This is a genomic window from Tardiphaga sp. vice304 (genome assembly GCF_007018905.1).
Lineage (GTDB): Bacteria > Pseudomonadota > Alphaproteobacteria > Rhizobiales > Xanthobacteraceae > Tardiphaga.
Genome location: NZ_CP041402.1, coordinates 2,696,647 through 2,922,126, shown reverse-complemented (window position 1 = coordinate 2,922,126; position 225,480 = coordinate 2,696,647). Strand labels below are relative to the sequence as shown.

Below are 225,480 nucleotides of genomic sequence, written 5' to 3'. Positions count from 1 at the left end.
GGAACTGCTCGTAGTGCGTTCGGTCGCGAGGCTTGTGAATGTTGAGCAGTGTCACGACCAGGCCGGGCTTCTTGCTTTCGCGGCCGACCCGTGACGTCGCCTGGATGTACTCCGCCGCCGTCTTGGGCTGGCCTTGGACCACCATCAACCCCAGCCGTCCAATATCGAGACCAACTGAGATCATGTTGGTGGCCATTGCGACATCAACGGCATTCTTGTCCGACACCGGCAGCCCCAGCCGAGCCCGTGCCTCTGAGACCTGATCGGTCGAATAGCGCGATGTCAGCTCCTGGATCTCACGCAAGACCCGATCGGCAAACGGGGCGCCTGTCGGCTCGCTGCGGATGCGGCTGCGACCATAATTCGTCAGATGAGCGCGCACTTCGTCGTCCACGATCCGGCGCGCACCGCCCAGTTCCCGCAGCGCATTGAAATAGCAAAGCGCCGTCAGATAGGGGTCGGCAGGATCGTTTTTTCCGCCGCTCGACAGCGCGGCGGCTCCCGACAGCAAAGTCTGCAACGCACGCAAGAAGACCAACTTCGGCCCGCGCCCCGGCGACGCCACACCGAGGTAGAGCCGTGACGGCGTGTCGCGATCAACCTTGGCAAAAAACGCGTCGTCGCGGCTGACGCCGGGCGGCGGGAAAATCGAGGTTCGATCTCGACCGAACAGATTACGGATCTGCGTCTCGGCGCGCCGGACGGTTGCGGTCGAAGCAACGATCTTCGGTCGGCGCCATTCGCCGTTGATCTTGCGGGAGGACAGCAGGTCGAACGCTGTTTCGTACAGGCCGGCGACCGTTCCAAGAGGTCCTGAAATGAGATGAAGTTCGTCTTGGATGATGAGATCGATAGGCCGAAGTTCAGCATTCAGGCGGGTGCCGCCAGTCTCTGCGGCGCCATAAAAACCCGTCGCATCGCTGCGCTCGACGTGGCCGAAGAACGCCCCAGTCCGGCCCTCCCAAGGTACATTGGCGAACTTGTCGACGGTGGCGATCATGAAAGCCGGCAGACGCCGATAGATCTCCTCATCCACAACCACGATGGGAAGCCGCTCGCTGGAGAAGTCGCACTCGATCTCGTAACACCGCAGATCGAGCCGCTGTGGCTTCGCCGCTGAGGGATAAAGTGTGAACGCGTCTTTCTTCAGCTCGCCCCCGCACCAGGGACAGTTCTTGAGCGGAGCCGGTGCCGGCCCCCGCCCCTTCTTGTACTGCTCGAGCCAGAAGACGGCCGTGTTCTCCTTCTTGTTTTTGGAGGTGCCGAGATTGTTGGGAGTAGCCCCGCCGCCAACCCAGAGGCCGATCTCGATTGGCCAGTCGCCGAGACGATTTCTCTTCTTGCGCTCCAATTCGAGCGCGCAGACGAGACCCGCCGCGCGTTGTAACTGGTCGAGCGTCAGCAGGCGCAGCGTGTAGCGCATCACCACCGACAGGCCAGCTCCTTCCAGCCCAGGATTGTCGAGCCGTCTGCGCGCAATCGCCAAGGCTGCGAGGCCGAGATACGCCTCGGTTTTGCCGCCGCCGGTCGGGAAGAAAAGCAGATCCACTATTGGTCGGTCGGGATGGACGGGATCGACCAGACCATCGAGGTTAAGCAGGATGAATGCGAGCTGAAACAGCCGCCATGTCGGAGTATCCTGCAGAGCTGGCGGCTTCTTGTTGTTCGCGGCACCGCGCTGGCGGTTCGCGCGCTCCATCACACGATTCATAATGCCGAAGGCTTCGCGACTCAGCGGATCGGTCTTGAGGCGCGCAACCCCGGATTCAATGCGTTTGCGCGCCGTCTCGATGTCTTGAAGACACTTGGTCGCGACCTCACGGCGTCGTAAGCCCTCGATGCCTGGTACTAGAGCTGCCTGCTGCTTCGCCCAGAGCTCGTACGCGCTCGGGATACCGGACAAGGCCGCATCCAATGAGCTGCCATCTTGCGCGGCTTCGGCGAGCGCCGCCATGCTGCGCTCAACGCCGCCAATCTCGACATCAGCACCGAGCTTCTCGACCTCCTGCATGGGTAGCGGATTGGTGAAGACAGTGGTGACGAGTTTTTCATCGTTGGGTGCAGCCCAATCGCCCGATGTGTTGTGACCAACCGCATAGGAACAGACGTCCTGATAATGCAGGTCGGCCAGCCGTGCATCGAATTCGACGGCATCATAGGAGGCGCGGTCGTCACGCCGCTCAAAGCCCCCGGCAAAATCCAGCTGCAGGCGCGCCTGGAAGCAGAATACGACATCGCGAAAACGCATCGTCATCGGCCTGGAATTGACCAGGAATACCGAGACAGCCAGCAGCTCCCTCTTGACCCCATCGATTCCGGCCGTGTCGATCGGGCGGGCAGAGACGACAAGCTCAAGCCCGCCTCCTGGCGCCATCGGCGAGGCGCTGTTCGGAACGACAACCCGTTGCGGCTCATCGCCGCCGCGAATCGAAATGGGGATCGGTTCCTCTCGCGGAATGCGACGCCAGTCCAGGCTCTGCCGCGGCGGCGCCCTGGGAACATCACCCCGCTCCTCTGCAGCCTCACGCGCGACTTCAAGAAAGACAGCGTCATCCAGCCTGGGTTCGGTGACGTAGTCGCCCCAGCTCACCCGCGCTTGCAACTGCTTCGCATTGCGCGGCAAAAGCACGGTCAGCCCGATGGACGAAGGTTGGAACGAGCGCGTCGGTGGCGATTCAGGATTTCCCTCATCCGGCGCATCGCCTCGGCCCTGGGCGACTTCCGACAGGCTCTCGCTAGCCCGCTGCGCTTCGAGCAGGTCTTCGGCAAATTGCTCGGCAGCGACGTCGTCGCTTTTTGTCGCCCCGACCCGGGCATTGCCGGTGTCGCGGCGAGGTCCGAGAAAGCCGGTCAGATACCAGGTAGATGGCGCGACACCGGCGATGACCTCGCGCGCAAGGTCGGGATCGAGATCGGGATGCGGGCCGACGAGATCACGCCGCAACAGATCGACAAGTCGTTCGCGGACAATTACCGGCGCTGTGGGCTTCGGCAGGGCTGTGAGCCTGTCCGTTTGCGCAACACTAGCCTGCGCGGGCAACGCCGTATTCATGATTCCCCCATGCCTGTTCCCTTAGGATTAATAGCACCTGCATGGCTTCACGCAACCACCGGTTTATAATACAAGGCCCTCAATCGAGATCCTATAACAAGTTATCGGGCGTCGCTTTAGCGCTTCTTCCGCTGACCTTCGGCCGCACCGACAGCAACGCCGCGCCCACGACGAAACGAACTAGAATCTCATCAGATGCCGCGAATCTCTCAATGTTCCGATCTTGTGTGTGAGGATCCGCTTGCCTTCATTCTGCCGGTCCTTATTTTCTTCGCTATTTAAAAAACGGCTCACCCCTGACGTGTGCGCAAGAAATATGATGTAGCGATCACCCCATTCCTCAACCTTCCCTACGACGTCACCAAGTTTGCGGCTTGGACGCCCTCTGAGCACATCAATCGCATTAGCGCCGACACCTCCCAAACACACGAGGATGTAAGGATTCACGACGTCAATCTGCCTTTGGAGAAAGCCGGAGCACATCCGAAGCATCTTGCCATCAGGTGGACGGTCCTCCCAACGGTCCTTATTCAGCTTCCGCCCTGGAAAACACTTCACGGCAGATGTTTGATAAACAACCCGATCAAATTCGTCGGGATGAACGCCACAGCCGGCGAACAGGCTTCGAATGTCCTGGCCGGCTGGACCTTGAAAGGGACGGCCACAATCATACTCCGTCAGCCCTGGCGCCTGACCAATCAACATAATGGCCGCTGAAAATGGCATGGACAGCACGGGGCGTGGCACGACTTCTTCCAACCGGCCGGGGGGATTGACTGGATGGCCTCCAAGGCGGTTCGCGCAACGCGTGCAAGCGCGAATTTCGTCGTCAAGCTCTTCAAGTATTGCCATTCATAACGAACTTCCCTCCTACAGGATCGGAGTTATTCCAGATCGAGACTGTCTTGGGCACCATCGACATCTATCACCGCATTCCGACTGGCCTTGCTCTGCACCAGGCCCGCCTTCACTTCTTCGGCGTGGCGCTCTGCATTGAGCGCAAGGAGGCGCGAAAGGACGCGGTCGCGCTGATCCGCTGGCCAAAAACAGCGGCGTTGATACGTGTGATCGTCCTCGTTCTCTTCGGTGAGGAAGACAGGACGCAATTCGTCGGCGAGGTCGTGCCAGCCGTAGGCGCACAGCACGGCACGATCCATTTCATCATGCAGATTGCGTAAGATCTGGATAGCGGCCCCGTGTTCTTCTGGGTCATGAAAACGGTTGTAGGTCTTGGTCATACCTTCGTTCGCCGCTACCATCAGGGCGGCACGGCTATCATGATAGGTCTGGCCAATGACTTCGAGGACTGGGTCGGTTTCGCAACCGAGCGGGAAGGGAAATGTCTCGAAACAGTCAGACGGAGTGTAGCGAAGCCTGTCCTCCAGCGTGGAAGAGAAGAAGCGCGCCCACACTTCATGAATCCGAGATTGAACGACCGCAAACCTCTGGTTAACGTTCGAAGGTACGACACAAACAGTGTGTGCGAACATATAGTTCGATGGATATTGCGCGAATGCCAGATGCTTACTTACTTGAGAATTGCAAAGCGCAAATTTCGATTTCTTCAACAAACTGTATAATTGCGGACGATGTGCTTGGTAGGCCCACCAACGCCGCTTCAGGGGGGTATTGTTGGGATTGTCGCCAAGCCTCATTCGTTCTGGCTTGACACGAGATTCGACGATTGCACTAAGAGGCTCGAAATCTGGCAGCTCGGCTTCCGACTGCACATCACTCAGATATATAGCATATCGTGAGATTTCACCATTGACAGCAGCATTTATCTCCTCGCCGCCAATATACGGAATGATACGGTCTTTTAACTCCGGACGCGCTGACAGGAGCTCATTCATTACTGAAATGGGACTTGAGATTTCATCCGAATCATCAAATAGAAATCCTTGCCCATAAATTTTACTACCTAATGAGAAGTATGGGTTACCTCGCAGGGCAAACGGAGACTGATCATTTTTACCAGCCACTAGGTAAGCCGATATGCGCTCGACGGTCTCTCCATCCAGCAGAGCGCTTTGCCGCTCTTCCTTTGCGATGTGGATGATACTTATGATAACCGCGGCTGTGCCGGGCCATTTCAATCTTTTAATCGCAGACGAAATACTGCCTCCGTCACTGAGAATATGAACTAGACCTCCTTCGCGAGTATCGCCTTGCGATATCGAATTTGTCGCGCAAAGACCAAGACACCCTCCGCATCTGAGCAAATTGAAAGAGCGTCTGAAGAAAAAGGCGACGAGATCACAGAGGTGCCTCGCGCCCGAATAGTTAATTGAAAGCCACTCAAAATAATTCATCCCCAACTTGGAAGATATGACCGTACCTCCCAGAAAAGGAGGGTTGCCCACAACCGCATCAAACCCGGGATTGTCGCGTCCAAATACTTCCGGAAATTCAATCTCCCAGTGAAAAGGCCGCCAGCCGACCTTTGCTCGAAACGCCGTTCCCTTTGTCTTGAGCTGATCCCACTCAGGCGTTATACCGCCTGTGATCCAATTCTCAATCCTCTGCCGCTCCGCCTCTCGCGCTTTCGGCTTATCGACAGAGAAAAACGCTGCGATGACGGAATCGCCGACGATGCGCGCCGGGTCGCTCTCGTCCTGAACGCGCGCGTAACGCGCCGCTTGTGCCTCGAGCCGCACGTCATCGCTGGCGTTACGGATCGCCTCGCGCCCCTCGCGGGCACGTTCGACTGCCTGCCGAATTGTGTCACGAAACAGTGGCAAGCCAGGTTTCGAAGAATCCCAATGGACGGCGGCAATCTCCGCGCGGGTGAGCCCGACCAGGCTGTCGCCGGATTTGAGCGCATGATCGAGGAAAGTAAATTCGTGATCCCTCGCAAGCGTGGCGAGCCAGAGCGACAGCCGCGCGAGGTCAACCGCCATCGGATTGCGGTCAACGCCATATAGACATTTCTGCGCGACAAGACGTCGCGCATGTAGCGCTTCATCTTCGTCAGGCGGGATCATCGGCTTCTCAGCGCCGTACATGTTCCAGGCCTGCTCCAACCGCGCGCCGATCTGGCGGCAGGCTTCGACCAGGAACGCTCCGGAGCCGCAGGCGGGATCAAGCACCTTCAAAGACAGCACAGCCTCGGGCGAGGCCTTGTCGGTTAGCCGCACGAACGCCGGCTCGAGCGCATGGCGAACGATCGGCTCTGTCAGCGAGCGCGGCGTGTAGTGCGAGCCGGAGCGACGGCGTTCTTCGGTCGGCTGCAAATACGGAACGCCGGGTCCGATTGGCGTCGCTTTCGGCGAAGCGCGCTCGTCGACCAGAGAACCGAACGCCTCGATCACCTCGGTGATATCGTGCGCATCCTTGACGCCATTGCCTTGCTTTGCCGAAAGCTTGATGCCGCGCTCTTTCAGCCATTTCTGGCGATCGCCTGGCTTCTGCGCCATCAGCTCATCGAGCCCGATGAAGTTCGGCAGCTTTTTCTCGTCCCGCAGGGCGATCATGCGCTCGGTCGCTCGCCACGTCGTAAAACCCATGACGGTTTCGTAGACCGACCCAATCGATTCGACGTCGAGCGCGCGATAGGACAACCGCTCGCGGATTTTTTCTCCCGACACCGCCCTGCCCTCAATGGTCATGAGGCCGTGAAGAATGCGCAGAATGGTCCCGTCCGAGACGGGCAGGATCTTGCTATCGCTGCGACCGCTGCCGCTTTCGCGGCCTTCCAGAAACGGAAACGCATCAGGATCGAACAGTTTGCCACCGCGGCCGGTAACCCAGTCGCTGTGCCCACCATGGATCAGCCGGAACACGGCTAAAAGCTGGCCCCAGCCGCCGCGTCGCTCATCCATCGTGTCGGGGTTCAAGGCCTCGTCGACCAAAAGCCGCGCATAAAGCGTCTTAATCGAATAGCCGTTCTCCCATAGCTGCTTCAGATGCGGATCGGAGGAGGACGGCAGCAGATCGCGATCCTCGGCATAGAGCAGGAAGACCAGTCGCATCAGAAGGGTGAGCAGTCCTTCATAGAGGCGATGAGGATCGCGCTCAGCGATCGCCTCGATGTCCTGGGGCGAAGCGCGGTGGAGGCCGCGCAGCAGCTCATAGAGCGCGCCGAGCACTTGCCCGGACAGCTTTTCGGACACCGCATTTTGCGCCTCACGCGAGGCCTTCAGCAGCTTGCGCAGCCGTGTCTCCGGCGCTCCTGTGAAGAACGCGTTGCGGCCGAGGCATAGTTTAAGTCCGGCCAGCATCGGCCGGCCTTCCACACGACCGAGCGCCGCAAGCGGCCATGACAGCCAGCCCGCGGTTTCGCCACGCGGGGCGTAGATGAGCCGTAGCATGTTGCGCGTAACCAGGATGCCCACGCCGACATTGGTCTCGCGCAACAACCGTTCCAATCTCTGGTGCGGCGTTGCCTCCCATTCGCCGGATGAAAACTGATTGCGTCCGTCGGCTTCGAGGCCCGGATGCAGCATGACGAGAGCTTGCGCCGAAACGCCCTCCGGGGCTTCGCCATTCCACAGAAGCACCAGGTCAGGCGCGAGCAAGGTTTCGTGTTCGGGGACCGTCACTGTCAGAGCAGGATCTACCGCGGGCCCACCGGGACTGCCCGCGACCAACTTCGACGGCCAGCCGAGAACCTCCGCGAAAAAAGTCCAGGCGTCTTGAAGCTCGAACAGTCGATCCTGGTCCAGCGAAGCGTCTCGATCGAGACGGAGTGCCTTCGCCGCAGCCTCGGTGTCGAGCGGCGTCTGGCGGATGGGCGTGACGCCGATCTCCCGAAGCACGTTAGCGCCCACGACCAACCCCTCGGGCTGAAGATAATTCAGCCACTCAGAGGTTTCGTCCTGTCGAGAATGATTGGTCATGATCGCGCTCAATTCGTCGCCGGCCAGAGATAAATGAGGCCGATGGGCTCCAACCGGCGCGCCTGCACCTCGTAACCCAGTCTGACCTTTTCGGGCTCGCTGTTCAGGTCATTCTGCAACCGCAACAGCTTCCCGTCCCACGAACGTCGATCGGCCTCGAATTGCCGCAACTCGCGCTCGTGCTGCTTGCGAATATCGTCCTCCGTTGGGCCGAACAAATCCATCTGTTCCGACGCGTCCGGCGCCTGCTTGGTGCGCATCGCATCGCCAACCTTGTAGATTTGCCGTTGCAAAAGCTCGGCGAGGGCCTGCGCTTCCCTGCGTCCGTTCTCCGCGAGATCGGTAGCCGCCTCTTGTTCCGAGACCTTGGCGCGCGCCTCGATGTAAGGGCGGAGGTCCGCGATATCGCGCTCAACCAGACGGCCGAGACGTTCGAGGGCGCCGGTGCTGGGCGAAACGCCCCGACGCAAAGCCTCATCCAACTGCTTAATCGTAGCGGCCTCACCGGCCTCGGCGAAGGGCGCCAGCGGGCTGTCGTCCCTTCGTGTGTCCCGCCAGGCTGCCGTAACGTGGATGATCTCTTCGTGGAGACGTCGCGCTCCCGGCCCGAAAAGACAGAGGCGGCCGAGCAGGACGACGCGTGGCTGCGCGCCTGAACTCACGATGGCCGTGACCCGCCCGACGTTCGTTCGAAAGCCCTGGCTGACGAAACGCGACAGCAGGCGCTTGACGAGACGGTGCTCAAGATGGACTTGGACAACGTCCTGTGGCTCTGGCTCTCCCTCACGAACGATGGGCGGTTCAAAGATAAGACCACGCACGGGCGTCTTGCGTCGCCATTGAGCACGCTCCTTCGCATTTGCCGGCCGCCCGGGACGCAGCTCATCGAAAAGCGATGCCCAGCTCGGATCTTTCGCGAAGCCTGGCGTTTCAGGATCCAGCAGGACGGCCTCTGGGACGCTGAAGTGACCAGGCTGCAGCGCTGCCCCATCGTCGCGCAATGCGACCTCGATGACGTGGCGGATATCCGCGCCGTCCACCCCGACGCGTCGCTTGGCCACATCGAGCTGCCGCTGGAGGCGTTGCTCTTCTTCCTTTAGCCGGGCAACCCGCTTATCGGCTTCGTCTCCCAATTCGCGTTCGGCGATGCTGACGCGCCCGGACGTCGCGTTGGTGATGCTGTCAGCCATTCGGTCAGCCTGGCCGCGACGGATGCCTTCGCGCGCGAGCGTATTCTCGATCGTCTGGCGCAATACTTCGCCTGAGGCGCCGAGCTGCTTTCGGATCACCTCGGTCTTGCGCACGAGGGCGTCCAGCACCTTATCCTCTTCCCGCTGCTCGTAGACGAAATAGCGACATGTGACGGTCTTAGCCGGCTGAAGCTTGCGGTCGATCCGTCCGTTGCGCTGTTCGAGGCGCGACGGATTCCAAGGCAGGTCGACGTGAATGAGATCATGGCAGCGGGCCTGGAGGTTCAAGCCTTCGCGCGCCGCATCCGTGCAGACCAGAATGCGAACCGCCTCCCGATCGAACGGGGCATTGAAGGCGATCTTTATTCGCTCGCGTTCGTCCATGCTGGTCTGCCCCGTGAAACTGACGATGCGTCCCTGCAGATCAACGCGGCCGAGGCTGCGCTGAAGTAGACCTTCCTTAAGACGTTCGACCAGCCAGCGGCGCGTATCTTCCCATTCCGTGAACAAAATAAGCCGACGATCCAGCCAAGCGTGACCATCGTCGAGCATCTGACCAACGATCCAATCGAGCATCGCCTCGACCCGGGCATCCGGCAGGTCACGCGCGGCGGAGCTAACGGCAAGCATCCGGTCGACATACGCGATGGCCGCTTTCAAATCACCGAGCTCGCCCTTTGCGTGATGGGTGGCGACGTCGATCGAGTCATTGTCCTCGAGCAGTTCTGGGGTCATTTCCACAATTGCAGGCTCAATCTCTTCGCTTTTCCTAACCAAGGTCCGCCGATGTGTCGTGAGCGTTCGGTGAAACGCTGCAATCGAAGAGAACAGGCGCTGCTGCAGATTTGCGAACAAGAAGCGTGCCCGGGAACCGCCCGCGCATGACTGGCTGTATTCGTCGAGCATAGCGGCGAGCTGCAGTTCGGGAGCGTCCAGAGGCAAACCTGTTATCGAAATCGGGTCCACGATTCGCTCAGGGAATGGATGGCCGAGCCGCCGAAGATCTTCCTTAAGCCGCCGAACCATGACCGGCTCGAGGTCTTTGGCCTCGACCTCAATACCCCGCGTAAACCTCTGCGGATCGAGGATTTCCAGCAGCGTCGCGAACGAATTCGAGTGGCCGTTGTGCGGCGTGGCCGACAGGAAGAGGCGATGCTCGAACAATCCCGCAATTTCGCGGACGGCTTTCGTCATTTGGCTTTCGACGGCCCAGGTCGCTCCCGACGATGGAGCCGCATGATGGGCTTCATCCAAAATGAACATCGATCCCGGTCGGAAAGGGGCCAACATGTCGCGCAGTCCCGCCGTATAGGTCTCATCGGAAAGGACGCTGTGGGAGACGATGAAGCGCGAACCGACGCTCCAGGGATTGGCCGTGAAACCGCGGGTGCGCCGCGTCTCCAACAAATGATCGCGATCGACGATCGTGAAATCGAGGCCAAACTTCTGCGCGAGTTCGTCCTGCCATTGCAGCAGCATCGAGGCCGGTGCAGCCACAACAATGGTGTCGATACGACGACGCAGCAGCAGCTCACGCACGATCAAACCGGCTTCAACAGTTTTGCCAAGACCAACGTCATCGCCGATCAGAAGATTGACGCGCGGCAGTTCGAGCGCCTTGGCGAGCGGAAGCAGCTGGTAGGAGTCAAGCCGGATGCCGGCGCGGAACGGAGCCTGGAACAGTTTTCGGTCGGCCGCTGTCGCCGTCCGCCATTCCGTCGACCGCAAATAGGCCCCTAAGCGCTGCGGCCCCTCGAAGGCCGTAGTCAGCAGCGACGACCAGTCGTTCGGATCGAGGATTTTTGGCTGCAATTCGACCGCATAGGCGAGTTCGATCGTTTCGCCCTGCGAATCATCCTCGCACGAGACAAGGGTAACGACATCGACCACCCCCCTCCTCTCGGCTCGTTCGACGATCCAGCTCTTTCCTCTAACGGTAGCGAAACTGCCTACTTCCGGGATTGCCGGCTTCGACCTAAGCGCGCTATCCCCCATAATTGCCTCTTTCAATCGCCAACACCTTGCAGAGCCCATCAAAACGAAAAATAAGCTGAGATCGCAGTCGACAGGTAGTGAAGCTCTAAGCGTAGGCTCATCCCTGTCAAGGGTGCAGCAACATAGCCGAGCGATGCCGTAGTTGCGGTCGATTCCATGGACGCGGCGCTGAGCTAATCCCACCTTTCGCTCGAACTCAACAGGGCTGAGGTGGCTGATCTTCGATTGGCGCCGTACCGCGTTGGAGAACTGCTCGATATAGCGAAGGCATCGCCTTGGCCTCATTTTGGAGCGGCTGGCTTGCGTTTGGAGCGCTAAGTTTTAAGGGACGAGAAGAGGTTCTTTATGCCCCGCGATCTAACAGATTGCCGGACCGGCTCGTGTTGAAATTGCGGATGTCGGACATCAGCGCTAGAACTGGTCGCTGGCGTACTGGCCGCCCCGATCCCAGTGCTGCACCAGGGCGTCCGGCTTGCAGCGCAGCAAAACCGCCTGCAGTGCATCCACGACCAGTGGGGCTGCGATGCCGGTGCTTCTGGACCGACCACCCGGCGCGATAACAGGTCAAGACCTAGGGCCACCTCTCGACCGTCCAACTCTAGGTGAATTCCGTAACCAAAATGGATCCTTAACTAGACGAACCCCGAATGCCGGACGGCAAAGCACGACTCCAAACTCTCGTCTTCAGCCCACACGCAGTGCGCCGACTAATATAAGAGTCAAAAAAATGGGGTAATCGAGACGATTTCTCGCGGGTGGCATAAGCCCCCGACAAGGAGGGGGCCCGATGGAGGGACCCGCGTTATATTACGGCACACGTCCTGACACAGGTCTCGCTCGAAGTCGGTCTCGCTGAAGAGGGTTAGGTCAGGCCATACTTCTCCAGTCGTGTCACCCCCCCGTGTCTTAAAGACACGGGGGGTGACACTGGCATCTGCCCGAGCTTTCGTGCTTTCTGACACCAGCCTGCCACAAGCCAGCCTGAGACTTTGCTACGCTATTCAAATTTAGAGGCGGCAGTTGGGGCATCGAGGAAAAACATGCCGCCTCGCTGTGGCAGCCGACAGCGCCACAGCGGTGGTAAAACCTAGATCAACGAATATCTCGTGCCCCTTTTTAAAAATATACCTCCATCGACCGCTGACTGAACTACCCGGGATACTCCTTTGTTATCTAGTTGCGCTAAATTGCCGGGCTTCAAACGGGCGTCGTTCAACAGCTTGGCCATTGCCGCCTGAGTAAGCCCCGGGAGCTCACTGAATTCGCCAGTGGACGGAGCTGTCTCATGGTAGTTGCGCACTTCACTTACAAGCATGCCGACACGGTCAGCGCGTGTATCGCTCCCGCCAGCTTTCGCCTCAAGAACCCGATTTCGAGGACTGATTGGCTCAACAAGACAGCTACTGATCGCACTGCCCCAATTGTCGCGCCCGAGGTCGACCGGCTTGAGCCGGAAGCTTCCAATATCCGCTTTTTCGGCATCGCGCATTTTCTTCACTGAAATTTGCACGTCGCCCCTTGATTCTTGCAGTTCCAAACAGAAATCTACGTCGCCCATAATTGCACTCGACCCCCTCATGCCGCGCGCAGTTGTTTTGCCTGTATGGTGCACAAGCACAAACGCACAATTGAGCTCTTCTGCCAAAGCCCGAAGTTTGCCGAGCGCGACATTCATGTCAGAAGAAGAATCTTCGTTAGCGCCTGCAACCGCTTTGGAGAAGGTGTCAATAATCACAAGGCCGACATCCACTCCCGACCGCTCGCTGCAATAAGTGATTGCTTGCCGGATCGTTTCCACTGCGCCCGCCTCGCACAGATTTGGGATTCCATCATGAACTGCGATATCGCCGCTATCAAAGCTGCGTGCAGAGTATAGAGCTTTTAAGCGCCCCATGATGCCTGCGTGTCCTTCGCCATACATGTAAAGGACGTCGCACTTGTTAGTTCGCAGTCCAAACCAATCGCGGCCTTGCCTCACAGCATCAGCAAGGTGGAGCGCCAAAAAGCTCTTACCAATATTTGGGGGGCCATAAACTACTCCCACAGAAACTCGGGGAATATTCCTATCGACGACATAGTCGATCGATGTGAAATTTTCGATTAGCGCTCCTGCACGTCGAACAGCTTGGCGCTTTAGCCAAAGGCGTGCGACGGAAAGATCGTCATAGTCCCAAGCAAGACCTTCGTCTTCGGGATCATTGCTCCAGCACTGACCGCAAGAAGTTTGAAAGTGAGCAAGACACTGCGCGAGCCCCGGCGCTGAAAGATAGGGCCACTTTGCCATAACAAGTTGAGTCAGAGACTCCCGGTTTCTCGCAAAATTAGCGGGTTTTTTATCTTCCCAAAGACGTCTGAACTCTGAGTTAAGTTCGTGGAGCATGAAGATTTCATGCCCTTCAGGAAATAGATCCCCATAATGTGCGCTTTTGATTTTGCCAACGACCCAGCGCTCGTCTGCTGTCATCACCGGATCATTCAAAGCGGGGTCTTGAACAATTGCTGTCGTCGTTTGCGATTTAATTGCCGTCGACATCACATGACCCCCTGATCGCGGGAGGTCGCCATGACGGTTTCCGGCCAGCGATTCAATGACCCGAACTTCGTCGGCGCCGGGATTTTTCCCTCAGCAATCCAACGAGCAAAGGTTGACGCTGCAGGATTGCCGAGAATGGCCAGATAAAGATCACGACCACCGAGTCGCGCTGGATGAGGGAAGTCAAATGGGATTGCGCTAAGCTTTTTGCCGTCGAGGGGCATGGCTCTCTCCTGAGCAGTTGCGTTTGTAGGGCTCAGGACGCCGCTCCCGAAGGTCGGCTTACATAAAGTGGCGTTCTTCCATACCGGCTCGTTTCGCAGGGAAACTTCGGTAATTTGCTGACGCAAACCATCGGTGCACCGATGTTAGGATTTTGGTAGGCACGCCACCCGCCCCCTCATCCTACGCCGCGACATGTCCGTTCCGCGACGCTTGCTGATGTATATGGATAAAGTCCGATATTCTTCAATCAAACGTACTTACAGAATAAGCAGTCGGACCATGCTCGCAAGACGTGCCCGCGGTCTACTGTCACCGATATTGAAATTGTGAGCAGGCATCAAAAGGTTTCCCTAGGGTTTCCCTCAGGTTAGCAGCCGAAAGCAAAAACACAATTAACCTATTGAAAAGATTGGTCGGAGCGAGAGGATTTGAACCTCCGACCCCTAGTCTCCCAGACTAGTGCGCTAACCGGGCTGCGCCACGCTCCGACGATGCCGCATCCTGTAGCTTTGATCCGGGCCGGGCGCAAGAAGCTTGGCGACGATTACGCCTGCGATCGCCACCGGCGATCTTCGCGACCTCAGCCGTCCTTCATCGCCGCATCGAGCGCCTGCCGGCACGCCAGCAGGTCCTCCAGCGCGGCGCGGAGGCGCGCGCGGTCGCGCTGCCGAGCGGCACGGTCGATGGCCGGCGCCGGTGCAGGACGCGGCTCGGGTGGTGCTTGCGGGCGCGGCCCCTCGAAGCGCGGCAGCGGCGCGGCTATGTCGGGCTCGCGACGGGGCGAAAGATCGGGTTCACGCCGTGGCACGACGCCGGGCTCGCGCCGGACCTGCATCATGGGCTCGCGGCGGACTGCAAGTTCGGGTTCGCGGCGGGCGACCACCGGGACCGCCTCCTCCTCGTCCTCCTGCTCGTCGATCTCGGCCTCGGCCTCCACTGACTCGTCATCGGGCTCGTCATCAACCGGCGCCCGCTTCGCGTCGGGACGCGGCGGGGCGAACGCCGGCGCGGCGTTGCCATCGACCAGTCCCTGCACCGCCTTGATGCCGTTTTCCTTCAGGATGCGCTGCACGCCACGGATGGTGTAGCCCTCGCCGTACAACAGGCGGCGTATGCCGCGCAGCAGGTCGACGTCGTCGGGGCGGTAGTAGCGCCGGCCGCCGGAGCGCTTCATCGGCTTGATCTGGGTGAACCGGGTTTCCCAGAACCTCAGCACATGCTGGGGAATGTCGAGGTCGTCGGCGACCTCGCTGATGGTTCGGAATGCATCCGGCGCTTTGTCCAAATGCTGGATCCCCAATTTCATCGGTCAGCGCTCCGCGAGACAGCGGGCTGCAAACTCACTCGTCGTGTGCTTCCTTGCCTTTACCGGCCGAAGCGTCGCCATTGATGCGCTGCTTGAGAATCGCCGACGGCTTGAACACCATCACCCGCCGCGGCGAAATCGGTACCTCGGTGCCGGTCTTGGGATTGCGGCCGATGCGCTGGCCCTTCTTGCGCACCATGAAGGAACCGAACGACGACAGCTTCACCGTCTCGCCCTTCTCCAGGCAATCGGTAATTTCCTTCAGAACCAGTTCCACGAACGCAGACGATTCCGTGCGCGAGAGGCCCACCTTTTGGTAGACCGCCTCGCACAGATCGACGCGTGTGACTGTTTTTCCCGTGCCCGTCATCGCCTGCCCCAACTCTCGGCGAACAAAATTGTTGTCAGAAATTATGAGGTTAACGACCAATGGTCAACAGCGCTCATCGATGCCGCGGCATCGAAGTTCATGACAATGCGAGATAATTTGTAATCAGCCTACCAGCGGATCAGCGCCGAGCCCCAGGTGAAGCCGCCGCCCATCGCTTCCAGCAACACCAGGTCACCCTTCTTGATGCGGCCGTCGGCCACCGCGACCGACAATGCCAGCGGGATCGAGGCCGCGGAGGTATTGCCGTGCAGATCGACCGTCAGAACCACTTTTTGCGGCGCGATATGCAGCTTGTGCGCGGAGGCGTCGATGATGCGCTTGTTGGCCTGGTGCGGCACGAACCAGTCAATGCTCTCGGCGGTCGCGCCGGTGGCCTTGAACGCATCGACGATCACGTCGGTGATCATGCCGACCGCGTGCTTGAAGACTTCGCGGCCTTCCATGCGCAGATAGCCGACGGTCTGGGTCGAGGACGGCCCGCCATCGACATAGAGCTTTGACTTGTGGCGGCCGTCGGAGCGCAGATGCGTGGTCAGCACGCCGCGGTCGGTGGCGTCGCCGGGCTGCGGCTGCGCGTCCAGAATGATCGCGCCGGCGCCGTCGCCAAACAAAACGCAGGTGCCGCGGTCGGTCCAGTCGAGAATGCGGGAGAACGTCTCGGCGCCGATCACCAGCGCGCGTTTGAAGGCGCCGGCCTTGAGGAAATTGTCCGCCGTGGCGAGCGCGAAGACGAAGCCCGAGCACACCGCCTGCAGGTCGAACGCGGCGCCATGGTTGATGCCGAGCGCGTGCTGCACCGAGACCGCGGTGGCGGGGAAGGTGTTGTCCGGCGTCGACGTCGCCAGCACGATCAGGTCGATCGATTGCGCATCGATGCCGGCATGCGCGATCGCGGCCTGTGCGGCCTTGATCGCCAGATGCGAGGTGAACTCGCCTTCCGCGGCGATGTGGCGCTGGCTAATGCCGGTGCGCTGCACGATCCATTCGTCGGAGGTATCGACCTTGGCGGCCAGTTCGGCATTGGTCAGGATCCGCTCCGGCAGATAAGAGCCGCAGCCGAGCACGACCGAACGTATCGAAGTCACGAGACAGCCTCCTGCGCGGGCGCAAGGGAAGCGCCGGCGTCGCGGTTGAGCATCAGATTGATCTTGGTGAGCAGATCGTAACTGACCATGTCATAGCCAACATCGATCGCGTAGGCAAAGCCGTCGGAATTGGTGCCGCCGTGGCTCTTCACGACGATCCCTTTCAGTCCGAGGAACACCGCACCGTTGGACTTGTTCGGGTCCATCTTTTCGCGTAGCGCCTGGAAGGCATTTCGCGCAAACAGGTAGCCGATCCGCGAGCGCCAGGTGCGGCCCATCGCGGAACGCAGATATTCGGCGATCTGCCGCGCGGTGCCCTCGGCGGCCTTCAGCGCGATATTGCCGCTGAAACCTTCGGTGACGATGACGTCGGCGGCGCCCTTGCCGATGCCGTCGCCTTCGACAAAGCCGATGAAGTCGAGTTGCGGCAGGTTCGCGGCGCGCAGCAGTTCCGCCGCCTCGCGGATTTCCTCGCCGCCCTTCATCTCCTCGACGCCGATATTGAGCAGGCCGACGGTCGGGCGCTCCAGATCGAACAGCGCGCTGGCCATCGCAGAGCCCATCACCGCCAGCGCCTTCAGATGGTGCGCGTCGCCGCCGATCGTGGCGCCGAGATCGAGAACCACCGAATCGCCGCGTGCGGTCGGCCAGATCGCCGCCAGCGCCGGCCGGTCGATCCCCTCCAGCATGCGCAGGCAGAATCGCGACATCGCCATCAGGGCGCCGGTGTTGCCGGCGGATACCGCGACATCGGCCTCGTCCTTCTTCACGGCGTCGATCGCCTGCCACATCGACGAGACCTTGCGGCCGCGGCGCAGCGCCTGGCTCGGCTTGTCGTTCATGCTGACGGCAACGGTGGTGTGAAACACCTTCGACACCTTCTTCAGCGCCGGATGCTTCGAAAGCTCCGCCTCGATCAACACGCTGTCGCCGAACAGCAGGAATTCGCTGTCGGGATGGCGGGTGAGGGAAATGGCGGCGCCGGGGATGACCACCGATGCGCCAATGTCGCCACCCATGGCGTCAAGCGCGATGCGAACCTTTTTCGGCATGAACGTCCCGGAAGCCTGTCTCTGGCAGCCCTGAGAAGCGGGCCGCGACGGATGCCCACCGCGAGAGCTGGCGAGCGGCGAAGGTATCAATTATCTGTACGGAGCGGGACAATAGCGTTTCCCCGTGCCGATACAACATCTTGACCGCATGCTTTTGCTGCGTAAGGCGGCTTGGGCCGGAATCGCTCCCGATCGGCCCACTCGGGGGCATCCGGCGTTAACAACCAGAAACCGGCCAGATGTGCTGCCCGATTTTGCTCAGTCGCCGCGCGATCCGCCGGTCCAGCCCTTCGGCTTCTTGGCATCCGGGCCTTCCTTCAGGACCTTTAGCGCCGCGAACGGATGTTCCTTGGGGTCGACCTGTTCGACCGGCGCCACGAATACGGCGTCCGCCTTGCGCGGATAGGGATTGAGCCCGAGGTACAGCGCATCGGTGGCGAGCCGGCCGATGTCGATGAAGCCGTTCTCGATCGGCTCCGGCGGATCCGGGGTCTCCTCGTCGCTCTCGATGTCCTCGTCGACCGAATCGGCCAGTTCGCGGATCTGCGACGGCGGCGCGAAAACGAGATCGATTTCCTCGTCGAAATCGCTTTCCATCGGGTCCAGCGTCACCACGCAGGTCTGCCCGACCCGGCCCCAGACCCGGCCGGTCACATGGACATGCCCGCCCTTGATCGGGGTCAGCAGCAGCGATGCCTTCGCCGAGCCCACGCCCAGCAGGCCACCGAGGGCCGCCATGGCCTCCCGCTCGCCCGGATTGGCCTCGATGTCGCGCGCCACCCCGGTTTCCGGGATCTGCATCACGGCAATCGGCACGCTCCAGGGATTCGACGTATCCGTCGGTCGGTCGGGTCTGCTCATGTCTTTACCAATGTTGCTGCGGGCTGCGGGAATCGCCACGCGCCGGATGTCAGGGTCGTCTCGTCCAACTGGCCCAGGTCGCGGACCGCCGCCTCGACGTAGGAAACCAGCCGCCGGGCGTGCTCGGGATCGACGCCATTGTAGATATTCTTCGACAGCGCCTGCGCCAAGGGCTCGGGACCTGCGTCCCAAGCCATATCATAGGCGGCGGCGCGACCGTAAAGCGCGCGGCCGAATTCCTGCATTTTCTTCGGCACGCGCAGGTCGGCGGTACCGAGCTCACGCAGATTGTCGTCCATATCGGTGCAGAAACGCTCCACCAGCGCCTGCGAGAACTCTCTCGGCGCGCCTTTCAGCTTCAGTTCGCGCAGCGCCAGCCACAGATGCAGCAGCAACATATCGAAACGGCCATCGACGCTGTCGCGGACGCCAAGCTCCCGATAAAACAGAGGTTCTCGCGCTTGCGCCACGATCATGCCATAGATGGACTCAATGGTGCCGCGCAACGGCGTCGGGGTCTTCCTGAAGAGATTGAACGGCCAGACCATCTTGAGTTCCTCAGGCGGGCCCTCCGGGCGCGCATGTTGCATTCGGAAGCTCTGCCCGGTACGTCAACGCCTCGACCGATGCAAGAGGACGGGGTCCGCTCCACGATGACAATTTCGAGCCACACCGGCGCGCAAGCGCAGCCGAAGCGCGGTTTTCGCCGCCTGCTCGGCGCGCTGACCGCCGCCGTCGTCTGCCTGTCGCTGGGCGCCTGCGCCGAGCAGTTTCAGAAGGGCTACATCCTGCCGATCGGCGCGCTGGAGCAGATACCGATCGGCGCCAGCCAGGACCAGGTGCTGATCGTGATGGGGACGCCTTCCACCGTCGCAACCCTGAGCGGCGAGGTTTTTTATTACATCTCACAGCGCGCCGAGCGCCCGGTCGCCTTCATGCGGCAGACAGTCACCGACCAGCGCGTGATTGCTATCTATTTCGACAAGAACCGCCGCGTCGAAAGGCTTGCCAATTACGGTCTGCAGGACGGCAAGATCTTCGACTTCATCAGCCGCACCACGCCGACCTCCGGCCAGGAAATGAGCTACCTGACCCCATTGTTCAAGCTGATCAGCTTCCGCTAGCCCCGTCCGGGGATCTCCCCGGACCACATGGCTGACGATAGCGAGATCCCCGCGGGGGTCTTGCGATCGTCCCGGCCGACACAAGCCGTGATTCCCGGTTCATGCTGATCTCAACGGCCGCGCCATTCATGCGGGCTTGCTCTGGTCCGGCGCCTTGATGCGAAACCAGGCGACGTACAGCGCCGGCAGAAACAGCAGCGTCAGCACCGTTCCGACGATGATGCCTCCCATCATGGCGTAGGCCATCGGGCCCCAGAAGATCTCGCGTGAGATCGGAATCAGCGCGAGGCTTGCGGCGGCTGCCGTCAGCAGAATGGGCCGCATGCGATGCTCCGTTGCTTCGACGACGGCTTCCCAGGGCGGTTTGCCCTCTTCCCTGAGATGCTCGATCTGCACGATCAGAATGACCGAGTTGCGGATCAGGATGCCGATCAGCGCCAGCACGCCGAGGATGGCCACGAAGCCCAGCGGCGCGCGGCTTGGTAACAGGGCGGCGACGACGCCGATCAGAGCGAGCGGCGCCACCGCGAACACCAGGAACAAGCGGTGGAAGCTCTGCAACTGCATCATCAGGATGGTCGCCATCGTGAACAGCATCATCGGGATCACAGCCAGAATCGGCGCCTGCGACTTGCCGCTCTCCTCGACCGCACCGCCCACCGCGACGTAATAGCCGGCCGGGAGTTTCGCGGAGAATTCAGAGATCGGCGCCTTGAGGTGGGTCACCACGGTAGCGGGCTGCGTGTCGTCGCGAATGCCGGCCTTCAAGGTGATGGTCGGAAGCCGTGATCGGCGCCAGATCGTCGGTTGCTCGAGTTCATAGCGGAACGTCGCCACTGCCGCGAGCGGGATGGACTGGCCGCTGTTGCCGGACAGCTGCAGATTGCGCAGTGTTTCGATCGAACCGCGTTCCGTTGCGTTGGCGCGGCCCAGCACCTTCACCAGATAGATGTCGTCGCGCACCTGGGTGATCGACGTTCCATTGACAATGCCGTTCAGGGTGGTCGCGATATCCTCGGAGGTAACGCCGAGCTGGCGTGCCTTGTCCTGCAACACATCGACCTTGACGACGCGCGCCGGCTCCATCCAGTCGAACACGACGTTGTCGAGGTGCTGGTTGCCCGAGATGATGCCGGCGAGTTGCTGGGAGTAGGCCCGGACCCGGGCTATGTCCGGACCGCTCATGCGATACTGCACGGGTCGTCCGACCGGCGGCCCGATATCGAGCAGCTTCACGAACGCGTCGGTGCCGGGAAAGGTCTTCGTCAGATAGGCCTGCAATTCGCCCCTCAAGCGGTTTCGGTCCGCGAGGCTCTTCGTCACGATCACCATCTGGCCGAACGACGTGTCGGCCGGCTGCACGTCGAAAGACAGCAGGAAACGTGGTGCCCCCTGTCCGACGTAGGTTGACCAGTGATCGATACCGCTACTTTCCTTCAGCGCTTCCCGCTCGAACCGGGCCATCTGCTCGTTGGTCTCTGCGATCGAACTGTTTTGCGGCAGGTTCCAGTCGACGACCAGCTCGTTGCGGTCGGACGACGGAAAGAACTGGTTCTGAACGTAACGCATGCTGAACACCGACAGAGCGAACGCCGCTATCGTCACCGCAATGGTAAGCCATCGCCGACGCATGCACAGCGCCAGCGCCCGGCTGAACCAGGTTGCAAACCGGCCCTTGTTTTCGTGGTGGCTTTTCATGGTGGCCGGCAGGATGGTCACGCCGAGCAACGGCGTGAAAAGCACGGCGACGATCCACGACGTCACGAGGGATACCGCGATCACGACGAACAGCGTGAACGTGAATTCGCCGGCGGCGCTATCATTGAGGCCGATCGGAATGAAGCTGGCCACGGTCACCAGCGTGCCGGTCAGCATCGGAAAGGCGGTGGACGTGTAGACGTAGGTCGCGGCCTTGGCGAGCGTATCGCCGACCTCCAGACGCGCCACCATCATTTCCACGGCGATCATGGCGTCGTCCACCAGCAGACCAAGCGCGATGATCAGCGCCCCCAACGAAATCCGCTGCAGCGAGATGCCCGTATACGACATAACCAGAAAGGTGATCGCGAGGACCAGCGGGATCGAGATGGCGACGACAAGCCCGGCGCGCATGCCCAGACTGATGAAGCTGATCGCCAGCACGATCACGATCGCCTCGAACAAGGCGCGGGTAAAGCCGGAGACCGCCTCGTCGACGATCTGGGGCTGGTCTGAAACCAGATGCACCTCGGCTCCGACCGGGAGATCGCCGGTGATTCTCGCCATTTCCTTTTTGAGGGCTTCGCCGAACTCGAGCAGATTGGCACCGGCCTTCATGCCGATCGTCAGCCCGATCGCCGGCTCGCCCTTGTAGCGGAACAGCGAGGTCGGCGGGTCGGTATAGCCGCGGCGCACGGTGGCGACATCGGTCAGCGGAAAGAACCGGTCGTTGACCCGCAGATTGATCGCCTTCAGGCTTTCTTCCGAGGTGAACTGCCCGCTGACCCGGACACTGATCCGCTCCGGACCGGCCTGCAGCACGCCCGACGGCGTGACCGCATTCTGCGCCTGAAGCGACGTGAGGATCGAGCGCTGATCGAGACCGAGCGCCGCAATCTTGCGGGTCGAGAATTCCAGAAAGATGACTTCGTCCTGGGCGCCGACGATATCGACGCGTCCGACGTTCGGCACCTGCAGCACCTTGGCGCGAACCTCCTCGACTCGGTCCCGCAACTGGCGCTGTGTCAGGCCATCGCTGGTGAAGGCATAGATGTTGCCATAGACGTCGCCGAAGCGGTCGTTGAAGACCGGTCCGACGACGCCGTCGGGAAACTGCCCCTTGATGTCGTTGATCATGTTCCGGACGCGGACCCATGTCGGGTTGACGTCGCGCGCCTTGGTCGTGGCCAGCAGATTGACAAAAACGGTGGTCTGGCCCGCCGTCGTGATGCTCTTGGTGTATTCGAGCGACTCGAGTTCCTCGAGCTTCTTCTCGATGCGGTCGGTGACCTGGCGCGTGGTGTCCTCGGCCGAGGCGCCGGGCCAACTGGCCTGGATCACCATGGTCTTGATGGTGAAGGCCGGATCTTCCTCGCGCCCGAGGTTCAAATAGCTGAAGAACCCGGCCACCATGAACGCGATCATGAAGTACCAGACCAGCGAGCGATGATGCAAAGCCCAGTCGGAAAGATTGAAATTTTTCACGCCGAGGCTTCCTGTTCCAGACGGATTTTCTGGCCTTCCTTGAGATGATGAACGCCAGCGGTCACGACGCGCGCACCGGCATCGATGCCGCTGGTGACGGCCACCGAGCCGTCATTGTTCGTGATGATCTGCACGTCACGCAGATGGACCGACTTGGTGGCCGGATCGACCAGCCAGACGCTTGATTTGCCGTCCCTGGTCAGTATCGCGGTTGCCGGCAGCCGGAAGCCGCGCGTCCTCTTCTCCGGGATCAGCGTGGTGATGGTCGAGCCCAGCCTGAACGTTTCGGGCGGCGCCTCCAGCGTGATGCGGATCCGGCGTGCGCGGGTAACCTGATCGGCCTGCGGGGCGATTTCGCGCACCTTGCCGGAAACGCGGATTTGCGGGTTCAATTGCAACGCGACCGTCAGCGGCATGCCGATCAGCAGCGCGCCCGCCACATCGTCGGAAACATCGATGACCGCCTCGCGGATGTCGGGCCTGGCCACGGTCACGACGGTATGGCCGGGATTGACAATCTGCCCGACCTGGACGCTCACCGCGGTGACGACGCCGCCATATTCGGCGTTCAGTTTGGTGTAGCTGAGTTGTTCGCGGGCTTTCGTCACAGCCGACTGCGCGCGTATCACGGAAGCCTCGGCGGCTGCATTGCTTTCATCGGCGCTGTCGAGCGTAGCCTTGGTGGTGGCGTCGGTCTCGATCAGGGTGCGCTGACGTTGGGCCGTAGCAGCCGCATTGACCAACTTCCCCTGCGCCGTCGTCAGGTCCGCCAGCGACGAGCGCACGGCAAACTCCGCTGCAAATGCATCGACCGAGGCGAGCATCTGACCGGCCGCGACCGTATCGCCGACATTGACCGGTCGGGAGATCAGCCGCCCCAGCATGCGAAAGCCGTAGTCGGTCTTGAATTGGGGTTGAACCGTGCCGACGACCGATACCGTCGCAGCTTCGAGCGGCTCGACAACCATGGAGAGCACGGGCCGGATCGCCTCCGGCGCAGCGGGCTTTTCCTGGCAGCCGGCCATTGCGCCGCAAAGAGCGATCACGCCGATCAGTCGAGCCGCCGTCATGCCTGAGCCCCTTCATATGTAATGATTTGCGCCGGCCGCAGCAGTTTGCCGCCGTCGATGACCACCCGTTCGCCCGCCGCAAGGCCGTCGCTGACGACGAACGCGTTGGTCTCGTAGGTTTCAATCACGATGCTTCGCAGTGATACGGCGTGGCTCTTGGGATCGATGACCCAGACCGCAGGACCGTTCACGTCGGACGTGAGCGCGCTCCATGGCACCACGATCTTGTCGGCGGGCACGGTTCGCCCCTCGCCGCTCAGCGGACTGTTCAGCGTCATGGCTGGCGGCGGGTTCTGAATCGACATCTTGACCCGGACGGTCGAATTCTTCGGATCGACCGTGGGCGACACCTCGCGAATGCGGGCGAGCGCCGTGACGGAAGGATCTGACAGCAAATTCACCGTGATGGTGTCGCCGTCCACGGGGCGCAGGAAGATCGACTCATAGACATCGAATACGGCGTCGCGCGCGCCGTCTTCGGCCAGCGTGTAGGCAGACTGGGCGGATTGAGCGACCTGCCCGACTTCGACATTGCGGGCCGTAATGATTCCGGACGCGCTGGCGCGCAGATCGGTATAGGTCAGCGCGTCGGTCGAGGTCCCCAACTGCGCCTTGGCGGCCTCAAGCGTTCCCTCGGCGGTCCGCAGCCCCTGTTGCGCCTGATCGAACGAGACCCGCGTGGTGAAGCCACTTGCCATCAGGGTCTTCTGCCGTTGAAACGTCGCCGTCGCGACCCGCAGCTGCGCTTCGGCCGCCGTGACCGCGGCCTTCGCTCCTTCGAGATCGGCTTTTTGCTCGGTAGGATCTACCCGCGCCAGAACATCGCCGGCGTTGACGTGGGCACCGACATCCACCAGTCGCTCGGTGACCCGTCCGCTGACGCGGAACGACAGTTCGGTGCTGACGCGGGCCTGGACGTCCCCGGTCAGCCGGATCACCGTCTGCCGTGGCTGGGGCCGGACGACTTCGCTTTTCACCATCGCAGGGGAACGAGCTGGCGTGCGGGCAGGTTCGCAAGCTGCCAGGAACAATGCGAGCGGCATCATAAGACAGTTCCAAACGACTCGCGGCACCATGCGACGACCTGCTCCAACAATTCGTCTGAAATCCATATAATTGACTAACTCGAAAGTCAATAATATAACAAGTTTGAAATGAGTATTGAGATGCCTGCTAAAATCAAGAAAACGCGAGCGCGGCGCAAGGCCGAACGCCCCTCCGAGATTCTGGATGCGGCCTTCGAGGAGTTCGTCAAGAATGGCTACGGCTCGACGCGGCTGGAAGATGTCGCCACGCGCGCTGGCGTCACCAAGGGAACGATCTACTTTTACTTCGAGACCAAGGAGCGGGTTTTCGAGGAGATGGTCCGCCACACCTCTCTCGGTTTCTTTCCTGACTTTGAAAGCTACGCCGCGAAACTGCAGGGATCCTACACGCGCCGGCTGCATGACCTAATGGTCTTCGTGTTTGGACGGATTGCCGAGAGCCGGGAATCGCGCGAGACGCTTCGCTTCCTGATCGCGGAGGGGACCAGGTTTCCAGATCTCGTCGAACGGCACTACGACGAATTCGTCAAGCCGACGATCGACCAGTTTCAGAAGATCATCCAGGCCGGCATTGCCGCCGGCGAATTTCGGGCGGCGCCGGCGACGTCCTTCACCGAGATCGTCATGAGTCCGGCCTTGCTGTTGAGCCTGTGGGCGCTGTTGTTCGGAAGCCGCAAGCAACTCGATGTCGCGGCTTTCACCACAGCGAGCATCGATCTGTTCATGCACGGACTATCCGCCTCCAAGTAGGTCAATGGCGGAAGCGGCGTGCGGGGATGGCGTGGCCTTCGCGGCAGTCCCGGATGGTGCCGCGACGTCACGGTGACGTGGCTTTACCCGCGTCAACGGGCGTCTTGCCGATCTCGCCGTGCCGCTCTACGGTTTGCACCAAGACCAAAAAGTCATAACGACAAAGTTCAGGGAAGAAACCGATGACCCGCTTGATCACGCGCCGCGGCGTGCTGTCCGCTGCTGCCGGTCTGTCAACCGCCGCGATCCTGCCACGCAGCTCCCTCGGCGCCGGTGAATGGCGCCCCACCGAAACCGTCCGCGTCATCGTCCCCGCGGCCGCCGGCGGTTCGACCGACGTGATGGGCCGCCTGCTGGCCGCGCACCTGCAACCCGTCTGGGGGCAATCCGTGGTCGTGGAAAACCGCTCCGGCGGCGGCGGCACCATCGGTACCGCCGAAGTGGCCCGCCTCAAGGGCGACGGCCATACCATCCTGGTCGGCAATCCCGGCCCCAACGCCATCGCCTACAGCATCTTCAGAAACCTCAGCTACAAGGCCGAGCAGTTGCAGCCGGTCAGCAACATGATCCGGATCCCGAACATCGTCTGCGCGCACCCGTCGGTGCCGATCAAGACCATCCCGGAGCTGATCGCCTATATCAAGGCCAATCCGGACAAGCTGAACTACGGCTCCTCCGGCGTCGGCCAGAGCCCGCATCTGACCGGCGCGTGGTGGCTGCAGCTCACCGGGCTGAAGATGCAGCACGTCCCGTTCCGCGGCGCAGGACCTGCGCTGCAGGCGGCGCTGGCCGGCGACATCCAGATCCTGTTCGACAACCTCTACCCGTCATTGCCGCAGGTGCTCGACGGCAAGCTCACCGGCCTCGCCGTCACCACGCCGGAGCGCAGCGCGCTGGCGCCGAACGTGCCGGCGATGCGCGAGACGGCGCCCGAGTTGGCCAAGTTCGACGTCGCCTCCTGGTTCGGCGTGTTCTATCCGAAGAGCACACCCTCGGCCGCCGTCGACTCGCTGAACAGCGAGATCAAGGTGCTGCTGGCCCGCGCCGACACCCAGAAAACCATCGCGGCAATGGGTGCCGTGTCCGACTACGGCACACCGGCGCAGTTCTCGACCTTCGTCGAGGCCGAGACTGCCAAATTCAAGACCATCATCGACAAGGAAGGTCTGCAGATGGAGGTTAAGTGAACCGACGCTATCGCCGCGGCCGCTAGCGCCGCGGCGGTCGAAGCGGTAGACCGCCTTCATGACCATCCGCCCGATCGTGCGCTACCCCGATGCCCGCCTGTCGCTGCGCGCGCAGTCCGTCGTCTCGTTCGACGGCGCACTGCGCGAGCTGGCGAATGATCTTCTCGACACCCTGCATGCCGCGCCCGGCATCGGCATCACCGCGCCGCATGTCGGCGTATCGCTGCGCGTGGTGGTGCTCGACCTCGACGCGGTCACCGGCGCGCGCAGCTACATCAATCCGGAAATCGTCTGGACCTCGCCGGAGATGATCACGCATCAGGAGGGCAGCGTCTCGATGCCCGGCGTCAACGGTGACATCCAACGTCACGCCCGCGTGCGGATTCGCTATCAGGACCTTGACGGGGCATCACAAACCGAAGAATCCGACGGCCTGCGCGCGGTGTGCCACCAGCACGAGATCGACCAACTCGACGGCATGTTCTGGATGCAGCGGCTGTCGCGCCTCAAGCGCGACCGGCTGATTAAGAAATTCGAGAAGCAGTTGCGGGGCTGATGGGCCGCGGCACGCGTCGCCTTTTCGCCTTCGAATTTTTTGCGGCCCTCCTCGTTTCCGCCTCGCCTCTGCGGCGTGAAGTGTTACGCTTGGCTGTTCCTGGAATGACCCGGCGCGGGGTGAACTCACCTGTCGCCGGCTTCTTCGCTGCAATGCAGCGAAGCGCAGACAAGCGCGCCACAAGGCGCCATCGGCACATGGGAGGACATCATTATGCTCGACAAGGCCCCGAACGGAAAAGTCTCCAAACTGCTGGCGACGCTGGACAGCGCTCTGACCGCCGGCGACATCGACCGCGCGCTCGACCTGTTCCAGACCGACTGCTACTGGCGCGATCTCGTCAGCTTCACATGGAATATCAAGACCATGGAGGGCAAGGATCAGGTCCGCGCGATGCTGCAGGCGCGGCTTGCCGGCACGAAACCGTCGGGATGGAAGATTGCCGATGGCGAGGCAGCAACCGAGGCCGACGGGATCATCGAGAGCTGGATCCAGTTCGAGACCGCGGTCGCCCGCGGCTTCGGCCATCTCCGCCTGAAGGAAGGCCGGATCTGGACGCTGCTGACCACCATGGTCGAACTCAAGGGCTATGAAGAGCCCGTCGGCTTCGACCGGCCGATGGGCGCCAAGCACGGCGTCGACCGCGATCGCAAGACCTGGAAGGAAGAGCGCGAGCAGGAGACCGCCGAGCTCGGCATTTCGCGGCAGCCCTATTGCCTGATCATCGGCGGCGGCCAGGGCGGCATCGCGCTCGCAGCCCGGCTGCGCCAGCTCAAGGTGCCGACCATCGTGATCGAGAAGAACGAACGCCCCGGCGACAGCTGGCGCAAGCGCTACAAGTCGCTCTGCCTGCACGATCCGGTCTGGTACGACCACCTGCCCTATCTGCCATTCCCGCCGAACTGGCCGGTGTTCTCGCCGAAGGACAAGATCGGCGACTGGCTGGAGATGTACACCAAAGTGATGGAGCTGAACTATTGGAGCTCTACCACCTGCAAGAAGGCGACGTACGACGAAGCGGCGGGCGAATGGACCGTGATTGTCGAGCGCGACGGCCGCGAGATCGTGCTGAAGCCGAAGCAGCTGATTCTGGCGACCGGGATGTCGGCCAAACCCAACATCCCGAAATTCGAGGGCATGGATGTCTTCAAGGGCGACCAGCACCATTCGTCGCAGCACCCTGGGCCGGACGCTTACAAGGGCAAGAAGGCCGTCGTCATCGGCTCGAACAATTCCGCCCACGACATCTGTGCAGCACTTTGGGAAGCCGGCGCCGACGTCACCATGGTGCAGCGCTCGTCCACTCACATTGTAAAATCGGACTCGCTGATGGAAATCGGGCTGGCGCCGCTTTACTCCGAACAGGCGGTGCGCTCCGGCATGACCACGGCGAAGGCCGATTTGATCTTTGCCTCATTGCCCTACAAGATCCTGCACGAATTCCAGATCCCGGTTTACAATGCGATCCGCGAACGCGACGCGGATTTCTACAAGCGCCTCGAGACCGCCGGCTTCATGCTCGACTTCGGCGATGACGGGTCCGGGCTGTTCATGAAGTATCTGCGCCGCGGCTCCGGCTACTACATCGACGTCGGCGCCTCCGAGCTTGTCGCCGATGGCAGCATCAAGCTGAAGAGCGGCGTCGATGTGAAGAAGTTGACCGAGCATTCGGTGATCCTGACAGACGACACCGAACTGCCCGCCGATCTGGTGGTCTACGCCACCGGCTACGGTTCAATGAACGGTTTCGCCGCCGACCTGATCTCGCAGGAAGTCGCCGACAAGGTCGGCAAGGTCTGGGGCCTCGGCTCCAACACGACGAAAGACCCCGGCCCGTGGGAAGGAGAGCAGCGTAACATGTGGAAGCCGACCCAGCAGCCCGGCCTGTGGTTTCACGGAGGCAACCTGCACCAGTCGCGGCACTACTCGCAATTCCTGTCGCTGCAGCTCAAGGCCAGGATGGCAGGCATCCCGACCGACGTCTACGGACTGCAGGAGGTGCATCATCGCGGCTGAGCGACCGGATGCCAACCGTTCAGCCGCCGAAGATCGCATCCTGGTCCATGCGCACGGCGCGCAGCACACGGGTGGCTCGCCACCGCGCCTCTTGGGTGGCAATGCCGTAGGTGATCAGCAGCGAACGGCGCGGGGCGGTTTAATCATCGCGCGAAAGCCGCAATGCTGTTCCTGGGCGCAGGGGGCGGACACGCTGGCCTGTATGATCCCGACTATGATTTCCCGGACGAATTGATCGGCGTCGGTGCGCGCGTCTTCATGCGCACGCTGCGCGATCTGCTGGGCTGACGAATTCTTCTCATGGCCGAAACGGCCGCCAGTCACGAAATCAGCCAGCCAAATGCGCGACGCAGGAACGCCTGGCCTCTCTCTGCAACCGGCGTCCCCTGGGCCATCAGATCCCGTCGTGCTGCACGGACAGGCCGGTGACAGCCTGCTGTTCGACGGCAGCTTGCTGCATGGCGAAACATGCAACCGCCCCGGCGAATTCGCCGGAGCGACGTGCTATCAGTCCCGCGAACACGATCAACCTATATGGAATCCAGCCGTGGTACGCATCGGCATTTTGACCGTCTCCGATCGCGCCGCGCGCGGCGAGTATGCGGATCTGGGCGGCCCCGCGGTCGTCGACTGGCTGCGCCGCGCTATCGTCACGCCGTGGGAGCCTGTCAGCCGTATCATCCCGGATGGTATCGACAGCGTTCGCGACGCGTTGATCGCGCTGTGTGACATCGAAAGGGTCGACCTGCTGTTGACCACCGGCGGCACCGGCCCGTCGCCGCGCGATTGCACGCCGGAAGCAACCGAAGCGGTGATAGAGCGCGTGATGCCGGGCTTCGGCGAAGCGATGCGGCTGGCCAGCCTCAAGCATGTCCCGACCGCCATCCTCTCGCGCCAGACCGCTGGCCTGCGCGGCGCCTGCCTGATCGTCAGCCTGCCCGGCAAGCCCGCTTCGGTGGCGGTCTGTCTCGATGCGGTGTTCGCCGCGATCCCGTTTTGTCTCGATCTGATCGGCGCAGGACGCATCGAGACGGATTCCGCGGTGATCGAGGCATTCCGGCCGCAATGATGCGGCCGGAATGCCGCGGCTCTCATGACATCGCCGTCAGCACCGGCACCAGTTGCCTCGCCTCGTTGACCAGAGCGGCAGTAAGCGCCGGCATCGGATCGCGTTTCGGATAGATCAGGCCGATCATCGTGCTGGCGTCGGGCGCCACGATCGGCACCGCGGCCAGCTCCGGCGGCATCGACCAGTCTCCCGCCATGATGCGCGGCATCACGGTGGCCAGTCGTCCGGCACGCAGATGGGAAAGCCGCACGGTGGAATCGTTGCATTCCAGCGCCGGCTGCACGGCGACGCCGACCTCCTGGAAGATGCGATCGTAGATGCGGCGATTCCTGGTATCCTGCAACGGCAGGCACAGCGGCAGCGTCGCCACCTCGTCCCACGTCACCGTCGCCTGGTCCATGAACGGCAGGCTGCGCGAACAGACCAGGCAGTAGCGCTCGTGATAGAGCGGCAGTTCGGCGTTGCGGCCGCCCGACTCCTCGTCGAGGTAGCTGACGCCGACATCGGCTTCGATATTCTCGAGCCGCGACAGCAGTTCGGCCGAGCTACAGGTAGCGATCGTAACATGCACGCCGGGATAGCGCACCCAGTAGGCATTCGTCAGCAGCGAGAGGATCGGCAAAGCCGTGGAAATCGCGGCGATCCGCAGATGACCGGAATTGCCCTGCTTCATCAGCTCGATCTCGGCGTTCATCGCGCGAAACTCACCGACGATGCAGCGTGCCCAGTCGAGAATGCGCAAGCCCTCCGGCGTGAAGCCCATGAACCGCGCGCCGCGATCGACCAGCAGGACGCCGAATTGCAGCTCGAGCTGTTTCAGCGCCGCCGAAAGGTTCGGCTGCGACACGCCGCAAACATGCGCCGCGCGGCCGAAATGCTTCTCCTTTTCAAGCGCCAGGAAATACTCGAACTTGTCATACATGGCGCGTTACCTGAAGAAACACCTGTGCATCCGAACTTCCGGTATTCCCGCCTGATTCCGGCGGCTCGGGCGCAAGCGCAACGTCCTTGATCGCGATCGGGAGGTCATTCAGATACGCCTCGCCGCCGCCGGGCGCGGCGAGCATCTGCAGGCAACCGCGTCCCCACGTCATGCAACATCGGCTCCGATGACGAGGCATGAGCGGGCTGCGCATCTACCCGGCCCGACGCCATGCTTGTCATGCATCGGACATCGCCATGGCGCCCGTTCTGGATCCGAGCCCGCCGGTGATACGCCGATGCGACCATTTTGGTTTTACGCAAATCAAGATGTTACGGCGCCGAAGTCCGTTTCCACGATCGCTGACCAGGCGCCCCTATTTCCCGGCAGCCGCGGTGTTTCCCGGCGCGGACTTGCCCTCGGTCTCGGCCAGCGGCAGCGGTGTCAGGCCGCCGAGACTCTTGCGGTAGATCACCCAATAGACGAAGCCGACAAAACCGCCGCCGCCGACAATGTTACCGAGCGTTGCAGGAAGGATGTTGTGCGCGATGTTGAGCAACGTGACGGTCGATACATCGACGCCGCCCGGCACATGCCCGGTCTGCACCAGCACCCAGGCCATCGGCAGGAAGAACATGTTGGCCACGCAGTGCTCGAAGCCCGCGGCGACGAAGCAGGACACCGGCAGCCACATGCCGATCATCTTGTCGGTCACCGAACGACCGGCATAGGCCAGCCAAACGCCGAGGCAGACCAGCAGATTGCAGAGGATTCCCTTGAAGAAAATGGTGACCATATCGGGCGCCATCTTGCCGATGGCCAGCTTCAGCACCGCCGCGCCCGCCTCGCCCTTATTGAGATCGACGAAATGCGACACGTACAACAGGAACACCAGGCCGAGCGCCCCCACCAGATTTCCGCACCAGACCAATGTCCAGTTGTGCAGTGCCTCTGCGGTCCGGAGCTGGCCGTTGCACCAGGCCATCACGATCAGGCAGTTGCCGGTGAACAGTTCGGCGCCGCCGATCATCACCAGCGCCAGTCCCAACGTGAACACCGTGCCGCCAAGCAACCGCTGCAAGGCAAAGCCAAGCCTCGGATCGGCCAGCACGATCAGGAAGAACATGCCACCAAGGCCAATCGAGCCCCCCGCCACGACCGACAGCATGAACTCGGGCAGGAACGGGCTGCGCGCTTTCTTGACGCCCAGTTTCTCGACCCTGTCCTGAATTTCTGCAGGCGAATAGGCGTCCGAGCCGAACATTTGCGAAGTTGCGTTGTTATCCGCCACCGGTCACTCCTTCTTTTGCGCGGAGTACAGAAGCGCAGTTTGGCGGGTTGGACGTTGCGCTGGGTCACGATGCCGGCAACAGATGCCAGAATGCGTGAGCCGGACCGGCTTGATCGTCGTGACGGCCTGGGCGAAGCTCCCCACGCAAGCCTTGGCGGTTTGCGCATTCGGATAGGAAAAAGACGTCTTGCCAATTGAAACAACCGCGGTCCCCTCCAGCGCGGCATGGCTGGGCGGGCTTGGAGCCGTGCCGTTCATCGCCCTGGCGGGGGCGATGCCCCTGCTCGACGGAGCGACCCGACCCGGGGTCGCCTACGCGCTGCTCGCCTATGGCGCGACGATCCTGTCGTTTTTGGGCGGCATCCATTGGGGCCTGGCCATTTCGCCCGCGGGCAGCCCGGACACAACGAGACGTGCGGCCCGAATGATCCTCAGCGTGACGCCGTCGCTGGTCGCGTGGGTCGCCCTGCTCGTCGCAGGAAACACCGGACTGTTGCTGCTGGCCATCGCCGTGGCCGCCATGCTGGCGATCGATCTGCGGGCGACGCGGCTGGGCGATGCACCGCCCTGGTATCCGAAGCTCCGGATTCCGCTCAGCTGCGTGGTGGTGGCGTCGCTGCTGGTCGGGGCGCTGCTGTAACGTCGGCTCACGGCATGCGCGGCAAAACCCGTCCGGCAAGACGGGACAGATAGGGCCGCACCGGCAGAAACGCCCGATAGGCCAGTTCGAGCACCGGGAGCACGCCCGGCAACGCCGCCACGCGCGCCGCCCAGCGCCATTTGGGCAGCCGCGTCCACACCTCGACGAAAGCGGCTGCGCCCGACAGGATGCGCCCGTCCGCCGCACGGACATGGAAACGGGCCATCGCGCCCTGTTGCGTGACGCCGTCGGGGGTGACGGCGCCGGTCGCGGACACGTCGACGAAACAGATCGCGCCAGCCTGGTCGAGCCGGCGGTAATAGCCGATCTCGGCCTGGCACAGCGGGCAGGAACCATCGAAATAGACGGTGGAGGGCGACAGTGTGCGGTCCGGGGTACTGTGATCGTCGCCCATATTGCATTCCCGTTTCCGTCGGCTTTGGCCGGCGAGGTTACGATAGCATGCATCCCGTGCTCGGCGCCATTGAGATCGGCCGAAAGGTTCGGCCAGCGCCGCGTTGGCGATGTTGCCGGCGGCCGGCCCGCGGATCGCCTGTGTCGCAACATCTGAGCAACGCCGATAGCGTATCACGATCGCGTCAGGGAGTTTTCACATGCCGACACTTCGCCAGTTGGAATATTTAGTGGCCATCGCGGACGTCGAACATTTCGGACGGGCAGCGGACGCCTGCCATGTTTCGCAGCCAACGCTCAGCCAGCAGCTTCGCGCGCTGGAAGAACGACTTGACGTCGTCTTGATCGACCGGCGCAATCCGGGGGTCGAGTTGACCCCGGTGGGGCGAGAGATCACCGCGCGCGCACGCCGGGTGATCATCGAAGTTCAGGACATCCGCGACCTCGCGCGGCGCTCCAGAGACCACCTCGTCGGCACCCTCCGGTTTGGTGTGACGCCCACTCTGGGACCATATCTCATGCCGCCGATCGTTGCCGCGCTTCACCGCGAGCAGCCCGACCTGAGACTGCACATCAGGGAGGGTATCCCCGAAGAGCAGGCGCTCTTGCTGTCCCGGGGTGGCCTGGACATGCTGCTCGGACCGCTGCCGATCGAGGGAGGCGATATCGAGATCCAGCCCTTGTTCCGCGAACGGCTGTTCATCGTGGCAGCTCCCGACCACGCGCTGTCGCAACGCGCCAAGTTGCGCCTGTCGGATCTGTCAGGTGCCAAGGTTATCAGCCTCGAACCACGTCATCATCTGCATCGACAGGTCGCTGAAGTCTGCGCCGATCTCGGCATGGTGCTGTTGCGCGACTACGAAGGCACCAGCCTCGACAGTATCCATCAGATGGCGGCCTCGGGTGTGGGACTGGCGATCCTGCCGGAGCTTTACCTGCGATCGGATGTCGGCGGACTGGCGGGTGTCAAAGTGCTCGACCCCAAGGGATGGAATTTCACGCGCAGCATCGCAGCCGCCTGGCGATCGGGTGCCGCCTATGGCGACGCCTACCGCGCCATTGCCAATCGCGTCGATGCGGAGGCGCGCGCTTTGCTCGGCACGCCAAGAGTCGGCGCCGCGCCTCGATAGGCTGAGACTATCACGATTAACGCAAAATCCGATTAGCCGCCTATCGACCCGGCGACTAGATTGACCGTGCGGACCGGGCCCCTCTGACGACTGGCAAGTCGTGATGTCGGATCGAGATGAAACCGCTCGTGGAAAGAGCGTCTGGATCGGATCGGACCAATGGAATTTCTGGAATTGATGTGGCTCGGCAAGCCTTTATGGCTGTGGCTTGCTTTCCTTGCCATCGTGGTCACGTTGCTGGCGCTGGATCTTGGCGTGTTGCACAAGAAGCAGCGCGAAATCGGCGTGACCGAGAGTCTCGCGCTGTCCGCCGGCTACATCAGCCTCGGCCTCGTGTTTGGCGGCTGGGTCTGGTGGTACCTCGGCGAAAAGGCCGGGCTCGAATATGTCACCGGCTTCGTCATCGAGAAGAGCCTGGCGATGGACAACGTGTTCGTGATCGCTATGATCTTTAGCTACTTCGCAATCCCGCGCCAGTATCAGCACCGGGTTCTGTTCTGGGGCATTCTCGGCGTCATCATTCTGCGCGCGATCATGATCGGGCTTGGCTCGGCGCTGGTTGAGAACTTCGGCTGGGTGCTCTACGTCTTCGCGGCCTTCCTGATCCTGACCGGCATCAAGATGTGGCTGACCGCCGACAAGGAGTACGATGTCGGCTCAAGCGGCGCTCTGCGCTTCATCAAGAAAACCCTTCCGGTGACTGAAAACCTGCATGGCAACCGGTTTTTCGTGCGGCAGCCGCACCGGAAAACTGGCAAACCGGCTTGGTTTGTAACGCCGCTGTTCCTGGCGCTGGCGATGGTCGAAATCGTCGACGTCGTCTTCGCCGTCGATAGCGTGCCTGCGATCTTCGCGATTTCCACCGATCCGTTCATTGTCTACACCTCGAACATCTTCGCCATCCTCGGCCTGCGCGCGCTCTACTTCGCGCTGGCAGCGATGGTGCACCGCTTCCACTATCTGAAATATGCGCTCGCAGTGCTGCTGGTGTTCATCGGATCGAAGATCTTCATTGCCGATGCGTTTGGTCTGATGAAGATTCCGCCCGCGGCATCGCTGTCGATCACCTTTGCCATCCTCGCGGCGGGCGTGGGGTGGTCGCTGTGGAAGACGCGCGCGCAGCGCCCCGGCGTGGAAGGCGCGGGTTGATATGAATTGGCTGGCGATCGCCCCGTGCACCGCCAGCCAGTTCGGCGTGCTACCTTATCCATATTAGAATCCACTGCGATCGGATCGAGAGCGTCGGCCGTTCCAGCTGCCCGCTTCAGCCAATCAGGCCGCAATTTCAGGGAAAGCCGTCGTCCGCTCTTCCCCATGGACCGGTGCCCAATCCAGGTCGCCAATATATCGCCATGCCATCCGGCCGGCGTCGTCGAGCGCGAACAAGTGAAGCCAACGATTGTCGAACAGGGCACACACGCCTGGATGCCGCGCCAGGATGTCGGTCATCGCCTCACGCGGCGCCTCGATACAGACCGACATGCGAAGCGGCTCATGAACATAGCGTTCACCATCATGGACCGACTGCAAGGGGAGACCCGCCCGCATCACGCCGCCGGTGCCTTCGACGACGCCAATGCCGCCGACGACATTGTGCAAGAGCTTGTTGCCGCCACCGAACACCTCGGGCGCGACCGTCGATCCGTAATATTGCAGGCTGATCCAACTCGCCACCACCACCGGCGCCGTCAAAATCAGTTCGAGAACGCCAAAGTCCCGGTCGGCCTTCCATTGATAGTCGTGCAGGAAGGCGCGGCCTGCCAGGTTCTTGCCAGCAGTACGTACGCGTGGCGCGGCAATGAACGAACTACAGCCCGCCAGTGCCCATTCCGGTCTCACCTCAGCCCAATCGCGGCTTCGCCTGGCGAGGCTGCGCTCCCCTGCCCCGCGGGGCAGGCGCAAGGCCCGCTCGCCCCGGGCGATCTTGCCCGCGGCAGCAAGCCAAAGCCGTGCCTGACTCATGTCCGGCAGATGTGCTGCAGAATAGGTGTCCTTGTCATAGAGCGTGACGGCGTCGGTTGTCGTGTCATGCAGGGCGGCGACGAACAGGGTATCCGCCGGTATATCGATCCCTTGCGCAACCAGGCCAGTGCGAACCTCAACGTCGTTTAGCAGGGCGGCCAGCAGCCGTGCATTGACCTCGCCGGAATGGCCGCCGCAGGCGCCGCAGTGCAGCCCGCTGGCATGGGGGTTGTTGACCACATTGGCGCCGTGTCCGACGAAAAGCACCAGCCTCGCAAAGTTCGCCGTCAATGACATGGCGCGCAGCACGGTCTCGGCAGACCGGGTTCGTGCCCCGGTATCCCAGGGCAAATCAGGACGCGGCGCGGGATCGTTCGGCGCAGGCGTGGCGCGCAGTCCCAGCGCATCGCTCACGAGCTTGCTGACGTAAATCGGTCCCGTCGCCTCGACGAACGCAAAGGACGACACGGCGGCCAATTTGAACCGGCCCCAAGCCCGTCTGGCACGGGCCTTGAACCGCGCGGCTTGATCCGCTGCGGCGTCTTTGGGACCGCCCGAACGGGTGGTCATGCCGGGGTTCAGCAACACCGGCAGCCGGTGTTCGCTGACGTCCGATGCGAAGCGGCGGTGCGAGGCCGTCAGGCCAAAGAAGCCCGCGAACCCCAGGGTCTGGATCGCAGGGTTGACGTATTCCAGCGCTCGCCGGAAAACCTCCGACCGCACATCGATACAAAAGGTGGCCTGTATCGCAGGCCGGGCTTCTGCGACCGCCGGGCTTTGCGCTGCAAGCGTTTCAGCCAGCCTCCTTTGCGCCGAGCGTTCCAGGGCCTCCTGCAGGATGGCGTCAACAACATGGTCGGCAGTCGCTTGGACGGGCAAGGCATGCTTGGCGACGACAGACTGCCAGCGAGCACCGATCTGGTGCTCGTAGCGATCGAAAAGAGCCTCTTCCCAGATCAGGCGGATCGCCAAGAAATCGGTGATGGTCGTATCCGTCGTACCACCAAGCTCGGCTTGCCAGCGCTGGTAGCGCGCATATTGCGCCCAGCCGCCTAGCGTGATGAGCATTTGGTGGAAGTAGGTTTGTGCAGCCGCCATTGGAATACCGAGGCGTTGCACGACCCTCGCCTGCACATCTGCCGCGGTTTCCGGTGCCTCCGAGACATGGGTTGCAAAGCCCGACAGGCCAACAATCTCCGGCGTCAGATCGTGAGTCGCGACAGCCCGCCAAGCGGCGTAGGCGCCTCGACCGCGTGGTGCGGCCCACAGCGCCTGTCCCTCATCGAGATAACCCGCCGCCCACGCCCCGAAACGCTCGGCGATGAAACCCGGCCAATTGATCCCGGACACCTCCGCCGCCAGATCAGCAACCGTCGGCAATGCGCTGACCTCCGGTTTCGATCCTTGGACCGCCGCCATCAGCAACCCAAGGTTCGAGGGGCGCAACGCGACCGGCGCAATCGCCAGCGCCTCCGAAAGATCGGCATCGGTGATGCTGCCATCGGTGATCCGCTCGCGATACCAGCTTCGCGGCATGGTGACCGGCGCGCCCGCCACCCGCGCCAGCCGGGCGGCCACCGTGGCGAGACTTTCGTGGGTCTGGCCGAGGAATGGATTGACTGCGACACTTGACGCCAAGGGCCAGACCGGCGGGATCGCCTGTGCAGCTTGATCGGCGGCAGCAATTAGCGCCATTGCGTCGTGCTCGATAGAAGGCTTTGCAGTCGTCATTGCTCGTTCTCCATTCTGACCGGGATGCGTTGCGCAGCCGCCAGCCGCCAGCCGTGCAGCAGCCGGTCGAAAACAGCGTTGGCGTAGAAACCGTTAGAGAGATGTACGCGCAGCCCGGCGGCTGCCGGGTGGTACGCCCAGAGCGGAAACATCGCCTGAACGACCGCCACGACACCGAAGCTGAATACCGCAAGAACGATCAACACCCACTGCAACGGCCCCGGCGGGGGGGCGGCGGGCAGTACGTTCGACGTCAGCCAGACCACGAAGAGTTGCAGGGCGAAATAGCTGACGGACGTGGCGACGGCATAGACAATGGTGCGTTGGGTCAAGGCCCTCGGTGCGGCGTCCGCCAGCCCTTGAGCTAGCATATAGGCAACGCCGAAGATCAGGATCGCGCCCAGTGCAATGGCTTGCGGCGACTCGTGCCGGATGCCAAAACCGACTCCGACGACGGCGTAGATAGCGAGCGCGAGGAAGAAAGCGCGCCTGACGGCGCCGGCCTTGGGAATGGCGACAGGACCAGGCCGACGATTGGCGGCGATCAACTCGACCGCACCGCCCGAAGCGAGGAACGAATGCGCCTTGTAGAGCGAGTGGGCCACGATATGCAGCAAAGCGAGCGGGAAGAGCGCCAACCCGCACTCCAGGATCATGAAGCCCATCTGAGCGACCGTCGACCACGCCAACGACGTCTTCACCGCGGGCTGGGTCAGCATCACCAGTCCCGCAAACAGTGCGGTGAACCCGCCTATCATGACCAGCACAGCCAGCACGCCGGGTGCCAGCAACATCACGTCCGCAAAGCGGATCAGCAGAAATCCGCCGGCGTTGATGACACCGGCGTGCAGGAGCGCAGAGACGGGTGTGGGGGTTTCGATCACCTCGGTCAGCCAACCATGGGTCGGAAACTGAGCCGATTTCAGCAGCGCAGCCACGGCCAGAAAGCCCGCCGCGCCGAGCGCCAGTGCGCCGCCATCGCCAGCGCGCGCTGCACTCAGGATCGCTCCGATCTCGGTCGTTCCGTAGGCCAGCGCCAGCAGCACTGCTGCCACAATCAACGCCACGTCTCCGATCCGCGCGGTGACGAATTTCTTGGCGGCCGCCCGCTGCGCGGCGATCCGCTCGGGATAGAACAGCAGCAGCCGGTGCAGAAAGATGCTCGTCGCGATCCAGGCCACAACAAGCTGGACCAGATTCCACGACAGGATCAGCACGAGGACTGACGCCAGTGTCATGCAAAGCCAGCCCGTGAACGCGCCCTGCCGGGCTTCACCGTCCAGATAGGTGGCCGCATAGCGCACCACGACCCAGCCGATGAACGACACCAACAGAGACATCACGCTGCTGACCGCGTCGAGGTGGATCGCCCCCCCCATCCCCCGCGCATCCGCCCCGCGCAGCATCAGCAAGACGGCCGAAACGATCGCCACCCCCAGAGCGACCAGGGCCAGAGCCTCGGCCAACCGGGGAAGCATCGGCGGCCTATGGCCGGATTTCGAAAAGCCGACGGCCGCGGCAAGCAGGAGCGCGAACGGGGCGGCATAGGGCAACAGATCAATCAGCAAAGAATTTCCCCTCAGCGCATCATGCGGATGGGAAATCAGTACCAAAAGGAAAAAAGCGATAGAAATTCATTGTTCCACGCTTATCGTTCTGTTTTATAGAACGATATGAAAAACCTGAATTTCAACCACCTTCGGTATTTCTGGGCGGTCGCGCATGAAGGCAGCCTCACGCGCGCCGCCGAACGGCTGAACCTGTCGCAATCTGCGTTATCGGTGCAGATCCAGAAACTTGAACATCAGATCGCTCATCCATTGTTCGAGCGCGTGGGCAAACGCCTCGTTCTGACCGAGGCCGGCCAGATCGCGCTCGACTATGCCGACACTATCTTCCAGGCAGGCGACGAGTTGATGAGCACCCTCGACGGACGCCCACTGGCAAACCGCCAGGTCTTGCGGGTCGGCGCGCTGACGACCCTGTCGCGCAATTTCCAGCTCGAATTCCTGCACCCCTTGGTCGGCCGTACCGACGTGGAATTGATCGTGCGTTCCGGAACCATACGCGACCTTCTGGCGCAGCTTGAAGCGCACGCGATCGATGTGGTGCTGTCCAACAGCGCCGCTCCTAGGGACGCACGCGCGCCGTTTCGCAACCATCTCCTCAACGAACAGCCCGTCAGCCTGGTCGGGCGGCCGAGACCTGGCAAAGCGCCGTTTCGCTTTCCAGAAGATTTGCGCAGCGAGCCGATCCTGCTTCCCAGCCTCGACAGCGACATCCGGATCGCCTTCGATCGACTTCTTGAACTGGCGGGCATACGCCCCATCATCCTGGCCGAAGTCGACGATATGGCGATGCTTCGCTTGTTGGCCCGTGAGCGCGAAGGCGTGACCCTGGTGCCACCGATTGTGGTGCGGGATGAACTCGAATCCGGCGCTCTCGTCGAGCACTGTCGTATTCCCCATCTCTCCGAGAGCTTTTATGCCATCATCCTGAACCGACGGTTCCCCAACCAGCTTCTGGCCGAACTACTGGCGAGATAGGACAGCGGATTACTCTGTCAGACCAGGATCACCGCGCCGATCACGCGCCTTGGCGCCGGACCGGATTTGCCGGATGGGTCTGGATTATTTCCATTCTTACATTCAAGAACACCATAACCATTGAAATTGATGAGACAAATCTGGCCACAGACGGGCAGATGCCGACCGCGAGGCCGTCAAAAATCTACGCTTTTGATTTCATTGGGAAATCACCCGAGAAAATATTCTTACGGTTCCAGCATCTATCGGGGTCGATTGCCCCCGGAAGCCCGATTAGCAGTGGTAATTTGTCGACCGCGAGGACCGAAAAAGTACCGTCACGCACGTTTCGATAGCAGGCTCTGCTGGCCGATGTCATCTTCCGTACTATCAAATTGGACGCGGTCTGAAACCTGATTGCTGCCAACGACCCGCCACAAGCACCTAGATCGCGGCAACCGCGTCGGCCAGCAGATCCCGCACCTGCCTCGCAACGCTGATGAGTTCAGTGTTCTCGATCGCTTGCATCGAGGCTACCGGATCGACGGCGCTGACTTCAACGCCGCCCTCAACCTCCCGCAGGATGACGTTGCAGGGAAGCATCGCGCCTACCCGCGGTTCGATGCCGATTGCCTGATGCGCCATCTTTGGGTTGCAGGCGCCCAGAATTCGGTAACCCTTCATCTCGATATCGAGCTTCTTTTTCATCGTCGCCTTGACATCGATTTCGGTCAGGACGCCGAAGCCATGGTCCGCAAGCGCTTTTCGCGCGCGAGCGTCGATGTCGTCGATGCCCGCCTCGGAGATCATCCGATTGATTGTGTAGCTCATAGATCATCCACTTCCAGGTTGGCCGGATGCTGCAGTCGCAAATCCGATGCGACGTCTTGTTGACAGCTTCCCTTGCGCTCTTCCGTTCAACGCCGACACCGCCGAAATCGGCATTTTCTACATAAGACCTGCTCTTGCGGGCCTTTTGCACATCGGCTGCCGAAGTGACGAGCTGCCACAGTAACATCCAAGCTCTTTATGCCCGACCGATGAATCGGCTCCACGATCACCTTTTCGTTTCCAACTCCCCTGTTCTGGCTATCAAAGCACACGCCCGAGGCGTAATATTATAGCAATAATACTTGGGACCTGACATGTCGCGCCTAAATACGCATCCCGCATCTCATCTCGTCTCGCGCATCGGCTGGCTGCGGGCGGCAGTGCTGGGTGTGAATGACGGCATCGTCTCGACCGCAAGTCTAATCGTCGGCGTGGCGGCGGCCTCGGCCGCGACCTCCGAGGTGCTCGTGGCGGGCGTGTCGGGACTTGTGACAGAGCGCCATGTCGATGGCGGCAGGCGAATATGTCTCGGTCAGCTCGCAGTACGACACAGAACAGGCCGACCTTTCGCGCGAGCGCGCCGAACTCGCCACCCAGCCCGAGTTCGAACGCGAGGAACTGGCGCGAATCTACATCGACCGCAGCGTGTCGCCCGATCTGGCGCAACAGGTCGCGGACCAGTTGATAGCCAGGGACGCTCTGGGGGCCCATGCCCGCATCCAGGCGGCACTGACCTCGGCCGCGACCTTCGCCGTCGGGGCCGCAATGTCATTGGCGATGGTTCTGCTGATACCACGATCCGCGCTGGTGGTAGGAGCCACCGTCGCTTCTCTCCTGTTTCTGGCCCTGCTCGGCGCGATTGGCGCGCGCGCGGGCGGTGCAAATGTGATGGAGGCGACGCTGCGTGTGACCTTCTGGGGCGCGCTTGCCATGACGTTGACGGCGGGGACCGGTGCGCTGTTCGGAACCGTGGTTTGATCGCGTCTCCGCGCCGCAGCGACCCATCCCGGATGCTGGGGGCAGCCCATGGCAGACGCAGCGCGTGCCGCGAGGTACTGGAACGAGGACCCCACTGCCCTGGCCGCGTCTCTGGGCGCGGGACCGGGCGGTCTCACGTCGGATCGGGCGGCATCGCAGCTTGCAACCGTGGGCCCCAACAGCGTCGAGGATGCGCCGCGCCTGAGCGCCCTGCGCCTTATGCTGCGGCAGTTTGAAAGCCCGCTCGTCCTGATCCTGGCCTTTGCGGCGGCCATTTCCCTTGTTCTTCAGCAATGGGTGGATGCGGGGATCATCCTGGCCATTGTACTGGGCAGCTCGCTTCTCAGTTTCTATCAGGAGTACCGGGCCTCGACGGCGGTCGAGGAATTGAAGAAACGCCTCGCGCTGACGGCACGCGTCCTGCGCGACGGGGCGGAACAGGTGCTGCCGGTGACGCAGATCGTACCCGGCGACGTGATCCTTCTGGCGGCCGGAAATCTGATCCCCGCCGATGGGATCATCCTTGAGACGCAGGATTTCCTCGTCAGCGAAGCCAGCATGACGGGCGAGTCCTTTCCGGTCGAGAAGCGGCCCGGCGTCGTCGCCCCCGATGCCGCGCTTGCCGAAAGGACGAACACCGTATTTCTGGGCGCCTCGGTGCGCAGCGGCACGGCGAAGGTCATGGTCGTTCGGACCGGTCACCGGACGGAATTTGGCGCCATTGCCGCGAGGTTGCGGGCGCGCCAGCCCGAAACCGACTTCGCGCGCGGTGTTCGGCAGTTTGGCTATCTGCTGATCCGCGTGATGGTGATCATCGTCCTGTTCGTCCTGACGGTGAACCTGCTGCTCGACCGCCCGGTGATCGAGTCGCTGCTCTTCGCGGTGGCCTTGGCCGTCGGACTGTCGCCCGAACTCCTGCCTGCGATCATCAGCGTGACGCTCTCCGCCGGCGCACGCGCCATGAGCAAGCGCGGGGTGATCGTGCGGCGTCTCGATGCCATCGAGAACTTGGGCAGCATGACCGTGCTGTGTACCGACAAGACTGGCACGCTGACCGAAGGCACCATCGTGCTGAGCGAGGTGCTGGATGCGGCGGCCCAGCCATCGGACGAGTTGCGGCGGCTCGCCTATGTCAATGCCGCGCTCGAGACAGGGATCGAGAACCCGCTGGATGCCGCCATTATTGCTGCCGGTGCATCGGCCGGACTAACGACCGCAGGACTGACCAAGATCGACGAAATCCCCTACGACTTCGTACGCCGCCGCTTGACCATCGTGGTGGCTGAGAGCGCCGACCCCGGAAATCACCTGATCGTCACCAAGGGTGCATTCTCGAATGTTCTGGACAGTTGCACGGCGTTCGAGCGCGATGGCGCCGAGGTGCCGCTGGACCAAGTTGCGCGCGCAAACCTGGACGCCGTGTTCAAGGCAAAAGGCGAAGAGGGTTTCCGAGTTCTCGCGCTGGCCACACGCCGCGTTGCCGCCAAGTCCGACTATGACCACGACGACGAGCGCGACATGGTGTTTCGCGGCTTCCTCGTGTTCCTCGATCCTCCGAAGCCCGAAGCGCGGGAAACGATCGGGAACCTCGCCCGGCTCGGCATCGCCATCAAGGTGATCAGCGGCGACAACCGCCATGTCACCGCGCACATGGCCCAGGCGGTGGGGCTGGACGCCGCGTCAATGCTGACAGGCGAGGATCTGGCGGGGATGAGGGACGAGGCGCTGTGGCACCTCGCGCCGCGCACCGACCTCTTTGTCGAGATCGACCCGCAGCAGAAGGAGCGCATCGTTCGCGCCTTGCAGCGCACCGGCCATTCGGTCGGCTATCTGGGCGACGGCATCAACGACGCGCCGGCGCTACACGCCGCCGACGTGGGCATCTCGGTTGCCGAAGCCGTCGACGTCGCCCGCGAGAGCGCCGACATCATCCTGCTCAGCCGGGATCTGGACGTGCTGCGCCAGGGTGTCGAGGACGGGCGTCGCACCTTCGCCAACACGCTCAAGTACATCTCGATCACCACCAGCGCGAATTTCGGCAACATGATCAGCATGGCGCTGGCTACGCCGCTTCTGCCCTTCCTGCCGCTGGCGGCCAAACAGATCCTGCTCAACAACTTCCTGTCAGATCTGCCTTCGCTCGCGATTTCCAGCGACAATGTGGACCCCGAGCGCGTCTCCAGCCCGCAGCGTTGGAGCGTCAAGGATATCCAGAGATTCATGATTGTATTCGGCCTGATCAGCTCGGTCTTCGACCTGCTGACCTTCGGCGTCCTGCTCTACATCTTTCAAGCCGGCCAGGCGGCCTTCCAGACCTCGTGGTTCATGATCTCGCTGCTCACCGAGCTGGCGGTGGTGCTCGTTCTGCGGACCCGCAAGCCTGCCTTCAGCAGTAGCCCAAGCCGGTTGCTGCTGTGGTCAACCCTTGTTGTCGCGGCCGCGACGTTTGCGGTTCCGTTCCTCGGCGAGGCAAGTGCGCTGTTCGGCTTCGTGCCGCTTTCGACTATGGAACTGGCTGCTGTGGTGGCGATCGTCGGTGGCTACATCGTGGCAACGGAAATGGCAAAATCGTGGTTCTTCGCGCACGAGTCGGCCAGACCTTTCCGCTCTGCGTCCAATGCTGGCGGGCGCAGCTGACCCAGATCGACGAACGCGCCCGGCAAGGCGTAGCGACTGTTCCCTTGGCTAGCCCGACGTGTGAAAAGCCCCTGCCTACAGGGGGAAGTCAGGCTGCACGGCCCATGGAGGCCCAATCTTCAAGGACGAGGCGGAGGGCGCCCTGGCGCACCTGCGACAGAACATAAGGCTCTGGCAGGTAAGCCAGCCCCGCACCGGCCGCCGCCAGCGCGACGGCGAAGGGCGTGTCGTCGATGGTGATTGCGCCCGGGACGTCGAGCGCGAACGTCTCCTCGCCGCGCTCAAAGTCCCAATGGTAGATGCGATCATTGCCAAGCCGGATGCGGTGGTAACGATGATTGAGCAAATCATGAGGGTGCAGAGGAACGCCGTGCTTCTCCAGATAGGCCGGAGCGCCTGCTACCACCCACCGCATTTCGGCCGAAAGCCGTTGCGTCACCATGTCCTCAGGCACCGTGCCACCGTAGCGGATACCGGCATCTGCCCCCGCCTGCACGACGTCCAACAGATGGTTGGAAACCTGGACATCGATTTCGATGTCCGGGTAGCGCTCGACGAACACGGGAAGAACCGGGGCGAGCAGAAGCGCACTGGCATGCTGCATGACGTTAAGGCGAATACGGCCAATCGGTTCGTCGCGATGCCGGTCGAGTGCCAAGGCTGCGCCTGCGATTGCCTCGAATGGCCCCACCAGCGCGGCAAAAAACTCCTCGCCAGCGGCCGTGAGGGTGACGCTCCTGTTGGTCCGGTTGAGCAGACGGACGCCGATCCTCGCTTCCAGGCTCTTGAGAGCATGGCTCAATGCAGAGGCACTGACACCGAGCTCCAGCCCGGCGCGACGAAAGCTGCGATGCCTCGCGATCGCAAGGAAGTAGTTGAAGTCGGCTAGATCGGCTCGGCTGGTCGACATGGACGAACCCTGCTCGCTTCGACCGGCCTCACTCCCACTCGATCGTCCCGGGCGGCTTGCTGGTGATATCATACACCACGCGGTTGACGCCCTTTACCTCGTTGATGATGCGCGTCGCGGTCTCGCCGAGGAACTTCATGTCGAACGGGTAGAAGTCCGCGGTCATGCCGTCGGTGGAGGTCACCGCGCGCAGGCCGACGACGAATTCGTAGGTGCGGCCGTCGCCCATCACGCCCACGGTCTTCACCGGCAGCAGCACCGCAAAGGCCTGCCAGATCTTGTCGTAGAGGCCGGCCTTGCGGATCTGGTCGATATAGACCGCGTCGGCATTGCGCAGGATGTCGAGTTTTTCGGAGGTGATCTCGCCGGGGCAGCGGATCGCGAGGCCGGGACCGGGGAACGGATGTCGGCCGACGAAGATTTCCGGCAGGCCGAGCTCGCGCCCGAGCACGCGGACCTCATCCTTGAACAGTTCGCGCAAGGGCTCGACCAGCTTCATTTTCATGAAGTCCGGCAGGCCGCCGACATTGTGGTGCGACTTGATGGTCACCGACGGGCCACCGGTGAACGACACGCTCTCGATCACGTCGGGATACAGCGTGCCCTGCGCGAGATAATCCGCGCCGCCGATCTTCTTGGCCTCGGCATCGAACACGTCGATGAACAGGCTGCCGATGATCTTGCGCTTCTGCTCGGGATCGGTGACCCCTGCAAGCTTGCCGAGGAACAGTTCTTCAGCCTGCACGTGGACCAGCGGGATGTTGTAGTGGCCGCGGAACAGCTCGACGACGGTCTTGCCCTCGTCCTTGCGCAGCATGCCGTGGTCGACGAACACGCAAGTAAGCTGGTCGCCGATCGCCTCGTGGATCAGCACCGCCGCGACAGCGGAATCGACGCCGCCGGACAGACCGCAAATGACGCGGCCGGTGCCGACCTGGGAGCGGATCTTCTCGATCGCTTCCTCGCGGAACGCGCGCATGGTCCAGTCGCCGGTGAGGCCGGCGACCTTGCGCACGAAGTTGCGGATCAGCTTGGCGCCGTCCGGCGTATGCACCACTTCGGGGTGAAACTGCATCGCATAAAATTTTCTGACATCATCGGCGATCACCGAAATCGGCGAGCCCGGCGCCTTCGCCACGGCGCGAAAACCTTCCGGCAGCGTGGTGACGCGGTCGCCATGGCTCATCCAGACGTCATATTGGCCGCCCTTCTCCCAGACGCCGTCGAACAGCGCGCAGTCGTCCGTGATCTCGATCTTGGCGCGACCGAATTCGCGGTGATGACCGGCTTCGACGGTGCCGCCGAGCTGCTGCGCCATGGTCTGTTCGCCGTAGCAGATGCCGAGCACGGGAATGCCGGCATTGAGGATCGACAGCGGTGCGGCGGGAGCGTCATGGTCGAGCACCGAGGCCGGGCCGCCGGACAGGATCACGGCCTTGGGCTTCATCTCGGCGAAGGCGGCTTCGGCCTTGTTGAACGGCACGATCTCGGAATAGACGCCCTCCTCGCGCACGCGGCGCGCGATTAGCTGCGTCACCTGCGAGCCGAAATCGACGATCAGAATCTTGTCATGGATGTCCGCGGCCACATGCGGCGACGGATCGGACGGCGATACGGAAGTGTTGCTGGGGGCTGTCATAGCGAGCCATTACGCGACTCCCGGCGGCGTCGCAAGCCCGGAAAGCCGGCAGATGGCAGCCCTGCACCGCCCTATCCCCCGTCATTGCGAGGAGCCCTTGCGACGAAGCAATCCAGTCGTTGCCGAGCTCGTGGCTCTGGATTGCCGCGTCGCTTCGCTCCTCGCAATGACGGGGATGGGCCTTAATCGGCCTTCTTGCGCGCCAATACCGAGACGAAAAACCCGTCCGTGCCGGTCCGCCGCGGCGTCATCAGCAGGCCTTCCGGGCTCTGGTAGGTCGCGGCGGCAAAGGCTTCCGCCTTGTCCCACAGCACCGAAATCACCTGCTCGGCCGGCACCACGGAAAAATCCGGGTGACGGGCAAGGAAGCCGCGGATCTGCTCGTTGTTCTCCTGCGGCAGCACCGAACAGGTGATGTAGGCGATGCGGCCGCCGGCCTTCACCAGAGGCACCGCGCGCTCCAGCACCTCGATCTGGTCCTTGATCCGGACCTCGAGCGCGCCCGGGCGCATTCGCCACTTGGCATCGGGGTTGCGGCGCCAGGTGCCGGTGCCGGTGCATGGCGCGTCGATCACGACGAGATCGGCCGAGGCGTGGATGTCGGACAATGTGTCGTCCGGGCCCTTCGGGGTGCGGATGTCGCAATTGTGCACGCCCGCGCGCGACAGCCGCTCATGGATCGGCGCGAGCTGGCGCTTGTCGCTGTCGGTGGCGATCAGCCGGCCCTTGCCCTGCATCATCGCCGCCAGCGCCAGCGTCTTGCCGCCGGCGCCGGCGCAGAGGTCGATCACCTGCTCGCCGGGCTTGGCGCCCGACAGCTGGGCTGCGAGCTGCGAGCCCTCGTCCTGCACCTCGATGGCGCCCTTGATGAAATCTTCCTCGGCATGAATGCCGGGATTGCGGGCATCGGCGCCGAGATCGATCCGCAGCCCCATCGGCGACCACGGCGTCTCCACAGCGCCGAGATGCTTGACCGAGCCCAGCACCTTCTCGCGCTTGGCCTTCAGCGTGTTGACGCGCAGATCGAGCGGCGCGCGGCTGGCCATCGCGGTGGCTTCGGCGACGCGGTTGTCACCGAACACGGCGGTCAGATGGCCGTCGAGCCATTCCGGGTAGTCGCCGGCAATATGCGCCGGGGCGTCATCGACCGTGCGCGACGACAGTGCGGCTAGCTCGGCGTCGCTCAATGGCTCCGGCGAGAACCGGCCGCCATCGCACAATGCGGCGATCGCCTCGACGTCCATCTTGCGCTCGGCCTTCAGCATGCCGAGCACGCGGGCGCGCGGCGTGTCGCTGTTCATGATCCAGGCGCTGGAGGCGCGACGGCGCAGCACGTCCCACACCAACCCGGCGATGCCGGCGCGATCGCCGGAACCGGCGTAGCGGTGCGCAGTGCCCCACTCCTTCAGCGCCTTGGCGGCGGGCACGCGCTGGGTGTCGATGGCCTCGATCAGTTCGATCGCGGCGGAGAGTTTTGCGGCGGGAGTCATGGCAGTCTTTCAACAATGAAGAAGGAGCGGCGCGCGCTTCAGATCAGCAACAGCATGCGCAGCGCGAAGTAGAACCACATCGCCAGCAGCACCAGGGCACCGGCCAGCCAAGCCTGCGAGCGGCTGTTGCCCGCGACATAAATACCGGCGTGCAGGAAGCGCGTCACGACGAACACCCAGGACAGGCAGACCAGCACCAGATCGATTTTTCGCAACGGCAGGCCGATCGCGATCAGTGCATAGAACAACAGATCGAGCTGCGAGGCGTGATTGGTGGCCTCCGACGCCTCATTGCGCGTCGCCGCCCCGCCCCGTCCGGTCCAGAAAAAAAGTCCGAGCGTCAGAAACACCAGCACGAAGACCGGCAGCAATACCATTTGAACCGTCATCGACATCTCTCCTGCGCGGCGAAGCGCGAGCTATAGACCCCGCGCCGGCGGATGACAATTCGAGGCGGCCCCCACGCCGGCCTTCCCCGTCATTGCGAGGAGACCTTGCGACGAAGCAATCCAGTTCTTCGCTTGTGGCCTTCTGGATTGCCGCGTCGCTTCGCTCCTCGCAATGACGGAGGAGAGGCCGGCAGGTGACGACGACAGCGCTCGGCGTTAAACTTTGTCCGGCCCGACGCGCACCAGTTGCTTGCCGAAATTCTTGCCCTTGAGCAGGCCCATGAAGGCCTCCGGCGCGCTGTCGAGGCCTTCGGTGACGAACTCCTTGTACTTCACCTTGCCCTCCTTTACCCAGACCGACATGTCGCGCAGGAAATCGCCGCGGCGACCGGCGAAGTCGCTGACGATGAAGCCGCGGAAGGTGAGCCGCTTGGTGAGAATGGTACGCATCATTTTGCCCGCCCATTTCGGCGTGGTATCGGCGGTGTCGCTGTAGGAGGCGATCAACCCGCACACCGGAATACGCGCAAAGAAGTTCAAGAGCGGAAACACCGCTTCGAATACCTCGCCGCCGACATTCTCGAAATACACGTCAATGCCGTCGGGGCATGCCGCCTTCAGCTTGGCGGCGAAATCCGGATCGCGGTGATCGAGGCAATCACTGAAGCCGAGCTCGTTCTTGACGTAGTCGCACTTTTCCTTGCCGCCGGCGATGCCGACCGCGCGCGCCCCCTTGATCATAGCGATCTGGCCGACGGCTGAACCGACAGCGCCCGAGGCTGCAGCAACCACCACGGTCTCGCCGGCCTTGGGCTGGCCGATATCGAGCAGGCCGGTGTAAGCCGTCATGCCGGGCATGCCGAGAATGCCGATCCCGGTCGAGATTGGGCCGAGCGAGGGATCGATCTTGCGCAGAATATTGCCATCGACCACCGAATAGGTCTGCCAGCCGGAATGCGCCAGCACGAGATCGCCCTTGGCCACGGCGTCGCTGTTCGACGCCATCACTTCGCATACGGTGCCGCCTTCCATCACGGCATCAATCGCCACCGGCGCTGAGTAGGACGCGGCGTCATTCATGCGCCCGCGCATATAGGGATCGAGCGACAGCCAGATCGTACGCAGCAGCACCTGGCCCTCGCCCAGCTCCGGCATCGCGTAGTCCTCAAGGCGGAAATCCGACGGCTTCGGTTCGCCATGCGGACGGGCGGCCAGAACGATGCGCTTGGGAGATGCGGTCATGAGATTTCCTCGGAGGTTTCTTGTTGATCGTTGCTCGAGATTACAAAAACGCGGCGCGCAAAAATCGCGCGCCGCGGGGTCGTCGTCAATATCGGTTCAGGCGGTGATCTTCGCCAGCACGGCATCGAACGCGGTGGTCGCGGCCGGCAGATCCTTGAAGGTCTTGATCTCGCGCGAAGCCTGCGCGTCTTTCTCGGCGACGGCCGGATCGATCGGCGTGAACGACTCGCCGCCTTCAACCATGCCCTTGGGGCCGCCGACCAGAAATTCATGATCCTCGACAGGCTTGTCCTTCTCGAGCCAGACGCCGAGCGTGGCGATGCTGTTGCCGCGCCGGTGCGAGATGTAGCGATCGATCGCCACGCTGCCGTCACGCTGGCTGCCGCCGAGCTTGGCGAAACCCTTGGCGTCGAGCAGCTTGTGCGACTTGAAGCCCTTGACGCCGACCGACGCCGCCTTCGCGGTCTCCTCGGTGAGGTCGTATTTCTCGGCCATCGCCTTGCCGACCACGGCGAGTTCGCCCGCCATGTCGTGCTCGAACTGCTTGCTCTCGGTGCGCGGCTGGCCGGCCTTGCGCGGCTTGTTGGCCTGGCGCTTCTCGAGTTCGGCGGTGCACTGCGCGACGATCTCGGCGACGTCCTTGCGCTCGGCGTTCGCCAGCAGGTTTTTCAGATCCGGGGTGGAAAGCGCGGCGACGCGCTCGTCTGTCCAATCGACCATAATATCCAACGTTCTCTTCTGACGATGGCGAGAGGGTTCTCGCAAAACCGCGTCACCCGCCCGTCAAAATCGAGGGGCGGCCGGCTGCGCCAGGGGCAGCGCGCGTGACACGGGAACTCTAGCGCGTTTTCGCGCTCAAGTGGGGTTATCTTTGGGCAAAGGCCTTACACGCCGCCGGGATAGTTCGGGCTTTCGCGGGTAATGGTGACGTCATGCACGTGGCTTTCGCGCAGCCCCGCGCTGGTGATGCGGACGAACTCGGCCTTGTTGTGAAACTCGGTGAGGTCCTTGGCACCGACATAGCCCATGGCCGCGCGAAGACCGCCGGCGAGCTGGTGCATCACGTTGCCTACCGGGCCCTTATAGGCGACCTGGCCCTCGACGCCTTCCGGCACCAGTTTCAGCGAGTCCTTGATGTCCTGCTGGAAGTAGCGGTCGGCCGAGCCGCGCGCCATCGCGCCGACCGAGCCCATGCCACGATAGGCCTTGTAGGACCGGCCCTGCCACAGAAACACTTCGCCGGGCGTCTCGTCGGTGCCGGCCAGCAAGGAGCCGACCATCGCGATATCGGCGCCGGCGGCCAGCGCCTTGGCGAGATCGCCGGAGAACTTGATGCCGCCATCTGCGATCACCTGGATACCAGCCTTCTTGGCGGCTTCCACCGCATCCATGATCGCGGTGAGCTGCGGCACGCCGACGCCGGCAACCATGCGGGTGGTGCAGATCGAGCCCGGGCCGATGCCGACCTTGATGGCATCCGCGCCGGCATCGATCAGCGCCTGCGCGCCCTCGGTGGTGGCGATGTTGCCGGCCATCACCTGTACCGCATTCGACAGCCGCTTGATGCGCTGCACGGCTTCCAGCACGCGCGACGAATGACCGTGTGCGGTATCGACGACAATGATGTCGACGCCAGCATCGATCAGCCGCTCGGTGCGCTCGAAGCCGCCCTCGCCCACCGTCGTTGCCGCGGCAACGCGCAGCCGGCCCTGGGAATCCTTGGACGCCAGCGGATGCGCGACCGCGTGCTCCATGTCCTTGACGGTGATCAGGCCGACGCAGCGGTATTGATCATCGACCACCAGCAGCTTCTCGATGCGGTGCTGGTGCAGCATGCGCTTGGCTTCGTCCTGGCTGACGCCTTCGCGCACGGTGACGAGGTTCTCATGCGTCATCAGTTCGGAGATCTTCTGCCGGGGGTCCTTGGCGAAGCGCACGTCGCGGTTGGTCAGGATGCCGACCAGCTTGCCGGGGACGCCCTTGCTGGCGCCGGTCACGACGGGAATGCCGGAGAAGCCATGCTCGGACATCAGCGCCAGCGCATCCGCGAGCATCGCATCGGGGCCGATGGTCAACGGATTGACCACCATGCCGGATTCATACTTCTTCACCTGGCGGACCTGCGCAGCCTGGCCCTCGACGTCGAAATTGCGGTGGATGACGCCGAGACCGCCGGCCTGCGCCATGGCAATCGCCATGCGGGCTTCGGTGACGGTGTCCATCGCCGAAGCCATGATCGGGATGTTCAGCGGAATGGTCTTGGTGGCGAAGGAGCGGATGTCGGCATCGGACGGCAGGATGTCGGACAGGCCGGGCTTCAGCAGCACGTCGTCGAACGTGTACGCTTCGCGAATTTTATGAACCACCGCCATTGCCAACTCCATCTGCGGCTGACTTGCCGCGCTAAATACCTTGGGATGAGCCAATTGGCCGGCGATGCGGAGCATCGTCGTCGAATCGAAGCCCATCAGTAGGGTTGACGGTGGTCGATAGCATGCTGCGCTGCGAATTAAAAGCGTCTGGCTGCCATGCGCCCGATTTTGAGAGGGGGGCGACAGCCCCGGCCTGCCCACCGCCTGGCTGCGTTCACGCAGCCGTTAGCCGCCTGACGCCCGTGACCGGTGGCCGCGTCCCCCGCCGGATGTTAAAGCCCGGCCGCGCCCTCCTGAAGAATCGCCGGATCCACTCGCAACGCGAGACGCCGGGAACAAAGAATTCTCATGAACAAAGAACGCCTGATCCCGCTCATCGTCGCATCCGCGTTGTTCATGGAGAATATGGATTCCACGGTGATCGCGACCTCGCTGCCGGCGATCGCGGCCGACATCGGCACCAGCCCGCTGACGCTGAAACTGGCGATCACCTCCTATTTGCTCTCGCTGGCGGTGTTCATCCCCGCCAGCGGCTGGACCGCGGACCGCTTCGGCGCCCGCACCGTGTTCTCGATCGCCATCGCGGTCTTCATGGTCGGCTCGATCGGCTGCGCGCTGTCGCAGAACGTCACCCACTTTGTCATCGCGCGCATCCTGCAGGGCATGGGCGGGGCGATGATGACGCCGGTCGGCCGCCTCGTGCTGCTGCGCTCGATCGACAAGGCCGGGCTGGTCAATGCGATGGCGTGGATGACGATGCCCGCGCTGATCGGACCCGTCATCGGCCCGCCGCTCGGCGGCTTCATCACCACCTATTTTTCCTGGCACTGGATCTTCCTGATCAACATCCCGATCGGCCTGCTCGGCATCTATCTGGCGCAGCGCTACATCGATCCGATCCGCAGCGACGATCCCGAGCGCTTCGACCTGTGGGGCCTGATCCTGGCGGGCGTGGGCCTCGCCGGCATCGCCTTCGGCGGCTCGGTCGCGGGGCTCGGCCTGCTACCCTGGCCGATTGTCGTGGCGTTGGTCGGCATCGGGGCGGCATCGATGACGATGTACGTGCTGCACGCCCGCCGCACCTCATCGCCGGTGCTGGATTTCTCGCTGCTGCGGCTGGCGACGCTGCGCGCGGCCATCATCGGCGGCTTCCTGTTCCGGCTGGGCATCGGCGCGTTGCCGTTCCTGCTTCCGCTGTTGATGCAGGTCGGTTTCGGCCTGTCGCCGTTCCGCTCCGGCCTCGTGACCTTCGGCTCGGCGGTCGGCGCGATGGGCATGAAGGCACTGGCGGCGCGCATCATCCGCACCTTCGGTTTCCGCAACGTGCTGACGATCAACGCCGTGGTCAGTTCGGTATTTCTCGCCGCCTGCGCGCTGTTCACGGTGCAGACGCCGCTGCTACTGATCCTGGTGCTGCTGGTGGTCGGCGGCTTTTTCCGCTCGCTCGAATTCACCGCCATCAACACGGTGGCCTATGCCGAGCTAGAGCCATCGCAGATGAGCCGCGCCACCACGCTGGTCAGCGTCAACCAGCAACTGGCGATCTCCGCCGGTGTCGCGGTGGGCGCGGCCTGCGTCGAATCCAGCATGGTGCTGAACAAGATGACCGAATTGTCGGCCGGCGACTTCGCCCCGGCCTTCATCGTGGTGTCGGTGCTGTCGGCGGCCTCGGCCTACTTCTTCTGGCAGATGCCGGACGACGCCGGCCACGAGATCTCCGGCCGCAAGGTGATCGACATCGCCAGCCGCAAGGGCGCCGAGAAGGCCGCGGTCAAGGCGGGCAGCGAGGGCACAGAAGAAGCGCGGGACCAGAAGCTGGGGTAGTCTACTCCTCGCTTTGCCCCATGCGCTTTTCGCCGGCGATACCGCGAAAGCCCAACGCCAACACATAGCGCTCGGAAGAATCCTTGCGGCTGGAGGCCGGCTTGACGTGCTTCACCGAGGTGAAGTCCCGCTTCAACTGGTTCATCAGCGTGGCATCGGCGCCGCTCTGGAACACTTTGGCGACGAAGGTGCCGCCCGGCTTCAGCACGTCGGCGGCGAAGGCCGCGGCGTCCTCGACGAGGCCGACGATGCGTAGCTGGTCGGTCTTGCGGTGGCCGGTGGTATTGGCGGCCATGTCGGACAACACGACATCGGCCTTGCCGCCCATCATCTCGAACAGTTTGGCCGGCGCGCCGTCGTCCAGGAAATTCATCTGCGCGAAGGTGACGCCCGGAATGTTGGGCATTTCCAAGAGGTCGATGGCGATCACCTGGCCGCGGCCCTCGGCCGAGCCGATACGCTTGGCAGCGATCTGGCTCCAGCCGCCGGGGGCGGCGCCAAGGTCGACCACCGAGATGCCCGGCTTGAGGAAACGGTATTTATCGTCGATCTCGATGATCTTATAGGCCGCGCGCGAGCGCAAGCCGTCGCGCTTGGCCTGCTGCACATAGGGATCGTTGAGCTGGCGCTCCAGCCAGAGTTTCGAGGAGTGCTTCAGCCTGCCGGCGCTCTTGACGGTGACGTGCAGCCGTCCGGTGGTGTCTTTGGCCATATCGTGGTGCTTGCTTTCGGGTTCCGGCGTTCTCTAGCACACCGGGCCGGAAAAGGGGCATCCGATCAGGCGACCCGGATCGCGCCGTCCTCGCGCATCATTTCGACCAGCATGCCCTCGCGCAGGCCGCGGTCGGCGACCCGCAGCCGCGGCAGCCGGAACAATTGCCGGATGGCGTCCAGAATCGCACAGCCGGCCAGCACCAGATCGGCGCGTTCCGGGCCGATGCACTGGTTAGCGGCGCGCTCGGCAAAGCTCATCGACAGCAATTTGGCGATCGTCGCGTCGAGATCGGCCTCGCCGAGCCAGACACCGTCGATGCGGCGGCGGTCGTAGCGCGGCAGATGCAGGTGCACGCCGGCCAAAGTCGTCACCGTTCCGGACGTGCCCAACAGATGCATGCCGTGGAGGTCGTCGCCATGTGCCGCCGCGAACGGGGCGACGTGCTGAGCGACGTCCTGCACCATCAGCGCATAGGATTCCTTGGTCACATGCTGGCCGCCGAACTTTTCCGCCAGCGTCACCACGCCAAGCGGGATCGACATCCACGCCTTGATCTCCGGCCGGGCGTCGGGATGTACGGGATCGCGCGCGATCCGCACCAGTTCGCTGGATCCGCCGCCGATGTCGAACAGGATGGCGCCCGTCGCCGCGGCATCGAGCAGCGGCGAGCAGCCGATCACAGCCAGCGAGGCTTCGGTCTCGCGATCGATGATCTCCAGCGTGATGCCGGTGTCGCGCGCCACCTGGGCCAGGAAATCGTCGGCATTGGACGCCGCGCGGCAGGCCTCGGTCGCGATCAGCCGCAACCGCTGCGCGCCGCGCTGCTGGATCTTGTCGCGGCAGATCGAAAGTGCCGCAACCGCCCGCGCAATCGCCGCCTCGCTGATGACGCCGGTGAGCGAGACGCCCTCGCCGAGCCGGATGATTCGAGAAAACGAATCGATCACGCGAAAATTATTGTCGCCGGTGGGCTGGGCGATCAGCAACCGGCAGTTATTGGTCCCGAGATCTAGCGCGGCATAGATACTGCCATTCACGTCCCGGCCAGGGGCGGCCATGCCGCCAGTATCCTGCACAGCCAAGTCCTGCGCATGCCCGCGCGGCACCGGGCCGTCGCGAAGCCGCGTGTCATCCGTCATTCCGTCTGCTTTCCGCGGCCATACCGGCCGGCTTGGAAATATCCTTGGAAACATCCATTCACGGAAAGTTTAGCAGGGCACAGGGGCAGCGCAACCACCGCACAGCCCCATGACCAATCATACATTGTCGCGGCGGGGCCGCTGCTTTATCTCAGAGCGTCCGTTGGGGCGCCAAACCGGGCGAAACCCCGCGAAAAACGACATTTGATGGATTTGGCAATGCAAAATCATACCGGCTCGCCCGTCGACAACTCCATCGCCATGCAGAAATACGGCGTCGGCCAGCCGGTGCGCCGCAAGGAGGACGACACGCTCGTCCGCGGCAATGGCAAATATACCGACGATTTCAACCTGCCCGGCCAGTTATACGCCTGGATCGTGCGCAGCCCACATGCCCACGGCCTGATCCGCGGCATTGACACCACGGCGGCCCGGGCGATGCCCGGCGTGCGCGGCGTCTGGACCGGCAAGGACCTGGAAGCGGCCCATTACGGCCCCTTCACCTGCGGCCTGCCGCTGAAGAACCGCGACGGCTCGGCCCTGCTGCAGACCAACCGCACCGCACTGATGACCGACAAGGTCCGCTTCGTCGGCGATCCCGTCGCTTTCGTGGTGGCGGATACCGTGGCGCAGGCGCGTGACGCCGCCGAAGCGGTCGAGCTCGACATCGAGGCGCTGCCCGCCGTGACCGATTGCGAAGCCGCAACCCAGCCCGGCGCGCCGCTGTTGTGGGATCACATCCCGAACAATGTCGCGCTGGATTTCCACTATGGCGACACCGACAAGGTCGAGGCCGCCTTCGCCGGCGCCGCGCATGTGACGAAGCTCGACATCACCAATACCCGCGTCGCCGTGGTGTCGATGGAGCCGCGCTGCGCGCTGGCGTCCTATGACAAGGCCGGCGAGCGCCACGTCATCCAGGTTGCGACCCAGGGGGTCTCCGGCAACCGCAATACTCTCGCCAAGCTGCTCAACGTGGCGCCCGACAAGGTGCGGATCCTGACCGCCAATGTCGGCGGCTCGTTCGGCATGAAGAACATCAACTATCCCGAATATATCTGCATCCTGCATGCCGCCCGGGAACTGGGAAAGCCGGTGAAATGGCTGGAGGAGCGCTCCTCCAGCTTCCTGTCCGACAGCCAGGGCCGCTCGCAGGACATCCATGCCGAGCTGGCGCTGGATGCCGACGGCAAGTTTCTCGCGGTGCGGCTCAAGGGCTACGGCAATCTCGGCGCCTATATCAGCGGCGTCGCCCCCGGCCCGCTCTCGCTCAACACGGCCAAAAACCTTGCCAGCGTCTACAAGACGCCGCTGCTGTCGGTCGACATCAAATGCGTGCTGACCAACATGACCCTGATGGGCGCCTATCGCGGCGCGGGCCGTCCCGAGGCCAATTTCTACATGGAGCGATTGATCGATCGCGCCGCCGAGGAGATGGGCATCGACCGTCTCGCTTTACGCAAGCGCAACTTCATCAAATCGTCGCAGATGCCGTTCGCCGCGGCGTCCGGCGTCACCTATGACAGCGGTGATTTCGGCGGCGTGTTCGCCAAGGCGCTGGAAATGTCCGACCATGCCGGCTTCGCCAAGCGCAAGAAGGACAGCCGCAAGGCCGGCAAGCTGCGCGGCATCGCGGTGGGCTGCTATCTTGAAGTGACCGCTCCGCCTTCACCCGAACTCGGCAAGGTCACCTTCAACGCCGACGGCACGGTGACTCTGACCACCGGCACCCTTGACTACGGCCAGGGCCACGCCACGCCGTTCGCCCAGGTGCTCTCATCGCAGCTCGGCGTGCCGTTCGACTCGATCCGGCTCGAACAGGGTGACAGCGACCTCGTCCGAATGGGCAACGGCACCGGCGGCTCACGCTCGATCACCGCCACTGGCCAGGCAGTCGTCGAGGCCTCAGCGCTGATCATCGCCAAGGGCAAGGCAGCCGCCGCGCATCTGCTGGAAGCCTCCGAAGCCGACATCGAATTCAAGGCCGGCCGCTTCACCATCGCCGGCACCGACCGCTCGATCGACATCATGGAATTGTCGAAGCGCCTGCGCGACGGCCAGCAACCGGACGGCGTGCCCTCCTCGCTTGATGTCGACCATGACGGATCTGTCGTGCAGTCGACGTTCCCGAACGGCTGCCATGTCGCGGAAGTCGAGATCGAGCCCGACACCGGCGTCATCAAGATCGTCAACTACACCGGGATCAGCGACTTCGGCACCATCGTCAATCCGATGATCGTCGCCGGTCAGTTGCACGGCGGCGTCGCCCAGGGCATTGGCCAGGCCTTGATGGAAGAGGTCAGCTACGATTCCTCGGGCCAGCCGATCACCGGCTCGTTCATGGATTACGCCCTACCCCGCGCCGGCGACATCCCGTTGATGAAGACCGGCGACCATCCGTCACCGGCGACGTCAAATCCGCTGGGCACCAAGGGCTGCGGCGAAGCTGGCTGCGCCGGCAGCCTCGCGGTTGTGGTCAACGCGGTCGTGGATGCGCTGTCGGAATATGGCGTCACCCACATCGACATGCCGCTGACCCCGGAACGCATCTGGCGCGCGATCGAGGACGGCAAGAAGACCAAGGCGGCGTAAGTATTCCTATGTGAAGCGAGGGCGGCCGTAGAACCCCTCCCCCTTGCGGGGAGGGTCGGCCGAACGAGCGATGATGCGATAGCATCATCGGGAGTGGAGGCCGGGGTGGGGGTGCCACGGACGACGTAGCTTGTGGCTACCCCCACCCGACCCGGCTTCGCTACGCTTCGCCGGGCCACCCTCCCCGCCTAGCGAAGCTTCGCTTCGCAAGGCGGAGGGTAAGATCAGCGCTCCGCTGCTGCTACAGCAGCCCCAATTCCCGCAACTCCCGCCGCATCGGCTCGGGCATCGCCTCGATCGAGGCAGCGGCCTTGCCGAGATCCGGCGGGGCGTCGCCCATCGCCAGATAGCGCCAGCCCTGGAACGGGCGCAGCGGGCGCGGCGACACCGAGAATACCTTCGGCTCCATGCGCAACCGGCAGCGGTTGATGCCGGCGCCATCGCGGAACGGCTCGATCGCGACCAGCTTCTGGCGCACCGCGATCTCGCCCTTTATCACCCAGTAGATCGAACCGCCATCGAGCAACTCGGCGTCGCGCTTGGGCACCATGCGGGTCACATGGGTGTGGTGCAGCGGCACGCCGGCCTTCTTCGCCATGGCCAGCCGATCGGCGACCCAGCCCTTGAATTCCTTGATCGATTCACAACCGACGGCGAGCTTGATGAGATTTAGCGACATGGGCCTGAGATGGTCATGAAACGGGGGATGACAAGCCTCAATTATCCGCCCCGGCCGGCGCCGGCGCAAGCTGCACCGGGCCGGTCTGCACAGGACGCGGCGGCTTCGGCGCCGGCGGCTTCTTCGGCGCGGCGGGCGCCGCCGCCTGCGCGTTGGCGGCAGGCGACCGCGGCGCATTGATCGGCGGCTCCGGTGTCATGATATTGACCGGCGGGATCGAGGCCGAAGTTGGAAAATCCGCCGTGGTCGGCTTCCCGGTCGGCATCGACGGCGGAAGACCGGACAGCGTGACGACGCCGGGAGCCGTCGCCGTCGGCATATTCCAGCCGGGTGCATAGCGCGCAATCAGAGTGTCATAGCTGCGCTGCTCCATATGGGCGGCGATCTCGTCGTGATTGGTCAGCGAGGCATAGGCCGGACACGCGCCGATCTGGCAATTGTCCCGGGCCAGCAGCAGGTGGCCGATCAGCCCGAAGCGGTCGCGCTCGATCGACCGGCGCAGCGATGCCAGTTCAGGGGTCATGACCTTGTTGGCGGCGGTTACGTCGCCAAAAGAGACCAGCCAGGCGAGGCGCGCCGCCGCGTAGGACACCGCCGCGGCAGCGTTCTCGGGAGAACCAAACAGCACCTTCTCGCAGGCGGCCAGCACGGCGTCGCCGGCGAGATCGTCTAGGCAGGACAGCGCCGGCAGCGACGCCATCGCCGGCGGCGGTTCAGGCGCAGCGGCCTTGACGTTACTGGCGACACTGGCCGAGCCCTGCCCGCCTGCCCCATAGCTGCGAATCGTGGCGGCACTGGCCACCGCCATGGCGAGCAGGGTAATCACCGCCAGCGCGCCATTGGCGACGGACTTTTCGGCGCGCAGCAGCGTGATCGCCACGATCAGACCGAAGAACGCCGCGACGGCAATCGTCAGCCACATCGGAAAGCTCGGCGAGCGCCAGAGTTGTTCGAGCGAAGTCGCCCAGGCCCAGTTCATCGAGTGTCCCCGCTCGTGACAGATCAAGTGTGGCTGCCATGAACCCGCAATATGCTGATGTTATGGCGAAGCCGTCGTTGCCGTATGCAGCACTCAGTCCTGCTCGAAGCGCGGGATCAGAAGCGTCTCCGCCAGGCCTTCCTGCGTCCATTGCCGGAACGCCGGCAAAGCCTGCATCGTCTCGACATATGCGCGCGACGCCGGCGCAAGCTCGATCGCGTAGGTCAGAAACCGCTGCACCACCGGCGCATACATCGCATCTGCCCCGCTGAAGTCGCCGAACAGATACGGCCCGACATGGCCGTAGCGGGTCTGGCATTCGGCCCAGATCTGCTGGATGCGCGCGATATTGGCTTCGGCATCCGCCGACGGCGCCTTGGCCTGCACCGGCCGATGCAGGTTCATGCCGCATTCGTTGCGCAGCGCCATGAAACCGGAATGCATCTCGGCCGAGATCGCGCGCGCATGCGCGCGGCGGGCGCGGTCCTCGGGCCACAATTTAGCGTCCGGGAAACGCTCCGCGGCATATTCGATGATCGCCAGCGAATCCCAAACCGTGACGTCGCCATCGACCAGCACCGGCACCTTGCCGGACGGCGTGAAGCCGAGAAGGCGCGCCTTGTCTTCCGCACCGTTATAGAGCGGGATCATCACCTCTTCGAAGGCAATGTTGGCAGCCTTCAACGCGAGCCACGGCCGCATCGACCACGACGAATAATTCTTGTTACCGATCACCAGCGTCAATGTCATCATGCCCTCCTGCGCGTGCAACGATGCCACGCAAGGTCCCCTGCAATCAAGCCGCGCCGGTTGCCGCGAATCCGCGTGCGTGGCACATTCACGCTTTGGCAAAGGCACTAAATGGTCAGTTATTCCTGGGTCGATGTCGTGGCGGTCGCGTTCTTCGCGATCGAATGGACGACTTATGCGATCACGCTGGAGCAGTCGGCCTATGGCCGCGACAGCCTGTCGTCACGGATGCATGTCTACCGCGAGGTCTGGATCCGCCGGCTACTGGAACGCGACGTTCGTATCGTCGATACCCACATCATGACCTCGCTGCAGAACGGCACCGCCTGGTTCGCCTCCACCACGCTGATCGCGATTGGCGGCGCGCTGGCGCTGCTGCGCGCCACCAACGAGGTGGTGCCGATGCTGCAGAGCCTGCCTATCTTCTTCGACGCCTCGCCGGCGCTGTGGGAAATCAAGTGCCTCGGCCTGGTGCTGATTTTCGTCTATGCGTTTTTCAAGTTCGCCTGGTCGTACCGGCTGTTCAACTACGTCGCGATCCTGATCGGCGCGATGCCGCTGGCCGCCGAGCGAGACACGCCGGAGGCAGAGAAGCATGTGATGCGAACGGTGCGAATGTTCGGCGCAGCCGCGCGCCACTTCAACCGCGGCCAGCGTGCGTTCTTCTTTGCGCTCGGCTATCTCGGCTGGTTTCTCAGCCCCTGGGTGTTCCTGGTCACCACCGCTGCCGTGGTGATCGTGACGTGGCGACGCCAGTTCGCCTCCAACGCGTGGCGGGCGATGGAGCCATAGCGATCGTTTTACACCTCTCCCATAGGGAGAGGTCGGATGTTTGAGCGAAGCGAGAACATCCGGGTGAGGGGTTACGGACTATCGAGAGCGCACAGCCCCCTCACCCGGATTGCTCCGCAATCCGACCTCTCCCCGGTGGGGAGAGGTTTTGAGCGTCGCGGTCGGAGACGAGCCATAGATCAGCCGGCGAAATCCTGCGGCGTGAAGGGGACGTCGAGCACCTTCCACTCGTCGTATTTGTCAGCGGGCAGCATCGCGTAAGGCTGGCACTTCTGCAGCGCCTGCATCGCGGCCTGCATCAGGAGTGGACCTTTCATCGAGGCACTGGCCTCGATCAGCGTCGGCGCCATTGTCAGGCTGCCATCCGGCGCAAAGAACGCGCGCAGCACGATCCGCACCTTGTCGGTGCGCGCCACCTCGGCCGGCAGCTTCGAACAGGATCGCAGATGGCGGCGGAACGCGGCGATATCCAGCGGCTCGATGTCCGCCTTGTCGGTCGCCAGCGCCCCGCCATTGCCGTCCGGCAGGCCGAGCTGCACGCCGTATTTGACCGTGATGTCAGGCTCGACCGTCGGTGATGCGGCCTGTGCCGGGGCCGGCGGCGGCGGCTGCAGTGCCGCCTGCTGCTGCATCGGCGCGGGCGGGCTCGCCGGCTTCGGCGGTTCGGCCGGCGGCGCGGCGGCGGCAGCCGCCCTCTGCTGCGCGGCCGGCGTCGGAGGCGGTTTCTGCGCGACCGGCTGCTGCGTTTTGCTTTCATCGAGCGTCGGCTTGTCCAGATCCGGCAGCCTGAACTCCGGCGTCGGCGGCGGCGGCTTGGGCGGCTCGGCCGCAGGTGTCGGCATTTCCGCTGCCTTTTCGACCGCAGCCACCTGTTCGGGCGTCACGACATCGACGGCGATGTTCGCCGTCACCGACGGATCGAACGGTCGCGCGTCGGCGAAGAAGACACTCACCGCCAAAGCGATGTGACCGATCACCGAAAGGGCGACGGCCGCGCGGATCAGCTGCCGTGGTTCCATGGCGATCAAATGGGTCTCTGCAACGCAACGCTGGGGGACAACCATAACGCCGGTGACCGCACTGTACCACGCCTTGCGCAGGCCGGGACGATGCGGCATGGCATGGAGATGTCCGAACCCCGATCCCCCGATTCCCCGACCGCCGCTTCCACCCTGGAAGACTCCATCCTCGATGTGCTGTCGCGCGGCACCGGCACGCTGAGCGCGCCCGAGATTGCCCATGCCATCACGCCGGAGGGCGACTGGCACTCGCTGTTGATGCCGATCCGCCGCGCGGCGGTGCAATTGGCGCTGGCCGGACGGCTGGTGATCTACCGCAAGGGCAAGCCGGCCGATCCCAACGACTTCCGCGGCGTCTACCGCCTCGGCCTGCCTCGGCAGGACTGAGCCGTCATCGCTTGACCGGCCCCGGATACAGCGCCGAGCTGCGGCCCGTCAGCCAGTAACCGAGCAGCCCCGTCCATTCGTGAATCGCGGTGTCGGTGCGCGACAGGCCGGCCGGCAGCGTGTCGAACGGCATCCCGGCAGCGACCCAGCCGCGGGTACGCCAGTCCACCGGATAGGCCTCGACGTCGAAGCCGGCGGCCCGGAACGCGCCGATCGAGCGCGGCATGTGGAAGGCCGAGGTCACCAGCAGCCAGCGCTCGCCGGGCTTCGGCATCAACATGCGCCGCGTGAAAACGGCGTTCTCGTCGGTGGTGCGCGAACCGCCTTCCAGCGTGATGCGATCCGCGGCAACGCCGAAACGCTCAAGCCATTCGCCGGCAATCGGCGCCTCCGGGAGACCGTTCTCGATCAGGTTGCCGCTGCCGCCCGAAAACACGATCCGCGCCTTGGGAAAGCGTTTTGCCAATTCAACCGCGCCGGTCATGCGCTCGTTGGCGCTATTCATCTCGACCATGCCGCGCGCGGCCGATGTCTCCTGGTCGATCGCGCCGCCCAGCACGATGATGCCGTCGGGATCCCGGCCATCCGCCTGCCACGCCGGAAACCGCTCCGTCAGCGTCAGCATCAGGACGTTGCCGGCCGGCGAATAGCCGAACACCAGCAGCAGCAGGATGCCGAAGGTCAGCGTCAGCGATCCCGACCGCTGGCGTTGCAGCAGCAACAAAAGCGCCCCGATCGCGCAGACCACGGCGATCGCATTGGACGGCGTCGCGAAGAAGCCGAGGATTTTCGACAGCGAGAAGAACATCGGATCGGCCAGTTGGTGAAAGACCGCCCTGCATGGGCGATCGGCGCCACAAGATCAACCGGACGCGTCAGTCCCATTTCGGCGCGAAGCCGAAATCGGTGAGCCGTCCGCCATCATTGGCCAGTGCCGAAATCTCAGCCATCTCGGCGTCATCTAGCGTGAAATCGAAGATCTCGATGTTCTCGGACAATCGCTCGATCTTCGAGCTCCGCGGAATCGCTACCACGTCCTGCTGCACCAGCCAGCGCAGGCAGACCTGGGCTGCTGACTTGCGATGCGCCGCACCGATCCGCGTCAGCACCGCGTCGGACTTGATGTGGCCCTTGGCGATCGGGCTGTAGGCGACCAGCGCCATGCCGGCCTTCGCGCAGGCGTCGCGCACCTTGGTCTGGTCGAGATAGGGATGATACTCGACCTGGTCGCACACCAGCGGCTGCGGACACAGCGCCACCGCTTCCTCGATCAGCCCCACGGTGAAGTTGGACACGCCGATGTGCCGGGCCAGGCCCAGCTCCTTGGCATGCGCCAGCGCGCCGAGCGTCTCAGCGAGAGGCACATGCGCGTTGGGCCAGTGAAGCAGCAACAGATCGACGTCGGACATCCGCAGCCGGACCAGGCTCTCCTTGGCGGAGCGCAACAGATCGTTCGGCGCAAAATGCGTGGTCCAGACCTTGGTGGTGACGAAGACGTCGTCGCGCTTCACATGCGAGGAGCGCAAGCCTTCGCCGACCTCGCGCTCGTTCTCATAGACCTGCGCGGTGTCGATATGGCGATAGCCGAGCCGCAGCGCCTGCTCGACGACGCGCGCGCAGACCCGGCCGCGCAATTCCCAGGTCCCGAGCCCGATGGACGGAATGCGCGCGCCGTTGGCTTCGACGTAAAGCATGGGGGCCTCCTGCTACTTAAGCCCGAACCATAGCGTAGCGATGCCGAGGAAGGAAAAGAACCCGACGACGTCGGTCACGGTGGTCACGAAGGTGCCGGACGCCACCGCCGGATCGGCCTTGACCTTCTCCAGCACCATCGGGATCAGGATGCCGCCCAGCGCGCCGGCGACCATGTTGACCAGCATCGCGAGCCCGATCACGACGCCGAGCGCCGGGATCTTGAACCAGGCCACCGCGGCGATGCCGGTAATCACCGCGAAGGCGATGCCGTTCATCAGACCGACGAGGCCTTCGCGGATGACGATGCGGCTGGCATTGTTGGAGGTCAGTTGCCGCGTCGCCAGCGCGCGCACCGCCACTGTCATGGTCTGCGTCGCCGCATTGCCGCCCTGGCTGGCCACGATCGGCGCCAGCACCGCGAGCGCGACCATCTGTTCGAGCTGGCCCTCGAACAGGCCAAGCACCGAGGAGGCCAGAAACGCGGTGGCGAGATTGATGATCAGCCAGTTGAAGCGGCCCTTGGCGATCGACCAGAAATTGTCGGACAATTCTTCGTCGGAGGTGACGCCGCCCAGCGCTTTGAGGTCCTCGTCGGCCTCCTCCTCGATGACGTCGACGACGTCGTCGATCGTAATGACGCCGACAAGACGGTTGTCGATATCGACCACCGGGGCCGCGACCAGATTATATTTGCCGAACAGCCGCGCCACCTCCTCCTGGTCGTCATTGACAGAGACGCGGCGGCGGTCCTCGTCGATCAGGTCGGCGAGCGGGATCGGGCGCCGCGACCGCAGCAGCGCATCGAGCGACACCGCGCCCTGCCAGCGCTGCCACTGATCGACGGCATAGATTTCATAGAACCGGTCCGGCAGGTCCGGGGTTTCGCGCATGTAGTCGATGGCCTGGCCGACGTTCCAGTCCGGCGGCACCGAGATAAAATCGGTCTGCATCCGCCGGCCGGCCGAATTTTCCGGGTAGTCCAGGCTGCGCTCCAGCGCGACGCGCTCGGACGGCGGCAGCTTGTCGAGGATCTCGTCCTGGTCTTCCTCGTCCATGCCCTCGAGCAACTCGACGGCATCGTCGGAATCCAGCTCGCGGACGCCCTCGGCGACGGTCGCGGGTTCCAGCTCCTCGAGCAGTTCCTCGCGCACGGAATCATCGACTTCGTTGAGCGCCGAGAAGTCGAAATCGTCACCGGTCAGCTCGATCAGGCTGACGCGGTCGTGAGGCTGTAGCGCCGAGACCAGGTCGCCGAGATCGGCCTCGTGCAGTTCGCCGACGATCTCCTTGAGGAAGGCGGTATCGACGGATTCGATCGCCTTGGCGACGATCTCGACGAACTCCGCGCGCAGCTCGCCTTCGGCGTCGCGCATCGGATGGCGGTCGAGCGCCGACATCGCTGCGGGGTCGGCGAGCTCCAGATTATCGGCCATGCCGTCCCTCGCCTGTTTAAATTTTGATGTCAGACCCGACGCATCTTGCAACGAAATGCGCTATCCAGCGATATCGGTTGAATCCGGACCTGCATGAGGCATTACCCAATGGGCAATGCACCGCGCAATCGGAAATGTGCGGCTCGCTCGATCAGCGGCCGGGAAAGTGTTGGGAACGTGTTGTTGAAGGCTGCCGTCGTCGCGCTGATTGCCAGCACCGTTGTGGCCCAGGCTGCCGCGTGTCCCCGGCCCGACAAAGGCGGCACCGCCCGGGTGCTGACGGTCGATCCAGCAGCCTATCCCCGCGTTGGCCTGCAGAGCTTCGCGCAAACGCTGCCGCTGCAGGATCGCGAGGTGGTGCTGACCTTCGACGACGGCCCGAACCCGGCCACGACGAGCAGGATCCTCGATGCGCTGAAGGCCGAATGTATGCAGGCGACGTTCTTCCTGATCGGGCAGAACGCGGTCGCGCATCCCGCGCTGGTGAAGCGGATCGCGGCCGAGGGCCACAGCATCGGGCATCACTCCTTTGCGCACCCCAATCTCGGCCTTGTCAGTCATGCCGAGGCCGTCGCGCAGATCGACCGTGGCATCAGTGCCGACGAGCTGGCCCTGAACGGCCGCGCCACCACGGTGCCGAGTACGCCATTTTTCCGCTTCCCGTACTTCCAATCGACGCCGGCGCTGCTCGACGTGCTGCAGTCGCGCGGAATAGCCGTGTTCGGCGCCGATTTCTGGGCCAGCGACTGGAACAAGATGACGCCCGATCAGGAACAGGCGCTGGTAACCGCGCGGCTGAAGGTCGCGGGCCGCGGCATTATCCTGTTCCACGATACAAAGGCGCAAACCGCCGCGATGATGCCTGATTTCCTGCGCTATCTCCGCGAGAACCACTACCGGGTTGTGCATGTCGTCGCATCGGTGCCGCGCCAGTCCGCCGGCCCGGTGACGCCGAAGTGACCGCAGGTTAAGCCGGCGTTCACCCTGTTGCCCCTACTTTCCTTTTTGATTTCAATACATTTGGTGTGTGGATGGCTTGTGCCTCATTTCGAGTAACCGCCCTGGTGGGCTTCGGCCTGCTCGGCTTCGCGGGCTCGTCCGCTCAGGCCGCCAACTGCCCCGGCAATCCCGACGCGCTCGGCACCTCCCGGACCATCGTCGTCGATCCCCGCGAGCATCCGCGGATCGGCACCATGCAGTATTCGAAAACGCTGCCGCTGGAAGACCACGAGGTGGTGCTGACCTTCGATGATGGCCCGATCCCGAAACACAGCAACGCCATTCTGGCGATTCTGGCCCAGCAGTGCATCAAGGCGACGTTCTTCGAGGTCGGCCGCATGGCGCAGGAACATCCGGAAGGCGTGCGCAAGCTGATCGCCGCCGGCCACAGCGTCGGGACCCACACGCAAAACCATCCGCTGACCATGAACCGGCTGCCGATCGAAGCCGCACAAAAGGAAATCGACGACGGTATCGCCTCGGTGACGGCGGCGCTCGGCGATCCCGCGCTGCTGTCGCCATTCTTCCGGGTCCCCGGACTGTTGCGGGCGGGCATCGTCGAGGACTATCTGGCGTCCAGGGGCATCCAGACCTGGAGCGCCGATTTCCCCGCCGACGACTGGCGCCACGTCTCGTCCACGACCGTGCATGACCTTGCGATCTCGCGCCTCAAGGCCAAGGGCAAGGGCATCCTGCTGCTGCACGACATCCAGCCGCGCACGGTCGCCGCCCTGCCCGGCATTCTTGCCGACCTGAAAGCCGGCGGCTTCCGCATCGTCCATGTGGTAGCCGCGACGGCCACGCTGCCGAAGACCCCGACGACGCCGCAGCAGTGGCAGATGTATCCGACCTCGCCGACGGTTGCGATTTCGCGCTGGCAGAAGGTGCCCTCCTTCGCCTACGCGCATCTCGACATGCTGCCGGCGCCGGCGATGTCCGCCTCCGACCAGACGCTGTCGTTTCCGGAAACCCGCCGCCGCCTCCGCGGCGAAGCCCCGCTCACCGCGCCATGGCCGCGTGAACTGTCGTTGCAGGCAATGACCGCCCGGGCGACTCTGCCGGTACCGTCAAAGAGCCTGTTCGAAATCATGGAGCGTCGCAGCGCGCCGATCACGGCGCTGGTGCGGCTGCCGCATCATGCCCAGGGGCAGCAGGGCTCCGACGCCGTGGCCCGACCGATCACGATCGAGGCCAGCGCGGCCCGCCGCGCCATTCCCGGCAGCATGCCAGTGACGCAGCCGGGCCTGCAGCCGGGTCCGCACGCCTTCCGCTAGCGCGGTCAGGACACGATCTTGGCTATGCACAGCACCACGATGATCCCGAGGAACAGCAGGTCGATATAGGACTTAATCTCGCCGGCCTGGCGCTGTTCGACCACTTCCTTGACGATCAGCTTGCGCGAGGCCACCGCCGACGGCCCTTCCAGCGACAGCCCGCCAAGACGGCGGGTCTCCAGCTCCAGCCGCTCGATGCACTTGAAGAAGTAGAACGTGCGCAGCGCCGACACCGCGCGCATCACCGCATAGGCCAGCACCAGCGCCGCGATAATGGTGCGCTGCTGATATTCGGCGATAAAGTTCAGGCTGAAATAGACCAGCGCCAAAAACGCGAAGTTGGACGTAAAACGATAGGCATAGCTGAGAAATTTCATGGTCGCTCCGGCCCATCAAGGCGATCCGCGGGCCATCCGCGGCGTCGCGGCGTTGCTAGCTTGAACTCGTTACCGAGGCTTGAAGGTATTATACGGCATGTAGCGTAACGCCCACTTGTGCACGGTTCTATCGCCGCCGGCCTGTCTCGTCTGCCATTATTGCGTCACGTCCCGGCTGACCCCGATCCAGAGTAGCACCATGTCCGAAACGTCTGCGAGCCATATCGAGCCCGGCAGCACAGCCTTCCACCGGTTACGGCTGCGGATGCGCCTTCTTTATGAGGGCCGCGATGCGCAGACCCGCTGGTTTCTCTATGGATTGCTGGCGTTCGATTTCGTCTCGATGCTGTTCATCATCGCGACCTCGTTCCTGCCGCGCAGCGACATGATCCGCGCGGTAGACCTCGGCTTCGGCGTCATCTTCCTGATCGAATTCGCGGCGCGCTTCATGGCGATCCGGCGGCCGCTGCGCGAATTGCTGCGCTTCACCACCTGGACCGATGTCGCCGTGATCGGCTCGCTGCTGGCGTCCGCCAGCGGCGAGGCGGCCGGCTTCCTGCGCGTGCTACGCACGCTGCGGCTGCTGCGCACCTTCAGCGTGGTCCAGCATCTGCGCCGCGACAGCCCGCTGTTTCGCCGCCACGAGGACCTGATCACCGCGCTGGCCAATCTGTCGGTGTTCATTTTCGTGATGACCGGCGTGGTCTACGAGACCCAGCGCCACAGCAATCCGCAGATCGTCAACTATGCCGACGCGCTGTATTTCACGGTCACGGCGCTCACCACCACCGGCTTCGGCGACATCACCCTGCCCGGCACCATGGGCCGGCTGATCACCGTGGCGATCATGATCTTCGGGGTGACGCTGTTCCTGAACCTGGCGCGCGTGCTGTTCAGCCCGGCCAAGGTGCGATTCCGCTGCCCGGACTGCGGATTGCAGCGCCACGACGCCGACGCGGTCCACTGCAAGGCCTGCGGAAAACTGCTGAACATCCCGGATGAAGGGCTTGTGTGACCCGACCCGGAGTTCACACCAGAAATTTCAATTATATCAATGTGATGAGGTGTGTGGTGCGCTCGGAGGGTGTGGAACTTTCGTTTAAAATCAATGCGATAGGTCGAAGGTGAGGGATTTTCCCGCCTTTGACGCAAAAGCACAATTTTGAACGTCCCCCTCACCCTATGACCGAGCGTGCTCCTCCCGAACAGGGAGCAGCACCATGAAAGACTCGAAGATCGAATGGACTGATCACACGTTCAGTCCGTGGATGGGATGCACAAAGGCCAGCTCGGCGTGCGACGGGTGCTATGGGAGGCGCTGATGAACCTCCGCTACGGCAAGGTGACCTGGGGCCCGCACGGCGAGCGGGTCCGCACAGCGCCTGCAAACTGGCGCCAACCGGTCAAATGGAACAAGGAAGCCGCTGCCGCTGGCCGCCAGTCACGCCTGAGACCTTGGGCCGAATCCGCCAGGAGCAGGAATGGACAGCCAACAAGTACGCGCTTTGGGAATTTGGGACCGATCGAGTGCCGTTGCGGAGAGATGTTCGATCCTGGCTCCGGAAGCGACCATGGTCCATATCAGCCACATCACCGGACGGGCGCCGGGCACCTGAGCCAAGGAAATGGTCGCGCTAATCGGGCTAAGTCGCCTTAGCACAGCGCAAAGCCGCATGCGGTTGATACTGGTCCAACCCAACGTGGTATCCGCCACGCCCTGATCCTGAGCAAGTAGGACAGCCACCCAACTGTGCATGCTAAGGTGACGGTGGGATGGGGCGGGAACATCACGTGAACCGCTGCTCACCAGCTATATCGCACCACGGCCCGGCCGCTGTACTTGGTAGTGCGGTCGGCAAATTCGCCGTCAAACTGCGCGCCCACCGAGATCCTATTGCGGAAGCGGACCTCGGCGCCGACCGAAGCCAGCAGCAGGTCACGCGCCGGCGCGACTCCATAGGTGACGAAGCGGTAGCCGGGCAGTGCTATGAAACTGGCACTGATGCTTGGGTCGGAGTATTCGTCATGCGCCCAGGCCGCACGGCTGCGAAGCGTTAGGATAGAGTCGTTATAGAATGCCTGGCTGGTATCGAACCAGGCACCGAGTTCGGTACGATAGACCGTCGAGGTTCGCGCATCGTAGCTGCGCGCGAAAATCGAGCTGGCGTTCTCGCTGTAGGCCGGCGTGAAGTAGGCCTGGCCCTGCAAAGCGGCATAGGGCGTGATGCCGAACGCCGGCACCATGTAAACCGCTGGAATGCCGAAGCGATAGCCGCCTTCGATACGGCCGCCGACGTTGTTGGCCTTGAAGTTTGCCGTCAAACGATCCGAATTGGCGACGCTGAGATACTGATCGGTGGTGACGTCGTGCCACGCATAGGCCAGCGCCATCGAGACATAGGCTGCGTTGAACCGGGTCGAGCTGTAGATCGCCGCTTGCAACATGTCGCTGCGGCCGCCGCCCATGTTGTCCGACAGACCGAAACTGGTGGCGCCGCCGCCGAGCGCGAAGCCTACGGTGGTGTTGGCAAACAGCCGGTAGTCGAGGCCGCCGGCAAAGCCGTAGCTGCGCACGTTGAGGTCATGCAACCCGGCGGGGGTGTCGCCGCCGATGCGGGTCTGGCCGCCATAGGCGGCGCCCCAGATGCCCCAACGGTCCGGATCGAAGTCGGCACGCCGCGCCGCGTTGAATGCTGCCATCGCCGCGGTGACCTTCACCGGATAGGGTGCCTTGACGATCAGCCCCGGACGGCTCGGGCCGATGCCGCTGCGGTCGCCCGACAGCGTGTCGCCCGGATTCGGGCTGAGCACCAGCGACAGGAACGAGTTCATCGCCTGGAAACCGGATTGCGCGACGCCAGTGCCGACCTCGCCGTTCAGTTGCTGCAACGCCAGCAGCAACTGCGCCGGAGACAAGCCCGAAAGGTTGAGGAACGCCTGCGCGAAGGCGTTGGGCAGGATGCCGTTGTTGTTCGCGACGGCGGTGGCGAAGGCCGAATTGATGGCCGCGGTCGTTGCGGCGGTGTTCGCCGGAACGGTGCTCGGCAGCAGCGCCGACGGGGTACAGGCTGCCGTCAGGTTTCGGGTCGCAATGGTATTGGTGTCGAGCGTCACAGCGCCGTTGCGGGCCAGCGTGCTACCGCAGGAGATGGTCGCCCCGGTGTTCAGGGTGATGCTCGTAAGCGCCAAAATGTCGCCCACGAGAGTTGTGGTCGTGCCTAACGTCGCCGACGTGCCAACCCGCCAATAGACATTGTTTCCGGTGCCGCCGCCTATGATGCGCACTGTCGAAGCAGAGGCGGTAGTGAGCGTAGAACCGATGTTGAAAATGAAGACCGCATTGGGATTGCCAAGCGCATTCAACGTCAGCGTGCCGGTGAGGAAGGCGGCGGTGGTAAAACTGTACACCCCTGGCGTCAGCGTCATCCCGCCAAGGTTCGTGCCAGTCAAGTCGGTAGTGGTGGGCCGAGCTGCGATCGTGTTGTAACCGGTGGTCAGATCGATCTGAGCCTGCACTGCCACAGCATCAGCAATGAACGTCGATCCTGGCGGCAACACGACTCCGGGCGGAAAACCGGTAACTGCGCTGCCGGGGCTGAGGCCGACGTTACCTGTCACTATCGTGGGGCCGGTGTTGGTGACGGTTGATCCGGCCAAAACCGCGAAATTCGCTGCGGTCCCAAGATCGGGGACCTGTGCATTCGCCGAGGTCGACGTTGCCGTAACCAGTATAGCGGCCGCGACAAAACGGTGGAGATAAAGGGGCTTCACCTTGGGTGTTCCATTCGTCTGTTTGGTAATCTAGGTGAAGCGATTATCGCCTAAGCCGGCGGGCGCTGCTTCCATTAATCAGTACTAACAATATCTAACAAGACATTAAACAGCGCGCCAACTTTTGAAGTGGTCCTAAACCGCTGTGTCCGTGTTCCACAACATCGATAAATAAGTTCAATGTTACCGTCCTACTTCTCCACTGGCATCGGGTGATTGTGGCGGTGGCATTAGAGGTCGAAGCAATTCGCCCACGTTACTTTGGACGCTGATGGCAGCCAGGAACGAATCCAGCCGATCGCGCTTGAATCGCGGTTCTCTTGCGTCGGAGTTGCGTCATATCGTGGGATCTCAGGTTTCCCGAGCCGATCCCCGTGCCCAAGCGAAAGCCGCTGGTGACGCTGCGTGACGCCGGGGCCTTCATCACCGCCCTACCCGCCAAGACGCATGCCGAGCCCGCCTGGCAGACGGCGATGGACTGCCTGCTCCTCGCCGCCGACAAGGGCGGACCAGGCGAGTTCGCCCGGCTTGGCATGGTGAAGGCACTGTCGCCGAAGCCGCCGCGGGTCGCGCCTGGCAAACCGGCGGCACCTTGCCGCGGCAGCAATCAGCACCATCGACCGGCCCGACTCCTGAAATCCCATGGTCTTACCCTCCAAGGTAAGACCATAAAAACACAACAAAATCAGATGCTTAGAGGTACTTTGGTGCGCTCGGAGGGTGTGGAACTTTCCAGCGTAATCAACGGCTTGCCGCAAAGTGCGGGAAATCGGCAGCCTTTGGTGGAAAAGCGAAAGTTTCGCTGCCCCCCGCACCTTTTACCCGCCGATCGGGCGGTTTGACCGCATCCAGCGGCCGTTTCTCAATCAAGAAGTTCTGCATCGGCACAGAGACCGGGAACTCCCGGGCTGATGAAAGAAGCGTGCGTCCACCACACAACAGAGTGAGTAGCGTCATGAGTTTTGAAGCCACACGTCGAGACCTGATCGCCTTTCGCGCCGAAAATTCGCGCAACCCGGTTTTTTTTCATCGCGCCAGCACCTCGGTGAGCCAGCTGGAGCATCTGCAGAGCCCGGCTGATACCCGCCACAAGTTCCGCCTGCGCAAGGCGCTGAACCTGACCGCACGTGAGATCGCCCAAGCGCGCCGGGAGGGAGGCCGCTACGTGCCGTCTCACCAGCGCACTCGCCCCTATCGCAAGTCCAGGTAGGGAACCGCGCCATGGAAAAGATGAATTCGACATGCCGCGACGTTGTCGTATGGACCCCGCCAGCGGAAAAGCCGAGCCGAGCGATCGATATGCCGGCTGCGCCCGCTTTCCTGGGTCCAACGCTTGGCGATATCGCGAGGCAATATCAGACCGACCCGCTGTCAACCTTCCACAAGCTCCGGTTCCATGTCCGCCGGAACCATGAAGGTTTGCTTCGCCGCATTATTGCGCGCCACGGCGCAACGCCTTTGTCAGAGATCACTGGTCGCACGCTGGTCGGTTGGCATGCGGAATGGGCCTCCGACGGCAAGGTGGCAATGGGCCATGCTTTTACCGCGCAGATAAGAACCCTGCTCGGTTTTGGATTCACGTTGCTGGCAGATCGTGAATGCGAGCGGCTTTGTCTCGTGTTGAACAAGATGCGTTTCGAGACGGCGCCGTCGCGTGTCGATCGCCTAGACTCGCAAAATAGGCCTCCCTCAATGGACGCTGCCGTACAGACAGCCCGATCAGTTTGAAGCAGCATCTTGACGGCTGGACGGCAAGATCAACGTCCACGGCGGAGCGGCGTAATGAAGTCTGGCCAAATCGATGCGGGTCGCAGAGCTGAGCTTGCGCGAATGTCTTCGGAGTTGCGCTTGCTGGCTATAAGCCGACAAGGCGACGTCCGAGGCTGGCAAATTGCGAGGCTGCTTCGGGATGCGGAAACGCTCAGCGAAGCCGATGAGGCGGAGCGCCAGTGGAAGCTTCATCAGGACCATCGCCCGCTTCAGCAGACCGCCTGAGCTCAATATGGCTGTCGCGCAGGGCCGGCAACTACGCGCTCTTGAGCAGAGAGCGCGCGGGCGTGACAATTTAGGTTAACAGACAATAAAGATTGGGTGGGGAATGCCGCCCAGCGGCATTCATCTTCATCAACCAGCTCATCGCTATAAGGTGAGCGATGGGATGGTCTTTACTTTTCACAGTCGGCGTTTTGATCGTCGCTGCAGTCTTCTGTCGCATCTACGGCAGACATGTGCGCCGGAAGCGCGGTCCATGGATTGTCCGACCGCCCGACGACATTTGAAGTTTCTGCATCATCGAGCGAGACCGGCCAGCGGTCATTGATGCCGAGGGCGCGGGCCAAGCGGTGCGGTTTGCCGCCATGATTGCGTCGTGAGCTTCCATCATCGCGCCCATTGAACCGGCAGCAGCTGACACCAACTGAGTCGTCTTACATGCTTGCATCGATCAAAATATGGGCCAAAACTTTAAAGCGAGACGCGCACGCATTGTATCTTGCGGCGCGTGATCCGCGTGTCCCATGGTATGCGAAGGGGCTGGCAATCGCGGTCGCGGGCTACGCTCTTTCACCAATCGATTTAATTCCAGATTTTATCCCGGTCATCGGATATCTGGATGATTTGATTATCGTCCCACTTGGAATCGCCCTTGTCGTACGAATGATCCCGCCGGGGATCATGGCGGAGCACCGCGCTCTGGCGGAAGCTGCGCAAGAACGGCCTGTGAGCCGGGGTGCTGTAGCGGTCATTGTGATAATCTGGATAGCGTCCACTGTCGCGGTCGGCTGGATCGCGTACCGATACTTTTCAAACTAGGCCACTGCCAAATTCAATCTAGGCCACTACGGTCGGGAAACAGACCAGTTCAAAATAGCGCCTCGCTCTTGGGCAAAGACGCACGGCCCGCCCTCGCTTACCTCAGGTATATGCCGCTCACGATCATCCCTATCGCCTCATCCCGGGACATTCCCTTGGTCAAAGCCTGGACGGTTTCTCTGATCGCTTCCTGACATTCATCCCGGGTCGGCCGCGTCCCGCGGCATTCGTCCGGCATCGTCTGTCCCGGAAAAGCGACCTCCCAGGACCATTCGGTCCCGAGTTTCCGGATCGTCCCTACAATCAGGCCATCAGCCTTCACCCGGTAGGTCGGGATCTCAAACGCCTTGTCGAACTTGATGGTCCACTTCCACATGGCAGGAGCATAGCAGGTCCGCAAAACGAAAAAAGCCGCGCCACCCCGAGGATGACGCGGCAAAGTCTGGGAGGAAACGCCCATATGGGCTTTAGTTGGAAAGCATAATGCGTGCCAGACGTGACTGACCATCAAACCATTCGACTCATCTGAGCAGCGCCAAGATGCCGACGACCTCAAAGGCCGCCAGCACCAAGCACCACCACCAAGTCAATCGACCCTCACCCGCGCCGTGCCGCCCATGCCGATCGCGTTTGCAGCAGCGCGCGACAGGTCGATGCACCGGCCACGCACGAAGGGGCCGCGGTCGTTAATGCGGATCGCGGCCCTCTTTCCAACGGTCAAGGAGATTCAGCGCGTGGGTGAAAACAGCAAAATCGAGTGGACTGACCTGCCCCTGCCGATTTCCTCCAGTTGAAGTTAGAGTCCGGCCCTCTGAAGGACGGACAGATGAAGCGAGCCAGGTTTACGGAAGAACAGATTATCGGTGTTTTGCGGGAGCATGAGGCGGGGGCGAAGGCCGCCGATCTGGCGCGCAAGTACGGCGTTTCGGAAGCGACGCTGTACAATTGGAAGGCCAAATTCGGTGGCATGGACGTCTCGGAGGCCAAGCGGCTGCGGCAGCTCGAGGACGAGAACGCCAAGCTAAAGAAGCTGTTGGCCGAGCAGATGCTGGACGCGGCGGCGTTACGCGAGCTTCTGTCAAAAAAATGGTAGGGCCCGCCGCCCAGCGCGAGGCTGTCGCGCATCTGCAGGCCGAACTGGGCCTGTCAGAGCGGCGGGCCTGCTCGATCGTCAGCGCCGACCGCACGATGATTCGGTACCGGTCGTGCCGGGCGCCGGATACCGAACTGCGGGAGCAACTGCGCGATCTCGCTAATGCTCGCCGACGCATCGGTTATCGTCGGCTGTTCGTGCTGCTGCGGCAACAGGGCGAGCCGTCCGGGCTGAACCGGATCTACCGGCTGTATCGGGAGGAAGGCCTTGGCGTGCGCAAGCGCCGGGCTCGCCGCCGCGCGGTCGGCACAAGGGCGCCGATCCTCGTCGAGGCTCGGCCGAATGCCCGCTGGTCGCTGGATTTTATCCACGACCAGTTCGCGAATGGTCGCCGTTTCCGGATCCTGAACATCGTCGATGACGTGACCCGGGAATGCCTGGCGGCGATCCCCGACACCTCGATCCCGGGACGGCGGGTGGCGCGCGAGTTGACGGCGCTGATCGAGCGCCGCGGCAAGCCTGGCATGATCGTCTCGGACAACGGCACCGAGTTCACCTGCAACGCGATGCTGACCTAGTCGGAGAACCACAAGATCGCCTGGCACTTCATCGCGCCGGGCAAGCCGATGCAGAACGGCTTCTGTGAAAGCTTCAACGGCCGGATGCGGGATGAACTGCTCAACGAAACCCTGTTCTTCGGCCTCGACCACGCCCGTTCCCGGATTGAGAATTAGGCCGACGACTACAACAGCCAACGCCCGCATTCCTCGCTGGGTTACCTGACGCCTGCGGCCTATGCCGCCACCCTCACCGCAACGTGCGATCGGCTGCGCAACCCTGACCAGCTTCGCCGATCGCACGTTGCTCACCCCGCGCCGAACGGCGTAACATCCGCCGAGGCTCTAATCGCAACTGGATGAAAGTTCAGAGGCAGGTCACCAACATGATCGTTTGTCATCAACTCGTGGATCTTCTCACCCAACTTCCGGACCGTGGGATTGAACGGTCTTACCGTAAAGCTGAATTGCTCAAGCTTCCACGTATCGAGAGCGCGTTGGGCATCCTGCGGAGTGCCAGCAAAATTCACGGTGACCTCGACATCATCAAGCAATTGCTCAAAGATGGACCGAAAACGCGAGACAGCGGACTTAGCGCCCAGCGATCGTTCACTCAGCGTATCGTCAACAGCAAACACGCCCAACCGCGGGATCGCGATGAACTTGGTCAGACGAATTTCGTCAGTCTCGACCATCTCCTCTGCCACCTCGTCTGTTCGGCGATCATAGCGCATTTTCTCGCGAAACTTTACGTCTTGAGCAACTTCCCAGGTGTGAACTGTCTGCCCAAAGGCAGTCTTTGCTCGGGGACGCATCAAAAATGTGTCCATATCGCTCTCCGTCGGTTCGCGGACACGGTAAGCGATTGGCCGCCCTCTAACTTGCTCGAGCATGGCCCACTCCTCGTCAGGAGTGGTGCCAACCTCGTCATCGGTTACTAAGTAGCGGCAAAAAAGATATGGTGTAGGCCGTGCCATTGCATTCCCCAGCGATTCCGCTGCCAGAATGGCACATGCGTCAGGCCCATTATACCGTAAGTTGCAGTCTTTGTTAACGGTCGAACTCTCCTCTCCGCACTCTGGGGCCATCATTGCCCGCGTCGGCACTGGCCGGTAAACTGCCGGCATGCCTACCCTCCTCCTGCGCCGCAACGCCGTCGTCACGGCCTATCCCGATGAGTTCCGCGTCATCCTGCCGATGTCATACGGCTTCGAACTCGACGTCGGCGGCGTGAGCAAGCGGGCAGGCGCCCACCTGCGGGAGTTATGGCAATGGTCGTCACCTGGACAAACTGGCCGCGCCGCATCGCGCGAGGATGCCATGGCAGAGCTCAGAGCCGCTTGGGATGCGTCTGACGAGGCCCGAGACGCAGGCCGCAGCGGGCAGCATCCATTTCGCGAAACGTTCCGCTGTCTTCTTGGCGTCACGGTCGCGATCACGCCTTGACAAAATTTATGGAGTTCAGGCACACGTTGGAGACCTTTGAGGTCTAGATAATGCTATATTCAGTACATCTGCTGCGGTTTTTTGCCTCCGCGATTGTCGTGGTCAGCCACACTAGCAATGTCTTTGGCCTTGCAAAGACACAGATTAACCCCGGCGACATCGGCGTCGACATCTTCTTCATCATCAGCGGCATCGTGATCGGCCTGTCGACGAAGGACGGAGATTCAGTTGTCCGCTTCGCCCTGAAGCGCTTCATACGGATCGTTCCTGTCTATTTACTTGCCACAGTGGCGATGTTTTTATTTCTCATTCAAATAAAGCAGATGCCGCCATGGATTGACTTTTGGGCCTCGCTGACCTTCACGTCGGTGTTCCGAAATAACTACTTTCCGATCGTCTTCCCTGGATGGACGCTGAGTTACGAGATGGGCTTTTACGCCATCTACGCCGTGATCTTGGCGCTTTTCAAAAGTCACGTCCGGATTGTCGCGATCTTAGCCGTTGCAGCGTTTTCGTCGCTGACTATTCAGTCTGGGGGAGGCTACCTTGGGACGGCGCGCTTTCTCGAATTTGCGTTCGGCCTCGGCGTTGCCACCGTCATCGATCGGATCGATGCGGACAACCCGCGGCTAGGATACTTGTGCTTCGCTCTTTTCGCGGCGTCTCTCTACTCTAACCTTCACGGCCCTTCCGGACCGCTGACGTGGGGAGTGGCGAGCCTGCTGCTGATCATCGGCGTGCTCCAATTCGAGCGTCAAGACTTTTTCCGAAACAGGCTTTGCGTCCTTCTCGGGGACGCGAGCTACGCGATCTATATCTTCCATGTTCCTATCATGTCGGTATTGCGTGAGCTGACGAAGGGCACCGGCTTTGAACAACTGACGGTCGTGGTGGCGCCCGCCGTGGCTCTCCTCGGCGGAATTGCACTTCACACGGTCGTCGTCGATCCCATCACGCGCTTTTTCAGATTATGCCTTTTACCTAGTCCTAAATCGTCCGACGGGATAATACCTCTTGGCATGGCGAATGGCCCCCATCCGGTGATCCTGCCTGCTGTCCGAGATACGACGCCAGCAGTAATGGATCGCCAATAAGTACGCTCTGCGGGCCGCCGGCTACCGGGACAAGCTGGGCAAAGGGCCGGTCAAATGCCGATGCGGCGAAACGTTCGATGCCTGATCCCACGGCGAAACAATGGCCCACACCAAGCACATCACCGGCCGTCGCGCCGGGACCTGAAACGAAAAAGCCCGCGCCGGGGGACCGGTCGCGGGCTTTCTGTCTTGCGGTCGAGCCAGTCAGCCCGGGTGATCAGCAGCACGATCAGCGCGACCTCGACTGCGGAGGCCGCCAGGCAGCACCAGAAGATCAATCCACCCTCACCCGCGCCGTGCCGCCCATCCCGATCGCATTGGCGGCCGCGCGGCTCAGATCGATGCAGCGGCCGCGGACGAACGGGCCGCGGTCATTGATGCGGACCGCGACCAACCGGCCGTTAGCCATGTTCGTCACCTTGACGTGGCTGCCGAAGCGCCTGGTGCGATGCGCGGCGGTCAGTGCATAGGTATTGAACCGCTCGCCAGAGGCCGTCCGGCGCCCGTGGTAGCCGTCCCCTACCCCATACTGACTGGCAATGCAGGTTTCGCCTCGGTCGCGGGTCATGGTGACGTCGATCGAGACGACGCCAACGAGGAAGTCCTGAGCTCGAGCAGGCATGGCAAAGAGCGCGCACAGCAAAGCTGCCACGTAGAAGATGCGGGGCATGAAGTCTCCTGGGGTTATCTGCGCCGGTGCGGGTGCTCAGCGCGGGCGTTCAGGGCGTCATCGACCTTCTCGGCCAGACGCTCCAAGGCGTTCGTGTGCTTCACTTCATGCTGGCGATCCATCGCCGCGGCATGATTGGTCAGCGCGATGGCGAGCTTATCGATCGCCTTCATATAGTCGCTGAATTGGTTGGCTTCGACGATCCCGGTCGCGATATTGACCATCGGAGCCGACTGGATTGCTTGCTTTCTCGCTGCATCGCCTTGGGAGACCCCGCGCCATGCCGCAAGCCCGGCAAGCACCATCATTCCAAAGGCGATAGCATCAGGGGTGGTGATACCGAGCATCAAAAGCCGCCCTGTTCATCGAGAAGATTTCGAAGGCAGCAAGCAATGCGTAGACCGCGCAGCCAGTTGTTATCGGCGTCCCATTGATCGCCGATGCCTGATAGAGGAGCCAGCTAACCTGGCCCCATGAAAGAGTTCCGAATAGCGCCCCAAACATGCGGATATGCGGCGAGCGCGGCCAGCGGCCGTTGATGTAGAGGGCAATCAGCCGGCCAACGCCGATCACCGTGAACATGAACGCCCAGAACGACTCGGTCATGCCGAAGCGGTTGAACGCCACGAACCCCGGCTGATTCAGCAGGTCGCCAGGCAACGACAGCGTGGCACCCCACGCAATCATCACCAGCGAGGAAAACCACTCGACGGTACGATCTGCGAGGCTTTGCAAAGCGGTTCTCATGGCGCGCCGTAGCTCTTCCGAACGCCCTCGTACCAGCCGGCCGACGCCGACAGGCGAGAGTTAGCTTCGACCAGCGCCGTTCCCGTCAGGCGGAGAGCAGCGCGGGCATCCTGCCCCTTGTAAAGTGCCGGCACAGCGACGGGCTTCATCAGCCTACCGGGAACCGGTGGCAGGCTTCGCGCGGCGGGTCCTGGATTGGTTGTTTGGCACCCGCCCAAGATCGTTGTCATCAAGATTGCAGGAAGGGCGAGCTTCGAGATGCGTGATGTAATCATGGTCATCTTTCTGTCGGGCTTCGGCCGTGGCCTCGATTTGGCCGGCGCGTTGGAATTCATCGTCGGCAGATTTTTTGGCGACTTCGGCATCGATGCGGGCGTTGCGCAGCTTCGCCTCGAGCTCGCCGGCACGGCAGTCGGCTGCCGCATCCCAGTAACCGACCCAATAGGAGCCGACGCACATCAGCAGTGCGACCACGGCGACGATGCACCAGACGCATTCAAGGAAGCGCTTGGCGATCGACGAGATGAGCGGCACGGCCACGGCCGGCACGAAGATAAGGCCTAGGATCACGGCGACGGGTCCGAAGGTGGCGGCGAGACCGACCAGCCACGTCAGGACAACGAAGGCTGTATTGATCATTGCCGCGCCCCCGTCTTCACGGACTCGGTGCTGATGCGGACGCTGTTGAAGGCGTTCCACGCGATGAAGCCAAGGCCGGCCGCGGCAACGAACCCCCACACCGGGCCCGGCACCTGCTGGACATAGCCCCACGCCGTGCTGACGTAGCTGGGATCGGTCGGCAGGCTGTCCTTGTTGCCGGTGAACCAGTCCCACGCCTGTCCGACGTAGCCGCTCACCGTCGACCAGACCGCCGACAGGAAGGCCAGAACCGAGCCCCAGGCCGCGGCGACGAAGCCGCGCTTGGCAGGCACGACCTCGGGCGCCACGGCCGCCACCGTGCCCGGCTCGGCGTTGGCGCGGGCTGGTGTGACCGGCCGGACAAAAGGCGGCGTTTCGCCCTCCGCCTTGCTCAGTTCAGCCTTGAGCTCGTCCCTGATGTCATTGAACGTCTCCAGCGACGTCGGCGCCAGCATGTTCAAGCCAGAGCGGTCATTGATGAAGCCCGCGATGGCGCCAGCCGTCATGCCGCCCCAGACGCCGCTCTGCACGCCTGGGTTATAGTTCATCGCCCGGAGGCGCTTCTTGACCGAGAACAGCTCGGGGTCGCCGTCGACGTCACCGGCGACCGGCGCGGCATCGAGGACAGGCACCGGTTCCGGGCGGTCCTCGAGTTCATCCTGTGGTGCTGCCGCGGGCTCATCAAACAGCCGCGCCACCTTGCCGAATACCGGCCGCGGCGACTTAGGCTGCCGACCGCCGTTGTCGACGAACTCGAAATGCATCCAGTCAGGCCGAGAGCTATACCAGCCGCCCCACATCGCGCCCTGCCGGCAGAAGGCGTCGACCACGAACTGCGGCATGGTACCCTTGGCAACGCCCAGCGCGTTCTCGCCGGCATTCAGATCGATCGCTGCGGCATATGCGTGGTTCGACCACTTGGTCTTGGATCCCCGCACCAGCCGGTGATTGTAGGCCCCGGCATATTTCGAGACGCCGGCCGCATCGACCTTGGCCTGGTCGTGCTGGCAGTAGTCCCAGATCTCGTTCAGCGCGGCCAGCAGCGCCGGCGCCGCCTTGCGGTGAAACTGGATTGCCTTGACCCGCTTGCTCTCATAATACATCGCGAACGGCGGCACGACAGGCACCATCTGGGCGGCGATCTGCCCCTTGCCGGGGTCGCCGTAGAAGGCATTCCTGGCGGTCTGGTTGTCTTTCGGCCATGCGGTCACGGCGAATTCTCCATGCGGAAGCGACCGCGCCGAAGGTTCCGGGCGGTCATGGTGGTGGTGACGTCAAATTATTCGGCTGCCGTCAGCGTTGCGCGATCCGACTCTTGCGGTGCGCGAATCTGCAGGCGTAGGCTCAGCCCGCTCCAGGGGAACGGCCGATGTGCATTCTCGAACGACTCTTGATCGGGTTAGGGCTGGCGGCCGGCATTGGCACCACGATCTCAGGGGTACTGATGGCCCTTACGGCATTCAGTTAGCCATTTCTGCGATACTGCGGCACTATACCGTGATGAGGAATGCCCTGTTCATTCTCGCCATCTCGATCGTCGTTGGACTGGTTGTCGGCTATGTATTCGTCGAACTCGATCCGTTCGACTATGGCCCTTAGACCGCCACCGGCATCCGCGGTCTCTCATCACGACCGGCTGGTCTCGAACCGGCGAAGCGCTACGGCTGATAGGTCAGAACATCGGCGGGTTCGACCTGGATCGCATCCATCGCCGCCTGGTTAGCAACCTTGTCGCTGCTGACGATTGGCGCATTCGTGAAATCGGCGGCGATGACCAACCCGGCCGGAATGGAGGGCCAGTACCAAAACGGTTTACCGACGCCTGGCGTGGTCTTGAGCAGCGTCGGCACGACGCCCGCTGCCGTGGTCACGTTCAGCAGCATCGTTTCGCCATTGACGACTTTCTCGCAAATAAGTTTACCCATCGACATTCCCCTTTTCCTCTTGCTTAGATCCTAAAGATTTGAACGTTGAACTGCGCAGCGTCTACGGGCTGGCCGCCGGCTGCGTCAGTAGCCGTGATGGTCAGATAGTCGACGTCCTTCTCCGCCGACGACATGCATGGCGCGCCGCCGCCGATCACAGCGTAGAAATTTGTGTCGGGCTGAGATGTCAGAAAAAGCAGCATGTATTGCCCGACGCCGAGATAGATCGCCCCGGCTAGACCGAAGATGCCATCAACACTCGCCACATCTCCGTCGACAATGTTGACGCTCAATGCTGACGCTATTAGCTGAGGCGCGATCGTCCCCGCGTCCGGTGCCGCCGGAGCCGGCGGTTCGTAAGCAACCACGGCGCCGGCGGACCACTTCCGCAGTCCGTTATTGTTGATGAACTCCAGCCACTGCGCGTCGGACAGTTCGATGCACTCGGACGGGATGGTCGCGACGTCGTTGACGTCGGACCTGTAGAACGCCAGCGGCAGCCCGGCAGCCGAAAGCTTGGCGAAAATCTGAACTGCTCCTGTCATTTTCAGTACCCTATCGCAGACCAGGTGAAGGAGTTGCCGGAGGCTCCGACCGTGCCTCCGGGGGTGTATGTTTGGTACAACTGGAAACCGCTTGCCGACCGGAGGTCAACGGTTCCGGCGATGACGTTGGCGGTGGTCGAGCCCTCTAACTGGCACAGGACGGCAGCGCATGCGGTCGGAAACGTCACCGGGAACGAAATGCCGGTAGGAACGCCCAGATTTGTGCTGAAGCCCCACTGCAGGATGAGGCCGTTACCGAACTTGATGTATCCGGACGTCGCGAGGCTCTTCGCTATGGTCTTCGGCTCGCCGTTGAGGTTCGCCAAGGCCGTCGCGACGTTGGCGAGGTCGGACAGGTTCGCGGATTTTTGAGCCGAGCCGGCCGACACAACGCCCGTCAGGTTCGAACCATCGAGTACCGGCAGCTTGCCGCCGGTGATGACTTGGACCAAGTTTCCGACAGCCGTTCCGGCGGCCAGCGCCGCCGCGGTGCCGAGCGTCGGCTTGCCGGAAAGGTCCGCGTAGGTGCCGGAGGCCGCAACTAGCGCCAGCCCCAAGTTCGTCCGCGCGGTCGCGACGTTCGCCAAGTCGGACAGGTTCGAAGCCTTGGCCAGCTTCGTGCCGATCAGCGTCGCCATGGTAGCGGCAAAGTTCGGGTCGTCGCCGATGGCGTCGGCCAGCTCTTTCAGCGTGTCGAGGGTGGCCGGCGAGGAATTGACTAGCGCCGCGATGGCGGATTGCACGAAAGCCGTGGTCGATATCGCGGTCGAGTTCGTGCCCGGCGCCGGCGTTGGCGCGCGAGCGTTGCCGGTGAAGAGCGGGCTATCGGTCGGGGCGGCGTTTAGCAATGCCAGCAAGTCGGACAGCGCCACAAGGCTCAACAACGCGCGGCCTACGTCGGTTGTCAGTACGGCACCGCCGGTGCCGTCGGCCTTGATATACGGCATTGTGCCGGGCGTCGCGGCCATGTCGAGCAGCGCGCCCAGCAGACCTTCGACGCTATGGGTGTCGTTCCAGTCTTCCGGCTGGATCGCGCCCGGGTCATTATTGTGCGCGCGCGCCGATGTCCGCTTGTGCTTGATGGCCATTTCCGAATTCCCCTTTATACGTACTGGCCGCCGTTGGACACTGTGCCGGGGGCGTTGCCGGGGAAGTAGTTTGGTCCCTGACCCTGAGTGTTGATGACGCCGTTCAGGTTGACCGCGTAGCGCACGCCGGTGACGGCGCCGGTGATGTTCCAAACGATGTTAATTGAACCGATGGCAGAGGTGTTTCCGGTCGCGGCCACGAAGGTGGTGAACGCCGGGTTTCCTGTGATGAAGCAGGTTATTGCAGCGCCGCTCGTGATGACGCCGGCGACGTTGTAGAAGTGATATCCGGCCCCGCCGGTGATGTAGTAGTTATAATCCAGATAGACCGAACCGCCCGATGTGCTGATATGTGCACTACCAGAGCCGCAGGGGCCGAACACGTTTCCGCCGCCGGACGTCGGATTTCCGAGATAGATGATGCCGCCATAGTTCGCCTGAACGCAACTGACGTTGGCGCCGCAGGTCTGGCGGAAGCCGGATACCCGAAGGAAAGCGCCGTTCGCCGCGCTGAAGCATGATGCCACACCGCTGTTGACCTGTACGTTATTCGGCGTTGCGTCATTTCCGACAAAAAAGATCGGTAAAGTTTGGCCGACCGGGGCGCCGTTCGCGATAAGGCCGTCGGTGTAGGTACCATCCGCGACATGAATCGTAACCTGGTATCCATTCACGTCGAGGTTTTTCGCAATGTAGTTCCAAGCGGCCTGTTTCGTCAGGAACGGCGTCGCCGGCGAATGGCCGTCGTTTGCGTCGCTTCCCGTCGTGGCGATGTAAAGGTCTAGGTTGGCTTCAAGCCGCGTTCGCGGAAACTGAATACCGCCACCGACCTGCCAGACGGCGCCGTCATATCGCAAGACTGTCAAGTCACCGGCGACCAGGTCGCGATACAGCGTCGCCGCGCCGCCGCGCCGGCGAATGTCCTTGTAGCCCAGCCCGTCAATGTTGATGCGCGAGGGGCCGAGATTATCGTTCAACACCTTCACGACAATCTGCATGCCGGCTTTGTACTCGCGCAGCGTCGGGGTCAGGCTGACAACCAGAGATCCCTGACCGCCGGTGTCGACCCCATAGAGCGGCTGGCCGCGCTGCACCAATTGCTGCACCGACTTTTTCAGGAGGTCGTCATCGGAGCCAACCTCGAGCACCACGTTGGTGACGTTGTCGGCCAGCTTGCCGTTCATCCGGACGGCATTGCGCGAGACGGCAATCATGCCATTGAACCAATTTGCTCGAACGTCGGTGCCGTCATCGGCATCTTCGCTCGTGCAGTCCTTCATCCACGTGTCGTCGTTCAAGAAGGTACGGGCTTCTGCCGGACGAACCGTGACCGCATTGGCGGCATCTGCGGGACCAAGAAAATCGGACATCTATGCGACCTCGTATTTGATCTGGATTTCAGCGTGGACGACGCGCGCCAGGATGCATTCCAGCACGGCAATGTTGGGCGGGCACGACAGCCGGCGCCCGGGCTTGAAGCTGCCCGGCTGCGGCCGCGATCGCGACCCGCCGCGCCAGGCCGGGCTTTCGGACAGGTTGACGATGATTCTGAGCGATGCCGTCGACAACCGGCCGGGCCTCATCTTGCCTGGCTGCGAGCTGCGCGAGCCGACGCGCGTGCCACAGAAGTTGACGATCTCGGTGCACGCGATTGACCACCCTGCTCGCGCGGCCACCAGCGCGTAGTATTCGCAGCGCGTGCCGCCGATCGCCGCCACTTTCAGGCAAAGGTCAGGGAACGGGTCGCAGTCATCCGGCAGACCGTATTCCTGCAGCCAGAGATCGTTGGTCTCAGATTGCGTCGCACACCAAAATTCCAGCCGCAGGTCGCACAGACGCTGCGACAGGAAGTGGATCACACCGGCGACTGCGCGCCAGAACGCCCACAAAATCGAGGGTTTTCTGCTACGCGTCGAAAAGGCATCCGGCGCAAATCCGGAGATAGAGAAGCCAGGTTCCTCCCCACGCATGGGACCTGTCTCGTGCGTCTGCCAGGCGCGACCACGCGGCAGCAATGCCAGCGTCGCTGCCGTCACCTCTTCCACCGTCGGGCATCGAAACGACGCCATCAGACGAAGCTCACGGTGCCGAGCACCGGGATCTCCCCGGCGGCGAGGACGACGTCCTGTATCGGCCACTGCAGTTCATGGGCGTCTTCACCGCTTGCATCGGCGATCGCCTGCCATATCCACGACCGCGAAAACGCGAACGGCGTCGCCAAGTACGGCATGTTGGCCACCGGAACATCCGTGCCGGCGACGCGGGCCCGGCGCCTGAACAGATCCCTGAGTTCGGCGAGCACGGCTTCCCTCACCGGGACGGTGTTGGGCGATAATCTGCCGATCGTCACGTTGACCGGATGCCGCACCGGCGCCGCGACGGAGACCGACGCCCCGGCCGGTTGTACTTGGCTAATGAACTCTCGCACCCTCAAGATATCAGCCGTCTGCGGAACGCCGTCGGCGTAGAGGTCCAGCATCAATGGATAAACTCGCACGGTGCCGGGGCCGGCCCACAGGCGGTTCACATACACCGTCGGCCGGTCGTCATAGAAGGAGACCCCGGCCACCTGGCCTGCCCACCAGACATAGTCGGCTGCGGATCCACCGTGCGGCGGATTGCGCTTGCGGAATAGAATGCGCGCGCGGTAGCTCTCGATATCCTCGACGTCGGAGCCGAGCGTCAGGCCATTCTCGCCGGCCTGCGCGATGACATCAGCAAGATCTCCGGTGAAGCCGGAAACGAAGACGAGGTCCGTTCCGGCTGACGCATTGCCTGCGCTCCCGTCGGCTTCGGCAATGACCGTCGCCGTGATCGAGCCGCCTTCGGGCAAGTTGCCTGCGCCCAGCGTCAGATATTGCCCCCCGTCCGCGCGCGACAGCTTCGCCCCGGCGTCGAAGGAAAAAGCGGTCAGGGCCGTGACCGTCACCGATCCGTTTGCTGGCGACGCCGGATTTTGAGAAATGCCGAACTCCTCGCCATGCAGCCGCAGGCTTTCGATGTCCGGCGCAGTCACCGCGAATTTCTGGCGGGAAATATAACTCGCAAAGCCCATCACCTCGAAGGTCAGGCCGGCCAGCACCTTCGCCGTCGCATAAAGATTGTTCGGCCATATGTAGGCATCGGTGCCCTTCAAATGGGTACGAAACTCCTGGCGAGCGCGCTCCATCAGATCCTTGAGCGTCGGCAGCACGAACATGCGCGGTTTCCTGTCAGATCAGCGGAGGATATTGCGGGAAGGGCTTCGGCTTGTCGGTCCGGGCGGTCTGCCGCCACAGATCCTCGAAGCGGAAGTCGTAAATCTGCTTGTTGTCGCGGCCGAAGATCTTCACGGCGAGATCAACGCGGTTGACCGCAAACTGCGCCGTCGCCTCAGCCTCTATCCGCACCGCCGCTCGCTGGAAGATCAGCGGCGCCAGCGCCTCGAAGGCGATTTGCTCGACCCATTTGCGGATGTCCTCGGTCAGATACGACCGCTCAAACACCCAGAGCAGCGACCCCATCTCGGTCTCGCCGAGCTCCGGCCTGATATCGACGCCATCGCCGAACCAGCCACGCGGATCGCCGTCGTCGATCAGGTGGCGAAGCGGATGATCGTCGGGCATCCGCCGATCGGTGAACAGCGCGATGACCACTGCGGTGTGCAGTGCGGCTTTCGCCTGCAGCCCGCCGCGGTTCTGCACCTCGTCCGCGCCCGCGATGGCCCAGTCGGCGAAGCCGTCGGGCGGGCTCCAGACGCTGTCCCAGAGCAGCGAGGGTTGCGGCGTCTCCCCTTCGGAGATGCGAATGCGTACCGAGCCCATCAGACCGCCTTGACCTTCGTAGCCGGATTGTCGTCGGTGCGATCGACGGCGAGCCCGCCGACGTCGCCGAGATCGACATTGCCCTTGGCCAGGATGTTGACGCCCTGCAGGGTAATCTGGTTGTCTGCCAGCGTGATCGAGGAATTACCGTAAGTCAGCACCATGCTGTTGGCGGTGAGCACGATGGAGATGTTCTTCGCGCCCGAATTGTCGGCATCCTTGCTGCCGGACTCGCTGCTGACGTCGGTGCCCTTGCCGATCTGCAGGTTGATCTTCTTGGCGTGCACGACATCGAGGTTCTGCTCGAACACACGGATGATGTCGCCGCTGTGATTGTAAAGGGCGACGGCACCTTCCGGCAGCTTGCGCGGTCGGTGCTTCTTGTGGCCGCCGTCGACGTACAGCATGCGATCGCTGCGATCGCCCATCGCGACCATATAGCCGTCGGAATCCTTCGGGGGGTTCGACGTGAAGCCGTGCGGCATCGGGCGCCAAACCTCTTCCGGAGCCTCTTTCTTCAGGCCTTTGAGATTGACGAGCTGCTGGGTACCGGTGTCGTCGACCTTGGCTATCCGAAATCGGCGATTGGCGCCGCGCAATCCGTCTTCGTGTTCCCACTGCATGTTCAGTCCGCGTCGCTGCTGTCCTGCGACCACTCGCCGCCGGACTTGTTGCCCTTGCCACCCTCGCCGCCGTAGCTGCGCGGGTCGGTCAGCGACAGCGTCGCGATACTGCCCCCGTCATCCTGCTGGTACGAAACGCGCTCGATCAGCATGTCCTGCGCGATGTCGCAGAACGGGCTTTCAACCCACACCAGCCAGCCCGGCGTCCAGATCGTGCCCGCCTCGTCTCGGAAACCCTGCGTCGTCACCGTCGCCTTCAGCGCGTCGCCGGCCTTGCGGTCGCGCAGGTTCTTCGCACGCTTCTTCGTCAGATCCTTGGTGGTGTCGCTGTCCTGTACAACGATCAGCGGCCGGTGCCGCTTGAGCCCGCTTTCCCGCGCGATCGCTTCCAGCTCCAGCGCCTCGGCGCCATGGCCGAATGGCCTCTGCCCGCGCACCGTGATCTCGGAATGCTGGTTGCTGTCGTTGTGATCGGCGCCGATCTTGAGGATGTTCTGCCCCTCGATCAGGCCGCCGGCGTGGCGCTGGTTCCCCGCCTTGGTGATCTTGATATTGCCCTCGGCCGTGCCTGCCAGCGTCATGCCCTGCTGCCGCGCCAGCTTCTCGACGCAGCGGAAGCAGCTCTCGCCCTGCGTCAGCTTGTATTGATCGAGCTTCGTGAGCTTCTGGTCGGTCTCGAATTTCGCGCGGTATTTCTTCGAGATCTCCTGGCCGACTTCCAGCGGGTCCTTTTTCTTGAAGTTACCAGTGTCGTGCTCGGCGGAGCCATCGATCAGGTCTTGCGACAACGAACGGCCGGATACCGTGATCTGCGCTTTTTTTGCTTCCAGCAGGGGCTGCTTGCGGTTGACCGCACCGGTCAGCAGCAGGTCGGCGTTGGCGTAGATTGCTACCTCGGCGCCCTTGCTGAAGATGGCATTGGTGGCCGATGCGCCAAGCTCTGCAGCCACGATGAAACTGAAATCGCGCGCACCCTCGTTGAACGCCGCATTCACTGTGATCTCCTCGAACGCCGACCAGCGCGCCCCGCCAACCGCGATCGTAATCACCTCGACGCTACCACCAGCCGGCAGTGCGTAGCCGAGGAAATCGGTGATAAAGCTCATCTCGCCAGCGCCTCGAACGCCACGGGCATAAACGATGGATGGACCACGCGGTTGCGCGCCACCAGTTCGATAGAGCGCTGCGGGTCCTGGTAAAGTCGCCAAGCCAGCGCCAGCGACGGCAGCGACAGGTTGGTCTCGACCGTGATCACCGGCGCCAGGTCAAGGATGGCGCGCGAGATGTAGTCGATGACCGCGCCGCGCAACACGCCGATCTGGTGCACGAGGTCAATTTCCGACGCCGGGAGGTCGACCACCTCGGCCTCGAAATATTCCGCGACGTTGGCGCGCAGCGTTATCCCAGCGGGTCGATCCGGAATGACCATCCGGGCAATGGCCTCGGAATAAGCCAGCAGTGCAGCCAATCGCAATGCGCGCTGCGTGGCGGCGGCATTGACTGCCGCAGCGCGCAGGTTGCTGGTCGGGTAAGACGCCGCGACGGCCGTAGCGCCCGCCTGCCCGGCCACGATAATTGCCTCGAAGGCTCGCGCGGCCGTGTTAGCCGGCATCGCATCACCGAGTGCGCGAGTGGTCGCAATCAGATCCAGCGGCGCCATGGTTATGCCAGCTGGCGTTTCCAGCAACACCGGCATCGTGTCGTACAGCGATTGCAGCGCATCTCGCTGCACCGCGCTGGCAACCGGATCGACCGGCTCTCTCACGCGGATTGCCTCGAGCGCGGCGACGCCGTTGCGCAGGCCATTGATCGCCGTCGCCACCACAAAATCGACGGGCTGCGGCGCTGCGCCGGACTGCCCGCTGACCGTGAACTCGGCGGCAAACGAGGCCGCTACCACTGTCGCTGCGTTGTCGGCTGCGACGAAGATCAGGTTGGCCAGTGACGCTACCGTGGCCAGCGCTGAGGATGCGCCCTCGCGACAGCATTTCAGCGAAAACGCCAGATAGCCGGCCCGGTCCTTCGTGCTGTCGCGCGAGAATGACACGCAGCGTACCAACACCGGCCCCTGCACCGGCATGACGAGAACACCGGCGCCGCGGCTGGCGCAGGCGGCAGACAGCGCCGCCGCTTCAGCATCGGCGCTGTCTGACGCCAGATAGGCGGTGATGTCGAATTCGCGCAGGTCCTCGCCGAGATCCTCGAGGAACGGCTCGTCGCGCATCGGGAACTGATGCTTGACGATGCGCCGGCCGCCCGATTCCTGGTCGCGCTCGGTCCAGAATGGTGCGCCCTTGTAGGAAGCCCGCCAGAGATCTTTCAGCCAGTCCCGCGCCATTACCAGTTCCCGCTCGCGCCGTTGCTGGGCGCCGCCGCATCCGGAGACGACCGACCGGTCGAGCCGGGCCCGTTGCCGGCGGAGCGCAGCGCGCCGCGGACCTCGATCTTCATCTGCTTGACGCTTTCCACCAGGCTGATCAGCTCGCTGCCGGCCACCACCTCGAAGCGGCCCGCCACCTCGCCCTTGACGTCCCCGGTCACGTTGGCCGTCACCGTCTGCGACTTGTCGCCCCCGACCCCGGTGCCGTAGGTCGTGGTATCCGACACCACGGGCGCCCCAGTCGGATGCCCCCACTCCCGGGCGTACATCTCGCGCATCGAGCCGCCGCGCTGCTTGCGCATGCGCTCGCCGCTGGTGAGGCCGGCATAGCCGGCGTCGTCGACCGCAGCCCGCAGCGTCATCAGGCCGGCGCCGACGGCCGCGGCACCGCCAGCCCAGGGCAGCGCCGCCGCGCCTGCAGCCCACATGCCGCCGCCGGCTGCCGTGGAAGCCGCCGCGACCGCACCGGCCTTGCCGACCACGCCAGGCGCGCCCAGCGCGCCCGCGGCGGCCGTCAGCGCCGCGGCAGAAGCATCGAGCGCCAGCGCCGAGGCCGACAGGCCGAAGCCACCCATCAGCTTCGACATGATCGCGCCGGCGCCGAAGATCGATGCGCCAGCGCCGGCCGCAGCACCCGCGCCCAGAACCGGTCCCGGCAGGTTCGAAACCCAGTCGATCGCGTTGCCGAGTTTGTCGAAGCCCGGCCGTGCCAGCGGCTCCATCGCATTGCCGATCGCCAGCGTCAGGTTTTCAGTCGAGCCCTTCAGGCGCTCGAATGCGCCGCCGAGGCCACCCATGATCTCGTCGGCCTTGCGCTTGGCGAAGTCCGGATCCTGCCCGACCTTGTCCAGCTCGGCCTTGCTGGTCTGGAACTCGCCCCACTTCGAGGCGAGGATAGAGCCCTTGCCGCCATGCTTGTCGGTAAACATCGCGTTCAACAGTGCGATGCTCATCTTCGGATTGGTCATGATGGCGTTGAGCAGGCCCTCGGCGTCAACGCTCTCGGTCGACATCTTGTGGAAGTCGCCGACCATCTTGGCGATCTTCGCGGAGTCTTGTGCCTTGGTCTCGCCGCTCTTCTTTTTGTCGAAGCTCTCGGCGAGGATCTCCGAGACCTGTTTGGTGAATTCCTCCTTGTTGGACACGACGTCCGGATTGTCGAGAATGTCGTCGAGCCGGTCGACCTGGCTCGGATTGAAGCCCTTGCCGAAACGGCGCTTGGAGAGGCCTTCGAGGTTGGCGACGCTGAGGCCGCCGGGCATCGTGGTGAACTTGTTGTAGTCGATGCCAGCGGTCGTCAGAGCATCCATTCCCTTACCGGTCGGTGCCACCAGCTTCGATGAAACCGAGCGCACGAACACGCCGAGCTCGTCGCCGCGCAGGCCGCCGCGGCGGCCGACGGCGCCGAGCGCACCGAGTGTTGTGTCGGACAGGCCGGCGGCCGTCGCGGTCGGCGCGGCATATTTGAAAAACTGCTGCGCGTCCTCGTCGTTCATGCCGCCCAGCTTCGCGGTCTTGACCATCAGGTTGGTGGCACGCGTCGCTTCCTTGACCGCCTTTTCCTTCGTCGAAATATCCTTGTTGGTCGTCTGCAGGAAGCTGCGCAGCCCCTCCGCCGAACGTTGCATGTCGGCTTCCATCACCAGCGCGTAGTTCTTCACGCTCTCGATGATGCCGGCGCCGACCTCGGCGCGCAGCTTACCGTCGAAGCTGGCCGGCAGGCCCTGCATCGCCGTGGTCTGCGCCTTGACGACGTCAAGGTTGGAGAACTGGGTGTCCTGGCCGATCTTCTTGGCCTGCGGGATCAGCAGGCCTTCCTGCACGTCCTTCGGAATGTCGACGAATTCGCGCTGCTTGCGGATACCGATATCGAATTCGGCCGCCGAGACGATCGCACTCTTGCCCATGTTCTTGACTTTGGCGCCGGCCGCCAACGCCGCGCCGCCGATGCCGACCACCTTGGCCATGCGTTCCGAGGCGATAGCGCGCCGCTCCTGCACGGCGCCCTGCTTGTCGAATGCGATGGTGGTCGCGGCGATCGCGGCCTTCAGCCGCTGCTGGTGTGTCACCGCCTCCTTGATCGGCACGCCGGCGCGCTCCAGTGCCGAACGGTTGGCAAACACCGCGGACTTCTGCGACTCATAGGCTCGGGTTGCCTGGTCGACGGCGCGCGCCAGGCGCTTCTGTTCACCCTCCGCCGCCGCACGGTTCGGCGCGGCAATGCTCGACATTGCCGCCTTGTGCGCCTCGACGGCCGCCTGGGCCGCCCGCAACCGCTTCTGCGCCGCATCGAACGAACCGCGCGAATTGCTGAAGCGGTCGATCGCTTCCATCTGCGTCCGCGCGCGCTCCATAGACTTGGCGATGGCGTCGATCGACTTCGAGGCCTTGCCGGACTTGGCAATGCCGTCGATCTTCTTCGCGATCTTGTCGAAGACCGCGCCGGTCTTGTCCTCGGCACTGATGACAGCCTTGGCTTCGATGATCTTGGCCAATGGATCAGGTCTTTCGGTTCGACCACGCGATCGCGCGGATGTGCCAGTACATCAATTCGGACAGCGTCAGCTGTCCGATCGCGTGGAAGCTGTTGCTTCCGACTCCGCGGAAGGCGAGGTCGTCGGCGAGGTCGCGGAGACTTCGCTCTCCTCGTCGGGCTGGAAAAAACCCAGCAACGCCTTCTTGACCTCCCGTGCCGTAGCCGCGCTAGCCTGCTTCAGCGTGGCAGGGTCCTTCGGCTCGACGACGCAATGCGCGATGTAGCGCTGGATGTTCTCCAGGTTCTCGACCGCGAACGGCGTGCCGCCGTCGGAATATGCGATCGAATACGGATCTCCGATCGACAGGTACTCGTCGAAGGTCGGCTCGCGCAGCACGATGCGGCTGACGGGGCCTTCCGGGGCCTTCAGCGGCGTCTTCAGCAGAATGGTGACGGTCTCGCGCATCGGATCAGCCCGTCAGCGTTTCGTATTTTTCGGCGGCGAAGCCCATGTTGCTGACTTCGCCGGTCGCGGTAGCGATCGACGGATCGCCGGTGAAGAAGCCGCCGGACAACAGGTGGGTCAGCCCAGTCTGCACGCCGCCGACATCTTCCTCGATGAAGGTGGCGCCGAGGTTCGTCAGCTTCATGATGTTCTCATCCCACTTCAGCGGGCGCCCCTCGACATCGACGAAGCGGTCGAAGGTGAGTTCGGCGGTCCGCGCCTTGGGCTCGACCGTCCGGTACAGGCTGCCGTCGCGGTTGACGCCGGCCGTGACCGTAATGTTGGACGGGTTGAGGGTGATCTCGCCGCGCGCGGAATAAGCGACGCCGCCGATGACCGTGGAAACACGGCCGCCTGAAGTGTGCATGGGATTGGCCTCTCGTTGCGATCAGGATGGATGGCGCGCCGCGGCCACGCCGCGGCGCGTAGGATCAGGCGGCCTCGCCGGCGTCGCGCTGCAGGAAGGTCGTGACGTTGGCCGCGAAGACGCGGAACTGGTTGACGACGTCGACCGGCAGGTAGGCGTTGACGCGGTTCGGATCGCTGGAGCGCTCGACCACGAGGGACTGCGCGAACAGCGTCGAATTGTCGACCAGGCCGCCAGTCTCGAGCTCCTTGTAGATGTGGACGCACTCGGCCTTCAGGATCTTCGCCGTGACGATGCCGGGATTGCCGGTCGGATTGTCGTCGGCGAGGGCACAGCGGCCGTATTTCTGGGTAATGCGCTGGCGCATGTAGCGCACGAAGTACACCATCTGCAGCCGGGTTTCGACGTCCAGCCAGGTGATGTCAGGCTGGCCGTAGGCATTGACCTGATAAGTCGTCACCGAGCGGTCGAGCAGCACGGTGCCATCGACCATCACGCTGTAGGAAGCGATGCCGTCCTGATACAGCTGGTTACGCTGCAGCGTGGTCGGCCAGTTGGCGCGGCTGACCGGCGGCCGGATGCCGACGAGATCCAGCGTCTACACCGGGCGGCTGATGCGATAGGCCTGGTCGACCTCGCCGCCGATGTTCTTGTCGGACGCCACGCGCGCACCGTGAGCCGCGGCCCAGCGCCAAGGCGGTGACGTAGTGTCGGCGGTGACGCCCATGATCGTCACGCTGGGGTCGTTGCGCAGCGCACCGGCGGTCGCCTGGTTCGACACGGTGTCGAACAGCACCGTGAAATAGTGACCGTAGATCTGCAGCATCGGCGACCATCGTCCGGACACCGGGCCGAGGAAGTCCTTGATGACGTCCAGCGACGTGGTGTCGGCATAGGGCGCACAGATGAAGTCGAACTCGATATCGCCGAGCCCGGCCAGCGCCGCGTTGAGAGCCGGCACGCCGGTGCCGGTCGTGCCGGCGGCGACGGTGAGGTACTGCTGCAGCGGACCCTCGTCGCCCACCTGGTTGGTGATGACGGAAAGGCTGTTGGCAAGCGCCCCAACGTTGCGGGCGGTCAGCGTGATGACGTTCGAGGCTGCCGCCGCCGTGACCGGAAAGGACAACGGCCGGCCGAACTTGAAATACCCGGCAGTGATCGCGGCAACGAGCGCCGCGGCGACGGTTGCGTTCGTGTCGGTCGGCTGCACCGCGACCTCGACCTTCTCGCCGCCGATGTACAGCGCAGCGGACCCTGCGCTGCCAAGGATGCCGGACGCGACGGTGACGGTCTTGGTGCCCGCGACGCCGGCGGGATCTGCCAGCGGCAACAGCCAGATCTCGCCGAACGGATGGTTGGCGCGCGCCCACAGCGCCATTTCCGACAGTTGCGAACCAGCGCCGGCGAGCAACTGCGGATCGCCGTCGAGGCGGACCGGCACATTCGCCGCAGCGATGCCGCTGCTGGTCTTCTGTCCGATTAGCAGGGTGCGGCTGGGGCCCTGATAGGCCGAATAGCCGGCATTGACCTCCGCATAAAAAAGCGGGACGCGGAGGTTCGAGGGGATGGCGTTGAACGAAACCGACATGGGATCACTTCTCCTTCGGAGCGGCGCGGGGCGTGAGCGGGGAATTCAGTTGGGCGGTAGGGGCAGCGTCGGCAGGGGCCTCTCGCGTGTCCGGCTCGGTGCCGGGCAGCGGCGGCGGCGGATCGGAGCGGACGACGTCGCCGGTGCGGATCAGGCCGGCGTAATGCACGACATCCGGCACCCAGCCGCCATGCTCCGGCATCACCGTTGAACCGCGTTCCGGCATGCGGACGCGCGCGCCTTTCGCGGGCTTGACATGAATCATCGGCATCGCAGCTTCCTCTCAGGACAAATCGATCAGCGCTTCGACATCGGGCGCATCGTTGGGGTTGGTCACCTTGACGTCGAAGTTGAGAAGCCCCGGCGCCGCCAAGGGTGCCAGCCCGGCTGCGATGGCGACGCACGCATCATGGCCTGGTGAGCCGTCCGGCAGCACCAGCGCGACGCTGCGCAACGGCTCCGGCAGCACGGCAAAGCCTGTCGGCAGCGCGTCCGTCTGGTAGACTTGCACCCGGTCGTCATTGACTTCGCAGGTCAGTGTCAGGATACGGCAGGCGATCTTGACGCCGCTGTCGTCGAGCACCTGGCGATGGTTCTGGTGGCTGCGGATCCGGGTGAACTTGCGGAAGAGCACGGACATTGGCGCGGGGGCGTAGGCCAGCCGCCGCATAATCTGGAATTCGAGCAGGTCGAGCGAAGCTTCGAGGCGGGCATCAGTGTCTGGATAACCGACGACGTAGCCGTCCTCGTCGTTGAGGGCCATCACCATGCCCATCTCGACCACGACGTCGATCATGCGCTTGAAGGGCGGCCCGCCGTTCTGCGCCGACAGCGCCTCGCCCTCGTCGCCGTCGGTCATCAGGATCACGGTCGCCTTGGCGTCGTCGCAGAACGATTCCGGCGACAGCTCCGCTATCCGGCTGTCGTACACCCTGCCCTCCGCCATCGTCGGACGGTCGCCATCGCTGCCCTTCAGGCAGGCCGCAACGCATAGCCGCAACGCGGTCCGAGCAAGGGTCATCGGTCGTTCCTATGTCACGTGCGCTTGCGCGCCGTGAGGCTGAACATCGTGCGCAGGACGCCGTCCGGCAGGGCCTTGGCCACCTCGAACGTCTCGCCGGTCTTTAGCCGCACCACGCGATCGCCGGGGCGCAACGGCCAGACCATCAGCCGGTTGTCGAACGAGACGCGCGGCACCGAGATCGCCACCTTGTGCGCGTTGTCGTCCTGTACCGAGCCCCGCGCATGCGGCAGCACCGAATGCGACGGCGCCAGGAAGCCGCCGGTGACGGTGAAACTGTCCCGCGCCGGGTCTGCCTGGCGCGGGCCGTCGACGTCCCCCGCCGCAGCCATGGCAAAGCACTGGAAGGCCTCGCCATAGACCGTGTCGACCGCCGCCGAATTCATGGCGGCGGCGATCTCGAAGGGGGTCGGCATCGCGCTGCGTCCGGGCTAGGTCAGCTTGCCCTTGACCAGCGCCTTTGGACGGGTGCACAGCGACAGCGCGTTGCACTGGCTGTCGAGGTTCACGCCCTTGTCGTTGTCCATCAGGTACTGCTTCAGGTACATGCGCTGGCCAACGGTGTTGACCGTCTCGACGTAGTCCGCCGGCGCGAAGTAGGTCCGGAACAGGTTGGGCACGCCGAGCGGGAAGATGTGGCACTTGTTGGTATTGATGAACGAGGTGCCGCCGACGGCGCCGCGGTAGTTCTCCCAGATGATGCCGCCGAACTCGAACGAACCGAACGACATGCCGTTCATCACGTAGGCCTTGCGCAGCTCGGCCGCCGCTGGATTGTTCAGGAAGGTGGCGCGCACTTCCGGATGCGCTAGCAACGCGTCGAAGAAGGCGTCGCCGCACAGCGCGTGCAGGCCGCTGAACGGGATGCCGCCGAGGTTGTTCGAGACCTGGCGGATGACGGCCGCGCAGGCTTTGCGAAGCTCGCCGGATACCGGGCTCGCGGCGTCGAGGTTAAAGTCGATCTCCGAGTCCTGCGAGATGCCGAACGCGCTGAACAGGTCGAGCGTGGTGCCATCGGCATAGGTGATCAGTCCGATCACAGCTCCGATCCGCTGATATTCCAGCGTGACTTCATGCGACGGACGATGGATGCCGATGCGATCGGCGATCTGGCCCATCACGGTCTGCAGCTGGCTCTCGGTGCCCCAGGCGCGAACGCCCTGCACTTCGTCGGCATAGATAGCGTCGTTGATCTCGAAGTGCGGCACCACGAACGGACGCGCCGTCGCCTTGTTCTTGCCGAGCGTATTGCCCGGCCCGCCACGCGGCGTCGGCGGGATCAGCAGCAGGTTGCCGTCCTTTTCCTCCAGCACGATCGTGGTGGTGGTGACGCCCTTCTCGGCGAACAGGCCCATCTGACCGAGACGACCGGGCGCGAACAGCGGCCTGTTGATCGCGTCGGTGAGACTAACCACGCCGAACGCATTGTTGTTGAAGATGTCCAACATGGCTAGTTGGTCCTTTCTTGAGAAGTGAGTTTGCGCCGACGGATGTCGGCGCCGGATGGACGGAACGAAGGGTAGTTGGCCCGCGTCAGCGGACCATGATCATCTGCTTGCGCAGCTGCTCGATCGCTTCCGCCTTCTGCGGAGCGGTGATGCCGGCCGGCCATTCGAGGCACTTGCCGTTGACCTCGGCACCGCGGACGATGGCCGCGATCTTGGAGGTGGTCGATCCGTCGTTGGTGACGGGGTAGATCGCGATGCCCACGGCGTTCTGCGAGCCGTCGGTGCCGGACGGATTGAGCGCGCCGTAGCTCAGGTCGCCCGGCGTCTCGACGCCGATACGGACCTTGAAGCTGTCGCCAACTGCGAAGTCGGTCGAGCCGTCGGCGATCGTGAGCTTGATCTCCTTGTTGAAGGCCACGCCGACCGTCAGCGGCCCGATCTCGCGACCATCCGGCGTCTGCACGCTGAAGGTGCCGGCGTTGGCGGACGCCGCGGTGCAGGTCAGGACATAGTCGCCGTCGACCGCGCTCTGGCTGGTCGCCGGGTTGGCCAGCGTCGCCACGCCGTTGCCAGTGTTGGTACCGACGACGACCGAGGACGTCATGCCGGCGACCAGGGCCGCGGCACCCAGAATTGTGCCAACCAGGATGGTCTGGGAAACGCCCACCAGCACGTTCTCGCGCGAGCCGTGACCGTCCAACTCGCTCAGGATGAATTCGCCCGGATGCCGGGTCTCGACAAAGGCCACCATTTTTCAGATCTCCGTTTCGTGGGAGGTTAAATCTCAGCCGCGCGGATGCCCGGCCGTTCTACTTCGGCAGGGGCAAGCCCTTTTTCGCCATGACCGAATCCCACGACACCGCGGCTTCCTTGCCCGGGTTGGTGTCGTCGGCCGACAGGTTGTGATCGGGCACGTTGCCGAGACGTGACGACGCCGCGCCCTTCGGCGCCGCCTTCATGGTCGCCACGGCGGCTTCTGCACTCATGTTCGTATCGAAGGCGAGATGGCGGGCCATGCCTTCACGGCCCTGAGCCTCGGCGTGGTCGAGGATCGCCTTGGCGCGCGTGTTGGCGGTCACCGTGGCTTCCGTCTTCGCCTTGTCGAGGTCGACGCCGGCCTTTTCCAGGCCGAGCTTCTCGCCCTGCGTCAACGCAGCCGTAACGGCCGCGTTGAGCGCGTCGCGCGAAACGGAATCCTTGGCGTCCATGCTCAGTCCGGCAGCCGCGAACACGGCTGCGAGGCCGGTGTTTTCCGGTTTCATCTGCAGTCTCCTTTGGGGTTGGGTTTGCGGCTCACCGCATCAGGGAAACGAATTGCGCGAAAGCGTCCGACGGACGCATCACGCCGTCGGCGATGCCGGCGGTCACGGCATCCATGCCGCGATAGCTTTCCGCCTCCGTCGCCAGGGCGGCATCCTTGCCTAGCCGTACGCCGCGGTAGCGCGCGACGGCCGTGGCGAACTGGTCGCGGCCGGCGTCGAGCCGCGCCTGGATGCGCGACGCGGTGTCGTCCGGCAGCGCGGAAAAGGGATTGCCGTCGGCCTTCAACTTGCCGGACGACAGCACCGTGACTTTCACGCCGGCCTTCTCCAGTTGCTTGGAGTAGTCGACGTGCATGGTGATGACGCCGATATTGCCGGCACTGCCGTTCTCCGGCATCACGATCTGGCGCGCCGCCGAGGCCAACAGATAGCCCGCTGACAGCGCGAAGTCGGTCAGGATCGCCAGCGTGGGCTTCACCTGAGACAATTCGTAGATCGCCTCCGCGACATCGTAGGCGCCGGCGGAATCGCCGCCGAAGCTATCGACCTCGAGCACGACGCCGCGCACCGAGTTGGAGCGCGCCGCCGCGGCGATGCGCGTTTGCAGGCCCTCATAGGAGGTGCTGCCGGAATAGGAGCCAAGATACTTGCCCTTGTGGACCAGCGTGCCCTCGATCGGGATCACGGCGACGTTCTCCATGCGGTACAGCAGGTCGTCGTCCTCGGCGCCCCTGCTCTGCAAAGCCTTCGTCAGCGGGTCGCCGAGGCGGCCCATCGAGTCCAACAACCTGCCGCCCTCAAAGGCAACATGATCCATCGGCGCGGCGCCGGACAGGTCGATGCCGCCGTCGACGATGCGGCCGCCGATCCCCATCATGATGGCAGCGGCCTTGCCGGGATCCATCATCAGGACGGAATTGAAGACGCGGGCCGCAATTTCCGGGCGAAGGATCGTTGGCCAGGCCTCTTGTCTTCCGGTGCTAGCGCATCGTTGCCGACGTCGGACGGGTTCGGACGTCCAGCGCCGACCTGCGTGCGCGTGAGGCTGCGCTCCTTGAGCATCTCTTCCTCGCGGGCGATCTGGTCCAGCGTCTCTTCGAGGTCGCGGCCCTGGTCGGCGCATTCGGCCTCCAGCGTCGAGATCATCGCACCCATCCGCATGCTGGCGCCTTCGGCTTCCTTGACTGGATCGACATAGCCGCGGCCGGGCCCGATCCAACGACCCTTCAGATAGGCGCCCGGGACATCCCAAAAATCGGGCGCACCCTTCGGCATCTCGACGTAGCCGCGGTCGAACGCTTCCTCCATTACGGCAAAGTATATCGGATCGACGACCTGCTCATAGAATGCCGACGACACGGTTTGAACGTGCCGCCACACCTCATTGAGCGCGGCGCGCGCCGACGAGTAGTTGACTTGCGACCAATCCGCCGAAATTTGCTCGTAGGAAATTCCCATCGCTGCGGCAATGGACTGAAGGAATGCAGTCTGAAAAGCGGGAAACGTACTGGTCTCACGCGTCGAACTGTTAAGCGCTATCTCATCGCCGACCGGCATCACGGGGATCCGAACACCGTTCAGCATGGCTGGGTTCTTCTCCCAGTGATCCATCCGCTTATCGGCAAAGGTGGCGGTGTTCGGCGTGAACGACTGGTTGACCGCGTCGACCGGAAGGTTTGACTTGACGAAGGCCGCGAAAAGCGCGTTGACCATCGCAGATGCCAGCTCCGTGTCGGCAAACTTGCCGATCATCCGCATGCGCTGCATCAGCGCTGCGAACGGCGAGATGGCGCGCGCCTGATCGGCGCGGTCGGGCTCGAAGCCATGAATGAACACCGGCCGCCCGGTCGGCGTGCTGCGCGGGATCCGTGTCCAGCTCAGGCCATTCGGATAATTACTGTAGAAGTCGCCGGGATGGCTATTGCGGACGTGGTAGGCGACCGGCTCGCCGTCTTCGGTGAATTCGATGCCACCGCGCATTTTTGCGCAGTCCGGATAGCCGGTCGGGTTGGTCAGCCGGTCGGGGTCGATGACGCGCACGCAGGTAGCATAGCGGCCCTTCCCCTCTTTCCAGCCCATCACAGCCGTGGCTTCGCCGCGGATGACCGACGTCCGGCACAGCAGCCGGAAGATTCCGTTCATCGACAAACGCCGCTGCGCGTCGCAGCGCCGCAGCGGATCCTCGACAAATGTCCGCCATTCCGTCTCGATCGACTCGGCCAGCGCACGTGCGACCGCGCGGTCCTGCTCTTTCTTCGGATTGAGACCGAGCGCGCGCATGTCGGGCTTCGACGATCGCCGCAACCCCGCGCCGATCAGCATGTCCACCAAGCTGGCGACGCCGGAGACGGCGTGCGGATCGTTGCGGATCAGGTCATCGACCCGCGCGGCGGTCAGGTCCCGGTTTGGCAGCACCGCCGCATCTGCCGAAGCGCCGAACGGCCGCCAAGTTGCCATCTCCTGCGACATCCGCGAACCCGACCGATAGGCAGGCTCCGACGGGCGGCCGTAGCCGAACGCCGCATCGGCGCGAATGCTCGCGATATGCGCGGACGGCACCGGTGCGCCGGTGTGATCGAAGACAGTCGCGGTCATGCGGGACTAAACCTTACGGTCAGAAGTAAAAGCCGACGGCGCCACGCTGGGGCAGCCCGGCAATTCTGGCTTCTAGCTGGGCGATATACGCCACGAGCTTTTCGATGTTGCCGGCGCTGAACTTGGTGCGCTGGCCGCCGAACTCGCATTCGACGATGCCGCCGCCGATCTGGAAGCGGTGCAACGCCACCCGCGCCTCGTCGAGCATCTGCTGATCTGTGAGCATCAAATTCCCCGGTTCAGTTCTGCCAGCCGCGCCCACGGGTCGTGGGTCGGCACCGGCTCCGGAATCTCCCCTGTGACCATGTCAGCGCCACGCTGAAACGCGCGCGGCGTGAACAGATCAGCCTTGCGGAGATCCTCCGGGATGCCGCGCTCGCTAGCGAGGCGCGCCCAGTCGTCAGCCGTAAAGCTCGCAAAGAACGCATCGAGCGATGCCATGTTGTAGATTCGACAATCGAGCCAGTGGTTGTCGGCGCCGCCGCGCGGCTCCCACTCCTGGCGCTTCTTGCCGCCAACCTTGTGCTTTTTGGCCCCGACAGTTTTCTCGACCAGATGCTCGGCGGTGATCTGCCTGAAATAGCTCTCGTCGATGAACTGTCCGAAGTGGCAGTAACCGACTGGATAGACGACGCTGGCGCCCTCGGCTTTCGCTACCTGAGCTACGTAGGCGTAAAACGTGCTCTTCAGCGGCCAAGTGCCGACAAAGCGCACCGTGGCGCCGCCCTTGATCATCTTGCCGCGGTAGTCGACGTCCTGCGGCGTCGCAGCCGACAGTGGCGGCCTGCCCCAGCCATCGCGGCCGATCACCGCCTGGGTACCGGGGTGCATCCGGGTCCAGGTCTTGACCGCGCCGGCATTGTAGTTGGAGTCCACCGAGAACGTGTCCGGCCGACGCAAGCTGCCGTAGGCATCCGGCCAGCTGCGGTGATAGAGCTCGGTCAGCTCGAGGAACGCGCCGGCGTCATGATCGGTCGTTGCCCCCTCGAGATAGCCGTACTCAATCACCCAGCTTTCACGGTTCGGCGCGACCGCCAGCACCTCGAAATAGATGCCGCGTTTTTGTACGTCGGCCGCGATCGACACCAGCAACGCACCGGGCGGGACGTGGCCGCGCCGATAGTCCTCGCGCCGCTCGAACAGCCGCATGTGATCCGGCGCGTCGCCGCGGAAGCGATAAGGCTTCGCCAGCACCAGGTTGGCGAAGTCCTTCTTCGCCGTCTCGGTCTTCTGCGAGCCGAGAAAGTCTTCGGCGATCGCCTCGTAGCTCATCATCAGCGACTCGAAGGCGCTAATGTTGAAGCCGGGATGCCGGATCTGGTCGTCGATCGCCGTGGCGATCCACTTCCCGGAGCGCACCGCGACGCGGCGTTCCGATTCCGTGATGTCGTGACCGCAGTCGCACCGATAGACCGTGCGATACGGCCGCTTCTCGTCGATCAGCAGCTTCTCGAAACGGTGCACGAAGTAGTTGCTGCATTCCGGGCAGCGGCAGTTCCAGTAGCGCTGATCCGATCGCGCGAACGACAGGCTGATGCGGCAGTGGCCGTCGGTATTGCCGGTCGGGTCGCCGGTGTCGATTTCCGGCGTCGAGATGTTGAGGATCTTATAGTTCTTGCGCGCCCGGAAGGCGGTGAAACGCCCCTTGAACAGTGTGTTAGGGTCACCGTAGCCCGGGATGTTCTGCCACTTCGAATACTCGTCGCGCACGCCGAACTTCGCGGTCTTGCCGCTCATGTCCATCACGGAATGCGCGTTGGCGAGCCACAGCCGGCCGCCCGAAAAAACCTTCTCGAAGGTTGTGGACCCCGCCGCCGACCTCGCCGTCATCGGATAGATCACCGGCGGCCGGTTGTTGCCGATGCCGTCGCGCCTGGTGTGCTTCTGCCAGGAATCGATCGTCGGCTGCAGCTTCGCGTTGTTGAGGTCCTTCAGGAACTCGATGCCCGGCGTGCCGTACAGCGTGTTGCCGGGCGCGATGTCGGCGATGTACAGGCACCACGCGATGGCGAGGATCGAGGCCGCAGTCTGCTGCGACTTGACCACGTCGATCTCGGTGCACGGGTGATTGACGTCCAGGCACTCGGCTATTCCCAGCAGGTAAGGTGCGCCGGCGGCACTCCACATCTCGCCGGCGTTGGGCCCGTCGACCAGCTTGATGTTCTTCGGCAGCCAGTCGGTGAAGCTGATCTCTTCGCGCGGCGAGAGCGCAGCGTCGAACAGCAAGGCCAGACGGTCATAGGCTGACTGCGTGAATTCAACTGTCATCGGAGAACCTGCGCGAGCGCAACGCGCTCCGCGCTCACTCCTCTGCCGGCACGAGCGGCGTATCGGTACTGATCGGCGCGTTTGCCCCGACCGTCTTGGCCCGGGCGCGCGCGGTCACTGCCATCTGCCGCAGCGCCGCTACGGCGTCGGTGCGCTGCTGCCGCACAATCCGCTTCAGCGCCGCCCGCATGCCGTTCTCGCCTTCCTTGACTGCGATCGAGGTCAGATCGGCATCCTGCGACAGCAGCCCGTCGATGATATCGGCGATGCGGCTGGCCGCATCCTCCGCCACGGCGTCGAACTCGCCGACTACCAGCAGGTTGCCGCGCATCTGCTCGAGCTGCAGATACTTAATGTCGGCCGAGTAGGCCTTGTCGCGGGTCTGCTCGTCGCGCAGCCGCGGATCGAATGGCGCGCGCGGCATCGCGTCCGCGTCGATTGCCACAGCGCTGGAGGCCTTCGTTGCCGCGCCCTGCTCGCGGGCCGCATCACCGACCTCGCCGATCGCCAGATCGTACTGCGCGACGTTGACGAGCCGCTCGCGGCCCTTGCCCGGCTTCACGGTCAGTTTGTTGAGGGCGACCAGCCTGGCGACCTTCTCGGAGATCGTCGACTTCCGCACACCCTTGCGTTCCGCCAGCTGGGTGACCGAAAGCCAGAGCCCGCCGTCAAGTTCGGGTAGTTCGGTCATGATGTTCGGCTTGTTCGGGGTGTTCGGTCAGCTTTAAAACCAGCCAAACTGGCGGACCCCGGGGCCAATATTGGCCGAGGGACGAAAAGACCGGGGAAGGACCCGTGATGTTGCCCGCGCGACACAGTCGGCTAGCCGCCGAGGATGCGGGCCAGCTCGTGCTCCAGGCGAGCAGGCAGGTCGCGCTCGACGACAGCGAAGAAGGCCGCCTCGGACTGGCCCTTGACCATCTCGACCGGGATGAACAGCCCTGACTTCACCTTCCGGATTGGGAAGCGTCGACCGCCGGTGCGCTCGAATACCTGCCCATTCATCTTCAGCGTCACACGGGAGGGAAACTTGCCACCCTTGATGAACGTTCCGGGATAGATACGACGGCTGCCCCATGGCGCCGCCGAAACACCGTTGCGCGTCTCGCGGGCCCCGAAATGCTTCAGCGAGATGTTGCCACCCCGCGACTTGATCTCATAGCCTGCGGCGACGGAGCGGCCCTTCACGGCCCGATCGAGCACCTTGCGCTTCAGACCGGTCTGACCAACCAGCGCCTTGCGCACCGCGACCGTGGCCTTGCCACCTGTATGTTTGACGGCGAGACGCACCGCGACCGGCGACTGATGGCTTGCGGCGCGCATTCGCGCCGAGATGGCCTTCAGTCCGCTGAGATCGTATTTGATCTCTAGGTTGTTACTCATCGTCGCATACCAAGACGCTGGCGCGCAGCGGCGGTCTGCTGGCGAAGCACCGAGCCGGCATCCTGGACCGACGATCGGACAACGAACTTTAAATCATCGGCGATCTTGTCAGTCTTGCCCATCGCCGCAGCTTTCACAACTCGAGCGATAGCCTCGCCCCTCGCCTTGCACCCGCCGCACGCCATCGCAGCCGCCTTTGGAAAAGGGGGCCGCTCGCGCCAGCAAGCGGCCCAAGTCTAGGGAGGAAACGCCCAAGGAGGGCAACGATAGCGACGACCGCTACCGCACACCCTATGAACGCAAAAGCCCCGCACTGAGGCGGGGCTTGATGGCAGACGCTTTGCGCAGGGCAATCACCCTGAGGCGGTTGCCTGAGCCGAAGGGCTGCGCCCTCCTGTCGTCCGTTGTCACCACGTTGTGGCTATACCGGCTCGATCTGGGTCTCGTCGAGATTGACTTTGACCTGGCTTCCTAAGATGTCCATCAAGACCCTGAGTCTGCCATTGCTGTCAAGACGGTCGATCTTTCCTTCCAACAGATTAAAATGACCATCAGTCACCATCACCGCCTGTCCCAAAACGTAGCGACGATGGCCCATCGGCAGGCTAAGGCGCTCTTCCATCCGACAGATCATCGCCATGGCATCAGGCCGCGCCACCGCGAAGGGTCCATTGTTGAATCGCACGAAGCCGACCACACCGTCACTCAAACTTCGCATCCTGTTCAGATCGGCATATCTATCATCAGCAGGAACGAACATCAGCCCGTCGAAGATCGGCCTGATATCAACGACTCGCTTATTCCATGACGACTTCCGCGACCAACGCTCCTGTGGCACGTAGGCCGGCACGCCGCGTTCATTGAGCCGTCTGGCGACCTTCATCTCGGTGTTCGGATGCAGCCGCACCAGTAGACACGCCTGACGATCCCATTTGATGCCGCCCATTCCCTCGTTAAGCCGTTCGACCAAAGCCATGCCGGTCGAACGCTCTGCCAGCAGACTCGCTTCAGCAAAGGCCTTGGTGACATCACGCATGGTCTGATCCCTCGCTGTGCGCATCCGCGCGCTCTTCCCCAAGCTGCGTTTCGGTGTCGTGCCGATAGACCGTGCCGTCTTTCTTCGGAGGCCATGGACCAGGCACTCTGATGCCGTCGGCGCCATCCGGCAGTCGCACCAGCGGCAGCGGCCGGCCGCTCCATGCGGTGAACCGTTCCTGCCAAGCCGCGCACCGTCGGTCGGTGCGCGGTAGCGGCGTCCATGCGCGATCGTCATCGTCGGCAAACCCGAGCATGGCCAGCATGTCGAGACCGACCCTGGCCTTGAGGAAATAGCCGCGGCCACGGTCAGCCTCGGTCCGGACGAACGGCACGATGGCTCGCGTAAGACCGAACACAAACCGCACGGCGCGATCCTCGTTTGAGCCATCCGCGACCCAGACCTGCTCGACTGCCGTGGCCGGCGCCGGCGCACCGCGCGCAAAGTTTTCGAACATCCGCTTGCGCAGCCACAGATGCGCATTTTTCGGCCGTTGCTGGCCAGCTTTGCGGAGCTCGGCGGCGTAGTGCGGCGCCGAGCTGATCGCCCATTCGGCATCCTCGACGCTGAGTGCATCGAGCTCCTCTCGCGCCGGGCCGGGATCGAGCGCGATGCTCGCCAGCGGATAGGCCGTGCGGAACGCGGCGAACAACCCATCGCGCTTTTCGCCCTGCTCCACCTCGATTTTCGAGAGCGAAGCCCCCCGGAGGGGGGTAGGGGGGAGATTCTTGGATAAAGGAGGACTTATGGAGTCGCAGCAGTGAGACTCTGGTGATGCTCTGGGTGAGACTTTGGTCGGCTCGACCAGAGTCTCACTGTGAGACTTTGGTCGATCGTTTAACTCACCGTCAGCAGTGCCCGTGTCATCGGATTCATCATGCTCAGCGTCGTCATCATCGGCCGTTCGGCGGCCCTTGATGGGCATGTCGATCACCACGCCGTAATTCACCCTGATCTCATAGATCGGAGCACCCCTGTCCGAATAGAATTTGAAGCGGGACAGCAAGCCGAGCTTCTCCAGTTCGGCCAGCCGACGGAACATTGTTGCCCGTGTCATCCTGGCGTGGTCAGCCAGATATGTCGGGTCACAGTGGCGCGTGACGCCTGCCGCATCACAGCTATCGGTGATGACGTACATCAGGATCTGCTGCTGATGGCTTTCAAGCCGCTGCTGCAGCGCCCAGTTCATGGCCGCAATGGACATAGATTTCTCGTGATGCAAAGGTTTCAACAGACGCGGTAAGCAACAGGAACTGATAGATTTTCGAGCTACACCGCAGCGGCAGCCCGCCGGGCTGCATCTCGCAGTCTGAGTTTGATCGGCCTGCCGCGCGAAATGGCTTCAGCGGCCTTCGGGTGGTTATGGAGGAAGAGCCCCTTCAGATATTTTTCGCTGAAGACGCAGAGCCAATCGCGCGGCGGGCGATCGACGTCGCCGGCAAATGACAGCGAGAGATCACCGGCCTTCATGCCTTCAAGGGTTCGGTACTCATCAACGTTCAGCCACCCCTTCGCCGAGTTGCAGCCGCCACAAGCGGGCAGCCGGTTGCTGACGTGATCGGCACCGCCACGGGCCTTCGGATCAGCGTGATCCATAACCATGGTGACGCCGCCGCCTCGCAACAAAAGCCAATCTCGCGGCGGCGCTTCATCGGCACACCTGACGTGGGCACCGCAGTAGAAGCACCGGCCGTCCGTCTTGGCGTGAACCTTCCGCCGCATGCCCATACTTGCTCGGGCCGTGTTCGATATGGTCATGTGCATTTCCTCTCCAGAACGGACGCCTGAAACGGCTCGCAGGGTGGCGTCGCCCTGCCCTTAATCTGTTCGCCGTCCCGCCAGAATTCGGTCCAATAGATCGAGCCGCCCCCATCAGATTCGAGGCGCGCTACCTTGGTGATGCCGCAGCCGCGGCAGCAGGTGCGCTCGGTCTTGTGCGGAAAGCGCGCAGGCTCGCCCCAGCGATGGCGGGCACTGGTCATGCAGGATCGAACCAGCTCGCAGGCACGTCGATCTCGAATTCGTCGTCGCCGACCTTGCGCAGCGGAAGCTGATCGGATGCGATTTTGTCGGTCCCCAGCCGCGGCACGAATCCGAAGTTGAAGCGGAACGACCATTTCATCTGTGCCGGCTTGACACCCTTCGCATCCTTTGAAGCCACCTTGGTAGAGCCGGCAACGCCCTTGATGCGAATCTTGCCGGCCATATCGCCGCTGCCAATCAGCAGCACGAAACGCTCCGCTTTTCCCTGGCCACAGATCGCGGTCGGCAAAGTGATGCTGAGCGAAGGATTACGTTCGTTGCCCTTCTTGCCGGGCTTACTCGTGTAAGCGAGCGTCGCCATCGGCGGAGCATTTTCGCGAGTATGAATTTCAGCTTCCTCGAACGGCATATCTGGCTCCTGTGGTTTGCGGGGTTTGCGAGCGATGGCGGGTGCCGGTCATGTGACCTCCGGCGGCAGCAGCAGGCGTTCGACGATGCGCGGCGTGTCCATGCGCTGCATCGCGCCGCGTTCGACGGCGAGGTTCAGCCGATCGAGCCAGATCTGCGGCATCATCTTGATCACGCGCGGCGCGCCGGCCACGGTGACGATGCGGTCTTCTAGTTCGCCGAGCGCGGCGCCCTCCAGCACCAGGCGGCAGATCACGTCGGCGGCCTTGTCGCCAGTAATGCCGCCGCGCGCGAGCACGGTAAGCAGCGGCGAAGGAATCGTGCCGGGCACCGTCATGCCAATCCCCGTTGGTCCAACGCGCTGTGGCCGGGCAGCGGGTCGCCAAAGAATGCGGCGGTGAAGTCGCGGTGCTGCAGGCCCATCCGCGCATCGCGATCGGCGAGCTGCTGTGCGGGCGCGCGCGTGTCGGACGCCTTGACGCCCGACGGACCGTCGAGGCCGGTTTTTCCGCGATACTTGTGATTGCAGCACCGAGCCGTTCGACCGATCCGCTCACCGATCGCTTCAAAGGTCAGCTTCTCGACGTCGCGAAGACTCATCAGATCTGCGATATCGCCCTCGGTCCAAGGGCGCATGGCCCTGAGAAGGGGCTCGCCAGCAGCCAGCAACGCAGCGTCACGCGCAATGCGGCGCTGCTTGTGGCGGCACGATTGCTCCGACCGGCCAAGAATGGTCGCAGCTTCGACGATTGTTTTTCCGGAATCTACCAGCAGCGATAGCTCGGCAGCCTCATCATCCGTCCAGAGCGGCGCGTTCATGCCTTGCGCTCCAGTGCTGGCGATGCGGGGCACCCTTCCATCGCGGCATCCGCGACCGCCGCCTGCGCCCATGTCGCGTCGCGCCGGATCTGTTCGCAGCGGATGTCGCCGGCGACTGCGGCATAGCCGGAGCCGTCGATGTAATCGTCGATGTTGAAGGCGCCGGCATAGCGCCTGGCCACCTTCAGAATCTCCATGAGACAGGCGACGTCGTGCGCGTCGAGCGGATGCTTGGTCGCCTTGCCCATGCCGCGCAGCGCGCCATTCCACATGTCGGCAATGCGCTGGTGATTGTCGGTCTTGTTGCCGTGGGTGAGCTCGCGGTCGCCGCCGACGAGGGCGGCCGCCGCGGTCGCGATGTCAGACGCCTTCATTCGAATTCTCCATGAGGTCGACCAGCCCGCCGATCGGGCCGGACGGCTTGCCGTCGGCGTCCCGCGTGATCGCATGGCGGATGGATTGAATCGGCACACCGTGCTGAAGCGCGAGGCTCAGCAGCACGGCGGAATCCCGCGCCAGCGTTTCGGCCTGCGTTCCAGATTTGGCGCAGTTCAGGAACACTTCCGAGATCGGCGCATCAGGATGCGCGCGGCCGAAGCCGACGATGTAGTCCAGCCCCCAATGGCTGAACGTCGTCGTTTCGTGCATACGGCGCGGCGGCAGCGGCGTGCGGCTCATTGCGACACCTCGCTCGCCGCATCGCGCGACGGCAGAAACACGGGCACGTCGAGCGGCTTTTCGGCGGCCTCGATCACCTCGCCGGTGTCGGGATCGTGCGGCGGCAGCGGCGCTTCATAGCCCCACGCATCCCAGCCTGGACGCGCGCGGCGCGCATTCAATTCGATCTTCGGCAGGCTCGGGAAATATGCTTCGATCAGTTCATGGAAACCGTCCGGCTTGGCGGAGTGTTCACCGAGCGGCGCATCGATCACGCTGGCGGACTGCGTCCCCATCGCGGGCGCCGGCAGTTTGCCGCGCGTCCCCACCAGCAGCAATTCATGCTGGTTGCGAAACCAATACCCAGTTCCGATACGGTCCTTTTTCCAGATCGCGTGGCTCTTGTAAGCGAAGCCCCATGCCGACATCACACGTAGTGCATCCGGCAGCATCGGCGCGGTAGCCCACAGGAACAGCACGCAATCAGCAGCAGCGATATCGCCGACCGGCCTGGCGCAGATCGTGTCTGTCTCGGATGTCGGATAGTGGTTGTCGGCGGCACGATCCATGCCCCGGTCAAGGCTGTAGGTCGCGAACCGCCATTCCGGGTCGGCCAGGATGACGCCGTATTTCTTGTCTGGCAGAGCGCGCTGACTATCGCCGAGCTGCCGCTCCCGATCATCGCGCGCAGCCTTCTTGTCGACATGGCGGCCTTCCGACAGCACGTCGAACGAGTGCTTGTCAGGATTCGCCTCTGCGTAGGCGCGACAGCGCGCCACCAGGCGCTCGAAGCTGTCGCCGGGAATGGCGGCAATCTTCTGCTCTTCGGAAGATTCGTTACGAGAAACCCCAAGTTCATCGAGTGTAAAAGAAATGTCATTCGCGGATGACATTTCTTTTGAAGCCTGGCCACGCCTGATCTGACCGGCGGCCTTCATGCTGGCGAGGATTTCCCCGCGCCGCTTCTTGGCGCGCACCCGGATCTCGATGGCGTCGATCTCGATTTGCCGATTTCGGATACGCCGGCCGTATTCGCGGACCGCAGCGGCCTTGTCGATCCAGTCGGTGACTTCATCGACGCTCTTCGCCTCGGCAATCGCCCGGCAAGCGGCGTCGTATTTCAGAACTGCGCTCAAAGCCGGTCACCCAGATGCGGCACGTCGCCAAAAGGTTCGGCGAACGGGTCCGGCTGCAGCTTGAGCGGCCACGCGATCGTCAGGGCAGCGGCAGCCAGCCCCATCGCGCATAGGCCCATCGACAGGTAAAACGCCATCAAAGTGCCCTCGCCTCTTTGAGAAATTGATCGCGGGAAAAGTCCGAACTAGCCGGCGCCGGAGACGCCTGGCCGGGCATGACAGCGCTGGCTGGTTCGTTCGCCGGCGCTTGGAGGACCGCCGGAAAATGGATGCGCGCTGCGCGCAAAGGACCGATGAGCCGCCCCTCGGCTTTCGCGAGAGCGACGTCGAACAGCAGCTCGAGCAGTTCGCTTTCTGCGCTGAACGCGCCGCAGCCGGTCCCAGATGGCAAGGGAGCGCGGGGTGTGACCGGGGCGGGCATGGCGCCCACCCCGGAGGCCCTCACAAGAGGCCCACCCCACCCCGAAGACGCGGCAGTCACGTCCGCGGGATAGCTGTTCGGTCCAATACGATCGACCGGATTATCGAAGGAAGTGTTGGGGATTGCCGCAACTTCTAGTTTGGCGGGCGCGGCGGGATCAATTAGCCTCAGCAGTTGGGCCCTCACAGGCACCTCTTGATCGCCGGCATTGCCGCCGGACTCAGACGCCCCAAGCGCAGGCAACTGCGCTGGAGTGACGGGAATGTCTCCCGTCTGATCAAGGAGCAAGCCACCATGACTACGGCAAAGCCGAACAGCGTGTTCGTTCACGCTTATGGGCGGACCCGGTTCGGCCGCAGGGAGCACGTCTGTGCTCACTGGCGGTCGCATCCGGACCAGCTCAAATTCGACTTCTGAGGCGACTTCGTATGTCGCCCCAGCCGGTGAGGGCCCACCCCGCGGGGGGCAGGATGCCGACGGCGATATGCCATCGGAATTTCGTGTGAGATCGGCGCCGCTCGTCATTGCGGACCCCCGAAGGTCACAACCGGCCGGTCCTTAACCGGATACAGCGTGTCCATCTCGAAGCCCGCCTCGACGATCAGCGCTTTCGCCATCGCGACTTCGGCAGTCCAGAACGACAGATCTTCGCCGCTGGCGTGCTGCAGCGTCAGTTCGCTTTCGACGAGATGAAACGCCAGGCTACGGCAAAGCCGCTCAAGCAACGCGGGCGCCGTTGGGTTGATAGAAGCGCGGGGCTGCGTCATCGACGACCCCCTGGAAGTTTGCAGGCATCCCCGGACGCAACTGGCGCTGCATCCGGGTCCACCGCTACGTTGGAGGTGCGAACCACACCAACGGAGACTGATTCATGGCCGAGCACGACTTCGACACCCCGGTTCACGGGCGCCTGCATGCTATGTCGCTGACCCCAGTTGAGGTCTTCAGCGATCACGTTCAGATTTTCGTCGAGGACCCCGACGAGGAGTTGATCAGACTCGTGTTTTACGCCACTCGCCCCGAGGCCGAGGACAAACTCGGATACCCCACTGTCCCGGTCGCCCGAATTGCGATCAGCCGACGGCACCTTGAGTACGCGGTCAGCAAACTCCCGGAGCCGCTTGGCCAAGCGTGGGCAGACATACCCCTCTATGCCGACCGTCGCCGATCGAAAGACTAGGCGGGCCCGCTGCGGCAGCGGGCTTGCAGCCACTAGGCGGTATCTCGGAGGCGCCGGTGAACTGATAGAAATGCGGGAGCCGGTCATTGGGCCAGCTCCTTGCTCTGCGCGGCGACCGCCCGCTCGAGTTCGACCAGCTTGCGGTTAAGGTCGTTGTTGTCGAGCAGCTTGCGGTACTTGGCGAACCACGCCGGATTGGCGTCGCCCATCAGCGCGAAAAGCACCTCGCGCCCATACTCGGTGTGCAGCAGCCCGACGACGAGCTCCAGATTTACAAGCCGGTCCCCGGACATCATCTTTTGGACGGAAGGCTTCGGTACTTCGGTCAAAAAGAACAGTTCATCCGCGACGTTACGCGGTTTTACTGCTTCCTTCATATTCTGCATGACTGCAGCAGAAAGATTCCGGATCCGACATTTTTGATTCCGGTTCTGACTCGGCGCTGATTTGGCCGCACCGCGCGGCTTCGCTAATTTGCTGCTCATGAGATCACCTGCTCGGAAAGGCGGCCTTGGGGCCGCGCCACAGACGTCGGCCACACCGACCTCTCAGGCCAATTTGCGGAGAACCACGCGATGACGTCGTCATATTTTCGGGCTGTGAAAGTTTTGCCTTCGTGAGAGAGCCGGTCAAAGAACCGCCAATCGCCGGCTGCCAACCGTCCTAGCGTTGTTAGGCCGACGTCGCGCCCGACCATAAAAGCCGCAGCACAACGAATTAGGTTCTGACGGAGTTCTTCTTCCATGGATTGGACCCATAGTCGGAATTTTCCGATTCGCACAGCGCAAACCGTCGGAAACATCCCATTCGCCTTTGGAAAACCAAAGTCGGATAAATCCGTCATGGAGAATAATGAGCTTCGTCAACGAATTAGGAACCGGCTCACCCAGTTGGATTTGGGCGCTGTAGAGGCGGCTAAGTCCGTGAACGGACTTGAGCGGAACTATCTGCGAGATTTTCTGGAAGGGAAAAAGGCGTCCTTCAGTTCCGCTAAACAGCCTCTAGTTGCCGAAGCGCTTCGATGGACCGTTGAGGAATTGATCGGCAGCGGAACAAGGCGCATCGACCGAACGACCCCAAAGATGATCTTGGTGCCGCTTTTGGATCAAGTCACCGCCGGCCGGTTGAAGACGCCCTCATCACAGATACCCGTCGAAGACGTGCCTCTTTTGGCCTTTGCCGATCTCGGGCGCGGGGAGTTTTTTGCGTTGAAAGTCGATGGAGACTCGATGGATCGCTACTCCCCGGAAGGCTCCACGATAGTCGTCAACAAGGCTGAGCGAACCTTGGTGAACGGGAAGTGCTATGTCTTTTCGTTACGGGGGGAGACGACCTACAAGATGTGGCAGGGAGGCGAGACGCCTCACCTAGCGCCCTATTCCACCAACCCGATCAACAAGCCGATCTTCTTCAAGAAAAAGTCGGATATTGAAGTGATCGGGCGTGTCAGAAAGAGTTTACTCGATCTATGAGGTTTGCATGCGCCGCGAAGTCTGTTTTGTGTTTTTCTGCCTGTTTTGTAGTTCCGGCGCAAGTGCACAAGCACCTGGCGCCATGAGCGACATCGATGTTCTTGTGAATTGGCGAGATCTTGGCGGCCAGACAGTAACTATGGATAGCTGCCGCATAGCCGGAACCACGTCTGGATTTGTTCGCTGCGAGGTTCGAGGAGACGCGGGTAGCATCGCATTGGACGCCGCCACGATGGACAAAGAAGATCTCAAATTTGCCTACAGCGAATGCGCTCAAATACCGCAGAATCGTAAACCGGAATGTCGGGTCGTCGTGACCGGCACCGTTCTACCCGGCGGCAGCTCTCCATGGATCAAGTCTGCAAAATTCAGCCGCCAACGCCCCAAATGAACACGATCATAGTCAAATCGCGCTCAAACGACGATGTCTATGAGGTAACCTTCCATCAAAATGGGGACGACGTAAAAGTTGTGTGCTCTTGCCCAGCCGGCAAGAAGCTCACGCTCTGCTGGCATAGGCTTGCCCTCATCGACGGCGATGTCGCTGCGGTCGTGTCTGGGCACGAATACGTCGCCAGCCTCAGACAGGGCATCGCTGGCTCGACCATCGCAAGCGCCCTCGCAGAACTGCAACGCTTAGAAACGCAAGCTGAAACCATCAAACGCCAGATCGGCGCGGTGAAAAAGACGCTCGGCATCAGCCTCGGCTAGTCATTTCCGACTTTCCGATTGACAGTCGGATATTTCCGACTAGATCGTTTCACGTGAAATGACTTCACGGGAGACATCCTCGATGCCACGCCACAACCGCTGCAACCGCCTTCCGCCCGCCCCTTCCACACTCCGCACCCAAGCGACCGTGTCGGCCTTGATCGACAGCGCCATGGTGCAGCCACGCGCCGGGCTTACCGGTGCCGCCGCTGTCGCCCAGCTGGCGGACGACATGCGCCGCAGCGAAAGCATCACCCGCGACGACCTTGAGACGCTTGGCTGGACGTCGGGCCAGCTCGACGCTCTGGCTGGCAAGGCCCGCACCTTCGCCCAGCGTCTGGCCGGCGCATCCGCATGACCTCGCAGCAGCAGGCCGATCAGATGCTTGGCGCCTATCAGGCAGCCTGCTACGCGACCCGGCACCTGCCGGCGGCGGTTCGCGAGCGTGTCATCGACAACGCTATTCTGCTGGCCACCAACAGCAACAGCGCGCCCTCGGTCGCGCTGTTCGATGCCCAAATCGCTGCCGTCCGCGGCGCGATCGGCGCGGAGGAATTGGCATGATCAGGCTGATGGCGAAGGAAGTCGCGGCGCTGCTCTCGCTGTTGGCGTTCTGCGGTATGATCTCCGTGTGGGCAATGGTGCTGTCATGAGGGTGCGACCGCTTTCCCCCGCGCAGCGTCAGTGCATCGTCGAGGCCACGATCGAGCCGCTCTCGCCCTTTCGCCGCGGCTACGCGCGTTCGAAGGCCGGGCCGTTCTACGAAGTCCGCACTGTGCAACCGCTTCTGTGCAGCGGCGCGCTGCGCCGGGTCAATAACCGGCTCACCGCGCTTTCGTCTCACGACCGAGGTGAGGCATGAGCCGCACCGCCGCCCGCTTCAATCAGGCCGATATTGCCCGTGCGACGCGAGCGGCGATCCAGGCCGGCGCCAAGGGCGTAGAGCTGCGGCTCGATGGCAGCATCTTTGTCCACCTCCAAACACCCGATCACCGGGGACAATCAGAGCGCGCACCGTCAATTCAGCTTGAAGAAGATGAAATCGTGGTTCTTTGATGCCCAACATGCCCAGACCGCGCCCGCCGCACCTGCACCATGAAGTCAGCCGTCATGGAAAGACGGTCTGGTACGTCCGCATGGGCAAGGGCCCGCGCATTCGCATCAAGGCCACTTACGGCACCCCCGACTTTGAAGCCGCCTATCAGGCGGCATTGAACGGCGAGACAGCGCCAGAACCCGGCAAGGCCGCCAAGGGCACGCTCGAGTGGCTGTGGAACCTGTATCGGCAGTCCGACGACTGGCGCGACTTGTCGATGGCCACGCGGCGGCAGCGCGAAAACATCATGCGCCATGTCTTGAAGGCTGCCGGCGCGCATCCGCTGTCGAAGATCAACGCCGCCTCGATCAAGGCTGGCAAGGAACGACGATCTGCAACGCCGTCGCAGGCCAAGCACTTCGTCACCACCATCCGCAATATGTTCGCATGGGCGATCGACGCCAAGCTGGCACGGCAGGATCCGACGATCGGCATCAAGTTCAAGCGGTCGAAGAACCAGCGCAAAGGCGGCTTCCCGGTCTGGACCGACGAGGACATCGCGGCTTTCGAGCGCTGCTGGCCGCGCGGCACCCGGCCGCGGGTGATGTTCGACATTTTCCTCTACACCGGCCTGCGACGGGGAGACGCCGCGCGCGTCGGCAAGCAGCACGTCCGCAAGGGCGTCATCACGCTTGAAACCGAGAAGACCGGCACCTGGGTGCACATCCCGATTTTGCCAGAACTGCAGGCTACGCTCGACGCGGGCCCGACGGGCGACCTCGCCTTCATCGGCAACGCCAACAACGGCGCGCCGCTCAGGAAGGAAGTGCTGGGCAACCTGTTTGCGGAAGCATGCCGCGCCGCCGGCATCAAGAAGTCGGCCCACGGCCTGCGCAAGGCCGCAGCCACCAACGTCGCCGATCGCGGCGGCACCGATTCCGAACTCGACGCGCTATTTGGTTGGGAGGATGGCCAGACGTCGAAGATCTACACCAAGGAATCGAACCGGAAGCGCTTGGCTGCCGGCGCCGCTGCGAAGCTTTCGAGGACCGAAACGGAAACGTCTATTCCCTCACCTGACCAAAAGGTGCGGGCCTCAGGGGGAAAAGACGAATGATATCAATGTTAAAATTTGAGGTTGGTGCGCTCGGAGGGACTCGAACCCCCACCCTGTTACGGACTGCCACCTCAAGGCAGCGCGTCTACCAATTCCGCCACGAGCGCTAAAGAGTCCGGCGAGGGCTTTCGCCAACCGGATCAACCGGCGCCGATGTAACAAAACAATGATGGGGGGACAAGGCCCGATGCGAGATTGCCGCCACCTATCTGTGTTCAGAGGTCCTGGGCAGCATCTGCTTGACTTCGACCGCGATCCGGTTGCGGTTGACCTGCACGACGCCGGAGGCGATCGGCAGGTTGTTGGCGAGGATTTTCACCTCGTCCTGCTCGCCGGCGTCGAGTTCAATGATGGCGCCGCGGCTGAGCCGCATCACCTGATGCACAGGCATCGAGGTGGTCCCGAGGACCACCATGATGTCGACCGTAATTTTATCGAGGGTTGGCACGCGGGCCCCGCAGTCACAGATGCAAGATTGCACTAAATTCGACATCACCATCTTATGGTTACCCAATGGTTAACGACCGAAACACCCTCGATATCCAGCCGTTTTTACGCGGCGATGACGGCCCCGCGGTGGAATGGCGGGTGTCGGACACGCCGATTCCCTATCCCGAAGCTGTCGCGGAGATGGAATCGCGCGCCGCTTCCATCGCCGACGGCACCGCGCCGGAACTGGTCTGGCTGCTCGAACATCCGCCGCTGTACACCTCCGGCACATCGGGCAAGCCCGGCGATCTGCTGGATGCACGTTTTCCGCTGTTCGAGACCGGCCGCGGCGGCCAGCTGACCTATCACGGCCCCGGCCAGCGCATCGCCTATGTGATGCTCGACCTCAAGGCGCGGCGGCCGGACGTGCGCGCTTACGTCGCCTCGCTGGAGCAATGGATCATCCGGACGCTCGCCGCCTTTAACGTCCGCGGCGAGCGCCGCGAGGACCGCGTCGGCGTCTGGGTGACCCGGCCCGACAAGGGTGATGGCCATGAGGACAAGATCGCCGCGATCGGCGTCCGGCTGCGGCGCTGGGTGTCGTTTCACGGCATCTCGATCAATGTCGAACCGGACCTCGGCCATTTCCAGTCGATCGTGCCCTGCGGCATTGTCGATCCGCGCTTTGGGGTCACCAGCGTGGTCGATCTCGGCCTGCCGGTGAGCATGGAAGATATCGACGTCGCATTGCGGCAGGCGTTCGGCGAGGTGTTCGGTGAAACCGGCACGCGTGTGCCGGAAACGCTGGTGTAAGCGCGCGGTTGTCCTTTGTTAGTCTCTCCTGTTCCGGGAAAGATGAAGATCCGCACTCGCGGCAAATTCCGATCTGAATGTCAAACAGCCGAGCGGTCTCGTTCTCGCGGCGCCAGTGGCGTCCGAGCTGTGAGCAGTTCTCCCCTCCAGACATGAGGGGAGCGGCGCGCCGTCAGGCGCGGTTGTGGTGGCTGGGACGCGGTCCATCTTGCGATGGATCGCGGCGCCTGCGGGCGCGCCACCGCGGTGGTTTTTGGCCGGGGGACCGTGCTTCCGGGGACCTGGTGCGGTTCGGGCCTCAGCCCGCGCCCGGCGGTTTCCCGCCGTCACCTATCCCGCGTCCAGCCGACAAAGAGCGGCAGAGCCCCGTAATAGGCCCGGACGGCGACCCCCGGCCTCCCGGGGTGTGCTTGCGAGGCACACGCGCAGGACACCGCCTCCGGCTCCACTATCAGACGCCTCATGACAGCGCCCCTCGTCGAACCGGACAAGAGGACTATATGCCGCTATAGGATTTTTGTCAATTGACGGCGCAACCGCCGTCAGAGCGTCGGCAGCACCGAGAAATCTTCGCCGGCGTTCCGGAGGTTCAGCATGTCGGCGCCGGCCTCCGTCGCCGCGACCGTATCGACGCGCGCGTGGCTCGGGCCGCGGCGACAGTGCTCGATCATCTGCTCGACGATATCGACAGGCCCTGCGAGCACCGCCTCGACGCTCCCGTCGCGGCGATTGCGGACCCAGCCTTCGAGGCCGAGGCCGTCGGCGGTGTGGGCAACCCATGCGCGATAGCCGACGCCCTGCACGCGACCGCGGATCGTGACGTGCCGGATCGTATCGCTCATGGCTTGCTCAATCCCAGAAATTCGCCGTAGCGCTGCCGCACCAACGCGGCGCGCGTCACCCAGTCGAGCAAGCACCTCGTAGGCGCGCGCCCGTGCGTTAGATCAACAATTGACCAAACAGAAAAATTTTCCTTATGTCTCAACTTCATATGTCAGCGAATTCGACGGCCGGTGAACATCATGTTGGAACTAGGTGCGATAGTAAATCTGCCGCTCAGAGACGTTTGGTCCGGAGAGGCTACGCATTTCACGCCATGGCTTGCGCAAAACTTAGACGTATTAGCCCAAAAGTTGGGGATGGATCTCGAATTAGAAAGCACGGAAGCATCTGCGGGAGATTTTTCTGCTGACATTATAGCGAGAGACCTCTCTACAAATCATCTGGTGGTTATTGAAAATCAGTTTGGGAACACAGACCATCGCCACTTAGGGCAATTAATCACGTATTCTTCTGTCCTCGGTGCAGGTGTTGTCGTTTGGATTGCTGAGAGCATTCGATCGGAGCACAAATCCGCGATAGATTTCCTAAACCAGAATTTAAAGGAGAGCCTCAGGTTATACGCTTTAGAAGCCTCGGTCATACGGATTGACAACTCGAAGCCGGCCTTCGTGCTGAGCGTCGTATCGCGACCGACGGAAGTTGCAGCCACGACGCCAGAGGGCGCACAACCGATTTCCGAAACACGTGAAAGATACAGAGAATATTTTCAAGCTCTCATCGACGAGCTTCGCGAAAAGCACCATTTCACTAATGCAAGAGCTGGACAGCCGCAAAACTGGTACACTTTTGCCTCCGATAATTCGCGAATTTATAAGTATGGCACCAGCTTTGCCAACGGCGATCGAGTCCGCGTAGAGACCTACCTCGACTGCGGAGACAAAGGTAAGAACGAGCGACTTTTTGATTGCCTTTACAGTCAAAAGGAGGAGATAGAAAACGAGTTCGGCTCGACCTTGAGCTGGGAGCGCCTCGACGAGAAAAGAGCCTGCCGTATCGCCACATATCACGATGGTGGTATTGATGCGGACTCCGAAGAACTTCTAAAGATTCAGCAGTGGGCAATCTTAAGTATGTTGAAGTTCAAATCTGTTTTTCCTGCTCGCATTGAAAAGTGCCTTAAGCAGATTGACAGTTCAGAGCCCCCGATATCCTACGCTTAAGTCAGCCACGCCGTGATAGGATGCCGTCGCGGCGGTTGCGGACCCAGCCTTCTAGGCCGAGGTCGTCAGCGGTGTGGGCAACCCATGCGCGATAGCCGACGCCCTGCACGCGGCCCTTGACGGTGACGTGCCGGATCGTATCGCTCATGATTTCTTCAGGCCGAGGAAGTCGCCGCCGCGCTGCTTCACCAAGGCTGCGCGCGTCACCCAGTCCAGCAGATCCGACGACGCCAGACCAGGCAGATCCTTTGGCGCTACGCCATCGCGGATCGCCGTCAGCGTGGCGAACACCGCCTGCGTCGCCGCGGCGATCGGCGCGTGGCCCTGCACGGCAATGCGGACGCGCTGGCGGGCGAGGAAGTCCCAATCGGTGATGTCGTCGGTCAATCCGCCCAGCACGATCGGAAGCGTCGTCGCCGCGGCAATGGTTTCGAGTTCGGCCCGCGTCTTTACGCCGGTGAACATCAGCGCGTCGGGGCTCTGCGCCTCATAGGCCCGCGCTCGCGCGATGGCGTCGTCGATAGAGGCGATGGAGGCAGCGCCGGTGCGTGCCACGATCACCAGCGAAGAATCGCGCCGCGCCTCGAGCGCGGCCCTGATCTTGCCTACGCCTTCCTGCAGCGCAATCAGTTGCGGCTTCGCCTCGCCATAGGCGGCCGGAAGCTGCGTGTCCTCGATGGTCAAGCCGGCGGCGCCCGCCATCTCCAATTCCTGCACGGTGCGGCGGACGTTCATGGCATTGCCGTAGCCATGATCGGCATCGACCAGCACCGGCAACGCCGCGGCGCGCGACATCCGCCGCATCTGCTCGGCCAGCTCGGACAGCGTGATCAGTGCGATATCGGGATCGCCGAGCACCGCGAGCGAGGCCGCGGAGCCACCGAACATGCCGACCTCGAAGCCGATATCCTCCGCGATGCGCACCGAAATCGCGTCATAGACCGAAGCCGGACGCAGGCATTGCGAGCCCGACAGGATCGCGCGCAGTGCCTCGCGACGGGTACGGAAGGTCATGCGAATTCCAGGATCAGCGCGTCGACCGCGAGCGTCGCGCCGGCCGTGGCGTGGATCTTCTTGACGATGCCGTCGCGCTCGGCGCGCAGCACGTTCTGCATCTTCATCGCCTCCACGACGGCGAGCGTCTCGCCGGCCTTGATGTCCTGTCCCTCGGTGACGGCGATCGACACCACCAGGCCCGGCATCGGGCACAGCAGCTTCTTGCCGGTGTCGGCCTTGACGCCGACCGGCATCAGCCGCGCCGACGCGGCCTCAGCCTCGGTGAACACGTTGACCGCGACCTCATAGCCTTGATGCGCAAGGCGAATGCCGTTGGGGATCGGCCGCACTTGCATGGCCACCGGATGGCCGTCGATGTTGCCTTCCCAGACCGGCTGCCCCGGCGTCCAGGTCGAGGCAATCAGGTGCGCGGTGCCGACGCTGCCATCGCGCGCGACGAAGCGTACGGCAATGCCGAAATCCTCGCGCGCCACCTCCAGCACGATCTCCTCGCGCTCCAGCCACACCGCGCGGCGGCCGGCACGGAGCACCGGACGGCCGGTTAGCTGGCCGGAAATCTGCCGCTTGCGCTCGCCGATCACATGGTCGATGGCCGCGCCCACCGCAGCGATGCGGCGCGCCACCTCGCCCTCCGGCTTGCGCGCGGCAAAGCCCTTGGGGAATTCCTCGGCGATGAAGCCGGTGGAGAGATTCCCCTCGCGCCAGCGCGGGTGGCTCATCAAGGCCGACAGGAACGGAATATTGTGGCGGATGCCGTCGATATAGAAGGCATCGAGCGCGTGCGATTGCGCCTCGATGGCGGCGGCGCGCGACGGCGCGTGCGTGACCAGCTTGGCGATCATCGGATCGTAATAGATCGAGATCTCGCCGCCCTCCTGCACGCCGGTGTCGTTACGCACGGTGATGCCGTCGACGCGGCTCTCGGCGGGCGGACGGTACTTCACCAGACGGCCGATGGAGGGCAGGAAGTTGCGGAACGGGTCCTCGGCATAGACACGGGATTCCACCGCCCAGCCGGTCAGCGTGACATCCTTCTGCGCCATCTGCAGCTTCTCGCCGGCGGCCACGCGGATCATCTGCTCCACCAGATCGACGCCGGTGATTAGTTCGGTGACGGGATGCTCGACCTGCAGACGGGTGTTCATCTCCAGGAAGTAGAAGCTCTTATCCTGGGCGGCGACGAATTCCACCGTGCCGGCGGAATCGTAGTTCACGGCCTTGGCCAATGCGACCGCCTGCTCGCCCATTTTCCGCCGGGTGGTTTCGTCCAGCAAGGGCGACGGGGCCTCCTCGATGACCTTCTGGTTGCGGCGCTGGATCGAGCATTCGCGCTCGCCGAGATAGATCACGTTGCCGTGCTTGTCGCCGAGCACCTGGATCTCGATGTGCCGGGGATCGACGATGAACTTTTCGATGAACACGCGGTCGTCGCCGAACGAGGACTTCGCCTCGGCGGTTGCCAGGCCGAAGCCCTCCTCGACTTCAGAGGTCGAGTACGCGATCCGCATGCCCTTGCCGCCACCGCCGGCGGAGGCCTTGATCATCACGGGATAGCCTATCTCGTCGGCGATCTTGATGGCGTGCTTGCCGTCGGTGATGACGCCGAGATGGCCGGGCACGGTGGAGACGTTGGCCTTGGCCGCCGCCTTCTTGGATTCGATCTTGTCCCCCATCGCGGCGATGGCGCCCGGGTTGGGGCCGATGAACACGATTCCGGCGGCTTCCAGCGCACGCGGAAACGCTTCGCGCTCCGACAGGAAGCCGTAGCCGGGATGCACAGCCTCGGCGCCGGTCTTGCGGCAGGCCTCGATGATCTTCTCGATCAGCAAATAGCTTTCACTGGCCGCCGGCGGGCCGATCAGCACGGCCTCGTCGGCCATCGCGACATGCAGCGCGTCACGGTCGGCCTCGGAATAGACCGCGACGGTCTGGATGCCCATGCGGCGGGCGGACTTGATGATGCGGCAGGCGATCTCGCCGCGATTGGCGATCAGGATACGTTTGAACATGGGATGTTACTTGCCACCTTTGAGCGGGGTCCGGCCGAGCGGGCTGACGCAATCTGGCACGCGGGAGCGGCTGTCACAATTCGGCAGACGACGAAAAGGTCGCGGCAGCAACGGACCGACCGCGGACTTTCTTGAGGCGGAATTTGCCATGCGTTCCCCTGTCATCTGATTGGGCAGACCAACCGATCTGCCATCCCGGCTTTCGCCCAAATTCGCCCTCCCCGCAACCGGATTTTGCGACGCGGCAGGGTCGCGCCAACGACCTCGCTCACCTCCCATGCGCCGCATAAACGAAAAAGGCGGGCCGAAGCCCGCCGTCGTCAAATTCGTGAGAACTGGCCTTAACTTACATGCCGATGTCGAACACCTTCGGCAAGCCGGCCATCGGCAGCGTCGCGGCGCCGACGATGGTCGCCACCAGGGTCATCAGCGTGCGGTTGTTGACGCGCTTGCCGCGCATCTGGGCGGAGATCCATTCCAGCACTTCGATGTTGACGCCGACGGCGCGGGTCGGCGCCCAGCTCTCGATTGCCGTATCCGGCGACAGCGCGACGGTGCGCGACGGCACCGGCAGGCCGGAGGCGGACGCGGCGTGGTGCACGACTGCCTTGGCGAACAGATCGTCGAACGCGCCTTCATCGCTGCGTTCGGCGGCGGCTTCGTTGATGGCGAACAACGTCTCGGCTTCGGCGCGGCTGACCGGCTCGCTGGCGACCCCGGCGGCGGTGAGGATGCGCGCACACCAGGCGGCGTCATCGGCATCGAGGGCACGGGAATAATGGATACGGCCGCGGGTGGTCGGTCCCTCACCGGTGATGACCCCATCGCGCACGATGGCGAGGGCCTGCGCCGCGCTGCGGCGGTCAAGGATCTCGGAGGTCTCGATGGCGCCGGCGACGGCGGCTGCGGGGGCGGTCAACATGGGGTCCTGCTCTTCTCTCTCGTTCTGAAGCCCAGCAATTCCATGCAGGACCTAACACTTCGTTAATAATCGTTCCCGTAGTTGCGCGCGTCGCATGAGGTTGCTTGTTTGTTACGCCGCGTCGCGTTCCGGTTCATCGGTGTCGCAACGCGGTCGGGCGGGATTGGGCCGGCCTCGCGGCAACTTCGCGGCGGCGAACGCTTAAACGTGAAGGTGATCGTTTTGTCGCAGGGGCAGCACGCGAAACAATTTGCCCACCAACCCGCTGCACAAAGAACGTGTTGTGCCTTTTTCCGGGCGGTGTTCCTTTCCGCGCCGACGTTGCCTATAAGTCGGCTGCCAAGTTCATCTTCAACTTGAATGACATGAGGCCAACCTATGACCCTGCAAATTGGCGCCGTGGCGCCTGACTTCGAAGCCGAGACCACTGCCGGCCGCATCAAATTCCACGACTGGATCGGCGACAGCTGGGCGATGCTGTTCTCGCATCCGAAGGACTTCACCCCCGTGTGCACCACCGAGCTCGGCGCGCTGGCCAAGCTACAGCCGGAGTTCGACCGTCGCGGCGTCAAGCTGATCGGGCTCAGCGTCGATCCCGTCACCAAGCACTCGCTGTGGGTCGAGGACATCAAGGAGACGCAAGGGTACGGCCCGACCTTCCCGATGATCGGCGACACCGACCTCAACGTCTCCAAGCTCTATGACATGCTGCCGGCCGCCGTCTCCGGCGACGCCAACAGCCGCACCGCCGCCGACAACGCCACCGTGCGCAACGTGTTCGTGATCGGCCCGGACAAGAAGATCAAGCTGGTGCTGGTCTATCCGATGACCACCGGCCGCAACTTTGCGGAGATCCTGCGCGTGATCGACTCGTTGCAGATGACCGCCAAGCACCGCGTCGCCACCCCGGCCGACTGGCAGCAGGGCGAGGACGTCATCATCGCCGGCTCCGTCACCGACGAGGAAGCCAAGACGATCTATCCCGACGGCTGGAAAGCGCCGAAGCCGTATATCCGGATCGTGCCGCAGCCGAAGTAATTGCGGCGCATGGTCAAGAGAAAGGGCGCCCTGCCGATGCGGGGCGCCCTTTTTCATGTGCTGGTAGGGTGGGCAAAGCCGACGGGCGCGCAGCGCGCGACGGCGTGCCCACCACCATGATGAGGCGTGGACAGCTGGTGGGCACGCCGCAAGGGCGCCTTTGCCCACCCTACCCTGTCATCAAATCTTCGAGCTCACCCAGTTGGCCAGCAGCAGGCCGAGCGTCGCCGTCGTCGCCGTGACGAAGGTGCCCCAGCTGATATCGACGATGACGACGGGCCAGGTCCAGTGCTTGAGGAGCGCCAGGGCCGTCAGCTCGAAGGTCGCATAGCAGAACAAGCCGAACAGCGCGCCATACACCAGGGTCGACTGCCAGGTCGCGTCCGGTGAGCCGTTCACGAAGACCAGGATGCCGACGATGTAGAGACAGTAGAACAGAACCGCAGGCGCCATGCGGACCGGGCCCAGCATGTCGCCGACCTGCGACGAGAAGAACCCCTTGGCGATGGTGCCCAGGAAGAACAGGTCCAGCGGCAGCATGACGATGAATGTTGCCAAATAGAGAATTGCGTATCGCTTCACGACGACCTCCGGAATGTGCTTGAGCGCAAGGGACTGACTAGTTACGCACCAACAGAAACATGGTTGCAAGATACCGCAGGTATTTGAACCCTGATCGAATGTCGGAGTCGCGTGTTACATCAGAAACATGACCGATTCCTCCCCCCATATCGTCTGGTTTCGCGACGACCTTCGCCTGTCCGATCATCCTGCCCTTCATGCTGCGTCGATGAGCGGCGCGCCGGTGATCTGTCTCTATGTGCTCGACGAGGTCAGCACGGCACTCGCGCCGACCGCCCGGCCGATCGGCGGCGCCACGCGCTGGTGGCTGGCGCAATCGCTCCGTACGCTTGAGGCCAGCCTGAAACGCATCGGCGGCACGCTGGTGCTGCGCCGCGGCGCAGCGGCCGACATGATCGCGGCCGTCGCGCGCGAAGCCGGTGCCGGTCATGTGCACTGGAACGAGATTGCGCAGACCCCTCACCTCGCGGTCGCCGACGAAGTGGTCGAAGCACTGGCCGACCTCAATGTCGGCGCCCACAGCTACGCAGGCGACTTGCTGGTGACGCCGAAAGCGATCCGTACCAAGGAGGGCCGCGGCCTGCGGGTGTTCACGCCATTCTGGAAGCGCATTCTGGCGATGGGCGATCCGGCAAAGCCGCTGCCGGCACCAACGAAACTGAAGCCGGCGCCCGGCGTCGCCAGCGACAAACTGTCCGACTGGAAGCTCGAGCCGACAACGCCGGACTGGGCTTCCGGCTTGCGCGGGATGTGGACGCCCGGCGAAGCGGCCGCGCACAAGCGGCTCGATCTGTTGCTGAAGGGCGCGGTCGCCGGCTACGCGACCGACCGCGACCGGCCCGATCGCGAAGCCACGTCGCGCCTGTCGCCGCACCTCCGGTTCGGCGAGATCAGTCCGCGTCAGGTCTGGTACGCGGCGCGCTTTTCCGCTGCCGAGCAACCGAAACATGCCGCCGACATCAACAAATTCCTCAGCGAGGTCGGCTGGCGGGAGTTCTGCCGGCACCTGTTGTTCGACGTCCCGGACCTCGCCACGCGCAATCTGCAGAGCTCGTTCGATGCCTTTCCCTGGCGGCGCGACGACCGTTCGCTACTGGCCTGGCAGCGCGGACAGACCGGCTACCCGATCATCGACGCCGGCATGCGCGAGCTCTGGCACACCGGCACCATGCACAATCGCGTCCGCATGGTGGTCGCTTCCTTCCTCGTCAAACACCTCCTGATCGACTGGCGCGAAGGCGAACGATGGTTCTGGGATACACTCGTCGATGCCGACGCCGGCAGCAATCCGGCCAACTGGCAATGGGTGGCAGGCTCCGGTGCGGATGCCGCGCCCTACTTCCGCGTCTTCAATCCGATCCTTCAGGGAGAAAAATTTGACCCCGATGGAGTCTACGTCCGACGCTGGGTGCCGGAGCTGAAAGACATGCCGTCGAAGTTCATCCACCAACCCTGGAATGCTAGCCCGCTAGAGTTTGCGCGCGCGGGCGTCACGCTCGGCGAGACCTATCCGATGCCGATCGTCGAACACAAAATTGGTCGCGAGCGTGCATTGAAAGCGTATGCGACGACACGAAACAGTTGACTACACGTCGCTCACACTTCATCTGAGAAGCGAATCGGACTATCGTCAGAGAATCGATAACCTTTGGGGGATAAGATGAAAGACGAAACACCGATTTTGGAGCAGATGACAGACGCCTTAAGCAGCGCTGCCGATGCGACAAAAGAAGCCGCCACTTCCTTGGTGACGAAGGTCCGCAAGGCCACCACCAAGAAAGCGGCGAAGAAGCCCGCGGCAAAGAAAGCCGTGAAGAAGTCCACCCCGAAATCTTCGGCCAAGAAATCCTCGGCGAAGAAAACCAAGAAAGCGAACAAGACAGTGGCAAAAGCAGTGAAGAAAACCGCGAAGAAGGCTCCGAAGGCCGCCAAGAAGACCGCCGCCAAGAAGGCCGTGAAGAAGACCACCGCCAAGAAGGCCGTGAAGAAGGCTGCTCCGAAGAAGGCCAAGAAGGCCGCTCCGAAGAAGGCCAAGAAGGTTGCCAAGAAGTCCAAGAAGTAAGACCCTCACAGCTCGCTGTGAAGTGAAAGCCTCCGGGTCCAAGCCCGGAGGCTTTTTCTTGGTCGGTGCTTCCTCTCCTCTCCCCACCGGGGAGCGGTGCGATGAACATGGACATCCGGTCTAAGCCAGATAGCGCTCACTCATCCCCGCCCGCGAACCACCAGCACCGCGGCGCCGCAGGCGACCATGCCGGTGATGGCGACCGCGTCGAGCGTCTCGCCGAACAGGATGTAGGCCATCAGGGCCGTCACCGCCGGCACCAGATAGAACAGGCTCGCGACCTGGCTCGAAGCCTGCCGCCGCAACAGCCAGTACAACAGCCCGACCGTGCCGATCGACAGCACCACCGCGAGCCACGACACGGCCAGCACGAACTGCATCGACCAGACGATCATGTTGCTCTCGAAGGCCCAGGCGCCGAGGCCGAGCAGCACGAGGGCGGCGAATTGCTGGATCAGGCTGCCGGCACGCCAGTCGATGCCGCCGCAGAAGCGCTTCTGGTACAGCGTGCCCAGCGTGATGCTGACCAGCGATGCCGCAGAGGCCAGCCAGCCCCAGCCGGCGTCGCCGGTGATCGGCCGGCCGTGCAGGATGAGGCCGACCCCGACGAGGCCGAGCAGCAGGCCGCCCCACTGCAGCGGCGTGACACGTTCGCCGAGGAAGCGGCTCGCCAGCGTCGAGGTCAATACGGGTTGCAGTCCGGGGATAAGCGCCGACAACCCGACCGGCACCGAATGCGCCACCGCGAGCACGGTGCCGGCGAGATACAAGCCCTGCACCAGGATGCCCGCGACGATCGAGTGGCCGACGCCGGCGCGATCCGGCCAGCGCGGTCTGATGATGGCGACCACCACCGCCATGATCGCCACTGCGAGCGCCATGCGGACCGTGAGATAGGTCAGCGGCTCTGCCCCGGTCAGCACATATTTGGTGGCGATGAAGCCGGTGCTCCACAGCAGCACGAAGACCACCGGGATCGTGCGCGCTGCAGCACTCTGAAATGTATGTTTCATTTGCCGACTGAGTTGCCCGATCCTATGCTATGCGGCAATCACGAATTGCGCGGGGCCACTCGCGGCAAACACATACCCGACCAAAGATGAGGAACCGCCATGGACGTTCGCGCCGCCGTTGCCATCGCTGCCGGCAAGCCGCTGGAGATCACCACCGTTCAGCTCGAAGGACCGCGCGATGGCGAGGTCATGATCGAGATCAAGGCGACCGGCATCTGCCACACCGACGAATTCACGCTGTCGGGTGCCGATCCCGAAGGCCTGTTCCCGGCGATCCTCGGCCATGAAGGCGCCGGCATCGTCGTCGAGGTCGGCCGCGGCGTCACCTCGGTGAAGCCCGGCGACCATGTCATCCCGTTGTACACGCCGGAGTGCCGGCAGTGCCCGTCGTGCCTCTCGCGAAAAACCAACCTCTGCACCTCGATCCGCGCCACGCAAGGCCAAGGCATGATGCCGGACGGCACTTCGCGCTTCTCGATGGAGGGAAAGCCGCTGCACCATTATATGGGCACCTCGACCTTCGCCAATTACACCGTGCTGCCGGAGATCGCGGTCGCCAAGATCCGCGAAGACGCGCCGTTCGACAAGGTCTGCTACATCGGCTGCGGCGTCACCACCGGCATCGGCGCGGTGATCAATACCGCCAAGGTCGAGCAAGGCGCCAAGGCGATCGTATTCGGGCTGGGTGGCATCGGCCTCAACGTGCTGCAGGGCCTGCGGCTCGCCGGCGCCGACATGATCATCGGCGTCGACCTCAACAACGACCGCAAGCCGTGGGGCGAGCGCTTCGGCATGACGCATTTCGTCAACCCGACCGAACTCGGCAAAGACCTTGTGCCGCACCTCATCAACATGACCAAATCAGGCGCCGACCAGATCGGCGGCGCCGATTACACCTTCGATTGCACCGGCAACGTCACGGTGATGCGGCAGGCGCTGGAAGCCTGCCACCGCGGCTGGGGTGAATCGATCGTGATCGGCGTGGCGCCGGCCGGAGCCGAAATCTCGACGCGGCCGTTCCAGCTGGTCACCGGCCGGGTCTGGCGCGGCTCGGCCTTCGGCGGCGCGCGGGGACGGACAGATGTGCCGAAGATCGTCGACTGGTACATGCAGGGCAAGATCCAGATCGACCCGATGATCACCCATGTGATGCCGCTGTCCGACATCAACAAGGGGTTTGATCTGATGAAGCAGGGCAAGTCGATCCGCGGCGTGGTGACGTTTTAAAGAAGACGCGGAGCGCTGATCTTACCCTCCCCCTTGCGGGGAGGGTGGCGCGCTTGAGAGCGCAGCGAACAAGCGTGCCGGGTGGGGGTCGCCCCAAACGCTGTCGGAGTTTGGGGCACCCCCACCCCGGCCTCCACTCCGAACGATGCGTTGCATCGTTCTCCGTTCGGCCGACCCTCCCCGCAAGGGGGAGGGGTTTTACGACCGCCTTCGCGTCACATCGAAGGCCGCCCATCAACCATTCCTTTCGAAGAACGGAACGAGGCGGCCGGTGAAGCGCGTGTAACGCGCCGTCACGCGGTCGCCGATGACGAGGTCGGGGGCACCGTGGGCCATCATGCGAAAGCCTTCGGCGGTGTCGATCAGGACGATATTGTAGGGCACGTGCTCGCGGGCCTCCGGCGTGCCGGCGCGAAGCACCAGCGACGTCGCGTAGACGGTGCCCTGCCCGCTGGCGGTCCTGTCCTCGGGATCCGGCGCACCGCAGGCGGCGCAGAAGGCGCGGCGAAAATATTGCTTCGCGCCGCAGGCAGCACAGCTTTGGTAGCTGATCGCCGCCACATTGGTAGTCCAGTCGTCGGCCGGCTTCATCGCACCCGCTCCAGAAACATGCTGACATGCGACGACAGCACGCCGCCGTCGCCATGCAGCAGCGCGACCGAGGCGTCGCGAACCTGGCGGTTGCCGGCGCGGCCGGTCATCTGTAGCTGCGTCTCGACCAAATGCGCCATGGCGCCGCCGACGCCGCAATGGCCATAGCTCAACAACCCGCCATGGGTGTTGAGCGGCATGGCGCCGTGCTGTCCGAAGTGTCCGGCACGCACGCGGTCCGCCGCCTCGCCGCGGGCGGCAAGGCCGAGGTCTTCCAGCAGCATCGCCAGCGTGATGGTAAAGCTGTCATAGACGGCGGCGTAGCGGACGTCGGAGATCGCGATGCCGCTTGCATGTTTCGCGCGGGCAATGGCGATCTCGGCGCCGAGTTCGGACAAGGCCGGTGCCGCGGTGACGTGCTGATGGGTATGTGCCTGCGCCGCGCCGCGGACGCGGATCGCGCTCTCGCCGGTCGGCTCCCGACTGACGACGAAGGCTGCGCCGCCGTCGGATACCGGGCAGCAGTCCAGCAGCTTGAGCGGCGTGGCGATCGGCTTCGAGGCCATCACGTCGGCGACGGTGATCGCCTCGTGAAACTGCGCGCCGGGATGGGTGAGCGCGTGCGCGCGCATCAAGACGGCGAATTCGGCGAGGTCTTCCTGCGTCACGCCGTATTCATGCATGTAGCGCGATGCCACGAGTCCGTAATAGGCCGGGATGGTCGGGCCGAGCGGGACCTCATAGACGGGATGCCCGACCTGCGCGAGCGCCTGGATCGAGGCGTCACGGCTTTGGCCGGAGAGCCGGTTTTCGCCGCCGACGACGAGAATGTGCCGGGCAACGCCGGCATCGACCAGCGTGTGCGCCAGCATCGCCATCGCCATCCCCGTCGCGCCGCCGACCTGGATGGCATGGGCATAGGACGGCGTGATGCCGAAATGCTCGGCGAACACGGTCGCCAGCATGATGTGCGGCATGGTGGTCGAATAACCGCACAGGAAGCCGTCGATGTCGGAGCGCTTGAGCCCGGCGTCGGCGAGCGCGGACTCGGCGGCAGTGCTCATCAGGTCGAGGGTGGACGAGCCTTCATGCTTGCCGAATGGCGTGAGGCCGACGCCGGTGATGTAGCTCATGCGCCGCCTCCCTCTGTCATTCCGGGATGCGACAGACGGCGAAGCCGGATGGTGCAGACCCGGAATCCCGGAATGTTTTGCGCTGAACATGTCGGGATTCCGGGTTCGCGCGCAGCTCGCGCTGCGCCCGCCCCGGAATGACAAATCAACAACATCAATACGACTTCGGCAGGCCGAGCACGCGCTCGGCGATGAAGGACAGGATCAGCTGCGGGCTGATCGGCGCGATGCGCGGGATCAGGGATTCCCGCAAATAGCGCTCGACGTGATATTCCTTGGCATAGCCGAAGCCGCCATGCGTCATCACCGCCTGCTCGCAGGCGTGGTAGCCCGCTTCGCCCGCGAGATATTTTGCGGCGTTCGCAGCCGGACCGCACGGCATCTCCTGGTCGTATTGCCAGCCGGCCGACAGCACCATCAGCCACGCCGCCTCCAGCTCCATCCAGTTCTTCGCCAAAGGATGCTGGATCGCCTGGTTCTGGCCAATCGGGCGGTTGAACACGTTTCGCACCTTGGCATAGTCGGCCGCGCGCTTCAGCGCGGCCTGCCCCAGACCGACCGCTTCGGCGGCGATCAGGATCCGCTCGGGGTTCATCCCGTGCAAAATGTAGTCGAAGCCGCGGCCTTCCTCGCCGATGCGGTCCTCGACCGGGATCTCGAAATCCGCGATGAACAGCTCGTTGGAGTCGACCGCCTTGCGGCCCATCTTCTCGATCTCGTGCACGGCAATCTTGCTGCGATCGAAGTCGGTGTAGAACAGGCTGAGGCCGTGGGTCGGCTTCTTGACGTCTTCCAGCGGCGTGGTGCGGGCCAGCAGCAGGATCTTCTCGGCGACCTGCGCGGTCGAGATCCACACCTTCTGGCCGTTGACGACATACTTGTTGCCGTCGCGCACCGCGCGGGTCTTGAGTTGCGTGGTGTTGAGGCCGGTGTTGGGTTCGGTGACGGCGAAGCAGGCGCGCTCGCTGCCGTCGACGATGCCCGGCAGCATCCGCGCGCACTGCTCCGGCGTGCCGAACACCACGACGGGATTGAGCCCGAACACATTCATGTGGATCGCGGAGGCGCCGGACATTCCGGCGCCGGATTCCGAAATCGTCCGCATCATGATCGCGGCTTCGGTGATCCCCAATCCGGAGCCGCCGTATTCTTCCGGAATGCAGATGCCGAGCCAGCCGGCTTTCGCCATCGCCTGGTGGAAGTCGGCGGGGAAGCCGCCCTCCTTGTCCTTCTTCAGCCAGTAGGCGTCGTCGAAATCGGCGCAGATCTTTTCGATCGCGTCGCGAATGGCTTCTTGGTTGTCGTCATAAGCAAAGTTCATGCGATCAGACCTGCGACGTGTCGGGCATGTCGGCCTGCTTCAGCACGCCGTCGGCCGTCAGCTTCGCGATCTGCTCCGGGGTGTAGCCAACCTCGGCCAGCACCTCGGCGTTCTGCTCGCCGAGATGCGAGGCGAGCCGCGTCGGGTTGACCGGCGTCTTCGACCAGGTCGCCGCGACCTTCATGTTGCGTACCGCGCCCTCGGTCGGATGCTCCGCGTGCTGGAAGAAGTCCGTCGCGACCATGTGCGGGTCGTCCATCATGCTGGCCAGCGTGTGCATCGGGGCCGACGGCACGTCGGCCCCGTCGAGCAGTTTTGCCCACTCGGCCGTCGAGCGCGTCAGGAAGATGCGCGACAATTCGGCGTTGACGGCGTCGATATTCTGAATGCGCTGCACGAACGTCGCGAAGCGCGGATCGTCGAACAGTTCTTCGCGCCCGACGTGTTTGAGGAAGCTCTTCCACTGCTTGTCGTTATAGACCATCGCGCAGATATAGCCGTCGGAGGTCTGGTACGGCCGACGATCGGGCGACAAATGGCGGGCATAGCCGCCCTGGTCGAGCGGCGGATCGAAGGTCAACCCGCTCATGTGATCGCCCATCATGAAGCTCGCCATGGTTTCGAACATCGGGATGTCGACGCGCTGGCCCTCCCCGGTGCGGTCCCGATGCACGACGGAGGCCAGGATCGCGCCGAGCGCGGTGATGCCGACGATGCGGTCGACCAGCGCGTTCGGCACGTAGCGCGGCACGCCGTCGCTCGAAACTTGCGCGTTCAACGAAGCGAGCGCGGTCGCACCCTGGATCAAATCGTCATAAGCGGGCTTGGCGGCATAGGGGCCGGACTGGCTGAAGCCGAACACGCCGGCATAGATCAATCGCGGATTGATCGCCGCCATCACCTCGTAACCCAGATCGAGCCGCGCCATTGCGGCCGGACGGACGTTATAGACCAGCACGTCGGCGGTCTCGACCAGTCTGAGAAGCGCGGCGCGGCCTTCCTCCTTCTTGAGGTCGAGGCAGATGCAGCGCTTGCTGCGGTTAGTGTTGAGAAATATAGGCCCCATTCCGGGATTGCGCATCGGCCCGATGGACCGCACCACGTCGCCGTCCGGGGATTCCACCTTGATGACATCGGCGCCGTAATCGCCCAGCGTCTGCGTGCAATATGGCCCCATCATCACCGACGTCATGTCGATGATCCTGATCCCGTCAAGTGGTCCCATATCGACGTTCGCTCCCGGGCGATGTTGATTTGCAGCGCCGAAGCGCCGTCATTCCCGGCCTAGTAACGGCATGGTTCGCGCAAGATCAAGGCCGGCTGGCGCAAGGCGGCATGCGTGAAGCGGGGTACGCTCTTCCGACCCTCCCCTGGAGGGGGAGGGTCGACCAGCAACGCGCGAAGCGCGTGCGAGACAGGGTGGGGTGGGGTGAATGGCGAAGCGATGGCGGCAGAGCCATTCACCCCACCCCGCGCATCCCGATGCTGCGCATTGCGATGAGCGCCCTTCCCCCTCCAGGGAAGGTTAAGAGTTCAACCCTTCATCCGCTCCCGCAATTCCGTCTTCAACACCTTGCCGTAATTGTTCTTCGGCAGCGCCTCGAGAAACACATAGCGCTTCGGCCGCTTGAAGCGGGCGATAGCCTGCAGGCAATGCGCATCCAGCGCAGCGGCGTCGGTCGCAGAGCCCTGCTCCAGCACGACGCAGGCGACGACGATCTCGCCCCATTCCGGATCGGCGACGCCGATCGCCGAGACCTCGCGGACGTCCAGATGCGTCAGCAGCGCCTCCTCGACCTCGCGCGGATAGATGTTGGTGCCACCGGAGATGATGACGTCCTTGGAGCGATCCGACAGCGTGAGGAAGCCGTCCGCGTCGAGCCGGCCGACGTCGCCGGTACACAGCCAGCCGTCCTTCAGCGTCGCTTCGTTGGCTTCGGGGTTATTCCAGTAGCCCAGCATCACCGTCGGCCCTTTGGCCTCGATCTCGCCGGTCTCGCCCGCCCGCAGCGGCTTTCCGTCCACGTCGGTAATACGCACTTGCATGACGCTCTGCGCGACACCGACCGAAGCGAGGCGGTCGAGAAAACGGGGGTGTTCGACGTCGGCATGCCACGACCGCGGCAGCGAGGTGATGGTCATCGGTGACTCGCCTTGCCCATAAATTTGGACAAAACGTTGTCCCATCGTCGTGATCGCGTCGCGAATATCGGCGAGATACATCGGCCCGCCGCCATAGACGATGGTGCGTATACCTTCGCCAGTTTCGCCGCGCTGTTTCGCGGCATCGACCAGTCGGCGCACCATGGTGGGCGCGGCGAACATCGCGACATTCTTCAAGGCCCGGCCGAGGTCGAGCACCTCAGGGGCATCGAAGCCGCCTGATACCGGCACGACATGGCGCGCCGCCATGCGGACATGGATGAAATTATACAGGCCGGCGCCGTGCGAGATCGGCGCGGCGTAGAGGATGGCATCCTCGCGCGAGACGGTATCGACATCGGCAAGATAGCACATCGACATCGCCACCAGATTGCCGTGACTGAGCATCACGCCCTTCGGGCGCCCCGTGGTGCCGGAGGTGTAGAACAGCCAGGCAAGGTCGCTAATTTCGCGCGCGTGCGGCGACGCCGCGCCGCCGTCGTCATGCTGCAAGGTTCGGTAGTCGGCGGACTCCACCGACAGCATCTGCATCCCGGCCGGCATGTCCTCCATCACGGACGACAAGGCCGCGGCACTGTCGTCATCGACCAGCGTCAGCCTCGATCCGGCATTGTCGCAGATCCATGCCGCCTCGCGGCCGTGCAGCTTGGCATTGATCGGGATCACCGCCGCGCCGATCCACCATACCGCATAGAGGCATTCGAGATAGGCCGTGCAGTTCGACATGAACAAAGCGACGCGGTCGCCGGGCCGGATGCCGTAATCGCGCGCCAGCCCGGCGCCGATCGCCGCCGCGCGGCGGGCGAAGGCGGCGTAGTCGGCCTCGATCGTCGTGCCGCGCAGCAATGCCGGCGCATCGGGATGCAACCGCGCCGACGCCGCCAGCCATTGCGCAATGTTCATGCGCTACTTCGCGGGCTCGAGCACCGAGACGTAGTTCGCCACCGCCGCGCCGCCCATGTTGAAAATGCCGGCGAGTTTGGCGTTCTTGATCTGCATGCCTTCCGGCGCCTGGCCGAGCAGTTGCATCGCGCTCAGCACATGCATCGAGACGCCGGTGGCGCCGATCGGGTGGCCCTTGGCCTTCAGGCCACCGGACGGATTGACCGGCAGTCGGCCGTCCTTCTGGGTCCAGCCTTCCTTGATGGCGCGGGCGCCCTGCCCGCGCGGCGTCAGACCCATCGCCTCGTATTCGATCAGTTCGGCGACGGTGAAGCAGTCATGCGTCTCGACGAAGGAGAGATCGTCGAGCGTGACGCCGGCCTTCTCCAGCGCGCGCTGCCAGGCGACGGTGCAGCCCTCGAACAGCAGGATGTCGCGCTTGGACATCGGCAAAAAGTCCTGGGCATGAGCGGTCGACTTGATGGTGACGGCCTTGCCCATCGCTTTTGCGGTCTCGGCATCGGTCAGGATCAAGGCGGCCGCGCCATCTGACACCAGCGAGCAATCGGTGCGCTTGAGCGGTCCGGCCACGAACGGATTTTTCTCGCTCTCAGAACGGCAGAACTCGAAGCCGACGTCCTTTCGCATCTGCGCATAGGGGTTGTGCACGCCATTGGCGTGGTTCTTGGCGGCGATCATGGCGAGTGCGTCCGACTGGTCGCCGTATTTCTGGAAATACTTCTGCGCGATGCCGCCGAACACGCCGGCAAAGCCCGCGGGGGTTTCGCCGTCTTCGGGCAGGTAGGACGCGCGCAACAAATTCTTGCCGATCTGCGGGCCCGGCGTGCGCGTCATCTGCTCGACGCCGACCACGAGCACGATCTTCGCCGTACCGGCAGCGATCGACTTGACGCCCTGCTGGACCGCGGCGGAACCGGTGGCGCAGGCGTTCTCGACGCGGGTGGCGGGCTTGAAACGCAGCGCCGGATCGGCCTGCAGCACCAGGGAGGCCGTGAAATCCTGCGGCGAGAAGCCAGCGTTAAAATGGCCGAGCACGATCTCATCGACATCGGCGGCCGAGATGCCGGCATCGGCCATCGCCTCGGTGGCAACTTTTACGACGAGGCTTTCGACGGTCTCGGCATCGAACTTGCCGAACGGCGTATGCGCCCATCCTACGATGCTGGCGGTCATGGTGGTTTCTCCCTGAGCATGATGTCGTAATCGACGTTGGGCTCAATATAGGCGCGGGCGGTGGGGGATGGCGAGGCCGGAACCCGGCGATTTTCGCGGCGCAGGGTTGCGGTGGCAAATTGTCATTCCGGGGCGTGGACGGCGACAGCCGGTCGCGAACCCGGAATCCCGAGATGGGACGATGAACACTTCGGGATTCCGGGTTCGCTCGCGCTGGCGCGCTCGCGCCCCGGAATGACAGTGTGATGCCTTAAGCCACGAACTTCCCGCCGAGTTCATCCTCAATGTGAATTCGGATGATGTCGTCAAACGTCTTCTCGGCCGTGGTGAAACCGAGCCCCAACGCGCGGTCGGTGACGAAATCGCGCGGCCAGCCGGAGACGATGCCGGAGATCACCGGATCGCTCTGCCGCTTGATGCGGGCGACGACGCCTTTGCCCGCAACGCGCTCCAGCGCGGCAATCTGTTCACCGACCGTGACCGACATGCCGGGCATCGACAGATTGCGCCGGGCGCCCATCGCCGAAAGATCAATCGTGGCGGCATGCAGCAGGAATCCGACTGCCGACCGCGGCGAGGCGTGCCAGTGGCGGACGTCGTCGCCGACCGGCAGGATCGCCTCATGGCCGGCAAGCGGCTCGCGGATGATGTTGGAGAAGAAGCCGGACGCCGCCTTGTTCGGCGTGCCCGGGCGGACGCAGATAGTCGGCAGCCGGATGCCGATGCCGTCGAGAAACCCCTTGCGCGTGTAGTCGGCGATCAGCATCTCGCAGATCGACTTCTGCGTGCCGTAGGAGGTCAGCGGCGTGTGGAAGAATTCGTCGCCGATTTTTTCGGGGAACGGCGCGCCGAACACGGCGATCGACGAGGTGAAGACCAGCCGCGGTTTGTAGCCGCCGCCAATCGCGCGGATGGCGTCGATCAGGAACCGCGTGCCGTCGAGATTGATGCGATAGCCCTTGTCGAACTCCGCCTCGGCCTCGCCGGACACGATCGCGGCGAGGTGGAAGATCGCGTCCGGCCGGTGCACCAGCAGCGGCGCGGCGGTGGCGGGATCGGCGAAGTCGGAGGTGACGAGGCTGATCGGCAGCGCCGCGCCGGCCGGCTTGGCCGGCGCGATCACGTCCTGCAGCGTCATGCGGGTGATCTCACGGCCGCCGAGATGGCCGTCCTTCACGAGCCGTTCAGCCAGCTTGCGGCCGACCATGCCGGCGGCGCCGAGGATGAGGATATGCAAGGGTGACTCCGTTTCTTGGTTTTGATTTTATTGTCATTCCGGGGCGCGAGCAGCTTGCTGCGAGCGAACCCGGAATCCCGATGTGTGGCGCGCTGAACATGTCGAGGTTCCGGGTTCGCTCGCGCTGGTGCGCCCGCGCCCCGGAACGACGTTGTCGTATTATTCCTTCACCGCCCCCGTCATCGCCGACACGTAATGCTCGACGAAGAACGCGTACAGAATCACCAGCGGCAATGACCCGACCAGCGCGCCGGCCATCAGCGAGCCCCATTTGTAAATGTCGCCGTCGACGAATTCATTGACGATCGCCACCGGCACGGTCTTGTTCTGGGTCGACTGCAAAAACGTCAGCGCGTAGATGAACTCGTTCCAGCACAGCGTGAAAGAAAAGATGAAGGCCGAGATCAGGCCGGGCACCGCGAGCGGCACGATGATCTTGACCAGGATCTGCCAGCGCGACGCGCCGTCGATCAGGGCGCACTCTTCCAGCTCGAACGGAATGGTCTTGAAATAGCCCATCAACAGCCAGGTCGAGAACGGGATCAGCAGCGTCGGATAGATCAGGATCAGCGACAGCGGCGAGTCGAACAGCCCATAGGCCTGAATTACCGTCGCCAACGGGATGAACAGGATCGACGGCGGCACCAGATAGGCCATGAAGATCGTCGCACCCACCACTTCCGCGCCGCGGAAGCGCAGCCGCACGATGGCGTAGGCGGCGAGCACCGAGGCAATGATCGACAGCGTCGTGGCCGCGGCTGCAACATACATCGTGTTCCACAGCCAGCGCGGATAGTTGGTCTCGAACAACAGCTTGTTGATGTGCTTCAGCGTCGGCTTGACCACCCAGAACGGATTGAACCGCTCCATGTCGATCAGTTGTTCGTCCGGTTTGATCGAGGTCAGTGCCATCCAGTAGAACGGAAAAAGCAGGATCACCACGATGATGAACAGCGGGATGTAGAGCGTGACGATCCGGCTCGGCAGCGACTCCAGATAGGTCATGCCCTCGCTGTTGTCGTCCTGCTCGACGGTGGCAGCGGCGACGCGGGTGTTAGCGGGAACGTCAGTCATTGTCAGTGCCTTGCTGCCATTTGCGGCGTTGCATGCCGAACCAGGAAATCGCGATCGCCGCCATCAGGAACGGGATCATCGCGGTGGCGATCGCCGCGCCCTCGCCTAACCGGCCAGACAGAATGCCGCGCTGGTAGCTCAGCGTCGCCATCAGATGGGTCGCGTTGACCGGACCGCCGCGCGTCAGCGCCCAGATCAGCTGGAAGTCGGTGAAGGTGAACAGCACCGAGAAGGTCATGACGACCGCGATGATCGGCGTCAGCAAGGGATAGGTGATGAAGCGGAAGCGCTGCCAGCTTGTGGCACCGTCAAGCGTCGCGGCCTCGTACAGCGACGGCGACACGGTCTGCAGGCCTGCCAGCAGGGTGATCGCGACGAACGGTACGCCGCGCCAGATATTGGCGAAGATCACGCTGGCCCGCGCCATGTTGCCGTCGCCGAGAAAATTGATGTTGTGGTCGATCAATCCCATCTTGATCAGCGACCAGGAGATGATCGAGAACTGCGAGTCGTAGATCCACCAGAACGCGATCGCCGACAGCACGGTCGGCACGATGAACGGGATCAGCACGGCGGCGCGGATCAGCGCCTTGAACGGCATGTGGCGGTTAAGCAGCAGCGCCAGATAAAGGCCGACGACGAATTTGATGGCGGAAGCGACGATCGTATAGAGCAGCGTATTGAACACCGACAGCCAGAAGATCGAATCGTCCTTCAGCCATTCGTAGTTTTCAAGTCCAACGAACACGCCGGCGCGGCCGATGCGGTCGTCGGTGAAGCTCATCCAGACGCCGAGAAACAGCGGATAGGCCAGGAACAGGATCAGGAACGCGGCCGCCGGCAGCATGAACCACAGCGCCAGCCAGTTGCGGTTGGTGCGCAGCCGGTCCCAGGCTGAGGATTTTCCGACATGGCGAGTGGGCGTGGGGAGCGATGTCTGAAGGGTCGTCATTCCATGGTAGCTCCGGTTGGTCGTAATCCATGTCGTCCCGGCTTGCGCTCGCAGGCTCGCTTGCCGGGACGACAGGTGGAGAGGCCGGCGCGGATTACATCAATCAGCGACGGCCGTTTCGTCAGGTCATCCCATCACGCGCGGAAGATACGCTTCGCCGCGCGTTCCGCCGAACCCATCGCAGTCTTCACGTCCTCGCGGCCGGTGCAGTAGTTGGCGTACATGTCGACCACCACGAAGTCGGCGATCGCCGCCGCCGCGTTCTCGCTCATCTGGGCCTCGCCGGCCGGGGTCGACGCCGAGGTGGCGACGTCGCGGTACGGCGTGTTCTTCGGGTCCGCGGTCCAGATCGGGTTCTTCTCGTAGGCGAGCTGGAACGGCGACAGATAGCCCTGCGCGGCCTCGACCCATGGGTTGAACTGCTCCGGCTCCATCATGAAGGCGGTGAATGCCTTGCAGGCCTGCGGGAACTTGGTGAAGGAGAAGATGAGGATCGGGAAGCCGAGATGCAATTCGCGGCGCTTGCCGTCCAGGCCCTTCGGCAGATGGGCGTGGTTCATGTCCTCGGCAATCGCCGGGGCTTCCTTCTTCGCGGTGACGTAGACCGAGATACCGTTGGTGGTGAGGTGTAGCTGACCCGCAAGGAAAGCCTTGTTGTTCGACGAGTCGTTCCACGACGCGGTCCCGGGAATGAAATTGTCGTACAACGACTTGACGTATTCCAGCGACTTGGCGGTCTCCGGCGAGTTGATCGTGACCTTGTTGTCCTTGTCAATCAGCTTGCCGCCATGCGCCCACAGCGCCCAGTGAACCCAGCCATTGGCGTCGCCCGAAGCGTGGCCGAGCGCCATGCCGCCGGGCGTGCCGTTCTTGTTCATGCCCTTGAACAGGTCCTGGAAGCCGCCGAGGTCTTCCGGGAAGGTCTTGTGGCCGGCCTTTTCGGCGGCAGCGACGCGGTAGTTGACAAGGCCGCCGGTGGCGGCGACAGGCACGCCGATCCACTTGCCGTTATACATGCCGTACTGCTTGCCGGATTCCGCCCAGCCGCCGTTCTTCTTGCCGAGATAGTCGGCGACGTCGGTGACGTCCATGCACTTGGAGGGAAACAGGAAGGGCAGCGAATACAGCCCCCACACCATGTCGAGCCCCTGCCCGGTATTGGCGGCAACCGACGCCTTGGGCTGGATGTCGTCATAGGATTCGTTAGAGACGTTGATGGTGACGCCGGTCGCCTTCTGGAAGGCGTCGACGATCTTCATGAAGGCCACGTCTTCGGCCTCGACGAAGCGCTTCCAGCGCAGCAGGTTGATCTTGGCGCCCGCTTCCGGCTTCCACGGCGAGGCCTGAGCCCAGGCCTTGGCATGGCCGAGCAACTGGTCGGCCGACATGGTCGCCGCGGCGGCCAGCGTGATCGCGCCGCCCTTGAGCAGAGATCGGCGATCCGGTGTGAATCCAGTCATCTTTCATCTTCTCCCTGTTTATTGGTTCGTTGATCGACCAATGTTTTGAACGAATTTGTCATTCCGGGGCGCGAGCAGCTTGCTGCGAGCGAGCCCGGAATCTCGAAATGTTCAGCGCAAAACATCTCGGGATTCCCCGCCACTCCAATTGGAGTGGCTGAGGTCTGCATCAGCCAGCTTCGCCGTCTGCTGCAGACCGGAATGACATGCCTAGATCCTCTTCCCGGTATCCTTGTCGAACAGATGGGCCGAGGCCGCGCGCGGGCGCAGGTGCACCTTGTCGCCGGGCTCGACGCGGCGGCGGTCGCGGAAGATCGCGATGATGTCCTGGGTACCGATGCGCGCCACGACCTGGGTTTCCGAGCCGGTCGGCTCGACCACGATGATCTCCGCCTCGATGCCGTCATCGGCAAATTCGAGGTGTTCGGGACGAATGCCGTAGGTCACGGCCTTGCCGTTGGCCGCCGCCGGCGCCTCGGCGACCGGCAGCCGCGCGCCGCTGGCGGTCTCGACCCAGGGCTGGCCGCCATTGACCTTCAGCGTGCCTTCGAGAAAGTTCATCGCCGGCGAGCCGATGAAGCCGGCGACGAACTTGTTGTCGGGGTGATCGTAGAGTTCGAGCGGCGCGCCCATCTGCTCGACGATGCCGTCCTGCATCACCACGATCATGTCGGCCATGGTCATGGCCTCGATCTGGTCGTGGGTGACGTAGACCGTGGTGGTCTTGAGCCGCTGGTGCAGTTCCTTGATCTCGGCGCGCATCGCGACGCGCAGCTTGGCATCGAGATTCGACAGCGGCTCGTCGAACAAAAACACCTGCGGGTCGCGGACGATGGCGCGGCCCATCGCGACGCGCTGGCGCTGGCCGCCGGAGAGCTGGCGCGGATAGCGGTCGAGCAGCCGGCGAAGATCGAGAATGTCCGCGGCGCGGTTGACCTTGGTGTTGATCTCATCCTTGTCGGCGCCGCGCAGCTTCAGCGAGAAGCCCATATTATCGGCAACGGTCATGTGGGGATAAAGAGCGTAGTTCTGGAACACCATCGCGATGTCGCGCTCTTTCGGCTGCACGTCGTTGACGATGCGGTCGCCGATCGAGATAGTCCCGGAGGTGATTTTTTCGAGGCCGGCGAGCATGCGCAGGAGCGTGGACTTGCCGCAGCCGGAGGGGCCGACCAGGACAACGAAGGCGCCATCCTCGATCGGGACCGATACGCCGTGGAGTACTTCAAAACCGCCAAAAGATTTACGCACGTCATGGATCTGAACAGACGCCATGCCATTCCCCTCCCAAAAGTCGGACGTCCTCCGGTGTGCCGGGGCGCCAGTTCGCGAACGTCTTAGCAGAAATTTTTCGGCTTGTCGTTGGATGATAGTCGTAGGGCGCACCGCGCGCGGAGCGTTGCGAAGCCGGCGTTGACATGCCACCATTCGCCGCCCATCAAAAGAATCTGACGCACACACCAAGTGTGCGCTGCGGGAGAAATGATGAACAAGCCCCTCAACGGCATCGTCCGGCGCAAACTCCGCTCCAGCGAGTGGTTCAACGATCCGCACAATCCGGCGATGACCGCTCTCTATCTGGAGCGCTACCTCAACTACGGTCTGACCCGCCACGAACTGCAGTCCGGCAAGCCGATCATCGGCATTGCGCAGACCGGCAACGACCTGTCGCCGTGCAACCGGCACCACCTCGAACTCGCCAAGCGCGTCCGCGAAGGCATCACCGCCGCCGGCGGGCTGGCGATGGAATTCCCAGTGCACCCGATCCAGGAAACCGGCAAGCGCCCGACCGCGGCGCTCGACCGTAACCTCGCTTATCTCGGCCTCGTCGAAGTGCTGTTCGGCTATCCCCTGGACGGCGTGGTGCTGACCACCGGCTGCGACAAGACCACGCCGGCCTGCCTGATGGCCGCCGCGACGGTCAACCTGCCGGCGATCGTTCTGTCCGGCGGGCCGATGCTGAACGGCTGGCATGATGGCGAGCGCACTGGCTCCGGCACGGTGGTGTGGAAATCCCGCGAACGGCTTGCCGCCGGCGAGATCGACTATGAAGAGTTCATGACGCTGGTCGCCTCCTCGGCGCCGTCGGTCGGCCATTGCAACACGATGGGCACGGCCTCGACGATGAATTCGCTGGCGGAAGCCTTGGGCATGTCGCTGCCAGGCTGCGCGGCGATCCCGGCGCCCTATCGGGAGCGCGGCCAAATCGCCTACGAGACCGGCCAGCGCATTGTCGAGATGGTGTGGGAAGACCTCAAGCCGTCCGACATCCTGACAAGACAGGCGTTCGAGAACTGCATCGTGGTCAATTCGGCGATCGGCGGCTCGACCAACGCGCCGATCCATATCAACGCGCTGGCGCGCCATATCGGCGTCGAGCTTGATATCGACGACTGGCAAAGCGTCGGCCACGCAGTGCCGCTGCTGGTCAACATGCAGCCGGCCGGCTTCTATCTCGGCGAGGAATATCACCGCGCCGGCGGCGTGCCCTCGGTGATCCGTGAGCTGATGAAGCACAACAAGATTCACGAGGACGCGCTGACGGTGAACGGCCGCAGCATGGGCGAGAACTGCGCCAAGGCCCCTGCCCCCGACGACGACGTGATCTGGTCCTACGACCGGCCGCTGGTGGCGGACGCCGGCTTCCTGGTGCTGCGCGGCAATTTGTTCGATTCCGCGATCATGAAGACGTCGGTGATCTCGAAGGAGTTTCGCGAGCGCTATCTTCTGAATCCCGACGACATGAACGCCTTCGAGGGCCGCGCCATCGTGTTCGAGGGGCCGGAGGACTATCACCACCGCATCGACGACGAGTCCCTGGATATCGACGAGCACTGCATCCTGTTCGTGCGCGGCACCGGGCCGATCGGCTATCCCGGCGGCGCCGAGGTGGTCAACATGCAGCCGCCGGCGGCCCTGATCAAGCGCGGCATCCACTCGCTGCCGTGCATCGGCGACGGCCGGCAGTCCGGCACCTCCGGCTCGCCCTCGATCCTGAACGCCACGCCGGAAGCCGCCGCCAATGGCGGGCTGGCGATCCTGCGCACCGGCGACCGGGTGCGGATCGACCTAAATGTCGGCAGCGCCAACATCCTGATCTCCGACGAGGAGCTGGAATCGCGACGCGCGGCGCTGAAGGCCGACGGCGGATTCAAGTATCCGGCGCACCAGACGCCGTGGCAGGAGCTGTATCGCTCGACCGTCGGCCAGCAGGCGACCGGCGCCTGTCTGGAGCTGGCGACGCGCTATCACGACATTGCCGGCAAGATCGGCACCGCCAGGCATAACCACTAGCCTCGCGGTGTCATTCCGGGCGCGAGCGCGTCAGCGCGAGCGAACCTCAGCCACTCCAATTGGAGTGGCGGGGAACCTCGTCATGGCACGCTGAACATCCGGGGATTCCGGGTTCACGGTCGGCTCGCGCCGCCCGTGCCCCGGAATGACAGTTTTGATTTCTGCAAAAACAAGAGCGACAGGGAGAACCACATGTCCGATCGCCTGAAAGGCAAGCGCGCCTTCATCACCGCGGGCGCCGCCGGCATCGGCCGCGCCTGCGCGCTGGCCTTTGCACGCGAGGGCGCGAAGGTGTTCGCGACCGACCTCAACGAGGCCGGTGTGATGGAGTTGAAGCAGGACGGCATCGACGTCGCCAAGCTCGACGTGCGGGACAGCACCGCGGTCGCCGCAATGGCCAAGCGCGTGGGCCCCGTCGACATCCTGCTCAACGCCGCCGGCTTCGTGCATCACGGCACCGTCTTGGAATGCTCCGACGACGACTGGGACTTCTCGTTCGACATCAATGTGAAATCGATGCACCGCACAATTGGCGCCTTCCTCCCGGCAATGCTCGAGCGCGGCCACGGCTCGATCGTCAACATCGCTTCCGCCGCCGGCGTGTTCAAGGCGGCGCCGAACCGCTACGTCTACGGCGCGACGAAAGCCGCAGTGGCGGCGCTGACCCGCGCTGTCGCCGCCGACTTCATCACCAAAGGCATCCGCTGCAACTGCATCTGCCCCGGCACCATCGAAACGCCGTCGATGCTGGACCGCGCCGCAGCGGCCGGACCCAACGGCCGTGAGATGTTCGTCTCGCGCCAGCCAATGGGCCGGCTCGGCACGGCGGAGGAGATCGCGTCTCTCGCCGTCTACCTCGCCAGCGACGAAAGCTCATTCACCACTGGCGTTGCCCACGTCATCGACGGCGGCTGGACGTTGTAATTTCCTTGGTTCCGGGGCGCGAGCGCATCAGCGCGAGCGAACCCGGACCCTCGAGATGGGACGATGAACATTTCGGAACTCCGGGTCTGCGGCAGCCGGATTCGCCGCCTGCCGCATCCCGGAATGACAGTTTGATTTCGTAGATTGTATCGAGCAAGGACACTCCCATGAACAAAATCGATCTGAACGGACGCTGCGCCGTGGTCACCGGCGGCGCGCAGGGATTTGGGCGCGCGATCACCGAGCGCTTCGTTGCTTCCGGCGCCAGGGTGGCGATCTGGGACCACGACATCGCGTATGCGGAAAGAACCGCGAAGGAGATCGGCGATGCCGTCATCGCTATCGGCGTCGACGTATCCGATCTTGCGGCGGTCGAGGCCGCGCGCGACACCACGCTGGCCAAGCTGGGAAAGATCGACATCCTCGTCAACAATGCCGGGATCGCCGGGATCAACAAGACGGTATGGGAAACCGACCTGGATGAATGGCGCAAGGTGCTGCGCATCAACCTCGACGGTCCGTTCATCTGCTGCAAGGCGATCGTGCCGTCGATGGTGAAACAGAACTACGGCCGCATCGTCAACATCGCCTCGATTGCCGGCAAGGAAGGCAACCCGAACGCGGCGCACTACTCCGCGTCGAAGGCCGGGCTGATTGCGCTCACCAAGTCGCTCGGCAAGGAACTGGCGAGCTACGAGATCGCAGTCAACGCGATCACGCCGGCGGCGGCGCGGACGGCGATCTTCGACCAGATGACGCAGCAGCATATCGACTTCATGCTGTCGAAGATTCCGAAGGGCCGCTTCGTGCTGGTGGAAGAACTCGCCGCGATGGCCGCCTGGCTGGCGTCCGAAGACTGCGCGTTCTCGACCGGCGCGGTGTTCGATATTTCGGGCGGTCGCGCGACGTATTAGTTCTTCTTCCTTCTCCCCTTTTGGGAGACGGTGGCCGCGCGAAGCGCGGTCGGATGAGGGGTAACAGCGAAGCTCGGAGCTTGTAGCGCCCCCTCACCCGTCTCGACCGCTTCGCGGTCGATCCACCCTCTCCCACAAGGGGGAGAGGGAAGAAGTCACCCCTTCGCCTTGACGCGAAAGATCACCGGCAGTGTGAAGCTGAGGCCCTCGTCGGCGATCAGCGGCGGCGGGGCCGGCAGCGGGTCGGAGCGACGCACCATGGCGACCGCGGCCTGGTCGAAGGCGGCGTCGCCGGAGCCCTTGATGACGCTGACGGCGAGGACCTTGCCGGTACGGTCGATCTCGAAGTTGACGGTGATCTCGGCGGTCTTCTGCTGGCGCTCGGCGGGATAGCGCTTGTGGCGGTCGAGATGCGCGACCAGTTCCTTCTGCCATGTCACCTTCATGCGCTGCGCGCTCTGGCCGGAGCCCTGCGCGGGCGCGACCGAACGCGGCGCCTCCTGGGCAGCGTCGACCGAAGGCATCGCGGTCGCTTCGGACGCCACCGATTCCGTGGAGGCCGATTGCTGCACCGCCTGCTTTTCAGGCTCCTCCTCGACCGGCTTCTTGGAATCATTGGTGGTCACGACCTGGTCGGGATCCTCGCTCTCCTGCGGGATCGCCTTCGGCAGATCGGTCTCCTTCACTTCCGCCTTCTGCTCGGCGATCGCCGGCGAGGCGGTGGAAGCGTCGGTGTCGGGCCCGGGCGGCAGGTCGCTGGCCTCCTGGCGCGGCGACAGCATCTCCAGCCCGACCTCGATCGCCGGCGCCCCCAGCGAGTCGTCGGAGGCGTCCGCATCGAGTTGCACCACGGCCAGCGCGATGCCGACGCCGTGCAGCATCACCGCGACGACCGCGGCGATGGCCCACAGCCGGCATGACGGCTTTCGTGCATCAAGGTCGGACATCTCGTTTCGTCCGTTCAGGGCTTCGGCTGGTCGGCCGGCGCCGGTGGCACCGCGCCGCGGTCCGGCACGCCTTCCAGCGTCACCAGCTTCAGCTTGGTGTAGCCGCCGGCCCGCAGCAATTCCAGCACGTCCATCATGTCGCCATAGGGTACCGCCCGGTCGGCGCGCAGGAAGATCGGCTTGTCCTTGCTGGCATCCGGCATGGCGTCCAGCGAGCGGATCAGGTCGACGCGCTTGACCATGTTTTCGCCGATCGCCACCGCGAGATCCGGCTTGATGCTGACATAGATCGGCTTGTCCGGCTTCTTGACCGGCGTGGCGGTCGAGGTCGGCAGGTCGATCGGCAGGTCGACGGTGGAGAGCGGGGCTGCGATCATGAAGATGATCAGCAGCACCAGCATCACGTCGATGAACGGCGTGACGTTGATCTCATGGGACTCTTCGAGATCGTCGTCGCCGGCGCCTTCGGATATCGACATGCCCATGGTCTATTCCGCCGCGCGCGAGTGCGGGATGCCATGCTGGGTGCGATCGAGATCGCGAGACAACAGCCGGCCGGCCGCGCCGGAAGCGCGGTTGACGTACTCCATGTAGGTCTTCGTCACCCGGGCGAAGTGATTGTAGATGATCACCGCCGGGATCGCCGCGACCAGGCCGATCGCGGTGGCCAGCAGCGCCTCCGCAATGCCGGGCGCCACGACGGCGAGATTGGTGGTCTGCGATTTCGAAATGCCGATGAAGCTGTTCATGATGCCCCACACGGTGCCGAACAGGCCGACGAATGGCGAGGTCGCGCCGATGGTGGCGAGCGCGCCCATGCCGAAGCGGATGCGGCGGGCTTCGGCGCGCATGATCTCGGAGAAGCTGGAGGCGGCGCGCTCCTTGATACCGGCGTCGGAGGAGATGCCGACCGACATCCGCCCCTCCTTCATCGCCGCAGCCAGCAGCACGGAAAGCACGGTATCCTTCTTGCCGAGCGCGAGCTGCGCTTCCGACAGCGAACGGGACTCCGAGATGTGCTTCAACGCGTTCTTCAGGCGGCGCTGCGAGGCGGTCAATTCCATCGTCTTGGCGATGGCGACGGTCCAGGTGACCAGCGAAGCGAAGGCAAGGCCCAGCATGACGAGCTGGACGATGATGTCGGCGTTCCTGAACATCGCCCACGGCGACAGATCGTGCACGCCCACCGCTACCGCCGCCTTCGCTCCCTTGGCCGTCTCGGCACCGGACGGATCGATCGCCTGCGGGGCCGGCGCTGCCGAGGGCGCCGTCTGAGCCGACGCCGGCGGCGCGGCGACCTGTTGCGCAGCGAGGGGCGAGGCCAGCGCGAACACGGCCAGCACGGACAACAGTTTCAGAAGCATTCTAAACAAGGACGTGTACCTCGGACCGACGGCGGATGACATTGGGATAGACACCGGTCAACTTGACCATTTCAGGGCCGGCGCTTCCGGGCCGTTCGGCAACGCTTTAGACTGCGGCACGCCCTCGGGCACTCGACGGCCTTCGCTCGCCCCGTGGAATTGAGTACCGGCCGGCCAAAAACCGGTCAATGCGGTTTGCCCGCATTAGGCTGTCGATTCCTTTGAATACGTCCAAACTGCCGCTCAAATCACCAGGCCGATCACGGCTGGAACTTCAACCATTGCAATGCCGGCGGACCCTACTCGCCCGGACTGTCGCGATCTGCAGGAACGCTACGCCTGCACCGCACGCTTCGTGCCGACATAAACGGTGTTGGACACCTCATCGTCGCCATGCAGGTTTTCGAACGCCACCACATGCGCTTCAACCGCGCCGAACACCCGTTCCAGCAAGCCGTTGAACGCTGCATCCGGCGGATCATTCGACCACAACGCGAACACGCCGCCGGGCTTGAGGTGCTCCGACAACCGCTGCAAACCGGCTGCGGTGTAGAGTACGGCATGGCTGGGATGCAGCAAATTGTCCGGTGCGTGGTCGATGTCGACCAGCACGGCGTCGAACAGCCGGCCGAGCGCTTCGGGATCGAGGCCGCCATCGGCCGAGGTGGCCATCGTGAAAAAGTCGCCGTGCACGAGGCGGCAGCGCGGATCGGCGGACAGTTCACGGCCGACGGGAATGAGGCCGGCCTGGTGCCACTCGATCACTTCCGGCAGGGCATCGATCACGATCAGCGAACGAACGCGCGGATCAGCCAGCGCGGCCTGCGCGGTATAGCCCAGACCGAGGCCGCCGACCACGACGTCGAGGCCGCCCTGTGAAAGCGGATCTTGCGGCAGCGACGACAGCCCGATATCGGCGAGCGCGATCTCGGCGGCGGTGAAGGCGCTCGACATCAGGAATTCATCGCCGAGCTTGATCTCGTAGATATCGACATCGGAGTCCGGCCGGCGGCGGCGGCGCAGGGTCAGCACACCGATCGGCGTGGGGCGATAGTCCAGCTCTTCAAAATTGATGCTCATGCCGCACCATGCCCATGCGACAGCCGGCGCGGCAACAGCCAATATTTGTCCATCACGGCCGCAACGGCTGCCGTCCATGATACGCGCACCCTGGCATATGCAGGGCGCCATGCGCGCCGAGGGAGATCGCGGCCTCGATCGTGCCTCGCGGTAGCTGACAACGCGGGCCGTTCGGCAACAACATGACTAGCGGCAACGTCGCCCCCGATCATCCAACGAATACCGCTAAATCACGCCAACTTTTAACGATAAACGCCGCGACCATCACGCGATGTTTGATGTGAACCTATTAATTACACGTCACACGACTCAAGAAGTGCACTATTCGATACAGACAGCTACGGCACACATGTTCAAAAGTTCTCATACGCCACGATTCGTTTTGTGAAGTGGGTAGTTGAGTGTTGATGCGGACAGATTTCACTTCTGCGCGGGGGCACTTGATGAAACGAGTATTGGTTGTCGATGACGATCCGTTGGTATCATTGTCCATCCGCCTGACGCTGGATCGGCACGGCTTCGAGACCGTGCTGGCCGATGGGGGCGTCAGCGGCTTGCATGCCCTGGAAGCATCGCGGTTCGACGTCATGATCGTCGATATCTTCATGCCGGAGATGCGCGGCTTTGAATCGGTGCGGGTGTTTCACCAGCGCGCGCCCGATGTCCCGCTGATCGCGATCTCCGGCTATGCCTTCGCGCAGCACACCGCGCCGGCGCCGGACTTCTTGCGGATGGCGCTCGTGCTCGGCGCGACGCGCTGCCTGCGCAAGCCGTTCACGCCCGCCGCTTTGCTCGCGGTGATCGGGGAAAGCCTGGCGGAAGCCTCCGCCCTGCGCCGTCCCGACGATTTAGGCACCGCGATCCATAGCGAATAGCCATCGTCTTTCTGCCGTCTGCCCCGCCGGGAGTCGTCAGGCGTCGGCCATGTCGGAATTGGTGGTTCGCTTGGCTTTGCCGGGCTTTGTGCTGAGAAAGCGGATTTCGAGCTCCGCTCCGTTGACCTTGACCAGTTCGCAGCGCCGATAGGCCAGCCCCGTCGAGGACAGCAGCAGGAAGAACTCCTTCAGATGCAAGCCCTCGATCGATCCTTCCAGGGTCAGTTCGGCATCGACCGAGGACACCGCCTTCAACAGGCAATTGCGGCGCCAGGTGCCATCGATCGCCATAATCCAGACGCTGTAGCCCCGCCCGAACACAACGCGTGCCGGCCCGGTGTTCTCTGTTGCCATCACGCGGTCCTATCTGACGGCACTCGCCGGCATCTTCAGTGCCGCGCCCATGCCGGGTATCGATGACGCGGCCCGCGCGTCCACCGGCAGATAGACGCCGCGGCGGTTCGGACAGACGCGATATTTGTCGGTAAGACCAATCACCGTTTCGGCCGCGCCAAGGAACAGACAGCCGTCCGGTTCGCTCGCCTTGGCGAGCCGGCCGAAGATATCGCTCTTGGTCGGCTGGTCGAAATAGATCAGCACGTTGCGGCAGAAGATGATGTCAAACTTGCCGAGGCCGGCAAAGTCCTGCAGCAGATTGAACTGGCGGAACTGCACCAGCGCACGGACGTCGGCATTAAGCTGCCACATCGTGCCCACTTGCGTGAAATGCTTGACCAGCGACTGGATCGGCAGGCCGCGCTGCACTTCGAACTGCGTGTAAAGACCGGCGCGCGACTTCTCCAGGACTTCCGGCGACAGATCGGTGGCGATGATCTCGAGCCGCCAGCCGGAGAGCTGGGCGCTCATGTCCTTGAGGATCATCGCCAGCGAATAGGGCTCCTGCCCGGTCGAGCCGGCGGCACACCAGATCCGCAACGCGCGCTTGCTGGCGCGCGCCTTGATCAGGTCAGGCACCACGGTGTCCTTGAAATGATCGAACGGCGTCTTGTCGCGAAAGAAGAACGTCTCGTTGGTGGTCATGGCCTCGACCACGTCGGCGATCACTTGTGCCGAGCCGGCCTTCATCTTCTGCACGACCTCGCTGATACCGGCGACGCCGAGCTTGCGCGCCAGCGGCAACAGCCGACTTTCCAGCAGATACTTCTTGTCGGCCGACAACATCAGGCCGGAGCGTTCTTTCAGAATCTTTTGCAGATACTCGTAATCGGCGGGAGTCATGATGTCTTTCTGAACAAAGCGCCTGCAATCCTGCGCATTCGAATTCCGGTAATGGCCGAAGATGCGATGGTGGTATTTTCAAGCCCGACAATAAGCGTCGGTCAATCATGACAGTTGCAGCAAATGACTAAGACATCCCCAATATTGCCGGCACAATTGGCAACGAGAAAAGAGATTTGGCGCGAGAACACGACCACGCGCGGCGCTGCATCCGACATCGTAGGTATCAGTGGAAACGCCTGGCTCGAAAGAGCCAGGCGTTCGATGATGCGTGACGTCGCGCGGGAAAACTCGCGCGGGGGCTGGCCTATTCTCTCGAAGGACTTGTCCTGCGGCTGACCGCCAGCACGATCATGCCGAGCGCGCCGGAGATCAACGATCCTGCCAGCACCCCGACCTTGACCTCGTCTTGCAACTCCGCGCTGAGCGGAAACGCCAGAATGCCGATGAACAGGCTCATGGTGAAGCCGATGCCGCACAGCAGGGCAACGCCGTACATCTGCGCCCAACTGGCGTCATCGGGAAGTCTTGCGACTTTCAAAGTTATGGCGAGCCAGGTTGCCAACAGGACGCCGGCCTGTTTGCCCGCGAACAGGCCGAGCGTCACGCCGATCGTCACGGGCTCGAGCAGGACCGACCATTTCATGCCCGCAAAGGACACGCCTGCATTGGCAAAGCCGAAGACCGGCACGATCAGATAGGCCACCCAGGGCTGCAAGGCGTGTTCGAGCACGAGCAGCGGCCGCGGCGCTCCGGTCGCATGATCCGCCCTTGGCAGCGGGATCGTCAGCGCAAGCGCGACGCCGGCCAGCGTCGCGTGCACGCCGGATTTCAGGGTGCATAGCCAGAGCAGCACACCCAGGACCAGATAGGGCGTCAGCTTGCGGACGCCGAAACGGCTCATGCCCAACAGCAGGCCGATCGTCGCCGCGGCTCCCGCGAGCCACCACGGCGCCAGGCTGTCGGTATAGAACAAGGCGATGATGGTGATCGCGCCGAGGTCATCGAGAATGGCGAGCGCGGTGAGGAATATCTTCAGCGACACCGGCACGCGGGAGCCGAGCAGCGCGAGCGCGCCCAGGGCAAAGGCGATGTCGGTGGCCGTCGGAATGGCCCAGCCGCGCGCGGTCGCTCCGGAGATGCCGTTGAAGGCAAGGTAGATCGCCGCAGGCGCGATCATGCCGCCGAGGGCGGCAAAGCCCGGCAGGACGCGCCGCGGCCATGTCGCAAGCTGCCCCTCCATGAACTCGCGCTTGATCTCGAGCCCGACGAACAGAAAGAACACCGCCATCAGGGCGTCGTTGATCCAATGCAGCACGCTGAGGCCGGCGACATAGGACTGCAGGGTGGCAAAATAGGCCGGTGACGCCGGCGAGTTGGCCACGATCAAGGCAGCCGCGGCGGCCAGCATCAGCACCACGCCGCTGCCCGCCTCGCTGGTCATGAAATGGCGAAGCGACGAGATTGGCTTCAGCCTTGGAGGGGATGAGTTCATGTCGCTCCCTGACAGGTCGAAGTCGCCGGTACAAGCCGTTCCGGGTGTTACAGATGTGGCCGATTGATGCACCGCGAGCAAGCCTGACGCCCGCGCGACGATCCGGTTCCGGGGGACAAGTGGCGGATGCCAACGACCGTGTCACAGTACCGATCCGTCAACGGAACAGGGCGTGAAACCACATGGATGCCTGAAATCGGCCTGGCTGGGGAACTAGGATTCGAACCTAGACAAACAGAGTCAGAGTCTGTTGTGCTACCGTTACACCATTCCCCAAAGGATTCAGTGGCTTGGCCGCGGCCTGCCAGAATCGCCGGAACCGGGATAACCGCCCGTTCCGGCCGCGTTCTAGCCCGACCGCCGCACCTTGCGCAAGCGCGCCGTGAGCCAATTGCGCAATATCTCCCAACAAAGGAATAATTGCGCCCATCAGCGGGCTAGAAGCTCGTGACGTCACTGCACCGGCGGGGTGCCGTGGGTGTGGAAGGATTCGATGGTCTTGAGGCCCCAGGCCTGGCCTTTCCTGCGCTCTGCCTCGCTCCAGACGATCGGCTTCCAGTCCGGCGCCAGGATCAGCCGCGCGCCGGCGTTGGCGACCTCGACACGGTTGCCGCCGGGTTCGTAGACGTAGAGGAAGAAGGTCTGCTGGATCGCGTGCTTGTGCGGGCCGGTCTCAATATGCACGCCGGCCTCGAGGAAGATGTCGGCAGCGCGCAGAATGTCCTCGCGGCTGTCGAGCGCGTAGGTGACGTGGTGGAAGCGGCCTTTCGTGCCGGAATGGTCGCGCGAATAGGCGAAGTCGTAGCTCTTGTTCGACATCGTTAGCCACATGGCTGCCTCGGTGCCGTCGTCGAGCACGATCTGCTCGGTCAGCCGGCAGCCGAGATAATCCTCGAAGAAGATCCGGTTGGCCTTGATATCGACCGCGAGGCAATTGAGGTGATCGAGCCGTCGCACATTGATGCCGCGCGCGGGATATCGTTGCGCCTGGTTCTTCAATGCCGGCTTCAGCTCCGGCGGCGGCTCGTACCATTCGGTCTCGTAATAGAGCTCGACGATGTGGCCGTCAGGATCCCGGCAGCGATAGGCCGGGCCGTGGCCGAGATCGCCGTCGGTCCAGCCGATCGCGAACTCCGTGCCCTTCAGCGCCGCCACGCGCCGCTCAAGCGCCTGCGGGCTGCGCGCCCGCAGGGCCATGTGTTCCATGCCGGAGGTGTTCGACGCCGTCAGTTTCAGCGTCGAGCGCTCGTAATCGTCCCAGCCGCGCAAATAGACCGACTCGCCCTGCCGCCCACTGACGGTCATGCCCATCACGTCGACGAAGAAGGCGAGGCTCTCGTCGGGCTTCGGCGTCAGCATTTCCATGTGGCCGAGATGGGCGAGATCGTAGATCGGTTCGGGGGTCATGATTATCTCCAATGCCAATAGCCGTCATTGCGAGGAGCCCTTGCGACGAAGCAATCCAGTCTTCGCTTGAGGCCTTCTGGATTGCCGCGTCGCTTCGCTCCTCGCAATGACGGCGGAGAGTGGGGTGCTCATCTCAACTTGCGGGTCACGTCGTCGTACAGTTCATCCACAGCGTAAGCGCGCGGGATCAGTCCCTGCTCCGTGGCGTAGCCGGTAATCAGTTCGATCGAGCGGGTTAGTTCGTCGTCGGTATATGAGACGGTCTGGCCGGCCGCAGCGGCCCGGCTCGCCTGCAGCATGCGGTGCACCTCGCGGACGATTTCGGGATGTTCGTCCGACAGGTCCTTGCTGACCACCGTGATGTGATTGACCGGCACCACGCCATGCCCCGCGAACCACGCTTTCTCCTCGGCTGCGGCGTTGGGAAACAGCGGCTTCACCCGCGGATCGTCGGACTTTTCGCCGAGCACGGCGTCAAGTTCGCCGTTGAACAGCATCTGCAGGATCTGCTTCCCGGCCGGCGCCTTCGTCGTGATGTCCTTGAACTCGGCGACATGCGGCTCCTCGAAGGTCACCCAGTCGACCTTGTCGAGATCGACGTCGTAATCGTGGGCCAGGATGCCGCGCAGCCACGCGCCGGTCGTGGTGGTGAAGGAACGAATGCCGACGCGCTTGCCTTCGAGATCCTTCGGCGTGACGATTCCGGATTCCGGGTTGGTCACGGCAAAGCCATGCTGAAACCGCGCCATCATCACGTCGGGCAGCAGCACCATCGGCTTGTGATAGGCCCTGGCCATCAGGAAAGTGACGATCGCCAGTTCGGAGACATCGAACGCGGCCTCGCGGACCATCGGCTTGAAGCCCTTGTTGGTCGGCTTGTAGTCCGCGAATTCCATCTCGACGAGATCGGAGGAGATCTTGCCGGATTTCAGCGCCGCGGTGTGCGGGTGGTCGCCGAGCAGCACGCGGAGCTTCATCATCGCCCTGCCCTACACGTCTTCCGGCTTGTCGACATAGACGAGACCGGCCTTCGCAAGGCCCTCGCGCATGCTGTACATGTCGAGGCCGAGAATGCCGGAAGCAAGTGTCTGCCGCTTGCTCTCCTCCAGCGCCGCACGCGCCTCGGCCTTGTCGGCGATTTCGGCGGCGTTCTTACGGGGGATCACGACCACGCCGTCCTCGTCGGCAATGACGACGTCGCCGGGTTGGACCAGCTCGCCGGCGCAGACGACGGGGACGTTGACCGCGCCGAGCGTGGCTTTCACGGTGCCCTTGGCGGAAATCGCCTTCGACCAGACCGGAAAGCCCATCTCGCGCAGGGTCTTGATGTCGCGGCAGCCGGCATCGATAATCAGGCCGACGCCGCCGCGCGCCTTCAGCGAGGTCGCCAGCAGATCGCCGAACATGCCGTCGGTATTGTCGGTCGTGCAGGCCACCACCAGCATGTCGCCGGGGCGGCACTGCTCGATGGCGACATGCAGCATCCAGTTGTCGCCGGGCTGCGCCAGCACGGTCACCGCGGTGCCCGCCGCCTCCGCGCCGGCCCACACCGGGCGCATATAGGGCTTCATCAGGCCGAACCGGCCATAGGCCTCGTGCGCGGTGGACACGCCGAGCGCACCGAGACGCTTGACCACATCGGCATCGGCCCGCTCGATGTTTCGGACGACGACGGTCTTCATGCCAGCACCTCCAGGGTCATCGGGAACAGCCGCTGATAGGCCTCGCCATAGGTCATCGCAGCGCCCGTGTTGCGGCCGCCCTGCATGCCCCGCTGCAGCGCGACGCGCTCGTAATAGGCCCACAGATGCTTTTGCGCGGCGAGGATCTCGAACGTCTTGCGCTTGATGTCCCAGACCTCGTCGATATTGAGGATCACCTGCGGCTTGAAGTTGCACATCTCGGGCTGATGCGGCTCGAACAGGAACACCGGCGGCGCCGAATAGCTGTATTCGGCATCCGGCTTGTGACCCATCGCCTGCGCGATGATGCGGGCCTCCTGCGCGGCGGCCGTCGCGGCAGGGTGATCGACGTTATAGGGATCTTCCAGCGAATGCGTCAGCACGAAGCTCGGATTGAGCTCGCGGTAGATGTCGATCAGCCGTTCCTTGTGCGCCTCGGTGAGGTGCAAGGGATAGTCGCCGGCATCGAAGAACTCGATCTCCGCGCCCAACGAGGCCGCCGCGCGCTCGGCTTCATCGCGACGGCCGGCCTTGACCTTGTCCAGCGTCATGCCCTGCTGCTTCCAGGCAAACTGGGACTCGCCGCGCTCGCCATAGGCAAGGCAGACGATCTTCATCCGGTAGCCCTTCTTGGCATGCAGCGCGATCGCTCCGCCGGCGCGCCAGACGAAATCGCCGGGATGCGCGGAGACCACCAGGCCGGTTTTCTGCATCGACATGAGAGATGTCCTTACTTGCTATCGAAATCAAAAAGACGCGCCGGATTGTCGACCAGAATTTTTTGCTGCACGGCCGGGTCCGGTGCGAACAGCGGGATCAGGTCGACGAGGTCGCCATCATTGGGCATCGCCTTCACGTTGGGATGCGGCCAGTCGGTGCCCCAGATCACGCGATCCGGCGCGGTGTCGCAGATCTTCTTCGCGAACGGCACGGCGTCGGTAAAGGGCGGGCCCATCGAGGTCACGCGCTCGCAGCCGGACACTTTGACCCAGCACTTCTCGTCGCGCTGCATCAGGTCGAGCAGCGTGCGGAACGACAGCTGGTCGAGGCCGTCGGCCGCCTTGACGCGACCCATGTGGTCGATCGTGTAGCGCACCGGCAGCTTCGCCAGCAGCCCGGCATAGTCCGGCAGGTCGATCGCGTCGAAGTGCAAATCGACGTGCCAGTTCAGCGCGGCGATCATGTCGACGGTGCGATGAAAGACCTTCATGTCCGGCGTGCCGCCGAGATGCTTGACGAAGTTGAAGCGGCAGCCGCGAAAGCCGCCGTCATGCAGCTCCTGCAGGCCCTGCTCGTTAATCGCGGGATCGAGGTTGGCGACCGCGCGATAGCGGCCTTCGCTGACCTTGATGGCGTCGAGCGCGACGCGGTTGTCGGTGCCGTGCACGCTGGCATTGACGATCACCGCGCGGCCGATGCCGAGAATTTTGTGCAGCTTCTGGAAATCCTCCAGCGGCGCATCCGGCGGGATGTAGGAGCCGACATAGGGATACTTGGCGCCCGGTCCAAAGATGTGGGTGTGCGAGTCGCAAGCCAGCGCCGGCAGCTTGAATTTCGGCGTGCGGGTGTGAGGATCGGGGCCGGGCACGGTTGGTTTGGTCATGACGTCCTTGAATGCGTGAGGAAAAAGCGCGCGACGTTATTGTTTGGGAATGCCGGCCTGCTCGATCACCTTGGTCCACTTGGCGATGTCATCCACCAGACGCGCTTTCAGCTCTTCCGGCGAGCCGGCGCGCGCCTCGATGCCGAGATCGAGCAGCTTCTGCTTGACGTCCGGCTGCGCCACCACCTCGCGCAGCGCGGCGTTGAGTTTCGCGATCACCTCCGGCGGCGTTTTGGCCGGCGCGAACAGCGCGTTCCACGACACCACGTCGTAGCCCTTGACGCCGCCCTCGCTCACCGTGGGCGTGTCCTTCAGGATCACCGAGCGGGTTTCGCCGGTGGTGCCGATCGCCGTGACCTTGCCGTCCGTCAATGCGGATTTCATGCCGACATAGTTGTCGATCAGGACGTCGATATCGTTGCGCAACAGGCCGATGATGGCTTCGGGCGTGGCGCGGTACGGCACGATCTGGAAATCGACGCCGGCGGTGGATTTCAGGAGCTGTGCGGACAGGTTCTGCGTGCTGCCGACGCTGATGGTGCCGACATTGAGCTTGCCGGGATTGTCGCGTGCAAACTTGATTAGGTCGGGAAGCGTCTTGTGGGGCGACTCGGCGTTGGTGCCGACGATGAAATCGAAGAAGCCGATGCTGGAGATCGGCGCGAAGTCCTTCACCGGATCGAACGGCAGGCTCTTGAACAGCGGCACGCTGACGGCGGTGCCGTTGCTGAGCAGCGCCAGCGTATAGCCATCCGGCGGCGACGACAGCACCGCGCGCGCCGCGGCGACGCCGCCGGCCCCCGGCATGTTCTCGACGATCAGGCGCTGGCCCAGTTTCTCGCCGAGGCTTTCGGCGACGATGCGCAGTGTGATGTCGGCGACGCCACCGGCGGCGAACGGCACGACCACACGGATCGGCCGGTTCGGATAGGTCGATTGCGCCTGTGCCGGGGAGGCCAGGCCCAAAAGGGTCATCGCCACAGCCGTGATCCCCGCGCGCCAATAGCGTGCTTGGCGGCCCTTCGATCGAAATTCAGATTGCGGCATCATGCGGCCCTGCCCTTCAGCGGGGCGGCTTGATGCGCCCCTTTCCGACCGCCGTCATAGCCAAGTCCTATTTATGCAACAAATGATAGTTTTCGCACAATCCACCGCTCTCCTTCATAATTGAACATGCTGGCCCTTATCGGCTTTTACGCACGATGACAGCCACCGGCCCGCCACCATCCGGGCCCTGATGTTCGGCGCCGCCGGACACGAACAACAATGTGGTGCCGACGACGCCGGCGATCACGCCGCCGACCAGCGCGCGCGCGTGGCGAGAGGATGCGATGTCGCTGTCGTCCAGCATGGTGTGCCGCGCGCCGCGAATGAGCCCGGTCTGCGAGGCCTCCGCCTTGCACAGCACGGCGCACAGCGCCTGCTGCGATTCTGCGTCCAGCGGATAGAGGGAGGCGATTCCCGCCGCCGACAGCGCGCGGATGACGGCCGCGGAATCGATCGCGTCCTGCATGACGTCGTGCGCGACGCGGTACTCGCCGGACCAGGCGCGGCTGTTGCCGACCACGAGAATCTGGTTCTCCAGCAGTTCGACCCCGGCCGAGGTGCTGGCGCGGTTCGAATACAGGCTGAAATCCCGGCAAACGACCGCATCGTCGATCGCCTCGCGGGACAGTTCTCCGAGCGCCACGCCGACGCCGAGCGCGGATGCGCCCCGCGAATAGGCCATCGATTTTAGCGTGTCCTCGGTGGCGACGTCCCGGCCGTCCGCTCTGGCCTCGGCGATGCGTGACTTGGTCAGCAGCGGGCATTTCACCTGCACGTAGTGCACGTCCTCCGCCCGCTCGATTCCGGCAGCGGCCATCGCCTCGCGCACCGCGTCCGCCGTCGCGTCGATCTGCGCGGCGCGGCCGATCTCGTGCGGCGCAAACGGGCGCGTCACCGCGGTTCCGATCGCCAGCGCCATTTCGCCATCCGCCGCCGCCTCGCCCGGCACCACCTCGAACACCAGCCAGTGCGGCGACAGCCCGCCCTCGGTTCCGCCGGACATCACCGTGACGACGCGCCGCTCGACGGCGTCGGAGGCCTCGCCCGTCGCGCGCACGATCATCGCCTTAAGCGCCGACGACGCAAAGCCGCGCGTGAAATCATTGACGCAACCATTGCCTTCGGTCTTGCCGAGGATAGCGACGATCCGCCGGGGATCGATGCGCCCGGCCGCGAATTGCGCCTCGATGCCGGAGACGTCGTCGGGCGCGCCGGCCGCAATCCTGTGAATTCGTGCTTCCATGAGGGTCCGCCTGTTGATGTTGGCCGAACCATGTGGCGCGCGCCTTGTTCGGACAAGCCCCGATTGGGACGCGCAGCGACGCCGAAAAGGCACCGCGCCCGCGGCCTATTGCAGGGCGGCGAAATACGCCTTGATCAACTCGATCAGCGCCTGCGCCGGCTTGCTCGGCGGCAGGCCGCGCTTGACGACGATGCCGACGGTGCGGCTGACGCCGGGGTTGCGCAGCGGCACGGCGACGAGGCCCGCGGTGCCCTGGGTTGCCACCGCAATGTTCGGCACCACGGCCACGCCGAGCCGTTCGAACACCATGCCCACCGCCGTCTGCAGATGCTGCACCTCGTAGCGCCAGTTCAGCGCGTCGCGGCGCTCGCCCAGCGCGTCGTCGATCAGCGCGCGATTGCCGGCCTGCGGGCTGATGCGGATCAGCGGCGTGTCCGCCAGATGCGCCCAGTTGAGAAAGTTGCGCTTTGCGAATTCGTGATCCTTCGGGCACAGCAGCACGAAGCGTTCCTTGATCAGCGGTGTCGCCTCGAGATCCCAGATGTTCATCGCAATGATGGTGACGCCGAACTCGGCCTGCCCCGACTGCACCAGCGTGGCGATCTCGCCGGCCGAATTGTCGTGGATCTTGATCGAGATGCCGGGATGCGCCGCGTTGAACTCCTGCAGCACCCGCGGCAAATGATAGGCGGCAATGGTCGGCAGGCAGCCCAGCGCGATATGCGCCTGACGCTGGCGACCACGGGCGCGCAGCAGGTCGATGGTGTCGGACAATTCGCCGATCATCCGCCGCGCGGTCGGCAGCAGTTCCAGTCCGGCAGGTGTCAGGGCCACCTGCCGCGTCGTGCGGGCGAGCAGTTGCAGGCCGAGATCCTCCTCCAGCTTCTTGATGCGGTGGCTGAGGGCCGTCTGCGACAGGTTCAGATGCGCTGCCGCGCGCGAAAAGCTGCCCCGCTCGGCAATCGCGAGGAACGCCTGCAGTCCCGGGAAGTCGATGCGCATGGAGATTCCGACCGATGCCGCCAATGAGCCTGCAGAGGTACCCCGCAGTTCCCCGGCGAAGCAAGGTTTGCGGACGGCCATGGCAAGCGCCCGGCGTCCCCTTGCACCTGAGCGACTGCCGGGCTGGTTAATTCGGGGTAAAGCCTTCGGCGGCCAGCCCCGCATCCGCTCGGCCGTCGGCCATGAATTCTTCCGGGAAAGCCGGTTGAATGCCGCGACCGGCAGTAAAGCCCACCGTTGAACGTCCAAACTGCACACGGAATGCCCCGGCCATTTAACCGTTTGTCCAGTCCCTTACCCTCATAGTGATCCCAAACCGGGGCGCGACAACGCGATTATTTCAACATGACACTTTTCACTACGCCGGCGTCGTTCGGGCGCATCATATCCGTCAAGGGCTCACTGGCCCGCGTCGGCCTGCTGGCTGCCAACCAGATGGCGCCGGCAAAAGCCCGCGCTACCGTCGGCTGTTTCGTCAGCATTCGCTGCGCAAGTTCGACCATCATCGCCATGATCACCGAGGTATCCTGCGAAAACATGCAGGAACCCGATACCTACATAGCCAGTGCCTCGGTTGACCTGCTCGGCGAGATCGTCGGCGGACCGGACCGCCCCAAGTTCCAGCGCGGCGTCACCATTTATCCGACTATCGGCGACGCCGTCGAACTGATCAGCAATGCGGAACTGCGCACCGTCTATGCACCGACCGGCTCCGACCAGATCAATGTCGGCACGCTGCAGCAGGACAAGTCGGTCATCGCCTATGTCGACGTCGAGGAAATGCTGAGCAAGCACTTTGCCGTGCTGGGCTCCACCGGCGTCGGCAAGTCCTCCGGCGTGTCCCTGCTACTCAACGAAATCCTGCGAGTGCGACCGAACCTTCGCATCTTCCTGCTCGATGTGCACAATGAATATGGCCGCTGCTTCGGTGACCGTGCGCTGGTGCTCAACCCGCGCAATCTGAAGCTGCCGTTCTGGCTGTTCAATTTCGAGGAGATCGTCGACGTGCTGTTCGCCGGCCGCCCCGGCGTGCCGGAAGAGCTGGAAATCCTCGGCGAGGTGATCCCGATCGCCAAGGGCGTCTATACGCAGTACCAGAACTCCGACCGCATCGGCCTGAAGCGGATCGACCCGAAGACGATCGGCTATACCGCCGACACCCCGGTGCCCTATCGCCTCGTCGATCTGATCTCGCTGATCGACGAACGCATGGGCAAGCTGGAGAACCGCTCCTCGCGCATCATCTATCACAAGCTGATCTCGCGCATCGAGACGGTGCGCAACGACCCGCGCTACGCCTTCATGTTCGACAACGCCAATGTCGGCGGCGACACCATGGCGGAAGTGATCTCCTATTTGTTCCGGCTGCCGGCCAACGGCAAGCCGATGACCATCATGCAGCTCGCGGGCTTCCCGGCTGAAGTCGTCGACTCCGTGGTGTCGGTGCTGTGCCGCATGGCGTTCGATTTCGGGCTGTGGAGCGACGGCGTCTCTCCGCTGTTGTTCGTCTGCGAGGAAGCCCATCGCTACGCTTCCGCCGACCGCAACATCGGCTTCGGCCCGACCCGCAAGGCGGTATCGCGGATTGCCAAGGAAGGCCGCAAATACGGCGTCTATCTCGGCTTGGTGACCCAGCGTCCCGCCGAACTCGACGCGACCATTATCTCGCAGTGCAACACGTTATTCGCGATGCGGCTCGCCAACGAGCGCGACCAGACATTGTTGCGCTCTGCCGTGTCGGATGCCGCCGCCAATCTATTGTCTTTCGTGCCCTCGCTCGGCACCCGCGAAGTGCTGGCGTTCGGCGAAGGCGTCGCGCTGCCGACGCGACTGCGGTTCAAGGAAGTGCCGCCGCATCAATTGCCGCGCTCGGAAGCCACGATTTCCACCGTGCCGTCGGTCGCGGCCGGCCACGACATGCATTTCGTCGCCGCGGTGCTGGAACGCTGGCGCGGCGCCACCTCGCACCGCGACGTGCCGAACGATCCCGGCTTCACCGACCGCCCGATGCCGCGCACGCTGGAAACCCCGATGCTGCAGCCGTCGCTCGGCCTCGACCCCGACCGCTTCTCGCTGCTGAAAAAGCCGCTCCGCTAGCTGCGCAGTTCAACTTCCCCCTCTTCTTTTGAGGGGGAGGGTGAAAAGAGCAACGCTTCTCCCCCGCGCCATCATCGCCTATGGTCCGCCCCGCGCATCACGCGCCCGACGGATCTCCCGATGACCCAGCCCAATCGTTTTCCCGTGCCTGCGATCGACACCCTGCCCGACGATATCCGCACGCGGATTCTGGCGGTGCAGGAAAAGTCCGGCTTCGTGCCCAACGTATTCCTGTCGCTGGCCGGGCGGCCGGATGAATTCCGCGCCTTCTTCGCCTATCACGACGCGCTGATGGACAAGGATGGCGGGCTGACCAAGGCCGAGCGCGAGATGATCGTGGTCGCGACCTCCGCCGCCAACCAGTGCCATTACTGCGTGGTGGCACACGGCGCGATCCTGCGGATCCGCGCCAAGAATCCGGAGATCGCCGATCAGATCGCGATCAACTATCGCCGGGCCGACATCACGCCGCGGCAGCGCGCAATGCTGGACTTCGCCATGAAGGTCAGCCGCTCTGCTGAAACCATCGGTGAATCGGATTTCGCCGAGGTCGCCGGCCAAGGCTTCAGCGATGACGACATCTGGGACATCACCGCCATTGCCGCGTTCTTCGCGCTGTCGAACCGGATGGCCAACGTCACCGGCATGAAGCCGAACGCAGAATTCTACATGATGGGCCGGCTGCCGAAATAACGGCGGCGCACAGGGATAGCGACATGCTCGACTGGTCGGAAATCCTGTTGCGGCTCGGCATCGCCGCGCTGGCGGGCGGCGCGCTCGGGCTCAACCGCGACCTGCACGGCAAGCCGGTCGGCGTACGCACGCTGTCGCTGGTCAGCATCGCTGCCGCGATGGTGATGGTGCTGGCCGATCCGCTGCGGGACGGCGGTTTCTCGGATGCCGGCAGCCGCGTCATCCAGGGCATTCTCACCGGCATCGGCTTTCTCGGCGCCGGGGTGATCTTCCATGCCGAAAAGCATGTTCGCGTTCGCGGCCTGACCAGCGCGGCTTGCGTCTGGCTGACGGCCTGTATCGGCATCGTCTGCGGCGCCGGCCAATGGCGCATCGTTACGGTGGCATTGGCCATCGCCTTCGTCGTGCTGCTGATCGGCGGTCCGGTCGAGCGCCGGCTACACCGCCTGCTCGGCGGCCAGCCGGACCACGACCTGCCCGCGGACGAACCTCAGTCCTCCGCTTCCGGACCGCACCAGCCCGGCAGATAGGTCGCGTCCCGGCTCCTGGCGAGCGCCAGCGCCTTTTCCATGGCCTTCTCGAAATCGGCCTCGACGTCCTTGCGCGACAGCCGGCGGCGCAACAGGTCGGCCCACAGGAATTCGCTGAACGGCGTGACGTCCTTGGCGTAGCCACCGGCGCGGCGCAATTCGCCGGCGAGGCTGCGAAACGGGTCGTCCTTCAGCTTGGCGATCGATTTCGGGATGTCGTTGAAATGATGCCGCACGCCGCGGGCGTCATAGGGGTAGACCCAGCGGCGATTGTCGAGCACGCCCCAGAACGCCTCCTTGTCGACCATCGTCAGATCGGCGACCACGCTGACCAGAATGTCCTTCACGTCCTCGTCATGCAGCGCGCGGGCAAGGTGATGGTGATCGATGATGTAATGGTGATGATCCGGCCCGAGCACGACCGGAATCATGTGCGACCCCAGGGCCTCCGCCTGCTTGCGCTTCGACCGGTGCTCGCGCCAGTGCTTGCGCTTCTCCTTGACCTCGCGCATGCCCACGGTCATCTGCGTCGGGCGCAGCGACAGGATCGGAATGGGCTGTACCGTGGGTTCGCGGGTTGGCATGTCTGTATTCCCTCGATTGCCGCATCTCGGCCATGCGGAGTTAACGAAACCGACCCACCGCGAACGTGCTAAAATTACAAATCACATCTCGCGGACCGCGACCATGAAGACCCAGCAGCCGATCATCAACCCGGACGATGGCGAACACCGCGTGCTGAAATATGTGCCGCGCAACTCGGCGACGCTGCAAAACAATGCCAGCGTTACCGCCGCCGAAGATCTTTCTCGCTTTGAGCAGCCCCGCGACGAGGGCGACGACTTCGGTCACCGCATGCTCGCCAACGCCGCGGCCTTCGCATTCACGGCGGTCCTGATCGGCATCGGCATCTGGCTGGCGATCAACATCGCCGACCTGCGCAAGACCCAGGATTGCGTGCTGATGGGCCGCCGCGACTGCAGCCGGATCGTGGCACCGCAGGGCTGAACCCCCCGGGCATTGCCGGATCTGGCCGGTGGGTAGGCGCTCACCACCCATTGAACTGACGAGCTGCCTCCGTTATACGGGCAAACGACTCCTTACGGCAGGCGGGGTGTTTCGGGGCCAAGCCCCCCTTTTGTCATGCCGTTCTTAATTTTTCTTCAATCGATCAAAGGCTTAATGATGTCCACCACATTCGATCAGGTCGCTACAATCATCGCGGAAACCTGCGACATTCCCCGCGACACGATCACGCCGGAGAGCCATGCGATCGACGATCTGGGCATCGACAGCCTGGACTTCCTCGATATCGCCTTCGCCATCGACAAGGCGTTCGGCATCAAGCTGCCGCTGGAAAAATGGACCCAGGAGGTCAACGACGGCAAGGCGACCACCGAACAGTATTTCGTCCTCAAGAACCTCAGCGCCCGCATCGACGAACTGGTCGCGGCCAAGGGCGCGTAACGCCCACATGAACCTCGAATATTTTCACCTGATTGACCGCATCACCGATCTCGATGTCGGTGAGCGCCGGATCACCGTTGAAGCGATCGTGCCCCACAAGAGCACGATCTTTGAGGGTCATTTTCCCGGCTATCCCCTGATGCCTGGCGTGTTGCTGATCGAGGCGATGGCGCAGACTTCGGGCTGGCTGCTGATCGCCTTGAACAAGTTCGAACGGATGCCGTTTCTGGCGGCGGTGCAGGAGGCCAAGATGCGGACCTTCATCACCCCCGGAGAAGTGCTGACGATCGACGCCACGCTGGCGCATGACGGCTCCGGCTTTGCCCGCACCGACGTGAAGATCAAGGCGGCCGGCAAACTCGCCTGCAATGCCACGCTGACGTTCCGCATCGTGCCGTTCCCGCATCCGGATTTGCGCGGGCACATGGATATCATGGCCAAGCGGATCGGCTTTCCGACCGAGGCGATCGCCCAAGGAACAGCCGAAGGAACCGCCGAAGGAACGCAGCATGGCTGAAACGAGACACGCAGTATCCGAACCGGTGGAAGCCTGGATCACCGGCATTGGTCTTGCGACCTCGCTCGGCGAAGGCCCGGACGCCCATTGGGATGCGCTCAACAACAAGCGCATCAACATCGATGAGACGAATTTCGCGCCCTACATCGTGCACCCGCTGGCGCCGCTTTCCTACGACTCGCAGATCCCCAAGAAGGGCGATCAGCGGCAGATGGAAGCCTGGCAGCGCATCGGTACTTACGCCGCCGGCCTGGCACTGGAATCGGCCGGCCTGAAGGGCAACAAGGACATCCTGTCGAAGATGGACATGATCGTCGCGGCCGGTGGCGGCGAGCGCGATCTGGCCGTCGATTCCGGCATCCTGAATTCCGAGGGCCACGGCGCGACGCCGCCCGGCCTGCTCAACGAACGGCTGATGAACGATTTGCGGCCGACGCTGTTCCTGGCGCAGCTGTCCAACCTGCTCGCCGGCAACATCTCGATCGTTCATGGCGTCACCGGATCGTCGCGCACCTTCATGGGCGAGGAAGCCGCCGGCGTCGACGCCGCGCGTATCGCGCTGGCGCGGATTGCCGCCGGACAGAGCGACGTCGCCTTGATCGGTGCGGCGCATAATGGCGAGCGCAAGGACCTGCTGCTGCTGTACGAATTCGACGACTTCAACCTGAAGAACAGGTTCGAGACGGTGTGGGCGCGCGAACAGGCCTCGGGCTTTGCGCTCGGCTCGGCCGGCGCCTTCGTCGTGATCGAATCCCGGGCGCATGCCGAAGCGCGCGGCGCCAAGCCGCTGGCGCGTCTGAAGAGCGTCGTCGCCGACCAGGTCCGCCGCAAGACGCCGGGCGAAGTCACGGCGTCGCTGGAGAAGCTGTGGTCCAAGCTCGGCTCACTGAAGAGTGATGTCGCGATCATCACCGGCGCGACCGGCGCAGAGCCTGCGACCTCGGAAGAGCGCGCGTTCCTGAACGAGCATCGCGACGTCGCGGTGCGCGCCACCGGCACGATGTTCGGCCATACGCTGGAGACGCAGTTTCCGCTCGGCCTCGGGCTCGCCGCGCTGGCGATCTCGCGCGGTGCGCTGTATCCGCCGAACGATTCGACGGGCGTCGAGATTGAAATGACGAAGAAGCCCACCCAGATTGTGGTGATCGGCGCCGGCCATTGGCGCGGCGAAGGCATGGCGCTGGTCGAAGCGATCGATTGACGCCTAAGACACGGCCGACGGGGAAGACACATGACAGCCACGCGCGATAAATTCGGCCGACCGATCGTCGTCGTCACCGGCATGGGCGTCGTCACCTCGCTCGGCGCCGGCAAGGACGACAACTGGAAGAAGCTGACAGCCGGCGAGTCCGGCATCCGCACCATCACGCGGTTTCCGACCGAAGGCCTGAAGACCACGATGGCCGGCACCGTCGATTTCGTGCCGGTCGATCCGTTCTCCTCCACGGATCTGTCGGAAAAGCTCGGCGATCTCGCGACGGAAGAAGCCATCGCGCAGGCCAATATCGGCAGCAAGGGCGACTTTCCCGGCCCGCTGTTTCTCGCCGTCGCTCCCGTCGAGGTCGAATGGCCACAGCGCCAGGCCGTGGCGCGCGCCACCGGCGCCAACACCGCGATTGACTACGACGCGCTGCTGCGCGTCGCCTCCGGCGGCCAGTTCAAGGATTTCCATCGCCGCTTCATGTTCGGCTCGGTCGCCGATCATATCGCCGAGACGTTCGGCACCAAGGGCTCGCCGATCTCGCTGTCGACCGCGTGTGCCTCCGGCACCACCGCGATCCAGCTCGGCGTCGAGGCGATCCGCCGCGGCGACGCCGATGCCGCGCTGTGCGTTGCCACCGACGGCTCGGTCAATCCGGAAGCACTGATCCGCTTCTCGCTGCTGTCCGCGCTCTCCACCCATAACGACCCGCCGCAGGCCGCGGTGCGGCCGTTCGCCAAGAACCGCGACGGCTTCGTGATGGCCGAAGGCGCCGGCGCCCTGGTGCTGGAGAGCCTGGAAGCCGCCACAGCGCGCGGCGCCAAGATCCTCGGCATCGTCGCCGGCTGCGGCGAACTCTCCGATAGCTTCCACCGCACGCGCTCGAGCCCCGATGGCAAGCCGATCGTCGGCTGCGTCAACAATGCGCTGTTCGATGCGGGTCTGGTCTCCGACCAGATCGACTACATCAACGCGCATGGCACCGGCACGCCGGAAAACGACAAGATGGAGTATCTCGGCATTTCCACCGTGTTCGGCGAACGCGCCAAGCAGATTCCGGTGTCCTCCAACAAGTCGATGGTGGGACACACGCTGTCAGCCGCCGGCGCGGTCGAGGCGGTATTCTCGCTGCTGACGCTGGAGCACCAGCGGATCCCGCCGACCATCAATTACGATGTTCCCGATCCCGCGATTCCATTCGACGTGGTCCCGAATACCGCCCGCGACGCGAAAGTCACCGCTGTGATGTCGAACTCGTTCGGCTTCGGCGGCCAGAACGCCTCTTTGATCGTGACGCGCGAGCCGATTTAGGCTTCGCGCGACTGCCTCCGGTTGACGCCCTAGCGTGAACCGGCGATACGCAACCATCTGAAATTCCTTATTGTCGGAGACGCAGGTCATGCGTGCGCTCAATCTCGTTGCCGATCGTGAACTCGTCGTCGTCGATCAGCCTGCCCCGCCGCCGCCCGAGGCCGGCGAAGTGCAGATCCGCGTCAAGGCGGTAGCGCTGAATCACATCGACGTCTGGGGCTTTCGCGGCATGGCCTTCGCCAAGCGCAAGCTGCCGCTCGCGGTCGGCGCCGAAGCCTCCGGCGAGATCGTCGCGGTCGGCGAAGGCGTGACCAACTTCAAGCCCGGCCAGAAGGTCGTGATGTACGGCGCCAAGACCTGCGGCGTCTGCAAGCCATGCGTCGAGGGTCGCGACAATTTCTGCGAGAACGTCGGCGGTCTCTACGGCTTTCATCTCGACGGCTTTTCGCGTGAGCTGATGAACATGCCGGCGCGGCTGGTGATCCCGGTACCCGACAATGTCAGCCTGCGCGATGCGGCCTGCGCGCCGATCGCATTCTCGACCGTGCAACACATGCTGTTCGACAATGCCAAGCTGCAGCCGGGCGAGACCATTCTGGTGCATGCCGGCGGCTCCGGCATCGGCACGGTTGCGATCATGATGGCCAAGAAGATCGGCTGCACCGTCATCACCACGGTCGGCGACGACTCCAAGATCGAGGGCGTCAAGGCGCTCGGCGCCGACTATGTGATCAACTACCGCAAGGATCGCTTCGAGGGCGAAACGCGAAAAATCACCAAGAAGAAGGGCGTCGACGTCGTGTTCGAACACGTCGGTGCCGACACCTTCAACGGCTCGCTGCTGGTGATGAAGCGCGGCGGACGTCTCGTCACCTGCGGCTCGACCTCGGGTCCGACCACGACCATCAACCTGATGCAACTGTTCCAGCAGCAGTACCGCATCTTCGGCTCGTTCGGCGCGACGATGAAGAACATCGCGGAGAGCCTGGAAAAGATGTCTGACGGCATGTTGCCGGTGATCGACACCGAAGTATCGATGGAGGACGTCGAGCCCGCGCTGAAGCGGATGGAAAGCCGCCAGGTGTTCGGCAAGATCATCGTCCACTTCTGATGCTGCGGCTGTTCCTCCGCGCCCGTGCAATCATTCGGAACGCCATAAAGCCGGCGGGCGAAGCGGTCGTCGGCGCGCTGACGATCGCCCTGCTCCGCACCACGCGCTATTTCGACCCGATCAAGACCGCCGAGCTGTTCGCGAAAATCACGCAGAAGATCGGTCCGCTATTCCGCGAGGACAAGATCGGCCGCGCCAACCTCACCGCGGCCTTTCCGGAAAAATCGCCCGAAGAAATCGAGACGATTCTCGCCGGCGTGTGGGGCAACATGGGCCGCTTCGCGGCCGAATTCGCGCATCTCGATCACGTCTGGGAGCACGATCCCGCGCATCCCGAACTGAGCCGCATCGAAATCCCGGAGCGCACCCACGAGCTGTTCGCGCAGCTCCGCCTCGACGGCAAGCCCGCGCTGATCTTCGCAGCCCATCTCGGCAATTGGGAATTGCCGGCGCTTGCCGCGGTCGCCCACGGGTTGGAGGCGACGGTGCTGTATCGCCGCCCGAACATCGAGGCCGTCAACCGCACCATAGAGCGCATCCGCGCCGTGAATATGGGCACGATGGTTGCAGCCAGCCACGACGCCCCGGTCAAGCTGGCGCATGCGCTTTCCGACGGCCAGCACGTCGCGATGCTGATCGACCAGTGGTTCCGGAACGGCGTCCAGGTCGATTTCTTCGGCCGCAAGACCAACGCCAATCCGATGCTGGCGCGCCTCTTGCGCCAGGTCGACTGCCCGATCCACGGCGTCCGTATCATCCGCCTGCCCAACCACCGTTTTCGCGCCGAATTGTCCGAAGAGGTCAAGCCGGTGCGTACAGCCGACGGCAAGGTCGATGTGCAGGGCACCATGCAGGCGGTGACCAGCGTTCTGGAAGGCTGGATCCGCGAATATCCCGACCAGTGGCTGTGGCTGCATCGGAGATGGCGGTAGCTTTCTTCACCTCTCCCCGTTGGGGAGAGGTGAAGATAGGCGCCCGATGCGCTACCGCCCCGTCTTCACCCGCGTCCATAACCGGTTGATCACCCGCTGGGTGGCGGGATCGCGCGCCGTGATGATGAACAGCTTCTGCAGCATCGCGTCGTCCGGATAGATCGTCTTGTCGTTCAAGATCTTCGGATCGACCTGCTTCTGGCTCGCCAGATTGCCGTTGGCATAACCGAGATAGTTGGAATTCTTCGCCGCCACGTCCGGCCGGTACAGATAGTTGATCAGCGCATGGGCTTCAGCGACATGCGGCGCGTCTGCCGGGATCGCCAGATTGTCGAAGAACATCTGCGCCCCCTCTTTCGGCACGGCATAGCCGATCTCGACGCCGTTTTTCGTTTCATCCGCCCGCGCGCGGGCCTGGATGATATCGCCGGACCAGCCAACCACGAGGCAGATCTCGCCGGTCGCCAGCGCGCTGAGATATTCGGAGGAGTGAAATTTTCGTACCGACGAGCGGACACGGCCGACGGTTTCGGCAGCCTTGTCGAGATCGGGCTGTTTCGTTGAGTTGGGGTCGATGCCGAGCCAGTTCAGCGCCGCCGGCAGAATGTCGTCGGCCGAGTCCAGCATGTGAACGCCGCACTCCTTGAACTTCGCCAGGTTCTCCGGTTTGAACACGATGTCCCAGCTGTCGACCTTGGCATCGGCGCCGAGAATTCGCCGGGCCGCCTTGACGTTATAGCCGATGCCGGTGGTACCCCACATGTAATTGGCGGCGAACTGGTTGCCGGGATCATAGGTGTTCAGCCGGCCGGTGACGGCGTCCCAAGCGTTGGCGAGGTTCGGCAGTTTCGATCTGTCGAGCTTCTGAAAGATCTTGGCTGCGATCTGACGCTGCAGGAAATAGGCGGTCGGCACCACGACGTCATAGCCCGACTTGCCGGCCAGGAGCCGCGTCTCCAGCGTCTCGTTGGCATCGAAGGTGTCGTAGACCACCTTGATGCCGGTCTCCCTGGTGAAGTCCTCGAGGACTCCCGGCGCCATGTAGTTCGACCAGTTGTAGAAATTGACCACCCGCTCCTGCGCCTGTGCGGGCACCGACAGCGCGACCGAAACGGCACAGGCGGCGATGATGCGGACGAGCATGGTCTCTCCTAACGGCGATGCACCGCGTCGTGCAGGCGCTCCAGCGCGGTGTCGAGCGTCGAGTCCTTCTTGGCGAAGCAGAACCGCACCACCGAGCTCACCTTGTCTTCCTCATAGAACGCCGAGACCGGAATCGCTGCGACCTTGTAGTCATGCACGATGCGCTTGCAGAACGCCTCGTCGGTCTCGTTGAGCCCGAGCGGCGAGAGATCGACGGTGAGAAAATACGTGCCCTGCGACTGGATCACCGGAAAGCCGATCTGCTGCAGACCGGCGGCGAGCCGGTCGCGGCTGCGCGCCAGCCCGGTTTGCATCTCCTTGAAGAACGCATCGGGCTTGCCGAGCCCATAGGCAACAGCCGTCTGCAGGTTCGGAGCGGTAGTGAAGGTCAGAAACTGGTGCACCTTGGCGCAGACGCGCAGCAAAGGCGGGGCGGCGCAGACGAAACCGATCTTCCAGCCGGTCAGCGAAAATATCTTGCCGGCCGAGCCGATCTTGATGGTGCGGTCGCGCATGCCGGGAATCGACATCAGCGGAATGTGCTGGAAGCCCTCGAACACGACGTGCTCCCAGACCTCGTCGCAGATTGCGATGGTGTCGAACTCCTGGCAGAATTTCGCCAGCAGTTCGAGATCCTCGCGCGGATAGACGACGGCCGCGGGGTTGAGCGGGTTGTTGAACAGCACCGCCTTGGTCTTGTGATTGAAGACCGCGCGCAGATCTTCCTCGGTCAGGCGCCAGTGCGGCGGCTTCAGGCTGACCAGCCGGGGGATGCCGCCGGCCTGGCGGATCACCGGCAGATAGGAATCATAGACCGGCTGGAAACACACCACTTCGTCGCCCGGCTCGACCGTCGCGAGGATCGCCGTGGTCAAAGCTTCGGTACCGCCGGAGGTCACCATCACCTCGGCCATCGGATCGAGGTCGAGGCCGTGCCAATGCCCGTAATGCGTGGCGATCGCCTGCCGCAGCTCCGGCAGGCCCATCATCGAAGGGTACTGGTTGTAGCCGTTGAGCACGGCATCGGCCGCCGCCTGGCGGATGTCCAGCGGGCCCGGATCATCCGGAAAGCCCTGACCGAGATTGATGGCATCGTTGTCGCGCGCGAGCTGCGACATCGCCTCGAACACCGTGACCGGCAGGTTCGCAAAGATCGGGTTCATCGCAGGGATCAGGCCTTGGTCGGCAGGCCGGCCGCTTTCCAGCCGAGCATGCCGCCGGCGAGGTGCTTGTCGTAGGGCAAGCCATTGACCTGCGCGGCGAGCGAGGCGGTCACCGAGCGCTTGCCGGAGCGGCAGGCGAACACGATCTGCTTGCCCTGGGGATCGGGCAGATCGGCACTGTCGAAGCCCGACAGCGGCACCACGACGGCGTCCGGATAGGCCTCGGCCTCGACTTCGTTGGGCTCGCGGACATCGACCAGCAGATAGCGGCCGTCCTTGATACCCTCAGCGACGTCTTCGGGCGCCAGATTCGTCACGCGATGATGTTCGGCCACCAAAACCTCCTGACGCCCCGACATTCCGGAGCGTATTTTGCAGTCGGACTACCCGTCCGTTCGGCGCCAACGTCGCCTCTTGCGGGACGAAAATCAAGCGTCCGGGGTTCGTTAAATCGTCACCTGGGTGCCGACTTCGACCACCCTGCCCGTCGGGATCTGGAAGTAATCGGTGGCATCGTTGGCGGTGCGGCTGAGCGAGATGAACAAAAGGTCCTGCCAGCGCGGCATGCCGGAATGGGTTGCCGGCTTCAGCGCACGGCGCGACAGGAAGAACGACGTCGACATGATGTCGAACTGCCAGCCGAGTTTTCGCGCGATAGCCAGCGCCTTCGGCACGTTCGGGGATTCCATGAAGCCGAACCGCAGCGTCACCTTGCTGAAGGTGGCGCTGATCTCTTCCAGCCGGACCCGGTCGGCGGGATCGATGCGCGGCGTGGACGCGGTCTCGATGGTGAGAATGACGTTCTTCTCGTGCAACACCTTGTAGTGCTTCAGACTGTGCATCAACGCGGTCGGCGCGGATTCCGGATCGCTGGTCAGGAACACCGCGGTGCCCGGCACGCGCTGCGGCGGCCGCTTCTCCATCATCGCAACCAGGTCCTTCAGCGGGAATTCCAGCTTGCGTGACTTCTCGAACAGCAGCCGGCTGCCTCGCCGCCACGTATACATCAGCAGGATGACGATGCCGCCGAGCAGCAGCGGCACCCAGCCGCCGTCGAACACTTTCAGCAAATTGGCAGCAAAGAAGGTGAGATCGAGCAGCAGGAACGGCACGATCAGCAGGGCGGCGGCCCAGGGCTTCCACTTCCACACCCGCCAGATCACGACGAACCCCATCATCGCGGTGACGACCATCGTGCCGGTCACCGAGATGCCATAGGCCGAGGCCAGCGCGCTCGACGATTTGAACAGCAGCACCAGCAGCACCACGGCGACCAGCAGCAGCATGTTGATGCGCGGAATATAGATCTGGCCGGAATGCGATTCCGAGGTGTGCCGGATCTCGAAGCGCGGCAGCAGGCCGAGCTGGATCGCCTGCCGGGTCAGCGAATAGGCGCCGGTAATGACCGCCTGGCTGGCGATCACGGTAGCCGCCGTCGCCAGCGCGACCATCGGGATCAGCGCCCAGTCGGGATACATCAGAAAGAACGGGTTCTCCAGCGCGGTGGGATCGCCGATCACCAGCGCGCCCTGGCCGAGATAGTTGATCGCCAGCGACGGCAGCACGATGTACAGCCACGCGGTTTGGATCGGCCGCTTGCCGAAATGGCCGAGGTCGGCATACAGCGCCTCCGCACCGGTGACCGCGAGGAACACCGCGCCCAGCGTGACGAAGCCGATGATGCCGTGATGCAGCATGAAGTTGACCGCATGCACGGGATTGAGCGCGTACAGCACCTCCGGGTGTTTCACGATCGGCGGGATCGCCGCGACGGCGATCACCGTGAACCAGACGCACATGATCGGACCGAAGAACGCCGCCACCCGCGCCGTGCCGCGCGACTGGACGGCAAACAGCGCGATCAAAATGACGATGGTGATCGGCACGACATAGGCATCGAAGGCCGACGTCACGAGCTTGATGCCTTCGATCGCCGACAGCACCGACAGTGCCGGCGTGATCACGGCGTCGCCATAGAAAAGTGCGCCGCTGATGATGCCGAGCAGCACGATGACCGAGGCCCCGCCGCCCTTCCCCACGGCGCGCTGCGCCAGCGCCATCAGCGCCAGCGTGCCGCCTTCGCCATGATTGTCGGCGCGCAGCAGGATCAGCACGTATTTCAGCGTCACCACGATCACCAGCGCCCACAGGATCAGCGACAGCACGCCGAGCACGGCCTCGTTGCTGATGCCACCAGCCGTGTGACCGCCGGCGGCGACCAGCGCCTCGCGGAGCGCGTACAGCGGGCTGGTTCCGATGTCGCCATAGACGACGCCGATGCTGCCCAGCATCAGGGACTTGAAGCCTTCGGTGGAATGCGCGCCGCCATGTTCGGCTGCCACCGGCGTTTCCGCGGCGGGGACTGCATTCTCGCTGGTCATGGTGGCCTCGATCAGGGCTGCGGCAACGCTAAGCGAGGCCGCTTAGAGGCCTGCGCGTAGCACGGCGTATAGCGTATTTTCGGGTCTCGGCCACGCGAAATGTCGAACGCTAGATCGTCACCTGGGTGCCGACCTCGACCACCCGGCCGGTCGGGATCTGGAAATAATCGGTGGCGTCGTTGGCCGAGCGGCTCAGCGCGATGAACAGGTGGTCCTGCCAGAGCGGCATGCCGGATTGCGCCGACGGCTTCAGCGAGCGCCGGGACACGAAGAACGACGTCGCCATGATGTCGAACTGCCAGCCGAGTTTTCGCGCGATTACCAGCGCCTTGGGAACGTTCGGCGATTCCATGAAGCCGAAGCGCAGCCGCACGGTGGAGAACTTATCGCTGACATTCTCCATCTTGACCCGCTCGGACGGATCGACCCGCGGCGTCTGCGCCGTCTCGATGGTCAGGATCACGTTGTGCTCGTGCAGCACCTTGTTGTGCTTGAGGTTATGCAGCATCGCGGTCGGCACGAATTCCGGATCGGAGGTCAGGAATACCGCGGTGCCCTTGACGATGTGCGGCGGGCGTTTCTCCAGGCTCTTGATCAGGTCGCGCAGCGGCACCTCGATGCGCCGCGTCTTGGCGACAAGGATGGCGGCGCCGCGGCGCCAGGTCCAGATCACCATCGCCATCAATACGCCGAACAGCAGCGGCACCCAGGCGCCTTCCAGTAGTTTGAGCAAATTGGCGCTCAGGAAGGCGAGGTCGACGAATACCAGCGGGGCGATCACGGCCGCCGCGGTGGCGGCCTTCCAGTTCCACAGCTTCCAGATCACCACGAAGCCCATGATCCCGTCGGCGACCATCGTGGTGGACACGGCGATGCCGTAGGCGGAGGCCAGACCGCTCGACGACTTGAACAGCAGCACCAAGAGGATGACGCCCATCAGCAGCAGGCGGTTGACGCGCGGCAGATAGATCTGCCCGGCATGGGTCTCGGACGTGAAGCGCACCTCGAAGCGCGGCAGCAGCCCGAGTTGCACCGCCTGGCGCACCAGCGAATAGGCGCCGGTGATGACGGCCTGGCTGGCGATGACGGTGGCGGCCGTGGCCAGCACGATCAGCGGCAGCAGCATCGATTCCGGCGCCATCCGATAGAACGGATTCTCGATCGCGGCCGGATTCGACAGCACCAGAGCGCCTTGCCCGAAATAATTGATCAGCAGCGCCGGCAGCACGAAGAAGAACCAGCCATACTGGATCGGCCGGCGGCCAAAATGGCCAAGATCCGCGTACAGCGCCTCGCCGCCGGTGACCGCGAGGAACACCGCACCCAGCGTCACCAACCCGATGGTGCCGTGGCTCATCATGAACTGCACGGCGTAATACGGATTGATCGCATACAGCACGGTCGGATCATCGGAAATGTGCAAAGCGCCCATCACCGCCAACGCCACGAACCAGAGGATCATCACCGGCCCGAAGGCCTTGGCAACCTTCGCGGTTCCCACGCGCTGCACCGAGAACAGGACGACCAGGATCGCGATGGTGATCGGCACGACGTAGGGCTCGAGCGCCGGCGCCTTCAGCTTGAGGCCCTCGACTGCCGACAGTACCGAGATCGCCGGCGTAATCATGGAATCGCCGATGAACATCGAGGCGCCGACCACGCCGAGCGCCAGCAGCAGCCAGCTTCGTCGCCCCAGCGCGCGCTGCCCCAGCGCCATCAGCGACAGCGTTCCGCCCTCGCCATTGTTGTCGGCGCGCAGCAGGAACAGCACGTATTTGAGGGTGACGACGATGAACAGCGCCCAAAGGATCAGCGACAGCACGCCGAGCACGATCACCGGCGTGACCGGGGCGCCGTGGGTCGCTCCATGCACGGCCTCGCGGAACGCATAGAGCGGCGAGGTTCCGATGTCGCCAAAGACGACGCCGATGCTGCCGACCGTCAGCGACCAGAAGCCGGTGTGGGCCGGCGCTTCAGGGGCGACCTCGCCTGATGTTTCGGTGGCGGCCATGCTGGTTCAAACACCCTAGGGTAATATTGGTCCCGGCTATGGCGTGCCGGGCAAGACCAGTCAACCGCTTGACGATAGCAGAACACACCCCTTTGCCGCCGCCGGAGCAATGGCAATTTTGGGGTGAGATCCCAAAAAAAGGATTTGACGCGAGCTACGGCTTGAGATTCGGCGGCAGCGGCGGATCCTCGCGCATCAGGGTGATGGTCACCCGGCGGTTGGCGGCCATCGACGGATCGTCGGGAAATAGCGGCTGGCCGTCCGCCTTGCCGGACACCGAGAACACGTTGGCCGGCGGCAGGCCCTCGCGTTCCAGGATCTGGCGCACCACGTTGGCGCGGTCGGCGGACAGGTCGAAGGCGTCATATTCGGCGCGCGCCGGGATGAAGCCCGCGGCAGTATGTCCCACGATCGCCACCCGCAGCGGCGTCGCTTTCAGCGGGCCGGCAAGTTTCTGCAACAGCAGCCTCGTGCGCTCATAGGGCACCTTGGAGCCTTCGGCGAACATCGAGCGGCCGTTCTGGTCGATGATCTCGAGGTTCAGCCCCTGCTTGGTTTCCTCGAACATAATGTTCTTGGAGATCTCGCTGATCTCCGGCATGTCCTGCAGCGCCTGGCGCAACGAAGCGGAGGCCAGCGCGAATTCGCGGTCCATCTTCAGCTTGGCGCCTTTCGGCCGGCCGCTGGCGTTGCTCTCGTCGGGACTGGTCTGGTTGGACGCCTCCTCGGGCGTGACGTGGCCGACGTTCTTGGTCTGACCACGGGTCGGCAGACCGTCGGATTCGATCACGCCGGAATAGCGCGCGTCGGACTGCACGCCGAACGCTTCGCGGATCGAGCCGGAGACGATCTTCAGCTTGGCGCCATCCGGGCTGGAGAACGCTACCAGCATTACGAAATAGCTGAGCAGCAGCGCCATCAGATCGGCGAAGGTCACGAACCAGCCGTGACCGCCATGGGCTTCTTCGCGCTTCTTCTTCGCCATGGGACTGCCCCGCGTCCGCTCCCGTTAGGCCGGGACCGGCTCGCCCTCTAGATCGTGGCGGTGCTTCTCGGGCAGATAGGCCAGCAGCATTTCGCGAACCAGGGTCGGGCTCTTGGAATCGCGGATCATCAGGATGCCGTCGATGATCAACGTCCGGTTGGTTTCTTCGTCCATCACCTTGCCATGCAGCTTGTCGGCGATCGGCAGACAGATCAGGTTGGCGACCAGCGCGCCGTACAAGGTGGCCAGCAACGCCACAGCCATGAACGGGCCGAGCTTGGACGGATCCGACATGTTGGAGAACATCTGCACCATGCCGAGCAGAGTGCCGATCATGCCGAACGCCGGGGCGCAGTCGCCGATCGCGCGGTAGATCTTGCTGCCCTCATTGAGGTGCATCAGAAAGTTGTCGCGGTCGCGCTCGAGGTTGTCGCGGATGAATTCGAGATCGTAGCCGTCGGCGACGAAGCGGATGCCCTTGGCGAGGAACGGCTCGTTGGTCTCGACCTTTTCAAGACCGACCGGACCCTGCTTGCGGGCGATCTCGGCAATGCGGGCGAGCTCGTCGACCAGATCGCGCGCCGACAGCCGGCTCAGCGTGAAGGCGAACTTCGCGCCCAGCGGCATGCCGTGCATGATCGCGGACAACGGGAAACGGATCAGGGTCGCAGCGATCGAGCCGCCGAAAATGATGATCACGGCATGGATGTCGTAGAACATCTTAAAATCGCCGCCCATCAGGACCAGCGTGCAGAGCACCGCGATGCCGGCGATCAGACCGACGCTTGTTGCGATATCCATGAAACACTCCGACGCTAGGCGTACGCGACGACTATCCGTGCTGGACGGCCACGCGTCCTCAGCGGGCGCGCGTCCACAACGTAGCGGCGCGCCATTAAGGACTGGTAAAGTGTAAGGTAGCAAAGCGCGGCGGCGCCGGAACAATCGACGCGTGGCGCGTTCATCGCGGAGCCATAACAGAACCCGTTACCGAACCAACGCCGTTTGTGACGTCAGAAAGAAACAGACGCCTATCGCTTTAGTGGATTTCCGACGCCTGCTTCAGCGCAGCTTTCAATTTCTCCAGCGAGAACGAAGTGCTGCGGGCGATGTCGAGGATCGGCGTCTCGCGGCGGCCGCATAGTTCGGCGGCATCGGGAAGCTTCGCCGCGATATCCAGCGGGATCACCACGGCGCCGTGCTGGTCGGCATGGATCAGGTCGCCGGAGCGCACCGTCATGCCGGCAACACGGACCTCGCCGCCAAAACTCTCGGCATGAACATAGGCATGCGACGGCCCCAGCGAGCCCGCCAGCGCCTGAAATCCCTCGGCCCATTGCGGAATATCGCGGATCGAGCCGTCGGTGACGACGCCGACACAGCCCAGCGCCTTGTGCACGGCGCTCTGCACCTCGCCCCAGAACGCGCCGTAGCCGACGTCGGCGCCGTCGATATCCTGGATGACGCTGATGCGCGGGCCCGGGCCGGTGCCGACATAGTCGTAATAGGCGATGCGGCGCGCCGCCTGTTCGGCGGCCGGCAGGCCGGAGGCAACCACCGAGCGGATCGTTGCGGTGCGGGCATAGCCGACGATCGCCGGCAGATCGGGGAACGGGCAGACCAGCGGCTTGGTGGTGTAGCCGATCAGCCGGCGCTCCGGTGCCACGATCTCCATCGCGTTGCAGATGGTCGGCGTATCATAGCCCCCGAGCGCTTCGAGGACCGCAGCTGACAGCGCTTCGCTGGAATGGGTCATGATGGTCTCCCTGGTTGTTGCGCATCCGGTCTGTGCAGGATGTCGTCGTCGGGCCGATCGGGGCCTAGTTCAGCCGCACGGGCGAGTCGTCGGGCTTCGCCGCCGGCGTGACGTAGGTGGCCGGCACCGGGGCGGGCTCCACCGGCACGACGGCCGTAGAGGCCGCCAGTGCGCGCTCCTGCGCGCGGTAGGATTTCCAGCCGAAAGGCAGGAAGGCCAGATACAGCACCGACAATAGCGACAGCACATGCCAGGGATAGCCGATCAGCAGCGCGATGAAGAGCACGACGCCCGCCACCACCGGCAGCACCAGTTCGCGCGGCACCCGCATGTTCATCGACTTGCCGGAGAACACCGGCAGCCGCGACACCATCAGGAACGCGATCAACAGCGTGAACAACGTGGTCAGTACCGCCGGAGGCGTCGGCACCCCGAGGAACGCCAGATAGATCGGCAGCAGCACGGTGATGGCGCCGAGCGGCGCCGGCATGCCGGTGAAGAAGTTGGCGGCGAAGGCCGGCTTGTTGGGGTCGTCCATCTCGGCATTGAAGCGCGCCAGCCGCAGGCTGCCGCAGATCGCGAAGATCATCGCCGCGATCCAGCCGATATTGCTGAGATCGTGCAACTGCCAGAAATACAGGATCAGGCCGGGCGCCACGCCGAAATTGACGAAATCGGCGAGGCTGTCGAGCTCGGCGCCGAACTTGGACTGGCCCTTGATCATGCGGGCGACGCGGCCGTCGACCCCGTCGAGCACCGCGGCGAACACGATCGCGGCGACCGCCAGTTCCATCCGGCCCTCGGTTGAGAGCCGGATCGCCGTCAGGCCGGCGCATATCGCCAGCAGCGTGATCAGATTGGGGACCAGCATCCGGACCGGAATGGTCCGGAACCGGCGGCGGCGGGTGTCTGGCGAGGGATCGGTCGGCATTTGCATGGTTCCCCTTTAGCAAACCCGACCGTGCTCCGCCATTGTGGCGAGGCCCCGACCCGTTTGGCTGAAGAACAGGATTAATCGATCCGGTAGGTGCGGCCGCCGTCGCCGACCATGAAATCGGCCAGCACGGTCTCGCCGGCCACCGCGGTCTGGCCGACCGATACCAGCGCCTTGCTGCCTTCCGGCAGATAGACGTCGAGCCGCGAGCCGAACCGGATCAGGCCGAAGCGCTCGCCGGCGCCCAGCATCTGGCCCTCGCGCACGAAGGAGACGATCCGCCGCGCCACCAGGCCCGCGATCTGCACCACGCCGATGCGGCCGCCGGGGATCGAGATCACCAGCGAATTGCGCTCATTGTCGTCGGAGGCCTTGTCGAGCTCGGCATTGATGAACTTGCCGGGCCGGTAGGCGATCCGCTCGATGCGGCCGGCGACGGGACTGCGGTTCACATGGCAGTTGAAAACGCTCATGAACACCGAGATGCGCAGCAGCGGGATATCGCCGAGGCCGAGTTCGGCCGGCGGCAGCACCATCTGGATCAGCGACACCCGGCCATCGGCCGGCGACACCACGACGCCCTCGCGGATCGGCGTGACGCGGACCGGATCGCGGAAAAACAGCGCGCACCACCCAGTGAGGATGGTGCCGATCCAGCCCAGCGGCGTCCAGATCCAGAACAGAATCAGCGTCGCCAGCGCAAACGCGCCGATGAACGGGTAGCCTTCCTTGTGGATCGGCGGGATCTGCGCACGGATGGAATTGGCGATGGACATGGGCTCAGCGTTCTTTCTTCCCCTCTCCCCCGGGCGCAGCGAAGCTGCGACTGGCGGGAGAGGGTGGCCGCGCGTCAGCGTGGCCGGGAGAGGGGGCGGTCGAGGTTGAACCAAGGTGCTTGATGAGAACTTCAAGCACCCCGTCCGAATTGTTCAACACTTCATTATTCCAGAACCGCAGCACGCGAAACCCTTGATCTTTAAGCCAATGGTCGCGGTGGAGATCCGATCGGTTTTCAGAATGCTGTCCGCCGTCGACTTCGATGACCAGACGTTCGGCCAGACAAACGAAATCAACGATGTAAGGCCCGACCGGCAACTGGCGCTTAAATTTGTAGCCGCGGAAGCGATGGGCGCGCAGCAGGTACCACAGCCGACGTTCGGCGTCGGTCATGTTCGAACGCAAAGCTTTGGCGTACTCCCTCGCCATGCCCCCTCTCCCGTCCGCGCTGCGCGCGGCCACCCTCTCCCGCCAACGCCGCTTCGCGGCGCCGGGGGAGAGGGGAACAAGAAAGAATCTACTCCGCGGCGTCCGGGGCCAGCAATGCCGGCGGCTTGCGGTTCGGTGCGGCGTCGTCGTCCGCGATCATCGCCAGCCGCTCGCGGGCTTCCTGGGCCTCGCGCTGCCGGTTCCACATGCTGGCGTAGAGCCCGGAGGCGGCCAGCAGTTGGCTGTGGGTGCCGCGCTCGGCGATCCGGCCCTGATCCAGCACGATGATCTCGTCGGCGCCGACGATGGTCGACAGCCGGTGTGCAATCACCAAAGAGGTGCGGTCCTTCGATACCTTCTCCAGCGCGTCCTGGATTTCCTGCTCGGTGTGGCTGTCGAGCGCCGAGGTGGCTTCATCGAGCAGCAGGATCGGCGGCGCCTTCAGCACGGTGCGGGCGATCGCCACGCGCTGCTTCTCGCCGCCCGACAGTTTCAGGCCGCGCTCGCCGACTTCGGTCTCGTAGCCCTTCGGCGACATCCGGATGAAGCCGTCGATCTGCGCGGTCCGGGCGGCCTCCTCGACCTCTGCGTCGGTGGCGTCCCAGCGGCCGTAGCGGATGTTGTAGCGGATGGTGTCGTTGAACAGCACGGTGTCCTGCGGCACCATGCCTATGGCTTCGCGCAGACTGGTCTGGGTGACATTGCGGATGTTCTGGCCGTCGATCGAGATGGTGCCGCCGGAGACGTCATAGAGCCGGAACAGCAGCCGCGAGATCGTCGACTTGCCGGCGCCGGACGGGCCGACGATCGCCACCGTCTTGCCGGCCGGCACCTCGAACGACAGCCCTTTCAGGATCGGCCGCTCGGGATCGTAGGAAAACTGCACGTTGTCGAAGCGGACCGCGCCGGCGCTGACCAGCAACGGCTTGGCGCCCGGCAGATCCTTGACCTCCGGGTTACGCTGCAGCACGCCGAACATCTTCTCGATGTCGATCACCGCCTGCTTGATCTCGCGATACACCATTCCCATGAAATTCAGCGGCTGGTACAGCTGGATCATCATCGCATTCACCATGACGAAATCGCCGACCGTGTTGGTGCCGTTCCGCACGCCAATGGCGCACATCAGCATGGTCGCGGTCAGGCCGCAGGTGAAGATGACCGCCTGTCCGGTATTGAGCAGCGCCAGCGACGTATAGGTCTTGACGCTGGCCTTTTCATAGCGCGCCATCGAGCCGTCATACCGCTCGGCCTCGCGCGCCTCGGCGCTGAAATATTTCACCGTCTCGTAGTTGAGCAGCGAATCGATCGCCTTGGTATTGGCCTCGGTGTCGGAATCGTTCATGCGGCGACGGATCTCGATCCGCCATTCCGTCGCGATGTAGGTATAATACATGTAAACGACGACCGTGATGGCGACCACCAGCACGTAGCGCCAGTCGAATTGCCACAGCAGCACGCCCATCAAGAGCGAGACTTCCACCACCGTCGGCACCAGCTGCAGGATCACCATCCGCACGATCACTTCGATGCCGAGCCGTCCCCGCTCCAGCACCCGCGTCAGGCCGCCGGTCTTGCGCTCCAGATGGAAGCGCAGCGACAGTTCGTGCATGTGGACGAAGGTGAGGTAGGCGAGCTTGCGCACCGCATGCATCGCCACCTTGGCGAAGATGCCGTCGCGCCATTGCGTCAGCACCGCCATCAGCACGCGGATCAGGCCGTAGCTCACGGTCATGATGACAGGCGACGCGATCAGCCACAGCGCCCAGTTGGACGATTGCACCGGGGCGGTGTCGGCGCCGGTCAGCGCGTCGATCGCCCATTTGAAGGTGAAGGGCACGGTCAGCGTCGCCAGCTTGGCGATCACCAGCAGCACCATCGACCAGAACACCCGCATCTTCAGGTCGGCGCGGTCACCGGGCCAGATGTAGGGCCACAGGTGAACCAGCGTCGACATCAGCGTGCCGCGCTCGATCGACGACGTGGGGGCGCTATCGTGGGAATGCGAATGGGCGGGATCAGCCATCGATAGCGCCCGGGATGAACGAGGCGGCTACTGGGCGCCGCAGGATGTTTAAGGTCGGTTGCATGCTGGAACGCATATAGGGAGTTGGGCCTGTTGTCGCACCCTTCGTGGTACAAATCTTTCCCACGCCAGGATGTACGAGGCATCAAATTCGCGTCGGCAGATCGTCCGGGTCTTGACGCTGTCTTTCCGCACTGCCACATAAATTAGATGAGCATCATCAAGAACGTCTGCGTGTACTGCGGCTCCGGCCCGGGCACGGATCCCCGCTTCGTCGAATCGGCTATCGCGCTCGGCAAGTCGCTGGCCGAAAACGGCGTCGGCCTGGTCTATGGCGGCGGCTCGATCGGCCTGATGGGCGCGGTGGCCACCTCGGTGCTGGAGCACGGCGGCCACGTCACAGGCATCATCCCGGAATTCCTGACCAAGCGCGAAAATGCGCTGACCGGCGCTCAGGAGCTGATCGTTACCCACGACATGCACGAGCGCAAGCGGCTGATGTTCGAGCGCTCGGATGCCTTCGTCGCCCTGCCCGGCGGTATCGGCACGCTGGAAGAGCTGGTCGAGCAATTGACCTGGCAGCAGCTCGGCCGGCATAGCAAGCCGATCCTGCTGGCCAACATCGGAAATTTCTGGGACCCGCTGCTCGAATTGCTCGAGCACATGCGCGCCACCGCCTTCATCCGGCCGACCCTGCCGCTCGACGTGCTGCAGGCCGACCGCGTCGAGGACATCTTGCCCCGCATCCGCGCCGCCGCCGCGCAGGCCTCGGAAGACGCCAAGAACCTCGCCCCCGAAGTCGCGGCAAGGCTGTAGTTTATCAACTCGGTGTCATTCCGGGATGCGAAAGACGGCGAAGCCGGGTGGCGCAGACCCGGAACCTCGAGTTGTTGATCGTCTCATCTCGGGATGCTCAGCCGCTCCAGTTGGAGCGGCTGAGGTTCCCTCGCAGCTAACGCTGTTCCCGCCCGGGAATGGCAGCCTCCTCAGAGCGGCGTCGCCTCACCGAGCGTTTTCTGCATCGTGGTATTGGCGAGCCATTCGTCGCCCATCGTGATCGTGCTGCGGCGGGTTGCGATGTAGCCGCGCTTTTCGAAGAACTCCTGCGCGTTGTCGCTGACATCTGCCGTCAGAATCTTGGCGCCGCGCGCGCCAGCGAGTTTTTCCAGCGCGTCGCATAGCATCGCCGCGACGCCGCGCAGCACCGCGCTGGGGTGCACGTACAACAAATCGATGTGGTCGGCGCCGCGCAATGAGGCAAAGCCGACCGGCGAATTCTCCAGCGATGCGATCAGTGTCAACTGCCCGGCGAGACGCTTGCCGAACGCGGCCTCGTCCTCCGCGGCCGAGGCCCACGCCGCCTGCTGCGTCTCGCTGTAATCGTCGCCGGTCAGCTCCGAAATGCTGGCGACGAAGATCGCCGCCAGGATCGGCGTGTCGGTCGGCAGGAACGGCCGCAGCGTGGCTTGAGGCATGGCCTGTCCCATCAGCGTGCGATCTCCCACGTGGTGCCTTCCTTGGAGTCCTTGATGGTCACGCCAAGCGCGGCCAGTTCGTCGCGCAGCCGGTCGGATTCCTTGAAATCCTTGCGCGCGCGCGCCGCGGTGCGGTCGGCGATCAGGCCCTCGACCTTGGAGGCATCGACGCCGCTGGCCTGCTGCTTGCGCCCGGCCCATTCGGCCGCGGTCTCGTTGAGGAAGCCGACCATCCGCAAGGACGCCGCGAACTTGCCGCGATCCTTATCGTCGCCGGCAGCGGCGCTGTTGCGCAGGCCGTGCAGCGCCGCGATCAATTGCGGCGTATTGAGATCGTCGGACAACGCATCGATCACCTTGTTCGACGGGTGGCCGCCCTTGTTGTCGGCCGCGACCCAGTACCAGTCGTCGAGCGTTTTGGCGCTTTCCTCGAGCCCCTTCAACGTCCAGTCCATCGGCGAGCGATAATGCGTCTTCAGCATGTTGAGGCGGATGACCTCGCCCGGCCAGTCGTTGAGCAGGTCACGAATAGTGATGAAGTTGCCTGTCGATTTCGACATCTTCTCGCCTTCGACCTGCAGGAAGCCGTTGTGCATCCAGTAGTTCGCCATGACATCGGTGCCGTGCGCGCAGCGCGACTGCGCGATCTCGTTCTCGTGGTGCGGAAAGATCAAATCGAGCCCGCCGCCGTGAATGTCGAAAGTGGTGCCGAGATAGGCCGCCGACATCGCAGAGCACTCGATGTGCCAGCCCGGCCGGCCCCTGCCCCACGGGCTTTCCCAGCCGGGTTCGTCCGCGGACGACTGCTTCCACAGCACGAAATCGGTCGCGTGCTTCTTGTGCGCGTCGACGGCAATGCGCGCGCCGGCCTGCTGGTCCTCCAGCTTGCGGCCGGACAGCGCGCCGTAATCCGGCATCGATTCGGTGTCGAACAGCACCTCGCCACCAGCCTCGTAGGCATGGCCGCGGGCGATCAGTTGCTGGATCAAGGTCACCATGTCGGACTTGCCGTCGGCGCGCGGCAGCACGAAGTCGGTGGCGCGCGGCTGATGCGTCGGCGGCAGGCAGCCCAGTGCTGCGACATCGGCATGAAACTGCGCGGCGGTCTTCTCGGTGACGGCGCGGATCGCCTCGTTCAGCGGCAGGCCCGGGAAATCCCGGATGGCGCGGTCGTTGATCTTGTCATCGACGTCGGTGATGTTGCGGACATAGGTGACCTGGTCGGGGCCGTAGATGTAGCGCAGCATCCGGAACAGCACGTCGAACACGATCACCGGCCGGGCATTGCCGATATGGGCGAAGTCATAGACGGTGGGCCCGCAGACATAGAGCCGGACGTTGTCGGCATCGATCGGCACAAAGTCGCGCTTCTCTTTGCTCAGCGTATCGTAAAGGCGCAAATCCATGACTGTCCCGTCCCTGATGGCCGGGCGTCGCATGATCTCGATTGAGAAGTGACGGCCGCAGCCAGCGTCAAGCTAGCTCGTAATCTCGCGGCGCAGGCCGCAATTGGCGAGAAAACCGTTCATTAGCGGCACCATGCGGCAGCCGGGGCTTGGCCGTCAAGGGCTGCCATCCGTCGCTCTGGACAGCATTGGCGCGCTCATCTTTCGGAAAATCGAGGCCGCCCACGCCATGGTTAATGATTGTTCAGCTTTTTGGCTCTATTGAAGGGCCTTTGGTTGATTCATTCATCAGGTGAGCCATGAAATCGATTGCCCTGTTGCTAGCCGCCACCTCGGTGCTGGCCGCCTCCTCCGCCGTGGCTGATTCCCGCGTCTTCATCATCGCCAACCAACCCGACGGCTATGGCATCGACCGCTGCCTGGCCGGCAGCGACAAATGCGGCGCCTCGGCCGCTTTGGCCTATTGCCAATCGCGGCAATTCGCCCAGGCGACCGCGTTCCGCCGGGTCGATCCCGACGAGATCACCGGCTCGGTGCCCAAGCCGGCCGCCGGCGGCAGCGCCCGCGAAGAATACGTCGCAATCACCTGCCAGCGCTGACAACGGCGATCCGCATCGGGTGACGGCGGCAGCGTCCGGCCGCCACAGTGCAGCCCCGGAAACGACGTGACCCTGCCGCGAGAAGCGGCTATGGGAAAGCCGCGTTGCCGTCGCCCAGGAAATTGCCTGATTTGGCGAATTCGGCAAGGCCGGCAAGGGGGTTTGCCAAGCATCGAACCCGCGCCGATCTGACCCGATGTGCTGTAGTGGCCCTTATGTCTGACACGTTGACTGCCTCGCTCCGCAAGTTTCTGGCCTGCACCGTCCTGCTCGGCGCTGTGTCGCTGGCCAATGAGGCCGCAGCGCAAGGCGCGCCCCCGCAACAAAGCGCCAATCCGATGTGCGTGCGGCTGGAGGGCCAGCTCGCGACCATTGACCGCGGCGGCGGTGGCGACCCCGCGCGCGCCGAGCAATTGCGACGCTATGAGGACGCAGCCTCCAAGCAGCAGAACGAGCTCGACCGCGTCACCGCGCAGGCCCGGCGGATGGGCTGCGATTCCTCCGGCTTCTTCTCGATGTTCAACGGCCAGTCGGCACAGTGCGGCCCGGTCAACAACCAGATCCAGCAGATGCGCGGTAATCTCGACCAGATCACCAGCAATCTGGAGCGGCTGCGCGTCGGCACCCCCGGCAGTTCGGACCGCGACAGCCAGCGCCGCTCGGTGCTGCTGGCGCTGGCGCAGAACAATTGCGGACCGCAATATGCTGCTGCCGCGCGCAATCCTGCACCCGGCTCCGGCGCCGGCAATTTCCTCAACAATTTGTTCGGCAACAACGAGCCCAGCCCCGATGCCCCGCCGCTCGACGCCGCGGTGGCGACCGCGCCGTCCGGCACCTATCGCACCGTCTGCGTGCGGACCTGCGACGGCGCTTATTTCCCGATCTCGTTCGCCACGGTGCAAAGCCGGTTCGCCGACGACGAGAAAACCTGCAAGAGCCTGTGCCCTGCGGCCGATGCCAGCCTGTTCAGCTACCGCAATCCGGGCGAGGACATGAACGCAGCGGTGTCGATCTCCCGCCAGCCCTATACGTCGTCGCCGAATGCGTTCAAGTACCGTACCGAATTCAACCCGTCATGCTCCTGCAAGGCGCAGGGCCAGACCTGGTCGGACGCGCTGAAGAACATAGACGACAAGGCGGCGGCCGAAAACGGCGACATCATCGTCACCGAAGAACGCGCCAAGCGGATGTCACTGCCACCCGCCAAGGGCACGCCGGTCTCCGCCAAAAAGGGCGCCGCGCCTCCGCCCGCCGAGACCCCTGCCGCAGCCCCCGCTGCGCCGGCCGATCCCAACAAGCCGATCCGCTCGGTGGGACCGACGTTCCTGCCGAAGGCGCAGTAAGACAGCGCGACGCGCAGGCAAGCAGCGTTGCGGACTCTTTGATTCCGCTTGGTTGTCAGCCTTGATAGTCGCTGCTCCTTGATATATATCATGGTATGTATCAGCACGTGGAGAGTGCCATGACATCGCGAACCGCCAAAATTTTCACGACCGGCCGTAGCCAGGCCGTCAGGCTGCCGGCGGAGTTTCGCTTCGAAGGCAGCGAGGTTTTCGTGCGCCGTGACCCCAAGACCGGCGACGTCATCCTCTCCCGCAAGCCGGATTCCTGGGACGGCCTTCTCGAGCTACACGGCCAGGATCAGATGCCGGACGATTTCATGGGAACGGCCGACCGCAGCGGACCGACGCAGCAACGCGATCCGTTCGCTGGCTGGAAAGAATGACGGTCCGGATGCTCGACACCAATATCGCCAGCCATGTCATCAGGGGCGATCGGCGTGAGATCATCGAGCGGCTAATTGCACTTCCCATGGAAGACATTGTGCTCTCCTCCGTCACCGAAGCAGAACTTCTTTACGGTCTGGCGAAGCGCGGCTACCCCGAGGCGCTGTCCGAGCGGGTCCGGCAGTTCCTGCTTCGCGTCGATGTGCTGCCATGGGATCACGATGTCGCCAAAACCTACGGCGACTTGCGGGCGGCATGCGAAGCGAAAGGCGTGACGCTTGCGCCCCTCGACATGATGATCGCCGCCCATGCCGCAGCCGTCGACGCGACCCTCGTGACGCGCGACAAAGCTTTTGCCCGTATTCCTCAATCGTTGAGGATCGAGGACTGGACGACGTAGAGTCGAAAAAGCTGAGGATCTCTCCTGGAGAAGCGACAAAGCGCGGGCAAAGTTCCATCTCGTGCAGGAGGACCAAAGTGGCCAAGCAGAAAAAGCGAAAGGCTAAATACACCAAGCCAGACGACCACTTTTCCGCCGGGCCTTTAGAGTTCGCGCGCTTCGGTCGGGTGGTGATAGGCCGCTCACGGGCAACAAAAGAGCAATTTGAAGCGGCTCAAGCCCAACTGGTGGCTCAGTATCCGATTGCAGTCGCCGAGATCGACGTCCTTGTCGCCGAAATCGCAGCGCAAATTGTCCGCCTTCCCCCCCGACCGTCTGCTTCAACGGGGCTGGTGGGAATATTCTGCGATGATGGTCGGGTTAGTCGGCAGAGATGCGGACGACTCAGACAAGCTCGCAGCAGCGCGGATGGTTGATTATGTACAAAGCGTGATCGTGTCAGTTAAGCCGGAGCAGTACGCCACCGACGTAAGCGAGGAAGATTTGACCAAGCTGCGAGCGAATGTCGAGACATTATTCCGGCGTTTCACTCTCGACTATCAGATGTGCTTGACGGCTCACCGACGGGCTCAAGACCGGCAACTGGATATGCAGCTGGAGGAGTTTCGGTTTCGCGCGGAAACACTCTGATTGAATGTTCAAGGCAAACGCTATCAGCTCCATGAGCGCCAGGCGCTACTTGATGTGCTCGTGCCGCATTCGGACATTCTGTAGAGCGCGCACGTCCGCTGTCATCATATGGTGGAATGGAGATGACTCAGTATGTATGGTCGCCTGACGTACCACACGACATTGAAGGCGCCATAGAACATACGCGCGTCGTCATGCTTGCTGACAACAAGCAAAATCGCCGCCTCGTGGAGTTCGAATACGACAAGGAGGGAAAGCTGTTTGGAGCACATTTTCGCAATGTGAATCTTGCCGGCGTTCCAACGGCTGAAATCGAGCGTCTACGCGCGGAGGGCGGCGCGCTGCAGCAGAGGCGGATTGCCAATGTGCACTCCAAGGGAAAGATTGGCAGGAACGATTACTGCCCCTGTGGTAGCGGAAAGAAGTGGAAAAGATGCCACGGCCAGCGAGCGTAACAACCGCTAAGCCTCAACGGCGGCAAACCGCTTTGCTTGTGTCAACAATTCTCATTCCCGATGCTGGACCGGGCTGTGTCAGCTCTTGAGAACAGCAAACTCGACGACCTTTCTGTCTGCCAGCCTACGCCCATGTTTCGCCAGTTTAGCGTTTCCGTATGCCGAGTAGAGGTCACTCGATATCGACTGGACGTCGCCCTACCCTTCGAACGCCTCGGCCGATCCCTTGCTCGCGTGCGTTACCAGCGTTTCGTCGGCGACCGGCAGCGGCAGGGCCAGATCGCGAAACTTGTTGGTGATCGGATAGCGGCGATCGCGGCCGAAATTGCGCCGCGTGACTTTGACGCCGGGCGCGGCCTGGCGGCGCTTGTATTCGGCGATGTTGAGCAGGCGGTCGATCCGGATCACGACGTCCTTGTCGAAGCCTTCGGCGACGATCACCGACAGCGGCTCCTCGCGCTCGACCAGACGCTCGAGAATGCCGTCGAGAATGTCGTAGGGCGGCAACGAATCCTGGTCGGTCTGGTTCTCGCGCAATTCCGCGGTCGGCGGGCGCACGATGATGTTGACCGGGATCACCTCGCCGTCGGGGCCCAGCGCGCCTTCCGGCTTCCACGAATTGCGCAACGTGCACAGCCGGAACACTTCGGTCTTGTAGATGTCCTTGATCGGGTTGAAGCCGCCATTCATGTCGCCATACAGCGTGGCGTAGCCGACCGACATTTCCGACTTGTTGCCAGTGGTCACGACCATCGCGCCGGTCTTGTTGGAGATCGCCATCAACAGCGTGCCGCGCGTGCGGGCCTGCAGATTCTCTTCGGTGATGTCGCGCGGCAGGCCGGCAAACGTGCCTGACAAAATGCTCTCAAAACCGTTGACCGCCTCCGCGATCGGCAGCACCTCGTAGCGGATGCCGAGCCGCTGCGCGAGATCGGCGGCATCGTCGAGTGATACCTGCGCGGTGAACCGGAACGGCAGCATCACGCCGCGGACGCGGTCGGCGCCGAGCGCATCGACGGCCAAGGCTGCACACAACGCGGAATCGATGCCGCCGGAGACGCCCATCAGCACGCCGGGAAACCCGTTCTTCTGCACGTAGTCGCGAAGGCCCAGCACGCAGGCGGCGTAGTCGCCGGCGTCGCCTTCCAGCACCGGCGCGATCGGGCCGTCGCAGCGCCAGCCGTCCTTGGTTTTCTCGAAGTTCAGCGTGGTGATGCTCTCGGCAAAGCCCGGCAGTTGCGCGCCGAGCGTGCGGTCGGCGTTGAGCACGAAGGACGCGCCGTCGAACACCAGTTCGTCCTGGCCACCGACCTGGTTGAGGTAGACCAGCGGCAGATCGCTTTCTATGACGCGCGCGACCTGCACCGACAGCCGCAAATCGTTCTTGTCGCGCGCATAGGGCGAGCCGTTCGGCACGATCAGGATTTCCGCGCCCGTCTCGGCGAGCGTCTCGACGACGTTCTCGTAATCCTCGGACTCTTCCATCCAGGTGTCTTCGCAGATCGGCACGCCGATCCGCAGCCCGCGGATGGTCATCGGGCCGGATACAGGGCCGCGCGCGAAAACGCGCTTCTCGTCGAACACGCCGTAGTTCGGCAAATTGACCTTGTAGCGGATCGCACTGATGCGGCCTTCGTCGAGCAGCGCGCAGGCGTTGTAGAGCTTGCCGCCGTCGACCCACGGCGAGCCGATCAGCATCGCGGGACCCCCGTCCGACGTCTCGCGCGCCAGTTCCTCGATCGCAGCCCGGCACGCCGCCTGGAACGAGGGCTTCAGCACCAGATCTTCCGGCGGATAGCCGGCGATGAACAGTTCCGGGAATACGATCAGCGCGGCGCCATCGGCCGCGGCCTGCGCACGCGCCGCGCGCGCCATGGCGGCGTTGCCGGCGATGTCGCCCACGGTCGGATTGAGCTGGGCAAGGGTGAGAACGAAGCGCGCGGAATCTGTCATGAAGTGATTTAAGCCCGCGGGCTCACCTTTCGCAATTGCGTGGTCAGTAGAGCCCCATGCGCTCGCCAAGCGCGAACGCCCAGGTCAGCCCGGCGATCACCAGCGCGACACCGACGGCGGCGGAGCCCATGTCTTTCACGGCGCCGATCTGCGGATCGTGCTCTCTGGTGACGCGGTCGGCCAGTTTCTCGATTGCGGTGTTGAGCAGTTCGACGGCAAGCAGCAACAGCACCACCGCCACCATCTCGATGCGGCGCGCCGCCGTGGTGCCGATCAGCAACGCCAGCGGAACCGCGAGGAGTAGTGCGAACAGCTCCTCGCGAATCGCCTGTTCGGAACGGGTGGCAAAGGTCAGCCCGTTCCAGGTGTTGATGCAGGCCCGCCAGAGGCGCGTCACTCAGAGGCCCGACGCGACCGGCATCGGATCTTCCTTGCCGACCCGCGAGGTCTTCAGCAGTTCGGCGATCAGGAACGCCATGTCGATCGACTGCTCGGCGTTCAGGCGGGGGTCGCAGACCGTGTGGTAGCGGTCGTTGAGGTCCTCGTCGGAGATTGAACGCGCCCCGCCGGTGCATTCGGTAACGTTCTGGCCGGTCATCTCCAGATGCACGCCGCCCGGATGGGTGCCTTCGGCGGCATGGATCTGGAAGAACGACTTCACCTCCGAGAGAATGCGGTCGAACGGCCGGGTCTTGTAGCCGGAGTTCGAGGTGATGGTGTTGCCGTGCATCGGATCGCACGACCACACGACCGTGCGCCCTTCCCGCTCGACGGCGCGGATCAGCGCCGGCAAATGATCACCGATCTTCTCGTGGCCGAAGCGGTTGATCAGCGTCAGCCGGCCCGCCTCGTTTTCGGGGTTGAGTACGTCGATCAGCTTGAGCAATTCATCGGGCTTCAGCGACGGGCCGCACTTCAGGCCGATCGGGTTCTTGATGCCGCGGAAGTATTCGATATGGGCGTGGTCGAGCTGACGCGTGCGGTCGCCGACCCAGATCATGTGGCCGGAGGTCGCGTACCAGTCGCCGGTCATCGAATCGACGCGCGTGAAGGCCTGCTCGTAGCCGAGCAGCAGCGCCTCGTGGCTGGTGTAGAAATCCGTCGCGCGCAGTTCCGGATGGCTTTCCAGGTTGAGGCCACAGGCGCGCATGAAATTCAGCGCGTCCGAGATCCGGTCGGCCAGCTCCTTGTAGCGCCGCGACTGCTGCGAATCCTTCAGGAAACCGAGCATCCACTGGTGCACGCTGCCGAGATTGGCGAAGCCGCCAGTGGCGAACGCGCGCAGCAGGTTCAGCGTCGCCGCCGACTGCCGGTAGGCCATCAGCTGGCGCATCGGATCCGGCACGCGGGATTGCGCCGTGAAGGCGTTGTCGTTGACGATATCGCCGCGGTAGCTCGGCAATTCGACGTCCCCGATCTTCTCCATCGGCGAGGAGCGCGGCTTGGCGAACTGGCCGGCGATGCGGCCGACCTTTACCACCGGCACGGCACCGGCATAGGTCAGCACCACCGCCATCTGCAGCAGCACGCGGAAGAAATCGCGGATGTTGTTGGCGCCGTGTTCGGCGAAGCTCTCGGCACAGTCGCCGCCCTGCAGCAGGAACGCCTCGCCCTTTGCGACTCGGGCCAGTGCCTTCTTCAGATTGCGCGCCTCACCGGCAAATACCAGCGGCGGAAAAGTCGCCAGTTGCGCCTCGACGTCGCCCAGCGCCTTCAGATCCGGATAGGCCGGCATCTGCTGCACAGGCTTGTTGCGCCAGCTATCGGGCGTCCACCGCTCTGCCATCACTTTAAACTCCTGAAAACCGCGCCATCCGCAGGCAGCGGAGCCGCGTTATACACAGGGTTCCCAGGGATCACCAGACAGAAATCCGGCTTGCGCGATAACCCCTTGCAGCCAATGTCGAATTCGACTTTGCTGAGATCATTATGACGAAGGCGAATTTCAAGGCGGCAACGGACGACGTGTTTGCCGACGATATACGTTTGCCGGCCGCCGACGGATTTCTGCTGGGCGCAACGCTGTATCTGCCGCGCGGCGCCCGGTCCCATGCGGTGCTCATCAATTCCGCGACCGCGGTGCCACGCCGGATCTATCGCGGCTTTGCCAGCTACCTCGCCAGCCGCGGCTGCGCGGTGCTGACCTATGATTACCGCGGCACCGGGGATTCCCGGCCAAAATCGCTGGCCGGCTTTCAGGCCACGATGGCCGACTGGGCCGCGCTCGACGTCAGCGCGGCGGTCGACTGGATGCGGGCGCGCTACCCGGCGATGCCGCTCGGCTTTGTCGGCCACTCGTTCGGCGGCCAGGCGCTGGGGTTGATCCCGAACAATGCCGAGGTGTCGCGGGCGTTACTGGTGGCGGCGCAGGCCGGCACCTGGCGGCTGATGAGCTCGCCGGAGCGTTACCGGGTCTACGCGCTGCTGGCATGCGTCGGGGTGCCGCTGACCCACGCATTGGGCTATGCGCCGGGCCGCGTCGGGCTCGGGCTCGATTTGCCGAAGGGCGTATTTCTGGAGTGGGCGAGGTGGGTCGCCTCCGACCGCTACTTCTTCGACGACAGCCGGTTGCGCGCGCTGGCGAACTTTCCGCGCTACCGCGGCGCGTTGCGGGCGCTCAGTTTTTCCGACGATCCCTGGGCAACCGAAGCCGCCGTCGAGATGCTGTGCGCCGGTTTCACCTCGATCCGCCCCGATATCCACGTCATTGCCCCGGCGGAAGCCGGGACCAGGAAGATCGGCCATTTCGGCTTTTTCCGTCCGCAGCACCGCGACACACTATGGCGCGGTGCCGCGGAGTGGATTCAGAAGAGCGACTGACGCCGCGCAGAACCGTGCCGCCGATCCGTCATTTGATGTGGTGCGCGAGCTTCTAGCCTGACGGGTGGCCGAGACCGCGGATCCAGCCGCGGAGAACCGCTGACTTCATCGGGTCCTCTGCCGTTGGCGCTGCCAGCGGCACGGCATGGGGACAGCCGGCGCAGCCGGGAAATTCGTAAAGACAGAACTCCAGACACGCGGCGCCCGGGGTCCGGTCTGCGACCATATCGAACCGACATGGGCGCAGTAGTATATCGCACTGCAGCATGATGTTCGCCCCCCGGGTCAAGCGAGCACTCGGCATTCTCCGCGACGGGATGACCTTGTGCGGCGCTAAGATGCGGTATCATGCGAATTCCGAAGGCGGTTTGCTGTACGATAGTGCTCATGCCGCAGGAAGTTTTCGCGCTCCTCGTCGAGCAAAATCCAGGCTGATTGCAACGACCGTCATTCCGGGCAGGAGCGTTTGGGCGCCGTCCGGATGCTGCAGAATTAACCGATCGAATGCGGCCAGGGGCTGCCCAGCAAACGCTGGTAATTGTCCTGGACGGCCTTGTGACATTCGCAGGCCAGTCGCCCAAGAGCGACCGGATCCGTGATGCGAAGTTGACCTCGGACATAGCTGATCGACCCGGCGCGCTGCATCGCACTCGCAATCTCGGTCACGCTAGCGCGGCGCACGCCGATCATGGAGGCGAGATAGTCCTGGGTCAGCGGCAGTTCGTCTCCGGCAAGATCTCTCATTCTCAAGATCCAGCGCGCCATTCGCGCTTCGATCGAATGTCGCGCGTTGCAGGCGGCCGTCTGCTGAACATCGGCAACCAGAAATTGCTCGTGCGACGCGAGCAGATTGAGCACGGCAGGATACTCGCTGGCAATCCGGCGCAATGGCGCGCGATCGATCACGGAGGCCTCTCCAGATACCTGGACAAGGATCTTGTTGATGGAAGTCCTGTGATCCATCGCCTGTGGCGCGCCGACGACACCATCCCGTCCGACCATGAACGTCTGAACCAGCGCCCCGTCGTCGAGTTCGACCATGAACGAGATGATCCCGGAGTGGGGGAAATGCACGTTGCTGATGTTACCGCCGGGCTCGGCAAGGACGTCTCCCTGGTTCAACCAAACAATTTTCAAATGCTGGTTCAGCGCGGTCATTTCACCTTCAGGGAGCATCTGCAGAAGTCGGTTGTTGTTTGTCATTTCGCCGGCCGATCTGAGTTTGAAGCAGCTGGGTATGAACGCACGATGGCTTGTAACCGGCAAGTGCTTTCGAGGTCGGGGTCCTTGACATGGATTCTGGACATGACAAAAGGTCGCCTTGGTGGAACCACCCGTGAATACGCCGCCGTAAACGTCGGGACGAGCGAGTGGAGTTTGAACCACTCGCGATTCTTGATTTGCATCAACCATCGCTGCCGCGATAGGTGCGACATTCAGCCATGATCCATTCAAGCCCCTTGAGGGCACCATGAATGCCATGAGGCGCATTTCGACGGTCGCGCTTACGCTTATTTGCCTGTCGGTCATGCTGCGACCGGGTTTTGCCTTCGGCGGCTTGGCGCAGGATCGCTGGAAGCCTGCTCATCTCGAACATCTGCCGCCCGGCATCCGCGCCATCTTGCAGAAATGGGAGACGGTATGCGGCGGATCGATCGCCGCCTCGCAGCAGTTCGCGCTGTATCTCACGATACCCGGCGGCGAACTCGTGGCCCTTCACTACGATGATTTTCGTTGCGGCAATCAATCGGCCCAATGCACCGCCAAAGGATGCCTGCATGAAGTTTATATGGCGAGCAACGGGCACTATCGTCGGGTGCTTGCCGTGCATGCCCGCGATATTCGACTGCTTCGCGATCAGGCCGCGGCGCGGGTCGAGATCTCCGGCGTGAATGGCGAGACCACGGCGTTGCGATGGAACGGCCATCGATTCGTCGAGTGACGACAACACCGGACCATGGCAACGAGCGTCGAACACCAGACAGGGGTCGTCCGCAGGACGGACTGTTGATATAGGATTGGCGCCGAGAGCCAGTCCACGCCGCTTTCTTCGCTGGATCTACCCATATGGAGCATTGATGCCGAGTCCCCGTCAGGCGCGCTCGTACACGCACTTCCGGCCCAGCCTCACTCGAGCTTTGCTGATGGTCGCGCTCGTCGGCGTGCCGTCGCTGTCGTGGGCTGAGGAGGAGGTCAAGGTCAACGCCGCGCAGATGCAGACCCTCGGCATTCGTGTGGTGCACCCGATCTCGAGCCGGAGCGACCTCACACTGCCCTACCCCGCCCAGATCGTGATCCCGATGCCGCAATTGTGGGTCGTGAGTACGCCCGTGTCCGGGATGGTCACCAGCCTGGCGATTGCGCGGGGCGACCGGGTCGATGCCGGCCAGCCGCTGGTGAACCTCGAGAGCCCGAGCTTTGTGTCGCTGCAACGCGAATATCTACAGGCCTTTTCGCAGGAAGTGCTGGCCGCGCAGCAACTCAAGCGAAACACCGAATTGTTCGACGGCAAGGCCGTGCCGCAACGCGTGCTGGAGACCAGCCAGGCGGAAGCCCGGCAGGCCAGCATCGCCGTGGCCGAGAAGCGGCAGATGCTTCGGCTCAGCGGACTTTCAGACGCCGCGATTGCGCGGCTGACCAGCGAAACGGCGATAGTCGCGACCATGTCGGTTGCCGCGCGCCAGCAGGCGACGGTGATCGACATTCTGGTTTCTCCGGGCCAACGCATCGAGCAGGCCGCGCCGCTGGTCAAGCTCGCGCGCCTCTCGGTGCTCTGGGCCGAGATTGCCATTCCGGCGTCGAACATCCATGCCATCCGGCCGGGCGCCCGCGTGGAAATCGAAGGCTATGCGGTACCGGGCAAGGTCATCCTGGTGTCGGAGACGACGGATTCCGCGACCCAGACCGTGCTGGTGCGCGCCGAGGTGCCGAATTCCGGCGAATTGCGGCCCGGACAGACGGCCGCGGTACGCATCGGGTTCATTTCCGTCGGTGAGAGTGCCTGGGAAATTCCCTACAGCGCGCTGGTCCGGCGCGGCGACAAGGCGTCGGTCTTTGTCGCCATCGAAGGCGGTTTTCGCCTGCTGCCGGTGACGCTCATTGCCGAGGATCAGGAACACGTCGTGATCTCCGGCGTGATCTCCGACAAGGATGAAGTCGCCGTCAGCGGTACAGCGGCGCTTCGCGGAATCCTGCTGCGGCTCGGAGCCAGCGAGTAATGCTGGAGCGCCTGGTTGCTTTCGCGCTGTCGCAGCGCCTGTTCGTCGCCTTGAGCGTATTGCTGCTGATCGGCGCCGGCGCCGTGCTGCTGCCGACTTTGCCGATCGACGCCTTCCCGGACGTCTCGCCGGTTCAGGTCAAGGTGATCATGAAGGCGCCGGGTCTTACCCCGGAGGAGGTCGAGCAGCGCATCACGGTGCCGATCGAGCTTGAGCTGTTGGGACTGCCCAACAAAAAGATTCTCCGCACCACGACCAAATATGCACTGGCCGACATCACCGTCGATTTCGAGGACGGCACCGATATCTATTGGGCGCGCAACCAGGTTTCCGAACGGCTGGCCAACATCACGCGCGACCTGCCGGAAGGCGTGACCGGCGGCCTCGCGCCGATCACCAGCCCGCTAGGCGAGATGTTCATGTTCACCATCGACAGTCCCGAGCTGTCGCTGGCGGAACGCCGGACGCTGCTCGACTGGACCATCCGTCCGGCGCTTCGCACCGTTCCGGGGGTCGCCGACGTCAACTCGCTGGGCGGTCACGTCCGGGCCTTCGAGATCGTGCCGCTCAACGACGCGCTGGCCGCGCGCGGCATTTCGTCGGAGGTGTTCCGGCGCGCCATCGAGACCAACAGCCGCAATGACGGCGCCGGCCGCGTCAACCAGGGCGAAGACAGTGCCCTCGTCCGCATCGAGGGCAGCATTCGCTCCATCGACGACATCAAGGCCATCGTGGTCGATACCAGGGATGGCATTCCGATCCGCGTCAACGATGTCGCCCGCGTCGAGGTCGGCGCGCTGACGCGCTATGGCGCGGTCACGATCGATGGCCGCGGCGAAACCGTCGAGGGGCTGGTGCTCGGCCTGCGCGGCGCCAATGCCGGACAACTGGTCAAGGACGTCCGACAGCGCCTGCAGGAGTTGGCGCCGTCGCTGCCCAAGAGCGTGACCATCAATGTGTTCTACGACCGGAGCCGGCTGGTCGGCCGTGCCGTCGGCACCGTGGTGCGTGCGCTGGGCGAAGCCACGGTGCTGGTGATCGTGCTGCTGCTGCTGTTTCTCGGCAACTGGCGCGCCTCGCTGATCATTGCCTTCAGCCTGCCGCTGGCGATCATGATCGCGCTGATCGTGATGCGCCTGGTCGGTATGTCGGCCAATCTGATGAGCCTGGGCGGTCTTGCCATCGCGATCGGCATGCTGATCGACGCGTTGGTAGTGGTCGTCGAGAACATCGTCGGCAATCTCAGTACGGATCAGGAAGGCAAGGCGACGCCGCTGATCCATATCGTGTACCGCTCGGTATGCGAGGTGCTGGAGCCGGTCGCCACCGGCGTGATGATCATCATCATCGTGTTCGTGCCGCTGCTGGCGCTGCAGGGGCTCGAGGGCAAGCTGTTCATCCCGGTGGCGCTGGCGATCATCTTTGCGCTGGCGGCCTCGCTGGTGCTGGCCCTCACCGTGCTGCCGGTCGCGGCGTCGTTTTTTCTCAAGGCAACGCCGCACCGCGACCCCTGGCTGATCCGCCAGGCGTCGCGGGCCTATGCACCGGCGCTGGCCTGGGCGCTCGGCAATGAACGCAAGGTGATGGGGGCGGCCGTGGTGGCCCTGGTCGCGGCGGGCGTGGCCTACACCCAGCTCGGCAAGACCTTCATGCCGACGATGGACGAAGGCGATATCATCATCAGCGTCGAGGCCATCCCGTCGATCAATCTCGATCAGTCGGTGGCGATCAACGGCAAGCTGCAGGCCGCCATTCTGGCGCGGGTCCCCGACATCGCGGGGATCATCGCGCGCACCGGATCGGACGAGCTCGGCCTCGATCCGATGGGCCCGAACCAGACCGACACCTTTCTGATCCTGAAGCCGGCCAATGAGCGCCAGACGGCCGACAAGGCCGCCCTGCTCCAAGAGCTCCGACACGTATTGGCAGACTTTCCGGGGCTGTCGCTCAGCTTCACCCAGCCGATCGACATGCGGGTCCAGGAGATGATCAGCGGCGTGCGCGGCGACGTCGCGGTAAAGATCTTCGGGCCGGACGTTGCCAAGCTTAACGAGATCGCCAGCGCCCTTTCGACGCTGCTGTCGGGCATCGACGGCGCCGAGGACGTCTATACGACGCTGAACGAAGGCGCGCAGTACTACACGGTCGCGGTCAACCGGCTGGAGGCCGGCCGCCTCGGTCTGGCGGTGGACGCGATTGCCGCCTCGCTGCGCACCCAGATCGAAGGCCGCACCATCGGCACCGCGCTGGAGCCGGGACGGCGCACGCCGATCCTGGTGCGCGGCAGCGAGGCGACCCGCGAGGCGCCGTCGATGCTGGCCAGCCTGCCGCTGACGCTGGCGTCCGGACAGCATGTGGCGTTGTCGCAGGTGGCCCGCATCCATCGGGTAGACGGCCCCGTCAAGATCGATCGCGAAGACGGCGGCCGGATGAGCGTCGTGCGCTCCAACGTCCGCGGGCGCGACATGGTCGGCTTCGTGCTGGCCGCGCAGCAGAAGGTGGCGGCCGAGCTGAAGCTGCCGCCGGGCTATCGTCTGACCTGGGGCGGACAGTTCGAAAACCAGCAACGCGCCGCCGCGCGTCTGTCGGTCGTCGTCCCCGTCGCCATCGGGCTGATCTTCGTGCTGCTGTTCACCACCTTCGGCTCGATCCGGCAGGCGCTGATGGTGCTGGTCAACATTCCCTTCGCGCTGATCGGCGGGGTCTTTGCGCTGGTGCTGACCGGCGAATATCTGTCGGTGCCGGCGTCGGTCGGTTTCATCGCGCTGCTCGGCATCGCCGTGCTGAACGGCGTCGTGCTGGTGTCCTACTTCAACCAGTTGCGCGCGCGCGGCGTGGCCGAGCCTCGCATCGTCGTGGAAGGCGCACAGCGCCGGCTGCGACCGGTGCTGATGACCGCCAGCATTACCGCGCTGGGCCTGGTCCCGCTGCTGTTCGCGACCGGCCCCGGATCCGAAATCCAGAAGCCGCTGGCCATCGTGGTGATCGGCGGCCTGCTGTCCTCGACCGTACTGACCCTGATCCTGCTGCCGATTCTCTATCGCCGGTTCGGCGGTGCTGCGAGGAAGATCGCATGACGGCTGAATCTGTCTGCCTGACATTGGTCGCCGCCCGCAGGCGGCGCGACGAGTTGTTCGACTTTCTCAGCGCGCAGCGCGATCTGGTCGCGGGATTTTCCGCCTCGGACCGTGCCGGCTTCGGCCCGACGGTGCGCCTGCCCTCGGCGCCCGAGCAGGTCAAAGGCCATGCCGACTAGGTCCTGCTGCGTCTCATTATGGAAAAGCCGCAGGCTGATCTGTTATTATCCCGGATCAAGACCGCATTCGCAGGAACCCGGCTGGTCTACTGGATCATGCCGGTAACGGAGTTCGGCATCTTGGATGACCGCGGTCCTGAAGCGGACCATTGAGCCGTGCGGTCAGGTTGATCGTCCGTATCAGGCCCGCGAAGGCAGCGATAAGCCCCGGCTTGATCAACCGGCAAAAAAGCCACCGAACGCGCCCGCCCAGGCCGCAAGGGCAACCAGGAACAATCCCGGTATCACGCGAACAGCAAACGCCAACGTGCCACTTGTCGCGGCCAGCACGACTTTGGTGATCGTATTGGTCGAAAAGGCGGCAAGGATCGGCAGCAGCGCGTCCGATGCCGCAAGCTTGCCCGAGGCGACCAGCGCGGCGACCGAGATCGCCGCCGAATGCGTATCGGCAAATCCTGCCATGGCCGCCGCGAAGATGATGCCGTTTTCGCCGAACCGGTCCTGCAACGCGGCGGAAGCGAGCAGAATGACCGACAGCGTGATCGCAAAAATGAGCGCCGTCCGGAGACTGAAGGCGCGGCCTGTCTGCGGATCGGCTTCGGTGTTGCCGCGCAGCGCCAGCACGGTGAATATCGCGCCATAAACGCCCGCCGCTACCCCCGCGCAGCCCAGCGGGACGGACAGCGCTGCGAGGGTTGCCATGCTGGTGCTGGCGAGAACGAGTGCCATCTGAACGACCGTGGCCACCGTGGACAAGACAGCGCCGGCCACCGCCGCGGCGACGATGTTCTCCGCCTTGGCAGCGCGTGTGCCCATCGCCCCAATCGTTGCGGCGCTGGAAATAAACCCCGAAGCGAGGCCGGCCGCGGGAAGTCCAAAACGGCTGCCGAGAACGCGCACCGCGACATAGCCCGCGGCGCCGATCGCCATGATGAGAATCACGATCAGCCAGATCGCATGCGGATTCAACGCCCCATAGGGCCCCATCGGACGGTTCGGTACGAGCGGCAGGACGATCAGCGTCGCCGCTGCGAGGATCAGCGCGTCGCGCATCTCCGCCTCGGTGAGGACACGGCTGACAAATCGATGAAGATGGGATTTGATCGCCAGCAAAATCGCCAGGGCGACGGCAACGCCGCCCGCCAGCACCGGATTCTGAATCGAAAGTCCGCCCAGCATGACCGTGACCGCGAGCGCGAGTTCGGTCGTCAGTCCGGGGTCTTTGGTATTGCCACGCCAATAGGCGATGGCCACGAGCGCCAACACGCCGGCCGTCGTGACAGCCAGCATCATCACGCCGCCGACGACGACGCTGACCGCGCCGGCCAGCGAACCGACGGCAAAGGTTCTGATACCGGCCGGCGAGCGGGACGCCCCGGATCCCTTGCGACGTTCCCGCTCGACGCCAATCAGCAGGCCGATTCCGAGTGCTGCGCCCAGCTTTAAAACAAGGGGATCGATAGCCATGCTCCTGCGAGGACGAACGCCGCGTGCCAGACGTCAGGGTGCGTGGCTATCACAGCCCCGTCAACTCAAGAATGGGCTGTCGCCGCTGGAGGGGATGGCCGACGTCGATCATGGCCAGCATGACGGCTTTCGACAGGCCGCTCATCGATGCGGTTGGCATGCCTATCCGCATTGGCAGCTCGTACGGTGAGGAGCCATGCTATGCATGTGCTGGCGAAGCCTCAATCCGGAACGCACTGGTGGTCATGACAGACGTCTCCCGCGATCATCGCATCGAACTGCGGTTCGACAAGATCGCACAGATATTTCATACGCTCGATCCGTTTCCGTTTCGGGAGCGTGACCTCGATCGCGAGGCGGAAGACTACATCGTCGGCTGGGCCGGTGAATTGTCGACCGATCGTGCGCTGCGAATCGTCATTCACCTTCCCGAGATCGAGGCGAAGACCCGCGCGGCTCAGGAACTGGGGGCCGCCTTCGATCGCTACTTTGCCGACCGTGGCCATTCCGTGCAGCGCGAGATCAAGGAGCTGTTCCGGGTCGGTCGTCGCTCGCTCGGCATCGGAATTACTGTGCTGGTGACATGTCTGGCGCTGGCGCATGTCGTCGGGGGCTACCTGACCAGTAGCCCGTTCGGTCGCCTGGTCGAGGAGAGCTTCCTCCTTCTGGGCTGGGTCGCCAATTGGCGGCCCCTCGAAATATTTCTCTACGATTGGGTACCTCTGGCGCGACGGCGCGATTTGTATCGCAGGCTTTCGGCAGCCATGGTGGACCTTCAACCCTATGCCGATGCGGAAACCGCACGGCAGCACTAAGCCGCCGAACCGCGTCGCACCCGCCCGTCGCGGAAACTCCCGCGCACTTGTTTGACCCACGTCAATGGCAGCGGCGAGACGCAGAATAGAATGTTTGCAGAGGTGCATCATGCGTTTTCGAAACACCAACGCGGATTACGGCGCGGTGTCGCAAACACTGCATTGGCTGACGGTCGTTTTCGTCGCGCTCGCATGGCTGTCGGGAATTGCAGGTGACGAGCTCCCCGCGGGCGCGCAGAAGTCCGGCCTTTTCATACATATTTCTACCGGACTGGCCATTCTGGCGTTGATGGCCGCGCGGCTGGCCTGGCGGGGGATCGATCAAATGCCCTCGGCAGAAGCCGCCGACCATGCTTCCGCGATGTCGCGGTGGCTGGAGCTGGCCGCGCGTCTGGCGCATGTCGGACTTTATGTCCTGCTGATCGCGGTGCCGGTGATCGGCATTGTCCTGCAGTTTGCGCGCGGCGAGCCCCTGCCCCTGTTCGGGCTGACGGAAATTACGTCGCCATGGCTGAAGGACCGGGCGTTCGCGCACAACGTCAAAGAGCTGCACGAAATCGCCGCGCATGGGCTCGTCCTTCTGGCCGCACTCCACGGCAGCGCGGCGATCGCGCACCACTGGATTTTCCGGGACCGTACCCTCGCTCGAATGCTCCCGCATCTCACCAAGTAAGCGTGCGGCCCTCGCCGGGCAGTGGCGGACGCCGCAGCAGCGATGCCGATGGCGGTCGTCGAGAGGTCGTTTGAAATGCCTGCCCGCTTCATGATGCGTTCGTTGCTGGTTCTGCTGCCGGCGTTCGGCTTGGCGCTCGGCTTCGCGCTGCCGCTGCTCGGACCGGGGCCGTGGCAGGACCGCGCCTTCGCTGCCTTCACAATTCCGGTGCTGGTCGTCCTGTCCTACGACATCGTCGCAAGCCTGCGGCGCGGCGAAGTCGGGCTCGATATCGTCGCCCTGCTTTCGATGGTCGCAGCCCTCTTTGTCGGAGAGGAACTCGCCGCGGTGGTGGTGGCGTTGATGTATGCCGGCGGGCAGTTTCTCGAAGCCTACGCCGAACGCCACGCCCGGCGCGAGATGACCGCGCTGCTGGCACGGGTCCCTCGAACCGCCGTCCGCCACCGCAACGGCGGCCTGGAAGAAGTCGCGCTGGAGCTGATCATCCCCGGCGACCGGCTGTTGATCCGGCAGGGCGACGTCGTCCCGGTCGATGGCGTGGTGACGAGCGGACTGGCGGTGCTGGATCAATCCGCGCTGACCGGGGAGCCGATCCCGGTCCAGCAGAACGCCGGCGAGGCGGTGATGAGCGGGTCCACCAACGCCGGCGAGGCGTTCGATCTCGATGTGTCGCGCCGTGCGGCCGAAAGCACCTATGCCAGCATCGTGCGCCTGGTTGAAGGAGCGCAGCGCTCCAAGGCGCCGATGTCGCGGCTCGCCGATCGCTTTGCGCTGGTCTTCCTGGCGGTCACCCTGCTGATCGCCGGGCTGGCGTGGTTCTTCACCGGCGATCCGGTGCGAGGGGTCGCCGTGCTGGTGATCGCGACGCCCTGCCCCCTGATTCTCGCCGTGCCGGTCGCCATCGTGTCCGGCCTGTCCCGGGCGGCCCGACACGGCATTTTGATCAAGGGCGGCAAGGTGATCGAGGCGCTGGCGCGCATTCATTCCCTGGTGCTCGACAAGACCGGCACGCTGACCGACGGCCGCGCCAAGGTCGTGGCGGTGGACGTGGTTGCGGACATCGATGCCGACGAGATATTGCGGCTCGCGGCCTCGCTCGATCAGGCGTCGAAGCACATCATCGCCCAGACCATCGTCGCCGAGGCCCGGAACCGGCAGCTCAGGCTGGCGATCCCGTCCGACGTCGTCGAGACGCCGGGCGAAGGCGTCCACGGTGGGGTGAACGGACGATCGGTCGTGGTCGGCGGCATCGCCTTCGTGATGTCGAGATTGCCACCCGGCACGCCAAGCCCGCACCGTTCCGACGCCGTTGCCGGCGGCGTCATCGTCGCCGTCGCCGTCGATGGTCGCCTGGTCGGCGAGATCAGGCTGGCGGATCAACTGAGGTCGGGCACGCAGGACTTGCTGCAGCAATTGAGAACGCTGGGCGTGCAGCGGATCGTCCTGGCCACCGGCGATCGGCCCGAGGTCGCCAACGCCATTGTCGCAGGTCTTGGATTCGACGCCGTGCGCGCAGGGTTGACGCCCGACCAGAAAGTCCTGGTCGTGCTGTCCGAGCGAAAGAACGGTCCGGTCATGATGGTCGGCGACGGCGTCAACGATGCCCCGGCGCTGGCTGCGGCCGATGTCGGCGTCTCGATGGGCGCAAGAGGCGCGGCCGCCTCCGCCGAGGCGGCCGACGTCGTCATCCTGGTCGATCACCTCGACCGTATCGTGCCGGCGATGGAGATCGCCCGCCGCTCCCGCGCCATCGCATTGCAAGGCGTGTTCGCCGGCATGGGGCTGTCGATGATCGGCATGGTGGTCGCGGCGTTCGGCTTCCTCACCCCGGTGGAGGGGGCGCTGATCCAGGAAGCCATCGACATCGCCGTCATCCTGAACGCGCTGCGCGCCCTGGGCGACGGGCAGGCCGCCGGAAATCAGAACCAGTAGCGCGCGTGCCGAGGCGGCGGCGGTGACCTACTCCGCCGCCTCGCGCACATAACGCGCGGTCGGCGTCCGCATCGTCACCAGTTCTTCGGCGGCGCTGGGGTGCACGGCGACGGTGGCGTCGAAATCGGCCTTGGTGGCTTTCATCTTGATGCAGATGCCGAGCACCTGGATCAGTTCGGCAGCCTCGTGGCCGACGAGATGGCAGCCGACCACGATATCGGTAGTGGCATCGACGATCAGCTTCATCAGCACGCGGCTTTCGCTGCCCGACAGCGTCGCCTTGATCGGCTTGAAATTGGTCATGTAGACGTCGACATGGCTGAACTGCGCGCGGGCCTCGGCTTCCGTAAGGCCCACGGTGCCGACTTCCGGCTGCGAGAATACTGCGGTGGGGATGTTGCTGTAGTCGACCTTGACCGAACGCTTGCCGAACACCGTATCGGCAAAGGCATGGCCCTCGCGGATCGCCACCGGCGTCAGATTGATGCGGTGGGTTACGTCGCCGATGGCGTAGATGTGCGGCACGTTGGTCTGGCAGAATTCGTTGACTGCGATGCCGCCATTGGCCGGGTTGATGGCCACGCCGGCCTTCTCCAGCCCCATATTGGCAACGGCCGGATGGCGTCCGATCGCGAACAGCACCTGGTCGGACGCAATGCTCGCGCCGTCCGACAGATGCGAGGTGAATTCGTCGCCGTGCTTGTCGATCTTGGTGACGGTGCAGCCGGTGAGAATCGTGATGCCCTGCTTCTCCATCTCGGCCCGCAAATGCTTGCGGACGTCCTCGTCGAAGCCGCGCAGGATGTTGTCGCCGCGATAGACCAGCGTGACGTCGGAGCCGAAGCCGGCAAAGATGCAGGCGAATTCGAGCGCGATGTAGCCGCCGCCCTGGATCACCATGCGCTTCGGCAGCTGCGGCAGGTCGAACACCTCGTTCGACGAGATGACATGCTCGATTCCCGGAAAGATCGGGCCGTGATTCGGCGCGCCGCCGGTGGCGATCAGGATATGGGCCGCGCGCACGAGGTCGCCATTGGTCAGGCGCAGCGTATGCGGATCCTCGAACACCGCGCGGGTCTTCAGCGTGGTGGCGCCCGATCTGTCGACATTGGCGGTGTAGATGCCCTCCAGCCGCGCGATTTCCTTGTCCTTGTTGGCGCGAAACGTCGGCCAGTCGAAGCTTGCCGCAGGAATCGTCCAGCCGAAGCCGGCGGCGTCGGCGATGTCCTTGTGGATATGCGAGGCATAGACCATCAGCTTCTTCGGAACGCAGCCGCGGATCACGCAGGTGCCGCCGAACCGGTACTCCTCCGCCACCGTGACCCGTGCGCCATAGCCGGCGGCGATTCGCGCGGCGCGCACGCCGCCCGAACCGCCACCAATGACAAACAGATCGACGTCGAAGTCAGACATGAGCCGCCCCAAAGTTTCGGGCGAGCGCCCCAAGCGCTCGCCCTGTTTCCTGCCTTAGATTTCCTTGCCGCGCTTGCGCATCTCGGCGCGGAACTGGCCGTTGATCTCTTCAGAAAAATTCTTCGCCCAGTTCTGCATATAGGCCATGCTGGACTGGATCGACTTCGGCTCCTGCACCAGGAGCTTCTGGCCGAGCGCCGACTTGTAGAACACAACGAGGTCTTTCAATTCGGCTTCGGTGAAGTCGCTGGCATAGATCTTCGCCATCTGCTCGCTGATCTCGTTTTCGCGACCGGCCAGCTTCTGCGCCACCACGACGGCGACCTCGTTGAGGTCCTTCTGGTAGTTGAGATTGTTCTGCAGCACCGAATCCTTGACCCGCTGCACCATGTTCGACACGGCGCCGGCATACATCGCGCTGGCGTTCTTCATCACCAGGATTTCCTTGGCGTAGCCGATCGCCGCCGGGGTTGCCGGCTTCAGCGGGGCCGGCGTCGCCGCGGGCGCCTGCGCATAGGCCGGCATCGCGGGGCCGGCGAGGCCGAGCGCGAGGCCGAGCGCCAGCAGCATGTTGGAACGGTTGGTCATGGTCGATTCTCCGTGGGTTGCGGCGTCAGGGCCGCTTAAATGTGCGAATGCCGTTTGATCCTGCCAGCATGGCGATACTGGCGAGGCCAATAAAAAGCCCGTGCTCGACGACGCCCGGGATCGCGCCGAGCAGCCCTGCGAGGCGCGGCGCGTCGGAAATCTGCCCGAGCCGGGCATCGATGATCCAGTGGCCCCCATCGGTGACAAAAGCATGGCCGGAGCCGTCCTGGCGGACCGCCATCTCGCCGGACAGGCCGCAGGCGCCGAACACGCCTGCGATGGCGCGCCTGGTCGCCGCTAGTCCGAACGGGATCACCTCGATCGGCAGCGGGAAGCGGCCGAGCACCTCGACCCATTTGGAATCGTCGGCAATGACGATCATGCGGTCGGAGGCAGCCGCCACGATCTTCTCGCGCAGCAGGGCGCCGCCGCCGCCTTTGATCAAATTGAGGTTGGCGTCGATCTCGTCGGCGCCGTCGACGGTCAGGTCGAGCCGGTCGATAGCGTCCAGCGTGGTCAGCGGCACGCCGCAGCTTTCCGCCTGCGCGCGGGTGGCCTCCGAGGTCGGCACACCGATCACCTTCAGTCCGGTCTGCGCGATTCGCGCGCCGAGCAGGTCGACGAAGTGCTTGGCGGTCGAGCCGGTGCCCAGCCCAAGCTTCATGCCGTCCTGGACGTGCTCCAGCGCCTGCGCCGCCGCCTGCCGCTTCAATTCATCCATGGTCATGCTGGGCCGGGTCCTGCGCTTCATTCGGTGCCGTACGGCGATCCGCCTATCTAGCGACGTTTGGCGGCGAGGAACAGGGCGGCTGGTGGGCTTTCCCACCTGTTGGCCTGTGGCGTCCTGAACCTCACCCGCCGATTCAGGACTTGCGCCGCAGCGGCGCCGCCGCTAGCGATCCCCGCATGAGTGATTTCTCCCTGGTCATCTTCGATCTCGACGGCACGCTGGTGGACACCGCGCCCGATCTGATCAGCGCATTGAACTGGGTGCTGGCCCGCGAGGGCCTGGCGCCGGTGCCGCTGGAATCCGCCCGCAAGATGATCGGCCAGGGCGCGCGCCGGCTGATCGAGCGCGGGCTGGAGGCCGAAGGCCGCGAGATGGGCGTGGCCGACGTGACCCGCCTGACCTCCGACTTCATCGATTATTACGCCGAACACATCGCCGACGATTCGCGGCCGTTCGACGGGCTGATCGCCGCCCTCGACGAAATGGAGGCTTCGGGCCACCGCTTCGCGGTCTGCACCAACAAGCTGGAATGGCTGTCCCGACGGCTGCTCGAGCAGCTCGAACTGACGTCACGCTTTGCGGCGATCTGCGGCGCCGACACGTTCGGCGTCTCCAAACCCGATCCGGTGATCCTGCAGCAGACGGTGGCGAAAGCCGGCGGCCGGATGTCGTCGGTGGTCATGGTCGGCGATGCCGGCCCGGACATCGGCGTGGCGCGCCGTGCCGGGGTACCGGTCATCGGCGTCGAATTCGGCTATACCGACGTGCCGATCGCCGATCTGAAGCCGGATCTGCTGATCGGCCATTTCCGCGACCTGCCGGCCGCGGTCAGCCGGCTGCTGCCCGGAAAGAGTTTTTAACCGGTTGATGTTGCTGAATGTTTCAAAACCGTTCGGCCGCACATTAACCATTGCTTAACTATCCCCGCCCGGGCGGTTGCACGGCAAAGCCCGGACTTCTATTGTCGGGCATGGGGACTGCGGCCAGCCGCGAAAGAAACGGACAGACCATGCGTCGAGTTATTGTATTAGCGGCAGCAAGCCTCAGCCTCGCTGGCTGCGCCTCGTTTTCCATGGATGGCTTCAAATCGTCGCCGGTGCCGGTCACCGTGCAATTCGATTCGGTGCCGCCCGGCGCCGACGTCGTGACCTCGGTCGGCCCGGGCTGCAAGACGCCCTGCTCGCTCCCGATCGCCACCGAAACCGGTTTCACCGCGACCTTCAATCTGGCGAAGTACCAGCCAGTCACCGTGCCAGTCACCGTGACCAAGGTCCCCGGCGACTTCACCACGGCCGCCACCACCGTCGTCGATCCGAGCCCGGTGGTCGCCGAATTGCAGCCGATGACGCCGCCGCGCCGCGCCGCCCGCAAGGCCGCCAAGAAGCGCGCCGCGCCCGCGCCGGCCGCTGCCGCGCCCGCCGAGGGTTCGCCGTTCCCGGCGCCGGCCCGTTAAGTTCCAGTATCCAGTTCGATTTCTGTAACGCCCCGGCACGATTGTGCCGGGGCGTTTGCGTGACTACATTGAGCCACCGGCAGGCGTGCCGGACTTCTTCAAGATGCTGGTTTAAAAGCAGCGACAGGACTCGATGGCATGGCTGTATCCGCACTGACACCGTCCAAGGCGGGTTCCGCGATGATCGATCCGTTCGGCCGGACCATCGACTATCTGCGCGTCTCCGTCACCGACCGCTGCGACCTGCGTTGTTTCTACTGCATGTCGGAAGACATGACCTTCCTGCCCAAGGCCGACCTGCTGACGCTGGAAGAGCTCGACCGTCTGTGCTCGGCCTTCATCGACAAGGGTGTCACCAAGCTGCGCCTCACCGGCGGCGAGCCGCTGGTCCGCCGCAACCTGATGTCGCTGGTGCGTTCGCTGTCGCGGCACCTCAGGACGGGCGCGCTGCGCGAGCTGACCCTGACCACCAACGGTTCGCTGCTTTCGAAATATGCCCAGGAACTGGCCGATTGCGGCGTCAAGCGCATCAACGTTTCGATGGACACGCTCGACCCCGACAAATTCCGCGCCATCACCCGCTGGGGCGACCTTTCCAAGGTTCTGGCCGGCATCGACGCGGCGCAGGCGGCGGGCCTGGCCGTGAAGATCAACGCAGTGGCGCTGAAGGGCCTCAATGAGGAAGAAATCCCCTCGCTGATGCAGTGGTGCCACGGCCGCGACATGGCGCTGACCCTGATCGAGGTGATGCCGATGGGCGAGATCGGCGAAGGCCGCATCGACCAGTACGTGCCGCTGTCGCTGCTGCGCGGCAGGCTCGCCACCAACTTCACGCTGACCGACCTTCCCGACGACACCGGCGGCCCTGCCCGTTACGTCCGCGTCAGTGAGACCGGCGGCAAGCTCGGCTTCATTACGCCGATGACCCATAATTTCTGCGAATCCTGCAACCGCGTCCGCATCACCTGCACCGGCACGATCCACACCTGCCTCGGCCACGAGGATGCCTCCGATCTGCGCAAGCCGCTGCGCGCCTCGCCGGACGATGCGCTGCTCAGCGCAACCATCGACCGCGCCATCGGCACCAAGCCGAAGGGCCACGACTTCATCATCGACCGCCGCCACAACCGGCCCAGCGTGAGCCGGCACATGAGCGTCACCGGGGGATAGTCCTCCCGGCTCCCCCTCCCCCGCTACCAGACCCCCGCCGTCAATCTGCCGAATTACCAATTGACGGACGACCGAGGCGCTGAAATGGTGCCGCCGCATCACGTGGACGCAGCGCAAAAGGCTGCCCTTTCTCGATGAGAAAGCCGAAATCCACGGGTGCGGGACGGGTTCAAGGGGAAGAGTAGTGGACGTACTCAAAATCACGCGCGTGATCGACCAGCTCAGCGATGCCTTCGGGTTCATCGCCAAATGGCTGGTACTGCTTGCCTGCCTGGTCAGCGCCGGCAACGCCACGATCCGCTATCTGTTCAACTACTCGTCGAACGGCTGGCTCGAGATCCAGTGGTACATGTTTGCCGGGATCGTGTTTCTCGGCGCGTCGCAAACCTTGCGGCTCAACGAACATGTCCGCGTCGATCTGGTGTACTCCGCAGTCTCCGACCGCGCCCGGCTGTGGATCGATATCATCGGCATCATCTGCTTCCTGCTGCCGGCGATGATCTATCTGTTGTATTTGACCACACCGTTCTTCCTCAATTCATGGCGCCTGCAGGAGACCTCCAGCAATGCCGGCGGCCTGATCCTGTGGCCGGTCAAGATGATCCTGCCGCTCGGCTTCCTGCTGCTGCTGCTGCAGGGCCTGGCCGAACTCGCCAAGCGGATCGCGGGGCTCGCCGGCATCGTCAAGATCGACACCCATTACGAAGCGCCGCTGCAATAAAGCGGCCGTTTCTCCGACCTTTTGACCACGACACTTTTTAGCAGTCAGGACCATCCGATGTTTTCCTACGGCGTGATGCCCCCGCTGATGTTCGGCACCATGATCACGTTCATGCTGATCGGATTCCCGGTGGCGTTTTCGCTGGCCGCCGTCGGCCTGTTCTTCGGCATCGTCGGCATCGCGACCAGCCATTTCGATCCGTCGTTCCTGCAAGCGTTGCCGTTCCGCTTCTACGGCACCATCTCCAACGACCTCTTGCTATCGATCCCGTTCTTCACCTTCATGGGTGCGATCCTCGAGCGCTGCGGCCTCGCCGAGGACCTGCTGGAAGGCACCGGGCAATTGTTCGGCAAGATCCCCGGCGGCCTTGCCTATGCCGTCATCATCGTCGGCGCCATTCTCGGCGCCATCACCGGCACGGTCGCAGCCTCGGTGATCGCGATGGGCATGATCTCGCTCCCGATCATGATCCGCTACGGCTACGACATGAAGGTCGCCACCGGTGTGATCGCGGCGTCCGGCACCATCACGCAGCTGATCCCGCCCTCGCTGGTGCTGATCGTGCTGGCCGACCAGCTCGGCCGCTCGGTCGGCGACATGTATCTAGGCGCCATCGGCCCCTCGATCCTGCAGGTCGTGATCTTCATCCTCTACATCATGGTGCTGTCGTTCCTGCGGCCGAACTCGATGCCGCCGCTGCCGGCCGATGTGCGCGAGCCCTTGAACTGGAAGCTGGTCAGCCGCGTGCTGTGGGGCATGATCCCCTCGATCGTGCTGATCTTCCTGGTGCTTGGCACCATCGGCATGGGCTTGGCCACGCCGACCGAAGCCGGCGCGATGGGCGCGGTCGGCGCCATGGTGCTGGCCGCTTTGCACCGCCGCCTGACCTGGCCGCTGGTCGAGCAGGCGATGACCTCGACGATGCGGCTGACCTCGATGGTGGTGTTCATCCTGATCGGCTCGACCTGCTTCAGCCTCGTCTTCCAGGGCATGGACGGCGCGCGCTGGATCGAGCACCTGCTCACGGGTCTTCCCGGCGGCGCGCTCGGCTTCCTGATATTCGTCAACATCTTCGTGTTCTTCCTGGCGTTCTTCCTCGACTTCTTCGAGATCGCTTTCATCATCATCCCGCTGCTCGCCCCCGTCGCCAGCAAGCTCGGCATCGACCTCGTCTGGTTCGGCGTGCTGCTCTGCGTCAACATGCAGACCTCGTTCATGCATCCGCCGTTCGGCTTCGCGCTGTTTTATCTCCGCGGCATCGCACCGCCGGTGGTGAAGAGCCGCGACATCTATTGGGGCGCGATGCCGTGGGTCGCGATGCAGATCATCCTGGTGATCATCGTGATCTGGTGGCCCGGGCTCGTCACCTACTGGATCGACACGTCGGTGGTCGACACCACCAACGTCAAGATCGAAATCCCGCAGATCGAGATGCCGGCGCTGGACTTCGGGCCGAGTAAGTAGCTGGCTACGTGTCGGATCCGACACGTATTCACAACACTGTTATTACGCCTGTCGCTCTCCTTGCCTCCGTCATCTGGGCGTTTCGCGCTCATTGCTGTAAGCTCCGTAGCGCGACTGCACCGCTGCGAGGAGCCGTTTCCATGACCACCGCCGTCCTGAACCGCCGCGCCCTGCTTGCCGCCGGCGGGGCGGCATTGGCAACCGGAGTTTCCGGCCTGCTGCTGCCCGCTCGGGCCGAAGGCGTCGCACCGACGCCGTCGATGTCGGGCGGGGCCAACAATTACGTCAAGGGCGCGCCGACCGTGGAGCGGATCGGCAAGGGCGGCTTCTGGATGAGCGGCACCGTCCGCCGCGCCGGCGACGGCGCTCCGCTCGCCGGGCAGCGCATCCAGATCTGGGCGCACACCACCGAAGGTCAGGAGCAGGAGCCGCAAAGCCGCGGAGCCACGCTCACCGACAAGAACGGCGTGTTCCGTCTCGAAATGCCGCAGATCATTCCCATCTTCGGCCAGCCGCACGGTCATCTGGCGTATGACAGCGGCGAATTCAAAACCGTGTTCCTGCGTCCCGTGATGCGCAGCGCGAAAGAAACCAGCCTGGAGGCGCACTTCGTGCTGCAGCCGGCCTGACCGAATTGCAGGCGAAGCGACGGAACGTGGCCCGCGCGGCCCTGATCTGGGCTGGCGTGGCGGCCGCCATCTGCATTCCGATCGCCGCGGCCATGGCGAGCCCCCTGCTCGCCTGGCGTGGTCCGGTCTACATCCTGGCCGGACTGGCAGGAATTGTCGCACTGGGTGCCCTGCTGTTTCAGCCTTTGCTCATTCGCGGTGATCTGCCGGGACTACCGGCCAGCTCGGCGCGGCGTGTACATCGCTGGGTCGGAGGCACGCTGGTGGTCGCGGTGATGATCCACGTCGCCGGCCTCTGGATCACCAGCCCCCCAGACATGATCGACGCCCTGCTGTTCGCATCGCCGACCCCGTTCTCGCTTTGGGGCGTGATCGCGATGTGGGCGATCTTTGCCGTGGCACTTCTGGCGGCATTGCGGCGGCGATTGGGGCTGCGGCTGCGAAATTGGCGCATCAGCCATATGCTGCTCGCGATGGTCATTGTCGTGGGAAGTGTCGTCCATAGCATGCTGATCGAGGGGACGATGGAGACGATGTCGAAAGCGGCGCTCTGCGCGCTCGTCATCGCAGCTACCATAGGGGTCACGGCGGACCTGCGAAGGTGGAGAAAGCGCGGGCCTCTCTCCCCCGCAGCCGAGCTGCGCCCGGCTCCGACCTCTGCCGCGAGCAGTGAAAGATGACGCTGCGGGCGCGCTTTACGTCCTGATGCCGATGCGGGTGTGATCTTCCTTCCCTCTCCCCTTGTGAGAGAGGGTGGATCGACCGCGAAGCGGTCGAGACGGGTGAGGGGGCGGCGACGAGCACCGAGCCAAACAATACCCCTCATCCGACGCGGACTTCGTCCGCGCCGCCGTCTCCCACAAGGGGAGAAGGAAGAAAGAGCGCCGTTGGTCGAACGCCGCCATGAGGTTCCAACCGTCGATCAGAGATATTTTTCCAGCATCGCCCTGATATTGACACGCGCCCGGAGCCGGCTGGCGAGCAGAAACATGCCGCCTATCTTGCGCTGCAAGTACAAAGTATCCACGGGTGGAGCGTGCCAGTTGTCGCGATTGACGGCCATTTCCATGCCGCCGTCGCGCAAGCGCGCAGCAAGATCGGTGGTGCCGAAATCGAACAGGCCATCATATCGCAACGGCTGCATCGCCATGTCGAACAGCGCCATCACGGCGTCCTGGCGGGCGCGCGGGATCGATCCGGACAATAATCCGAGCGCGAGCGCCGACCGGCTTGCCGAAGCCCGATCGCCCGCGACACCGGCACGCAGCAGGCTGCGGTAGTCTTGCACGAGCGCGGGAGAAAATTCCCGGACCGCCCCGAAGTCGAGCAGGACGAGGCGCTGCGTGGCGATGTCGTATCGGTAGTTCGCAAAGTTGGGGTCGGTCTGCATCAGCCTGAATTCGAACAGTTCGCGGAGCACCAGAGCGATCAACAGCGTGACGATGCGGTCGCGCAGCGCCTGCGGCGCGGCTTCCAGATCGTCCAGGCTCGCACCCTCGACATACGACATGACAAGCACGGTCATGCGGGTCAGGTCGGGATAGACCTCGGGCAACACGTAGTCCGGGCTGTCGGCCAGCAGAGCCGCGAACCGCGCGAGGTTTCTGCTCTCGCGCTCATAGTCGGCCTCTTCGTGCAACTGCTGCTTGGCCTGTCTGAGCAACGGAGATAGATCCAGCCCTACCGGCAGAAGGCCGGATATCCGAAGCAACGACGAAACATTGTCGACATCGCTGTCAATGCTGCCGCGGACGCCGGGATACTGGATCTTGATCGCAAGCTCGCGGCCGTCCGTGGTCCGCGCGCGGTGCACCTGGCCGATCGAGGCCGCCGCGATCGGATCGAAGGAAAACGAAGCGAAACGCCGCTCCCAATCCCGGCCCCACTGGCGCTCGAGCGTCGCGCGCAACTGGCTGCGCGGCATCGGCTGCGCTTCCGATCGCAAACGCCCGAGAATATCGGCCAGTTCGCGGGGCAAGATCTCGCCGGCGTCCATCGACAGCAGTTGCCCCACCTTCATCGCCGCGCCGCGCAGATGCGCGAGCCGGTGCATCACCTTGAAGGCATTGGCAGGTGTCAGCAGCAGGTCGCCCAGGCTGGGACGTTTGCCGGCGACGAACTGCCTGGCGCCGTCGAGCACGATTCCGCCGGCGACATCCGAGGCCAGCGTGACCAGACGCGCCAGTCTGGAGACGCGCCCCGTGGGAACCGGCAGGCCTCGCGGTGGAAACTTGTCTGGCAAACCGTGCCTACCTCTCGCATGGGCCGTCCCCGCCCCGACTATCGCACCAAATGCCGGGTGTCTTGCGAAAATCAGCAACGCACAGGCATCCGGCCCTGACCTGACACTCGAACACCACTTCAGGGCGCATCGTCGGCATGCAGCGACCACGCCGATGCTCCGTTCGTTCCGGCTTAGAGGGATTCAAGCCGCCCGGCGGTTACCCCGGCTTCGACCGGCTGTTAGACGTCGCAGCCTGTTTCGCCCACTGGAAATAAGCCGACGTGACAACAGCCGAATTTTGCCGATCCGCCACGCGCCGCGGCAGACGACCTTTTCGCGCGACCTGGATGATCGGGGCCGCGCTGTGGCTTTGTGATTTCTCGACTGCCGCTTACGCCCAGTCCGACACCGTGCTGCCCGCCGTCACGGTCGATGCCCCAGGTCAGGCGCGACGGGCCGCGCGTGTGGCGGCGACCGTGAAGTTCTAAGGCACGACTTCGAATGTTCATCCCTTCAACGCATAAACGACCCGTCAAGGCCGCGCTGCTGCAGGTGCATTCGCTGATCGGCCTTGCCGTCGGACTGGTGCTGTCGTTGATCGGATTGACCGGCGCGATCATGAGCTTCGAAGACGAGATCGGGAACGCCCTGAACGCGGGGATCATGCAGGTCGAGCCGCGTCAGGCGCCACGGCTGACGCCGGAGCAACTGGTCGCGCGGCTACAGTCCACGCCGGAACTCGGCAAGGTTTCCGGCCTGACCATGTCGATCGATGCTTCGGCGGCGACGCGCATCCGCTTTGCGCGCGACGACGATGGCGCCCGTCCCGCATCGATCTATGTCGATCCCTATGACGGCCGCGTGCTCGGGGCACCGCGCGGCGAGCAGTTCTTTGCCACGGTGCGCCAGTTGCACCGCTGGCTGCTCATCCCCGGCGACGGCAAGGGCTATGGCAGACAGATCACCGGCATCGCCGCCATCGGCCTTGCGGTGTTGTTGATCTCCGGCCTCGTGTTGCGATGGCCGCGCCGGGCGCGCAGCATCAGAACATGGCTAAAGCCGAACCTCGCTTTGCAGGGCCGCAGCTTTCACTGGTCGCTGCATTCCGTCGTCGCGACATGGCTGTTGCCGATCTATCTGGTGATGGCGCTGACCGGCCTGTGGTATTCCTTCGACGGGTACCGCGACGCCGCGACATGGCTGTTGGCTCGCCCATTGGTTGCCGAAACCAGAATGAAGCCGAAAGGCGCGATGCGCGACCGCCCCGGCGACGCGGCGCCGCCATCGCTCGACCGGGCCTGGTCGGTATTTCTGCGCGAACAGGGCCACCGTTACGAGCGCGCGCAGTTGCAGCTTCCAAACGGCGCCGGCACGATCGTGCGGATCCGGTCCTGGGTCCGCAATGCCGGCGACGAAGGCCGCGACGAACTTCGCATCGATGCGGCATCGGGCCGGTTGGTGTCGGCGGAAATTTATGCCGACAAGACGCTGGGCGAGCGGGTGCTGGCGCGCGTGCTGGATATCCACCGCGGCAGCATCCTTGGATGGCCCGGCAAGCTACTGTTCATGCTCGCCGCCGCGCTGATGCCGTTGTTCATGGTCACCGGGTTTCTGCTGTATCTGTCGCGGCGAAAGCTCCGCCCGCAGAAGCGGCCCGCCATCGGGCGCCTCGTGCCGGGCGAATGATCGGGCGGCCAGCCTAGCCGTCGAACACCACTTCGGCTTCGCCCAGCCCGTCGAACCGCACCAGGCAGTGATCGTCGGGCTTGAGGAAGTCCATGCCGGTCCAGCTGCCGGTGGTGACGATCTGGCCGGCCTTGACGCCATCCGGCAACATGTTGGCGAGCGTGACCGCAGCGGCGAGCGGATCTCCGGTTGGATGGCCACCCCGCTTTTGGAAAACCTGCTCGCCGTTCACCAGCATGGTGATGCGCAGGTTCGGCAGATCGAGATGCGACCAGTCGGCGATCTCCTCGCCGAACACCAGCCCGCCATTGATGGTGCAGTCGGCAAGCTGCTCCAGACCCGGCCGGCCGCGCGGGTCGCGATAACGGCCCGACACGATCTCGATGGCCGGCGATACCGCAACGGACTGCGCCACCTGTCCGCGCGTGTACGGCCGGTCGGCGGCTGGCAGATCTCGGGTAAAACGGAAGGCGATCTCGCCCTCGACGCCGAGATGCGGCACCTCGGCCTCGGACATCTGCGCCGGGCTCGGGCGGATCATCGGCGCAAAGATCAGCCCGCGCGTCGGTTCGCCCGGCGCGCCGCCTATCTTGAAGCCGCCCACTTGCTGGCCGATAAGCGCAGCAACCCGATCCTGGATCGCATGCGCCTCGGCCACCGACGACGGCACCACCGGCAGCGCATCGATCAGAACCCCGCTCCGACGTGCCTCGGCGAGCAGCTGCGCTGCGGTTTCGATTTCGGATTCGGTCATGGCGTGGGCTCCCTTTGACGATGCCTTAGCGGATTCGGAGCTGGCCCGCGACGATACACAACAGCAACGAAAAGCCCGGCCTTCTTTCGAAGGCCGGGCTCCAATCTCGCACAGCCTTGCTCAGGCGCGTGTGCGCGAGCGGATCATGAAGCTGTCGAAGCTGTATTCCGCGACCTGCCACCAAGTGTACTGATCGCCGCGAAACGCCACCATGCTGTCGTACAGCTTCTTGAAGCCGGGATTGCTCGCGGCGGTTTCCGCATAGACCTCGTTGGCCGCCTTCAGCGACGCATCCATGACGACCGCCGGAAACGCGCGCAACTGCGTTCCGCCGGCCACCAGCCGCTTCAGCGCCGGCGGATTATAGGCGTCATAGCGCGCCTGCATGGTCTCGTTGGCGAGCGACGATGCCGTCCGGATGATCGACTTGTAGGCGGGCGGAAGCTGCTCCCATTTTGCGAGGTTGACGAGATTGTGCAGTGACGGCCCGCCCTCCCAGAAGCCCGGGTAATAATAGTGCTTGGCGACCTTCTGGAAGCCGAGCTTCTCGTCGTCATAGGGGCCGACCCATTCCGCGGCATCGATGGTGCCTTTCTCGAGCGAAGGGTAGATGTCACCGGCGGCGACCTGTTGCGGTACAACGCCAAGCTTGGTCAGCACGCGTCCGGCAAATCCGCCGATCCGCATCTTCAGGCCGCTGAGATCCGCGACCTCCTTGATCTCCTTGCGAAACCAGCCGCCCATCTGGCATCC

The 225,480-nt window shown here is 63.6% G+C and carries 227 protein-coding genes, 3 tRNA genes and 5 pseudogenes (2 of these 235 cut by a window edge); 79 read left to right on the top strand and 156 right to left on the bottom strand.

Annotated elements, in window-relative coordinates; all coding sequences use genetic code 11:
* The 13 genes from drmA to FNL56_RS13815 form a co-directional block, all read right to left on the bottom strand.
* Positions 1–3,052 carry the 5' portion of a DISARM system helicase DrmA gene (drmA, locus tag FNL56_RS13875; RefSeq protein WP_143582100.1) on the bottom strand. The gene continues 491 nt to the left of window position 1, outside the view, so 3,052 of the gene's 3,543 nt are visible here — the first part of the coding sequence; its start codon is at positions 3,050–3,052; the stop codon falls past the left edge of the window.
* A gap of 180 nt (positions 3,053–3,232) precedes the next feature.
* Entirely contained in the window at positions 3,233–3,904 is a 672-nt protein-coding gene (locus FNL56_RS13870) for a uracil-DNA glycosylase family protein (protein ID WP_143582099.1), read from the bottom strand.
* A 32-nt stretch (positions 3,905–3,936) separates the two neighbouring features.
* Positions 3,937–7,890, bottom strand: coding sequence for a DNA methyltransferase (locus FNL56_RS13865; protein ID WP_143582098.1), 3,954 nt, complete (start codon positions 7,888–7,890; stop codon positions 3,937–3,939).
* 8 nt (positions 7,891–7,898) lie between these two features.
* A complete protein-coding gene (gene drmD / locus FNL56_RS13860) occupies positions 7,899–11,075 on the bottom strand; it encodes a DISARM system SNF2-like helicase DrmD (RefSeq protein ID WP_143582547.1) in 3,177 nt (1,058 codons plus the stop codon).
* A gap of 1,087 nt (positions 11,076–12,162) precedes the next feature.
* Complete coding sequence (locus tag FNL56_RS13855; RefSeq protein ID WP_143582097.1) at positions 12,163–13,608, bottom strand: AAA family ATPase; 1,446 nt, start codon at positions 13,606–13,608, stop codon at positions 12,163–12,165.
* Positions 13,608–13,832: a hypothetical protein gene (locus tag FNL56_RS13850; RefSeq protein ID WP_143582096.1), complete on the bottom strand. Its 225-nt coding sequence runs from the start codon at positions 13,830–13,832 to the stop codon at positions 13,608–13,610. Before FNL56_RS13850 ends, FNL56_RS13855 begins: the two co-directional genes overlap by 1 nt.
* A 411-nt stretch (positions 13,833–14,243) precedes the next feature.
* Positions 14,244–14,321, bottom strand: a tRNA-Pro gene (locus tag FNL56_RS13845).
* Positions 14,322–14,413: 92 nt separating this feature from the next.
* A complete protein-coding gene (locus FNL56_RS13840) occupies positions 14,414–15,118 on the bottom strand; it encodes a MerR family transcriptional regulator (RefSeq protein WP_143576160.1) in 705 nt (234 codons plus the stop codon).
* A 55-nt stretch (positions 15,119–15,173) separates the two neighbouring features.
* Positions 15,174–15,509: an integration host factor subunit alpha gene (locus FNL56_RS13835; RefSeq protein ID WP_143577911.1), complete on the bottom strand. Its 336-nt coding sequence runs from the start codon at positions 15,507–15,509 to the stop codon at positions 15,174–15,176.
* Between the two features lie 128 nt (positions 15,510–15,637).
* Positions 15,638–16,615, bottom strand: a complete 978-nt coding sequence (locus tag FNL56_RS13830) for a beta-ketoacyl-ACP synthase III (RefSeq protein WP_143573245.1) — start codon at positions 16,613–16,615, stop codon at positions 15,638–15,640.
* Positions 16,612–17,667, bottom strand: coding sequence for a phosphate acyltransferase PlsX (gene plsX, locus FNL56_RS13825; protein ID WP_143573243.1), 1,056 nt, complete (start codon positions 17,665–17,667; stop codon positions 16,612–16,614). Before plsX ends, FNL56_RS13830 begins: the two co-directional genes overlap by 4 nt.
* A 258-nt stretch (positions 17,668–17,925) precedes the next feature.
* Complete coding sequence (locus tag FNL56_RS13820; RefSeq protein ID WP_143573242.1) at positions 17,926–18,528, bottom strand: YceD family protein; 603 nt, start codon at positions 18,526–18,528, stop codon at positions 17,926–17,928.
* Complete coding sequence (locus tag FNL56_RS13815; RefSeq protein WP_143573240.1) at positions 18,525–19,076, bottom strand: ubiquinol-cytochrome C chaperone family protein; 552 nt, start codon at positions 19,074–19,076, stop codon at positions 18,525–18,527. Before FNL56_RS13815 ends, FNL56_RS13820 begins: the two co-directional genes overlap by 4 nt.
* 105 nt (positions 19,077–19,181) lie before the next feature.
* On the opposite strand from FNL56_RS13815, the gene FNL56_RS13810 reads away from it, so the two are divergent.
* A complete protein-coding gene (locus FNL56_RS13810) occupies positions 19,182–19,652 on the top strand; it encodes an outer membrane protein assembly factor BamE (protein ID WP_168202934.1) in 471 nt (156 codons plus the stop codon).
* Between the two features lie 126 nt (positions 19,653–19,778).
* On the opposite strand, the gene FNL56_RS13805 is transcribed toward FNL56_RS13810, so the two are convergent.
* From FNL56_RS13805 to FNL56_RS13795, 3 genes are read right to left on the bottom strand one after another with little or no spacing between them, the layout of a single operon-like run.
* Positions 19,779–22,835: an efflux RND transporter permease subunit gene (locus tag FNL56_RS13805; RefSeq protein WP_143573236.1), complete on the bottom strand. Its 3,057-nt coding sequence runs from the start codon at positions 22,833–22,835 to the stop codon at positions 19,779–19,781.
* Complete coding sequence (locus tag FNL56_RS13800) at positions 22,832–23,905, bottom strand: efflux RND transporter periplasmic adaptor subunit (RefSeq protein ID WP_143582095.1); 1,074 nt, start codon at positions 23,903–23,905, stop codon at positions 22,832–22,834. Before FNL56_RS13800 ends, FNL56_RS13805 begins: the two co-directional genes overlap by 4 nt.
* The gene (locus FNL56_RS13795; protein WP_246660953.1) at positions 23,902–24,951 is read right to left on the bottom strand and encodes an efflux RND transporter periplasmic adaptor subunit; all 1,050 of its coding nucleotides are present in this window, start codon (positions 24,949–24,951) and stop codon (positions 23,902–23,904) included. The genes FNL56_RS13800 and FNL56_RS13795 overlap by 4 nt, the downstream gene beginning before the upstream one ends.
* A 120-nt stretch (positions 24,952–25,071) precedes the next feature.
* On the opposite strand from FNL56_RS13795, the gene FNL56_RS13790 reads away from it, so the two are divergent.
* The 6 genes from FNL56_RS13790 to mog all read left to right on the top strand — a co-directional run bounded on the left by FNL56_RS13790 (position 25,072) and on the right by mog (position 30,529).
* On the top strand, positions 25,072–25,701 hold the full coding sequence (locus FNL56_RS13790) for a TetR/AcrR family transcriptional regulator (RefSeq protein WP_143573230.1): 630 nt from the start codon (positions 25,072–25,074) through the stop codon (positions 25,699–25,701).
* Positions 25,702–25,883: 182 nt separating this feature from the next.
* Entirely contained in the window at positions 25,884–26,888 is a 1,005-nt protein-coding gene (locus FNL56_RS13785) for a Bug family tripartite tricarboxylate transporter substrate binding protein (protein ID WP_143573228.1), read from the top strand.
* 58 nt (positions 26,889–26,946) lie between these two features.
* Complete coding sequence (locus FNL56_RS13780; protein ID WP_143573226.1) at positions 26,947–27,444, top strand: peptide deformylase; 498 nt, start codon at positions 26,947–26,949, stop codon at positions 27,442–27,444.
* A 213-nt stretch (positions 27,445–27,657) separates the two neighbouring features.
* Positions 27,658–29,460, top strand: coding sequence for an NAD(P)/FAD-dependent oxidoreductase (locus FNL56_RS13775; RefSeq protein WP_143573224.1), 1,803 nt, complete (start codon positions 27,658–27,660; stop codon positions 29,458–29,460).
* Between the two features lie 162 nt (positions 29,461–29,622).
* The gene (locus tag FNL56_RS28415) at positions 29,623–29,748 is read left to right on the top strand and encodes a hypothetical protein (protein WP_441351289.1); all 126 of its coding nucleotides are present in this window, start codon (positions 29,623–29,625) and stop codon (positions 29,746–29,748) included.
* 259 nt (positions 29,749–30,007) lie between these two features.
* Entirely contained in the window at positions 30,008–30,529 is a 522-nt protein-coding gene (mog, locus tag FNL56_RS13765) for a molybdopterin adenylyltransferase (RefSeq protein WP_143582546.1), read from the top strand.
* Between the two features lie 22 nt (positions 30,530–30,551).
* On the opposite strand, the gene FNL56_RS13760 is transcribed toward mog, so the two are convergent.
* The 3 genes from FNL56_RS13760 to FNL56_RS13750 all read right to left on the bottom strand — a co-directional run bounded on the left by FNL56_RS13760 (position 30,552) and on the right by FNL56_RS13750 (position 32,742).
* Positions 30,552–31,451 (bottom strand): LysR family transcriptional regulator, encoded by a 900-nt coding sequence (locus tag FNL56_RS13760; RefSeq protein ID WP_143573223.1) that lies wholly within the window; start codon positions 31,449–31,451, stop codon positions 30,552–30,554.
* Positions 31,444–31,623, bottom strand: a complete 180-nt coding sequence (locus FNL56_RS13755; RefSeq protein WP_143573222.1) for a hypothetical protein — start codon at positions 31,621–31,623, stop codon at positions 31,444–31,446. The genes FNL56_RS13760 and FNL56_RS13755 overlap by 8 nt, the downstream gene beginning before the upstream one ends.
* A 204-nt stretch (positions 31,624–31,827) precedes the next feature.
* Entirely contained in the window at positions 31,828–32,742 is a 915-nt protein-coding gene (locus tag FNL56_RS13750) for a formate/nitrite transporter family protein (RefSeq protein ID WP_246661537.1), read from the bottom strand.
* A gap of 187 nt (positions 32,743–32,929) precedes the next feature.
* On the opposite strand from FNL56_RS13750, the gene FNL56_RS13745 reads away from it, so the two are divergent.
* Positions 32,930–33,382, top strand: coding sequence for a DUF3429 domain-containing protein (locus FNL56_RS13745; protein ID WP_143573220.1), 453 nt, complete (start codon positions 32,930–32,932; stop codon positions 33,380–33,382).
* Between the two features lie 7 nt (positions 33,383–33,389).
* On the opposite strand, the gene FNL56_RS13740 is transcribed toward FNL56_RS13745, so the two are convergent.
* Positions 33,390–33,797 (bottom strand): thiol-disulfide oxidoreductase DCC family protein, encoded by a 408-nt coding sequence (locus FNL56_RS13740; RefSeq protein ID WP_143573218.1) that lies wholly within the window; start codon positions 33,795–33,797, stop codon positions 33,390–33,392.
* Between the two features lie 199 nt (positions 33,798–33,996).
* On the opposite strand from FNL56_RS13740, the gene FNL56_RS13735 reads away from it, so the two are divergent.
* Both FNL56_RS13735 and FNL56_RS13730 read left to right on the top strand, forming a co-directional pair.
* On the top strand, positions 33,997–34,926 hold the full coding sequence (locus FNL56_RS13735; protein ID WP_143573217.1) for a hydrogen peroxide-inducible genes activator: 930 nt from the start codon (positions 33,997–33,999) through the stop codon (positions 34,924–34,926).
* A gap of 159 nt (positions 34,927–35,085) precedes the next feature.
* Positions 35,086–36,075 (top strand): TerC family protein, encoded by a 990-nt coding sequence (locus FNL56_RS13730; RefSeq protein ID WP_143573215.1) that lies wholly within the window; start codon positions 35,086–35,088, stop codon positions 36,073–36,075.
* A gap of 123 nt (positions 36,076–36,198) precedes the next feature.
* Here the strand turns inward: FNL56_RS13730 and FNL56_RS13725 are convergent, their stop codons facing one another.
* Together FNL56_RS13725 and FNL56_RS13720 are read right to left on the bottom strand one after the other, a co-directional pair.
* Positions 36,199–38,619 carry a YbcC family protein gene (locus tag FNL56_RS13725; protein ID WP_143577909.1) on the bottom strand — a complete coding sequence of 807 codons (2,421 nt, stop codon included), beginning with the start codon at positions 38,617–38,619 and terminating at the stop codon, positions 36,199–36,201.
* Complete coding sequence (locus tag FNL56_RS13720; protein WP_143573211.1) at positions 38,616–40,187, bottom strand: proton-conducting transporter transmembrane domain-containing protein; 1,572 nt, start codon at positions 40,185–40,187, stop codon at positions 38,616–38,618. The genes FNL56_RS13725 and FNL56_RS13720 overlap by 4 nt, the downstream gene beginning before the upstream one ends.
* Before the next feature lie 105 nt (positions 40,188–40,292).
* On the opposite strand from FNL56_RS13720, the gene FNL56_RS13715 reads away from it, so the two are divergent.
* Positions 40,293–41,165, top strand: a complete 873-nt coding sequence (locus FNL56_RS13715; RefSeq protein WP_143573209.1) for a LysR family transcriptional regulator — start codon at positions 40,293–40,295, stop codon at positions 41,163–41,165.
* Between the two features lie 423 nt (positions 41,166–41,588).
* Here the strand turns inward: FNL56_RS13715 and FNL56_RS13710 are convergent, their stop codons facing one another.
* Positions 41,589–41,975 (bottom strand): DUF302 domain-containing protein, encoded by a 387-nt coding sequence (locus tag FNL56_RS13710; protein ID WP_143573207.1) that lies wholly within the window; start codon positions 41,973–41,975, stop codon positions 41,589–41,591.
* Between the two features lie 314 nt (positions 41,976–42,289).
* Here FNL56_RS13710 and FNL56_RS13705 point away from each other — a divergent pair.
* Both FNL56_RS13705 and mgtA read left to right on the top strand, forming a co-directional pair.
* A pseudogene (locus FNL56_RS13705) lies at positions 42,290–42,953 on the top strand (VIT1/CCC1 transporter family protein).
* A gap of 48 nt (positions 42,954–43,001) precedes the next feature.
* Positions 43,002–45,590 (top strand): magnesium-translocating P-type ATPase, encoded by a 2,589-nt coding sequence (gene mgtA / locus FNL56_RS13700; RefSeq protein ID WP_143577908.1) that lies wholly within the window; start codon positions 43,002–43,004, stop codon positions 45,588–45,590.
* Positions 45,591–45,678: 88 nt separating this feature from the next.
* On the opposite strand, the gene FNL56_RS13695 is transcribed toward mgtA, so the two are convergent.
* The 7 genes from FNL56_RS13695 to guaB form a co-directional block, all read right to left on the bottom strand.
* Positions 45,679–46,500: a LysR family transcriptional regulator gene (locus FNL56_RS13695; RefSeq protein ID WP_143573204.1), complete on the bottom strand. Its 822-nt coding sequence runs from the start codon at positions 46,498–46,500 to the stop codon at positions 45,679–45,681.
* 28 nt (positions 46,501–46,528) lie between these two features.
* A complete protein-coding gene (guaA, locus tag FNL56_RS13690) occupies positions 46,529–48,139 on the bottom strand; it encodes a glutamine-hydrolyzing GMP synthase (protein WP_143573203.1) in 1,611 nt (536 codons plus the stop codon).
* A gap of 182 nt (positions 48,140–48,321) precedes the next feature.
* Positions 48,322–49,629, bottom strand: a complete 1,308-nt coding sequence (locus tag FNL56_RS13685) for an RsmB/NOP family class I SAM-dependent RNA methyltransferase (RefSeq protein WP_143573202.1) — start codon at positions 49,627–49,629, stop codon at positions 48,322–48,324.
* Positions 49,630–49,667: 38 nt separating this feature from the next.
* Positions 49,668–50,018 carry an MAPEG family protein gene (locus tag FNL56_RS13680; RefSeq protein WP_143573201.1) on the bottom strand — a complete coding sequence of 117 codons (351 nt, stop codon included), beginning with the start codon at positions 50,016–50,018 and terminating at the stop codon, positions 49,668–49,670.
* 216 nt (positions 50,019–50,234) lie between these two features.
* On the bottom strand, positions 50,235–51,260 hold the full coding sequence (locus FNL56_RS13675; protein ID WP_143582094.1) for an NADP-dependent oxidoreductase: 1,026 nt from the start codon (positions 51,258–51,260) through the stop codon (positions 50,235–50,237).
* A gap of 96 nt (positions 51,261–51,356) precedes the next feature.
* Positions 51,357–51,980, bottom strand: coding sequence for a hypothetical protein (locus FNL56_RS13670; RefSeq protein ID WP_143573199.1), 624 nt, complete (start codon positions 51,978–51,980; stop codon positions 51,357–51,359).
* A 164-nt stretch (positions 51,981–52,144) separates the two neighbouring features.
* Positions 52,145–53,632, bottom strand: coding sequence for an IMP dehydrogenase (gene guaB / locus FNL56_RS13665; RefSeq protein WP_143573198.1), 1,488 nt, complete (start codon positions 53,630–53,632; stop codon positions 52,145–52,147).
* Between the two features lie 348 nt (positions 53,633–53,980).
* Here guaB and FNL56_RS13660 point away from each other — a divergent pair, with 348 nt between their 5' ends.
* Positions 53,981–55,456 carry a DHA2 family efflux MFS transporter permease subunit gene (locus FNL56_RS13660; RefSeq protein WP_143573197.1) on the top strand — a complete coding sequence of 492 codons (1,476 nt, stop codon included), beginning with the start codon at positions 53,981–53,983 and terminating at the stop codon, positions 55,454–55,456.
* A 1-nt stretch (position 55,457) separates the two neighbouring features.
* Here the strand turns inward: FNL56_RS13660 and FNL56_RS13655 are convergent, their stop codons facing one another.
* Positions 55,458–56,168, bottom strand: a complete 711-nt coding sequence (locus FNL56_RS13655; RefSeq protein WP_143573196.1) for an RlmE family RNA methyltransferase — start codon at positions 56,166–56,168, stop codon at positions 55,458–55,460.
* Between the two features lie 65 nt (positions 56,169–56,233).
* Positions 56,234–57,310, bottom strand: a complete 1,077-nt coding sequence (locus tag FNL56_RS13650; RefSeq protein WP_143573195.1) for a Ppx/GppA phosphatase family protein — start codon at positions 57,308–57,310, stop codon at positions 56,234–56,236.
* 219 nt (positions 57,311–57,529) lie between these two features.
* Between FNL56_RS13650 and FNL56_RS13645 the strand changes: the two genes are divergently transcribed.
* The gene (locus tag FNL56_RS13645) at positions 57,530–59,902 is read left to right on the top strand and encodes a xanthine dehydrogenase family protein molybdopterin-binding subunit (RefSeq protein WP_143573194.1); all 2,373 of its coding nucleotides are present in this window, start codon (positions 57,530–57,532) and stop codon (positions 59,900–59,902) included.
* A gap of 241 nt (positions 59,903–60,143) precedes the next feature.
* On the opposite strand, the gene FNL56_RS13640 is transcribed toward FNL56_RS13645, so the two are convergent.
* From FNL56_RS13640 to FNL56_RS13630, 3 genes are all read right to left on the bottom strand, one after another.
* A complete protein-coding gene (locus FNL56_RS13640; protein WP_143573193.1) occupies positions 60,144–60,581 on the bottom strand; it encodes a DUF1489 family protein in 438 nt (145 codons plus the stop codon).
* Positions 60,582–60,618: 37 nt separating this feature from the next.
* The gene (locus FNL56_RS13635; RefSeq protein WP_143573192.1) at positions 60,619–61,560 is read right to left on the bottom strand and encodes a hypothetical protein; all 942 of its coding nucleotides are present in this window, start codon (positions 61,558–61,560) and stop codon (positions 60,619–60,621) included.
* 93 nt (positions 61,561–61,653) lie between these two features.
* Positions 61,654–62,310, bottom strand: coding sequence for a glutathione S-transferase family protein (locus tag FNL56_RS13630; RefSeq protein ID WP_143576156.1), 657 nt, complete (start codon positions 62,308–62,310; stop codon positions 61,654–61,656).
* 111 nt (positions 62,311–62,421) lie between these two features.
* Between FNL56_RS13630 and FNL56_RS13625 the strand changes: the two genes are divergently transcribed.
* Positions 62,422–63,102: a DUF599 domain-containing protein gene (locus tag FNL56_RS13625; RefSeq protein WP_143577906.1), complete on the top strand. Its 681-nt coding sequence runs from the start codon at positions 62,422–62,424 to the stop codon at positions 63,100–63,102.
* A gap of 179 nt (positions 63,103–63,281) precedes the next feature.
* Here FNL56_RS13625 and FNL56_RS13620 read toward each other — a convergent pair whose 3' ends face one another.
* On the bottom strand, positions 63,282–64,121 hold the full coding sequence (locus FNL56_RS13620) for a hypothetical protein (protein WP_143582545.1): 840 nt from the start codon (positions 64,119–64,121) through the stop codon (positions 63,282–63,284).
* A 108-nt stretch (positions 64,122–64,229) separates the two neighbouring features.
* On the opposite strand from FNL56_RS13620, the gene FNL56_RS13615 reads away from it, so the two are divergent.
* A complete protein-coding gene (locus tag FNL56_RS13615; protein WP_441351288.1) occupies positions 64,230–64,508 on the top strand; it encodes a DUF3253 domain-containing protein in 279 nt (92 codons plus the stop codon).
* A gap of 4 nt (positions 64,509–64,512) precedes the next feature.
* On the opposite strand, the gene FNL56_RS13610 is transcribed toward FNL56_RS13615, so the two are convergent.
* From FNL56_RS13610 to mgtE, 3 genes are all read right to left on the bottom strand, one after another.
* Positions 64,513–65,316: a YdcF family protein gene (locus FNL56_RS13610; protein WP_143576154.1), complete on the bottom strand. Its 804-nt coding sequence runs from the start codon at positions 65,314–65,316 to the stop codon at positions 64,513–64,515.
* A gap of 67 nt (positions 65,317–65,383) precedes the next feature.
* Complete coding sequence (locus FNL56_RS13605) at positions 65,384–66,202, bottom strand: aldo/keto reductase (RefSeq protein WP_143573189.1); 819 nt, start codon at positions 66,200–66,202, stop codon at positions 65,384–65,386.
* Positions 66,203–66,214: 12 nt separating this feature from the next.
* Entirely contained in the window at positions 66,215–67,636 is a 1,422-nt protein-coding gene (gene mgtE, locus FNL56_RS13600; RefSeq protein ID WP_143573188.1) for a magnesium transporter, read from the bottom strand.
* A gap of 183 nt (positions 67,637–67,819) precedes the next feature.
* Here mgtE and FNL56_RS13595 point away from each other — a divergent pair, with 183 nt between their 5' ends.
* Together FNL56_RS13595 and FNL56_RS13590 are read left to right on the top strand one after the other, a co-directional pair.
* The gene (locus tag FNL56_RS13595) at positions 67,820–68,596 is read left to right on the top strand and encodes a polysaccharide deacetylase family protein (RefSeq protein ID WP_441351287.1); all 777 of its coding nucleotides are present in this window, start codon (positions 67,820–67,822) and stop codon (positions 68,594–68,596) included.
* A 71-nt stretch (positions 68,597–68,667) separates the two neighbouring features.
* Complete coding sequence (locus FNL56_RS13590) at positions 68,668–69,909, top strand: polysaccharide deacetylase family protein (RefSeq protein ID WP_143573187.1); 1,242 nt, start codon at positions 68,668–68,670, stop codon at positions 69,907–69,909.
* 5 nt (positions 69,910–69,914) lie between these two features.
* On the opposite strand, the gene FNL56_RS13585 is transcribed toward FNL56_RS13590, so the two are convergent.
* A complete protein-coding gene (locus FNL56_RS13585; RefSeq protein ID WP_143573186.1) occupies positions 69,915–70,286 on the bottom strand; it encodes a hypothetical protein in 372 nt (123 codons plus the stop codon).
* Between the two features lie 199 nt (positions 70,287–70,485).
* On the opposite strand from FNL56_RS13585, the gene FNL56_RS13580 reads away from it, so the two are divergent.
* Both FNL56_RS13580 and FNL56_RS28830 read left to right on the top strand, forming a co-directional pair.
* Complete coding sequence (locus tag FNL56_RS13580; RefSeq protein WP_143573185.1) at positions 70,486–71,301, top strand: potassium channel family protein; 816 nt, start codon at positions 70,486–70,488, stop codon at positions 71,299–71,301.
* A 205-nt stretch (positions 71,302–71,506) separates the two neighbouring features.
* On the top strand, positions 71,507–71,608 hold the full coding sequence (locus FNL56_RS28830) for a DUF5131 family protein (RefSeq protein ID WP_368039345.1): 102 nt from the start codon (positions 71,507–71,509) through the stop codon (positions 71,606–71,608).
* Between the two features lie 481 nt (positions 71,609–72,089).
* Here FNL56_RS28830 and FNL56_RS13570 read toward each other — a convergent pair whose 3' ends face one another.
* Positions 72,090–74,057, bottom strand: a complete 1,968-nt coding sequence (locus FNL56_RS13570) for an ice-binding family protein (RefSeq protein ID WP_143582092.1) — start codon at positions 74,055–74,057, stop codon at positions 72,090–72,092.
* A 374-nt stretch (positions 74,058–74,431) separates the two neighbouring features.
* Here FNL56_RS13570 and FNL56_RS13565 point away from each other — a divergent pair, with 374 nt between their 5' ends.
* From FNL56_RS13565 to FNL56_RS13555, 3 genes are all read left to right on the top strand, one after another.
* Positions 74,432–74,899 carry a hypothetical protein gene (locus FNL56_RS13565; RefSeq protein ID WP_210245504.1) on the top strand — a complete coding sequence of 156 codons (468 nt, stop codon included), beginning with the start codon at positions 74,432–74,434 and terminating at the stop codon, positions 74,897–74,899.
* A gap of 113 nt (positions 74,900–75,012) precedes the next feature.
* Positions 75,013–75,267: a hypothetical protein gene (locus FNL56_RS13560; protein WP_143582090.1), complete on the top strand. Its 255-nt coding sequence runs from the start codon at positions 75,013–75,015 to the stop codon at positions 75,265–75,267.
* A gap of 11 nt (positions 75,268–75,278) precedes the next feature.
* Positions 75,279–75,785 (top strand): hypothetical protein, encoded by a 507-nt coding sequence (locus tag FNL56_RS13555; RefSeq protein ID WP_143582089.1) that lies wholly within the window; start codon positions 75,279–75,281, stop codon positions 75,783–75,785.
* Here the strand turns inward: FNL56_RS13555 and FNL56_RS13550 are convergent.
* The gene (locus FNL56_RS13550) at positions 75,777–76,028 is read right to left on the bottom strand and encodes a hypothetical protein (protein ID WP_143582088.1); all 252 of its coding nucleotides are present in this window, start codon (positions 76,026–76,028) and stop codon (positions 75,777–75,779) included. The two genes, FNL56_RS13555 and FNL56_RS13550, sit on opposite strands and share 9 nt — an antisense overlap.
* A 459-nt stretch (positions 76,029–76,487) precedes the next feature.
* On the opposite strand from FNL56_RS13550, the gene FNL56_RS13545 reads away from it, so the two are divergent.
* Positions 76,488–76,868 (top strand): YkvA family protein, encoded by a 381-nt coding sequence (locus FNL56_RS13545; protein WP_143582087.1) that lies wholly within the window; start codon positions 76,488–76,490, stop codon positions 76,866–76,868.
* Between the two features lie 97 nt (positions 76,869–76,965).
* On the opposite strand, the gene FNL56_RS13540 is transcribed toward FNL56_RS13545, so the two are convergent.
* Both FNL56_RS13540 and FNL56_RS13535 read right to left on the bottom strand, forming a co-directional pair.
* Positions 76,966–77,244, bottom strand: coding sequence for a hypothetical protein (locus FNL56_RS13540; protein WP_143582086.1), 279 nt, complete (start codon positions 77,242–77,244; stop codon positions 76,966–76,968).
* 210 nt (positions 77,245–77,454) lie between these two features.
* Positions 77,455–77,571 (bottom strand): annotated as a pseudogene (locus FNL56_RS13535) (RlpA-like double-psi beta-barrel domain-containing protein); the annotation flags it as partial.
* A gap of 123 nt (positions 77,572–77,694) precedes the next feature.
* On the opposite strand from FNL56_RS13535, the pseudogene FNL56_RS13530 reads away from it, so the two are divergent.
* A pseudogene (locus FNL56_RS13530) lies at positions 77,695–78,881 on the top strand (IS3 family transposase).
* Here the strand turns inward: FNL56_RS13530 and FNL56_RS13525 are convergent.
* The gene (locus FNL56_RS13525; RefSeq protein WP_210245503.1) at positions 78,827–79,348 is read right to left on the bottom strand and encodes a hypothetical protein; all 522 of its coding nucleotides are present in this window, start codon (positions 79,346–79,348) and stop codon (positions 78,827–78,829) included. The pseudogene FNL56_RS13530 and the gene FNL56_RS13525 sit on opposite strands and share 55 nt — an antisense overlap.
* Before the next feature lie 295 nt (positions 79,349–79,643).
* Here FNL56_RS13525 and FNL56_RS13520 point away from each other — a divergent pair, with 295 nt between their 5' ends.
* Positions 79,644–79,964 carry a hypothetical protein gene (locus FNL56_RS13520; RefSeq protein ID WP_143582084.1) on the top strand — a complete coding sequence of 107 codons (321 nt, stop codon included), beginning with the start codon at positions 79,644–79,646 and terminating at the stop codon, positions 79,962–79,964.
* 50 nt (positions 79,965–80,014) lie between these two features.
* Positions 80,015–81,058 carry an acyltransferase family protein gene (locus tag FNL56_RS13515; RefSeq protein WP_143582083.1) on the top strand — a complete coding sequence of 348 codons (1,044 nt, stop codon included), beginning with the start codon at positions 80,015–80,017 and terminating at the stop codon, positions 81,056–81,058.
* 274 nt (positions 81,059–81,332) lie between these two features.
* Here FNL56_RS13515 and FNL56_RS13510 read toward each other — a convergent pair whose 3' ends face one another.
* The 45 genes from FNL56_RS13510 to FNL56_RS13295 all read right to left on the bottom strand — a co-directional run bounded on the left by FNL56_RS13510 (position 81,333) and on the right by FNL56_RS13295 (position 115,618).
* Entirely contained in the window at positions 81,333–81,626 is a 294-nt protein-coding gene (locus FNL56_RS13510; protein ID WP_246661662.1) for a septal ring lytic transglycosylase RlpA family protein, read from the bottom strand.
* 116 nt (positions 81,627–81,742) lie between these two features.
* Positions 81,743–82,075, bottom strand: a complete 333-nt coding sequence (locus FNL56_RS13505; RefSeq protein WP_143582082.1) for a hypothetical protein — start codon at positions 82,073–82,075, stop codon at positions 81,743–81,745.
* Complete coding sequence (locus FNL56_RS13500; protein ID WP_143582081.1) at positions 82,053–82,475, bottom strand: hypothetical protein; 423 nt, start codon at positions 82,473–82,475, stop codon at positions 82,053–82,055. Before FNL56_RS13500 ends, FNL56_RS13505 begins: the two co-directional genes overlap by 23 nt.
* Positions 82,472–82,624, bottom strand: coding sequence for a hypothetical protein (locus tag FNL56_RS13495; protein WP_246661650.1), 153 nt, complete (start codon positions 82,622–82,624; stop codon positions 82,472–82,474). The genes FNL56_RS13500 and FNL56_RS13495 overlap by 4 nt, the downstream gene beginning before the upstream one ends.
* Before the next feature lie 4 nt (positions 82,625–82,628).
* Complete coding sequence (locus FNL56_RS13490; RefSeq protein WP_143582079.1) at positions 82,629–83,114, bottom strand: hypothetical protein; 486 nt, start codon at positions 83,112–83,114, stop codon at positions 82,629–82,631.
* Positions 83,111–84,325 (bottom strand): M15 family metallopeptidase, encoded by a 1,215-nt coding sequence (locus FNL56_RS13485; protein ID WP_143582078.1) that lies wholly within the window; start codon positions 84,323–84,325, stop codon positions 83,111–83,113. The genes FNL56_RS13490 and FNL56_RS13485 overlap by 4 nt, the downstream gene beginning before the upstream one ends.
* A 447-nt stretch (positions 84,326–84,772) precedes the next feature.
* On the bottom strand, positions 84,773–85,045 hold the full coding sequence (locus FNL56_RS13480; protein ID WP_143582077.1) for a hypothetical protein: 273 nt from the start codon (positions 85,043–85,045) through the stop codon (positions 84,773–84,775).
* 17 nt (positions 85,046–85,062) lie between these two features.
* A complete protein-coding gene (locus tag FNL56_RS13475; RefSeq protein ID WP_143582076.1) occupies positions 85,063–85,584 on the bottom strand; it encodes a hypothetical protein in 522 nt (173 codons plus the stop codon).
* Between the two features lie 2 nt (positions 85,585–85,586).
* Positions 85,587–86,672 carry a gp53-like domain-containing protein gene (locus FNL56_RS13470; protein ID WP_143582075.1) on the bottom strand — a complete coding sequence of 362 codons (1,086 nt, stop codon included), beginning with the start codon at positions 86,670–86,672 and terminating at the stop codon, positions 85,587–85,589.
* A 14-nt stretch (positions 86,673–86,686) separates the two neighbouring features.
* Positions 86,687–88,042 (bottom strand): hypothetical protein, encoded by a 1,356-nt coding sequence (locus FNL56_RS13465; RefSeq protein WP_143582074.1) that lies wholly within the window; start codon positions 88,040–88,042, stop codon positions 86,687–86,689.
* On the bottom strand, positions 88,043–88,741 hold the full coding sequence (locus tag FNL56_RS13460; RefSeq protein WP_143582073.1) for a hypothetical protein: 699 nt from the start codon (positions 88,739–88,741) through the stop codon (positions 88,043–88,045).
* Positions 88,741–89,871 (bottom strand): baseplate J/gp47 family protein, encoded by a 1,131-nt coding sequence (locus tag FNL56_RS13455; RefSeq protein ID WP_143582072.1) that lies wholly within the window; start codon positions 89,869–89,871, stop codon positions 88,741–88,743. The genes FNL56_RS13460 and FNL56_RS13455 overlap by 1 nt, the downstream gene beginning before the upstream one ends.
* A 13-nt stretch (positions 89,872–89,884) precedes the next feature.
* On the bottom strand, positions 89,885–90,475 hold the full coding sequence (locus tag FNL56_RS13450; RefSeq protein WP_143582071.1) for a phage GP46 family protein: 591 nt from the start codon (positions 90,473–90,475) through the stop codon (positions 89,885–89,887).
* The gene (locus FNL56_RS13445) at positions 90,475–91,098 is read right to left on the bottom strand and encodes a phage baseplate assembly protein domain-containing protein (RefSeq protein ID WP_143582070.1); all 624 of its coding nucleotides are present in this window, start codon (positions 91,096–91,098) and stop codon (positions 90,475–90,477) included. The genes FNL56_RS13450 and FNL56_RS13445 overlap by 1 nt, the downstream gene beginning before the upstream one ends.
* A 2-nt stretch (positions 91,099–91,100) precedes the next feature.
* Positions 91,101–92,204 (bottom strand): phage baseplate assembly protein, encoded by a 1,104-nt coding sequence (locus FNL56_RS13440; protein ID WP_143582069.1) that lies wholly within the window; start codon positions 92,202–92,204, stop codon positions 91,101–91,103.
* Complete coding sequence (locus FNL56_RS13435) at positions 92,201–93,436, bottom strand: DNA circularization N-terminal domain-containing protein (RefSeq protein ID WP_143582068.1); 1,236 nt, start codon at positions 93,434–93,436, stop codon at positions 92,201–92,203. The genes FNL56_RS13440 and FNL56_RS13435 overlap by 4 nt, the downstream gene beginning before the upstream one ends.
* On the bottom strand, positions 93,436–95,973 hold the full coding sequence (locus FNL56_RS13430) for a phage tail tape measure protein (protein ID WP_143582067.1): 2,538 nt from the start codon (positions 95,971–95,973) through the stop codon (positions 93,436–93,438). The genes FNL56_RS13435 and FNL56_RS13430 overlap by 1 nt, the downstream gene beginning before the upstream one ends.
* A gap of 66 nt (positions 95,974–96,039) precedes the next feature.
* On the bottom strand, positions 96,040–96,420 hold the full coding sequence (locus FNL56_RS13425) for a hypothetical protein (RefSeq protein ID WP_143582066.1): 381 nt from the start codon (positions 96,418–96,420) through the stop codon (positions 96,040–96,042).
* Positions 96,421–96,424: 4 nt separating this feature from the next.
* A complete protein-coding gene (locus FNL56_RS13420; RefSeq protein ID WP_143582065.1) occupies positions 96,425–96,826 on the bottom strand; it encodes a phage tail tube protein in 402 nt (133 codons plus the stop codon).
* A 64-nt stretch (positions 96,827–96,890) separates the two neighbouring features.
* Positions 96,891–97,319 carry a phage tail sheath C-terminal domain-containing protein gene (locus FNL56_RS13415; protein WP_246661661.1) on the bottom strand — a complete coding sequence of 143 codons (429 nt, stop codon included), beginning with the start codon at positions 97,317–97,319 and terminating at the stop codon, positions 96,891–96,893.
* A 105-nt stretch (positions 97,320–97,424) separates the two neighbouring features.
* Complete coding sequence (locus FNL56_RS13410) at positions 97,425–98,414, bottom strand: hypothetical protein (protein ID WP_143582063.1); 990 nt, start codon at positions 98,412–98,414, stop codon at positions 97,425–97,427.
* Positions 98,415–98,418: 4 nt separating this feature from the next.
* Positions 98,419–98,685, bottom strand: a complete 267-nt coding sequence (locus FNL56_RS13405; protein WP_143582062.1) for a DUF2635 domain-containing protein — start codon at positions 98,683–98,685, stop codon at positions 98,419–98,421.
* A gap of 12 nt (positions 98,686–98,697) precedes the next feature.
* Positions 98,698–99,435, bottom strand: coding sequence for a hypothetical protein (locus FNL56_RS13400; RefSeq protein WP_143582061.1), 738 nt, complete (start codon positions 99,433–99,435; stop codon positions 98,698–98,700).
* A gap of 14 nt (positions 99,436–99,449) precedes the next feature.
* Positions 99,450–99,851 carry a hypothetical protein gene (locus FNL56_RS13395; protein ID WP_143582060.1) on the bottom strand — a complete coding sequence of 134 codons (402 nt, stop codon included), beginning with the start codon at positions 99,849–99,851 and terminating at the stop codon, positions 99,450–99,452.
* Positions 99,852–99,866: 15 nt separating this feature from the next.
* Positions 99,867–100,883 (bottom strand): major capsid protein, encoded by a 1,017-nt coding sequence (locus FNL56_RS13390; protein ID WP_143582059.1) that lies wholly within the window; start codon positions 100,881–100,883, stop codon positions 99,867–99,869.
* An 85-nt stretch (positions 100,884–100,968) separates the two neighbouring features.
* Positions 100,969–101,634, bottom strand: coding sequence for a head decoration protein (locus FNL56_RS13385; protein ID WP_143582058.1), 666 nt, complete (start codon positions 101,632–101,634; stop codon positions 100,969–100,971).
* A 58-nt stretch (positions 101,635–101,692) separates the two neighbouring features.
* On the bottom strand, positions 101,693–102,145 hold the full coding sequence (locus FNL56_RS13380; protein WP_143582057.1) for a hypothetical protein: 453 nt from the start codon (positions 102,143–102,145) through the stop codon (positions 101,693–101,695).
* 31 nt (positions 102,146–102,176) lie between these two features.
* Positions 102,177–103,052, bottom strand: a complete 876-nt coding sequence (locus FNL56_RS13375; RefSeq protein ID WP_143582056.1) for a S49 family peptidase — start codon at positions 103,050–103,052, stop codon at positions 102,177–102,179.
* Positions 103,052–104,740 carry a phage portal protein gene (locus tag FNL56_RS13370; protein WP_143582055.1) on the bottom strand — a complete coding sequence of 563 codons (1,689 nt, stop codon included), beginning with the start codon at positions 104,738–104,740 and terminating at the stop codon, positions 103,052–103,054. Before FNL56_RS13370 ends, FNL56_RS13375 begins: the two co-directional genes overlap by 1 nt.
* Before the next feature lie 19 nt (positions 104,741–104,759).
* The gene (gene gpW, locus FNL56_RS13365; protein WP_143582054.1) at positions 104,760–104,966 is read right to left on the bottom strand and encodes a gpW family head-tail joining protein; all 207 of its coding nucleotides are present in this window, start codon (positions 104,964–104,966) and stop codon (positions 104,760–104,762) included.
* On the bottom strand, positions 104,966–107,008 hold the full coding sequence (locus tag FNL56_RS13360) for a terminase gpA endonuclease subunit (RefSeq protein ID WP_143582053.1): 2,043 nt from the start codon (positions 107,006–107,008) through the stop codon (positions 104,966–104,968). Before FNL56_RS13360 ends, gpW begins: the two co-directional genes overlap by 1 nt.
* Positions 107,009–107,042: 34 nt before the next feature.
* Positions 107,043–107,699, bottom strand: a complete 657-nt coding sequence (locus tag FNL56_RS13355; protein WP_143582052.1) for a hypothetical protein — start codon at positions 107,697–107,699, stop codon at positions 107,043–107,045.
* Positions 107,700–107,830: 131 nt separating this feature from the next.
* Positions 107,831–108,391, bottom strand: coding sequence for a hypothetical protein (locus tag FNL56_RS13350; RefSeq protein WP_143582051.1), 561 nt, complete (start codon positions 108,389–108,391; stop codon positions 107,831–107,833).
* A gap of 421 nt (positions 108,392–108,812) precedes the next feature.
* Positions 108,813–109,427 (bottom strand): transcription termination/antitermination protein NusG, encoded by a 615-nt coding sequence (gene nusG, locus FNL56_RS27710; protein ID WP_168204663.1) that lies wholly within the window; start codon positions 109,425–109,427, stop codon positions 108,813–108,815.
* Positions 109,420–110,631 carry a MarR family transcriptional regulator gene (locus FNL56_RS27705; protein ID WP_168204662.1) on the bottom strand — a complete coding sequence of 404 codons (1,212 nt, stop codon included), beginning with the start codon at positions 110,629–110,631 and terminating at the stop codon, positions 109,420–109,422. The genes nusG and FNL56_RS27705 overlap by 8 nt, the downstream gene beginning before the upstream one ends.
* Before the next feature lie 65 nt (positions 110,632–110,696).
* On the bottom strand, positions 110,697–111,185 hold the full coding sequence (locus tag FNL56_RS13335; protein ID WP_143582048.1) for an HNH endonuclease: 489 nt from the start codon (positions 111,183–111,185) through the stop codon (positions 110,697–110,699).
* Positions 111,182–111,409 (bottom strand): hypothetical protein, encoded by a 228-nt coding sequence (locus FNL56_RS13330; protein WP_143582047.1) that lies wholly within the window; start codon positions 111,407–111,409, stop codon positions 111,182–111,184. The genes FNL56_RS13335 and FNL56_RS13330 overlap by 4 nt, the downstream gene beginning before the upstream one ends.
* Positions 111,406–111,819, bottom strand: a complete 414-nt coding sequence (locus FNL56_RS13325) for a hypothetical protein (protein ID WP_143582046.1) — start codon at positions 111,817–111,819, stop codon at positions 111,406–111,408. The genes FNL56_RS13330 and FNL56_RS13325 overlap by 4 nt, the downstream gene beginning before the upstream one ends.
* A 48-nt stretch (positions 111,820–111,867) precedes the next feature.
* Positions 111,868–112,155: a hypothetical protein gene (locus FNL56_RS13320; RefSeq protein WP_143582045.1), complete on the bottom strand. Its 288-nt coding sequence runs from the start codon at positions 112,153–112,155 to the stop codon at positions 111,868–111,870.
* Positions 112,152–112,637, bottom strand: coding sequence for a hypothetical protein (locus tag FNL56_RS13315; protein WP_143582044.1), 486 nt, complete (start codon positions 112,635–112,637; stop codon positions 112,152–112,154). The genes FNL56_RS13320 and FNL56_RS13315 overlap by 4 nt, the downstream gene beginning before the upstream one ends.
* Entirely contained in the window at positions 112,634–113,011 is a 378-nt protein-coding gene (locus FNL56_RS13310; protein ID WP_143582043.1) for a DUF6378 domain-containing protein, read from the bottom strand. The genes FNL56_RS13315 and FNL56_RS13310 overlap by 4 nt, the downstream gene beginning before the upstream one ends.
* On the bottom strand, positions 112,998–113,315 hold the full coding sequence (locus FNL56_RS13305) for a hypothetical protein (protein ID WP_143582042.1): 318 nt from the start codon (positions 113,313–113,315) through the stop codon (positions 112,998–113,000). The genes FNL56_RS13310 and FNL56_RS13305 overlap by 14 nt, the downstream gene beginning before the upstream one ends.
* Positions 113,312–114,271 carry an MT-A70 family methyltransferase gene (locus FNL56_RS13300; RefSeq protein WP_246661649.1) on the bottom strand — a complete coding sequence of 320 codons (960 nt, stop codon included), beginning with the start codon at positions 114,269–114,271 and terminating at the stop codon, positions 113,312–113,314. Before FNL56_RS13300 ends, FNL56_RS13305 begins: the two co-directional genes overlap by 4 nt.
* 155 nt (positions 114,272–114,426) lie before the next feature.
* Positions 114,427–114,567 (bottom strand): hypothetical protein, encoded by a 141-nt coding sequence (locus FNL56_RS27700; RefSeq protein WP_168204661.1) that lies wholly within the window; start codon positions 114,565–114,567, stop codon positions 114,427–114,429.
* An 805-nt stretch (positions 114,568–115,372) separates the two neighbouring features.
* Positions 115,373–115,618, bottom strand: coding sequence for a hypothetical protein (locus tag FNL56_RS13295; protein WP_143582041.1), 246 nt, complete (start codon positions 115,616–115,618; stop codon positions 115,373–115,375).
* Between the two features lie 104 nt (positions 115,619–115,722).
* On the opposite strand from FNL56_RS13295, the gene FNL56_RS13290 reads away from it, so the two are divergent.
* On the top strand, positions 115,723–116,031 hold the full coding sequence (locus FNL56_RS13290; RefSeq protein WP_143582040.1) for a hypothetical protein: 309 nt from the start codon (positions 115,723–115,725) through the stop codon (positions 116,029–116,031).
* 83 nt (positions 116,032–116,114) lie between these two features.
* Here the strand turns inward: FNL56_RS13290 and FNL56_RS13285 are convergent, their stop codons facing one another.
* Positions 116,115–116,516: a hypothetical protein gene (locus tag FNL56_RS13285; RefSeq protein WP_143582039.1), complete on the bottom strand. Its 402-nt coding sequence runs from the start codon at positions 116,514–116,516 to the stop codon at positions 116,115–116,117.
* A gap of 258 nt (positions 116,517–116,774) precedes the next feature.
* On the opposite strand from FNL56_RS13285, the gene FNL56_RS13280 reads away from it, so the two are divergent.
* The 7 genes from FNL56_RS13280 to FNL56_RS13250 all read left to right on the top strand — a co-directional run bounded on the left by FNL56_RS13280 (position 116,775) and on the right by FNL56_RS13250 (position 120,367).
* Positions 116,775–117,503, top strand: a complete 729-nt coding sequence (locus FNL56_RS13280) for a S24 family peptidase (RefSeq protein ID WP_143582038.1) — start codon at positions 116,775–116,777, stop codon at positions 117,501–117,503.
* 7 nt (positions 117,504–117,510) lie between these two features.
* Positions 117,511–117,894 carry a hypothetical protein gene (locus FNL56_RS13275; protein WP_143582037.1) on the top strand — a complete coding sequence of 128 codons (384 nt, stop codon included), beginning with the start codon at positions 117,511–117,513 and terminating at the stop codon, positions 117,892–117,894.
* Positions 117,891–118,214, top strand: a complete 324-nt coding sequence (locus tag FNL56_RS13270) for a hypothetical protein (RefSeq protein ID WP_143582036.1) — start codon at positions 117,891–117,893, stop codon at positions 118,212–118,214. The genes FNL56_RS13275 and FNL56_RS13270 overlap by 4 nt, the downstream gene beginning before the upstream one ends.
* Before the next feature lie 157 nt (positions 118,215–118,371).
* Positions 118,372–118,572, top strand: coding sequence for a hypothetical protein (locus tag FNL56_RS13265; protein WP_143582035.1), 201 nt, complete (start codon positions 118,372–118,374; stop codon positions 118,570–118,572).
* Complete coding sequence (locus tag FNL56_RS13260) at positions 118,569–118,778, top strand: hypothetical protein (RefSeq protein ID WP_143582034.1); 210 nt, start codon at positions 118,569–118,571, stop codon at positions 118,776–118,778. The genes FNL56_RS13265 and FNL56_RS13260 overlap by 4 nt, the downstream gene beginning before the upstream one ends.
* A 294-nt stretch (positions 118,779–119,072) precedes the next feature.
* Positions 119,073–119,270: a hypothetical protein gene (locus FNL56_RS13255; RefSeq protein ID WP_143582033.1), complete on the top strand. Its 198-nt coding sequence runs from the start codon at positions 119,073–119,075 to the stop codon at positions 119,268–119,270.
* An 8-nt stretch (positions 119,271–119,278) separates the two neighbouring features.
* Entirely contained in the window at positions 119,279–120,367 is a 1,089-nt protein-coding gene (locus FNL56_RS13250; protein ID WP_143582032.1) for a tyrosine-type recombinase/integrase, read from the top strand.
* 22 nt (positions 120,368–120,389) lie between these two features.
* Here the strand turns inward: FNL56_RS13250 and FNL56_RS13245 are convergent.
* Together FNL56_RS13245 and FNL56_RS13240 are read right to left on the bottom strand one after the other, a co-directional pair.
* A tRNA-Leu gene (locus tag FNL56_RS13245) sits at positions 120,390–120,474 on the bottom strand.
* A 98-nt stretch (positions 120,475–120,572) separates the two neighbouring features.
* Positions 120,573–120,860 (bottom strand): FliM/FliN family flagellar motor switch protein, encoded by a 288-nt coding sequence (locus FNL56_RS13240; protein ID WP_143582031.1) that lies wholly within the window; start codon positions 120,858–120,860, stop codon positions 120,573–120,575.
* A 20-nt stretch (positions 120,861–120,880) separates the two neighbouring features.
* On the opposite strand from FNL56_RS13240, the gene lipB reads away from it, so the two are divergent.
* Positions 120,881–121,609: a lipoyl(octanoyl) transferase LipB gene (lipB, locus tag FNL56_RS13235; RefSeq protein ID WP_143573184.1), complete on the top strand. Its 729-nt coding sequence runs from the start codon at positions 120,881–120,883 to the stop codon at positions 121,607–121,609.
* A gap of 542 nt (positions 121,610–122,151) precedes the next feature.
* Here lipB and FNL56_RS13230 read toward each other — a convergent pair.
* Positions 122,152–122,451, bottom strand: coding sequence for an acylphosphatase (locus FNL56_RS13230; RefSeq protein ID WP_143573183.1), 300 nt, complete (start codon positions 122,449–122,451; stop codon positions 122,152–122,154).
* A 180-nt stretch (positions 122,452–122,631) separates the two neighbouring features.
* On the opposite strand from FNL56_RS13230, the gene FNL56_RS13225 reads away from it, so the two are divergent.
* Complete coding sequence (locus FNL56_RS13225) at positions 122,632–123,612, top strand: DUF4268 domain-containing protein (protein ID WP_246660996.1); 981 nt, start codon at positions 122,632–122,634, stop codon at positions 123,610–123,612.
* Between the two features lie 22 nt (positions 123,613–123,634).
* On the opposite strand, the pseudogene FNL56_RS13220 reads toward FNL56_RS13225, so the two are convergent.
* From FNL56_RS13220 to FNL56_RS13205, 4 genes and pseudogenes are all read right to left on the bottom strand, one after another.
* Positions 123,635–123,760: pseudogene (locus FNL56_RS13220) on the bottom strand (acylphosphatase); the annotation flags it as partial.
* Entirely contained in the window at positions 123,757–124,626 is an 870-nt protein-coding gene (locus tag FNL56_RS13215; protein WP_143573181.1) for an isocitrate lyase/PEP mutase family protein, read from the bottom strand. The pseudogene FNL56_RS13220 and the gene FNL56_RS13215, both read right to left, overlap by 4 nt.
* A complete protein-coding gene (locus FNL56_RS13210) occupies positions 124,623–126,638 on the bottom strand; it encodes an acetyl-CoA carboxylase biotin carboxylase subunit (protein ID WP_143573180.1) in 2,016 nt (671 codons plus the stop codon). The genes FNL56_RS13215 and FNL56_RS13210 overlap by 4 nt, the downstream gene beginning before the upstream one ends.
* A gap of 346 nt (positions 126,639–126,984) precedes the next feature.
* Positions 126,985–127,560 (bottom strand): hypothetical protein, encoded by a 576-nt coding sequence (locus FNL56_RS13205; RefSeq protein WP_143573179.1) that lies wholly within the window; start codon positions 127,558–127,560, stop codon positions 126,985–126,987.
* Positions 127,561–127,938: 378 nt separating this feature from the next.
* Here FNL56_RS13205 and FNL56_RS13200 point away from each other — a divergent pair, with 378 nt between their 5' ends.
* A complete protein-coding gene (locus FNL56_RS13200; RefSeq protein ID WP_143573178.1) occupies positions 127,939–128,598 on the top strand; it encodes a peroxiredoxin in 660 nt (219 codons plus the stop codon).
* A 180-nt stretch (positions 128,599–128,778) separates the two neighbouring features.
* Here FNL56_RS13200 and FNL56_RS13195 read toward each other — a convergent pair whose 3' ends face one another.
* Complete coding sequence (locus tag FNL56_RS13195) at positions 128,779–129,180, bottom strand: DUF2177 family protein (RefSeq protein ID WP_143573177.1); 402 nt, start codon at positions 129,178–129,180, stop codon at positions 128,779–128,781.
* Between the two features lie 127 nt (positions 129,181–129,307).
* Between FNL56_RS13195 and FNL56_RS13190 the strand changes: the two genes are divergently transcribed.
* Positions 129,308–130,765, top strand: coding sequence for a cryptochrome/photolyase family protein (locus tag FNL56_RS13190; protein ID WP_143573176.1), 1,458 nt, complete (start codon positions 129,308–129,310; stop codon positions 130,763–130,765).
* An 11-nt stretch (positions 130,766–130,776) separates the two neighbouring features.
* Here FNL56_RS13190 and FNL56_RS28030 read toward each other — a convergent pair whose 3' ends face one another.
* Positions 130,777–131,022, bottom strand: coding sequence for a hypothetical protein (locus FNL56_RS28030; RefSeq protein WP_210245501.1), 246 nt, complete (start codon positions 131,020–131,022; stop codon positions 130,777–130,779).
* A 52-nt stretch (positions 131,023–131,074) separates the two neighbouring features.
* Here FNL56_RS28030 and FNL56_RS28025 point away from each other — a divergent pair, with 52 nt between their 5' ends.
* Positions 131,075–131,242: a hypothetical protein gene (locus FNL56_RS28025; RefSeq protein ID WP_210245500.1), complete on the top strand. Its 168-nt coding sequence runs from the start codon at positions 131,075–131,077 to the stop codon at positions 131,240–131,242.
* Positions 131,243–131,382: 140 nt separating this feature from the next.
* On the opposite strand, the gene FNL56_RS13180 is transcribed toward FNL56_RS28025, so the two are convergent.
* Positions 131,383–132,255, bottom strand: coding sequence for a DMT family transporter (locus FNL56_RS13180; protein ID WP_143573174.1), 873 nt, complete (start codon positions 132,253–132,255; stop codon positions 131,383–131,385).
* A 99-nt stretch (positions 132,256–132,354) separates the two neighbouring features.
* Here FNL56_RS13180 and FNL56_RS13175 point away from each other — a divergent pair, with 99 nt between their 5' ends.
* Complete coding sequence (locus FNL56_RS13175; RefSeq protein ID WP_143573173.1) at positions 132,355–133,482, top strand: S-(hydroxymethyl)glutathione dehydrogenase/class III alcohol dehydrogenase; 1,128 nt, start codon at positions 132,355–132,357, stop codon at positions 133,480–133,482.
* Positions 133,483–133,716: 234 nt separating this feature from the next.
* On the opposite strand, the gene FNL56_RS13170 is transcribed toward FNL56_RS13175, so the two are convergent.
* The 11 genes from FNL56_RS13170 to FNL56_RS13120 all read right to left on the bottom strand — a co-directional run bounded on the left by FNL56_RS13170 (position 133,717) and on the right by FNL56_RS13120 (position 146,764).
* Entirely contained in the window at positions 133,717–134,073 is a 357-nt protein-coding gene (locus FNL56_RS13170) for a Zn-ribbon domain-containing OB-fold protein (protein WP_143573172.1), read from the bottom strand.
* The gene (locus FNL56_RS13165) at positions 134,070–135,206 is read right to left on the bottom strand and encodes a thiolase family protein (RefSeq protein ID WP_143573171.1); all 1,137 of its coding nucleotides are present in this window, start codon (positions 135,204–135,206) and stop codon (positions 134,070–134,072) included. Before FNL56_RS13165 ends, FNL56_RS13170 begins: the two co-directional genes overlap by 4 nt.
* 154 nt (positions 135,207–135,360) lie before the next feature.
* Positions 135,361–136,527: an acyl-CoA dehydrogenase family protein gene (locus FNL56_RS13160; RefSeq protein WP_143573170.1), complete on the bottom strand. Its 1,167-nt coding sequence runs from the start codon at positions 136,525–136,527 to the stop codon at positions 135,361–135,363.
* A gap of 4 nt (positions 136,528–136,531) precedes the next feature.
* Entirely contained in the window at positions 136,532–137,752 is a 1,221-nt protein-coding gene (locus tag FNL56_RS13155; protein ID WP_143577902.1) for a CaiB/BaiF CoA transferase family protein, read from the bottom strand.
* Between the two features lie 308 nt (positions 137,753–138,060).
* A complete protein-coding gene (locus tag FNL56_RS13150; RefSeq protein WP_143582030.1) occupies positions 138,061–139,593 on the bottom strand; it encodes a class I adenylate-forming enzyme family protein in 1,533 nt (510 codons plus the stop codon).
* 3 nt (positions 139,594–139,596) lie between these two features.
* The gene (locus tag FNL56_RS13145; RefSeq protein WP_143573167.1) at positions 139,597–140,766 is read right to left on the bottom strand and encodes an acetyl-CoA acetyltransferase; all 1,170 of its coding nucleotides are present in this window, start codon (positions 140,764–140,766) and stop codon (positions 139,597–139,599) included.
* Between the two features lie 250 nt (positions 140,767–141,016).
* Positions 141,017–142,003, bottom strand: a complete 987-nt coding sequence (gene denD, locus FNL56_RS13140) for a D-erythronate dehydrogenase (protein ID WP_143573166.1) — start codon at positions 142,001–142,003, stop codon at positions 141,017–141,019.
* Positions 142,004–142,162: 159 nt separating this feature from the next.
* Complete coding sequence (locus FNL56_RS13135; protein WP_143573165.1) at positions 142,163–143,077, bottom strand: carbohydrate ABC transporter permease; 915 nt, start codon at positions 143,075–143,077, stop codon at positions 142,163–142,165.
* Positions 143,070–144,029, bottom strand: a complete 960-nt coding sequence (locus FNL56_RS13130; protein WP_143573164.1) for a carbohydrate ABC transporter permease — start codon at positions 144,027–144,029, stop codon at positions 143,070–143,072. Before FNL56_RS13130 ends, FNL56_RS13135 begins: the two co-directional genes overlap by 8 nt.
* Before the next feature lie 134 nt (positions 144,030–144,163).
* Complete coding sequence (locus tag FNL56_RS13125) at positions 144,164–145,489, bottom strand: ABC transporter substrate-binding protein (RefSeq protein WP_143573163.1); 1,326 nt, start codon at positions 145,487–145,489, stop codon at positions 144,164–144,166.
* A 210-nt stretch (positions 145,490–145,699) separates the two neighbouring features.
* Positions 145,700–146,764 carry an ABC transporter ATP-binding protein gene (locus tag FNL56_RS13120; protein ID WP_143573162.1) on the bottom strand — a complete coding sequence of 355 codons (1,065 nt, stop codon included), beginning with the start codon at positions 146,762–146,764 and terminating at the stop codon, positions 145,700–145,702.
* A gap of 207 nt (positions 146,765–146,971) precedes the next feature.
* Here FNL56_RS13120 and FNL56_RS13115 point away from each other — a divergent pair, with 207 nt between their 5' ends.
* The 3 genes from FNL56_RS13115 (at position 146,972) to FNL56_RS13105 (ending at position 150,621) form a co-directional block, all read left to right on the top strand.
* The gene (locus FNL56_RS13115) at positions 146,972–148,783 is read left to right on the top strand and encodes an IlvD/Edd family dehydratase (protein ID WP_441351286.1); all 1,812 of its coding nucleotides are present in this window, start codon (positions 146,972–146,974) and stop codon (positions 148,781–148,783) included.
* Between the two features lie 192 nt (positions 148,784–148,975).
* On the top strand, positions 148,976–149,707 hold the full coding sequence (locus FNL56_RS13110) for an SDR family oxidoreductase (protein ID WP_143577900.1): 732 nt from the start codon (positions 148,976–148,978) through the stop codon (positions 149,705–149,707).
* A gap of 167 nt (positions 149,708–149,874) precedes the next feature.
* The gene (locus FNL56_RS13105) at positions 149,875–150,621 is read left to right on the top strand and encodes an SDR family NAD(P)-dependent oxidoreductase (RefSeq protein WP_143573159.1); all 747 of its coding nucleotides are present in this window, start codon (positions 149,875–149,877) and stop codon (positions 150,619–150,621) included.
* 155 nt (positions 150,622–150,776) lie between these two features.
* On the opposite strand, the gene FNL56_RS13100 is transcribed toward FNL56_RS13105, so the two are convergent.
* The 4 genes from FNL56_RS13100 to FNL56_RS13085 all read right to left on the bottom strand — a co-directional run bounded on the left by FNL56_RS13100 (position 150,777) and on the right by FNL56_RS13085 (position 154,012).
* Positions 150,777–151,568 (bottom strand): energy transducer TonB family protein, encoded by a 792-nt coding sequence (locus FNL56_RS13100; RefSeq protein ID WP_143573158.1) that lies wholly within the window; start codon positions 151,566–151,568, stop codon positions 150,777–150,779.
* A 14-nt stretch (positions 151,569–151,582) separates the two neighbouring features.
* Complete coding sequence (gene exbD / locus FNL56_RS13095; RefSeq protein WP_143573157.1) at positions 151,583–152,053, bottom strand: TonB system transport protein ExbD; 471 nt, start codon at positions 152,051–152,053, stop codon at positions 151,583–151,585.
* Positions 152,054–152,056: 3 nt separating this feature from the next.
* Complete coding sequence (gene exbB / locus FNL56_RS13090) at positions 152,057–152,932, bottom strand: tonB-system energizer ExbB (protein ID WP_143576150.1); 876 nt, start codon at positions 152,930–152,932, stop codon at positions 152,057–152,059.
* Positions 152,933–153,265: 333 nt separating this feature from the next.
* A complete protein-coding gene (locus FNL56_RS13085) occupies positions 153,266–154,012 on the bottom strand; it encodes a spermidine synthase (protein WP_143573156.1) in 747 nt (248 codons plus the stop codon).
* Between the two features lie 443 nt (positions 154,013–154,455).
* Between FNL56_RS13085 and FNL56_RS13080 the strand changes: the two genes are divergently transcribed.
* Positions 154,456–154,887: a response regulator gene (locus tag FNL56_RS13080; RefSeq protein WP_143573155.1), complete on the top strand. Its 432-nt coding sequence runs from the start codon at positions 154,456–154,458 to the stop codon at positions 154,885–154,887.
* Between the two features lie 36 nt (positions 154,888–154,923).
* Here the strand turns inward: FNL56_RS13080 and FNL56_RS13075 are convergent, their stop codons facing one another.
* The 13 genes from FNL56_RS13075 to FNL56_RS27690 form a co-directional block, all read right to left on the bottom strand.
* Positions 154,924–155,241: a PilZ domain-containing protein gene (locus FNL56_RS13075; RefSeq protein ID WP_143573154.1), complete on the bottom strand. Its 318-nt coding sequence runs from the start codon at positions 155,239–155,241 to the stop codon at positions 154,924–154,926.
* Positions 155,242–155,250: 9 nt separating this feature from the next.
* On the bottom strand, positions 155,251–156,126 hold the full coding sequence (locus FNL56_RS13070) for a CheR family methyltransferase (RefSeq protein ID WP_143573153.1): 876 nt from the start codon (positions 156,124–156,126) through the stop codon (positions 155,251–155,253).
* Positions 156,127–156,433: 307 nt separating this feature from the next.
* Positions 156,434–157,621, bottom strand: a complete 1,188-nt coding sequence (gene nhaA, locus FNL56_RS13065) for a Na+/H+ antiporter NhaA (protein ID WP_143573152.1) — start codon at positions 157,619–157,621, stop codon at positions 156,434–156,436.
* Between the two features lie 202 nt (positions 157,622–157,823).
* Positions 157,824–157,897, bottom strand: a tRNA-Gln gene (locus tag FNL56_RS13060).
* Between the two features lie 177 nt (positions 157,898–158,074).
* Positions 158,075–159,028: a catechol 2,3-dioxygenase gene (locus FNL56_RS13055; RefSeq protein WP_143573151.1), complete on the bottom strand. Its 954-nt coding sequence runs from the start codon at positions 159,026–159,028 to the stop codon at positions 158,075–158,077.
* A 128-nt stretch (positions 159,029–159,156) separates the two neighbouring features.
* On the bottom strand, positions 159,157–160,008 hold the full coding sequence (locus FNL56_RS13050; RefSeq protein ID WP_143573150.1) for an ABC transporter substrate-binding protein: 852 nt from the start codon (positions 160,006–160,008) through the stop codon (positions 159,157–159,159).
* Positions 160,009–160,017: 9 nt separating this feature from the next.
* Positions 160,018–160,710 carry a 4-carboxy-4-hydroxy-2-oxoadipate aldolase/oxaloacetate decarboxylase gene (locus FNL56_RS13045; RefSeq protein WP_143573149.1) on the bottom strand — a complete coding sequence of 231 codons (693 nt, stop codon included), beginning with the start codon at positions 160,708–160,710 and terminating at the stop codon, positions 160,018–160,020.
* On the bottom strand, positions 160,707–161,429 hold the full coding sequence (locus FNL56_RS13040) for a PIG-L deacetylase family protein (protein ID WP_143573148.1): 723 nt from the start codon (positions 161,427–161,429) through the stop codon (positions 160,707–160,709). Before FNL56_RS13040 ends, FNL56_RS13045 begins: the two co-directional genes overlap by 4 nt.
* 11 nt (positions 161,430–161,440) lie before the next feature.
* Positions 161,441–162,313 (bottom strand): amidohydrolase family protein, encoded by an 873-nt coding sequence (locus FNL56_RS13035; RefSeq protein ID WP_143573147.1) that lies wholly within the window; start codon positions 162,311–162,313, stop codon positions 161,441–161,443.
* Between the two features lie 36 nt (positions 162,314–162,349).
* Positions 162,350–163,288: a Bug family tripartite tricarboxylate transporter substrate binding protein gene (locus tag FNL56_RS13030; RefSeq protein WP_143577870.1), complete on the bottom strand. Its 939-nt coding sequence runs from the start codon at positions 163,286–163,288 to the stop codon at positions 162,350–162,352.
* Positions 163,289–163,496: 208 nt separating this feature from the next.
* Positions 163,497–164,603 carry a ring-opening amidohydrolase gene (locus FNL56_RS13025; protein WP_143573145.1) on the bottom strand — a complete coding sequence of 369 codons (1,107 nt, stop codon included), beginning with the start codon at positions 164,601–164,603 and terminating at the stop codon, positions 163,497–163,499.
* A 105-nt stretch (positions 164,604–164,708) separates the two neighbouring features.
* A complete protein-coding gene (locus tag FNL56_RS13020; RefSeq protein WP_168202924.1) occupies positions 164,709–165,605 on the bottom strand; it encodes a LysR family transcriptional regulator in 897 nt (298 codons plus the stop codon).
* Between the two features lie 127 nt (positions 165,606–165,732).
* Complete coding sequence (locus FNL56_RS27690; RefSeq protein ID WP_168202923.1) at positions 165,733–165,879, bottom strand: hypothetical protein; 147 nt, start codon at positions 165,877–165,879, stop codon at positions 165,733–165,735.
* A gap of 71 nt (positions 165,880–165,950) precedes the next feature.
* Here FNL56_RS27690 and FNL56_RS13015 point away from each other — a divergent pair, with 71 nt between their 5' ends.
* The 3 genes from FNL56_RS13015 to FNL56_RS13005 all read left to right on the top strand — a co-directional run bounded on the left by FNL56_RS13015 (position 165,951) and on the right by FNL56_RS13005 (position 168,925).
* Positions 165,951–167,702: an ATP-binding protein gene (locus FNL56_RS13015; RefSeq protein WP_143573143.1), complete on the top strand. Its 1,752-nt coding sequence runs from the start codon at positions 165,951–165,953 to the stop codon at positions 167,700–167,702.
* Between the two features lie 120 nt (positions 167,703–167,822).
* Positions 167,823–168,395: a peroxidase-related enzyme gene (locus tag FNL56_RS13010; protein WP_143573142.1), complete on the top strand. Its 573-nt coding sequence runs from the start codon at positions 167,823–167,825 to the stop codon at positions 168,393–168,395.
* A gap of 23 nt (positions 168,396–168,418) precedes the next feature.
* Positions 168,419–168,925, top strand: coding sequence for an MgtC/SapB family protein (locus tag FNL56_RS13005; RefSeq protein ID WP_143573141.1), 507 nt, complete (start codon positions 168,419–168,421; stop codon positions 168,923–168,925).
* On the opposite strand, the gene FNL56_RS13000 is transcribed toward FNL56_RS13005, so the two are convergent.
* Positions 168,886–169,509, bottom strand: a complete 624-nt coding sequence (locus tag FNL56_RS13000; protein ID WP_143573140.1) for a ParB-like protein — start codon at positions 169,507–169,509, stop codon at positions 168,886–168,888. The two genes, FNL56_RS13005 and FNL56_RS13000, sit on opposite strands and share 40 nt — an antisense overlap.
* Positions 169,510–169,612: 103 nt before the next feature.
* On the opposite strand from FNL56_RS13000, the gene FNL56_RS12995 reads away from it, so the two are divergent.
* The 7 genes from FNL56_RS12995 to FNL56_RS12965 all read left to right on the top strand — a co-directional run bounded on the left by FNL56_RS12995 (position 169,613) and on the right by FNL56_RS12965 (position 175,464).
* Positions 169,613–169,933 (top strand): hypothetical protein, encoded by a 321-nt coding sequence (locus FNL56_RS12995; protein WP_143573139.1) that lies wholly within the window; start codon positions 169,613–169,615, stop codon positions 169,931–169,933.
* A gap of 177 nt (positions 169,934–170,110) precedes the next feature.
* Complete coding sequence (locus FNL56_RS12990; RefSeq protein ID WP_143573138.1) at positions 170,111–170,392, top strand: acyl carrier protein; 282 nt, start codon at positions 170,111–170,113, stop codon at positions 170,390–170,392.
* Between the two features lie 7 nt (positions 170,393–170,399).
* A complete protein-coding gene (locus tag FNL56_RS12985; protein ID WP_143573137.1) occupies positions 170,400–170,909 on the top strand; it encodes a 3-hydroxyacyl-ACP dehydratase FabZ family protein in 510 nt (169 codons plus the stop codon).
* Positions 170,902–172,110: a beta-ketoacyl-ACP synthase gene (locus FNL56_RS12980; protein WP_143573136.1), complete on the top strand. Its 1,209-nt coding sequence runs from the start codon at positions 170,902–170,904 to the stop codon at positions 172,108–172,110. Before FNL56_RS12985 ends, FNL56_RS12980 begins: the two co-directional genes overlap by 8 nt.
* Positions 172,111–172,140: 30 nt before the next feature.
* Entirely contained in the window at positions 172,141–173,421 is a 1,281-nt protein-coding gene (locus tag FNL56_RS12975) for a beta-ketoacyl-ACP synthase (RefSeq protein ID WP_143573135.1), read from the top strand.
* Positions 173,422–173,509: 88 nt separating this feature from the next.
* Positions 173,510–174,532 (top strand): zinc-binding dehydrogenase, encoded by a 1,023-nt coding sequence (locus FNL56_RS12970; protein ID WP_143573134.1) that lies wholly within the window; start codon positions 173,510–173,512, stop codon positions 174,530–174,532.
* Complete coding sequence (locus FNL56_RS12965) at positions 174,532–175,464, top strand: lipid A biosynthesis lauroyl acyltransferase (protein WP_143573133.1); 933 nt, start codon at positions 174,532–174,534, stop codon at positions 175,462–175,464. The genes FNL56_RS12970 and FNL56_RS12965 overlap by 1 nt, the downstream gene beginning before the upstream one ends.
* 51 nt (positions 175,465–175,515) lie before the next feature.
* On the opposite strand, the gene FNL56_RS12960 is transcribed toward FNL56_RS12965, so the two are convergent.
* The 12 genes from FNL56_RS12960 to FNL56_RS12905 all read right to left on the bottom strand — a co-directional run bounded on the left by FNL56_RS12960 (position 175,516) and on the right by FNL56_RS12905 (position 189,069).
* Entirely contained in the window at positions 175,516–176,607 is a 1,092-nt protein-coding gene (locus FNL56_RS12960; RefSeq protein ID WP_143573132.1) for a polyamine ABC transporter substrate-binding protein, read from the bottom strand.
* An 8-nt stretch (positions 176,608–176,615) separates the two neighbouring features.
* A complete protein-coding gene (locus FNL56_RS12955) occupies positions 176,616–177,770 on the bottom strand; it encodes an aminotransferase (RefSeq protein WP_143573131.1) in 1,155 nt (384 codons plus the stop codon).
* 8 nt (positions 177,771–177,778) lie between these two features.
* Complete coding sequence (locus FNL56_RS12950) at positions 177,779–178,105, bottom strand: rhodanese-like domain-containing protein (RefSeq protein WP_441351285.1); 327 nt, start codon at positions 178,103–178,105, stop codon at positions 177,779–177,781.
* A gap of 111 nt (positions 178,106–178,216) precedes the next feature.
* Entirely contained in the window at positions 178,217–180,151 is a 1,935-nt protein-coding gene (locus FNL56_RS12945; RefSeq protein ID WP_143573129.1) for a potassium transporter Kup, read from the bottom strand.
* 109 nt (positions 180,152–180,260) lie between these two features.
* Complete coding sequence (locus FNL56_RS12940) at positions 180,261–182,162, bottom strand: potassium transporter Kup (RefSeq protein ID WP_143573128.1); 1,902 nt, start codon at positions 182,160–182,162, stop codon at positions 180,261–180,263.
* 154 nt (positions 182,163–182,316) lie between these two features.
* Entirely contained in the window at positions 182,317–183,147 is an 831-nt protein-coding gene (locus tag FNL56_RS12935) for an OmpA/MotB family protein (protein ID WP_143573127.1), read from the bottom strand.
* 24 nt (positions 183,148–183,171) lie between these two features.
* Entirely contained in the window at positions 183,172–183,948 is a 777-nt protein-coding gene (locus FNL56_RS12930; protein WP_143573126.1) for a motility protein A, read from the bottom strand.
* 238 nt (positions 183,949–184,186) lie between these two features.
* Positions 184,187–184,903 carry an RraA family protein gene (locus tag FNL56_RS12925; RefSeq protein ID WP_143582029.1) on the bottom strand — a complete coding sequence of 239 codons (717 nt, stop codon included), beginning with the start codon at positions 184,901–184,903 and terminating at the stop codon, positions 184,187–184,189.
* 64 nt (positions 184,904–184,967) lie between these two features.
* The gene (pssA, locus tag FNL56_RS12920; RefSeq protein WP_143573124.1) at positions 184,968–185,834 is read right to left on the bottom strand and encodes a CDP-diacylglycerol--serine O-phosphatidyltransferase; all 867 of its coding nucleotides are present in this window, start codon (positions 185,832–185,834) and stop codon (positions 184,968–184,970) included.
* A gap of 80 nt (positions 185,835–185,914) precedes the next feature.
* A complete protein-coding gene (locus FNL56_RS12915; protein WP_143573123.1) occupies positions 185,915–186,613 on the bottom strand; it encodes a phosphatidylserine decarboxylase in 699 nt (232 codons plus the stop codon).
* A 4-nt stretch (positions 186,614–186,617) separates the two neighbouring features.
* A complete protein-coding gene (locus FNL56_RS12910) occupies positions 186,618–187,043 on the bottom strand; it encodes an endonuclease domain-containing protein (protein WP_143573122.1) in 426 nt (141 codons plus the stop codon).
* 88 nt (positions 187,044–187,131) lie between these two features.
* Complete coding sequence (locus FNL56_RS12905) at positions 187,132–189,069, bottom strand: ABCB family ABC transporter ATP-binding protein/permease (protein ID WP_143573121.1); 1,938 nt, start codon at positions 189,067–189,069, stop codon at positions 187,132–187,134.
* A 210-nt stretch (positions 189,070–189,279) separates the two neighbouring features.
* Here FNL56_RS12905 and FNL56_RS12900 point away from each other — a divergent pair, with 210 nt between their 5' ends.
* On the top strand, positions 189,280–189,885 hold the full coding sequence (locus tag FNL56_RS12900) for a TIGR00730 family Rossman fold protein (protein WP_143573120.1): 606 nt from the start codon (positions 189,280–189,282) through the stop codon (positions 189,883–189,885).
* Between the two features lie 170 nt (positions 189,886–190,055).
* Here FNL56_RS12900 and FNL56_RS12895 read toward each other — a convergent pair whose 3' ends face one another.
* Positions 190,056–190,556: a GNAT family N-acetyltransferase gene (locus tag FNL56_RS12895; protein ID WP_143573119.1), complete on the bottom strand. Its 501-nt coding sequence runs from the start codon at positions 190,554–190,556 to the stop codon at positions 190,056–190,058.
* Positions 190,556–191,950: a cysteine--tRNA ligase gene (gene cysS, locus FNL56_RS12890; protein WP_143573118.1), complete on the bottom strand. Its 1,395-nt coding sequence runs from the start codon at positions 191,948–191,950 to the stop codon at positions 190,556–190,558. The genes FNL56_RS12895 and cysS overlap by 1 nt, the downstream gene beginning before the upstream one ends.
* Positions 191,951–192,249: 299 nt before the next feature.
* On the opposite strand from cysS, the gene FNL56_RS12885 reads away from it, so the two are divergent.
* From FNL56_RS12885 to FNL56_RS12860, 6 genes are all read left to right on the top strand, one after another.
* Positions 192,250–192,549: a hypothetical protein gene (locus FNL56_RS12885; protein ID WP_143573117.1), complete on the top strand. Its 300-nt coding sequence runs from the start codon at positions 192,250–192,252 to the stop codon at positions 192,547–192,549.
* Positions 192,550–192,764: 215 nt separating this feature from the next.
* Complete coding sequence (locus tag FNL56_RS12880; protein ID WP_143577868.1) at positions 192,765–193,892, top strand: DUF2865 domain-containing protein; 1,128 nt, start codon at positions 192,765–192,767, stop codon at positions 193,890–193,892.
* Positions 193,893–194,011: 119 nt separating this feature from the next.
* Complete coding sequence (locus FNL56_RS12875) at positions 194,012–194,275, top strand: antitoxin (RefSeq protein WP_143573115.1); 264 nt, start codon at positions 194,012–194,014, stop codon at positions 194,273–194,275.
* On the top strand, positions 194,272–194,676 hold the full coding sequence (locus tag FNL56_RS12870; protein ID WP_143573114.1) for a type II toxin-antitoxin system VapC family toxin: 405 nt from the start codon (positions 194,272–194,274) through the stop codon (positions 194,674–194,676). The genes FNL56_RS12875 and FNL56_RS12870 overlap by 4 nt, the downstream gene beginning before the upstream one ends.
* Before the next feature lie 204 nt (positions 194,677–194,880).
* A complete protein-coding gene (locus tag FNL56_RS12865) occupies positions 194,881–195,306 on the top strand; it encodes a hypothetical protein (RefSeq protein WP_143573113.1) in 426 nt (141 codons plus the stop codon).
* Positions 195,307–195,428: 122 nt separating this feature from the next.
* On the top strand, positions 195,429–195,761 hold the full coding sequence (locus tag FNL56_RS12860; protein WP_246660949.1) for an SEC-C metal-binding domain-containing protein: 333 nt from the start codon (positions 195,429–195,431) through the stop codon (positions 195,759–195,761).
* A 198-nt stretch (positions 195,762–195,959) separates the two neighbouring features.
* Here the strand turns inward: FNL56_RS12860 and FNL56_RS12855 are convergent, their stop codons facing one another.
* Genes FNL56_RS12855 through FNL56_RS12845 form a run of 3 tightly spaced genes read right to left on the bottom strand, consistent with a single transcriptional unit; the run spans position 195,960 to position 199,500 of the window.
* Entirely contained in the window at positions 195,960–197,714 is a 1,755-nt protein-coding gene (locus FNL56_RS12855) for an NAD+ synthase (RefSeq protein WP_143582028.1), read from the bottom strand.
* A gap of 43 nt (positions 197,715–197,757) precedes the next feature.
* Positions 197,758–198,111, bottom strand: a complete 354-nt coding sequence (locus FNL56_RS12850; protein WP_143573110.1) for a diacylglycerol kinase — start codon at positions 198,109–198,111, stop codon at positions 197,758–197,760.
* On the bottom strand, positions 198,112–199,500 hold the full coding sequence (locus tag FNL56_RS12845; RefSeq protein WP_143573109.1) for a class II 3-deoxy-7-phosphoheptulonate synthase: 1,389 nt from the start codon (positions 199,498–199,500) through the stop codon (positions 198,112–198,114).
* A gap of 143 nt (positions 199,501–199,643) precedes the next feature.
* Here FNL56_RS12845 and FNL56_RS12840 point away from each other — a divergent pair, with 143 nt between their 5' ends.
* Positions 199,644–200,534 (top strand): alpha/beta hydrolase family protein, encoded by an 891-nt coding sequence (locus FNL56_RS12840; RefSeq protein ID WP_143582027.1) that lies wholly within the window; start codon positions 199,644–199,646, stop codon positions 200,532–200,534.
* Positions 200,535–201,026: 492 nt separating this feature from the next.
* Here FNL56_RS12840 and FNL56_RS12835 read toward each other — a convergent pair whose 3' ends face one another.
* Both FNL56_RS12835 and FNL56_RS28020 read right to left on the bottom strand, forming a co-directional pair.
* The gene (locus FNL56_RS12835; RefSeq protein WP_168202922.1) at positions 201,027–201,737 is read right to left on the bottom strand and encodes a Crp/Fnr family transcriptional regulator; all 711 of its coding nucleotides are present in this window, start codon (positions 201,735–201,737) and stop codon (positions 201,027–201,029) included.
* Positions 201,738–201,939: 202 nt separating this feature from the next.
* Positions 201,940–202,512: a hypothetical protein gene (locus FNL56_RS28020; protein WP_168207218.1), complete on the bottom strand. Its 573-nt coding sequence runs from the start codon at positions 202,510–202,512 to the stop codon at positions 201,940–201,942.
* 100 nt (positions 202,513–202,612) lie between these two features.
* Between FNL56_RS28020 and FNL56_RS12825 the strand changes: the two genes are divergently transcribed.
* The 3 genes and pseudogenes from FNL56_RS12825 (at position 202,613) to FNL56_RS12815 (ending at position 207,161) form a co-directional block, all read left to right on the top strand.
* Positions 202,613–203,752, top strand: a complete 1,140-nt coding sequence (locus FNL56_RS12825; protein ID WP_143573105.1) for an efflux RND transporter periplasmic adaptor subunit — start codon at positions 202,613–202,615, stop codon at positions 203,750–203,752.
* Complete coding sequence (locus FNL56_RS12820; RefSeq protein ID WP_143573104.1) at positions 203,752–206,829, top strand: efflux RND transporter permease subunit; 3,078 nt, start codon at positions 203,752–203,754, stop codon at positions 206,827–206,829. The genes FNL56_RS12825 and FNL56_RS12820 overlap by 1 nt, the downstream gene beginning before the upstream one ends.
* Positions 206,826–207,161, top strand: a pseudogene (locus tag FNL56_RS12815) (DUF3240 family protein). The gene FNL56_RS12820 and the pseudogene FNL56_RS12815 overlap by 4 nt, the downstream one beginning before the upstream one ends.
* 63 nt (positions 207,162–207,224) lie before the next feature.
* On the opposite strand, the gene FNL56_RS12810 reads toward FNL56_RS12815, so the two are convergent.
* Entirely contained in the window at positions 207,225–208,475 is a 1,251-nt protein-coding gene (locus FNL56_RS12810; protein ID WP_143573102.1) for an MgtC/SapB family protein, read from the bottom strand.
* A gap of 110 nt (positions 208,476–208,585) precedes the next feature.
* Here FNL56_RS12810 and FNL56_RS12805 point away from each other — a divergent pair, with 110 nt between their 5' ends.
* From FNL56_RS12805 to FNL56_RS12795, 3 genes are all read left to right on the top strand, one after another.
* Positions 208,586–209,290, top strand: coding sequence for a hypothetical protein (locus FNL56_RS12805; protein ID WP_246660948.1), 705 nt, complete (start codon positions 208,586–208,588; stop codon positions 209,288–209,290).
* A 109-nt stretch (positions 209,291–209,399) separates the two neighbouring features.
* Positions 209,400–209,963: a cytochrome b gene (locus FNL56_RS12800; RefSeq protein WP_143573101.1), complete on the top strand. Its 564-nt coding sequence runs from the start codon at positions 209,400–209,402 to the stop codon at positions 209,961–209,963.
* Positions 209,964–210,038: 75 nt separating this feature from the next.
* Positions 210,039–211,895 carry a heavy metal translocating P-type ATPase gene (locus tag FNL56_RS12795; RefSeq protein WP_143573100.1) on the top strand — a complete coding sequence of 619 codons (1,857 nt, stop codon included), beginning with the start codon at positions 210,039–210,041 and terminating at the stop codon, positions 211,893–211,895.
* Positions 211,896–211,922: 27 nt separating this feature from the next.
* On the opposite strand, the gene gor is transcribed toward FNL56_RS12795, so the two are convergent.
* From gor to rpiA, 3 genes are read right to left on the bottom strand one after another with little or no spacing between them, the layout of a single operon-like run.
* Positions 211,923–213,308 (bottom strand): glutathione-disulfide reductase, encoded by a 1,386-nt coding sequence (gene gor / locus FNL56_RS12790; protein WP_143578897.1) that lies wholly within the window; start codon positions 213,306–213,308, stop codon positions 211,923–211,925.
* Positions 213,309–213,362: 54 nt separating this feature from the next.
* Positions 213,363–213,896: a DUF2059 domain-containing protein gene (locus tag FNL56_RS12785; protein ID WP_143573098.1), complete on the bottom strand. Its 534-nt coding sequence runs from the start codon at positions 213,894–213,896 to the stop codon at positions 213,363–213,365.
* Positions 213,897–213,921: 25 nt separating this feature from the next.
* Positions 213,922–214,623 (bottom strand): ribose-5-phosphate isomerase RpiA, encoded by a 702-nt coding sequence (rpiA, locus tag FNL56_RS12780; RefSeq protein WP_143573097.1) that lies wholly within the window; start codon positions 214,621–214,623, stop codon positions 213,922–213,924.
* Positions 214,624–214,802: 179 nt separating this feature from the next.
* On the opposite strand from rpiA, the gene FNL56_RS12775 reads away from it, so the two are divergent.
* The 7 genes from FNL56_RS12775 (at position 214,803) to FNL56_RS12745 (ending at position 220,743) form a co-directional block, all read left to right on the top strand.
* The gene (locus FNL56_RS12775; RefSeq protein ID WP_143573096.1) at positions 214,803–215,486 is read left to right on the top strand and encodes an HAD family hydrolase; all 684 of its coding nucleotides are present in this window, start codon (positions 214,803–214,805) and stop codon (positions 215,484–215,486) included.
* Positions 215,487–215,635: 149 nt separating this feature from the next.
* Complete coding sequence (locus FNL56_RS12770; RefSeq protein WP_143573095.1) at positions 215,636–216,079, top strand: hypothetical protein; 444 nt, start codon at positions 215,636–215,638, stop codon at positions 216,077–216,079.
* Between the two features lie 138 nt (positions 216,080–216,217).
* Positions 216,218–217,249 (top strand): GTP 3',8-cyclase MoaA, encoded by a 1,032-nt coding sequence (moaA, locus tag FNL56_RS12765; protein WP_143573094.1) that lies wholly within the window; start codon positions 216,218–216,220, stop codon positions 217,247–217,249.
* A 184-nt stretch (positions 217,250–217,433) separates the two neighbouring features.
* Entirely contained in the window at positions 217,434–217,970 is a 537-nt protein-coding gene (locus tag FNL56_RS12760; RefSeq protein ID WP_143573093.1) for a TRAP transporter small permease subunit, read from the top strand.
* Positions 217,971–218,027: 57 nt separating this feature from the next.
* Positions 218,028–219,434 carry a TRAP transporter large permease gene (locus FNL56_RS12755; protein WP_143573092.1) on the top strand — a complete coding sequence of 469 codons (1,407 nt, stop codon included), beginning with the start codon at positions 218,028–218,030 and terminating at the stop codon, positions 219,432–219,434.
* Positions 219,435–219,574: 140 nt separating this feature from the next.
* Positions 219,575–220,063, top strand: a complete 489-nt coding sequence (locus tag FNL56_RS12750) for a Twin-arginine translocation pathway signal (RefSeq protein ID WP_143573091.1) — start codon at positions 219,575–219,577, stop codon at positions 220,061–220,063.
* A 26-nt stretch (positions 220,064–220,089) separates the two neighbouring features.
* The gene (locus FNL56_RS12745; protein ID WP_441351284.1) at positions 220,090–220,743 is read left to right on the top strand and encodes a ferric reductase-like transmembrane domain-containing protein; all 654 of its coding nucleotides are present in this window, start codon (positions 220,090–220,092) and stop codon (positions 220,741–220,743) included.
* A gap of 242 nt (positions 220,744–220,985) precedes the next feature.
* On the opposite strand, the gene FNL56_RS12740 is transcribed toward FNL56_RS12745, so the two are convergent.
* Entirely contained in the window at positions 220,986–222,203 is a 1,218-nt protein-coding gene (locus FNL56_RS12740; protein WP_246660947.1) for an ABC1 kinase family protein, read from the bottom strand.
* Between the two features lie 365 nt (positions 222,204–222,568).
* Here FNL56_RS12740 and FNL56_RS28015 point away from each other — a divergent pair, with 365 nt between their 5' ends.
* Both FNL56_RS28015 and FNL56_RS12735 read left to right on the top strand, forming a co-directional pair.
* Positions 222,569–222,775 (top strand): hypothetical protein, encoded by a 207-nt coding sequence (locus tag FNL56_RS28015; RefSeq protein ID WP_143573090.1) that lies wholly within the window; start codon positions 222,569–222,571, stop codon positions 222,773–222,775.
* A 13-nt stretch (positions 222,776–222,788) separates the two neighbouring features.
* On the top strand, positions 222,789–223,973 hold the full coding sequence (locus tag FNL56_RS12735) for a PepSY-associated TM helix domain-containing protein (protein ID WP_143573089.1): 1,185 nt from the start codon (positions 222,789–222,791) through the stop codon (positions 223,971–223,973).
* Between the two features lie 13 nt (positions 223,974–223,986).
* Here the strand turns inward: FNL56_RS12735 and FNL56_RS12730 are convergent, their stop codons facing one another.
* A complete protein-coding gene (locus tag FNL56_RS12730) occupies positions 223,987–224,727 on the bottom strand; it encodes a 2-keto-4-pentenoate hydratase (RefSeq protein ID WP_143573088.1) in 741 nt (246 codons plus the stop codon).
* 120 nt (positions 224,728–224,847) lie between these two features.
* Positions 224,848–225,480, bottom strand: partial view of a TRAP transporter substrate-binding protein gene (locus FNL56_RS12725; RefSeq protein WP_143573087.1) — the 3' portion only. It continues 456 nt past the right edge of the window; 633 of the gene's 1,089 nt are visible here — the last part of the coding sequence; its start codon lies off the right edge, out of view; the stop codon is at positions 224,848–224,850.

Coding starts and splice junctions, on each gene's coding strand:
- FNL56_RS13625 (WP_143577906.1), top strand. CDS start 62,422: ATGGTCAGTTATTCCTGGGTCGATGTCGTGGCGGTCGCGTTCTTCGCG.
- FNL56_RS13410 (WP_143582063.1), bottom strand. CDS start 98,414: ATGTCGGTTTCGTTCAACGCCATCCCCTCGAACCTCCGCGTCCCGCTT.
- FNL56_RS13030 (WP_143577870.1), bottom strand. CDS start 163,288: ATGACCCTTTTGGGCCTGGCCTCCCCGGCACAGGCGCAATCGACCTAT.
- FNL56_RS13685 (WP_143573202.1), bottom strand. CDS start 49,629: ATGACTCCCGCCGCAAAACTCTCCGCCGCGATCGAACTGATCGAGGCC.
- pssA (WP_143573124.1), bottom strand. CDS start 185,834: ATGCCGACCGATCCCTCGCCAGACACCCGCCGCCGCCGGTTCCGGACC.
- guaB (WP_143573198.1), bottom strand. CDS start 53,632: ATGGCGGTGGTTCATAAAATTCGCGAAGCGTACACGTTCGACGACGTG.
- FNL56_RS12975 (WP_143573135.1), top strand. CDS start 172,141: ATGACAGCCACGCGCGATAAATTCGGCCGACCGATCGTCGTCGTCACC.
- FNL56_RS13210 (WP_143573180.1), bottom strand. CDS start 126,638: ATGTTCAAACGTATCCTGATCGCCAATCGCGGCGAGATCGCCTGCCGC.
- FNL56_RS13075 (WP_143573154.1), bottom strand. CDS start 155,241: ATGGCAACAGAGAACACCGGGCCGGCACGCGTTGTGTTCGGGCGGGGC.
- FNL56_RS13145 (WP_143573167.1), bottom strand. CDS start 140,766: ATGACCGCCAGCATCGTAGGATGGGCGCATACGCCGTTCGGCAAGTTC.
- FNL56_RS13460 (WP_143582073.1), bottom strand. CDS start 88,741: ATGGCGTCGTTTCGATGCCCGACGGTGGAAGAGGTGACGGCAGCGACG.
- FNL56_RS13115 (WP_441351286.1), top strand. CDS start 146,972: ATGATGAACAAGCCCCTCAACGGCATCGTCCGGCGCAAACTCCGCTCC.
- FNL56_RS13670 (WP_143573199.1), bottom strand. CDS start 51,980: ATGGTCGATTGGACAGACGAGCGCGTCGCCGCGCTTTCCACCCCGGAT.
- FNL56_RS13230 (WP_143573183.1), bottom strand. CDS start 122,451: ATGAGCGATACGATCCGGCACGTCACGATCCGCGGTCGCGTGCAGGGC.
- FNL56_RS13495 (WP_246661650.1), bottom strand. CDS start 82,624: ATGAAGCCCGTCGCTGTGCCGGCACTTTACAAGGGGCAGGATGCCCGC.
- moaA (WP_143573094.1), top strand. CDS start 216,218: ATGGCTGTATCCGCACTGACACCGTCCAAGGCGGGTTCCGCGATGATC.
- FNL56_RS12860 (WP_246660949.1), top strand. CDS start 195,429: ATGACTCAGTATGTATGGTCGCCTGACGTACCACACGACATTGAAGGC.
- FNL56_RS13590 (WP_143573187.1), top strand. CDS start 68,668: ATGGCTTGTGCCTCATTTCGAGTAACCGCCCTGGTGGGCTTCGGCCTG.
- FNL56_RS13170 (WP_143573172.1), bottom strand. CDS start 134,073: ATGAAGCCGGCCGACGACTGGACTACCAATGTGGCGGCGATCAGCTAC.
- FNL56_RS12875 (WP_143573115.1), top strand. CDS start 194,012: ATGACATCGCGAACCGCCAAAATTTTCACGACCGGCCGTAGCCAGGCC.
- FNL56_RS12810 (WP_143573102.1), bottom strand. CDS start 208,475: ATGGCTATCGATCCCCTTGTTTTAAAGCTGGGCGCAGCACTCGGAATC.
- FNL56_RS13370 (WP_143582055.1), bottom strand. CDS start 104,740: ATGACCGCGACTGTCTTCGATCACACCGGCGCACCGGTGCCGTCCGCG.
- FNL56_RS12895 (WP_143573119.1), bottom strand. CDS start 190,556: ATGGGACAGGCCATGCCTCAAGCCACGCTGCGGCCGTTCCTGCCGACC.
- FNL56_RS13390 (WP_143582059.1), bottom strand. CDS start 100,883: ATGTTGGACATCTTCAACAACAATGCGTTCGGCGTGGTTAGTCTCACC.
- FNL56_RS13005 (WP_143573141.1), top strand. CDS start 168,419: ATGCTCGACTGGTCGGAAATCCTGTTGCGGCTCGGCATCGCCGCGCTG.
- FNL56_RS13120 (WP_143573162.1), bottom strand. CDS start 146,764: ATGGCGTCTGTTCAGATCCATGACGTGCGTAAATCTTTTGGCGGTTTT.
- FNL56_RS13395 (WP_143582060.1), bottom strand. CDS start 99,851: ATGCCGACCCCCTTCGAGATCGCCGCCGCCATGAATTCGGCGGCGGTC.
- FNL56_RS13100 (WP_143573158.1), bottom strand. CDS start 151,568: ATGTCCGACCTTGATGCACGAAAGCCGTCATGCCGGCTGTGGGCCATC.
- drmD (WP_143582547.1), bottom strand. CDS start 11,075: ATGGGGGATAGCGCGCTTAGGTCGAAGCCGGCAATCCCGGAAGTAGGC.
- FNL56_RS12980 (WP_143573136.1), top strand. CDS start 170,902: ATGGCTGAAACGAGACACGCAGTATCCGAACCGGTGGAAGCCTGGATC.
- FNL56_RS13790 (WP_143573230.1), top strand. CDS start 25,072: ATGCCTGCTAAAATCAAGAAAACGCGAGCGCGGCGCAAGGCCGAACGC.
- FNL56_RS13775 (WP_143573224.1), top strand. CDS start 27,658: ATGCTCGACAAGGCCCCGAACGGAAAAGTCTCCAAACTGCTGGCGACG.
- FNL56_RS13000 (WP_143573140.1), bottom strand. CDS start 169,509: ATGCCAACCCGCGAACCCACGGTACAGCCCATTCCGATCCTGTCGCTG.
- FNL56_RS12800 (WP_143573101.1), top strand. CDS start 209,400: ATGCGTTTTCGAAACACCAACGCGGATTACGGCGCGGTGTCGCAAACA.
- exbD (WP_143573157.1), bottom strand. CDS start 152,053: ATGGGCATGTCGATATCCGAAGGCGCCGGCGACGACGATCTCGAAGAG.
- FNL56_RS12970 (WP_143573134.1), top strand. CDS start 173,510: ATGCGTGCGCTCAATCTCGTTGCCGATCGTGAACTCGTCGTCGTCGAT.
- FNL56_RS13010 (WP_143573142.1), top strand. CDS start 167,823: ATGACCCAGCCCAATCGTTTTCCCGTGCCTGCGATCGACACCCTGCCC.
- cysS (WP_143573118.1), bottom strand. CDS start 191,950: ATGGATTTGCGCCTTTACGATACGCTGAGCAAAGAGAAGCGCGACTTT.
- FNL56_RS13835 (WP_143577911.1), bottom strand. CDS start 15,509: ATGACGGGCACGGGAAAAACAGTCACACGCGTCGATCTGTGCGAGGCG.
- FNL56_RS12770 (WP_143573095.1), top strand. CDS start 215,636: ATGCGTCGAGTTATTGTATTAGCGGCAGCAAGCCTCAGCCTCGCTGGC.
- lipB (WP_143573184.1), top strand. CDS start 120,881: ATGGTTAACGACCGAAACACCCTCGATATCCAGCCGTTTTTACGCGGC.
- FNL56_RS13025 (WP_143573145.1), bottom strand. CDS start 164,603: ATGGAAGCACGAATTCACAGGATTGCGGCCGGCGCGCCCGACGACGTC.
- FNL56_RS13125 (WP_143573163.1), bottom strand. CDS start 145,489: ATGACTGGATTCACACCGGATCGCCGATCTCTGCTCAAGGGCGGCGCG.
- FNL56_RS13130 (WP_143573164.1), bottom strand. CDS start 144,029: ATGACGACCCTTCAGACATCGCTCCCCACGCCCACTCGCCATGTCGGA.
- FNL56_RS13165 (WP_143573171.1), bottom strand. CDS start 135,206: ATGAGCTACATCACCGGCGTCGGCCTCACGCCATTCGGCAAGCATGAA.
- FNL56_RS12735 (WP_143573089.1), top strand. CDS start 222,789: ATGTTCATCCCTTCAACGCATAAACGACCCGTCAAGGCCGCGCTGCTG.
- FNL56_RS13385 (WP_143582058.1), bottom strand. CDS start 101,634: ATGGTGGCCTTTGTCGAGACCCGGCATCCGGGCGAATTCATCCTGAGC.
- FNL56_RS13815 (WP_143573240.1), bottom strand. CDS start 19,076: ATGGTCTGGCCGTTCAATCTCTTCAGGAAGACCCCGACGCCGTTGCGC.
- FNL56_RS13360 (WP_143582053.1), bottom strand. CDS start 107,008: ATGACAGTTGAATTCACGCAGTCAGCCTATGACCGTCTGGCCTTGCTG.
- FNL56_RS13200 (WP_143573178.1), top strand. CDS start 127,939: ATGACCCTGCAAATTGGCGCCGTGGCGCCTGACTTCGAAGCCGAGACC.
- FNL56_RS13280 (WP_143582038.1), top strand. CDS start 116,775: ATGGATTGGACCCATAGTCGGAATTTTCCGATTCGCACAGCGCAAACC.
- FNL56_RS13225 (WP_246660996.1), top strand. CDS start 122,632: ATGTTGGAACTAGGTGCGATAGTAAATCTGCCGCTCAGAGACGTTTGG.
- FNL56_RS13550 (WP_143582088.1), bottom strand. CDS start 76,028: ATGGTCCTGATGAAGCTTCCACTGGCGCTCCGCCTCATCGGCTTCGCT.
- FNL56_RS12845 (WP_143573109.1), bottom strand. CDS start 199,500: ATGGCAGAGCGGTGGACGCCCGATAGCTGGCGCAACAAGCCTGTGCAG.
- FNL56_RS13240 (WP_143582031.1), bottom strand. CDS start 120,860: ATGTCGAATTTAGTGCAATCTTGCATCTGTGACTGCGGGGCCCGCGTG.
- FNL56_RS13255 (WP_143582033.1), top strand. CDS start 119,073: ATGAGCCGCACCGCCGCCCGCTTCAATCAGGCCGATATTGCCCGTGCG.
- FNL56_RS12955 (WP_143573131.1), bottom strand. CDS start 177,770: ATGAACCCGATCTTTGCGAACCTGCCGGTCACGGTGTTCGAGGCGATG.
- FNL56_RS13285 (WP_143582039.1), bottom strand. CDS start 116,516: ATGAGCAGCAAATTAGCGAAGCCGCGCGGTGCGGCCAAATCAGCGCCG.
- FNL56_RS13325 (WP_143582046.1), bottom strand. CDS start 111,819: ATGCCGTTCGAGGAAGCTGAAATTCATACTCGCGAAAATGCTCCGCCG.
- FNL56_RS12910 (WP_143573122.1), bottom strand. CDS start 187,043: ATGGCGAGGGAGTACGCCAAAGCTTTGCGTTCGAACATGACCGACGCC.
- FNL56_RS12885 (WP_143573117.1), top strand. CDS start 192,250: ATGAAATCGATTGCCCTGTTGCTAGCCGCCACCTCGGTGCTGGCCGCC.
- FNL56_RS13040 (WP_143573148.1), bottom strand. CDS start 161,429: ATGTCGATGCAGAAAACCGGCCTGGTGGTCTCCGCGCATCCCGGCGAT.
- FNL56_RS13500 (WP_143582081.1), bottom strand. CDS start 82,475: ATGAGAACCGCTTTGCAAAGCCTCGCAGATCGTACCGTCGAGTGGTTT.
- FNL56_RS13070 (WP_143573153.1), bottom strand. CDS start 156,126: ATGACTCCCGCCGATTACGAGTATCTGCAAAAGATTCTGAAAGAACGC.
- FNL56_RS13560 (WP_143582090.1), top strand. CDS start 75,013: ATGAGTTTTGAAGCCACACGTCGAGACCTGATCGCCTTTCGCGCCGAA.
- mgtE (WP_143573188.1), bottom strand. CDS start 67,636: ATGGCCGATAATCTGGAGCTCGCCGACCCCGCAGCGATGTCGGCGCTC.
- FNL56_RS12855 (WP_143582028.1), bottom strand. CDS start 197,714: ATGACAGATTCCGCGCGCTTCGTTCTCACCCTTGCCCAGCTCAATCCG.
- FNL56_RS13820 (WP_143573242.1), bottom strand. CDS start 18,528: ATGAGCAGACCCGACCGACCGACGGATACGTCGAATCCCTGGAGCGTG.
- FNL56_RS13175 (WP_143573173.1), top strand. CDS start 132,355: ATGGACGTTCGCGCCGCCGTTGCCATCGCTGCCGGCAAGCCGCTGGAG.
- FNL56_RS12825 (WP_143573105.1), top strand. CDS start 202,613: ATGCCGAGTCCCCGTCAGGCGCGCTCGTACACGCACTTCCGGCCCAGC.
- FNL56_RS13520 (WP_143582084.1), top strand. CDS start 79,644: ATGCCTACCCTCCTCCTGCGCCGCAACGCCGTCGTCACGGCCTATCCC.
- FNL56_RS12820 (WP_143573104.1), top strand. CDS start 203,752: ATGCTGGAGCGCCTGGTTGCTTTCGCGCTGTCGCAGCGCCTGTTCGTC.
- FNL56_RS13655 (WP_143573196.1), bottom strand. CDS start 56,168: ATGGCCAAAGACACCACCGGACGGCTGCACGTCACCGTCAAGAGCGCC.
- FNL56_RS12965 (WP_143573133.1), top strand. CDS start 174,532: ATGCTGCGGCTGTTCCTCCGCGCCCGTGCAATCATTCGGAACGCCATA.
- FNL56_RS13020 (WP_168202924.1), bottom strand. CDS start 165,605: ATGCGCATCGACTTCCCGGGACTGCAGGCGTTCCTCGCGATTGCCGAG.
- FNL56_RS13445 (WP_143582070.1), bottom strand. CDS start 91,098: ATGCAGTGGGAACACGAAGACGGATTGCGCGGCGCCAATCGCCGATTT.
- FNL56_RS13055 (WP_143573151.1), bottom strand. CDS start 159,028: ATGACCCCCGAACCGATCTACGATCTCGCCCATCTCGGCCACATGGAA.
- FNL56_RS13545 (WP_143582087.1), top strand. CDS start 76,488: ATGCTTGCATCGATCAAAATATGGGCCAAAACTTTAAAGCGAGACGCG.
- FNL56_RS13305 (WP_143582042.1), bottom strand. CDS start 113,315: ATGAGCCGCACGCCGCTGCCGCCGCGCCGTATGCACGAAACGACGACG.
- FNL56_RS13050 (WP_143573150.1), bottom strand. CDS start 160,008: ATGATGAAGCTCCGCGTGCTGCTCGGCGACCACCCGCACACCGCGGCG.
- FNL56_RS13455 (WP_143582072.1), bottom strand. CDS start 89,871: ATGTTCGTGCTGCCGACGCTCAAGGATCTGATGGAGCGCGCTCGCCAG.
- FNL56_RS13375 (WP_143582056.1), bottom strand. CDS start 103,052: ATGATGGATCCCGGCAAGGCCGCTGCCATCATGATGGGGATCGGCGGC.
- FNL56_RS13480 (WP_143582077.1), bottom strand. CDS start 85,045: ATGTCGATGGGTAAACTTATTTGCGAGAAAGTCGTCAATGGCGAAACG.
- FNL56_RS12795 (WP_143573100.1), top strand. CDS start 210,039: ATGCCTGCCCGCTTCATGATGCGTTCGTTGCTGGTTCTGCTGCCGGCG.
- FNL56_RS13620 (WP_143582545.1), bottom strand. CDS start 64,121: ATGGAACCACGGCAGCTGATCCGCGCGGCCGTCGCCCTTTCGGTGATC.
- gor (WP_143578897.1), bottom strand. CDS start 213,308: ATGTCTGACTTCGACGTCGATCTGTTTGTCATTGGTGGCGGTTCGGGC.
- FNL56_RS13515 (WP_143582083.1), top strand. CDS start 80,015: ATGCTATATTCAGTACATCTGCTGCGGTTTTTTGCCTCCGCGATTGTC.
- FNL56_RS13490 (WP_143582079.1), bottom strand. CDS start 83,114: ATGATCAATACAGCCTTCGTTGTCCTGACGTGGCTGGTCGGTCTCGCC.
- FNL56_RS12880 (WP_143577868.1), top strand. CDS start 192,765: ATGTCTGACACGTTGACTGCCTCGCTCCGCAAGTTTCTGGCCTGCACC.
- FNL56_RS12730 (WP_143573088.1), bottom strand. CDS start 224,727: ATGACCGAATCCGAAATCGAAACCGCAGCGCAGCTGCTCGCCGAGGCA.
- FNL56_RS13350 (WP_143582051.1), bottom strand. CDS start 108,391: ATGAGTAACAACCTAGAGATCAAATACGATCTCAGCGGACTGAAGGCC.
- FNL56_RS12805 (WP_246660948.1), top strand. CDS start 208,586: ATGGCCAGCATGACGGCTTTCGACAGGCCGCTCATCGATGCGGTTGGC.
- FNL56_RS12925 (WP_143582029.1), bottom strand. CDS start 184,903: ATGACCCATTCCAGCGAAGCGCTGTCAGCTGCGGTCCTCGAAGCGCTC.
- FNL56_RS13155 (WP_143577902.1), bottom strand. CDS start 137,752: ATGGGACCACTTGACGGGATCAGGATCATCGACATGACGTCGGTGATG.
- FNL56_RS13650 (WP_143573195.1), bottom strand. CDS start 57,310: ATGACGGATGACACGCGGCTTCGCGACGGCCCGGTGCCGCGCGGGCAT.
- FNL56_RS13540 (WP_143582086.1), bottom strand. CDS start 77,244: ATGTGGAAGTGGACCATCAAGTTCGACAAGGCGTTTGAGATCCCGACC.
- FNL56_RS13380 (WP_143582057.1), bottom strand. CDS start 102,145: ATGAAACCGGAAAACACCGGCCTCGCAGCCGTGTTCGCGGCTGCCGGA.
- FNL56_RS13740 (WP_143573218.1), bottom strand. CDS start 33,797: ATGGGCGACGATCACAGTACCCCGGACCGCACACTGTCGCCCTCCACC.
- nhaA (WP_143573152.1), bottom strand. CDS start 157,621: ATGAACTCATCCCCTCCAAGGCTGAAGCCAATCTCGTCGCTTCGCCAT.
- FNL56_RS13555 (WP_143582089.1), top strand. CDS start 75,279: ATGGAAAAGATGAATTCGACATGCCGCGACGTTGTCGTATGGACCCCG.
- FNL56_RS13290 (WP_143582040.1), top strand. CDS start 115,723: ATGGCCGAGCACGACTTCGACACCCCGGTTCACGGGCGCCTGCATGCT.
- FNL56_RS13425 (WP_143582066.1), bottom strand. CDS start 96,420: ATGCGCGAGACCGTCACCATTCTGCTGAAGACGCCGCTGAAGGCCCCG.
- FNL56_RS28415 (WP_441351289.1), top strand. CDS start 29,623: ATGCTGTTCCTGGGCGCAGGGGGCGGACACGCTGGCCTGTATGATCCC.
- FNL56_RS13475 (WP_143582076.1), bottom strand. CDS start 85,584: ATGACAGGAGCAGTTCAGATTTTCGCCAAGCTTTCGGCTGCCGGGCTG.
- exbB (WP_143576150.1), bottom strand. CDS start 152,932: ATGCTTCTGAAACTGTTGTCCGTGCTGGCCGTGTTCGCGCTGGCCTCG.
- FNL56_RS13260 (WP_143582034.1), top strand. CDS start 118,569: ATGACCTCGCAGCAGCAGGCCGATCAGATGCTTGGCGCCTATCAGGCA.
- FNL56_RS13150 (WP_143582030.1), bottom strand. CDS start 139,593: ATGAACATTGCGCAATGGCTGGCGGCGTCGGCGCGGTTGCATCCCGAT.
- FNL56_RS13725 (WP_143577909.1), bottom strand. CDS start 38,619: ATGACGACTGCAAAGCCTTCTATCGAGCACGACGCAATGGCGCTAATT.
- FNL56_RS13450 (WP_143582071.1), bottom strand. CDS start 90,475: ATGGGCTCGGTACGCATTCGCATCTCCGAAGGGGAGACGCCGCAACCC.
- FNL56_RS13800 (WP_143582095.1), bottom strand. CDS start 23,905: ATGACGGCGGCTCGACTGATCGGCGTGATCGCTCTTTGCGGCGCAATG.
- FNL56_RS13760 (WP_143573223.1), bottom strand. CDS start 31,451: ATGTATGACAAGTTCGAGTATTTCCTGGCGCTTGAAAAGGAGAAGCAT.
- FNL56_RS13645 (WP_143573194.1), top strand. CDS start 57,530: ATGCAAAATCATACCGGCTCGCCCGTCGACAACTCCATCGCCATGCAG.
- FNL56_RS13780 (WP_143573226.1), top strand. CDS start 26,947: ATGACCATCCGCCCGATCGTGCGCTACCCCGATGCCCGCCTGTCGCTG.
- FNL56_RS13215 (WP_143573181.1), bottom strand. CDS start 124,626: ATGACCTTCCGTACCCGTCGCGAGGCACTGCGCGCGATCCTGTCGGGC.
- FNL56_RS12755 (WP_143573092.1), top strand. CDS start 218,028: ATGTTTTCCTACGGCGTGATGCCCCCGCTGATGTTCGGCACCATGATC.
- guaA (WP_143573203.1), bottom strand. CDS start 48,139: ATGACAGCCCCCAGCAACACTTCCGTATCGCCGTCCGATCCGTCGCCG.
- FNL56_RS13525 (WP_210245503.1), bottom strand. CDS start 79,348: ATGGACACATTTTTGATGCGTCCCCGAGCAAAGACTGCCTTTGGGCAG.
- FNL56_RS13730 (WP_143573215.1), top strand. CDS start 35,086: ATGGAATTTCTGGAATTGATGTGGCTCGGCAAGCCTTTATGGCTGTGG.
- FNL56_RS12945 (WP_143573129.1), bottom strand. CDS start 180,151: ATGACCAGCGAGAATGCAGTCCCCGCCGCGGAAACGCCGGTGGCAGCC.
- FNL56_RS13855 (WP_143582097.1), bottom strand. CDS start 13,608: ATGTCGACGGCAATTAAATCGCAAACGACGACAGCAATTGTTCAAGAC.
- FNL56_RS13610 (WP_143576154.1), bottom strand. CDS start 65,316: ATGTTCTTCTCGCTGTCGAAAATCCTCGGCTTCTTCGCGACGCCGTCC.
- FNL56_RS13630 (WP_143576156.1), bottom strand. CDS start 62,310: ATGACATTGACGCTGGTGATCGGTAACAAGAATTATTCGTCGTGGTCG.
- FNL56_RS13135 (WP_143573165.1), bottom strand. CDS start 143,077: ATGACTGACGTTCCCGCTAACACCCGCGTCGCCGCTGCCACCGTCGAG.
- FNL56_RS13315 (WP_143582044.1), bottom strand. CDS start 112,637: ATGAACGCGCCGCTCTGGACGGATGATGAGGCTGCCGAGCTATCGCTG.
- mgtA (WP_143577908.1), top strand. CDS start 43,002: ATGGCAGACGCAGCGCGTGCCGCGAGGTACTGGAACGAGGACCCCACT.
- FNL56_RS12840 (WP_143582027.1), top strand. CDS start 199,644: ATGACGAAGGCGAATTTCAAGGCGGCAACGGACGACGTGTTTGCCGAC.
- FNL56_RS12960 (WP_143573132.1), bottom strand. CDS start 176,607: ATGCTCGTCCGCATCATCGCCGCCTGTGCCGTTTCGGTCGCGCTGTCG.
- FNL56_RS13510 (WP_246661662.1), bottom strand. CDS start 81,626: ATGACCCGCGACCGAGGCGAAACCTGCATTGCCAGTCAGTATGGGGTA.
- FNL56_RS13715 (WP_143573209.1), top strand. CDS start 40,293: ATGAAAAACCTGAATTTCAACCACCTTCGGTATTTCTGGGCGGTCGCG.
- FNL56_RS12995 (WP_143573139.1), top strand. CDS start 169,613: ATGAAGACCCAGCAGCCGATCATCAACCCGGACGATGGCGAACACCGC.
- FNL56_RS12990 (WP_143573138.1), top strand. CDS start 170,111: ATGTCCACCACATTCGATCAGGTCGCTACAATCATCGCGGAAACCTGC.
- FNL56_RS13810 (WP_168202934.1), top strand. CDS start 19,182: ATGACAATTTCGAGCCACACCGGCGCGCAAGCGCAGCCGAAGCGCGGT.
- FNL56_RS13310 (WP_143582043.1), bottom strand. CDS start 113,011: ATGAAGGCGTCTGACATCGCGACCGCGGCGGCCGCCCTCGTCGGCGGC.
- FNL56_RS13295 (WP_143582041.1), bottom strand. CDS start 115,618: ATGACGCAGCCCCGCGCTTCTATCAACCCAACGGCGCCCGCGTTGCTT.
- FNL56_RS12835 (WP_168202922.1), bottom strand. CDS start 201,737: ATGACAAACAACAACCGACTTCTGCAGATGCTCCCTGAAGGTGAAATG.
- FNL56_RS12870 (WP_143573114.1), top strand. CDS start 194,272: ATGACGGTCCGGATGCTCGACACCAATATCGCCAGCCATGTCATCAGG.
- FNL56_RS13850 (WP_143582096.1), bottom strand. CDS start 13,832: ATGCCCCTCGACGGCAAAAAGCTTAGCGCAATCCCATTTGACTTCCCT.
- FNL56_RS13465 (WP_143582074.1), bottom strand. CDS start 88,042: ATGTCCGATTTTCTTGGTCCCGCAGATGCCGCCAATGCGGTCACGGTT.
- FNL56_RS12900 (WP_143573120.1), top strand. CDS start 189,280: ATGAGCATCATCAAGAACGTCTGCGTGTACTGCGGCTCCGGCCCGGGC.
- FNL56_RS13680 (WP_143573201.1), bottom strand. CDS start 50,018: ATGACGGTTCAAATGGTATTGCTGCCGGTCTTCGTGCTGGTGTTTCTG.
- FNL56_RS13405 (WP_143582062.1), bottom strand. CDS start 98,685: ATGCCGATGATTCATGTCAAGCCCGCGAAAGGCGCGCGCGTCCGCATG.
- FNL56_RS13585 (WP_143573186.1), bottom strand. CDS start 70,286: ATGAAATTTCTCAGCTATGCCTATCGTTTTACGTCCAACTTCGCGTTT.
- FNL56_RS13435 (WP_143582068.1), bottom strand. CDS start 93,436: ATGGCGCGGGACTGGCTGAAAGATCTCTGGCGGGCTTCCTACAAGGGC.
- FNL56_RS13640 (WP_143573193.1), bottom strand. CDS start 60,581: ATGTCGCTAAATCTCATCAAGCTCGCCGTCGGTTGTGAATCGATCAAG.
- FNL56_RS13080 (WP_143573155.1), top strand. CDS start 154,456: ATGAAACGAGTATTGGTTGTCGATGACGATCCGTTGGTATCATTGTCC.
- FNL56_RS13105 (WP_143573159.1), top strand. CDS start 149,875: ATGAACAAAATCGATCTGAACGGACGCTGCGCCGTGGTCACCGGCGGC.
- FNL56_RS13420 (WP_143582065.1), bottom strand. CDS start 96,826: ATGCACACTTCAGGCGGCCGTGTTTCCACGGTCATCGGCGGCGTCGCT.
- rpiA (WP_143573097.1), bottom strand. CDS start 214,623: ATGACCATGGATGAATTGAAGCGGCAGGCGGCGGCGCAGGCGCTGGAG.
- FNL56_RS13660 (WP_143573197.1), top strand. CDS start 53,981: ATGAACAAAGAACGCCTGATCCCGCTCATCGTCGCATCCGCGTTGTTC.
- FNL56_RS13580 (WP_143573185.1), top strand. CDS start 70,486: ATGTCCGAAACGTCTGCGAGCCATATCGAGCCCGGCAGCACAGCCTTC.
- FNL56_RS13275 (WP_143582037.1), top strand. CDS start 117,511: ATGCGCCGCGAAGTCTGTTTTGTGTTTTTCTGCCTGTTTTGTAGTTCC.
- FNL56_RS28830 (WP_368039345.1), top strand. CDS start 71,507: ATGAAAGACTCGAAGATCGAATGGACTGATCACACGTTCAGTCCGTGG.
- gpW (WP_143582054.1), bottom strand. CDS start 104,966: ATGCTCACAGATCAGCAGATGCTCGACGAGGCGCGGGTGGCGTTGCAC.
- FNL56_RS12750 (WP_143573091.1), top strand. CDS start 219,575: ATGACCACCGCCGTCCTGAACCGCCGCGCCCTGCTTGCCGCCGGCGGG.
- FNL56_RS13470 (WP_143582075.1), bottom strand. CDS start 86,672: ATGGCCATCAAGCACAAGCGGACATCGGCGCGCGCGCACAATAATGAC.
- FNL56_RS13045 (WP_143573149.1), bottom strand. CDS start 160,710: ATGAAGACCGTCGTCGTCCGAAACATCGAGCGGGCCGATGCCGATGTG.
- FNL56_RS12940 (WP_143573128.1), bottom strand. CDS start 182,162: ATGGCCGCCACCGAAACATCAGGCGAGGTCGCCCCTGAAGCGCCGGCC.
- nusG (WP_168204663.1), bottom strand. CDS start 109,427: ATGCGTGATGTCACCAAGGCCTTTGCTGAAGCGAGTCTGCTGGCAGAG.
- FNL56_RS12930 (WP_143573126.1), bottom strand. CDS start 183,948: ATGGATATCGCAACAAGCGTCGGTCTGATCGCCGGCATCGCGGTGCTC.
- FNL56_RS13440 (WP_143582069.1), bottom strand. CDS start 92,204: ATGAGCTTTATCACCGATTTCCTCGGCTACGCACTGCCGGCTGGTGGT.
- FNL56_RS13615 (WP_441351288.1), top strand. CDS start 64,230: ATGTCCGAACCCCGATCCCCCGATTCCCCGACCGCCGCTTCCACCCTG.
- plsX (WP_143573243.1), bottom strand. CDS start 17,667: ATGCCGAAAAAGGTTCGCATCGCGCTTGACGCCATGGGTGGCGACATT.
- FNL56_RS13035 (WP_143573147.1), bottom strand. CDS start 162,313: ATGACCAAACCAACCGTGCCCGGCCCCGATCCTCACACCCGCACGCCG.
- FNL56_RS13870 (WP_143582099.1), bottom strand. CDS start 3,904: ATGGCAATACTTGAAGAGCTTGACGACGAAATTCGCGCTTGCACGCGT.
- FNL56_RS13505 (WP_143582082.1), bottom strand. CDS start 82,075: ATGCTCGGTATCACCACCCCTGATGCTATCGCCTTTGGAATGATGGTG.
- FNL56_RS13710 (WP_143573207.1), bottom strand. CDS start 41,975: ATGAGCTACACAATCAATCGGATGATCTCCGAGGCGGGCATCGACGAC.
- FNL56_RS13675 (WP_143582094.1), bottom strand. CDS start 51,260: ATGACCGCATCTCCCAAGCGCATCGTTCTGGCCGCCCGTCCGCATGGC.
- FNL56_RS27690 (WP_168202923.1), bottom strand. CDS start 165,879: ATGGCCGGGGCATTCCGTGTGCAGTTTGGACGTTCAACGGTGGGCTTT.
- FNL56_RS12785 (WP_143573098.1), bottom strand. CDS start 213,896: ATGACCAACCGTTCCAACATGCTGCTGGCGCTCGGCCTCGCGCTCGGC.
- FNL56_RS13735 (WP_143573217.1), top strand. CDS start 33,997: ATGCCGACACTTCGCCAGTTGGAATATTTAGTGGCCATCGCGGACGTC.
- FNL56_RS13180 (WP_143573174.1), bottom strand. CDS start 132,255: ATGAAACATACATTTCAGAGTGCTGCAGCGCGCACGATCCCGGTGGTC.
- FNL56_RS12905 (WP_143573121.1), bottom strand. CDS start 189,069: ATGGCTGATCCCGCCCATTCGCATTCCCACGATAGCGCCCCCACGTCG.
- FNL56_RS13415 (WP_246661661.1), bottom strand. CDS start 97,319: ATGGTCGATGGCACCGTGCTGCTCGACCGCTCGGTGACGACTTATCAG.
- FNL56_RS12935 (WP_143573127.1), bottom strand. CDS start 183,147: ATGGCGAAGAAGAAGCGCGAAGAAGCCCATGGCGGTCACGGCTGGTTC.
- FNL56_RS13335 (WP_143582048.1), bottom strand. CDS start 111,185: ATGACCATATCGAACACGGCCCGAGCAAGTATGGGCATGCGGCGGAAG.
- FNL56_RS13190 (WP_143573176.1), top strand. CDS start 129,308: ATGACCGATTCCTCCCCCCATATCGTCTGGTTTCGCGACGACCTTCGC.
- FNL56_RS12775 (WP_143573096.1), top strand. CDS start 214,803: ATGAGTGATTTCTCCCTGGTCATCTTCGATCTCGACGGCACGCTGGTG.
- FNL56_RS13695 (WP_143573204.1), bottom strand. CDS start 46,500: ATGTCGACCAGCCGAGCCGATCTAGCCGACTTCAACTACTTCCTTGCG.
- FNL56_RS13635 (WP_143573192.1), bottom strand. CDS start 61,560: ATGAACTGGGCCTGGGCGACTTCGCTCGAACAACTCTGGCGCTCGCCG.
- FNL56_RS27700 (WP_168204661.1), bottom strand. CDS start 114,567: ATGGCGTTTTACCTGTCGATGGGCCTATGCGCGATGGGGCTGGCTGCC.
- FNL56_RS13330 (WP_143582047.1), bottom strand. CDS start 111,409: ATGACCAGTGCCCGCCATCGCTGGGGCGAGCCTGCGCGCTTTCCGCAC.
- FNL56_RS13320 (WP_143582045.1), bottom strand. CDS start 112,155: ATGACGGTGCCCGGCACGATTCCTTCGCCGCTGCTTACCGTGCTCGCG.
- FNL56_RS13160 (WP_143573170.1), bottom strand. CDS start 136,527: ATGAACTTTGCTTATGACGACAACCAAGAAGCCATTCGCGACGCGATC.
- FNL56_RS13110 (WP_143577900.1), top strand. CDS start 148,976: ATGTCCGATCGCCTGAAAGGCAAGCGCGCCTTCATCACCGCGGGCGCC.
- FNL56_RS13795 (WP_246660953.1), bottom strand. CDS start 24,951: ATGATGCCGCTCGCATTGTTCCTGGCAGCTTGCGAACCTGCCCGCACG.
- FNL56_RS13270 (WP_143582036.1), top strand. CDS start 117,891: ATGAACACGATCATAGTCAAATCGCGCTCAAACGACGATGTCTATGAG.
- FNL56_RS13250 (WP_143582032.1), top strand. CDS start 119,279: ATGCCCAGACCGCGCCCGCCGCACCTGCACCATGAAGTCAGCCGTCAT.
- FNL56_RS13015 (WP_143573143.1), top strand. CDS start 165,951: ATGACACTTTTCACTACGCCGGCGTCGTTCGGGCGCATCATATCCGTC.
- FNL56_RS13755 (WP_143573222.1), bottom strand. CDS start 31,623: ATGACGTGGGGACGCGGTTGCCTGCAGATGCTCGCCGCGCCCGGCGGC.
- FNL56_RS13400 (WP_143582061.1), bottom strand. CDS start 99,435: ATGACCCTTGCTCGGACCGCGTTGCGGCTATGCGTTGCGGCCTGCCTG.
- FNL56_RS27705 (WP_168204662.1), bottom strand. CDS start 110,631: ATGTCCATTGCGGCCATGAACTGGGCGCTGCAGCAGCGGCTTGAAAGC.
- FNL56_RS13605 (WP_143573189.1), bottom strand. CDS start 66,202: ATGCTTTACGTCGAAGCCAACGGCGCGCGCATTCCGTCCATCGGGCTC.
- FNL56_RS12985 (WP_143573137.1), top strand. CDS start 170,400: ATGAACCTCGAATATTTTCACCTGATTGACCGCATCACCGATCTCGAT.
- FNL56_RS13205 (WP_143573179.1), bottom strand. CDS start 127,560: ATGTTGACCGCCCCCGCAGCCGCCGTCGCCGGCGCCATCGAGACCTCC.
- FNL56_RS13785 (WP_143573228.1), top strand. CDS start 25,884: ATGACCCGCTTGATCACGCGCCGCGGCGTGCTGTCCGCTGCTGCCGGT.
- FNL56_RS13085 (WP_143573156.1), bottom strand. CDS start 154,012: ATGAGCATCAATTTTGAAGAGCTGGACTATCGCCCCACGCCGATCGGT.
- FNL56_RS13865 (WP_143582098.1), bottom strand. CDS start 7,890: ATGACCAATCATTCTCGACAGGACGAAACCTCTGAGTGGCTGAATTAT.
- FNL56_RS13355 (WP_143582052.1), bottom strand. CDS start 107,699: ATGACCGAACTACCCGAACTTGACGGCGGGCTCTGGCTTTCGGTCACC.
- FNL56_RS12915 (WP_143573123.1), bottom strand. CDS start 186,613: ATGTCCATCGCCAATTCCATCCGTGCGCAGATCCCGCCGATCCACAAG.